This window comes from Tannerella serpentiformis (genome assembly GCF_003033925.1).
Taxonomy (GTDB): domain Bacteria; phylum Bacteroidota; class Bacteroidia; order Bacteroidales; family Tannerellaceae; genus Tannerella; species Tannerella serpentiformis.
This window is the reverse complement of sequence record NZ_CP028365.1, coordinates 1960829-2191514: the sequence shown is the minus strand read 5'-3', so window position 1 is coordinate 2191514 and position 230686 is coordinate 1960829. Positions and strand designations below refer to the sequence as shown.

The 230686-nt window shown below is 56.9% G+C and carries 181 protein-coding genes, 5 tRNA genes and 10 pseudogenes (2 of these 196 cut by a window edge); 112 read left to right on the top strand and 84 right to left on the bottom strand.

The features are described 5' to 3' along the window. Positions 1 to 34, bottom strand: partial view of a riboflavin synthase gene (locus C7123_RS09200; protein ID WP_037996970.1) — the beginning only. 569 nt of this gene lie to the left of the window's left edge; 34 of the gene's 603 nt are visible here — the first part of the coding sequence; the start codon lies at positions 32 to 34; its stop codon lies beyond the left edge, outside the window. Positions 35 to 292: 258 nt separating this feature from the next. Continuing rightward, on the bottom strand, positions 293 to 1939 hold the full coding sequence (locus tag C7123_RS09195; RefSeq protein ID WP_069174827.1) for a diphosphate--fructose-6-phosphate 1-phosphotransferase: 1647 nt from the start codon (positions 1937 to 1939) through the stop codon (positions 293 to 295). A 522-nt stretch (positions 1940 to 2461) separates the two neighbouring features. Between C7123_RS09195 and C7123_RS09190 the strand changes: the two genes are divergently transcribed. Together C7123_RS09190 and C7123_RS09185 are read left to right on the top strand one after the other, a co-directional pair. Then, complete coding sequence (locus C7123_RS09190; protein ID WP_037985922.1) at positions 2462 to 2845, top strand: GtrA family protein; 384 nt, start codon at positions 2462 to 2464, stop codon at positions 2843 to 2845. 21 nt (positions 2846 to 2866) lie between these two features. Further along, positions 2867 to 3805 (top strand): glycosyltransferase family 2 protein, encoded by a 939-nt coding sequence (locus C7123_RS09185; RefSeq protein WP_037985924.1) that lies wholly within the window; start codon positions 2867 to 2869, stop codon positions 3803 to 3805. Positions 3806 to 3997: 192 nt separating this feature from the next. Here the strand turns inward: C7123_RS09185 and C7123_RS09180 are convergent, their stop codons facing one another. Further along, positions 3998 to 4441, bottom strand: coding sequence for a Dps family protein (locus C7123_RS09180; RefSeq protein ID WP_037985925.1), 444 nt, complete (start codon positions 4439 to 4441; stop codon positions 3998 to 4000). A 60-nt stretch (positions 4442 to 4501) separates the two neighbouring features. After that, entirely contained in the window at positions 4502 to 6169 is a 1668-nt protein-coding gene (gene hcp, locus C7123_RS09175; RefSeq protein WP_037983308.1) for a hydroxylamine reductase, read from the bottom strand. Positions 6170 to 6752: 583 nt separating this feature from the next. Here hcp and porT point away from each other — a divergent pair. Continuing rightward, positions 6753 to 7475 carry a type IX secretion/gliding motility protein PorT/SprT gene (porT, locus tag C7123_RS09170; RefSeq protein WP_455431912.1) on the top strand — a complete coding sequence of 241 codons (723 nt, stop codon included), beginning with the start codon at positions 6753 to 6755 and terminating at the stop codon, positions 7473 to 7475. Positions 7476 to 7588: 113 nt separating this feature from the next. On the opposite strand, the gene C7123_RS09165 is transcribed toward porT, so the two are convergent. Further along, a tRNA-Gln gene (locus C7123_RS09165) sits at positions 7589 to 7659 on the bottom strand. A 136-nt stretch (positions 7660 to 7795) separates the two neighbouring features. Here C7123_RS09165 and rsfS point away from each other — a divergent pair. The 3 genes from rsfS to C7123_RS09150 are packed head-to-tail and all read left to right on the top strand — an operon-like array spanning position 7796 to position 11016. Beyond that, on the top strand, positions 7796 to 8155 hold the full coding sequence (gene rsfS, locus C7123_RS09160) for a ribosome silencing factor (RefSeq protein WP_037983311.1): 360 nt from the start codon (positions 7796 to 7798) through the stop codon (positions 8153 to 8155). A 33-nt stretch (positions 8156 to 8188) separates the two neighbouring features. Further along, the gene (ftsH, locus tag C7123_RS09155) at positions 8189 to 10153 is read left to right on the top strand and encodes an ATP-dependent zinc metalloprotease FtsH (protein WP_037983348.1); all 1965 of its coding nucleotides are present in this window, start codon (positions 8189 to 8191) and stop codon (positions 10151 to 10153) included. After that, the gene (locus C7123_RS09150) at positions 10150 to 11016 is read left to right on the top strand and encodes a phosphatidate cytidylyltransferase (RefSeq protein ID WP_069174826.1); all 867 of its coding nucleotides are present in this window, start codon (positions 10150 to 10152) and stop codon (positions 11014 to 11016) included. The genes ftsH and C7123_RS09150 overlap by 4 nt, the downstream gene beginning before the upstream one ends. Before the next feature lie 121 nt (positions 11017 to 11137). Here C7123_RS09150 and C7123_RS09145 read toward each other — a convergent pair whose 3' ends face one another. The 11 genes from C7123_RS09145 to spt all read right to left on the bottom strand — a co-directional run bounded on the left by C7123_RS09145 (position 11138) and on the right by spt (position 24376). Further along, on the bottom strand, positions 11138 to 12076 hold the full coding sequence (locus tag C7123_RS09145; protein WP_069174825.1) for a DUF6261 family protein: 939 nt from the start codon (positions 12074 to 12076) through the stop codon (positions 11138 to 11140). A gap of 606 nt (positions 12077 to 12682) precedes the next feature. Then, positions 12683 to 13522, bottom strand: coding sequence for a leucine-rich repeat domain-containing protein (locus C7123_RS09140; RefSeq protein ID WP_069174824.1), 840 nt, complete (start codon positions 13520 to 13522; stop codon positions 12683 to 12685). Positions 13523 to 13672: 150 nt separating this feature from the next. After that, the gene (rodA, locus tag C7123_RS09135; RefSeq protein ID WP_069174823.1) at positions 13673 to 15124 is read right to left on the bottom strand and encodes a rod shape-determining protein RodA; all 1452 of its coding nucleotides are present in this window, start codon (positions 15122 to 15124) and stop codon (positions 13673 to 13675) included. Further along, positions 15111 to 16982: a penicillin-binding protein 2 gene (gene mrdA / locus C7123_RS09130; RefSeq protein WP_069174822.1), complete on the bottom strand. Its 1872-nt coding sequence runs from the start codon at positions 16980 to 16982 to the stop codon at positions 15111 to 15113. Before mrdA ends, rodA begins: the two co-directional genes overlap by 14 nt. Further along, positions 16969 to 17487, bottom strand: coding sequence for a rod shape-determining protein MreD (gene mreD, locus C7123_RS09125; RefSeq protein ID WP_037986980.1), 519 nt, complete (start codon positions 17485 to 17487; stop codon positions 16969 to 16971). The genes mrdA and mreD overlap by 14 nt, the downstream gene beginning before the upstream one ends. Continuing rightward, entirely contained in the window at positions 17484 to 18353 is an 870-nt protein-coding gene (gene mreC / locus C7123_RS09120; RefSeq protein WP_037983328.1) for a rod shape-determining protein MreC, read from the bottom strand. Before mreC ends, mreD begins: the two co-directional genes overlap by 4 nt. 91 nt (positions 18354 to 18444) lie before the next feature. After that, positions 18445 to 19464, bottom strand: a complete 1020-nt coding sequence (locus C7123_RS09115; RefSeq protein WP_037983330.1) for a rod shape-determining protein — start codon at positions 19462 to 19464, stop codon at positions 18445 to 18447. Between the two features lie 27 nt (positions 19465 to 19491). Next, entirely contained in the window at positions 19492 to 21024 is a 1533-nt protein-coding gene (purH, locus tag C7123_RS09110; protein WP_069176322.1) for a bifunctional phosphoribosylaminoimidazolecarboxamide formyltransferase/IMP cyclohydrolase, read from the bottom strand. Between the two features lie 394 nt (positions 21025 to 21418). Further along, positions 21419 to 21910, bottom strand: a complete 492-nt coding sequence (gldH, locus tag C7123_RS09105; protein WP_083206801.1) for a gliding motility lipoprotein GldH — start codon at positions 21908 to 21910, stop codon at positions 21419 to 21421. Next, entirely contained in the window at positions 21891 to 23162 is a 1272-nt protein-coding gene (gene ricT, locus C7123_RS09100) for a PSP1 domain-containing protein (RefSeq protein ID WP_083206800.1), read from the bottom strand. Before ricT ends, gldH begins: the two co-directional genes overlap by 20 nt. Positions 23163 to 23188: 26 nt before the next feature. Beyond that, positions 23189 to 24376 carry a serine palmitoyltransferase gene (gene spt / locus C7123_RS09095; RefSeq protein WP_038012526.1) on the bottom strand — a complete coding sequence of 396 codons (1188 nt, stop codon included), beginning with the start codon at positions 24374 to 24376 and terminating at the stop codon, positions 23189 to 23191. A gap of 536 nt (positions 24377 to 24912) precedes the next feature. Here spt and C7123_RS09090 point away from each other — a divergent pair. Beyond that, a complete protein-coding gene (locus C7123_RS09090) occupies positions 24913 to 26358 on the top strand; it encodes a S41 family peptidase (protein ID WP_069174821.1) in 1446 nt (481 codons plus the stop codon). On the opposite strand, the gene aroC is transcribed toward C7123_RS09090, so the two are convergent. From aroC to fumC, 4 genes are all read right to left on the bottom strand, one after another. Further along, positions 26331 to 27398 (bottom strand): chorismate synthase, encoded by a 1068-nt coding sequence (gene aroC / locus C7123_RS09085; RefSeq protein ID WP_037986979.1) that lies wholly within the window; start codon positions 27396 to 27398, stop codon positions 26331 to 26333. The genes C7123_RS09090 and aroC overlap by 28 nt on opposite strands. A 127-nt stretch (positions 27399 to 27525) precedes the next feature. Continuing rightward, on the bottom strand, positions 27526 to 28077 hold the full coding sequence (locus C7123_RS09080) for an FKBP-type peptidyl-prolyl cis-trans isomerase (protein WP_037983365.1): 552 nt from the start codon (positions 28075 to 28077) through the stop codon (positions 27526 to 27528). Between the two features lie 79 nt (positions 28078 to 28156). After that, positions 28157 to 28864, bottom strand: a complete 708-nt coding sequence (locus C7123_RS09075; RefSeq protein WP_069174820.1) for a tRNA1(Val) (adenine(37)-N6)-methyltransferase — start codon at positions 28862 to 28864, stop codon at positions 28157 to 28159. Between the two features lie 316 nt (positions 28865 to 29180). Then, complete coding sequence (gene fumC / locus C7123_RS09070; RefSeq protein WP_037986976.1) at positions 29181 to 30581, bottom strand: class II fumarate hydratase; 1401 nt, start codon at positions 30579 to 30581, stop codon at positions 29181 to 29183. Positions 30582 to 31476: 895 nt separating this feature from the next. Here fumC and C7123_RS09055 point away from each other — a divergent pair. Then, positions 31477 to 32211 (top strand): DUF6261 family protein, encoded by a 735-nt coding sequence (locus tag C7123_RS09055; protein ID WP_069174817.1) that lies wholly within the window; start codon positions 31477 to 31479, stop codon positions 32209 to 32211. A 114-nt stretch (positions 32212 to 32325) separates the two neighbouring features. Here the strand turns inward: C7123_RS09055 and C7123_RS09050 are convergent. Further along, a tRNA-Gly gene (locus C7123_RS09050) sits at positions 32326 to 32398 on the bottom strand. A 101-nt stretch (positions 32399 to 32499) separates the two neighbouring features. Here C7123_RS09050 and C7123_RS09045 point away from each other — a divergent pair. Together C7123_RS09045 and C7123_RS09040 are read left to right on the top strand one after the other, a co-directional pair. After that, positions 32500 to 34362, top strand: coding sequence for a DUF6057 family protein (locus C7123_RS09045; RefSeq protein WP_069174816.1), 1863 nt, complete (start codon positions 32500 to 32502; stop codon positions 34360 to 34362). Positions 34363 to 34368: 6 nt separating this feature from the next. Further along, positions 34369 to 35913 (top strand): PD40 domain-containing protein, encoded by a 1545-nt coding sequence (locus tag C7123_RS09040; protein ID WP_069174815.1) that lies wholly within the window; start codon positions 34369 to 34371, stop codon positions 35911 to 35913. On the opposite strand, the gene C7123_RS12970 is transcribed toward C7123_RS09040, so the two are convergent. Further along, the gene (locus C7123_RS12970) at positions 35844 to 36440 is read right to left on the bottom strand and encodes a hypothetical protein (protein WP_159049888.1); all 597 of its coding nucleotides are present in this window, start codon (positions 36438 to 36440) and stop codon (positions 35844 to 35846) included. The genes C7123_RS09040 and C7123_RS12970 overlap by 70 nt on opposite strands. Before the next feature lie 62 nt (positions 36441 to 36502). Between C7123_RS12970 and C7123_RS09030 the strand changes: the two genes are divergently transcribed. The 5 genes from C7123_RS09030 (at position 36503) to C7123_RS09010 (ending at position 40286) form a co-directional block, all read left to right on the top strand. After that, on the top strand, positions 36503 to 37375 hold the full coding sequence (locus C7123_RS09030; protein WP_069174813.1) for a Fic family protein: 873 nt from the start codon (positions 36503 to 36505) through the stop codon (positions 37373 to 37375). A gap of 90 nt (positions 37376 to 37465) precedes the next feature. Continuing rightward, positions 37466 to 37762 carry a type II toxin-antitoxin system RelE/ParE family toxin gene (locus C7123_RS09025; RefSeq protein WP_083207022.1) on the top strand — a complete coding sequence of 99 codons (297 nt, stop codon included), beginning with the start codon at positions 37466 to 37468 and terminating at the stop codon, positions 37760 to 37762. Then, positions 37731 to 37934, top strand: coding sequence for a hypothetical protein (locus tag C7123_RS09020; protein ID WP_069174812.1), 204 nt, complete (start codon positions 37731 to 37733; stop codon positions 37932 to 37934). The genes C7123_RS09025 and C7123_RS09020 overlap by 32 nt, the downstream gene beginning before the upstream one ends. A gap of 109 nt (positions 37935 to 38043) precedes the next feature. Further along, positions 38044 to 39522 (top strand): cysteine--tRNA ligase, encoded by a 1479-nt coding sequence (cysS, locus tag C7123_RS09015; protein WP_069176321.1) that lies wholly within the window; start codon positions 38044 to 38046, stop codon positions 39520 to 39522. Positions 39523 to 39524: 2 nt separating this feature from the next. Then, positions 39525 to 40286, top strand: a complete 762-nt coding sequence (locus tag C7123_RS09010) for an amidohydrolase (protein ID WP_069174811.1) — start codon at positions 39525 to 39527, stop codon at positions 40284 to 40286. A gap of 718 nt (positions 40287 to 41004) precedes the next feature. Here C7123_RS09010 and dinD read toward each other — a convergent pair. The 4 genes from dinD to C7123_RS08990 all read right to left on the bottom strand — a co-directional run bounded on the left by dinD (position 41005) and on the right by C7123_RS08990 (position 45658). After that, positions 41005 to 41835 carry a DNA damage-inducible protein D gene (dinD, locus tag C7123_RS09005; protein ID WP_069174810.1) on the bottom strand — a complete coding sequence of 277 codons (831 nt, stop codon included), beginning with the start codon at positions 41833 to 41835 and terminating at the stop codon, positions 41005 to 41007. Between the two features lie 143 nt (positions 41836 to 41978). Continuing rightward, positions 41979 to 43085 carry a hypothetical protein gene (locus C7123_RS09000; protein ID WP_069174809.1) on the bottom strand — a complete coding sequence of 369 codons (1107 nt, stop codon included), beginning with the start codon at positions 43083 to 43085 and terminating at the stop codon, positions 41979 to 41981. 90 nt (positions 43086 to 43175) lie between these two features. After that, complete coding sequence (rpiB, locus tag C7123_RS08995; protein ID WP_069176320.1) at positions 43176 to 43622, bottom strand: ribose 5-phosphate isomerase B; 447 nt, start codon at positions 43620 to 43622, stop codon at positions 43176 to 43178. A 5-nt stretch (positions 43623 to 43627) separates the two neighbouring features. Beyond that, on the bottom strand, positions 43628 to 45658 hold the full coding sequence (locus C7123_RS08990; protein WP_069174808.1) for a transketolase family protein: 2031 nt from the start codon (positions 45656 to 45658) through the stop codon (positions 43628 to 43630). Between the two features lie 182 nt (positions 45659 to 45840). Between C7123_RS08990 and C7123_RS08985 the strand changes: the two genes are divergently transcribed. The 5 genes from C7123_RS08985 (at position 45841) to C7123_RS08965 (ending at position 53906) form a co-directional block, all read left to right on the top strand. Beyond that, complete coding sequence (locus tag C7123_RS08985; RefSeq protein ID WP_069174807.1) at positions 45841 to 46737, top strand: hypothetical protein; 897 nt, start codon at positions 45841 to 45843, stop codon at positions 46735 to 46737. Between the two features lie 507 nt (positions 46738 to 47244). Then, complete coding sequence (surE, locus tag C7123_RS08980; RefSeq protein WP_069174806.1) at positions 47245 to 48027, top strand: 5'/3'-nucleotidase SurE; 783 nt, start codon at positions 47245 to 47247, stop codon at positions 48025 to 48027. A gap of 186 nt (positions 48028 to 48213) precedes the next feature. After that, positions 48214 to 49377, top strand: a complete 1164-nt coding sequence (lpxB, locus tag C7123_RS08975) for a lipid-A-disaccharide synthase (RefSeq protein ID WP_107490640.1) — start codon at positions 48214 to 48216, stop codon at positions 49375 to 49377. Positions 49378 to 49460: 83 nt separating this feature from the next. After that, positions 49461 to 51311: an ABC transporter ATP-binding protein gene (locus C7123_RS08970; RefSeq protein WP_069174805.1), complete on the top strand. Its 1851-nt coding sequence runs from the start codon at positions 49461 to 49463 to the stop codon at positions 51309 to 51311. Positions 51312 to 51374: 63 nt separating this feature from the next. Further along, positions 51375 to 53906, top strand: coding sequence for a glycoside hydrolase family 95 protein (locus C7123_RS08965; RefSeq protein WP_083206797.1), 2532 nt, complete (start codon positions 51375 to 51377; stop codon positions 53904 to 53906). Between the two features lie 2214 nt (positions 53907 to 56120). On the opposite strand, the gene C7123_RS08955 is transcribed toward C7123_RS08965, so the two are convergent. From C7123_RS08955 to C7123_RS08945, 3 genes are all read right to left on the bottom strand, one after another. Then, positions 56121 to 57047 (bottom strand): CapA family protein, encoded by a 927-nt coding sequence (locus C7123_RS08955; RefSeq protein ID WP_083206796.1) that lies wholly within the window; start codon positions 57045 to 57047, stop codon positions 56121 to 56123. Between the two features lie 51 nt (positions 57048 to 57098). Further along, entirely contained in the window at positions 57099 to 59495 is a 2397-nt protein-coding gene (locus C7123_RS08950) for a DUF3160 domain-containing protein (RefSeq protein ID WP_159049887.1), read from the bottom strand. 281 nt (positions 59496 to 59776) lie between these two features. Next, positions 59777 to 60718, bottom strand: a complete 942-nt coding sequence (locus C7123_RS08945) for an Ig-like domain-containing protein (RefSeq protein WP_159049886.1) — start codon at positions 60716 to 60718, stop codon at positions 59777 to 59779. A 482-nt stretch (positions 60719 to 61200) separates the two neighbouring features. Here C7123_RS08945 and C7123_RS08940 point away from each other — a divergent pair, with 482 nt between their 5' ends. The 3 genes from C7123_RS08940 (at position 61201) to C7123_RS08930 (ending at position 64839) form a co-directional block, all read left to right on the top strand. Continuing rightward, positions 61201 to 62643, top strand: a complete 1443-nt coding sequence (locus C7123_RS08940; protein ID WP_069174801.1) for a tetratricopeptide repeat protein — start codon at positions 61201 to 61203, stop codon at positions 62641 to 62643. A gap of 10 nt (positions 62644 to 62653) precedes the next feature. Continuing rightward, positions 62654 to 63535 (top strand): nucleoside phosphorylase, encoded by an 882-nt coding sequence (locus C7123_RS08935; RefSeq protein WP_069174800.1) that lies wholly within the window; start codon positions 62654 to 62656, stop codon positions 63533 to 63535. 173 nt (positions 63536 to 63708) lie between these two features. After that, positions 63709 to 64839, top strand: a complete 1131-nt coding sequence (locus C7123_RS08930) for a glycosyltransferase family 4 protein (RefSeq protein WP_069174799.1) — start codon at positions 63709 to 63711, stop codon at positions 64837 to 64839. A 664-nt stretch (positions 64840 to 65503) separates the two neighbouring features. Here the strand turns inward: C7123_RS08930 and mltG are convergent. The 6 genes from mltG to C7123_RS08900 all read right to left on the bottom strand — a co-directional run bounded on the left by mltG (position 65504) and on the right by C7123_RS08900 (position 71961). Continuing rightward, entirely contained in the window at positions 65504 to 66526 is a 1023-nt protein-coding gene (gene mltG, locus C7123_RS08925; protein WP_069174798.1) for an endolytic transglycosylase MltG, read from the bottom strand. Then, the gene (locus C7123_RS08920) at positions 66519 to 67355 is read right to left on the bottom strand and encodes a deoxyribonuclease IV (protein ID WP_069174797.1); all 837 of its coding nucleotides are present in this window, start codon (positions 67353 to 67355) and stop codon (positions 66519 to 66521) included. The genes mltG and C7123_RS08920 overlap by 8 nt, the downstream gene beginning before the upstream one ends. A 108-nt stretch (positions 67356 to 67463) precedes the next feature. Continuing rightward, positions 67464 to 69386, bottom strand: a complete 1923-nt coding sequence (locus C7123_RS08915; protein WP_159049885.1) for a glycosyltransferase family protein — start codon at positions 69384 to 69386, stop codon at positions 67464 to 67466. Positions 69387 to 69396: 10 nt separating this feature from the next. Further along, entirely contained in the window at positions 69397 to 70149 is a 753-nt protein-coding gene (locus C7123_RS08910; RefSeq protein WP_216820851.1) for a class I SAM-dependent methyltransferase, read from the bottom strand. Continuing rightward, the gene (locus C7123_RS08905) at positions 70150 to 71556 is read right to left on the bottom strand and encodes a glycosyltransferase (RefSeq protein WP_083206794.1); all 1407 of its coding nucleotides are present in this window, start codon (positions 71554 to 71556) and stop codon (positions 70150 to 70152) included. It lies immediately after the preceding gene. A 333-nt stretch (positions 71557 to 71889) separates the two neighbouring features. Continuing rightward, positions 71890 to 71961, bottom strand: a tRNA-Met gene (locus C7123_RS08900). Between the two features lie 181 nt (positions 71962 to 72142). Between C7123_RS08900 and C7123_RS08895 the strand changes: the two genes are divergently transcribed. Then, positions 72143 to 72775 (top strand): hypothetical protein, encoded by a 633-nt coding sequence (locus C7123_RS08895; RefSeq protein ID WP_159049884.1) that lies wholly within the window; start codon positions 72143 to 72145, stop codon positions 72773 to 72775. 89 nt (positions 72776 to 72864) lie between these two features. Here C7123_RS08895 and C7123_RS08890 read toward each other — a convergent pair whose 3' ends face one another. Beyond that, positions 72865 to 73827, bottom strand: coding sequence for a cation diffusion facilitator family transporter (locus tag C7123_RS08890; protein WP_216820850.1), 963 nt, complete (start codon positions 73825 to 73827; stop codon positions 72865 to 72867). A gap of 794 nt (positions 73828 to 74621) precedes the next feature. Here C7123_RS08890 and C7123_RS08880 point away from each other — a divergent pair. From C7123_RS08880 to secG, 4 genes are all read left to right on the top strand, one after another. Then, on the top strand, positions 74622 to 75821 hold the full coding sequence (locus C7123_RS08880; protein ID WP_037986932.1) for a sigma-54 interaction domain-containing protein: 1200 nt from the start codon (positions 74622 to 74624) through the stop codon (positions 75819 to 75821). Continuing rightward, complete coding sequence (gene lptE / locus C7123_RS08875) at positions 75805 to 76344, top strand: LPS assembly lipoprotein LptE (protein WP_069174791.1); 540 nt, start codon at positions 75805 to 75807, stop codon at positions 76342 to 76344. The genes C7123_RS08880 and lptE overlap by 17 nt, the downstream gene beginning before the upstream one ends. A gap of 11 nt (positions 76345 to 76355) precedes the next feature. Then, positions 76356 to 77051, top strand: coding sequence for a hypothetical protein (locus C7123_RS08870; protein ID WP_069174790.1), 696 nt, complete (start codon positions 76356 to 76358; stop codon positions 77049 to 77051). Positions 77052 to 77149: 98 nt separating this feature from the next. Then, positions 77150 to 77557 carry a preprotein translocase subunit SecG gene (secG, locus tag C7123_RS08865; protein WP_037979548.1) on the top strand — a complete coding sequence of 136 codons (408 nt, stop codon included), beginning with the start codon at positions 77150 to 77152 and terminating at the stop codon, positions 77555 to 77557. Positions 77558 to 77653: 96 nt separating this feature from the next. On the opposite strand, the gene C7123_RS08860 is transcribed toward secG, so the two are convergent. Further along, a complete protein-coding gene (locus C7123_RS08860; protein WP_069174789.1) occupies positions 77654 to 78931 on the bottom strand; it encodes an amidohydrolase in 1278 nt (425 codons plus the stop codon). A gap of 10 nt (positions 78932 to 78941) precedes the next feature. Further along, positions 78942 to 80300 (bottom strand): dipeptidase, encoded by a 1359-nt coding sequence (locus C7123_RS08855; protein WP_069174788.1) that lies wholly within the window; start codon positions 80298 to 80300, stop codon positions 78942 to 78944. Positions 80301 to 81295: 995 nt separating this feature from the next. Between C7123_RS08855 and C7123_RS08850 the strand changes: the two genes are divergently transcribed. From C7123_RS08850 to C7123_RS08830, 5 genes are all read left to right on the top strand, one after another. Continuing rightward, the gene (locus C7123_RS08850; RefSeq protein WP_159049883.1) at positions 81296 to 81790 is read left to right on the top strand and encodes a hypothetical protein; all 495 of its coding nucleotides are present in this window, start codon (positions 81296 to 81298) and stop codon (positions 81788 to 81790) included. A gap of 156 nt (positions 81791 to 81946) precedes the next feature. Continuing rightward, the gene (locus tag C7123_RS08845; RefSeq protein WP_037996801.1) at positions 81947 to 82432 is read left to right on the top strand and encodes an RNA polymerase sigma factor; all 486 of its coding nucleotides are present in this window, start codon (positions 81947 to 81949) and stop codon (positions 82430 to 82432) included. Between the two features lie 15 nt (positions 82433 to 82447). Continuing rightward, positions 82448 to 83071, top strand: coding sequence for a hypothetical protein (locus C7123_RS08840; protein ID WP_069174786.1), 624 nt, complete (start codon positions 82448 to 82450; stop codon positions 83069 to 83071). 13 nt (positions 83072 to 83084) lie between these two features. Then, the gene (locus C7123_RS08835) at positions 83085 to 83315 is read left to right on the top strand and encodes a type II toxin-antitoxin system HicB family antitoxin (protein WP_069174785.1); all 231 of its coding nucleotides are present in this window, start codon (positions 83085 to 83087) and stop codon (positions 83313 to 83315) included. Positions 83316 to 83347: 32 nt separating this feature from the next. Continuing rightward, the gene (locus C7123_RS08830; protein ID WP_069174784.1) at positions 83348 to 83860 is read left to right on the top strand and encodes a metallophosphoesterase family protein; all 513 of its coding nucleotides are present in this window, start codon (positions 83348 to 83350) and stop codon (positions 83858 to 83860) included. Between the two features lie 111 nt (positions 83861 to 83971). Here the strand turns inward: C7123_RS08830 and C7123_RS08825 are convergent, their stop codons facing one another. The 4 genes from C7123_RS08825 to C7123_RS08810 all read right to left on the bottom strand — a co-directional run bounded on the left by C7123_RS08825 (position 83972) and on the right by C7123_RS08810 (position 89524). Continuing rightward, entirely contained in the window at positions 83972 to 85201 is a 1230-nt protein-coding gene (locus tag C7123_RS08825) for a hypothetical protein (RefSeq protein WP_069174783.1), read from the bottom strand. Between the two features lie 184 nt (positions 85202 to 85385). After that, a complete protein-coding gene (lipA, locus tag C7123_RS08820; protein WP_069174782.1) occupies positions 85386 to 86249 on the bottom strand; it encodes a lipoyl synthase in 864 nt (287 codons plus the stop codon). After that, entirely contained in the window at positions 86249 to 88426 is a 2178-nt protein-coding gene (locus tag C7123_RS08815; RefSeq protein WP_069174781.1) for a S9 family peptidase, read from the bottom strand. The genes lipA and C7123_RS08815 overlap by 1 nt, the downstream gene beginning before the upstream one ends. Before the next feature lie 138 nt (positions 88427 to 88564). Further along, positions 88565 to 89524, bottom strand: a complete 960-nt coding sequence (locus C7123_RS08810; RefSeq protein WP_069174780.1) for a DUF6261 family protein — start codon at positions 89522 to 89524, stop codon at positions 88565 to 88567. 621 nt (positions 89525 to 90145) lie between these two features. On the opposite strand from C7123_RS08810, the gene C7123_RS08805 reads away from it, so the two are divergent. The 8 genes from C7123_RS08805 to cls all read left to right on the top strand — a co-directional run bounded on the left by C7123_RS08805 (position 90146) and on the right by cls (position 102113). Beyond that, a complete protein-coding gene (locus C7123_RS08805) occupies positions 90146 to 92107 on the top strand; it encodes a DUF3857 domain-containing protein (RefSeq protein ID WP_069174779.1) in 1962 nt (653 codons plus the stop codon). Positions 92108 to 92128: 21 nt separating this feature from the next. Further along, complete coding sequence (locus C7123_RS08800; RefSeq protein ID WP_069174778.1) at positions 92129 to 93781, top strand: DUF3857 domain-containing protein; 1653 nt, start codon at positions 92129 to 92131, stop codon at positions 93779 to 93781. 120 nt (positions 93782 to 93901) lie between these two features. Further along, positions 93902 to 93976, top strand: a tRNA-Pro gene (locus tag C7123_RS08795). 387 nt (positions 93977 to 94363) lie between these two features. After that, positions 94364 to 95875, top strand: coding sequence for a glutamine synthetase family protein (locus tag C7123_RS08790; RefSeq protein WP_037983327.1), 1512 nt, complete (start codon positions 94364 to 94366; stop codon positions 95873 to 95875). 798 nt (positions 95876 to 96673) lie between these two features. After that, on the top strand, positions 96674 to 97477 hold the full coding sequence (locus tag C7123_RS08785) for a polysaccharide biosynthesis/export family protein (protein ID WP_037999023.1): 804 nt from the start codon (positions 96674 to 96676) through the stop codon (positions 97475 to 97477). Next, entirely contained in the window at positions 97477 to 99138 is a 1662-nt protein-coding gene (locus C7123_RS08780) for a GumC family protein (protein ID WP_069174777.1), read from the top strand. Before C7123_RS08785 ends, C7123_RS08780 begins: the two co-directional genes overlap by 1 nt. Before the next feature lie 22 nt (positions 99139 to 99160). After that, positions 99161 to 100390 carry an oligosaccharide flippase family protein gene (locus tag C7123_RS08775; protein ID WP_083206793.1) on the top strand — a complete coding sequence of 410 codons (1230 nt, stop codon included), beginning with the start codon at positions 99161 to 99163 and terminating at the stop codon, positions 100388 to 100390. Between the two features lie 289 nt (positions 100391 to 100679). Next, a complete protein-coding gene (gene cls / locus C7123_RS08770; protein WP_037999018.1) occupies positions 100680 to 102113 on the top strand; it encodes a cardiolipin synthase in 1434 nt (477 codons plus the stop codon). 125 nt (positions 102114 to 102238) lie between these two features. Here the strand turns inward: cls and C7123_RS12965 are convergent, their stop codons facing one another. The 8 genes from C7123_RS12965 to C7123_RS08730 form a co-directional block, all read right to left on the bottom strand. Further along, positions 102239 to 102541: a hypothetical protein gene (locus C7123_RS12965; RefSeq protein WP_159049882.1), complete on the bottom strand. Its 303-nt coding sequence runs from the start codon at positions 102539 to 102541 to the stop codon at positions 102239 to 102241. Positions 102542 to 102745: 204 nt separating this feature from the next. Continuing rightward, entirely contained in the window at positions 102746 to 103048 is a 303-nt protein-coding gene (locus C7123_RS08760; RefSeq protein WP_037996831.1) for a helix-turn-helix transcriptional regulator, read from the bottom strand. Next, positions 103014 to 103361: a type II toxin-antitoxin system RelE/ParE family toxin gene (locus tag C7123_RS08755; RefSeq protein WP_037996834.1), complete on the bottom strand. Its 348-nt coding sequence runs from the start codon at positions 103359 to 103361 to the stop codon at positions 103014 to 103016. The genes C7123_RS08760 and C7123_RS08755 overlap by 35 nt, the downstream gene beginning before the upstream one ends. 24 nt (positions 103362 to 103385) lie before the next feature. Next, positions 103386 to 104066 (bottom strand): RluA family pseudouridine synthase, encoded by a 681-nt coding sequence (locus tag C7123_RS08750; RefSeq protein ID WP_069174775.1) that lies wholly within the window; start codon positions 104064 to 104066, stop codon positions 103386 to 103388. 503 nt (positions 104067 to 104569) lie between these two features. Beyond that, complete coding sequence (locus C7123_RS08745; RefSeq protein WP_069174774.1) at positions 104570 to 106315, bottom strand: DUF262 domain-containing protein; 1746 nt, start codon at positions 106313 to 106315, stop codon at positions 104570 to 104572. Positions 106316 to 106409: 94 nt separating this feature from the next. Beyond that, a complete protein-coding gene (gene fabG / locus C7123_RS08740; RefSeq protein WP_069174773.1) occupies positions 106410 to 107156 on the bottom strand; it encodes a 3-oxoacyl-[acyl-carrier-protein] reductase in 747 nt (248 codons plus the stop codon). A gap of 144 nt (positions 107157 to 107300) precedes the next feature. Next, entirely contained in the window at positions 107301 to 108245 is a 945-nt protein-coding gene (locus tag C7123_RS08735) for a 3-oxoacyl-ACP synthase III family protein (RefSeq protein ID WP_069174772.1), read from the bottom strand. Beyond that, positions 108235 to 108840, bottom strand: a complete 606-nt coding sequence (locus C7123_RS08730) for a TetR/AcrR family transcriptional regulator (RefSeq protein WP_037978915.1) — start codon at positions 108838 to 108840, stop codon at positions 108235 to 108237. Before C7123_RS08730 ends, C7123_RS08735 begins: the two co-directional genes overlap by 11 nt. A 640-nt stretch (positions 108841 to 109480) precedes the next feature. Here C7123_RS08730 and C7123_RS08725 point away from each other — a divergent pair. Together C7123_RS08725 and C7123_RS08720 are read left to right on the top strand one after the other, a co-directional pair. Then, positions 109481 to 110710 carry a site-specific integrase gene (locus tag C7123_RS08725; protein ID WP_069174771.1) on the top strand — a complete coding sequence of 410 codons (1230 nt, stop codon included), beginning with the start codon at positions 109481 to 109483 and terminating at the stop codon, positions 110708 to 110710. Positions 110711 to 110721: 11 nt separating this feature from the next. Continuing rightward, positions 110722 to 111930, top strand: coding sequence for a site-specific integrase (locus C7123_RS08720; protein WP_069174770.1), 1209 nt, complete (start codon positions 110722 to 110724; stop codon positions 111928 to 111930). 157 nt (positions 111931 to 112087) lie between these two features. Here C7123_RS08720 and C7123_RS08715 read toward each other — a convergent pair whose 3' ends face one another. The 3 genes from C7123_RS08715 to C7123_RS08705 all read right to left on the bottom strand — a co-directional run bounded on the left by C7123_RS08715 (position 112088) and on the right by C7123_RS08705 (position 116999). After that, positions 112088 to 113068 carry a helix-turn-helix domain-containing protein gene (locus C7123_RS08715; protein WP_069174769.1) on the bottom strand — a complete coding sequence of 327 codons (981 nt, stop codon included), beginning with the start codon at positions 113066 to 113068 and terminating at the stop codon, positions 112088 to 112090. Between the two features lie 406 nt (positions 113069 to 113474). After that, the gene (locus tag C7123_RS08710; RefSeq protein ID WP_037997851.1) at positions 113475 to 114656 is read right to left on the bottom strand and encodes a hypothetical protein; all 1182 of its coding nucleotides are present in this window, start codon (positions 114654 to 114656) and stop codon (positions 113475 to 113477) included. 18 nt (positions 114657 to 114674) lie between these two features. After that, positions 114675 to 116999 (bottom strand): TonB-dependent receptor, encoded by a 2325-nt coding sequence (locus C7123_RS08705; RefSeq protein WP_237269306.1) that lies wholly within the window; start codon positions 116997 to 116999, stop codon positions 114675 to 114677. Between the two features lie 485 nt (positions 117000 to 117484). Here C7123_RS08705 and C7123_RS08700 point away from each other — a divergent pair, with 485 nt between their 5' ends. Beyond that, entirely contained in the window at positions 117485 to 119230 is a 1746-nt protein-coding gene (locus tag C7123_RS08700; protein ID WP_069174767.1) for an ABC transporter ATP-binding protein, read from the top strand. A gap of 2 nt (positions 119231 to 119232) precedes the next feature. Beyond that, a complete protein-coding gene (locus C7123_RS08695) occupies positions 119233 to 120921 on the top strand; it encodes an ABC transporter ATP-binding protein (protein ID WP_069174766.1) in 1689 nt (562 codons plus the stop codon). A gap of 72 nt (positions 120922 to 120993) precedes the next feature. Here the strand turns inward: C7123_RS08695 and C7123_RS08690 are convergent, their stop codons facing one another. Both C7123_RS08690 and C7123_RS08685 read right to left on the bottom strand, forming a co-directional pair. Beyond that, positions 120994 to 121296 (bottom strand): helix-turn-helix domain-containing protein, encoded by a 303-nt coding sequence (locus C7123_RS08690; protein WP_069176316.1) that lies wholly within the window; start codon positions 121294 to 121296, stop codon positions 120994 to 120996. Next, on the bottom strand, positions 121296 to 121589 hold the full coding sequence (locus C7123_RS08685) for a helix-turn-helix domain-containing protein (RefSeq protein ID WP_069174765.1): 294 nt from the start codon (positions 121587 to 121589) through the stop codon (positions 121296 to 121298). Before C7123_RS08685 ends, C7123_RS08690 begins: the two co-directional genes overlap by 1 nt. A 331-nt stretch (positions 121590 to 121920) precedes the next feature. Here C7123_RS08685 and C7123_RS08680 point away from each other — a divergent pair, with 331 nt between their 5' ends. From C7123_RS08680 to C7123_RS08660, 5 genes and pseudogenes are all read left to right on the top strand, one after another. Continuing rightward, on the top strand, positions 121921 to 123252 hold the full coding sequence (locus C7123_RS08680) for a VapE domain-containing protein (protein ID WP_069174764.1): 1332 nt from the start codon (positions 121921 to 121923) through the stop codon (positions 123250 to 123252). Positions 123253 to 123423: 171 nt separating this feature from the next. Then, positions 123424 to 123636 (top strand): annotated as a pseudogene (locus tag C7123_RS08675) (toprim domain-containing protein); the annotation flags it as partial. Positions 123637 to 123950: 314 nt separating this feature from the next. After that, positions 123951 to 124124 (top strand): annotated as a pseudogene (locus tag C7123_RS08670) (DUF3408 domain-containing protein); the annotation flags it as partial. A gap of 280 nt (positions 124125 to 124404) precedes the next feature. Beyond that, positions 124405 to 124809: a plasmid mobilization protein gene (locus C7123_RS08665; protein WP_069174762.1), complete on the top strand. Its 405-nt coding sequence runs from the start codon at positions 124405 to 124407 to the stop codon at positions 124807 to 124809. Further along, a pseudogene (locus tag C7123_RS08660) lies at positions 124793 to 125779 on the top strand (relaxase/mobilization nuclease domain-containing protein). Before C7123_RS08665 ends, C7123_RS08660 begins: the two are co-directional and overlap by 17 nt. Positions 125780 to 126068: 289 nt before the next feature. On the opposite strand, the gene C7123_RS12960 reads toward C7123_RS08660, so the two are convergent. The 4 genes from C7123_RS12960 to C7123_RS08645 all read right to left on the bottom strand — a co-directional run bounded on the left by C7123_RS12960 (position 126069) and on the right by C7123_RS08645 (position 132114). Beyond that, a complete protein-coding gene (locus C7123_RS12960; protein WP_159049881.1) occupies positions 126069 to 126350 on the bottom strand; it encodes a hypothetical protein in 282 nt (93 codons plus the stop codon). Between the two features lie 36 nt (positions 126351 to 126386). Continuing rightward, a complete protein-coding gene (locus C7123_RS08655; RefSeq protein WP_237269305.1) occupies positions 126387 to 128540 on the bottom strand; it encodes a S9 family peptidase in 2154 nt (717 codons plus the stop codon). 492 nt (positions 128541 to 129032) lie between these two features. After that, positions 129033 to 129866, bottom strand: coding sequence for a DUF4349 domain-containing protein (locus C7123_RS08650; RefSeq protein ID WP_069174761.1), 834 nt, complete (start codon positions 129864 to 129866; stop codon positions 129033 to 129035). Positions 129867 to 129990: 124 nt separating this feature from the next. After that, positions 129991 to 132114, bottom strand: a complete 2124-nt coding sequence (locus tag C7123_RS08645) for a S9 family peptidase (RefSeq protein WP_069176314.1) — start codon at positions 132112 to 132114, stop codon at positions 129991 to 129993. A gap of 153 nt (positions 132115 to 132267) precedes the next feature. On the opposite strand from C7123_RS08645, the gene C7123_RS08640 reads away from it, so the two are divergent. From C7123_RS08640 to leuB, 3 genes are all read left to right on the top strand, one after another. Further along, positions 132268 to 132975, top strand: coding sequence for a Maf family nucleotide pyrophosphatase (locus C7123_RS08640; RefSeq protein ID WP_107490638.1), 708 nt, complete (start codon positions 132268 to 132270; stop codon positions 132973 to 132975). Between the two features lie 347 nt (positions 132976 to 133322). Then, a complete protein-coding gene (locus C7123_RS08635; RefSeq protein WP_037981879.1) occupies positions 133323 to 133784 on the top strand; it encodes a methylglyoxal synthase in 462 nt (153 codons plus the stop codon). Further along, on the top strand, positions 133781 to 134851 hold the full coding sequence (gene leuB, locus C7123_RS08630) for a 3-isopropylmalate dehydrogenase (protein WP_069174760.1): 1071 nt from the start codon (positions 133781 to 133783) through the stop codon (positions 134849 to 134851). Before C7123_RS08635 ends, leuB begins: the two co-directional genes overlap by 4 nt. 35 nt (positions 134852 to 134886) lie before the next feature. On the opposite strand, the gene C7123_RS08625 is transcribed toward leuB, so the two are convergent. Next, entirely contained in the window at positions 134887 to 135720 is an 834-nt protein-coding gene (locus C7123_RS08625) for a tetratricopeptide repeat protein (RefSeq protein ID WP_083206789.1), read from the bottom strand. A 125-nt stretch (positions 135721 to 135845) separates the two neighbouring features. Between C7123_RS08625 and C7123_RS08620 the strand changes: the two genes are divergently transcribed. Continuing rightward, a complete protein-coding gene (locus tag C7123_RS08620; RefSeq protein WP_037981882.1) occupies positions 135846 to 136457 on the top strand; it encodes a 30S ribosomal protein S16 in 612 nt (203 codons plus the stop codon). A gap of 157 nt (positions 136458 to 136614) precedes the next feature. Here the strand turns inward: C7123_RS08620 and trxA are convergent, their stop codons facing one another. The 4 genes from trxA to C7123_RS08600 all read right to left on the bottom strand — a co-directional run bounded on the left by trxA (position 136615) and on the right by C7123_RS08600 (position 141305). Further along, entirely contained in the window at positions 136615 to 137073 is a 459-nt protein-coding gene (gene trxA / locus C7123_RS08615; protein ID WP_069174759.1) for a thioredoxin, read from the bottom strand. A gap of 427 nt (positions 137074 to 137500) precedes the next feature. Then, positions 137501 to 139996 (bottom strand): replication restart helicase PriA, encoded by a 2496-nt coding sequence (gene priA, locus C7123_RS08610; RefSeq protein WP_237269304.1) that lies wholly within the window; start codon positions 139994 to 139996, stop codon positions 137501 to 137503. Beyond that, positions 139966 to 140619 carry an outer membrane beta-barrel protein gene (locus C7123_RS08605; protein ID WP_069174757.1) on the bottom strand — a complete coding sequence of 218 codons (654 nt, stop codon included), beginning with the start codon at positions 140617 to 140619 and terminating at the stop codon, positions 139966 to 139968. The genes priA and C7123_RS08605 overlap by 31 nt, the downstream gene beginning before the upstream one ends. Positions 140620 to 140699: 80 nt before the next feature. Further along, positions 140700 to 141305 carry a porin family protein gene (locus C7123_RS08600; RefSeq protein WP_069174756.1) on the bottom strand — a complete coding sequence of 202 codons (606 nt, stop codon included), beginning with the start codon at positions 141303 to 141305 and terminating at the stop codon, positions 140700 to 140702. 470 nt (positions 141306 to 141775) lie between these two features. Here C7123_RS08600 and C7123_RS08595 point away from each other — a divergent pair, with 470 nt between their 5' ends. The 17 genes from C7123_RS08595 to C7123_RS08510 all read left to right on the top strand — a co-directional run bounded on the left by C7123_RS08595 (position 141776) and on the right by C7123_RS08510 (position 166024). Beyond that, positions 141776 to 142486: a nucleotidyltransferase family protein gene (locus C7123_RS08595; RefSeq protein WP_069174755.1), complete on the top strand. Its 711-nt coding sequence runs from the start codon at positions 141776 to 141778 to the stop codon at positions 142484 to 142486. 237 nt (positions 142487 to 142723) lie between these two features. Then, positions 142724 to 143626: an ATP-grasp domain-containing protein gene (locus tag C7123_RS08590; protein WP_069174754.1), complete on the top strand. Its 903-nt coding sequence runs from the start codon at positions 142724 to 142726 to the stop codon at positions 143624 to 143626. Positions 143627 to 143697: 71 nt separating this feature from the next. Then, positions 143698 to 144618 (top strand): CDP-alcohol phosphatidyltransferase family protein, encoded by a 921-nt coding sequence (locus tag C7123_RS08585; RefSeq protein ID WP_069174753.1) that lies wholly within the window; start codon positions 143698 to 143700, stop codon positions 144616 to 144618. Further along, positions 144615 to 145331 carry an HAD family hydrolase gene (locus C7123_RS08580; RefSeq protein ID WP_069174752.1) on the top strand — a complete coding sequence of 239 codons (717 nt, stop codon included), beginning with the start codon at positions 144615 to 144617 and terminating at the stop codon, positions 145329 to 145331. Before C7123_RS08585 ends, C7123_RS08580 begins: the two co-directional genes overlap by 4 nt. Further along, complete coding sequence (locus C7123_RS08575) at positions 145328 to 146428, top strand: Fic family protein (RefSeq protein WP_069174751.1); 1101 nt, start codon at positions 145328 to 145330, stop codon at positions 146426 to 146428. The genes C7123_RS08580 and C7123_RS08575 overlap by 4 nt, the downstream gene beginning before the upstream one ends. Before the next feature lie 1123 nt (positions 146429 to 147551). Then, positions 147552 to 148481 carry a hypothetical protein gene (locus C7123_RS08565; RefSeq protein WP_069174749.1) on the top strand — a complete coding sequence of 310 codons (930 nt, stop codon included), beginning with the start codon at positions 147552 to 147554 and terminating at the stop codon, positions 148479 to 148481. A 20-nt stretch (positions 148482 to 148501) separates the two neighbouring features. Then, positions 148502 to 151612 (top strand): SusC/RagA family TonB-linked outer membrane protein, encoded by a 3111-nt coding sequence (locus C7123_RS08560; protein WP_069174748.1) that lies wholly within the window; start codon positions 148502 to 148504, stop codon positions 151610 to 151612. A gap of 593 nt (positions 151613 to 152205) precedes the next feature. Further along, complete coding sequence (locus C7123_RS08555) at positions 152206 to 153792, top strand: RagB/SusD family nutrient uptake outer membrane protein (RefSeq protein ID WP_159049880.1); 1587 nt, start codon at positions 152206 to 152208, stop codon at positions 153790 to 153792. A gap of 39 nt (positions 153793 to 153831) precedes the next feature. After that, positions 153832 to 154920: a uroporphyrinogen decarboxylase family protein gene (locus C7123_RS08550; protein ID WP_037985170.1), complete on the top strand. Its 1089-nt coding sequence runs from the start codon at positions 153832 to 153834 to the stop codon at positions 154918 to 154920. Positions 154921 to 154968: 48 nt separating this feature from the next. Next, on the top strand, positions 154969 to 156150 hold the full coding sequence (locus C7123_RS08545; protein ID WP_069174746.1) for a cation:dicarboxylate symporter family transporter: 1182 nt from the start codon (positions 154969 to 154971) through the stop codon (positions 156148 to 156150). 845 nt (positions 156151 to 156995) lie between these two features. Then, complete coding sequence (locus C7123_RS08540) at positions 156996 to 157208, top strand: hypothetical protein (protein WP_069174744.1); 213 nt, start codon at positions 156996 to 156998, stop codon at positions 157206 to 157208. Positions 157209 to 157339: 131 nt separating this feature from the next. After that, complete coding sequence (locus tag C7123_RS08535) at positions 157340 to 158995, top strand: AMP-binding protein (RefSeq protein WP_069174743.1); 1656 nt, start codon at positions 157340 to 157342, stop codon at positions 158993 to 158995. Between the two features lie 134 nt (positions 158996 to 159129). Next, positions 159130 to 159288 (top strand): rubredoxin, encoded by a 159-nt coding sequence (rd, locus tag C7123_RS08530; protein ID WP_083206787.1) that lies wholly within the window; start codon positions 159130 to 159132, stop codon positions 159286 to 159288. Positions 159289 to 159430: 142 nt separating this feature from the next. Then, entirely contained in the window at positions 159431 to 160315 is an 885-nt protein-coding gene (locus tag C7123_RS08525) for a GLPGLI family protein (protein ID WP_069174741.1), read from the top strand. Between the two features lie 17 nt (positions 160316 to 160332). Continuing rightward, positions 160333 to 162891 (top strand): carboxypeptidase-like regulatory domain-containing protein, encoded by a 2559-nt coding sequence (locus C7123_RS08520; protein WP_069174740.1) that lies wholly within the window; start codon positions 160333 to 160335, stop codon positions 162889 to 162891. Positions 162892 to 163549: 658 nt separating this feature from the next. After that, complete coding sequence (locus tag C7123_RS08515) at positions 163550 to 165058, top strand: Do family serine endopeptidase (protein ID WP_069174739.1); 1509 nt, start codon at positions 163550 to 163552, stop codon at positions 165056 to 165058. A gap of 105 nt (positions 165059 to 165163) precedes the next feature. Beyond that, positions 165164 to 166024: a sigma-70 family RNA polymerase sigma factor gene (locus C7123_RS08510; RefSeq protein ID WP_037981900.1), complete on the top strand. Its 861-nt coding sequence runs from the start codon at positions 165164 to 165166 to the stop codon at positions 166022 to 166024. Between the two features lie 228 nt (positions 166025 to 166252). Here the strand turns inward: C7123_RS08510 and pruA are convergent, their stop codons facing one another. After that, positions 166253 to 167884 (bottom strand): L-glutamate gamma-semialdehyde dehydrogenase, encoded by a 1632-nt coding sequence (gene pruA, locus C7123_RS08505; RefSeq protein ID WP_069174738.1) that lies wholly within the window; start codon positions 167882 to 167884, stop codon positions 166253 to 166255. A gap of 558 nt (positions 167885 to 168442) precedes the next feature. Between pruA and C7123_RS08500 the strand changes: the two genes are divergently transcribed. The 3 genes from C7123_RS08500 to C7123_RS08485 all read left to right on the top strand — a co-directional run bounded on the left by C7123_RS08500 (position 168443) and on the right by C7123_RS08485 (position 173402). Beyond that, complete coding sequence (locus tag C7123_RS08500) at positions 168443 to 170650, top strand: TonB-dependent receptor (RefSeq protein ID WP_069174737.1); 2208 nt, start codon at positions 168443 to 168445, stop codon at positions 170648 to 170650. A gap of 38 nt (positions 170651 to 170688) precedes the next feature. Next, positions 170689 to 171261, top strand: a complete 573-nt coding sequence (gene pnuC, locus C7123_RS08495; RefSeq protein WP_069174736.1) for a nicotinamide riboside transporter PnuC — start codon at positions 170689 to 170691, stop codon at positions 171259 to 171261. Positions 171262 to 172157: 896 nt separating this feature from the next. After that, entirely contained in the window at positions 172158 to 173402 is a 1245-nt protein-coding gene (locus tag C7123_RS08485; protein ID WP_069174734.1) for a hypothetical protein, read from the top strand. Positions 173403 to 173488: 86 nt separating this feature from the next. On the opposite strand, the gene C7123_RS08480 is transcribed toward C7123_RS08485, so the two are convergent. From C7123_RS08480 to C7123_RS08465, 4 genes are all read right to left on the bottom strand, one after another. After that, positions 173489 to 174931 carry a C69 family dipeptidase gene (locus C7123_RS08480; protein WP_037997829.1) on the bottom strand — a complete coding sequence of 481 codons (1443 nt, stop codon included), beginning with the start codon at positions 174929 to 174931 and terminating at the stop codon, positions 173489 to 173491. Positions 174932 to 175008: 77 nt separating this feature from the next. Beyond that, positions 175009 to 175593 carry a flavin reductase family protein gene (locus tag C7123_RS08475; protein ID WP_069174733.1) on the bottom strand — a complete coding sequence of 195 codons (585 nt, stop codon included), beginning with the start codon at positions 175591 to 175593 and terminating at the stop codon, positions 175009 to 175011. A 153-nt stretch (positions 175594 to 175746) separates the two neighbouring features. Then, positions 175747 to 176076, bottom strand: a complete 330-nt coding sequence (locus tag C7123_RS08470) for a helix-turn-helix domain-containing protein (RefSeq protein ID WP_069174732.1) — start codon at positions 176074 to 176076, stop codon at positions 175747 to 175749. Next, positions 176073 to 176390: a type II toxin-antitoxin system RelE/ParE family toxin gene (locus tag C7123_RS08465; protein ID WP_237269303.1), complete on the bottom strand. Its 318-nt coding sequence runs from the start codon at positions 176388 to 176390 to the stop codon at positions 176073 to 176075. The genes C7123_RS08470 and C7123_RS08465 overlap by 4 nt, the downstream gene beginning before the upstream one ends. Positions 176391 to 176652: 262 nt before the next feature. Here C7123_RS08465 and C7123_RS08460 point away from each other — a divergent pair, with 262 nt between their 5' ends. The 10 genes from C7123_RS08460 to gdhA all read left to right on the top strand — a co-directional run bounded on the left by C7123_RS08460 (position 176653) and on the right by gdhA (position 188094). After that, the gene (locus tag C7123_RS08460; RefSeq protein ID WP_069174730.1) at positions 176653 to 177423 is read left to right on the top strand and encodes a hypothetical protein; all 771 of its coding nucleotides are present in this window, start codon (positions 176653 to 176655) and stop codon (positions 177421 to 177423) included. Beyond that, complete coding sequence (rsmI, locus tag C7123_RS08455; protein ID WP_069174729.1) at positions 177423 to 178136, top strand: 16S rRNA (cytidine(1402)-2'-O)-methyltransferase; 714 nt, start codon at positions 177423 to 177425, stop codon at positions 178134 to 178136. The genes C7123_RS08460 and rsmI overlap by 1 nt, the downstream gene beginning before the upstream one ends. A gap of 16 nt (positions 178137 to 178152) precedes the next feature. Continuing rightward, complete coding sequence (locus C7123_RS08450; RefSeq protein ID WP_037984511.1) at positions 178153 to 179025, top strand: Cbp1 family collagen-binding glycoprotein adhesin; 873 nt, start codon at positions 178153 to 178155, stop codon at positions 179023 to 179025. Beyond that, a complete protein-coding gene (locus C7123_RS08445; RefSeq protein WP_038012050.1) occupies positions 179022 to 179732 on the top strand; it encodes a YjjG family noncanonical pyrimidine nucleotidase in 711 nt (236 codons plus the stop codon). Before C7123_RS08450 ends, C7123_RS08445 begins: the two co-directional genes overlap by 4 nt. Before the next feature lie 463 nt (positions 179733 to 180195). Then, positions 180196 to 181503 (top strand): bifunctional folylpolyglutamate synthase/dihydrofolate synthase, encoded by a 1308-nt coding sequence (locus tag C7123_RS08440; RefSeq protein WP_107490636.1) that lies wholly within the window; start codon positions 180196 to 180198, stop codon positions 181501 to 181503. A 69-nt stretch (positions 181504 to 181572) separates the two neighbouring features. Then, positions 181573 to 183228 (top strand): MFS transporter, encoded by a 1656-nt coding sequence (locus C7123_RS08435; RefSeq protein WP_037981916.1) that lies wholly within the window; start codon positions 181573 to 181575, stop codon positions 183226 to 183228. Positions 183229 to 183826: 598 nt separating this feature from the next. After that, positions 183827 to 185029 (top strand): beta-ketoacyl-[acyl-carrier-protein] synthase family protein, encoded by a 1203-nt coding sequence (locus tag C7123_RS08430; protein ID WP_107490635.1) that lies wholly within the window; start codon positions 183827 to 183829, stop codon positions 185027 to 185029. Between the two features lie 35 nt (positions 185030 to 185064). Continuing rightward, a complete protein-coding gene (locus C7123_RS12955) occupies positions 185065 to 186099 on the top strand; it encodes a beta-ketoacyl synthase chain length factor (protein WP_159049879.1) in 1035 nt (344 codons plus the stop codon). Continuing rightward, a complete protein-coding gene (locus C7123_RS08415; protein ID WP_107490634.1) occupies positions 186093 to 186446 on the top strand; it encodes an EamA family transporter in 354 nt (117 codons plus the stop codon). The genes C7123_RS12955 and C7123_RS08415 overlap by 7 nt, the downstream gene beginning before the upstream one ends. A 313-nt stretch (positions 186447 to 186759) precedes the next feature. Continuing rightward, a complete protein-coding gene (gene gdhA / locus C7123_RS08410; RefSeq protein WP_037997802.1) occupies positions 186760 to 188094 on the top strand; it encodes an NADP-specific glutamate dehydrogenase in 1335 nt (444 codons plus the stop codon). A gap of 17 nt (positions 188095 to 188111) precedes the next feature. Here gdhA and ruvC read toward each other — a convergent pair whose 3' ends face one another. Together ruvC and C7123_RS08400 are read right to left on the bottom strand one after the other, a co-directional pair. Continuing rightward, positions 188112 to 188690 carry a crossover junction endodeoxyribonuclease RuvC gene (gene ruvC / locus C7123_RS08405; protein WP_038012042.1) on the bottom strand — a complete coding sequence of 193 codons (579 nt, stop codon included), beginning with the start codon at positions 188688 to 188690 and terminating at the stop codon, positions 188112 to 188114. Then, on the bottom strand, positions 188687 to 189001 hold the full coding sequence (locus C7123_RS08400; RefSeq protein ID WP_069174724.1) for a DUF4286 family protein: 315 nt from the start codon (positions 188999 to 189001) through the stop codon (positions 188687 to 188689). Before C7123_RS08400 ends, ruvC begins: the two co-directional genes overlap by 4 nt. Before the next feature lie 75 nt (positions 189002 to 189076). Here C7123_RS08400 and C7123_RS08395 point away from each other — a divergent pair. Continuing rightward, positions 189077 to 189150, top strand: a tRNA-Ala gene (locus tag C7123_RS08395). 488 nt (positions 189151 to 189638) lie between these two features. On the opposite strand, the gene C7123_RS08390 is transcribed toward C7123_RS08395, so the two are convergent. Continuing rightward, positions 189639 to 194639 carry a lamin tail domain-containing protein gene (locus tag C7123_RS08390; RefSeq protein WP_083206785.1) on the bottom strand — a complete coding sequence of 1667 codons (5001 nt, stop codon included), beginning with the start codon at positions 194637 to 194639 and terminating at the stop codon, positions 189639 to 189641. Positions 194640 to 196311: 1672 nt separating this feature from the next. Between C7123_RS08390 and C7123_RS08385 the strand changes: the two are divergent. The 4 genes and pseudogenes from C7123_RS08385 to C7123_RS08370 all read left to right on the top strand — a co-directional run. Next, positions 196312 to 196971, top strand: a pseudogene (locus tag C7123_RS08385) (bifunctional DNA primase/helicase); the annotation flags it as partial. A gap of 8 nt (positions 196972 to 196979) precedes the next feature. Beyond that, positions 196980 to 197174: a helix-turn-helix domain-containing protein gene (locus tag C7123_RS08380; protein WP_237269302.1), complete on the top strand. Its 195-nt coding sequence runs from the start codon at positions 196980 to 196982 to the stop codon at positions 197172 to 197174. 59 nt (positions 197175 to 197233) lie between these two features. After that, the gene (locus C7123_RS08375; RefSeq protein WP_037985216.1) at positions 197234 to 197839 is read left to right on the top strand and encodes a DUF6088 family protein; all 606 of its coding nucleotides are present in this window, start codon (positions 197234 to 197236) and stop codon (positions 197837 to 197839) included. A gap of 104 nt (positions 197840 to 197943) precedes the next feature. Then, positions 197944 to 198840 (top strand): nucleotidyl transferase AbiEii/AbiGii toxin family protein, encoded by an 897-nt coding sequence (locus C7123_RS08370; protein WP_317046569.1) that lies wholly within the window; start codon positions 197944 to 197946, stop codon positions 198838 to 198840. Between the two features lie 439 nt (positions 198841 to 199279). On the opposite strand, the pseudogene C7123_RS08365 reads toward C7123_RS08370, so the two are convergent. After that, a pseudogene (locus C7123_RS08365) lies at positions 199280 to 200848 on the bottom strand (helicase-related protein); the annotation flags it as partial. Between the two features lie 291 nt (positions 200849 to 201139). Between C7123_RS08365 and C7123_RS08360 the strand changes: the two are divergent. From C7123_RS08360 to C7123_RS13655, 5 genes and pseudogenes are all read left to right on the top strand, one after another. Continuing rightward, positions 201140 to 201322 (top strand): helix-turn-helix transcriptional regulator, encoded by a 183-nt coding sequence (locus tag C7123_RS08360; protein ID WP_083206784.1) that lies wholly within the window; start codon positions 201140 to 201142, stop codon positions 201320 to 201322. 98 nt (positions 201323 to 201420) lie between these two features. Then, entirely contained in the window at positions 201421 to 204126 is a 2706-nt protein-coding gene (locus C7123_RS08355) for a type I restriction endonuclease subunit R (RefSeq protein WP_069174721.1), read from the top strand. Position 204127: 1 nt separating this feature from the next. Then, a complete protein-coding gene (locus tag C7123_RS08350; RefSeq protein ID WP_069174720.1) occupies positions 204128 to 205549 on the top strand; it encodes a type I restriction-modification system subunit M in 1422 nt (473 codons plus the stop codon). Positions 205550 to 205557: 8 nt separating this feature from the next. Then, positions 205558 to 206712, top strand: coding sequence for a PDDEXK nuclease domain-containing protein (locus C7123_RS08345; protein WP_069174719.1), 1155 nt, complete (start codon positions 205558 to 205560; stop codon positions 206710 to 206712). 15 nt (positions 206713 to 206727) lie between these two features. Continuing rightward, positions 206728 to 208163: pseudogene (locus tag C7123_RS13655) on the top strand (restriction endonuclease subunit S). Between the two features lie 30 nt (positions 208164 to 208193). On the opposite strand, the gene C7123_RS08335 reads toward C7123_RS13655, so the two are convergent. Next, a complete protein-coding gene (locus tag C7123_RS08335) occupies positions 208194 to 208997 on the bottom strand; it encodes a tyrosine-type recombinase/integrase (protein ID WP_069176311.1) in 804 nt (267 codons plus the stop codon). Between the two features lie 66 nt (positions 208998 to 209063). Here C7123_RS08335 and C7123_RS08330 point away from each other — a divergent pair, with 66 nt between their 5' ends. Further along, a complete protein-coding gene (locus C7123_RS08330) occupies positions 209064 to 209531 on the top strand; it encodes a restriction endonuclease subunit S (protein ID WP_083206782.1) in 468 nt (155 codons plus the stop codon). On the opposite strand, the gene C7123_RS08325 is transcribed toward C7123_RS08330, so the two are convergent. Continuing rightward, complete coding sequence (locus C7123_RS08325) at positions 209526 to 210620, bottom strand: restriction endonuclease subunit S (protein WP_069174718.1); 1095 nt, start codon at positions 210618 to 210620, stop codon at positions 209526 to 209528. The genes C7123_RS08330 and C7123_RS08325 overlap by 6 nt on opposite strands. Before the next feature lie 123 nt (positions 210621 to 210743). Continuing rightward, a pseudogene (locus C7123_RS08320) lies at positions 210744 to 211162 on the bottom strand (plasmid mobilization protein). Between the two features lie 488 nt (positions 211163 to 211650). Between C7123_RS08320 and C7123_RS08310 the strand changes: the two are divergent. From C7123_RS08310 to C7123_RS08235, 17 genes and pseudogenes are all read left to right on the top strand, one after another. Further along, positions 211651 to 212457 carry a ParA family protein gene (locus C7123_RS08310; protein WP_237269299.1) on the top strand — a complete coding sequence of 269 codons (807 nt, stop codon included), beginning with the start codon at positions 211651 to 211653 and terminating at the stop codon, positions 212455 to 212457. Further along, entirely contained in the window at positions 212454 to 212837 is a 384-nt protein-coding gene (locus C7123_RS08305; RefSeq protein WP_069174716.1) for a DUF3408 domain-containing protein, read from the top strand. The genes C7123_RS08310 and C7123_RS08305 overlap by 4 nt, the downstream gene beginning before the upstream one ends. After that, a complete protein-coding gene (locus tag C7123_RS08300; protein ID WP_069174715.1) occupies positions 212834 to 213433 on the top strand; it encodes a hypothetical protein in 600 nt (199 codons plus the stop codon). Before C7123_RS08305 ends, C7123_RS08300 begins: the two co-directional genes overlap by 4 nt. Before the next feature lie 42 nt (positions 213434 to 213475). Continuing rightward, the gene (locus tag C7123_RS08295; protein WP_069174714.1) at positions 213476 to 213781 is read left to right on the top strand and encodes a DUF4134 domain-containing protein; all 306 of its coding nucleotides are present in this window, start codon (positions 213476 to 213478) and stop codon (positions 213779 to 213781) included. Next, positions 213781 to 214116 (top strand): DUF4133 domain-containing protein, encoded by a 336-nt coding sequence (locus tag C7123_RS08290; protein WP_069174713.1) that lies wholly within the window; start codon positions 213781 to 213783, stop codon positions 214114 to 214116. Before C7123_RS08295 ends, C7123_RS08290 begins: the two co-directional genes overlap by 1 nt. Then, positions 214113 to 214928: pseudogene (locus C7123_RS08285) on the top strand (TraG family conjugative transposon ATPase); the annotation flags it as partial. The gene C7123_RS08290 and the pseudogene C7123_RS08285, both read left to right, overlap by 4 nt. A 630-nt stretch (positions 214929 to 215558) precedes the next feature. Next, complete coding sequence (gene ltrA, locus C7123_RS08275) at positions 215559 to 217235, top strand: group II intron reverse transcriptase/maturase (RefSeq protein ID WP_173897005.1); 1677 nt, start codon at positions 215559 to 215561, stop codon at positions 217233 to 217235. Between the two features lie 94 nt (positions 217236 to 217329). Further along, positions 217330 to 219024: pseudogene (locus C7123_RS08270) on the top strand (TraG family conjugative transposon ATPase); the annotation flags it as partial. Positions 219025 to 219377: 353 nt separating this feature from the next. Further along, the gene (locus tag C7123_RS08265; protein WP_069174711.1) at positions 219378 to 220007 is read left to right on the top strand and encodes a DUF4141 domain-containing protein; all 630 of its coding nucleotides are present in this window, start codon (positions 219378 to 219380) and stop codon (positions 220005 to 220007) included. 6 nt (positions 220008 to 220013) lie between these two features. Further along, complete coding sequence (gene traJ, locus C7123_RS08260) at positions 220014 to 221045, top strand: conjugative transposon protein TraJ (protein WP_069174710.1); 1032 nt, start codon at positions 220014 to 220016, stop codon at positions 221043 to 221045. Positions 221046 to 221087: 42 nt separating this feature from the next. Then, on the top strand, positions 221088 to 221711 hold the full coding sequence (traK, locus tag C7123_RS08255) for a conjugative transposon protein TraK (RefSeq protein ID WP_069176308.1): 624 nt from the start codon (positions 221088 to 221090) through the stop codon (positions 221709 to 221711). Between the two features lie 3 nt (positions 221712 to 221714). Further along, positions 221715 to 221879, top strand: a complete 165-nt coding sequence (locus C7123_RS12950; RefSeq protein ID WP_159049877.1) for a hypothetical protein — start codon at positions 221715 to 221717, stop codon at positions 221877 to 221879. 53 nt (positions 221880 to 221932) lie between these two features. Beyond that, a pseudogene (traM, locus tag C7123_RS08250) lies at positions 221933 to 222340 on the top strand (conjugative transposon protein TraM); the annotation flags it as partial. Between the two features lie 24 nt (positions 222341 to 222364). Next, positions 222365 to 222511, top strand: a complete 147-nt coding sequence (locus tag C7123_RS12945) for a hypothetical protein (RefSeq protein WP_159049876.1) — start codon at positions 222365 to 222367, stop codon at positions 222509 to 222511. Positions 222512 to 223070: 559 nt separating this feature from the next. Next, the gene (locus C7123_RS08245) at positions 223071 to 223205 is read left to right on the top strand and encodes a conjugal transfer protein TraO (RefSeq protein WP_083207018.1); all 135 of its coding nucleotides are present in this window, start codon (positions 223071 to 223073) and stop codon (positions 223203 to 223205) included. Positions 223206 to 223218: 13 nt separating this feature from the next. After that, entirely contained in the window at positions 223219 to 223677 is a 459-nt protein-coding gene (locus tag C7123_RS08240) for a DUF3872 domain-containing protein (RefSeq protein ID WP_069174707.1), read from the top strand. Between the two features lie 113 nt (positions 223678 to 223790). After that, positions 223791 to 224312: a glycoside hydrolase family protein gene (locus tag C7123_RS08235; protein ID WP_069174706.1), complete on the top strand. Its 522-nt coding sequence runs from the start codon at positions 223791 to 223793 to the stop codon at positions 224310 to 224312. A gap of 51 nt (positions 224313 to 224363) precedes the next feature. On the opposite strand, the gene C7123_RS08230 is transcribed toward C7123_RS08235, so the two are convergent. The 8 genes from C7123_RS08230 to C7123_RS08195 all read right to left on the bottom strand — a co-directional run. After that, positions 224364 to 224639, bottom strand: a complete 276-nt coding sequence (locus C7123_RS08230; RefSeq protein ID WP_069174705.1) for a hypothetical protein — start codon at positions 224637 to 224639, stop codon at positions 224364 to 224366. 371 nt (positions 224640 to 225010) lie between these two features. Beyond that, entirely contained in the window at positions 225011 to 225463 is a 453-nt protein-coding gene (locus C7123_RS08225; RefSeq protein WP_069174704.1) for a DUF1896 family protein, read from the bottom strand. Continuing rightward, entirely contained in the window at positions 225460 to 225801 is a 342-nt protein-coding gene (locus C7123_RS08220) for a helix-turn-helix domain-containing protein (protein WP_069174703.1), read from the bottom strand. The genes C7123_RS08225 and C7123_RS08220 overlap by 4 nt, the downstream gene beginning before the upstream one ends. Positions 225802 to 226229: 428 nt before the next feature. Then, the gene (locus C7123_RS08215) at positions 226230 to 226535 is read right to left on the bottom strand and encodes a helix-turn-helix domain-containing protein (protein ID WP_069174701.1); all 306 of its coding nucleotides are present in this window, start codon (positions 226533 to 226535) and stop codon (positions 226230 to 226232) included. Positions 226536 to 226593: 58 nt separating this feature from the next. Beyond that, positions 226594 to 227841, bottom strand: a complete 1248-nt coding sequence (locus tag C7123_RS08210; RefSeq protein WP_069174700.1) for a site-specific integrase — start codon at positions 227839 to 227841, stop codon at positions 226594 to 226596. 12 nt (positions 227842 to 227853) lie between these two features. Further along, entirely contained in the window at positions 227854 to 229083 is a 1230-nt protein-coding gene (locus C7123_RS08205) for a site-specific integrase (protein ID WP_069174699.1), read from the bottom strand. Positions 229084 to 229851: 768 nt separating this feature from the next. Continuing rightward, on the bottom strand, positions 229852 to 230103 hold the full coding sequence (locus C7123_RS08200) for a hypothetical protein (protein WP_159049875.1): 252 nt from the start codon (positions 230101 to 230103) through the stop codon (positions 229852 to 229854). Further along, a protein-coding gene (locus C7123_RS08195; protein WP_069174697.1) for an InlB B-repeat-containing protein crosses the window boundary here: on the bottom strand, positions 230104 to 230686 show its 3' end. The gene runs 2831 nt beyond the window's last position; only the last 583 of its 3414 coding nucleotides appear in the window; the start codon falls outside the window, past its right edge; the stop codon is at positions 230104 to 230106.

Here is a 230686-nt window from a genome sequence, read left to right as displayed (position 1 = left end):
TGGTTGCGGCTTCTTCTACGATTCCTGAAAACATAAGTAGGTAAGGGGGTAGGGGGTAGTTAATGGTAGGGGCGTATTGCATACGCCCCCCCAACGGCCCCATCGGGGGCGAATTTGATTGGCGTTTAAATGACGTTTGAATGGTGATGCAATGGCGTTTGAACATAGGGGGACATACGCTTGCCCCTGACGGGGCATTTGTGGGGGGCGTATGCAATACGCCCCTACCGCGATACATGTAAGGGCGGCCTGAAAGGTCGCCCCTACTACCATGGGCGTATGCGATACGCCCCTACTTTCCTTGCTCCAGTTGCAACGTTTTGGTGGGGGCGTCGCAGACCTCGGAGGGGCCGAAGTACTGGATGGGGCCGGGGTAGACGTAATCGGTGGTCATGGCCCACTCGTCGCGCATGGCGGCATAGGCACGGAAGGGGGCGCCGTCGAGCTGGACGAGCGCCTTGCGGATGACGGGCTTCATGACGCCGTCGCGCTGCTCCATGTTCATCATCATTGTGATGGGGATGCCGCCAGCGGTCCACTCCGCGGCCGGCGCGGTGGTGTTGCGCACGGAGGCCATGTAGCCCGTCTTGCCGGCGCGGATGAGGCACGAGGCGGCGTAACCGAGCGAGTAGCAATAGTCGGCGTCGTAGTTCGACGGCGCGGCGCAGCGGCCCTCGTAACCGAAGAAGTGCATCTGCGTGGCGAACTTGCCCCGGTAGCGACCTTCCTCTTTCCACTCCGAGAGGCGATTGTCGACCATCTCGGCCAGCAGCTTCTCGGTCTCGATGAGTGAGACCTGAACATTGCCGTGCGGATCGCGGTCGAGGGCCAGCTGACGGGCCACGCCCTCGGGCAGGCTGGCGTAGAGCGCTGCGTTCTCTTTCGAGAGTTTGGAGATGAGGTAGCTGTGGCGCACGCTCTTCTTGATCATCTTGAACTCTGCCTTATTGCGGGCCAGGAAGTCGTTCAGCTCGGCGATGAGGCGCTTCATGGCGGGGATGAACTCGATGAGCCCCTCGGGGATGAGCACGGTGCCGAAGTTGTTGCCCTCGGCGGCTCGGCGGGCTACGACGCGCGCTATACGGTTCACGATCTCGTCGAGCGAGAGGTCGTTGGCCTCCACCTCTTCGGAGATGATGCAGACGTTCGGGTGGGTTTGCAGGGCGCACTCCAGGGCGATGTGCGACGCCGATCGGCCCATGAGCTTGATGAAGTGCCAATACTTACGCGCCGAATTGCAGTCGCGCTGGATGTTTCCGATCACCTCGGAGTAGACCTTGCAGGCGGTGTCGAAGCCGAAGGAGGTTTCGATGAGGTCGTTCTTCAGGTCGCCGTCGATCGTCTTGGGGCAGCCGATGACGCTGACGCCGGCGCCGATCGACCGGTAATATTCGGCCAGCACGGCCGCGTTCGTGTTCGAGTCGTCGCCGCCGATGATGACGAGCGCCGAGATGCCCAGCTCCTTGAGGATCTCCAGCCCCTTGTCGAACTGTTCGCGTCGCTCGAGCTTCGTGCGCCCGGAGCCGATCATGTCGAAGCCGCCCGTGTTGCGGTATTCGTCGATGATGTCGGCCGTCAGCTCCATGTATTTATGCTCCACCAGTCCGCCGGGCCCCAAGATGAAGCCGAAGAGACGTGACTCGGGATTAGCCGCCTTGAGTCCGTCGAAGAGGCCGGCGATCACGTTGTGTCCGCCCGGAGCCTGTCCGCCGGAGAGGATCACGCCCGCGTTGATGGGCGGCATCGGATCGTTCGCGTCGCCACGCTCGAAGGTCACGGCCGGCATGCCGTAAGTGTGCGGGAAGAGCCGCTTGATTTCCTCTTTGTCGCCCGCTGCTTCCGTCGCTGCGCCCTCTACGGCACGCACCGATCCGCGCAGCGCCACGGGCATCTTGGGCACATAGGCCGCCCGCGCGATTTGTAATGCACTTTTCGTCATAGTTCTCTCTATTAAATGTATGAATGATGATAACCTCGCTCTGAGATTTGGATGGGCGCAAAGATACAGGGCCGCGAGGTGTCAGGGACACCTGCCAAGTTTGCCGGATACTTCAAAAGCTCGTACCCGGAGGACTTCGCTACCCCCGCAGGGGCCCGCAGACCCCCTCGGAAACGTTCAGCGGCGCGTTTTGACCCTTCCGAGCCCTCGGAAACGTTCAGCGGCGTGTTTTGGAGCTTTCCGAGCCCTCGGAAACGTTCAGCGGCGCGTTTTGACACTTTCCGAGGCCTCGGAAACGTTCAGCGGCGTGTTTTGGAGCTTTCCGACCCCTCGGAAACGTTCAGCGGCGTGTTTTGACACTTTCCGAGCCCTCGGGGCCTCTACGGAGGCCGGCGAAGTTTGCTCGGTACGGGCTTTTGAGGTACCTGGCCAGCTTCCCAGCCTCGGCAGAGGCCGGAGGCCAGCGAAAAAACGTTTTGCCTTTACATTTGCCCGCCCTCCAGAAGAGGGGCATCGCTCAGTATGAAGATATCAACCAAGCAAAAAGAATTCTTTCGGTTCTGCCTCGTGGGGGGCACCGCCACTGGCATCCATTACGGCATCTATTTATTGCTGAATCGGGTGATGAACACCAACGTAGCCTTCTCCATCGGCTACTTCGTGAGCTTCCTGGCCAACTTCGTCCTCTCGAACTTCTTCACCTTCAAGACGCGCCCCTCGGCTGGCAAAGGCGTGGGCTTCACCCTTAGCCATATCGTCAACTACCTGCTGCAGTCGGGCTTCCTCAATCTCTTCATTTACGTCTTGAAAGTGCCCGAAACCTGGGCGCCGCTGCCGGTCTACGCCATCACCGTGCCCATCAATTTCATCCTCGTGCGCACCGCCCTCAAGTCGCCGCGCCTCTAACCCCCCGTTGCCCCAACCGTCATGAAGCGCGTATCGATCCTTATCCCGGCTTATAACGAAGAGGAATCCCTGCCCCTGCTCTACCGCCGACTGGCCGACCTGATGGACGCACAGCCTATGTACGCGTGGGAGGTGCTCTTCGTCAACGATGGCAGCCGCGACCATACGCTGGCCATCCTGGCCCAACTGCGCGAGAGCGATCCGCGTATCAACTATCTCGACCTGTCACGCAATTATGGCAAAGAGGCTGCCATGTTGGCCGGTTTTGACTATGTCACCGGCGACTGCATGGTGATCATGGACGCCGACCTGCAACATCCGCCCGAGCTCATCCCCGACATGCTCCGCCTCTGGGAGCAGGGCTACGACGACGTCTATGCCCGCCGCCGTACCCGCGGCCGCGAGTCCTTCCTCCGCCGACGGCTCACGGCCGCCTTCTACGCCCTGCTCCGCCACACCACGCGCGTCACCCTGCAACCCAACACGGGCGACTTCCGCCTCTTGGACGCCGTCTGCATCCGTGCCCTGCGCCGCCTGCGCGAGTCGCAACGCTACACGAAGGGCATGTTTAGCTGGATCGGCTTCCGCAAGCATGAGCTGCTCTTCGACCAGCAAGACCGCGTGGCGGGCCAGAGTAAGTGGGGCTTCTTCAAACTGCTCAATCTGGCCATCGAGGGCATCACCTCCTTCACCGTGGCACCGCTGCGCATCGCCTCCGTCTGCGGCGCCATCGTCTCGCTGCTGGCCTTCGCCTACGGGCTCTTCATCCTGCTCAAGAACCTGATCTACGACGATCCCGTGGCCGGTTTCCCCACGCTGATGGTGACCATCCTCTTCCTCGGCGGCGTGCAACTGCTCTGCATCGGTATCATCGGCGAATACCTCGGCCGCATCTTCACCGAGACCAAGCAGCGCCCCGTCTACTTCGTCAGCTCCTACAACGGAGAGCGGGCAGACTAAGGACGAAAAGCGAAACGAGGCCGGGTACATGTCCGGGGGGAGTCCTCCGATCATGTACCCGGCTTCGTTTCGTTTCCGCTGGGGTATAAAAAAGGCGTCCGGAACCCGTCCGGACGCCTTCGAATTGCATTTATGCCTGAATACAATACATCTGCCCCCAAAATCCATAAAAGGGGCTGAATGCTTCTTCAATTAAGATGCGTATGCACCCAATTTCCACAAGTTGGCTTCGATCGCCGACAGGTGATGCTCAACGATCGAATGCGTTGTCACGTCGCCAGCAGCCGTAGCCAGCTTATCCAGCGCGTGATACTTGGCCTGGAGCATCTTCCAAGTAGCCAGTACTTGGTCAACGCCCTGCTTCCAGTCTGACACGTTGTGTGTCTCCTTGATCTCAGCCACCTTCAGGTATTCCGAGAAACGGTTCTCCGGGTGGCCACCCAGCATGACGATGCGCTCAGCCAACTCGTCGATGGCCTCGGCTTCGCCATTGTAATACTCTTCGTAGAGAGCGTGCAGTTCATAGAACTTGTCGCCCTTGATGTCCCAGTGCAAACCACGCAGGTTCGTGTAGCTCACTTGACGGTTGGCCAGCAGATCGGCCAGACTCTCGATGATTGATGCTTTTGTTTCCATCTAATTCTTTGATTTGATTCTGTTCTTACTTGAAAAATTCGAGACCGTATCTGTCAAACACTATGCCAAAACCTCAGCCTCGGCAGGCATGACAAGTTTGAGGTCATCCTCTACGGTGCCGTTTCCAGCCAAGCCGAACGTCTCAGTCAGCACCTTGGCTACGCCCGGAGAGAGGAAGGCGGGCAGCGTGGGGCCGATGTGGATGTTCTTGATGCCAAGGCTGAGGAGGGCCAGCAGAACGATGACGGCCTTCTGCTCATACCAAGCGATGTTGAAGACGATCGGCAGGTCGTTGATGTCGTTCAGCTCGAAGATCTCCTTGAGCTTCAGGGCGACCACGGCCCAAGTATAGCTGTCGTTGCACTGACCGGCATCGAGCACGCGGGGGATACCGCCGATGTCGCCCAGCCCCAGCTTGTTGTAGCGATACTTGGCGCAACCGGAGGTGAGGATCACAACGTCCTTGGGCAGACCCAGGGCATAGTCCGTATAGTAGCTGCGTGAGGCGAAGCGGCCGTCGCAACCGCCCATGACAACGAACTTGCGCAGGGCACCCGAGCGGATGGCGTCGACAATCTTGTCAGCCAGCTGGAAGACCTGATGGTGAGCAAATCCGCCCACGATCGTACCGGTCTCAATCTCTTTGGGCGGCTGACAGGTCTTGGCCAGGGCGATCACCTCGCTGAAGTCCTTGTGACCGTTAGCGTCCTCCTCGATGTGCTTGCAGCCGGGGTAACCTGTCGAATTGGCAGTAAACATGCGGCTGAGGTAGGTGTTGCGCGGCGTGGGCGGCACGATACAGTTGGTGGTGAAGACGATCGGGCCATTGAACGACTCGAACTCCTCACGCTGCTGCCACCAGGCGTTGCCATAGTTGCCCACGAAGTGCTTGTATTTCTTGAACGCCGGATAGTAATGCGCCGAAAGCATTTCGCCGTGCGTATAGACGTCTACGCCTGTGCCCTCGGTCTGCTGGAGCAGCATTTCCATGTCATGCATGTCATGTCCGCTGATGAGGATGCCCGGACGCTTACCTACACCGATGTTCACCTCCGTCATCACGGGGTTGCCATAAGCCGAGGTATGCGCACCGTCGAGCAGGGCCATGCCTTGCACGCCGAAGCGACCCGTCTCAAGCACCAGCTCCGTAAGCGCCGCAGCGTCCAGATTGCCGATGGTCATGTCGCTCAGGGCACGCTCCATGAAGGCGTAGATCGCATCGTCCTCCTTACCGAGGCGCATGGCATGCTCTACGTAAGCGGCCAAGCCCTTGAGGCCATAGACAGTCAGTTCCTTGAGCGAGCGCACATCTTCGTTCTGTTCACGCAGCACACCCTCAGCGAAGCCCTTCGACTCATACTCGTCAGCCACCGGCACCCATGTCACTTCGTCAGCCGCATAAGTCAGTCCGACCGCAGCAGCCTGCTTTTTCAGCTCATCGCGGAGCTCGAACATCCGATCCACACGGCGACGGAGGCTCTCCTTGTCAAAGTTGGCGTTCGTGATCGTGGCAAACAGGGCGTCTACAACGGCGTGATCCACCTCACGTCCCACCGGCTGCTCCAGCTTACGCAGTCCCGTGGCCAGCACACTGACGCCACGCACGGCGAACAGCAGCATATCCATCATGGCGGAGAGATCGCTCTTCTTTCCGCATACACCTTGCACTGTGCAGCCAACACCCTTGGCCGTCTCTTGGCATTGATAGCAAAACATCTTGTAGTCCATCTTCTTTTCTTTCTCTGTTGAATTTTTCTGTCAATTAAATTTCTATCGTCGAGCCCACTTTGAGGCCCAATTGCGGCGCAAAGATCCGTCAGCGGCCCCGCCCAAACTGTAAGCTATGTGACAAGCGGGGCAGGAATAACAAACTACAACACCTATCATCCTACCGATACATTTCCGCGCCCCGTTTCTCTCCCTTGAGGCCATCAAACAGGGCCCATTTGGCCAAATATCTCGCCAAGAATCGCCCGTCGAATGCGATTTAGCCGTAACCTCGCCCAGAAATATTGAATCAAGCGCATCTTACTTATTATCCATTACTATACCTATCAAGCATCGTGAGTCAATTGCTCACGGATTATGATTCTCATCAGAAATCGTGAATCGATTAAATGTGGATTATTATAATCCGTCAAGGATCGTAATCCATGCATAATCGGCTCACTATTTCCAGCAGCTATCGTAAATCATTCGTACATGGATTATGATTCTTGATCGGAAATTGATCCACCGGCCCACTCACGGCGGAATTCGAGGTGAGAAAGCTGCAATAAGTCGCCCCCAGCAGCCGTTATTGCAGGCGTATATGAGAAAAAGCATCACACTCAGACGGATGGCGGGCCTAACCTGCCTGTGGCTGATGGCCGTCATGTGCCTCCAGGCGCAGCGTCGACGCCCACAGAATCAGCCGTATGTCGACTATAAGCGTTACCACTTCGGGTTTCACGTCGGGCTGCACACGCAGGATCTGATCCTGACCAACACCGGCGTGGCTGGCGCTGACGGCAAGACGTGGTTCGCTGAGATACCGGCCTACACGCCCGGATTCAGCGTCGGCGTCATCGGCGACCTCTTCCTCAACCCCGTCCTCAGCGTACGCCTCACGCCGACCGTCCACTTTGGTGACAAACGCCTCACCTTCATCGACCCGCAGACCAAGGAGCAGTTCGTCACCTCCCTCCGCTCCAACTATCTGGCCATCCCCATCGACTTCAAATACACCGCCATGCGCCTCAACAACTACCGCCCCTACATGCTGGCGGGCGTCTTCACACAGTTCGACATGGGCCGAAAGCGTGGCTACCCGATGCTGCTGCGGGGCGTAGACTACGGGGTCGAGTTTGGCCTCGGATGCGACATCTACCTGCCCTACTTCAAGCTCTGCCCCGAGCTCAAGTTCTGCTTCGGCCTGGCCGATGTGCTCGAGCCCGACCGTAGCGACCTGGCCAACCCTCTCGACCGCGTTTACAGCCAAGCCCTCTCCCGAGCCACTTCGCGGCTGATCGTGCTGACGTTCAACTTTGAGTAACGCTCCGACTCGTCGCCCCGCAGACAGGGCCTGCACCCACCTGCTGGCATGCGCAACAAAAGAAACGGGAGGCCGCCCGAACGTATCGGACGGCCTCCCGTGGTTTTGCTCTGTTGTTCTACTAGGACTCGAACCTAGAATTTCAGGACCAGAATCTGACGTGTTACCATTACACCATAGAACAATGTCTTTACTTGCTCTCTCCGGGGCCTCTCGCCCCTCGATTGCGGCCGCAAACATACATCTCTTCTTCACACCTCCAAAAAACGGCCCCAAAAAGTTTGCCATATCTTTGGCCCGTCTAACAGAAATATCGAATTATGGATCAAACAAAAACGCTGGTAAATGCCATAGTCAGAGGACTTCAAGAAAAGAAGGGACGCAGCATCGTGACCGTTGACATGACGGCACAATCGGGCGCCATCTGCCAATACATGGTCATCTGCGAAGGTGCAAGCCCCACGCAGGTGTCCTCTCTTTCAGACTCCGTTTGGGACGTCGTGCGGACGGACACCGGAGAAAAGCCCCTCTCTATGGCCGGGACGCAAAACGCTCAATGGATCGGCATGGACTATGGCACGGTACTTGTCCACATCTTCCTGCCGGAGCAGCGCGCGTTTTACAACCTCGAAAACCTCTGGGCCGACTCGAAGATCGATCGACTCCCCGACGTGGAGTGACCGCCACGGCTCCTTCCCCCTTACATTAGTTTTATGGACAAAAAAGACAATCAGCCGAAGAACAACGGCAACAAACCCCGCCTGCGCTTCAACTTTTACTGGATCTACGGAATCGTCTTCGTCGCCCTGATGGGGCTCTATCTGATGAACGATTTCTCCATGTCGAAGGAGCTCGGGTGGACCGATTTTCAACGCTTCACAGCCGACGATGCCTTCAGCCGCATCGTGGTGCATAACCGAAAAAACATCCTCGAGGCCACCGTCAAAAGCGACTTCCGCGATCGCATCTTCACCCCGCGTGAGGTGCAGCAGCTCACTACCGAGCCCAAGGTCTACGTCCGCATCCCCTCATCCGACAAGTTCTCCGACTTCTACGATAAGATGGTGGCCGAGAAGCATATCTCCACCCAAGTAACCTACAAGGAGAGCGACGACATCCTTTGGAACATCCTCGCTTCCGTGGGGCCCTTCGTCATCATCATCCTGCTTTGGCTCTTCCTCATGCGACGCATGGCGGGCGGCGGTGCAGGCGGTGCCGGTGGGGTCTTCAGCGTAGGCAAGGCGCGTGCGCAACTCTTCGATAAGAACACGAACGTAAAGGTGACCTTCAAAGATGTGGCCGGACTGATGGAGGCCAAACAGGAGGTCGAGGAGATCGTGGAGTTCCTCAAGAACCCCGAGAAATACACCGAGTTGGGCGGCAAGATCCCTAAGGGTGCGCTGCTCGTTGGCCCTCCGGGAACGGGCAAGACGCTCCTGGCCAAGGCCGTCGCAGGTGAGGCCCACGTGCCCTTCTTTTCGCTCTCGGGATCGGACTTCGTGGAGATGTTCGTCGGTGTGGGCGCCTCGCGTGTCCGAGACCTCTTCCGACAAGCCAAAGAGAAGGCTCCGTGCATCGTCTTTATCGACGAGATCGACGCCGTCGGACGGGCGCGCGGCAAGAACGTGAACATGACCAGCAACGATGAGCGCGAGAGTACCCTCAATCAACTCCTCACGGAGATGGACGGCTTCGGGTCGAACAGTGGCGTGATCATCCTGGCCGCCACCAACCGCGCCGATGTGCTCGACAAAGCCCTGCTGCGTGCCGGACGCTTCGACCGACAGATCCACGTCGAGCTGCCCGACCTCAACGAACGCAAGGAGATCTTCAACGTCCACCTCCGCCCGATCAAAATCGACTCCAGCGTCGACACCGACTTCCTGGCCCGACAGACCCCGGGCTTCTCTGGCGCCGACATCGCCAACGTCTGCAACGAGGCCGCACTGATCGCCGCACGCGGTGGCAAACGCTTCGTCCAGAAGGACGACTTTATGAATGCCGTCGACCGCATCATCGGCGGGCTCGAGAAACGGACCCGCATCACCACCGCGCAGGAGCGACGCAGCATCGCCTATCACGAGGCCGGACACGCCTCCATCAGCTGGCTGCTGGAGTACGCCAACCCGCTCGTCAAGGTGACGATCGTACCCCGTGGCAAGGCCCTCGGCGCCGCCTGGTACCTGCCCGAAGAGCGACAGATCACGACCCGCGAACAACTCCTCGACGAGATGTGCGCCACACTGGGCGGACGCGCCGCCGAAGAGATCTTCCTCGGGGCCATCTCCACCGGAGCCTCGAACGACCTGGAGCGTGTCACCAAGCAAGCCTACGCGATGGTCACCTATTTCGGCATGAGCGACCAGCTGCCCAACCTCAACTATTACGACTCCACGGGCCAGGAATGGGGCTTCACCAAACCCTACAGCGAGGAGACGGCCCGCCTGATCGACAAGGAGGTGCAGAAGATCATCAACGAGCAGTACGACCGCGCCCGGACCATCCTCCGCGACAACGCCGCGAAGCACAACCAGCTGGCCGAGAAGCTCCTTGAGTGTGAAGTGATCTACTCCGAAGACCTCGAAAAGATCTTCGGCAAACGCCCCTGGGCCTCGCGCTCCGAAGAGATCATGGAGCAACAGGCCGCCGACGCCTCAACCACCGCCCCACACGCATGAAGAATTTCACTCTCCGAGGCATCACGGGTGCAGCCTTTGTCGCAGCCATCATCGCTGCGCTGACGCTGCACCCGTTCCTGTTTCTGGGCCTCTTCGCCGCCGTCGTCGGCGCGGCCCTGTGGGAGTTCTACGGCCTCACCGAACGCATCGGGCTGCAGCCGGACGACGCCGCCCCCGCACCCCGCACCGCTGACCGACTCTGGGGCATCGCCGGCGGCCTTTACCTCTTTACCGCCACCTTCCTCTACGCCAGCGCACGCACCTCGGCCGTCGTCTACGCCCCCTACTTGGCCTTCCTGATCGGCGGCCTCGTCAGCGGCCTCTACCACCGCGGCGGCAACCCCATCCATCGATGGGCCGTCGGCCTCCTGGCCCAAGCCTACGCCGCGGGCACCTTCGCCACGCTCAACTTCATCGTCTTCAACCCGGCCGACACGACCCTCCCGCGCACCTTCCACAGCCACTACGCCCTGCTGCTCTTCGTCCTCATCTGGCTCAACGACACGGGCGCCTACTTCGTCGGATCGGCCATCGGTCGGCGGAAACTCTTCCCGCGCATCTCGCCCGGCAAGTCGTGGGAGGGCTTCCTCGGCGGACTCGTCATCGTGGCCTGCGCCGCCCTGCTACTCGCGCCCCTCTTCCCCGAACTGGCGTGGTACCACCGCGTGGCGCTCTCCCTCATCATCGTCGGCGTCGGCACGTGGGGCGACCTCGTCGAGTCGCTCATCAAGCGCACCGCCGGCGCTAAGGATTCGGGCACCCTCCTGCCCGGTCACGGCGGCATCCTCGACCGTTTCGATAGCGTCATGCTCGCCGCCCCCGCCGCCCTTCTCTACCTCGAGGTGTTCGTGCGCGGGAGCTAACGGTGCACCGACCAGGTACCTGTGGGGCGTATGCTTTTGTACCCCTACAACTCGGATACAAAAAGGGCACCCCCATCTGTTTGGGGATGCCCTTTAATCATTCCGGGATGTATGCGGACGCCTATTCCTCCGGCAACGTGATGTCAGGATTACCGTCGCCACCCGGTTTCTTCGGATCCTTCGGTTTCTCGCCACCCGGTTTGGGCGGCTGAGGCTTCTCCGGCTGCTTGGGATCCTTCGGCTGATCGGGAGTCTTGGGATCCTTGGGCTGCTTGGGATCCTTCGGGGGCTTGGGCTTGCTGGGATCCTTAGGCTTGCGACTGGCCAAGATCTGACGCTGGTTGCCCTTAATGTCGATCACAACCTTATTCATACGATCGACGAGCTGCTCAATCATCGCCTTGTCCTCGTCGGCCGTAGCGGTGAGGTAGGCTGACTGAATGTACTGGCAAACGACATCGTAGGCGGCGTCAGTCAGCGGACGCACCTGCTGAGCTGTCGGGAGTTTCTCGTCGGAGGTTTGGATACGGCGATCGGTGCGGAGCTTTTCGTACTCCTCATTGACGGTATGCAGCCGCGTCAGAACGTCGGTGAGGCCAACGGCTGCAATATCCGCCGTCTTCGTCTTCATGTCGTCTTCCAAGCCGCGTATACCCACACTTTCCATTTCGAACGGGCGACTGCGGAGGTTGGTGTACGGTTTCAGTTTGGCCTCGAGGCGTAGCGCGGCTTCGCGGGTGGCTTCCGTGGGCGAGTACTTCAAACCGCTAACGACATGAAAGATGCCGTCCAGCAGGTTGTCGCGTTCGTTGTCCAGAGCCAGCATTTTGGCGGTACGCTCGGAAACGGCCGATTGTTCGACGAGCTTCGTCTGCGCGCCGATCGTCGTGTCCCAAGCGTTCATCACTGTGACAGGGATTTTGAGCTTTGTCTGATCCACCGCCTTCACCAGTCCGTATTGCAGGTAGTGAAACTGGGTGTGGAGCGAGATGTTCAACATCTGTCTGTTGCCCCCTTCAAATTTCATGACCCGGGGCAAGGTCACTTCGAGTATTTTCATTTCTCTCAGGGTGTTTATTAACCATGCAAAGGTGCATGAAATGCCAAAAGATTCGATGCTCCCCCTGAATTGGAGCAAGATGTTTTTGAAGCAGAAAGGTCGTCCTCAAACACGAAATGGATCTCTGCTCCCGTGAAACGCCAAAATGAAACGCGAAACCGATCGCTGATTTCCAAAAACGCCTTCCCGCCGCGGGAAACCGATCAAAACTTCCGAAAAACGCCTTCCCGCGGCGGGAAATGGGGTAAATTCTCAGAAAAACGCCTTCCCGCGGCGGGAAATGGGAAAAATTCTCAGAAAAACGGTTTCCCGCGGCGGGAAGGCGATAAAATCTCCCGAAAAACGGTTTCGTGCGGCGGGAAGGCGGTAAAATTTTCTGGAGATCGGTTTCCCGCGGCGGGAAATGGGGCAAAATCTCCGAAAAACGCTTTCCGCCGCGCGAAGAGCATTTTCAAGAAGCCGCCGTCCCCGCCGCGGGAAAGCGACTTAGGCTCGGCAGATGGCTATAACGCAATTCCCTTCTTGTGTCTACAAACAGCGTGGCTGCAACTAATCTTAGACCTGACGTTGCAACGCAGGGTTGTGTTACGAAGTATCCGCAGACGATCAGGGTGTTTCAAGGCATATATCTTTATCGCCTTCCTCTATAACCTCGCAATTTTTCCACACCGGATCTTTTTCATAATCAGACTTACTTCCTTCAGGAACGATCAATCGTATTTCGGACGGCTCAGTAATTCTACCAAAGATGTCTCTATCGATCTCCTTTGGCGGGCACAACCATGAAACGATGATAGTTTCCAAGTTTCTAGAAACGGTGATAGTTTCCAAGTTGCTATAAAACGTCTCTCTACAAGCATCAAAAACACCGCAACCAATCTTTCTAACTGTTTCGGGAATCCTAATAGACTTCAGGTTACGGCATTTTGCAAATGCATATTCTTCTATTTCCACTACATCATTTGGTATGCTGTATTCTTCTCCCTCTCGATCTGACGGATACCGGACCAAGATCCTTTTCCCATCATCGGTGACTTTGAAGAGTACTCCATCCTCAGCTGGATAACGTAGGCTTTCAGATTCGATCTCTTCCAAATGATCACATCCATAAAACACAGAGGTGCCCATGCTTGTAACACTAGCCGGAATCTTGATACTCCTCAATCTATCGCACCCGCAGAATGCATTGTCTCCTATAGATTGAATGGGGCTGTTTATTTCAACCTTCGTCAAAAAAGAAAAGCCTCTGAAGACGTCTTCTCCTATGCTCTCTACTTCGCCTTGTATAACAAGGGTCCCAACTTTGAGACTGGAAACCTCCTTTAATAAGCTCTTCGGTATTTCTCCTGATCCGGAAATTGTTAGCGTTCCTTTTCCGTCGTATTTGTATTCGACGATCTTGCTCTTGACATTCTCGCTCTCTAAATTGGATTTACTGCTTCCCATAAGAATTGTATGTATGATGGTTGAATGTTGGTGATGAAATAATATGCGCCAAATGTATAAGCACAATCCCCAATCGATCATTAAGAACAGGACTCTCGCTACCGCCTCCGCCCTCATCATGCCCCCCTCCCGGGCTTCGCTTTTGGGGACTCACACTTCTTTCCGCGAGGCGTCGATGCGGAGGAAGATGAAAAGGAGGATGGTGAAGCCCCAGAGCGACGAGCCGCCGTAGCTGAAGAAGGGTAGGGGGATGCCGATCACGGGGGTGAGACCGAGCACCATGCCGACGTTGATGACGAGGTGAAAGAGGATGATGGAGGCTACACTGTAGCCGTAGACGCGCCCGAAAAGGGTGTCTTGTCGCTCGGCCAGCGTGATGAGTCGCACGATCATCACACCGAAAAGGGTCAGGACAACAATGGAGCCGACGAAGCCGAACTCCTCGCCGACGGTGCAGAAGATGAAGTCGGTGTCTTGCTCGGGCACGTATTTGAGCTTCGTCTGTGTGCCGTTAAGGAAGCCTTTGCCCAACAGGCCGCCGGAGCCGATGGCGATCTTGGACTGGTTGACGTTGTAGCCCGATCCGCCGGGGTCGTCCTCCAGGCCGAGGGAGACGCGGATGCGTTGCTGCTGGTGGGGCTCGAGCATGTCGTTGAAGACGTAGTTGACCGACAACATGAAGGCTACGGACGAGAGGGCAAAGAGGGCCACAAGGGCGTAACGCCAACTGAGCTTGACGATGGCTTGGACAATGAGCATGAGGCTGGAGGTGAGGATGACGCCAACAAGCACCCAAACGAAGTTGACGGGTATGTAGAGCGAGGCGATGATGGCCGTGAGGAGGGCGGCCACGAGGCCGTAGAGGATGATGCGGAGCGTGAGGCGGTCGTTCCGAAGGCCGGTGACGAGGAGCATCTCAATGATGAGGGTGAGGGAGGAGACGATGAGTGCGCCGGCTGGGGTGGCTCCGAGGAGGGTGTCGTCGAACTTCATCACGGTGACGAAGAAGGTGACGGCACAGACGGCGGCCAGCAGCAGATAGCCGGACATGCCTTCGCGATAGAGCATCAGGGCGAAGGCGAGGAAGACGAGGGCCGATCCGGTCTCTTTCTGCATCAGCACAAGGCCCATGGGCAGCAGGATGATGAGCAGCACGAGGCCGAAATTGCGGAGGGTAAAGAGGTTGAAGTTGTAGCTGTTCATCAGGCGTGCCAAGGCCAGGGCGGTGGCGAACTTGGCGAACTCGGCGGGCTGCAGGCGGATAGGGCCGAGGACGAGCCAGGAGCGCGAGCCCTTGATGTCGGGCGCCAGGAAGATGGTGGCAATGAGTAGGAGGATGATGAGGCCATAGAAGAGGTAGGCGAAGGTCTCATAGATGTCGCGCTCGAGCATGAGTATGACGAAGCTCAGGGCGAAGGCGGAGCCTATCCAGATGAGCTGTGAGCCGGGTCGGCCGGCGGGGTCGAAGAGGCCGGTGGTGTCATACTCGTAGCTGGCGCCGCAGATGCTGAGCCATCCGCAGCCGACCATGAGTATGTAGACGATGATGGTCAGCCAGTCGACAGAGAGCCAGAGACTCCTTCTTTCGTTATCTCGGTACACGGTTATTGTTGTTGGTAGCCTTGACTACGGTGTTGGAAAGGGATTCCACGTCGGCCTCGGAGTTGGCCTGTGCGCCGTGGAAGTATCGTTCGAGCATGACGCGTGCCAGGGGGACGGCCATGCGTGCACCAAAGCCGGCGTTCTCGACGTAGACGGCAATGGCCACTTTGGGTTCGTTATAGGGTGCGAAGGCCATGCAGGCGGAGTGGTCCTTGCCGTGGGGGTTCTCGGCGGTACCCGTCTTGCCGCAGACCTCGACGTCGCGCATGTTGAGCCCGCGGCAGGTGCCTCCGACGACGGCCATACGCATGCCTTGGGCGATGACGCGGTAGTGCTCTTGATCGATGCCGGTGTATTTGCGGTGGGTGTAGATGGAGTCCAGCTGTGCGTTCTCAATTTTCCGGACGACGTGGGGGACGATGTAGTAACCGCGATTGGCTATGGTGGCGGCCAGGTTGCAGATCTGCAGCGGGGTGGCGAGCACCTCGCCCTGTCCGATGGCGATGGAGATGATGGTGCTGGAGTTCCAGCGTGCCGACTTGTAGACCTTGTCGTAGACCTTGCTGTTGGGGATGTATCCGCGCTTCTCACCGGGCAGGTCAATGCCCAGCTGATAGCCATATCCCTGGGCCACCATGTAGTCTTTCCATTTGTCGAGGGCTTCCTGCACGGTGGGGTATCGGCGACGGCTATCAAGCATGTCGTGCAGTCCCCAGCAGAAATAGGAGTTGCAGGAGGTGGCGATAGCCGGAATAAGTGCCAGGGGCGATCCGTGGCCGTGGCAGGCAGGTTTGCCTCCGTGGTACGGGTATCCGCGGGCACAGGTGTAGAGTTTATCGGGAGTGATGACACCCTCTTGCAGGAAGATGAGTCCTTGGGTGGGTTTGAAGGTCGATCCCGGGGGGTACATGGCCATGATGGATCGGTCAAAGAGGGGCTTGGTGGGGTCTTCCTCCAGCATGGCGTAGTTCTTTCCGCGTTTACGGCCCACCAGCAGGTTGGGATCGTAGCCGGGCGAGCTGGCCAAGCATAGCACCTCACCGGTGGCAGGCTCGATCATGACGATGCTGCCGACTTTGTTTTTGAGCAGCTTCTCGGCCAAGATCTGGAGATTGATATCGATAGCGAGGGTGAGGTTCTTGCCCGATATGGGCACTTCGTCGTGCCTTCCGTCCTCAAATCGGCCCTTGATACGTCCGCGGGCATCGCGCAGAAGCACCTCGATGCCCTTCTTTCCGCGGAGCCATTTCTCGTACGAACGCTCTACACCAGCACGCCCGGCATAGTCGCCCTGATTGTAGTAGTTATCCTCTTTGATGTCGCGTCGGTTCACCTCGCCGATGTTGCCCAGCAGTAGGGCGGCATTGGGATAGGTGTATTCGCGGATGGTGCGATTCTGTATGTAGAAGCCGGGGAACTTGTAGAGCTTCTCTTGCAGGGCGCCGTACTCATAGGAGGAGAGCTGGTTCATGAACACCTGCGGCACGTAAGAGGAGTAGCCGGGGTTGAGCTTCTTGTTCTTGATATCGGCGATGCGCTTGTCGAACACCTCTTTGGTAATGCCCAGCGTGCGACAGAAATCAAGGGTGTCGAAGGCCTGTATCTCGCGCATGATGAGCATCACGTCGTAGGCCGGTTGGTTGTAGACAAGCAGCTGGCCGTTGCGGTCGTAAATGACGCCGCGTGCAGGATAGAGCACCTTCCTGAGAAAGGCGTTATTGTCCGCCGAGGCCTTGTAATTACTGTCTACAAGCTGCAAAAGAGCGAGCCGCACGATGTAGACGAGCAGCACAAAGATGACGGAGCCGATGACGATGAATCGCCGGTTTTCGTAAGCGTATTTCTTAAAGTTCTCCACTTCGACGTTCCATATGGAAGGCTTCAATCACAAAGAGGCAAAGCGTAGTCAGCACAGTGCTGGATGCGATGCGAAGGAGTAGGTAAGGAGGATCGAACAAGGAGAGGGACTCGATGGCGTACAGGGCCGTGTGATGAAGGAACGTCAGGCAGACGATATATTTCATAAAGGCGCCCGTGCCCAGCGTAACGTACGAGGGCGAAGCGTCTTCGAGCATTTCCTTGTCGGTAAAGGCGTGCATAAGCGGATTACGATAGTAGCCGATCAGGGTAGACGCGGCGGCATGTATGCCGAGTGTCCCGGAGAAGATGTCGACCAGTAGCCCCGTAATGAAAGCCATCCAAATGACCTGCACGCGCGTGAATCCGGCGGGGATCTTGGCGATGGCGTAGAGGTACAAGAAGGGCGTCATGAGGTTGAAGAGGTGGATGTGGTTAAACACCGTCACCTGCAACAGTACACACACGACGATATACGCCACGACTTTGAGCAAGCCCTTAATCATTCTGTCTTATTCGTTATGAGGGTACGCGCTTTTTCTTCCACCGCTTCACGCTCTTCGCGGAAATCGTTCTGTATCACTCGGACGGACTTTATGGCCGAGAAATCGGTGGCCAACTTGATCTTGAGTGAATAGAAATTCTGATCCCGTTTCTTCTCAAACTTCGCCACGGTGCCGACCATGACGTTCGGCGGAAAGGCCGTCGAAAATCCGGTAGTAACCACCGTGTCGCCCTCCTTGAAGATGGCGTGGCGAGGTAGATCATCCAAATAAGCATATCGTGGATCGCGCCCGTCCCAAACCAGTGACCCGTGATAGTTCCCATTCAGCAGCTTACAACTAACGAGCAGCTTGGGATTCAACACAGAGATGACAACCGAGAAATGCTCATCCGCCACCGATACAATGCCGACTATGCCTTGCGTGGTGACGACACCCATATCGACCTTCACCCCGTCTTTGGTACCCTTGTCGATGGTGAGGTAATTCGACAGTGAAGAGACGTTGCTATTGACGATCTCGGCCGTGACGAAGTGATAAGGCATCGTCACGGTATCGGCCACAAACAGGCTATCGTACGTCTGTGCATGGGCTTTCATGTACGCGATTTCTCGCTCCAGTTTGATAACCTGAAGTTGTAGTTGCCCGTTCTGTTCAAACAGGGCCTTGTTCTCATCTCGGAGTCCGAGGTACGACCTCACCCTGCCCGAAATAGAAGAGATCTGGGCGACTACGGTGTTAGAAGAACCAAAGATTAGGTTTCGGTGGTAATCCTGATTGTAGAATAGGAGTATGCACGAAACGATCTCAAGGAAACAGAATAAGAACCAATGCCTTTTCCCTATAAGGAATTCAAGCAGTTTCCGCATAGATAGTGGAAGGACTGGAGTGCGTACGCTATAAAAGCCTCCGCTTTACCGGGGCGAAAAGCTCTATGCACGCCGCACACGACCCCGGTACTTACTTAATTAAGAACTTGAATTTGTCGATGTTCTTCAGCGAGATACCGGTCCCCTTGGCTACGGCATGCAACGGGTCTTCGGCTACACGGAACGGGATATTGATCTTGTCCGTCAACCGCTTCTCTAAACCGCGAATCATGGCGCCACCACCAGCCAGATAAATACCGTTACGAACAATATCGGCATAAAGCTCGGGCGGGGTCTGCTCGAGGGCACTGAGAATGGCTGCTTCCATTTTCGAGATAGACTTATCGAGGCAGTGCGCAATCTCCTGATAAGAGATGGGCACTTCCATAGGCAGTGCTGTCATCTGATTCGGACCGTGCACCACGTAATCCTCTGGCGGATTGTCGAGCGAGGTCAAGACGGCACCTACGTTGATCTTAATCCTCTCGGCCGTGCTTTCGCCCACCTTCATGTTGTGCTGACGACGCATATACTCCATGATGTCGGCCGTCAGATCGTCGCCGGCGATACGGATAGACTTATTGGAGACAATACCTCCGAGTGAGATCACGGCGATCTCCGTCGTGCCTCCACCTATATCCACAATCATGTTTCCTTCTGGCGCCTCCACATCGACACCTATACCGATAGCCGCAGCCATGGGTTCATAGATCATGTAGACATCGCGTGCACCTGCATGTTCTGCAGAGTCACGCACGGCACGTATCTCTACCTCTGTGCTACCGGAGGGAATGCAAACCACAACGCGCAAAGGGGGAGAGAACCAACGATTCCGGAAGTGGATCATTTTGATCAATCCGCGAATCATCTGTTCGGCGGCGTAAAAGTCAGCTATGACACCGTCCTGGAGTGGGCGGACGGTACGTATGTTCTCATGTGTTTTACCGTGCATCTGGCGGGCTGTCTCGCCGACGGCTAACACCTTGTCCGTACGTTTATCTAATGCGATCACAGACGGCGCATCAACAACGATTTTCCCATCGCTGACAATGATCGTGTTAGCCGTCCCCAGATCGATAGCTAATTCTTGTGTGAAGGAGAATAATCCCATATTATTCGTTATGTCTTTAGTTCAATGTTAATGTTTGAAGTGACGGGTACCCGTCTTTACCATACTTATATGATGCGCATTGCAATACTCCACCGAGAGTTCGTCGTTGACGGATCCTCCGGGTTGGATTACGGCCGTAACTCCCGCCTCAGCAGCTGCTTCGACACAGTCGGGGAAGGGGAAGAACGCATCCGAGGCCATCACCGCACCGCTCAGATCGAAGCCGAACGTACGGGTCTTTTCGATGGCCTGTTTGAGTGCATCCACACGCGATGTTTGCCCCACACCATTGGCGCAGAGCTGCTTGTTTTTCGCCAGCGTGATTGCATTGGACTTGCTATGCTTCACAATCTTGTTGGCAAACAGCAAGTCGACGGTTTCTCTCTCGGTGGGGAGAGCTGTTGTCATCGGCTTGAGGTCGCCAGCGGTTTGTGTGCTTAGGTCGCGATCCTGCACGAGTACGCCATTGAGGAGGGAGCGGAAGGCAAGGCCTTGTCCCGCCCCAACGGCCTTGCGGCGCAGGATGATGCGGTTTTTCTTTTTACTCAAAATACGGATCGCGTCCTCAGTATAATCCGGTGCGATGATCACCTCGAAAAATATCTGATCGATCTCGTTGGCAGCCTCGGCATCGATCGCTCGGTTGCCTATCAACACGCCGCCGAAGGCTGAGACGGGATCGCCAGCCAAGGCCGCTTTCCACGCTTCGACCATCGTCGGACGGGAAGCCACTCCGCACGCATTGTTATGCTTGAGGATAGCGAAGGTCGGCTCGTCGAACTCGTCGATAAGTGCGACCGCAGCATCAATATCCAGCAAGTTGTTGTAGGATATTTGTTTGCCATGCAGGCGATCGAAGAGTGCATCGAATGAGCCAAAAAAGATGCCCCGTTGATGGGGATTCTCTCCGTAACGCATGGGCATGGCGTCGTCGAATGCAACGCGAAATGCGGTGTGTTCGTCGGCGTCGAAATAGCGAAAGATGGCTGCGTCGTAGCCGGATGAAACGGCGAAAGCGGCACGTGCGAATCGGCGACGATCGTCGAGCGTTGTCTGTGCGCCGCCCTGCTTGAGCAGTTCCAACAGGGGGGCGTATTGCGCTCGTGAAGCAACGATCGTTACGTCGCGATAGTTTTTTGCCGCGGCACGAATAAGGGATATGCCACCGATGTCGATCTTTTCGATCACATCGGCCTCGCCTGCACCTGAGGCCACGGTCTCTTCAAAAGGATATAGGTCGACGATCACCAAGTCGATCGCCGGTATATCATATTCCGACAGCTGCCGGAGGTCTGTGTCGTATTCACGGCGGGCCAGGATGCCGCCAAATATTTTGGGATGTAAAGTTTTCACTCGCCCTCCTAAGATGGAGGGATAACCGGTCAGGCTCTCGGCCGTTTCGCACGGTATGCCTAACGATTCGATGAAGGTTTGTGTGCCTCCTGTCGAGACGAGCTGCACGCCTTCGTTGTGGAGCGTCTTTATTATGTCTTCTAATAGTCCGTCTTTGTGATAAACTGAGATTAGGGCTCGGCTTATCCGCTTCTTTTCATCCGTCATCATGCGTTTGAATTCATTGTCCACTTTCTATTTCTCGAAAAAGTCGCACAAAAGTATGGTTTAATTCCATTCTGAAAAGTGCTATAAGAGAGAATGTTCGTGGCCCCGGATATAATATATGTTATTGTCCCATAAGGATAAAGCGACTATGGACTTCCTTCTCTACACCTTGAGGGACGGCCGTCGCCTGATGGTAAGCCCAACCGTCAGCAGTTGGGGGCTCGGTCGTTTAACGCGTGAATCCGACGAAAGATGAGGGTCTTTCTCCTTGGAGAATGTCTTTGATAGCGCGCTGTAACGGCCAAAGCATTTCCAAAAACGTTTTGGCCCTCGCGTAGCTTCCGTAGAGACTCTCTGCCGGCTTTATTCTTACATCGAACTCGTGTTACGAGGGTCAGCGCGAGGCTTCGATACGCAGGCCGATGGCCTCGATACCATTCAGCTGTTCGTCGCGCATACCCTGACGGATCCCTAAGGTGTACTGCCCCTTGTGAGGGAAGCGGTAACGCGAGCGGAGGGGGACACTGAGGTGATGGATGGCGATTCCAGCGCCGTGCCAAGCACCATAGTCGTCGGCCAGCATACACTCAATGGTGTCGTGCGTCATGGGGCCGACGGGGGGCTCTTCGCTGCAAAGGAGCCAGAGGTTTTGGTAGGGATAGAGGTCGTTGTTACGGATCTCGAGGGCGAGGTCGTAGGGCACGGTGTTGTCGTCGATATCGTACGTGAAGTAGTAGATGTGATCCTTCGTCCAGGGCTTCTCGACGGACTGATAGTGGTCGTAGCGGGCCGTGTCGGTGCAGGCAGCAAGGAGCAGCAGCACCAGGGCCGTGGGAAGGAGGGCGCGAACCACGCTGTGCAATCGGTTACTGCGGCGACGGACCATCGGTGGGAGTCGGTTGGGGGTTGTTGCCTTTTCGCTCACGGCGCGGGGACTTGGGGGCGGACGCTTTAGTGGCGGCTTGTGGAGCGCCGTCTGCTGACGGTTTTGGGGAGCGTTTGGGCCGTCCTTCCGCAGCGGCCTTTGGGCGTCCGTCAGCTGGAGCCGCGGTGCGTTTCTTCTTCCTCTTCTTACGGGTGCTATCGAAGCGGCTTACATTGTCATCCAGAATGTCGTGCGAGTCCGACTTCTTCGTCTGCGTCTCTTTCGATTCGGGCAGTAGGGTGTCGGGCTTAATGCCTTTTTGATTCATGTTAATGACGTCGAAGGCTTGTCTGGCGGTGAGGGTCACGAGGTCTTTGGCGATCGTCTTATCCGTCGAGTAGGTGATTTCGCGCTTGAAGAGGTCCGTTTTGAAGTAATAGTAGGCGTTGTCCTTCGTCTCCAGCACGATCTTACGCGAGGGCATACCCTTGCGGGCGTCGACGTACATGTCGGCCTCGTAATTGATGCAGCATTTGAGTTTCCCACACTGCCCGGCCAACTTCTGAGGGTTCATCGAAATATCCTGTAGGCGTGCGGCCTCGGTGGAGACGGAGGTGAAGTGCGACATCCACGACGCGCAGCAGAGTTCGCGTCCGCAGGGGCCGATACCGCCGATGCGTCCGGCTTCTTGTCGGACACCGATCTGCTTCATTTCAATACGCACATGAAAGTTATCGGCCAAGACACGAATCAGTTGGCGAAAATCGACACGTCCCTCTGCGATGTAGTAGAAGATGGCCTTGTTGCCGTCGCCCTGAAACTCCACATCGCCGATCTTCATATCCAGCCCCAGTTCGGCGGCGATCTGTCGGGAGCGGATCATGGTCTCATGTTCTCGCGCCTTGGCTTCTTCCCAGCGCTCTAAATCGTAGGGGCGGGCGATGCGATAGATCTTTTTGTTGATTGTGCTGTGCCGGGTGCTGTGTTTCCATAATTGAAAGAGGACAAGTCGGCCGGTCAATGTAACCATGCCAATGTCGTGCCCCGGACTGGCCTCGACGGCCACTATGTCGCCTTTTTCGAGTGGGATATGGTCTTCGTTTAGGAAGTATTCCTTGCGCGTATTCTTGAATTGCACCTCCACATAGGCCGTGGCATACTCCTCCTCGGGGATGTCACACAGCCAGTCGTGGACGGAGAGTTTGCTTCCTGACGTTTCACAGCATCCTTTACATTCCAGACAGCCTCTTTCTGTGTTCTGTACGAAATTCATTCTTCGGAAAGGGGGGGGCAGGGAGATTAGGGGATCAGTGCGTGCTGCTTGAATATTTTCCGAATGGCCTCCAAGGCATAGTCTAACTGCGCCCGGGTGTGGGTGGCCATAAGGGAGAAGCGAATCAGGGTGTCTTGCGACGCTACGGCTGGCGATACGACGGGGTTAACGAAGACGCCGGCTTCGAAGAGCTCCTTAACGATGAGGAAGGTGAGGTCGTTGTCGCGGATGAAAAGGGGGATGATCGGTGTGGAGGTGTGTCCGATCTCGCAGCCCATTTGACGGAATCCGTCGAGGGCGTAATGTGTCAACTCCCAGAGGCGCTCCATGTGTTCGGGCTCGGTGAGCATGATGTCGAGGGCGGCGTTTGCAGCAGCGACGGAGGCGGGGGTACAGCTGGCACTGAATATATAGGTACGCGCATGATGGCGCAGGTAGTTGATCGTGTCGCGATCGGAAGCGATGAATCCGCCGAGGGAGGCGAGTGATTTGCTGAAGGTGCCCATGATCAGATCCACGTCGGACGTCACGCCGAAATGGTCGCATGTGCCGCGTCCACACTGGCCCAAAACGCCGATACCGTGGGCCTCATCGACCATCACATTGGCGTTGTATTGCTTGGCCAGACGGATGATCTCGGGCAGGTTGGCGATGTCGCCCTCCATGCTGAAGACGCCGTCCATAACGATGAGCTTCACCTTGTCCGGCTCGCATTTCTGGAGCTGGCGTTCGAGGGAGGCCATATCATTATGCTTGTATTTCAGTTTGCGGGAATAGGAAAGGCGGATGCCTTCGATGATGGAGGCATGGTTAAGCTCGTCCCAAATGATGTAATCCTCGCGGCCTGTGATGCAGGAGATCACTCCTTCGTTCACCTGAAAACCTGTGGAGAAGGAGATGGCGTCCTCTTTACCGACGAAGGCGGCCAGGCGTTTCTCAAGGGCCACATGAATATCCAGCGTACCGTTCAGAAAGCGTGAACCGGCGCATCCCGTGCCGTATTTACGTATGGCTTCGATGGCGGCTTCTTTCACTTTCGGGTGGTTGGTGAGGCCTAAGTAGGCGTTCGAGCCGAACATCAGCACCTTTTTTCCGTCGATGACGACTTCCGTATCCTGATCGCTTTGGATCTCGCGGAAGTAGGGGTAAATGCCGGCGGCCTTAGCTCGCTGTGGGGCGTCGTATTTCGCCAGCTTCTCTCTCAATAAGTTCATGTTTGTGGAGGTTTTAACCTTGTCTTTTTGTGAAAAATGTCGGCGGCAAAAGTAGAAAAAAATGGCCGCGGCCCTTGGTGACTTGCCGCATGTCTACAGCGTAACCACATCAAGACTTCACCACTACGTCCCAACCGTCTGCTCATCTACGGAGATCAAAACCACGCGTGGTTCTCCTTTCCGTAGGGGTACGGAGATCAAAACCACACGTGGTTCTCCTTTCCGTAGGGGTACGGAGATTAAAACCACACGTGGTTCTCCTTTCCGTAGGGGTACGGAGATCAAAACCACACGTGGTTCTCCTTTCCGTAGGGGTACGGAGATTAAAACCACACGTAGTTCTCCTTTCCGTAGGGCTATGTAGAGCAAAGAAGTGCCCCAAGTTTGCAGCTATTCGGGTGCGGTTGCCCTGTCAGCCTACGCCTCTCCGAAGATTGATTGAGTGTTTCAGAACTACTTTTGCCCCTGTCGGGAGGCCAACACCTCCCTCCCGACGCCTCTTTATGTATAACACAACAACGTAATCAAGACAGTGTATGAAAAAGACAATGAATGCCAGGCTGGCGATCTGCGGCCTGTGCCTCTTGGGGTTCCTTACCGCATGCGATGAGGAATGGATTAAACCGACACCCAAACCAGATCCTGAGAACAAAGTCACCCTGAAGGTGAACGAGTTCATCTACGAGGGGCTACGGAGTGAATATCTGTGGGAGAATACGATCAATTGGAACGCTATCGATTTCAAGAAGGAGAAGGATTCGCACGCCTTCTTCAAACGGTTGATCTATAAAGACGATCGCTGGACGAGCCTCACCGACAATGCCGAGGCTTGGAACCAAGGCTTCGCCGGCATATCGACCACCTACGGTTTCGACCTCCGCTTTAGCTACATCGGACAGACGGAAGAGCTCGTGGCCATCGTCCGTTATGTCTATCCCGGCACACCGGCCGACCGTGCGGGCATCCGACGGGGCGACCTCTTGCTCAAGCTGAACGGCGGACCCATCACGGTGAAGAACTATGCCGACTTCTACGACAAACCCACCATCGTAGTCAACAAGGGTATTCTCAAGGACAAAACCCTCACGGCCGAACCGGTCGGCGTGGCTATGACGGCCGTGGAGATGTACCAAGATCCCATCCTCAAGGACACCGTGATCAATAAGGATGGCCACCGCGTGGGCTACCTCTGTTACTCGGATTACACGGAGCGCTCCACCGCGGAGCTGATCAAGGTCTTTACGCGGTTTAAGACGGCCGGCGTGACCGACGTCGTGCTCGATCTGCGCTACAATGGCGGCGGCTACGTCAGCACGGCGCGCGCGCTCTGTAGCATCCTTGCGCCTGAGGCGGCCATGAAAAAGAAAGAGCGCTTCCTGTTCAAGCTCTGGAACGAAAACTATATGAGCTACTGGAAAAGCAAGGGTCGGAACGACGAGCTGTATGAGACGTTCGTCGACACCTTGGGCATCAACATGAACCTCAACCGGCTCTATATCCTTACGGGCAAGGGCACAGCCTCGGCTTCGGAGCTGACCCTCACGGGGCTCACGCCTTACATGGATGTGGTGCAGATCGGCGACACGACGCATGGCAAATTCTGCGGCGGCATCGTACTCATGCCGAAACATCTCTGGTGGGACAAGGACGCCTCGTATTACCAAGAGATCAAGAACTGGGGCATGTACGTGATGATCTACAAGTTCTCCAACAAGCGTAATGACGAGTTTCCGCGCGGCTTCGCACCGAAGTATGTCGTGAAGGAATACCTGCTGGAGCTCTATCCCTTCGGCGACGAGCGTGACCCGCTGCTGGGTAAGGCGCTGGAGCTGATCACGGGCAAGCAGGTGGCTAAAGCGCGCTCACACCGCATACAGCCTGCACTCCGCGAGCTGCCCATCGATAACCCGAACCGCCCGCTGAACGGTAAGGCTATCGATACGCCGCCGGCCGGTCAACGGCTCTTCATGAGCAATAAATAATCCAGCATAGTCATTGCCGCCATCGCCTCGACGAGCGGCACGGCACGGGGAAGGACGCACGGATCGTGGCGTCCTTTCGCGTTTATAATGGTCTCGCGTCCGTCACGATCGACCGTCTGTTGCTCGCGCAGCAGGGTGGCCACAGCCTTGAAGGCAACACGGAAATAGATGTCTTCGCCGTTGGAGATGCCGCCCTGTATGCCGCCCGAGTAATTCGTACGGGTGGCGATACGGCCGTGGTCGTTGCAGAAGGTGTCGTTGTGTTCCGAACCGAGGTAGAGGGGGGCGTCGAAGCCGTCGCCGTAGTCGAAGCCCTTCACGGCGTTGATGCCGAGCATAGCGGCCCCGAGCGCGGCGTGCAACTTGCCAAAGACAGGCTCGCCGAGTCCAACGGGCACGCCCGTGATGACGCCCGTGATGACGCCGCCCACCGTGTCGCCCTGCTCCTTGACGCGACGGATCAGTGCCTCCATCTCGGCCGCCTTGCGTGCGTCGGGACACCGCACGGCGTTCGTCTCGGTGAGCGTGAGGTCATAATCGCGATACGTGCCGTCGAGGCGGATACGCCCCACCTGCGAGGTATAGGCGCGGACGGTGATGCCCTCGGGTTGCAGGGCGAGCTTAGCCACGGCACCGCCGACGCATTGCGCTATGGTGGTGCGTGCCGAGCTGCGTCCACCGCCGCGCGGATCGCGGATGCCGTACTTCATCTGGTAGGTATAGTCAGCGTGCGACGGGCGATAGAGGTTGCGCATGGCGTCGTAGTCTTTCGAATGCTGATCGCGGTTGCGGACGAGGAAGGCGATGGGTGTACCGGTCGTTCGGCCCTCGTAAAGCCCGGAAAGGAACTCGACCGTGTCGGGTTCGTTGCGTGAGGTAGTCAGTGCGGACTGTCCCGGCCGACGGCGGTTGAGTTCGCTTTGAATGAAGGCCGTATCCGCCTCAATGCCGGCGGGGCAACCGTCGATGATGCCGCCGATAGCCGTGCCATGCGATTCGCCGAAGGTGGTCAGGCGGTAGTTGTTTCCGAACGTATTCATATCGTATCGTGGGGAGTAGGGTGAAGTAGTTATTAGAAGAGGGGGTAAAAAGAAGCCCTTCATCCGAGACCCACCGGGGGTTAGGAATGAAGAGCTACTTCAAAAAGGGGAATTAGAAGATTATAGATCAGTGGCAGCAGCCGTCGCAACCGCCACAACCGTCGTGGTCATGTCCGCCACAGCCGCCGTGCATCATCTGCTCCATCTCGGCCAGTTCCTCAGCCGTCGGCTCGTGCACGTCGGCCACCTGTCCGGCAAAGTGCAGCGTCTCGCCCGCCAACGGGTGATTGAAGTCCATCACTACGACGTCGTCCTTCACCTCCAGCACGGAGCCGTTCATGTGCTGCCCCTCGGCGCTCATCATGGGCAGCGTGGCGCCTTCCTTCACGCGCTCGCTATCGAACACGCCGTCCACCATGAAGACACTCTTCGGCAGATCGACCACATTCTCCTCTATACGCTGGCCGTATGCCTGCTCAGGCGTAAGGGAAAACTCGAAGCGGTCGCCCGGCTCTAGGCCGCTCAGATTCTTTTCGAAGGCCTCTAACATGGCGCCAATGCCATAGATAAACTTCAGGGGTTGTTCTGGGGTAGCCGACTCCATCAGTGTGCGGTCGTCCGCATCGCCCACGTGCAGGTCATAGGTAACCGTCACGAATTTGTTCTTTGATACTCTCATATACATTCTTGATTTTTAGATAGGGGCGCAAAAGTAGCCGATTATGCATAAGCCCGCCGGGGCGCTGAGGAGGCATGCACTACAAATAGAACGCCCCCATCAGCTCCGCGTAGGCCGCCGTCCGACGGTGATCTGGCGTCTCCAGCGTCAGCACATCCGGCACGCAGGGAGACGGCCGACGCGCCAGTTCGGCCAGCCATCGCTTGGGCGACGCACCCTCCACGGGCACGACGTGCGTCTCGCGGACGAGGTGCAACGCTCTCGCCTCGGCCAGCCTCAACACGCCATCACGCTGCGCATAAGGCAACACAAGCGCCATCCGACCGTCGTCCGCAAGCAGCGCCGCAGCCACGCTGAGCAGCTCGCCCATCGGCAACGTGTCGCTATGCCGTGCCATGCGTCGCCCAACGTCGGGACACTTCAGCGATTCGTCGAAATAGGGCGGATTGGAGACGATCCGATCGTAAGCCGGGGGAGCCGTAGCGGCGTACGTGCGGAAGTCGGTGCGGAGGACACGAATACGTGCCGCGAAGAGTGACTCACCGACATTCTCCGCGGCTTGTAGGCAGGCGTCGCGGTCGATGTCGAGCGCATCGATGTGGGCGTCCGTGTTGCGTTGGGCGAGCATCAGAGCGACAAGCCCGCTGCCTGTACCGACATCAGCTATGCGACGCGCACCGGACACGTCGGCCCACGCTCCGAGGAGGCAGCCGTCCGTGCCGACCTTCATCGCGCAACGGTCGTGGCGAACGGTGAATTGTTTGAATCGAAAATAGGGATTGGACATGGTGTGGGGTAAAAAAATCCCTCCCAGCGCTCACGCGAGGGGAGGGACTAATGCTAATAAAAAATTATAGTCCTTATTGATTAGCCTTGAGAGCCTCACAACTCGGGAAATCCCTCCCGACGCTCGCGCGAGGAGAGGAACTAACATAAAAAACAATTACCATTATTGATTGGCTCTGAAAGCCTCACAACTCAGGAAATCCCTCCCGGCGCTCACGCGAGGGGAGGGACCAATATTATATTATGGAAAAAATAATAACCCTCATTGATTGGCCCTGAGAGCCTCACAACTCGGGATACACTTTCGGCGGCAAGCCTTATTTCAGGCTGCCGACCATATCTTCTGGCCGCACCCACTCGTCGAACTGCTCCGGGGTGACGTAGCCCAGGCGGACAGCCTCCTCGCGCAGCGTCGTACCGTTGCGGTGCGCCGTGTTGGCGATCTCTGCCGCCTTGTAGTAACCGATCTTCGTGTTGAGCGCCGTGACAAGCATGAGGCTGTTGTTCACCAGCTCCTTGATCCGTGGATAATTCGGCTGGATGCCGCTCACGCAGTGCTCCTCGAAGCTCACGCAGGCGTCGCCGATCAAGCGGGCCGACTGCAGGAAGTTGGCGCAGATGACGGGCTTGAACACGTTCAGCTCGTAGTGTCCCTGCGTACCGCCGACCGAGATAGCCACGTCGTTACCCATCACCTGGGCAGCCACCATCGTCACCGCCTCGCACTGCGTCGGGTTTACCTTGCCCGGCATGATCGAGCTACCCGGTTCGTTGGCCGGGATGATGATCTCGCCGATGCCACTGCGCGGGCCGGAGGCCATCATGCGGACGTCGTTGGCGATCTTGTTGAGCGACACGGCCAGCTGCTTCAGTGCGCCGTGCGCCTCCACCATGGCGTCGTGTGCGGCCAGCGCCTCGAACTTATTCTCAGCCGTCACGAAGGGCAGCCCCGTGAACTGGGCGATGTAACGCGCCACGACCACGTCGTAGCCCTTCGGCGTGTTGATACCCGTGCCCACGGCCGTGCCACCGAGCGCCAGCTCGCTGAGGTGCGAGAGGGTGTTGCGGAGTGCGCGGAGGCCGTGATCCAGCTGCGCAGCGTAGCCCGAGAACTCCTGTCCGAGCGTCAGCGGCGTAGCGTCCATCAGGTGCGTACGGCCGATCTTGACCACGTCCTTGAACTCCTCAGACTTCTTCTTCAGCGCGTCGCGCAGGCGCTCTACGCCGGGGATCGTCGTCTCCACGACCATCTTGTACGCCGCGATGTGCATGCCCGTGGGATAGGTGTCGTTCGACGATTGCGACTTGTTCACGTCGTCGTTCGGCTGCAGCGTCTTCTCGCCCTCGCCGATCTTTTTGCCCGCCAGCTGATGGGCGCGGTTGGCGATCACCTCGTTCACATTCATGTTCGACTGCGTGCCCGAGCCCGTCTGCCAGATCACGAGCGGGAACTGGTCATTGAGTTTCCCCTCCAGGATCTCGTCGCACACCCGTGCGATCAGGTCACGCTTCTCTACCGGCAGCACGCCCAACTCGTGGTTGGCGTAAGCAGCGGCCTTTTTCAGGTACGCAAAGCCGTAGATCACCTCCAGCGGCATGGAGGCCGACGGCCCGATCTTGAAATTGTTACGCGAGCGCTCCGTTTGCGCTCCCCAGATCTTGTCGGCGGGGACTTTCACCTCGCCCATCGTGTCTTTTTCGATTCTGAAATCTGCCATTGTTCTATATTTTTTTGGTGATGATTCAATTTCTTGGTGACAACTGCGGGCAAAAATAGACGTTCTTGGCAATTACCGTGGGGCGATGCCAAAAACATACGTCGCGGACTCAGAAACGCCTCGCGAAGGCCCCGCAGCGTCCGTTTAGCCCCTTGTGTAAGCCCGTTCACGGCCCGCCGACTCCCGTTTGCGGCCCGCTCGCCTCTGCGCACCGCTTGCGGAGATCCGTTTCCCCTCCTTTCTTCTCGGATAAGGCCTTATCGGCTCCTTTTTCGCCCGTTCGGAACTTCCCGAAATATTCCACCTACCTATTACAAGCGTTCGGAATTTCCCGAAGATATATTCCATCTGGTTACAAATGCTCGGAATTATCCGAAGAATAGAAAACTGATGTATCATCTCTTCGGGAAACTCCGATAAGATAAAAATATGAATAGTCATTATTCGGGAGTGTCCGAGAAGTTATAAACAAGATATACAGTCTTTCGGGAATATCCGATTGATATAAAAATCCATTTCTATACTTTCGGGGATTTCCGAAGAGTTGAAAATATATAGCTTAGACTGTTCGGGGATTCCCGAGAATTAGGTACATACTATGAATACGCTTCGGAATAATCCGAGACCTTGTTACATATAGAGAACATACTTCGGGAAATTCCGAGCGATGGAAATAAAAAGGAATACGTTTTCGGGAGATTCCGATGTGTAGAAACGTGAAACGATATACCTTTGGCGGCACCTTTCAAGGATAAAACGGATGTCCGCAAGGCCTTCACGGGCCCGATCATGGGGCGCGAAGAGTGCTGCGGACAGTTCGCATGCCCGAAATGGCATGAAACGGAAGTCCGCGAGGGGTTCGCAAAGTGATTCGGACATAAAAACGACAGGAGACATGAAAAAGATCGGAAACATAGACCTGACACGGGCCACGAAGGCGGCGCACGTGGAGTTCATTCACTCGGTCTGCATCGCGGTGGACGAGAGTCCGGAGGTGACGGCTAACGCGGTGGCCAAGAAAGCCGCGGAGCGACTCAAGGCGGCCTACGACGAGGAGCGGGAGAACCTGATCCTCTCGAACAAAAGCCTGCTGACGGACGACATCCACGCGGCTGACACCGAGCGTGACGGCCTTTTCACCGGCTTCAAAGGCACCGTGATGGCGCAGCAGCGCATGCCGGACGAGGCCAAGGCGGAGGCGGCGCGCGAGCTGACGCAGCGGATCAAGGACTACCGGCTGCAGCGCGGCATGCAGCTGGACGGGGAGACGGCGATGATCGGGAAGCTGGTGGAGGACTGCGAGGGGGCCTACGCGTCGCATGTGGAGCGGCTCGGCGTCGGGCCGTACGTGGTGGCGATGAAGGCGGCCAACGAGCGCGTGCACCGGCTGATCAACGAGCGGATGCAGAACCAACGGCTACGCAAGGAGGCAGAGGTGGACATGGCGCGGCGGCAGTCGGACGCAGCCTATCGGTGGCTCGTGGAGGTAGTGAACGCGATGCAGGTTTTGCTGGGCGATGAGGCCGGCGTGGGCCACTTCATCGACTTCATGAACGCACTGATCAAGCGTTATCGGCAGGTGGTGTTCGCCAAACGGAAGCGGAATAAGGACGCCGCTGTGGAGGGCTAACCAAGACGCTATTCGGGAAGGTTGTCCGGGGGGGGCTAAACGAGGAAAGGCCCCGCCCTGAATTGAATCAGAGGGGGCCTTTACCGTGAAGAACGCCATGAAATACAAAAAACGAGCGGCAAACGGGGCTCGAACCCGCGACCCTCAGCTTGGGAAGCTGATGCTCTACCAACTGAGCTACTGCCGCGTCTTGCTCGGGTGTTGCGGGGGCAAAAATAGACCTTCCTTTGGCTTTTTACCTAAGTTTGCCCGACATTTTTTGACAGAGACCGAAATAAGCGGCATTTCATGAGGGAATTTCAGAAGATCAGCACCCGGAAAAAAGGGGATTACGAGGCGGCTTTCCGCGAGGAAAAGCCGAATGTGTTTCAGCGGTTGGCCGCGATATTTGGCCATGCCGCTTTTTTTTGGCTGGCCGTCTGTCTGGCCCTGTTTTTCTGGCTGGAACGTGAGGGCCGATTCTACTTTTTCTTCATCGAGCAGCGGAAGCTGTTCCTCAGCGAGGCATCGTTCATCGGGTCGTATTTCACGCGGTCAGGGGGCGGGGCGCAATTGGTGACGGACTATGCGACGCAGTTCTTCGTCAAGCCGTACCTCGGGGCGGCCACCGGAAGTGTGGTGCTGACGGCCGTGGCCATGCTGTCGGTGGGCCTCATGCGACGGATCGCACCGCAGGCCAATCTGCGACTGCTGGGGCTACTACCGACGGCGGCGCAGCTGCTGATGACGTTCGATATGAACTATTCGTACGCCGGGACGGTGGCCTATGCGCTGACGCTCGTGGCGATGTATGGCTATTTCTTCATCCCGTCGATGGTGGGGCAGGTAGTCTATGCCACGGTGGCCACGGGACTGCTGTTTTGGCTCGGCGGATCGGTGGCGTTCCTCTTTGCGACGTGCATCTTTTTGTGGGAACTGGCGACGCGCTTTTGGCGGGCTTACGGCTTCTTGGTACCGCTGGCGGTGGCTGTGGGAGCGGCCGTATGGGGCGTGTATGACGCGTGGGCGGGGGAGTATCGCTTCCTGTTAGGTCCGGACGGATACTATGCGCCGACTGTGGCGCCTGATCCGGTGCTTTACGGCGTATGGGCCTGCCTGCCGGTGATGTTGGCCGTGGCTTATTGCCTGCGTGGGCAGGGACGCGAGAAGAAGGAGGCGGGGCGACGGATCGCGGAGATAACGGTGCAGCTCGTGTTAGTGGGCGGACTGCTTTGGATCGGCCGCGACAGGCTGAAGGATCACGACACGTCGGGCTACAGCAAAGAGCTGGACTGCTACCTCCGACAAGGACGGTGGGACGACGTGATCGACCGCTATACCTTTACATATAAGCACAACCCGACGCCTACCGAGGCGTGCATGCTGAGCATCGCGCTGGCCGAACGGGGACAATTGGCCGACAGCCTGTTTGCCTACGCTCCGCGCGGCGTGGAGGCCATCCTGCCGACATGGGACGGAAGCGATCCCCAAGTGGCGGCACTGCTGAGCGACCTCTATTTCTCGATGGGCGATATCGATATGGCGCAACGTATGGCGATAGAAGCCAATGCGGGCATGGACGATCGCAGCCCGCGCATGATCAAACGACTGGCCGAGACGAGTCTGATCCGCGGCGCCTATCCGCTGGCCGAGAAGTACCTCTCGGTGCTGGAGCATACGCGTTACTACGGCCAGTGGGCACACGATGCGCGGCGGTTCCTGTATAACGATTCGGCCGTGGTGGTGGACTCCCTGCTGGGCCGCAAGCGTCGCTGCCTGACGGGTGCATCGGGCGATCTACCGCACACTCTGCACGCCATCGCCGAACAAAACCCGACGCACCGCGCCTCGATCGAGTATGCGGGCGTGCTCCTCTTATTGCAGAAAGACCTCGGACGCTTCCGCACTTTGGCCGACAGTTGCACGGGGCGGATGGTGCTCCCTCGCCTGCCCAAATCCTTCGCGGAGGCCACGCTGCTCTACACCTTCGTCGGCGATACAACGGCGCAGAAGCGCTATCGACTGCCAGCCGACATGACGCGGCGCTACGCCGACTTTCGCCGACGCGCTGACGCGGCGCGAGGCAACCGCCAGTCGGCCGAGGCGCTGCGCGATGCCTTCGGCGACAGCTACTGGTATTACTTCACCTTCACGTCCGGTGCGACGAAATAATCCGTAATGAAAACGATCCTCTCCCCTACCCTACGATACGCATCCACCCTTCTGCTGCTGATCCTTCTCGCCGTGGCCTGCCAACACGAGATGCCGATGACGAACCGGCTGGTGGACCATCAGCCCCCCATCTTCCCGGACTATACGGAGGTGACGATCCCTCCCAACATTGCGCCGCTGCGCTTCCTGCTGGCCGACACGTGCGACGTGGACAAGGCCGCGGCCACGTTCGAGTGTGGCGCCGAACGCGTCACGGTCTGGGCCTCCGACGGACGGTCCATCGCCATCGCGCCGCGCGCATGGAAGCGCCTGATGAAGGATGCCGCAGGCAAGGTGATCAGCGTGAAAGTGACGGCCCGCATCGCCGGCGAATGGGTCGGCTATGCGCCCTTCAACCTCTACGTGGCCACGGACTCGATCGACCCGTACATCGTCTACGGCCGCACGGATCCGAGTCGCAACGTGATGGGCCATACGGGGCTTTACAGCCGCTGCTTGGAGGACTTCCACGAGCGTGCCGTGCTCACGAGCGACATGACCCACGGCGACCGCATCGGCCCGGCCACCTTCAGCGGTGGCGACGCCCAGCGCTTCTTTCTGCCCCTAAGCGGTGCCCTATCCTGCGCCCTGCTGACTGACAGCGACAAGATCGAGAAACTGAACACGCACACCATCCCCGGACTACCCACGCCGACCCATGTCGCCTGGCACCCTTCGGGGCGTTACATGGCCTTCGCCGTCAACCGCAACGCGCGGCAGGATGTCCGCGAGACGGCCTCGCGCATCGTCATCTACGACGTCGTCAAGCATGAGCTCTTCACCTCCCCGCAACTCTTCTCCGACTCCAGCTCGGTCACCTACCCCGCCTTCTCGCCCGACGGCGAAACGCTCTACTTCTGCGCCACCTCACTCATGGCCTACACCCGCGCCGACAGCGCCAAGTATCACCTCTGCGCCCTGGCTTTCAACATCCACGGCGGACGCCGCTTCGGCCGTAAGGCAGACACCCTCTACCACTCCCGACCCGCGCCGCCCCCGCCTCCGCGGAAGAAGTCGGACAAGACGCCCCCCCGACGCCCCGAGGTACGCCCCGACGGTAGCGCGGCCCGTCCCCTGCCCTCGCCCGACGGACGCTATCTGCTCTTCACCGTGGCCGACGTAGGCTCCAATCCCGCCGATCGCCCCACGTCGGACGTGGCCCTCTTCGACATAAAGCACCGGAACTTCCTGCCCGTCGATACGCTCTGCGCCGATAACGACTCGGAGATCGCCTACTCCTGGAGCAACAACGGGCGCTGGATCGTCTATACCACGCGCAGCATCGACGGCCTCTACGAATACCCCGTCATCGCCCATCTCTCGGCCGACGGACGCCCCTCGAAACCCTTCCTGCTGCCGCTCAAGGAGGCCAATGGCTATCGGCGCACGATGCGATCGTTCACCCACCCCACGTTCCTCACCGCCCCCGTGCCCTACCGCAACTATACGCTCAGTCGCAAGGCCCGCACCCTCGAAGGCGTGGACATCCAGCCGCTCAAGGCGGGGAAGTGAATCCCTCCCTCGGGAGAGGCCATTTCCGCATCGAGGAAATGGGTCAAACCTTCGGGAGAGGTCATTTCCCGAGTCAGGAAATGGGCCCAACCTTCGGGAGAGGTCATTTCCCGAGTCAGGAAATGGGCCCAACCTTCGGGAGAGGCCATTTCCCGAGTCAGGAAATGGGCCAAACCTTCGGGAGAGGCCATTTCCGCATCGAGGAAATGGGTCAAACCTTCGGGAGAGGTCATTTCCCGAGTCAGGAAATGGGTCAAACCTTCGGGAGAGGCCATTTCCGCATCGAGGAAATGGGCCAAACCTTCGGGAGAGGTCATTTCCGCATCGAGGAAATGGGTCAAACCTTCGGGAGAGGCCATTTCCCGAGTCAGGAAATGGGCCCAACCTTCGGGAGAGGCCATTTCCCGAGTAAGGAAATGGGCCCAACCTTCGGGAGAGGTCATTTCCGCATCGAGGAAATGGGTCAAACCCTCGGGAGAGGCCATTTCCGCATCGAGGAAATGGGGCAAACCTTCGGGAGAGGTCATTTCCGAGGCTCGGACGACCTAAACAATCTACGTAATCAGCAATTCATCCCCCCAAAAACAAGATGACACAAGAAAGGATCACACCCAACCTGCACGACGCCTGGCCGGAAATTGAGGCGCTGCTACATCGATTCGCAGACATGGGCATCGCTCAGGCGGTGGATTATGAGAAGTACTACCTCTATTCCCTGATCGCCCATTCGACGGCCATTGAGGGGTCGACGCTGACGGAGCTGGAGGCGCAAATACTCTTCGACGAGGGCGTGACGACTGGTGGTAAGCCACTCATAGATCATTTGATGAATGACGACCTACGCATGGCCTATGAGCAGGCACAGACGGAGGCGGTGCGCCGAACAGCTATCACGCCGACGCTCCTGCGGATGCTGAATGGGATACTGATGCGGCGCACCGGGAGTGTGCACCACGTCGCTGCGGGCACGTTCGACTCGTCGCGAGGTGACTACCGCCTGTGTGGCGTCACGGCGGGTGTCGGCGGACGGTCGTATATGAACTATCAAAAGGTGCCGGTACGGATAGAGGCGCTCTGCGAACGACTTCAGGAACAAATGAAAATGACCGGCGTCAACACCCTCCGCGCGCAGTATGAGATGAGTTTCACGGCCCATTTGGAGCTGGCCACTATCCACCCGTGGGTAGACGGCAACGGTCGTACGGCACGCCTGCTGATGCACTACATCCAGTTCTACTACGACCTCTTCCCCGTGAAGATCCTTCGTGAAGATCGTGGCGCATACATCGCCTCCTTACGACAATCGCAAGAGGAGGAAAATGTGGACTGCACGCCCTTCCTCACCTTTATGACCGACCGGCTGCGGGCGTCGCTCAAAAGTGAGATAGAGCGGGCTGCGGCCTCGGCCGAGGCTGGGAAGTTAGTCGGGAACACGCAGGGGCGAATGCACATACCGCAGTAGAGGCACAAAAGCAGACGCTCCCCGGCGTATTTGCCACATCTTTGCGCCGTGAGAAAAATCATCGCATACAAGAATTATTTCAGCGATTTCATGCAAGCACTATCGAAGCCGGAAGCCGATAAAGTCTTGCGTGCACTGGATTTATTAAGGACGGAAGAGCGGCTGCCAAGACATTACATCAAATACGTAAGGGAAGGCCTCTATGAATTTCGAGTAAGCCATGGGAACAATGAGTTCCGCCTATTTTTCATTTATGATGGAGACACCATCGTGGTATTGTTCAATTGTTTCAAGAAGAAAACTCAAAGAACCCCTCATCGAGAAATAGAGAAGGCTTTGAGATTAAGGAAGGAATATGATGCAACTAAGAGAGATCGAAAAGGATAAGTACGACGTCGACGCATTGCTTGACGAAGTATTAGGGCGCGAAGGATCGCCCGAAAGAGAAAGGAATAGGACCTTGGCGTGGGAAGAATACCTGGCGCAAGTGGAGCACGACGCCCAAGCGAAGAGGCTGCCTAAGACGGTCGCCGAACCAGCGATGAGTGACGAATGGTAAGGCCCGACGTTGGGAACCGAAAAGAGATTGGGAGGCGTTTGCACGGTGCTGCATGCGCCTCCCTACTTTTGCGGCCTCACCGAACAATGCATCAATAATGGATAGTAATATGGATAAGCAACAACAGAAACTCGTTTTGTATAACACCCTCACGCGCCGGAAGGCGGAGTTTGAACCCCTCCACGCGCCACATGTGGGCATGTATGTCTGCGGACCCACCGTCTACGGCGATCCGCACCTCGGCCACGCCCGGTCGGCCATCACCTTCGACATCCTCTTCCGCTACCTCACCCACCTCGGCTACAAGGTGCGCTACGTCCGCAACATCACCGACGTGGGCCACCTCGAGCACGACGCCGACGAGGGCGAGGACAAGATCGCCAAGCGTGCACGCATCGAACAACTCGAGCCGATGGAGGTCGTGCAACACTACACGCGTCGCTACCACCGCGCAATGGAGCTGCTGAACGTGCTCCCACCCAGCATCGAGCCGCAGGCCTCGGGCCACATCATCGAACAGATGGAGCTCGTCAACCGCATCCTGGCCAACGGCTACGCCTACGAGAGCGAAGGCTCGGTCTACTTCGACGTGGCGCGATACAACCAAGACCACCGCTACGGCATCCTCTCCAACCGCAACGTGGACGAGCTGCTCAACACCACCCGCGAGCTGGACGGGCAGACGGAGAAGCGTAACCCCGTCGACTTCGCCCTCTGGAAACGCGCCGCACCGGAGCACATCATGCGTTGGCCATCGCAGTGGGGCGAGGGCTTCCCGGGCTGGCACTGCGAATGCACCGCGATGGGCCGCAAGTACCTCGGCGACCATTTCGACATTCACGGCGGCGGCATGGACCTCATCTTCCCCCACCACGAGTGCGAGATCGCGCAAGCCGTAGCCGCCGAGGGCGAGGAGATGGTGCGCTGGTGGGTGCACAACAACATGATCACTTACAACGGGCAGAAGATGGGCAAGTCGCTCGGCAACGCCATCACCCTGGAGGAGTTCTTCACCGGTAGCCATCCGCTGTTGGCGCAGGCTTATCGCCCGGAGACGATCCGCTTCTTCATCCTTCAGGCACACTATCGCAGCACGGTGGACTTCAGCAACGAGGCGCTGCAAGCCTCCGAGAAGGGTCTCGATCGACTCTTCGAAGCCGCCGAACGGCTCGCCAAGCTCACACCCTCCGACGGCCCCTCGACCATCGACGTCAGCACGCTGCGCACGCGCTGTGAGGAGGCCATGTGCGACGACATGAACACGCCCATCGTCATCTCTCACCTCTTCGACGCCGCGAAGGCCATCAACACCGTGCATGACGGTCGCGCGACGCTCTCGGCGGACGATCTCGCGGAGCTGCAATCCGCCTTCCGTCTCTTCATGGACGACATCCTCGGTCTGCGTAGCGCCGCCCCGTCTGACGAGAAAGACGAGGCCTATCGCCGCGCCGTCGATCTGCTGCTCTCCGTTCGTCAGCAGGCCAAGCAAAACAAGGATTGGGCTACGAGCGACCGCATCCGCAACGAGCTCTCCGCCCTCGGGTTTGTGGTCAAGGACACGAAGGACGGCGCCGAATGGAGCCTGTAGCTATGCAAGTCGTCATCCTGCAACAAGACATTGCCTGGGCCGATCCGGCGGAGAACGTGCGACAGGCAGAGGCGGCCATCGACCGTCGGCCGGGCGCCGACCTCTACGTGCTGCCGGAGATGTTCGCCACCGGTTTCGCGACGCATCCCGAAGGCGTGGCCGAAAAGGCCGACAGCGAGACGCTCCGCTGGATGGTGCGTAAGGCGGCGGCGTGCCGTGCTGCTGTGGCCGGATCGCTGGCCGTGGAAGATGGCGGTCGTTACTACAACCGCCTCTGCTTCGTCCACCCCGACGGCCGCGTGGAGACGTACGACAAGCGTCACCTCTTCACCTACAGCGGCGAGCACCGTCACTACACGCACGGCACACGTCGTGTGGTCGTCACCTTCCGCGGCGTACGCATCCTGCTACAAGTCTGCTACGACCTGCGCTTCCCCGTCTGGAGCCGCAACCGCGGCGATTACGACGTGGCCCTCTACGTGGCCAGCTGGCCCGTCGGCCGCATCGAGGCTTGGAGCGCGCTGCTGCGTGCGCGGGCCATCGAGAACCAGTGTTACGTCGTCGGCGTCAACCGCGTCGGCCGAGACCCGGTGGCGGAGTACAGCGGCGCGTCGGTCGTCATCGATCCCTACGGCCGCACCGTCGCCACGTGCGAGGATCACCACGTCAGCGCAGCCGAAGCCGTGCTTGACCTCGAGCGCCTCGCCGCCTTCCGGCGGAAGTTCCCCGTCTTAGAGGATGGAGATGCGTTTGAGCTCCAATAGGAACACCGGCAACTTTTCCATACATTATAGGGGCGGCCCATTGTGGCTGCCCTTTTTTAATGTGAGTTCGACGTACAATCGCCTCTGAGAAACCGTTGTCGGCTCATTGTCTCAGAAACTGTTTGGGCAGCTCTTTCTTCATTCTGTTTCGGGTCTATCCTGGCCCGTTAACCTCGACCTACACTGTCGATCCGGCATTTCGGACTTGAAAAACCCCGACCTACACTGTCGATCCGGCTTTTCGGACTTGAAAAGCCCCGACCTACACTGTCAATCCGGCTTTCTGGACTTGAAAAATGCCGACCTACACTGTCGATCCGGCTTTCCGGACTTGAAAAGCCCCGACCTACACTGTCGATCCGACTTTTCGGACTTGAAAAGCCCCGACCTACACTGTCGATCCGACTTTTCGGACTTGAAAAGCCTCGACCTACACTGTCGATCCGGCTTTCCGGACTTGAAAAGCCTCGACCTACACTGTCAATCCGACTTTCCGGAATTGAAAAGCCCCGACCTACACTGTCGATCCGGCTTTCCGGACTTGAAAAGCCCCGACCTACACTGTCGATGGGGCGGGGATTCTGAATTTATCTCGGGTCCAAAGGGCAGGCCCTACGTGTGCAGCAGCTCAAGCAGACGCTCATCACAAAGTAGTCCCGCACGGCAGGGCATCTATGAGAAAAGCCTCGCCTTGGACGGGATGTCCGGCGAGGCTCTTTTATTTCGTTTTGTTGCTGAGCGCTTTCTTCTTCTCAGCGGCCAATCGACGCTCCACCTTCTTCACGTCTTCGGCCGGGGGTAGATCTTCCGGGACAATACCACGCTCGATCATCATTTGGCGCACGGCTGCATTGTTGTCCACATGTTCACGACTGATCTCCGATTCCCCGTAGAGTGCTTTTTGCTGCACGTTCACATGGGTCATTTCGGCCGCAAAGTCTTTCGCCTTGATACTGATGGTGGGTAAGAAATCGGCCACCGGACGATTCGCCGGCACACCCAACTTTCGTTTCATCTGCGACGTATCCAAATGAAAAAGTGCCTGATCGCCTTTCGATCGGATCATAGCAAACCCCTTGCTATCGACGCCATGTTCATAGAGCACACCAGAAAGATGCTTCTCCGTTTCCTGCAATTTGGTGCGTGCCCTGACGCGCTCGATCTCCAGCAGACGCTGCTCAATGAGTTCGGCTTTTCGTGTCTGTATGGCGAAATAGGTCTGAGCAAAGGCAATCTGTTCCTTTCTCGGATCGCCATTTTGTGCCACCAAGTAGCAGGCGTAACGCGTAAGGAGCATATCATCAATTACTTTTTCAGCGCCCTTGGGCATTGGTATCGTTTTGCTGGCGTCAGCAAAATGATCGGACACCGAATTCTCCGCATTCCGACAGGCTTCTTTTGCCTTTTCGATGACACCAGCAAAGTTTCTCCACTGCGAATACCCCAACAAGGGGCATAAAGCTCTTGCACTCCAGCACTCCACGCCGTCCACTTCGATGGCGGCCGCTTCGAAGCCTTGGTATAACTCCGATATGATTTCTCTTTTCATCTTATGAGGGATTATTGTTGACCGCCCCAAAGGTAGATCGACCATGATACCTCTCCTCATCTTTGTCTAAAGATCCCCCGAACGAAGGCGCACTGCCCAACGTCCGGGGGATTTTTCGCTATGCCTTATGTCCGATCAGCTTCTCACTTCTCCGCCTCGCCCCTTGTCAGAAAGATCACCTTCCCGAACTCTTCCGGCCGGGCATGCTCCGGATCGGCCAAGACGGCCGGCCGCTTGACGAGACCCGCCTGTTCCAGCTGCGCGAGGACATCCCACAGCATCTCGTGATAAAGGATGACGATCGACTGCGAGCCGTCAACAAAACCGAACTCCTTCCGCAATGCCACTGTGTCCATATGCGACGCTAAGAAGTCGGCTATCGTACCCGCCATCTTCCATGATGCCGCATAAATCACATCCGTCGTGTCCTCCCTGATCACGGGAACCGTCGGGTGCCCCTCGCCGTCAACTAAGCCGAAGGGTGACAGCCCCGCAATCACTTCCGCGTCGCTCACCCGATCCGATTTCGACAAATCATCAAACATGCGCAGAACCAGATAGGAGTTCTTGAAAAGCGGAATCATCTTTTGGAACGCCTTCTCAGACCAATTGAGAGAGATACTGAATTCCCCAAGGGTCGATTTGTTCGTCCCACAGTAGAAGTCGCGCTTCGGATAGAGCGTCCAGAACTCACCGTCCCACATCGGATGTTTGAGCGTCAGCTCCATCTTGCGGACACGTCCGTCAGCCTCGAGCCGCTTCCAAGTCAGCCCGTCAGTCACGAGCGAAAAGAGCAGACTGTATGCATGCCCGCCAAGGCCGTCGCGCTCCAAGAGGCGGACGTAATCCGCCACGCTGGGTCGGATCACGCCGACCAACTCATCGCTCAACCGCCGCGAGTGTGCACGCAACCGAGTCGTTGCGGCGCTGTCAAGTAACAGGATGACCGTCTGATAGCGATCATCCTCATTGCGCTCAATCAGCCCCCAGTCGCGCAGCAATTGCAGCTGGCTGTAGGTACATGGAATGCCAAGGCTGTCTAATTCCTCCTTCGATCGCGGTACTTGCATCGCGCGCAGCAGTTGCCAGTTGTTGTCAAACCCCACAACATTATTCGGCGTCGACCAGTTTGGCATGCAATAACAGATGGATTCATTCTTCGAGAAGTCGTTGATGCCTTTGTCTTGAGCCGCGGCGCCGATCGGTAGCATCGACAGGAAGATCAGCCCCGCAAGCCATGATGTTTTCATATTCGTATCGTTTTGGAAAATGGAAAAGCCGGATACAAGTTGAGGAATCATCCTGACTGTGTACCCGGCTTAGTTTTTAGTTTTCAGTGATTACACCACCGGGATCTTCTCCACGCGGCGGCGATGGCGGCCGCCGTCGAAGGTGGTCGAGAGGAAGATGTCGACCATGCGCATGGCTTCCTCGACGGTCACGAAGCGTGCGGGCAGAACGAGCACGTTTGCATCGTTGTGGGCACGCGAGAGGCGCGCCGTCTCGTCGTTCCAGCAGAGCGCCGCACGGATGCTTTGGTGCTTGTTGAGCGTCATGCCGATGCCGTTACCCGAACCACAGAGGCCAATGCCGGGATAGACGGCGCCCGCCTCCACAGCCTCGGCCAGCGGGTGGGCGTAGTCGGGATAATCGCAACTGTCAGACGTATCCGTACCAAAGTCACGCACCTCGTAACCTAACTCGGCCACGTGCTTCATGAGTGCACGCTTAATCTCCAAGCCCGCGTGATCACAGGCAAAACCTATCGGTAAAGGTTGTGTGTCCATCGCGCTCATTTCCCCAAGAACTTTTTGACCAACTCACTGACGCGCTCACCGGTGAACCCGAACTTGCGATCGAGCACCTTGTACGGCGCCGAATAACCGAACGACGACAGGCCGTGCACCAAGCCTCCCTCGCCAACGAGTCCCTCTAACGCCACGGGCAGGCCGGATGTGAGGCCGAAGCGACGCACACCGGCGGGCAACACGCTCCGCTGATAGTCCGCATCCTGATCGCGGAAGAGGCCTTCGGACGGCACCGACACGACGCGGGCACGGATGCCGTCGGCGGCCAACAGCTCGGCACCTTCGACAAGCGTAGAGACCTCCGATCCGGAAGCTACCAAGACGATATCCGGCGTACCCTCAGTGTCCATCACCACGTAGCCGCCCTGCTCAATGCGGCGAGCCTCCGTGCGACGGTCGCCCGAGGCGGCGGGCAGCGAGGTGATGTTCTGACGTGACAGCAGCAATGCCGTGGGGCGGTAACTCTCGAGCGCCATCTTCCAGGCGTAGACCGTCTCGTCGGCGTCGGCGGGGCGGAGGACGAGCATCGAGCGGTGGCCGCTGTGGTTGCGCAGATGCTCCATGAGGCGGATCTGAGCCTCGTGTTCGATGGGCTGGTGCGTGGGGCCGTCCTCACCGACGCGGAAGGAGTCGTGCGTCCAGACGTAGACCACGTGCAGCTCCATGAGCGCAGCCAGTCGGACGGCGGGCTTCATGTAGTCCGAGAAGACGAAGAAGGTGCCGCAGACGGGCAGGATGCCGCCGTGCAGCGCCATGCCATTCATCACGCAGGCCATCGTCAGCTCGCTGACGCCCATTTGCAGGAACTGCCCCGTGAAGTCGCCCTTGGTGAAGGCGTGCGTGTGCTTGAGGAAGCCGTCCGTCTTGTCCGAGTTGCTGAGGTCGGCTGAGGAAACGACCATGTTCTCCACCTGCTCCGCATAGAGCGCCAGCATGGCGGCTGAGGCGGCGCGGGTGGCCGTGTCGCGCTTCATCGCTATGGCGGCGTAATCTATCTCGGGCATCTCGCCGCTGAGGAAGCGGTCGAGCTTAGCGGCCAGCGCGGGCTGTTCGCGGCGGAAACGCTCCTCGGCTTCCATGCGTGCACCGTACCAAGCGAGCAACGCCTCACGCCGACGGCCGTAGATCTCCGTCGTTTCGGGGAAGAGGGTGAAGGGGTGCGCGGGGTCGCCGCCGAGATGGCGGATGGTGGCATCGATGTCGGCACCCGCGGCGGAGAGGGGCTGGCCGTGCGTAGAGACACGATCCTCGAAGCTACGCCCTTCAGCATCCACGGCGCCACGGCCCATGATGGTCTTGCCGATGATCAGCGTGGGGCGCTCCGTCTCGTCGTGGGCCTCACGGAGGGCGTGGCGGATCTCTTCGACGGACTGCCCATTGATGGTGATCACACGCCAGTCCCAAGCGCGGTATTTGGCGGCCACATCCTCGGTGTTGACCTCGTCGACCTTGGTGGAGAGCTGGATGTTGTTCGCGTCGTAATACATGATGAAGTTGTGCAGCCCGAGGTGCCCAGCCAGTCGGCCGACGCCCTGCGAGACTTCCTCTTCGATGCCGCCGTCGGAGATGTAGGCGTACGTCTTGTGGGCCATCCATTCGCCAAAGCGGGCCACCATAAAGCGTTCGGCGATGGCTGCGCCGAGGGCCATGGCGTGTCCCTGCCCCAGCGGGCCGGAGGTGTTCTCGATGCCGTGCTGCACGTCGCGCTCGGGGTGGCCGGGGGTGTGGCTGCCCCACTGGCGGAAATTCTCCAGCTCCGTGAGCGGCATGAGTCCAGCTGCGGCCAGCACGCCGTAGAGCATGGGCGACATGTGTCCGGGATCGAGGAAGAAGCGGTCGCGGTAGGGATAGTCAGGCCGCTCGGGGTTGTAGTTCAGAAACTCGGCAAAGAGTACGTTGACGAAATCGGCGCCGCCCATGGCGCCACCGGGGTGTCCGGATCGGGCTTTTTCGACCATCGATGCGGCCAGGATCCGGATGTTGTCCGCCGCACGATTCATGTTGTCGGTATTCATATATAATAAGTAGTTAGAAGTAGTCATGCGCCTGAGGGCGCGGTAGTCACAAGTAGTGGGGGCGCCCTTACTCGGGCTGCCCCCTCTGTGCGGGCAAAGGTACAGCGCCCCGTCTGATTTATCCGGTGCCAAGGTCAGGGCTACTTTTGCGGCCATCATTCTACACTTCAAATTTTACACTAATGACCTCTACAACCTCTACTTCCCCCCGCCCGAAGGTGACCGGCAAGACGGTGTTTACGGGCACGATGGCTTTCCTCGTCGTACTCTTCTCCATGCCCCTGGGGCATGCGCTGATGATCCTCATGGAGCATTACCTACAGCCGCCTTGGCTCTACTACGCTGCCTTTTCGATGGGCGCCGTGGGACTGGCGGTGACCGTGGCTGGCGTCTTCGTGCGCGGCGACACACGCCAGACACTTTTCGGACTCTTCGGCGGACTGCTCTTCTGGACGGGCTGGATTGAGTTCCTCTTCGTCTATTACGCCCACCGCTTCGGCGTGGAGCCACTCAGAGACGCAGCCGGCGAGATCGTCACCAAGCCGGAGTACCTCATCATGCCCTCCTCGTTCGGCTTTTGGGCCATGTTCATGTTGCTCTATCTCTTTAGCGTCCGCACGGGGTGCAACTTCTTCAACTACCTGCAGCGCGTCTTCTTCCGCCAGAGCACGGTGCGCGTGGAGCTGAAGCCGCTGGCTCGCCACACGGCGCTGATCACGTTCATGGAGCTGAACCTGATCCTCTGGACCAGCTACCTCGTGTTGCTCTTCTGTTACGACGACCATTTCCTCGGCGACCGTCACCCCGTCACGACACTCGTGGCCTTCGGCGCCCTGGCCTCGTCGTTCTACATGTTCGGCCGCCTGATCCGCATCTCGAGCTGGGGCTACGCCATCCGCTATGCCATCCCCACGGTGATCGTCTTCTGGACCTTCGTGGAGGTGATCATGCGTTGGCAGATCCTGCACGAGATCTGGGTGCACCCGCTGGAGTATCGCAACGAAATGCTGATCATCCTCGTGGCTTTTATTGTGCTGCTGGGGGTAATCATCTATCGTTCGTGGCGGCGGAAGGGCTGATCGGTGGATACCAGATCCCGTCCCCCCAAGGGGATAGACCGTAATTTCAGAATGACACCCCCATCCCCTCAGGGGATAGACCGTAATTTCAGGATGACACCCCCACCCCCTCAGGGGATAGGAGCTATTTTCAGGATGACACCCCCGTCCCCTGAGGGGATAGACCGTAATTTCAGAATGACGCCCCCGTCCCCTCAGGGGATAGGGCGTAATTTCAGGATGACGCTCCCGTCCCCTCAGGGGATGAGGGTGTAATCGCAAAAAAAGCCCCGTCCCCTCAAGGGGATAGACCGTAATTCCAGAATGACACTGCCGTCCCCTCAGGGGATAGGGCGTAATTTCAGGATGACGCCCCCGTCCCCTCAGGGGATGAGGGTGTAATCGCAAAAAGAGTCCTCATCCCCTCACATTTTGGAACGTTATCCCCCACAGACACTCCGCCAGACAGCTATCTTGAGATTAATGCCCCACTTTTGCGCCCCGTTAATTGAAAGAATGACAGAACAAATGAATCAGCGACCCTTGATATTGGTATCTAACGACGACGGCGTCGATGCGCGCGGCATCCATGCGCTGGCCGAAGGCATGCGCCTGCTGGGCGACGTCTTCGTCATGGCCCCCGATGGCCCCCGTTCGGGCATGTCGTCCGCCATCACCACCACACAGCCCATCACCTACCGGGTACTCTCCGAAGCGGAGGGCATGACCATCTGCAGTTGCTCGGGCACACCGACCGACTGCGTGAAGTTGGCCGTCAGCGAAGTGCTCGACCGCAAGCCCGACCTGCTCGTCTCGGGCGTCAACCACGGCGGCAACGAGGCCCTCAGCGTACACTACTCCGGAACCATCGGCGCCGCCATCGAAGGCTGCGTGCTCGACATCCCCTCGCTCGGTGTCTCCTTGGTGCACTATCGCAGCGAGGCCGACTTCTCCGAGGCCGTCCGACTCGCCCAACGCGTGGCCAAAGACCTGCTCCGGAACGGCCTGCCACATGGCACATACCTCAACCTCAACGTCCCCAACACGCCCCACGTCAAGGGCCTCACCATCTGCCGTCAGGCCGACGGACGGTGGATCCGGGAGTTCGACCGCGTCTCCACGCCCGACGGCTCGCCGGCCTTCCGCATGTCGGGCGAGTACCTGAACTATCCTCCCATCCAGCCCGACAACGACACGCAGCGCCTCTCCGAAGGTTGGGCCTCGATCGTGCCCTGCCTGCTCGACGTGACGCACCACGCGTTTATGAATGAGTTGAAGAGCCGTGGTCTGGACGATGCGGCTGCGCGATAGTAAAGGTTGCACGTACTGCGGTAGGGGCGTATTGCATACGCCTACAAATGCCCCGGCACGGGGCAAATGCCGGATACATGTATTCGGGCTGTTGGCCCGCTTGTGGGGCGTATGCAATACGCCCCACAAGCGCGTACGTGCAATCACCTCCTCCCGCGCCAACGGCGCGTAACTACCCTATAAGAGATGAAATACTACCTCATTGCCGGCGAAGCCTCCGGCGACTTGCACGCCTCGAACCTGATGGCGGCGCTGCGTGACGAAGACCCGCAGGCGGAGTTCCGCTTCTTCGGCGGTGATCTCATGCGCGCTGTCGGGGGGACGTGCGTCATGCACTACCGCGAGATGGCCTACATGGGCATCATTCCCGTCGTGCTCCACGCGCGTACCATCGCCCGCAACATGCGCCTCTGCCGTGACGACATCCGTGCCTGGCGCCCCGATGTAGTCATCCCCGTCGACTATCCCGGCTTCAACCTCCGCATCGCCCGCTACGTGCACGACACGCTCCGGCGACCCGTCTGCTACTACATCTCGCCCAAGATCTGGGCTTGGAAACGTGGCCGCATACACACCATCCGCCGCTGCGTCGACCGTATGCTGTGCATCCTGCCCTTCGAGACGGACTTCTATCGCTCGTTAGACTATGCCGTCGATTACGTCGGCAACCCGTCGGTAGACGCCGTGGAGCACTTCCGACGCAGCGCCGTGGCCGGCGTTTCGCCCGTGGCGGACGACGGTCGGCCGTTGCTGGCCATCCTGGCTGGCAGCCGACGGAACGAGATCGCGGAGAATCTGCCGACCATGCTCGACGTGGCGCGCCGTTTCCCCACGCTTCGCCCGGTAGTGGCCGGTGCACCCGGGTTGACGATGGACGACTACCGACGTAGCCTCGGCCGTCGGGACGCGTTGCCGGAGATCGTCTTCGATCGCACCTACGAGCTGCTCGCCCACGCCCACGTCGCACTCGTCACCTCGGGCACAGCTACGCTCGAGGCCGCGCTCTTCCGTGTGCCGCAAGTCGTCTGCTACGCCGTGGGCGGCGGACGGTTGGCCAACTACGTCTTCGACCATTTCTTCCGCGTGCCCTACATCTCGCTCGTCAACCTCATCGTCGGCGAGCCCGTCGTCCCCGAGCTCTTCGGCGGACGTTTCACTCGCCAGCGTATCACCGACGCCCTCTCGCGCCTCACGGACGACACCCCCGAGCGTCGCCAGATGCTCGACGGTTACGACCGCATGATCCAGCGCCTCGGCCCCGCCGGCGCCTCGCAGCGCGCAGCGCGGGTGATCGTCACCCTCACCCACTCCGGTACCCGGCCAAAATTCCCTCCCTCGGTGGAGGCCTGATCTTCTTTGGCCTCTTTTCTTCCATCCAAGGAAGAGAAGAAGGTTCATCCCCACGCAAGGTTCATCCCACGTATAGATAGAATATGAAAGACTTCTTCCGCGTCCTGCGACGGTTCGTCCCGCCCTACAAACGCTTCATGGCGCTGAACATCGCCTTCAACATCCTCTCCGCCATCCTCAACGTCTTCTCCTTCGCGCTCATCATTCCCATCCTGCGCATCCTCTTTAAGATGGACGACCGCGTCTACACCTATGCCGCGTGGACGTTTCGCTCGGTCACCGACTGGGAGGCATGGCGTGCGCTCCCCGGTGTGCTGCAAAACAACTTCTACTGGTACGTCAACCACCTCATCGAGACCCAAGGCAGCTCCACAGCGCTCATCCTGCTCGGCGTGGCGCTGATCGTGATGACGCTCCTCAAGGTGCTGGCCATGTACATGGCTTTCTACACCATGATCCCCATCCGCACCGGCGTGGTGCGCGACGTGCGCAACCAGATCAACCGCAAGATCACCGAGCTGCCCCTCAGCTTCTTCTCCGAGGAGCGCAAAGGCGACATCCTAGCGCGCGTCTCGGGCGACGTGAACGAAATCGAGACCTCAATCATGAGCTCGCTTGACATGCTCTTCAAGAATCCCATCCTCATTCTGATTTACCTCGCGGCCATGCTCTTAATCAGTTGGCAATTGACGGCTTTCGTCTTCATCCTCCTGCCCGTAGCTGGCTATGCGATGGGTCAGGTGGGCAAGCAACTCAAGCGCAAGTCGCTCGTGGGGCAGACGCAGTGGGGGGCGCTGATGAGTCAGATCGAGGAGACGCTCAGCGGGCTGCGCATCATCAAGGCGTTCAACGCCGAGCGGAAGATCCAGCAACGCTTCGAGGCACAGAATGAGACCTTCCGCCGCACCACGAATCGCATCTACCGCCGTCAGCAGCTGGCCCACCCCATGAGCGAGTTCCTCGGCACCGCCACGATCGTCATTATCCTCTGGTACGGCGGAACGCTCATCCTCGGCAACAACAGCCCCATCGACGCCCCGACATTCATCTATTACCTCGTCATTTTCTACAGCATCATCAATCCAGCTAAGGATCTCAGCAAATCCGTCTATGCCATCCAGAAGGGCCTCGCCTCTGTGGAGCGCGTGGACAAGATCCTCCGCGCCGAATCAGACATTGTGGAGCCCGACGCGCCGCAACCGGTGCGGTTAGCGCAGGCCATCACGTACCGTGACGTGTGGTTCCGCTACCGAGAGGAGTGGGTGCTGCGGGGCATCAACTTGACGATCGAGAAGGGTCGGACGGTGGCGCTCGTCGGGCAGTCCGGCTCGGGGAAGAGTACGCTCGTCGACCTCCTGCCGCGATTCTACGACGTGGAGCGGGGCGCCATCACCGTCGACGGCGTGGACATCCGCCAGACGTCTCTCACCGATCTACGCGGGCTGATGGGCAACGTGAATCAGGAGGCGATCCTCTTTAACGACACCTTCTTCAACAACATCGCCTTCGGCGTCGAGCAGGCCACGCGCCAAGAGGTGGAGGAGGCAGCGCGTATCGCCAACGCCCACGACTTTATCATGGCCACCGAACAGGGTTATGACACGAACATCGGCGACCGGGGCGGCAAGCTCTCCGGCGGCCAACGCCAACGCATCAGCATCGCCCGCGCCATACTCAAAAATCCCCCGCTGTTGATCTTGGACGAGGCCACGTCAGCCCTCGACACCGAGTCCGAGCGGCTGGTGCAGGAGGCGTTAGAGCGGCTCATGCGTAACCGTACGACCATCGTCATCGCCCACCGCCTCTCCACGATCCGCCGCGCCGATGAGATCTGCGTCATGCACGAGGGCGAGATCGTCGAGCGCGGACGCCACGAGGAGCTGCTCGCCCTCGACGGATACTACAAGCGCCTCTGCGACATGCAAACTTTCTAACCGCTTCCCACCAACGGACGGCCCATCTGCGACCGCCCCTATCACCGCGTCTTTTTTCGCATAATGACCCCCAAACAAGTGAAACCCTTCTCCATTCTCTCCCTGATCTGCGCACTGCTGCTCGCGGCGTGCGACCAGCTGCCGGACTTCAGCCGGCAGCCTCACATGGCTTACCATTTTGACGCGCCTGCCACCGAGTGGCCGGAATGCCTGCCGCTCGGTAACGGACGCATTGGCCTGACACCTGACGGCGGCATTGACCGCGAAACCATCATCCTAAACGAGTCCTCCATGTGGTCTGGCAGCCGGCAAGAGGCCGACAACCCAGACGCCGCGCACGCCTTCGGTCGCGCCCGCGAACTGATCTTAGAGGGTCGCGCTGCTGAAGCTGAGGCGCTGATGAACGAGGCATTCGTCTGCCGCGGCGTCGGCACCAACCGCGGGGATGCGGCAGACAAGCCCTTCGGAAGCTATCAGTTGCTCGGCCGCCTAACCCTCGGCTACGTCTACGACGGCAACGAACGCACCTCCGCCACAGGCTACCGCCGCGAGCTCAGCCTGGACGACGCCGTGGCGACAGTCACCTTCCGCCGCGGCAAGGCCACCTACACCCGCGAGGCCTTCACCTCCTTCGCCTCCGACGTGGCGGTCGTCCGACTCACAGCCGACCGCGAGCGCACGCTCGGGCTGCGCATTGGCCTCGACCGCCCGGAACGCTACGCCATCTCGACCGACGGTCACGAGTTAGAGATGCATGGCCGACTCTACGTCGGAGACGGGCAGCTGGCACCGCCCACACGCACGCCGAATGACACGGGCGTGGTGGTGGAAGACTCCGTCACCCATGCCGCGCGCTTGGAGGGGGGCGGGGTGCGCTACGCTGCTCGGGTGCGCGTCGTCCTCCCCCGCGGGGGGCAGCTGCGTGCGGCGAACGATTCGACCCTGTCCGTCGAGGGCGCGCCAGAGATCATCCTGTTGGTAGCTATGGCCACCGATTTCTTCGGACAGTCGCCCGACGCCGCCGTGCGTAAGCAACTCGAGGCCGCCGCGTCCCGACCGTACGAGACGCTCCGCCGCGAACACGTCGCTGCTTACCGCGAGCGCTATGAGCGCGTCCACCTCCGCCTCGGTCGGCCCGGCCTGCGCGACTCCTGGCCCATCAACCGCCGCCTCGACGCCTTCTCTCGCGGACGGCGCGACCCGTCGCTCGTGGCCCTTTACTACCAGTTCGGACGCTACCTCCTGATCTCTTCCACCCGCCCCGGCGCCCTGCCGCCCGCCTCGCAGGGACTCTGGTGTGCCACCACGCATACGCCGGACAACGGCGCTTACCGCCTCGACGGCCCGCTCCAGATGAGTTACTGGGCGGCCGAAACGGGCAACCTGCCCGAGGCGATCGCCCCCTTGGTGGAGTGGACGCGCCGCCTCTCAGCGAATGGCAGAAACACGGCCGCGGCCTACTACGGCGCACGCGGGTGGACGGCCCACACCTGGGCGAACGTTTGGGATTTCACTGCGCCAGACCGGCAGCCCGTCTGGAGCGCCTCACCGACCGCCGCAGCCCGACTCTGCGCCTCGCTCTACGAGCATTTCCGCTTCACGCGTGACACCGCCTACCTCCGGAGCGTCTACCCGCTGCTGCGCGACGCCGCGCTCTGCCTCTCCGACCGCCTCAGCGAGGATCCGCGCAGCCGCCGCCTCGTGATAGCACCCAGCCTCTCGCCCGAGAACGTTTACCTTTCGCCCAATGGTCGGCGCGACACGTTCGGCGTCGGATCGACGGTGGATCAGTCCCTTGTCCGCGAGCTCTTTATGAACACCCTCCACGCTGCCTCCATCCTCCGCACAGACATCGAGCTGAGCGGCCTGCTCTCGGCTTACATAGCTCGCCTCGCGCCCATACCCCTGACCCGCGATGGGCGCATTGCCGAGTGGCCCGAGCCGCTCCGTGAGGCCGAATCGCGCACCGTCTTCGTGCCGCAGCTCTACGGCCTCTTCCCGTCCACCGAAATCTCGCTCAGTCGCACGCCCGAGTTGGCCGAAGCCGCCCGCCGCACCCTCGAGGCGCGGGACGAGGGGGCGACAGGTTTGCCACTGGCCGCGCGCATCAGCCTCTGGGCCCACTTAGGCGACGGCGACCACGCCTATCGCCTCCTCCGCGACCTCCTGCGACCCGTTGCGGCGGACGATACGCAGTCCGGGGGCACCTACCCGAACCTCTTCTTCGCCGCGCCCACCTTCCTCCTGGCTGGAAACTTAGGCGCCACGGCCGGCATTGCGGAGATGCTTGTCCAAAGCGACGACGACGGTATCCGTTTTCTCCCCGCGCGCCCCGCAGCTTGGTCTGACGGCGAATTTCGCGGACTGCGTGTCCGGGGCGGGGGCGAAGTGTGGGCCCGGTGGCGCGGTCGGGAGGTACACGCCGGCCTACGCGCCGTGCGAGCAGGCGTGTTCCGCATCAAACTGCCCGCCACGGCCGCCGATCTGAGCGTTCGTCTGGGCGGACACTCCGTATCGTGCCCCGTTATCGCTGGTGCCATCGTCTTTCCCCTCTCACCCGGAGACGAGTTAGAGGTCTCTTGGCGAGAAAAGTAAACATCGAAAAACGGACACCGAAAAAAGAAGCCAGATACGCGCAAACCGCCGCGTATCTGGCTTCTTCCTTTATCCCCTATCTATAAAAAACGCCCCTACCTAAAAACACCCTTACCACCCATCTATCAAATACGTGTACCCGTGTAGGGCGCAAAAGCATACGCCCCACAAACATCCCGTAAGGGATGAATGTATAGACCCGTAATCTGAAAACGTCCATCCGTTTCCGTTGGAAACGATAGGGGGGCGTATGCAATACGCCCCTACGTAGGCGCATCTATACCACCTATCTATCAAATACGCGTACCCGTATAGGGGCGTATTGCATACGCCCCACAAATATCCCGCAAGGGATGAATGGATAGACCCGGAATCCGAAAATGTTCATCCGTTTCTGCAGGAGACAATAGAGGGGCGTATGAAAAACGCATACACGTAGGCGCATCTACACCACCTATCTATCCAATACGTGTACCCGTGTAGGGGCGTATTGCATACGCCCCACAAACATCCCGCAAGGGATGAATGGATAGATCAGGAATCTAAAAATATCCATCCGTTTCCGTTGGAAACTATCGAGGGGCGTATGCAATACGCCCCTACGCAGACATATCTATACCACCCATCTATCCAATACGCGTACCCGTGTAGGGGCGTATTGCATACGCCCCACAATCATTCCGTAAGGGATGAATGGATAGACCTGAAATCTGAAAACGGCCATCCGTTTCCGCTGGAAACGATTGTGGGGCGTATGCAATACGCCCCTACGCAGGCGCATCTATACCACCCATCTATCAAATACACGTACCCGTGTAGGTCGCAAAAGCATACGCCCCACAATCATCCCGCAAGGGATGAATGTATAGACCCGGAATCTGAAAATGTCCATCCGTTTCCTTCAGAAAAGATAGAGAAATCCATGTTATACGCCAACATCAAAAGACGAAAGATGTAGGAACCCCTTATTGTCCAAAACAATTGGCGATTTCTGGTGTAGACAAGAACCATTGTCTCAGACAATACTAAATACCTGATCAAGGCATTCATCAATGTCTCAGACAATAATAAACGCATGCAATCCTATTTATTATTGATCGAGTCGATGATGAATAATTGTGCGATATATCTACCATCGATCGAGACAATATTCAATCCTTGAAATAGGTATTTATTATTGTCTGAGACAGCGATAAATTTATGGCACAGGTGCGCGTCATTGTCTGGGGCAATGGGAGATTGGGCATACATGTGCGCCCACGTAGGGGCGTATTGCATATGCCTCTCTATCATTCCCAACAAAAACGGACAATCATTTGGGGATTCCTTATTTATCCATTCATCCCTTGCGGGATGGTTGTGGGGCGTATGCTTTTGCGACCTACACGGGTACACGTATTTGATAGATGGGTGGTAAGGGTGTTTTTAGGTAGGGGCGTATTGCATACGCCCATCGATCATATCCAACAAAAACGGACAATCATTAGAGGATTCATGGTCTATGCGTTCATCCCTTGTGGGATGTTTGTGGGGCGTATGCAATACGCCCCTACACGGGTACGCGTATTGGATAGATGGGTGGTATAGATGCGCCTGCGTAGGGGCGTATTGCATACGCCCCTCGATCAACCACGCAGAGGCCGTATAATCATTTGGGGATTTATGGTCTATCCGTTCATCCCTTGCGGGATGATTGTAGGCCGTATGCAATACGCCCCTACACGGGTACACGTATTGGATAGATGGATAGTATAGATGCGCCCACGTAGGGGCGTATTGCATACGCCCCTCGATCATATCTAACAAAAATGGACAATCATTTTGGGATTCATGGGCCATTTGTTCATCCCTTGCGGGATGTTTGTGAGGCGTATGCAATACGCCCCTACCACGGTACGCGCATTTGATAGATGGGTGGTAAGGGTGTTTTTAGGTAGGGGCGTATTGCATACGCTCCTCTATCATACCCAACAAAAACGGACAATCATTCGGAGATTCCTTATTTATCCAATCATCCCTCGCGGGATGGTTGTAGGGCGTATGCAATACGCCCCTACACGGGTACGCGTATTTGATAGATGGATGGTATAGATGTTTTCAGGTAGGGGCGTATTTGATAGATGAATGGCATAGGAATCTCCCGTTGTCTGAGACAATAAGGGATTAAATACGTATTTATCAGCTACATATAGAGGCGATGGGGCGCGGTGGGGGTTACTGTAGCCGAGGGGTGCAATCGATGATGCGGATGGGGTGGAGGCGGTAGTGGATGGTGTCGCGGGTGACGTCCATGCGAAGGAGCCACGCGGCGGCGTTGAGGGGGCGCACGGGGTCGAAGATGAAGTTGCCGAGGCCGTAGAAGACGGGCCGACCTTGGACCCACTCCGACGGCTGCGCGGTGTGCGTATGGTGACCCACGAGGCAGTCGGCTCCGGCGGCGACGAGGCGGCGGGCGGCTATGCGCTGGCGACGGGTGGGCAGGGTGTCGTGCTCCAGACCCCAGTGGAGCATGGCCACGATGACGGCCTGCGGCTCGCGACGACGGAGGCGGGCGATGCGCACGGCGAGGGTGTCGATGGTGCATTCGCAGACGCTGGGTCGGTCGGGCAGGTAGGCCCAGTTCTCTGACGGGACACGCAGCGAGGTGAAGATCCAGACGCGGCGAGGCGACTCGGCCAGGAGCAGGGGGCGGCAGGCGGCGTCGGCGGTGGAGTCCATGCCGAAGGGCGTCATGCCGTGGCGGACAACCTGCTGGCGGGTGTCCCGGAGGCCCTCGCGCCCCTGATCCATGGTGTGGTTGTTGGCTAAGTTGAGGTGGGTGACGCCGTGGCGACGGAGGCCGGCAAGCCATTCGGGTTCGGCGCGGAAGATAAAGCGCTTATGGACAGGCCGTCGGATGCCCGTGGCGGGGCATTCGAGGTTGGCCACCACGCGTCCGCAACGGCGGAAGAGGGAGTCGATTTCCGGGGCAAAGAGGGCGTCCACGCCGTGGCGTTCGATGGACTGCCGGACGCCCCGGTCGAGCATGACGTCGCCGACGAAGGCCACCCGGAGCGTGTCCGGAGGCGTCGCGGCCGGGCTGTGACCCAAAGAAATGGCCCCCGCCACGAGAAGCGGGAGCCATGCAGAAAGGTGTCTCATAGGGCAGACGGTGAGCGGACGCAGTGTGCGCGGTCGATGAAGCGGGGAGGCTCAGCAGCCGCCGCTGTAAAACACCTTCTCGTTGTCCACCGGGATGGCCCCGGGGAGGATCAGCTCACGCATCCAGTCCGGCACACCGTGGCGGGGCTTTTTCTCGAGCGTCTTCTGCCATTCCTCGTCGGTCATGCGCGGATCGCTTACGGCGCGGCTGAATTCATGATAAGAGAAGACGGCGCCGCGGGTGAGGTAGAGGTATCCCTCGATCTCGACGACGACGTAGAGGTGGTCGACGTACCCCGTGGCCTCGTAGAGGACGCATTTCTCTGGGTTGTTCCCCCCGTTGGCGGTGAAGACGTCGGCCACGACTGCCACGGACTTGTCGGCGCCATGGACGTCGTCCCATCCGCTTAGCGGCTCGTCCCCCTCGCGAAGGAACTCGAGCGTAATCCATTCCACGTTGCTACCCACGGTCTCGATCTGGTTGTATTCCTCTTCGGTGAGCGCCTGTCCGCTAAGTTCTTTTTCGCTGACCCGCAGCAGGAACTCGGTTTGCTCACGGAGCGACTGGCTGACGGCTTCAATGCGCTCCGAGGTCAGCCCGTGCTTGCGGAGCACGGATGCCGTGAGGTCAATCAGCTCAATGGCGCGGCGCCAATAGCGCGTGTTGGGCTCCACGTAGCCCACGGTGTAGGGGTCGGGCAGTCCCCCGGCGCCACATTCGGCCACCACCGGCTGTTCGCCGTAGAGGATCACGTCGTGCCTGAGCTCGGCCCAGGAGGCAAGAGAGGTGTTGAGGTTCTTTTTGGCCCATAACGGCGTCTGCATGAAATAGGGGTGGCGGGTGTCCGCCCGCGACATCTCCAACAGCGCCTCCATCCATCGGTTGTAGACCGTCCGGCTGCGATCCAGGCCGGCCATGCGCTCCTTAGCTCGAGCAAGGCGGGCGGTGAACTGGTCCCACCGGGTGGCTTCTTTTAATTCGTCGAGCAGGATGCGCTCGGCCGTCTCGTTGCCAAAAGCCGCGAAGACGTCTAACCCGCGCGGGCAGCCGCGGCGAGTCGTCGGGCTATCGTTGTCCACCATGCCCAGCATCACCTCGCTATCTGCCAAATACCGTTGCGGCATGAGGTTGATCTTATCCCGGCATGAAAGCTCAAATCGCTCGTCCGGCCGGATCCTATTTTGCGCCTCGGCGATCACCTTCACCTCCCGGCGGAACTTTTCCAACGTCGCATCGTCGGTCATGAGTGCCTTCAGGACGTATCGGCCGCGGCGAAGCAGATCGGCTACTTGTCGGACGGCCACATTGTCCGGCTCACCGACAAGGAAGGCTATCGGCTCCATCAAGTCGTCGTAGCGCTTCATGTCCTCGGGATGGTCGCTGAGGACCGCAGCCTGCATGACGACAGCGCGGAATTGCCGGTCGTTGTCCAGGCACGCGGGGGCGGTTTGGAACCACATCATGGCGCGGAAGTAGCGCTCCAGCGACTTATTGCGCGTGTAGTGTCCCCGGGGTCGGTAAAGGCTGTAGGGATACTTCACTTCGGTGTACCCGAAGAACTCCGAGAGCTCGTCTCTGGCGGCTGCCACGTGCTTCATTTCCAGCTCGGCCATCGCGCGGTAAGCCGCAGGGACGGGCTGGAGGGGCCGTCCGGTGAGGAGGGCACATCCCACGGCGTAGTAGGTCTGATTGTACTCCGCAGCCGCGCGTGTGGCGGCGTCGGGGGCGGTCTCGGCCTGACGTTTCATGTGGTTGTACATGCTCCCCGCGAAGGTGCTGAGCATGGGGATGAGCTTCTCCTGCTCCAGTTGCCGAAGGACAAAATCGAAGTACATGTGAAAGAGCTGGAGGTGGAGATCGGTGGTGACGAAGCTGGGGAAGTTGTGGTAGTCATTGTTCTCGTAGACGTGAAAGAGCTGGATGTCGTTCTGGGGCACGATCACGAATCCGTTGCGGGCCAATGCCTCCTGCATACCCGCGGGAAGGGCCTCGAATTGGTAAGGGTTGGCGAGGTTGCGCAGGTTCACGCGGTAGCCTTTGGGGACGGTGAAGTTCTGCTTCAGCAGCTCGCGCTCGCGGGCTTGCACTCGGTCGACAAAGGCCTGCTCGTCGGGCTTCAGGATGGCCCGGAAAGGCTCGCCGTCTCCGTGCGAAGCAGCCTCTTCGGCGCGGTTGTAGTACCAGTCCGTCTGGCTGAAGAGCGCGTTCAGGTCTTGCTGCATGATCCAGTAGCCCTGCTGCGCAGCGGGGATCTGCCGGTAGATGCGGAGCAGGTAAAGCGGTAAGCGGGAGAGGTCCATCTTCGGGTCGATCGGGCGACTGAGGATGGCCGTGTCGACTCGGTTGTCGCGTAGGATCGGCGCGTTCGAGCCGTCCTGCGCTTGGGCGGAGGCGAAGCTAAGCCCCGCGATCGCCATGATAGCTAAGTGTAGAATGCTTCTTCTCATGATGCTGTATGTATTAAAAAAGTGAGTGCTGTAACGTCGGATTGCTTTCGCGGTTCGAAAGTAGCCGTTTTCGGCCAGCTCCGCGGCACGCACACCGGCGGATGGAGTCGGCGGGAGGACCATAATCAGCGTCTTCGTACGGGGTGAATCTGCCATTCGTTGAGCATCGTCAGAAGCACAAAAAAATCACTCCCCGGCACGGAACGGATATCCATGTCGGGGAGCGTAGGGCACGCCGTCGCAGCTCAGCGATACGGCGCATTCGGGAGATGGCTCGTCTATCACCGCCTCCGAGAGACGACGATCGGCAGCGTCCGCGGGTCGTCGGCGGGGAACGTTTTGGCGCCGATCATGTGCGGGCGATAGTGGGCCTCGTACTGCTCGCTGCCGACGGTGAACTGGTACTTGAACTGCGGATCGTGGGCGTTCTTGAAGGTGACGTCGCAGGCCAACTTGCTGCCGCTCGAGAGCGTGCGACCTATCTCTTCGCGGTGGATCTCGCGGCCGTCGCTTTCGACGATGAAGCGCTCCACGAAGAGGTCACGGTTGCTGTCATTGCGGAGGGTCATGCGGGCGCAGGCGCTGACCAGGTTGTCGCTCTCGTAGATCCAGGTGCCGGAGAGCCAGACGCTGATGCGTTCGGTGAAGTGCTGCACGCTGACTTGGCACTCGGCCGTCTGTCCGCCGCCTACCGTCCGGGCCCGAACGATGGCCTTACCGCAGCCGCGCGCTGTGATGACGCCCTGACTGCTGACGGTGGCCACGGCCGTGTCTGACGAGGTGTAGACCACCCGTCGATCGTCGGCGTTGGCGGGGGTAAAGACGAGGGCCGTGGGTTGCTCTTCGCCGATGAGCAGGCTAAGCGTGGGCTCACTGAAAGCGATGCTCTGCGTGGCGCGTGCAGCAACGGTTAGGTCGTACGTGGCCGAGAGCGACATGCCTTCCAGCCGGGCCGTGATGACAGTGCGGCCGGGGCCGACGCAGCGCACGAGTCCGTCCGACGTAACGACGGCCACGAGCGAATCCCCGGAGGTCCAGACCGCGCCACGGATGTCGGCATCGGGCGGTGTGGGGGTGAGGCGAAGGCGAAGTGAGTCGCCGCGATAGAGTGTCGTGTCGGGGGCTGTGATCTGGAGCGCGGTGATGCGAGGCTCCGGGTCGTCCTCACGGCAGGCGGTCAGCGCCAGGGCCAAGAGGGAAAGGAGGAGGAGGTTCTTCTTCATGCGATACATTTATATAGGGTGAATCTATTTGCGCGGCAAAGATAGAGGGCAAAGTCCCCGCCGAGCGTCGGGCCGCCCCGTGGAAGTTTCTGCCAGAGGCTCAACAGCCGTGTGCAACACCGTGGAAGTTTCTGCCAGAGCATCAACAGCCGTGTGCAATGCCGTGGAAGTTTCTGCCAGAGCATCAACAGCCGTGTGCAACACCGTGGAAGTTTCTGCCAGGGGACTAACAGTCGTGTGCAATACCGTGGAAGTTTCTGCCAGAGGCCAAACAGCCGGTGGGGATACCGTGGAAGTTTCTGCCAGAGGCCCAACAGCCGGTGAGGATACCGTGGAAGTTTCTGCCAGAGGCCCAACAGCCGGTGAGGATACCGTGGAAGTTTCTGCCAGAGGCCACCCGCTACCTGCGCTATCCCCAATCGATCTCTATTTTTGTCCGCGCGAATAGCAGCTATCTCAACAAAATAACCCCCACACCCAGTATGCAACGATCCATCCTAAGAATCATCGCGCCGACCCTCCTCCTCTGGGCGGGCATCGCCGGCGGAACACAGGCGCAAAGCCTGGAGCAGGCTAAGCAGTTGTACAACGAAGGCCGATATGCGGAGGCCAAACCGCTCTTCGAACAGCTCGTCACCCAATCGCCCGCCAATGCCTCCTACAACCTCTGGTACGGCGTCTGCTGCTACGAGACCGGCGCCCTCGACACGGCCGAGCGATACCTCACGGCCGCCTACCGACGCAAGTCGCCCGACTCCTACCGCTACTTGGCCGACCTCTACACGCGCACCTACCGCTTCGACGAGGCCTCCACGATGCTCCGCAGCCAAATGGCGCAGCTGAAAAAGAAACGCGGCGCCGACACAACGCCCATCGAAAATCAGCTTCAGGCGCTGGAGAAGATGCAGCGAATGCAGGAGAAGACGGAGCTGGTGCGCGTGATCGACAGCATGGTGGTTGACAAGGATCGCCTGCTCTCCACCTACTTCCTGAGCGACGACAACGGCCGCCTCGTGCCCTACGCCACGCTCTTCCCCAACGCCGCCAACGCCCTCGGCGCCTCGCCCGTCTACGTCAGCCCGCGTGGCGACCGCGCCACCTACGCCCGCATCCAGGACGGCCACAGCGCCCTCTTCACCCAGTCGAAACTGCAAAACGAATGGGCCGACGAGCAGCCGCTCTTCCCCAACGACTCGGCCGATAACAACTATCCCTTCGTGGCTGGCGACGGCGTCACGCTCTACTTCGCCTCCCGCGGACACGGCTCCATCGGCGGCTATGACCTCTTCGTCACCCGCTACAACATCGCCACCAACGCCTACCTCGCTCCCGAGCAGCTCGGCATGCCCTTCAACTCGCCCGCGAACGATTACCTCATGGTCATCGACGAGGCCAAAGGCGTAGGCTGGTTCGCCACCGACCGCAATCAACCCGCGGGGCGCGTCTGCCTCTACCTCTTCGTCCCCAACGAGGCCCGCCCACGCGTCAGCGAAGACATCGACCCCGACCGCCTCCGCACCCTCTCCGCCCTCACCTCCCTCCGCGCCACTTGGCCTGAAGGTTCGGACTACGAGCCTCTCATCTCTGCCGCCCGCACCAACGCAGACGCCTCCAGCAAAAAGCAAGCGCAGGGGGTGGAGTTTATCGTCAACGACAACACCGTCTACTATTCCGAGCGCGACTTCCGCAGTGCCGACGCCGCCGAAGCCTTCGAGAAAGCCGCCACGCTGCGCAAGCAGGCCGAGGTCATCGAGGAGCGTCTGCGTGACGCCTATGCCACTTACGAGAAAAGCAGCAAGGCCGACCGTGCACAGCTCCGCGCCGCCATCCGCACCGATGAGCGCACACTCGACGACCTCCGCACCCAAATCAAGACCTGGGAAAAGCGTGCTCGCAATGCCGAGAACCGCACAATCATCAAATGAAGACTCTCTTATGGATACGAAAACGAACCCCATCCCGCCGTCGGAACTGATCATCAACAGCGACGGCAGCATCTTCCACCTGCACCTGAAACCGGAACAACTGGCCGACCGCATCGTGCTGGTGGGCGATCCCGACCGTGTGACCATGATCGGGAAGTACCTCAGCGACATCGAGTGCGACGTCTGCAACCGTGAGTTCCACAGCATTACCGGCCGCTACGCCGGCAAACGCCTCACCATCCTCTCGCACGGCATCGGCGGCGACAACATCGACATCGTCGTCAACGAACTCGACGCCCTGGCCAACATCGACTTCTCCACCCGTCTGCCGCGTGAGACTCCCCGCGTGCTGACCTTGGTGCGCATTGGCACCTGCGGCGGTCTGCAACCCTGGTCTCCGATCGGTACCTACGTGGCCGCCGAGCGTGCCGTAGGATTTGATGGCGTACCCTACTTCTATGCCGACACCGAGCGCGTCCGCGACCTCCCGCTCGAGGCAGCCCTCCGCTCGCAACTCAGCTGGCGCATCGACGGCCTCCGCCCCTACGCCATCCCCGCCGACCCGAAGCTGACCGACCGCATCACCCAAGACGACATCGTGCGCGGCATCACCATCGCCACCTGCAGCTTCTACGGTGCGCAAGGTCGTTCGCTCCGCCTCCCGCTGGCCGATCCGGATCTGAACGCCAAGGTAGAGGCCTTCGAGTTCGATGGCCGACAGATCGGCAACTTCGAGATGGAGAGCGCCTCGCTCGCCGCACTGGCCGCCCTGTTGGGCCACCGTGCACTAACTGTCTGCTGTGTCATCGCCGGACGCGTAGCCAAGAACATGAACGTGGACTACAAGGCCAGCATCGTCGGCCTGATCGAGAAAGTGCTGGAGCGGATCTAAGCGTGCGCTTTATTGGATAATAGATAAGACGCAACAGGTGTTGGGGGCATTCCTCCTCAACACCTGTTTGCTGTTTCTATGTCTGGGGCATTCAAGTCGCCTGCTCTCATCCTCACGCACATATCACTCCTAAACATTCCCTCCCTACTACTTTTTACTGCATATACAATCACATGAGAATCGTTGTTACCGGCCTTAGAGGATTTCCCGGCATACAAGGCGGCGTAGAAACCCATTGCGAAGAATTATGCCCCCGCATGGCGGCCTTAGGGGGCGACATCACCGTAACGCGTCGCAAACCTTTCATCAAGGAGTCTCCCCCCTACACCTCCTATCAAGGCGTCAAGTTCAAAGACCTCAATGCCCCCCGAAGGAGCGGCTTTGAGGCTGCCGTGCATACCCTCCGCAGCGTCTGGTATGCCTATCGCACCCAAGCCGACTTGGTCCATATTCAGGCCATCGGCCCCTGCATTGCCGTCCCGCTGGCCAAGCTGCTCGGACTGAAGGTCGTGGCCACTCACCACGGCCCGGACTACGACCGGAGGAAATGGGGACGACTGGCTCGGTTCATCCTGCGTGCTGGCGAATGCTTTGCGGCCCGATGGGCGGATGAGGTGATCGTCATCTCCACCGTGATCCAAGACATCCTCGAAAAGAAATACGGCCGCACCAACGTCCATCTGATCTATAACGGAGTCACGCGACCGCCACGTATCACGTCAACCGACCAAATCCGCGCGTGGGGTTTGACGCCCAAGCGATACATCCTGGCCGTGGGGCGTTTCGTGGAGGAAAAGAACTTCGACAAGCTCGTGACGGCCTTCTCCCGGGCGAGCCTGCCGACGGATTTCCGGTTAGTGATAGCCGGCGACGCCGACCATGAGAGCCCCTATTCCAAGTCGCTCAAGGCGCAAGCTGCGAAGCACGGCGTCATCCTGACCGGGATGATCAAGGGGCAACCCTTGCAGGAGTTATATGCACATGCGGGGCTGTTCATCCTCCCCTCGTCGCACGAAGGGCTACCCATCACACTGCTGGAAGCCATGAGCCACCAGATCCCCGTCTTAGTCAGCGACATTCCAGCCAACCGTGCCGTGGGTCTACCCGCTGACTGCTATTTTCATTACGACGAAGCGGGCTGCGTCGCCGCCCTAACCCAAGCCCTCGGAGAGAAAGTGAATCGCGGCGTCGCCCACACCTACGACCTGACGCGCTACGATTGGGATCACATCGCCCAACAGACCTACGCCGTCTACCTCCAAACCGTTCAACGAGAGAAAACCACGGAGCAAACGTGCGTTTGACGTAGGTCATCCTATCGCTTACGATTGCTTGAGGAAATCGACCGAAAAAGTTTGCGGCGGCCGATTCCCTTCAGCCGTCGTACACTAAACTCGCGTAATTTGCAAAGTAGATTCACTCCAGATGGCGTGCAATCCGACCTCATACAAAATTGATTTGGGCCAGATTGCATGCAATCCAACACGATATAAAATTGATTCGAATCAGATTGCACGAAATCCGATGTAATATAAAATTAATTCAGATTAGATTGCATGCAATTCAATGCCATACAAAATTAATTCGTATTATATTGCGCGTAATCCGATGTAATACAAAATTGACTCAGATTAGATTGCACGCGATTCGGAGAGAATCAAATCTGCATCCATACGTATGGAATACCATTCAGGCGAATACAAAATGGAGTGACATAAAAGTCTATGCCATACGGGATCAAGCGGATAAGTTTGTGGATGGATGACGTGCGATCCGGGGCGTATCAGATTCGGTTGATTTCGAAGGTTGCCGTATATGGGGGCAAAACGGTGGGGCTGGATGCCTCGCTCTGGATCATCCTCGAAATAAGAGGTCGTTGGGGACTTGTTTCGGAGGATATTCTGCGGATTCTTCCCAGTCGGTTGTTAGGAACGACCTCCTCGACCCGACGGAGGCCGGCCGCGGCCGTCAGTAGATCCCCCGACGGTTCAACTCCTGACGGTAGCGGAGGGCGTTCTGGTTGTGCTCGGCCAGGGTGGAGGCGAAGTTGTGACGGCCCGAGAAATCCTCGCGGGCACACATATAGATATAGTCGTGCTGGGCATGGTGGAGGACGGCGTCGATGGCCGTGATCGACGGCACGCGCAGGGGGCCGGGGGGCAGGCCGGGGTAGAGGTAGGTGTTGTAGGGCGAATCGACCTCCTTGTGGCGATCGAGGATGCGCTGGAGGGCGAAGTCGCCGACGGCGTACTTCACCGTGGGGTCGGCCTGGAGGAGCATGCCGCGGTAGAGGCGGTTGAGGTAGAGGCCGGCGATGGTCGGATACTCGTCCGGGACGGCCGATTCCTCTTCGACGATCGAAGCCAGGATGGAGACTTCCACGGGCGTGAGGCGGATCTGCTCGGCGCGGTTGCGGCGTGCCTCGGTCCAGAAGGCGTCGTATTCGCGCTTCATGCGGCGCAGCAGCTTGTCGGCCGGGATGTTCCAATAGACCTCGTAGGTGTTGGGGATGAACATCGCCTTGATGGTCTCTGGCGTGAAGCCCAGGTTGGCGCAGTAGGTGCTATCGTCCAGAAGCGACTCGATGGCGGGGGCGTCGACCATGAGCTGATCGGCAAGCCGCTCGGAGAGGTCGTGCTTGAGGCGGACGTTCTGGAAGGTGATGCGGACGGGCGACTGGTTGCCGCGGCGCAGATCAAGCAGCAGGTCGAGGTTGTTCATGCCCGGGCGGACAGCGTAGCGGCCCGTGGGCATGCGGCGATCGGCGTAGCGCAGCGCACGTGCGGCGAGTCGGAACGTCTCCTCCTGGCGGCATCCGGCCGAGTCGGTGAGCTGTCGGCAGAGGTCGTCGAAGGTGTCGTCGGGGCGGATGTAGACGTAGGCCGTGCCACGCGCTGGGGCGAAGTTGGGGGCCAGGAGCAGGTAGGCGCCGCCTCCACCGCCGATGACGAGGAGGAGCAGCAGGAGGGTGATGACAACTTTCTTAATCATCCGTACGCAGAGACTTCAGAAGTTTGATTTCGGCCGCATAGCCGTCCAGCTCGTTGGGCGTCTCGAGGTTGAAGGGCAGGCTGCGCAGGGCCGGATGGTTGATGACACGCGTAAGGGCCCCAAGGCCGATGTTCCCCTCGCCGATCTTGGCGTGGCGATCCTTGTGGCTGCCGAGCGTGTTGAGGCTATCGTTGAGGTGGATGGCGCGGAGCCGGTCGAGTCCGATCACACGATCGAAGTCGGCGAGGACCTCGTCGAGGTGATGGACAATGTCGTAGCCGCCGTCGAAGATGTGGCACGTGTCGAGGCAGACGCCAAGATGATCGCTTAGCTCCACCCGGTCGATGATGGCGCGTAGCTCCTCGAAGGTGCGTCCCACTTCGCTGCCCTTTCCGGCCATCGTCTCAAGCAGCACTGTGGTGCGTTGTTCGGGGCGAAGAATCCGGTTGAGCATCTCGACGATGAGGTCCGTACCCACCTCGACGCCCTGCTTGACGTGGCTGCCGGGGTGGAAGTTGTAGTAATTGCCGGGCACATACTCCATGCGCCGCAGATCGTCGGCCATCGTTTCGGTGGCGAAACGACGGATATTCGGATCAGCAGCGCAAGCGTTGAGCGTGTAGGGCGCATGGGCGACAATCTGGGCGATGTCGTGTTCAGCTGCGAATTGCAGGAAGGCCGCGACGTCGTCCTCATCGATGGCTTTGGCACTGCCACCGCGTGGGTTACGGGTGAAGAACTGGAAGGTGTTGGCGCCGACGGATACGGCGGCTTTGCCCATGGCAAGGAAGCCTTTGGAGGCAGAGAGGTGACAACCGATTCGAAACATGATTACAAGTCGTGATGTGGAGTTATGCGACTGAGCCGCGGGTTGTATAGAGGGTTGTAGAGGGCTTGCGGGCGCTCAGTCGTTAAACGGAATACGCCCGCAAGACTGTTACCGAATCAGCCTCAGGATCTCGCACGGTTCGGAGGTGCCGAAGGTCTTGATGATTTCGAAGCTGTCCGGGTATTTGGTAGATATAAACCAGGCGTAGCGGTGAATATTGTTGATGTACTGCCCCGTGTTGCGTGTGGGGTCGATACGCAGCTGAGCCAGCAGCAGGTAGGTGACATGTTGCTCCTTGAGCAGGCGCAGCATCATGTCTGGGTCGTAGATACGAACGTCCGCAGTTTGGCACTGGGCGATGGCTTGATCCAAGTCGAGCGTGTAGGGCACACCCATCTGCTCCATCTCGTGGAGAGCCTCCGCTAAGTTTGCGCGTGGGAAGGTGTAGACGCAAGCTGCCGGTGACGGCTTATCGCCGATCATAAACTTGCTTAGGGGCGTGATGATATAGCGGAGCACCTCGCCCGACATAACACCCTTCGATCCGTCGGCCACGACAACCACGAGCGAAGTGTCGCCCTTGAGATAGTTCAACGTATCGGCGGGGACGGTCAGCGAGGCGGGCAACCCAACAAAGTCGCGTCCGGTGTAGACCTTCGACATAGACGGCTTACGGCTGACGATGACGGCGTCTTTCTCTGTGTTCGTCGCGACCCATTGGCTGGCCTTGATGAAGTTTTGCCAGTCGGGCGTGAAGCCGTAGAGCGGATCGCCCAGCAGAAGATTCTGCTGAAGGACGGGCAGCGTGCGACCCACCCGATTGCGGGTGATGTTCAACGTACCGCCCAGCAGGATGAGTAGCACCACGGGGTAGACGATGAAGAAACGCCGCAAGCGCGCCGAGCTGAAGGCGTAATAGAGCGCACCGAGCAGGAAGAGAAGGATGAGTGGATAATAGATCGTAATCAATCGATCCTGCGCCCAAATGATTTGCAGGACAACGAAGCTAGCGAAGTTGAGCACCCCAGCATAGAGTCCCGCGAAAAGCAGCGGGGCGTCACGACGCACCAAGATAACCACCAGTGCAGCGAAGTAGAGCCCGTAGATGATGAGCGTCCGTGTGGCGCTCATGTCGAACCGGTTGCTGGGTGTCTCAGGCATCACGCCCATCATTTGGCAGAGGAAGGCGGAGAGGTAGACCCGAGAGTTGTCCCAGAAGCGAGAGAGGAGTCCGGCGGTATCCTCCATACCCGCGTTGGGGTTGTAGTAATCCTTCGCCATGAGGTTGGTGAAGCTGTGTCCTGCCGCAACGTTCGGCCAGAGGATAGCCTTGACCAAGTAGAAGGCAGCGAGTATCAGCAGCGCCGCACCGACGGTATAGAGCAAATCCTTCCACCGGCCCTTGATCGCAAAATAGAGGATAACGACGCCGATGACACAGAAGCCAATCTCGCGCGTCAGTCCCATCGCCAGTGTCAGGGCACCGAGATTGAGATACTTCTTCCAGTCCTTTCTGAGCGTGTAGCTCGGTGTGCCACCCTCCACCCAGAAATAGCGGGAGAAGAAGTAGAAGTAGATCGACTGAAGGAGCATGAAGAGCGGTTCGCTGTAGGTGTAGCCGGCATAAAAGAAGATGTAGGAGCAGATGGCAGCCAGCAGCATGGATGGGATCAGCACGGCCGACGGGATCCGTCTCTCGAAGGCCTTGTAAAGGAACCCAAAGGCGCCAACGGTGAAGAGGACGGAGAGGAACTTAAGCAGGACGAGCCGATAACCGAACAGTCCGACAAAGGGTGAGAGGACGATGGGGTAAAGCGAGCCGTGATGGCCAGGGAAGGCAAAGTGGTGCCAGAAGGCGTCGGCGGCAAGGATATAGTCGCAATCGTCGCCGCTGAGGCTGACTTTGGCGTCAAACATAACGATGCTCATCAGCGTGGCCAGAGCCATCGTGAGCATGAAAAAAGCCCGCCGATGTCGATCGAAAAAGGCGTCGAACCGTTGGGTGAAAGAGGTAGTGTGAGAGGCTTTCATTGTTTGCTGATTATTTCGTTAGAACTACAAGCAGACGGGTGGCGAAGAGGCTGGGCAGATGGTTCAAAACCTTTTCGCAGCTTTTGATAAAGGGATAGAGACGATCTGGGTAGAGCTGTCGACCGCTGTATCCGCCGGACATGACATATGCCAATGCGGCATAGCGCCGAACTTTCGTAATGGAAAAGTCACCGATCAAGTCGCGATACTTTCGGCTGTGTCGGAAGATGCGGCAGGCGTTGCCTTGGGCGGCATAATAGCCGAGGCGATCGTCCGATATGGGGCCACCGTCGGGGTTGATCTTGTCGAACCATGCTACAGGCTCCTTGTGAAAAGCACCGTAAACGATCCATCCCAATGCGCTGATACAGGGTTCGAAGAGGATAACACGTCCGTGGGGTTTGAGCACACGACGAAACTCGTTAAGTGCCGCCTTGGGGTATTCCAAATGGTGAAACACATCGAAGAGAATCAGGTTAGAGACGCTCTCGTCCGCAAAGCTCATCCGGTAGGCGTTCTCCACTTGGTCGATCCACGGATTGGGGAACACATCCGTGCAGATGCACTCCGGGATATGCTGCTTGAGGTTGCCAATCCCCGAGCCTAACTCTACGATCAGCCCCTCTTGCGAACGATCCACCTGCGCACCAATCAGTGCGTAAAAATCATTGTAGATGGTTTGTAGTATCGGCTTATTCTGCCAATAGGTCAGGTTCTCGTTAATCTCTTTGTTATGGCGATTGAAGTCTTCCATACTTCTCATTCAAATGAACTTAATCTTCCGTGCGGCGAAGGCGCACATCTTTATCAGCAGCCAACCGTGTCGGAAACGACTGATCTGCGTGGAGCCATACTCGCGGTCCTTATATCGGATGATGATCTCCGTCATCTTCAGGTTCAGCTTGGCAGCGCCAAAGAGCAGGTCAAAATCACCGAAGGGATCGAAGTCGCCGAAATAGGCGCGACCTAACTTGAGTGTGTCGTAGTCTGACTTGTAGAGCACCTTCGTGCCGCAGAGCGTGTCCTTCAGCCCCTGTCCCAGCAGGTAGGAGAAGAGTACTCCGAAACTCTTGTTGGCAATCAGGTTCAGGAGCCGCATCGCCTGCTTTTCCATCGGGTAAACGAGCCTGCAACCATTGATAAACTCACCCTTACCTTGGCGGAGCGCCTCGTAAAACTTCGGCATATCCTCGGGCGGTGTCGTCAGGTCGGCGTCGAGGATGAAGAGCATCTCGCCCGTAGCTACCTCGAAGCCCTCACGCACAGCGTTGCCCTTGCCGCGCCCCGACTGGATGAGCACCTTGATCTGCTTATCTGGATAGGCGTCGCGCACACGGATCATCTCCTCGTACGTTCCATCCTGTGAGTGTCCTTCGACGAAGACAAACTCCTGCGAGGCACCGAAAGCGGGCAGTCGGCAGACAGCATTCTCGATATTCCCTCGCTCATTGCGTGCCGGGACGATGATGGACACCGTCCGCTCGGGTGCCTCCCGTCGAGGCTCAGGTCGGGCTACGATCAGGTTCACCAAATCCAAGCGGTGAAAGGGCGGCAGGTTCGCCAAGAAACGGTTGCAGAAGGGGGTCAGCAGCGGGATGTTGATGGGCAGCAGGATCTTGTTTTCACGCTTCACCCGCTCGAAGCCTGTCAGACGGAGCAGATTGTCGATATCCTGCACCGAGAGCCAGTTCTGGTTCGGTTGCTGGAGCTTTAGGCCGAGCCGCTCGGCCAGCTTGAGGATAGGCTCCCAGAGGAAGTTATAGTTGGAAATAACGATGCGCGTACGCTCGTGGCATACTTGCGGCAGATGCTCAAAGGCGCGCTGCACATCCCAGAGCGACATCGTCAGGTCGGACATTATGATATAGTCAAACGTCTCGCTGAGACGTAGCTCCTCGATGTCGTCCACCTCGAAGCGCAGCTCCGGGAAGGTTCGTCGGGCTATTTCGATCATCCGTTCTGAGAAGTCGATACCCACGCCATAGGCTGGCCGCATGGCCGCTAAGAGTTCGCCCGTCCCGCATCCGATCTCTAACACACGGCTGCCGGGCGGGATGATAAACGAGAAGTAGCGCTCCAGCGAACGGTGGTAATAACGGCGCATATGTTTGTGGCGCTGCCGTTCGGGCGCCGTCCGGTTGTAATAATCTATGATGGATTGCTTGTTCATTCGGGGGGAAGACGCATCGGCCGCCTCGTGTGAGGACAGTCCGCGCCTTTTTCTGATTGCGCGCGCAAAAGTAGAAGAAAGCCTTATCCGAAGCAGGTGCGAAGGCTCGTGTGGCTTTACAAGTAGTCCTAAGTATCGCATGTCAAGCGGTGCGCAAACGTGTGAGTACCCTCGAAGTATGCGCCATTCACACGCACCCGATAGACGCTCCACCCTTGCAGCGCCCATCTCTGTCACCCCGTAACGATTGCCTCTCGACATGGAAGCCATCAGCCAAGGAATAGACACGAAAAAGCCCCGCCGGCATGAAACTACCGACGAGGCTTATCACTGTTGCGGAGGTAAGATTCGAACTTACGACCTTTGGGTTATGAGCCCAACGAGCTACCCCTGCTCCACTCCGCGATCTCGTTGTTAACGGCCGCAAAGGTAAAAACGATCCGATAAATGCAAAATCGCCCGACTCTTTTCGAAGCGTACCGGGAAGCACCCCCCATCTATCGCCACATGGCTATCTGCGGCGGCAAGAAGGGCTGCTTTACATTTGCCCCCTCACAAATCTACAATTACGGATATGACAAAAAAGATGCTGCTTATCATTTGCATGACTGCCTTGGCGTTTAGTTCCGACGCGCAGTCATGTTGGCGTTGGCTGGGGATCAAACCGGCCTATAAACTGAAAAATGAGCTGTCGATCAGCTGGGGATTAGTCGAGAACCCGTTCGAGATGTATCACGACGATACACCCGGTTGGCCGGAGGGACGGTTCGAGGGGAACACACCGTGGGAGCGCTACGACCGCAGCCGATACAGCTACGGTGACCGTATCTATACGCAGGCGCTGTCGGTGGGCTATACCCAGGAGCTGAGCCGTTGGCTGGCACTGGGCGTACAGACGTCCTACTCGGGCATCTACCAGAGCCAACGCCTCGACGGCATGTCGGTGGATCACCTTTACACGCATCGCCTGGCCATCTATCCCGCCGTACGCTTCACGTACCTCAACCGGTCGATGGTCCGCCTCTATTCAGGCCTTGGGCTGGGCGTGGGCATGAAATGGGAACGGGAGTTTTTCAACCCAGACGTGCGGTATAGCGTCTTTCCCACTGGGCAGGTGACCTTCTTCGGTGTCTCCGTGGGGCGTGCGCTGTTTGCCAACTGGGAGCTGGGCTATGGCGTAAAGGGCTACCTGACGCTGGGCATGGGCTACCGCTGGTAACGATACAGAAAACGAGCGGGTGAGGCTGAGATGGATCCATCTGAGTCCTCACCCGTTCTTATGTGTAGCCGGCAATTTGGGCCGCCTCACTACGCCTGGATCAGGCCGCACTGGAGGTGGCAGCCCTCGTATTCCAATTGCAGGGTAATGTGGCTGATGCCGAACTCCGTACGCAGCATTTCCTCGATGCGTCGGCCGATGGCTTGCGCGTCCGAGAGCGGCAGATTTTCGCAGAGGTTGATGTGCGCCTCGAGGTGGATATGCTCGTCGTCCATCTTCCAGATGTGCAGATGGTGCATGTCCTTAACCTCGGCTATGTCCTCCGTGTGACGCTGCACGGCGTGCAGATCGACGCCCTCGGGCGCGGCCTGCATGAGGATGTCGACCGTCTGGCGGACGATGCCCCACGTGTGCCAGATGATATACACGCCCACGGCCACCGTGATCAGCGGATCGAGCCAATACAGCTTCCAAATCCAGATGGCGATGCCGCCCAGGATGACAGCCACGGACGAGAGCGTGTCACCAAGCAAATGCAGGTAAGCCGCGCGGATGTTCAGGTTGTGCTCCCGGTCACGATGCAGCATGACGACCGCGATCAGATTGGCCAGTAGCCCAAAGGTGGCCACGATGAGCATCACCGCGCCGCGGATTGGCTCGGGGTTCCGGAAGCGCTCATAGGCCTCGACAAAGAGGAAGACGCAGATCACGATCAGCGCCACGGCGTTGAAGAGTGCGGCCAAGATCTCGGAGCGTTTGTAGCCGAATGTCTTGCGCAGGTCGGGGCACTTCTCGGCGTGTCGGCCGGCCAGGAAGGCGATGAAGATGGCCGACGAGTCGCCCAGATTGTGGACCGCATCGGAGAGTAGCGAGAGGCTGTTCGAGACGAGTCCGCCGACGATCTGCACGAGCGTGATCGAGAAGTTCAGCGCCGTTGCCCAGAGCAGTTTGCGCCCCTTCATGTCGGCCCCGTGGTGGTGATGGTGCGCATGACCGTGGCCGTGCGCGTGATCACAGTCGTGATCGTGTTCGTGGTGAGGATGTGTATGCATAATGTGGATCTGTTTTTAATGTGGATTCGCGTGGACAAAGATAAGCAGCCCGCGCGGCGCACCTCGTTTGCCTTCCATCACTCGCCGCGGCCCCAAAAAGCACCTCGTTTGGCCCGTCGACAGTCCTGCAAGCTCTGAAAAGAGGCTCATTAGGCCCTTCACCTCCCATCAGGGCGCCCAATGGAAATATTTATTAGAAGCTCCCACGATGAAAGCCTACCACTTGCACCGAAAGTAAAATGCTTTTAATATAAGAGACTATAAACTTCGATGCATGTAAATTGCTCTCAATATAAAAGCTGATTTATTTCACTGCAAGTTTGGGTCTTTCTATATAAAAGCTTATCGCCTATATTCTATATAGTGTGCTTTTATAGTGAAAGTAAACAACTTGCACCGAAAGTATCATGCTTTCATCATAAAAGAACTATACCATCGATGAAGGATATATCCTATCAGCATAAAAGCATTGAATATACGATGCAGGCTTTAGTCTATCAGTATAAAAGCATTGAATATACGATGCAAGTTATAGCCTATCCATATAAAAGCCTCAAATAAATATCTCCATTCAGCCCCCTAAAGAGTTGGGGAGGGCCAAACGAGGCTCATTTCGGGGCTTGCAAGGGAGGCGACGGGCCAAACGCGGCACTTTTTGGAGCTTGCAGGACTGCCAACGAGCCAAACGAGGCGCATTTCGGAGCCTATCGGCGCGGCGAAGGGGTGAACGCGATCGGTTTGAGGGTATCGTTGTAATTTTGTCAGGCAAAACTGACAGAATATACACACCAGATATGAAAGAAGAATCCATACAACAAGTCAAGCAGCGCTTCGGGATCATCGGTAACGACGCGACGCTCAACCGTGCCATCGACGTGGCCATGCAGGTGGCTCCCACCGACCTCTCCGTGCTGATCACGGGTGAGAGCGGCGTGGGCAAGGAAAACTTTCCGCAGATCATCCACCAAAACAGCCACCGCAAACACGGTACATACATCGCCGTCAACTGTGGCGCCATCCCCGAGGGCACGATCGATTCGGAGCTGTTCGGGCACGAGAAGGGATCGTTCACCGGCGCCCTGGCCGACCGCAAGGGGTACTTCGAAGTGGCCGACGGCGGCACCATCTTCCTCGACGAAGTGGGCGAGCTGCCCATCCCGACCCAAGCACGCCTGCTGCGTGTGCTGGAGAGCGGCGAGTTCATCAAGGTCGGCTCGTCGAAGGTGCTCAAGACAAACGTCCGCATCGTGGCCGCCACGAACGTGAACCTGGTCGACGCCGTGGCCCACAACCGCTTTCGCGAGGATCTGTATTACCGCCTCAACACGGTGCCCATCGTCATCCCGCCACTACGCGACCGTGGCGACGACATCCTGCTCCTCTTCCGCAAGTTCGCCAGCGATGCGGCCGAGAAGTATCGCGTGCCACCCATCCGGCTGGAGGACGACGCCCGCCAGCTGCTCCTCACCTACCGCTGGCCCGGCAACGTGCGCGAACTGAAGAACGTCACCGAGCGCCTCTCCATCCTTGAGCCTGAACGCACCATCAACGCCGATCGGCTGCGCCCCTATCTGCCCAACATCGAGGCCACGCATCTGCCTGTGCCTGTCGGTCGGCCGCAGGAGGACGGCAAGCTCTTCTCGAGCGAGCGCGAGATCCTCTATCAGGTGCTCTTCGATATGAAGAAAGACGTCACCGAACTTAAGAAGCTGGTGCACGACATCATGAGCGGCAGCATGCCGACCGCGGCCGTGCCCGTGGAGCCGCAGCCCGTGCCGTACGTCGCCCCCAAGCCGCATCCGGTGCATGAGGCGGAGACGGTCGAGGAGGCCGAGGCGGTGGAGGAGCCGATGGCGCTCGGCGATCTGGAGCGACAGATGATCCGCCGCGCACTGGAGCGACATGGCGGCCGTCGGAAGGCTGCGGCGGCTGATCTGGGCATCTCGGAGCGGACGCTCTATCGTAAGATTAAGGAATATGGACTACTGGACTAAGCTTCGCCGTATATATAAGATACTGGCGGCCGTCGTGGGGGTGATCCTGCTGGGCGGCTGCTCCATCTCGTATCAGTTTAGTGGCACGTCGATTGACTATACGCAGGTGCGCTCCATCTCCATCAAGGACTTCCCCAACATGGCGCCCCTCGTCTACGGTCCGCTGGCACAACGCTTCACGGACGAGCTCAAGGACAAGTTCGTCCGACAGACCAAGCTGCAAATGCTGCGCGAGAACGGTACGCTAGATCTCGAGGGTGAGATCACGGGCTACGAGCTGACGCCGCAGGCCGTGCGTGACGATGGCAACAAGGCCTTGGCCGCCCTGACCCGCCTGACCGTCACCGTCCGCGTGCGCTACACGAACCGCGTGAATCCCGATAAGGATTTCGAGCAGACCTTCTCGTCGTACAAGGAGTTTGAGAACTCACGCACCATCGATCAGGTGCAGGAGCAGCTCTGTCGCGAGATCATCGACGACCTCGTCAATCAGATCTACAACGCCACCGTAGCCGACTGGTAACCCTCCCCCCCATGACCCGCGAAGAATTCTATCGCTACATCGACCGCCCCGCACGGCTCACGGCTGCCACACTGCCCGAGCTGGCACGGATCGTGGAGGCTTTCCCCTGCTTCCATGCAGCGCGGATGCTTTACCTCAAGAACCTCGCCCTCACGGGTGACCTCCGACTCAAGGGCGAGCTGGAGCGCTTGGCCGTCGGTGTGCCCGACCGCGCACGCCTCTTCCTGCTGCTCCAGGACGAGGCCCGTCTCAAGGACACGGCCGACGCCGCCCCCGCACGCCGTCCCACAACGGACGAGGCCCACGGCGCCTTCGACTCCTCCGCCTCGACCGACTATCTGCGTTGGCTCACCGTCGACACCGACACGGAGCCGCCCGCCGAACCTGTCGCCGAGCCTAAGATGCGCCACCAAGACCTCATCGACTCCTTCATTGCGCACGGCAGCGAACGCCTCGACAAGCGTCGCCTGCAACGCGCCGTCAGCGAGCCGACGTCGCCCGCTCCCGCCCCCAAGCCGACCGAGCAAGCGGCGGACAGCTCCTTCTTCACCGAGACGCTGGCGCACGTCTACATCCGCCAGAAGCGTTACGCCAAGGCGCTGGAGATCATCCGCAGCCTCAGCGAGAAGCACCCGGAGAAGAACATCTACTTCGAGGATCAGATCCGCTTCTTAGAGAAGCTGGTCGAGCACAGCAAACAGGGCTGAGACATGGACGACTGTTGCCTGCCCCGCTTTCTTACATTTATTTTGCCGCCCGAAAAAGAGACCCTCACCGATTATTCATTTCAAAACAATAGAATCGCATGTACGTATTTTTATCCATCTTGATTTTCCTGGCATCGATCTTCCTTATTCTGATCGTGCTGGTGCAAAACTCGAAAGGCGGAGGATTAGCCTCCGGATTCTCCTCGTCGAACCAGATCATGGGCGTCCGCAAGACGACCGACTTCCTCGAGAAGGCTACTTGGGGGCTGGCCGGCAGTGTAGTCGTGCTGAGCATCCTCATCGCTTCGTTTATCCCCAAAGGCGATGCCCAGCAGAAGAACGAACAGGAGTCCGAGATCCAGCAGCAGGTGAACGACGCTGTGCCCGTAGATCCGAACGCCACAGGCCCCGACTTTGGCTCGCAGCAGCAACCACAACAGTCGGCCGAACAGCAGCCCGCCGAGCAACAGCCTGCTCAACAGCAACAAGAGGCCCCGGCTAAGTAACTCGCCCGAGAGGCCACAGACCGGAAAACAACAGGACCGGAAGCGCAAACAATCGCCGCGCTTCCGGTCCTTCTTTTTTGGGGGAATAGGGGCAGGTTACGCCTGCTTCCCACCTCGGCGCACCAGATCGTAGGCCGCACGTGAGGCGCGCTCCATGATCTCCTCCTCGCCCGGCACATGCTTGTCGCGCATCAGCACGCGACCGTCGCAGATGACCGTATCCACGCAGCTGCCGTTGGCGGCGTAGACGAGGTTCGAGATGAAGTTGTGGTTCGGGGCGAAGGCGGGCTGGCGGAGATCGATGAGGCAGAGGTCGGCCAAGTAGCCCTCGGCAATGCGACCGGCGCGGAGGCCAAGGATGTCGGCACCGGCAGCCGTGGCGGCGTGAAAGATGGCGTCGCACGTGACGGCCTCGGGATCGCCACGCCACGACTTGCCGAGCAGTGACGCCAGCTTCATGGCCTCGACCATATCGAGGTTGTTCGACGAGGCACAGCCATCCGTGCCTAACCCGACGGTGATGCCTGCGGCGCGCATCTCGTCGAAGTGGAAGCGATAGCCGGAGGCCAGCTTCATGTTCGACGCCGGGTTGTGCACCACCTTGACACCGTGGTCGGCCAGGATGCGGATCTCCTCCCCGTCGACGTAGAGGCCGTGTGCGATGACAAGTCGCGGGGAGAGGATGCCCAAACGGTGCAGGTAGCGAACGGGCGTCTGCCCGAAGCGCGCAAGGCATTGCTCGGTCTCGACGGTCGTCTCGGCCAGATGGAGGTGGATGAGGGTGTCGTGATCCCGGGCAAAGTCGGCCGACCATTGCAGCAGTTCGCCGGAGACGGTGTAGATGGCATGCGGGCCGAGGGCGTAGCGGACGCGTGGGCCATAGGGCGGAGGTGTGGCGTAGCGACGCGTGATGTGGCGGCGGCTGCGTTCGGCCTCTTCGGGTCGGAAGTGATCGAAACAGGCCTCGCAGAGCACGGCACGGAGCCCCATCTCTTGGACAGCCTCGGCCGTGGCGTCGAGCTTGTGATACATGTCGAAGAAGGTCGTCGTACCGCTACGGAGCATCTCCACGCAGGCCAGCTTGGCGCCCCAATAGACGTCCTCGTGCGTCAGCTTCGCCTCGTTGGGCCAGATGGCCTGCTCGAGCCACTGCATGAGCGGCATGTCGTCGCCGTAGCCGCGGAAGAGCGTCATGGCCGCGTGCGTGTGGGCGTTGATGAGTCCGGGGATAAGGGCCTTGCCGCGGCCGTCGATCACGGTGTCCGCCTCGGGGGCGTCGATCGTCTCGGCAATGCGTGCGATGGTGTTGCCTTCTATAAAAAGGTCCGTCGGACGACCTTGCCATTCGACGGACCGGATCAGTATGCTGCTCATACCTCGGGGGCTACTTATAGTGGTTGTAGAACTCGGCCACGGCCTCGATGCCGATGCGGAACATGTCGAGGCCAAAGCTCTCGTTGGGCGAGTGGATGGCGTTGCGCTCCAGACCGAAGCCCATGAGGACCGTCTTCAGGCCGAGGATCTTTTCAAACGCGGGGATGACGGGGATGCTGCCGCCACGGCGCACGACCAAGGGCTGCTTGCCGAAGGCGATCGTGAAACCAGCCTCGGCGGCCTTGTAAGCCGGCAGATCGATGGGGCAGACGTACGGCTCGCCGCTGTGCTTGAAGTCGACCTTCACCCGGACGCCCGTCGGGGCAGCCGCTTGCAGGTAATCGATCATCATGCGCGTGATGCGCTCCGGATCCTGATGCGGCACGAGGCGGCACGACAGCTTGGCGTAAGCCTTCGACGGCAGGACCGTCTTCGAGCCCTCGCCCGTGTAGCCGCCCCAGATGCCGCAGACGTCGAACGACGGCCGACAGCTGTTGCGCTCCAGCGTGGAGTAGCCCTTCTCGCCGAACACCTCGTCGACGTCGATGGCCCGCTTGTAGGCCGCCTCGTCGAAGGGCACGCGGGCGATCATCGCCTTTTCGTCCGGAGTCAGCTCGACTACATCGTCATAGAAATGCGGCAGGGTGATGCGTCCGTCCGCGTCCGTCAGGCTGGCGATGAGCTTGCAGAGCGCATTGATCGGGTTGGCCACGGCGCCGCCGAAGTGGCCCGAATGCAGGTCGCGGTTGGGGCCGGTCACTTCGATCTCCCAGTACGACAGCCCGCGCAGGCCCGTGGTCAGCGAGGGCGTCTCGGCGCTCACCATGCTGGTGTCCGAGACGAGGATCACGTCCGCCCGGAGCAGCTCGCCATGCGTCTTGCAGAAGGCGATGAGCGATTCCGACCCGACCTCCTCCTCGCCCTCGAGGATGAACTTCACGTTGCAATGCACCGCGCCCGCGCGCAGGGCCGTCTCGAAGCCCTTGGCCTGGATCATGGCCTGGCCCTTGTCGTCGTCGGCGCCGCGGGCATAGACGCGTCCGTCGCGAATGGTGGGTTCGAACGGCTCGCTCTGCCAAAGCTCTAACGGCTCGGCGGGCATGACGTCGTAATGCCCATAGACGAGCACCGTGGGCAGGTCGGGCGAGACGATGCGCTCGGCGTAGACCACCGGATTGCCGCCGGTGGGCATCACCTCGGCGCGGTCGGCTCCGGACGATAACAACAGTTCGCGCCAACGTTCGGCGCAGCGGCCCATGTCGGCCTTGTGCTCCGTCTGCGAGCTGACGGACGGGATGCGTAACAGGCTGAACCACTCCTCGACGAAGCGTGGCTCGTTCTCTTTGATATACTCTTTGATCGTACTCATAAGGTATTTATGTGTTGGTTTTAAGTGGGGGTAAAAATAGGGCAAATCCTCAGCGGCGGCAGCGGGGCACAGGTCGATGCCAGGGCAACCGCATCAAATCAAAACCACCAGTCCGATAGATCTCCGTAGGGGTACGGTGATCAAAACCACCAGTCCGATAGATCTCCGTAGGGGTACGGAGATCAAAAACACTTGTCCGAGAGATCTCCGTAGGGGTACGGAGATCAAAACCACCAGTCCGGGAGATCTCCGTAGGGGTACGGAGATCAAAAACACTTGTCCGAGAGATCTCCGTAGGGGTACGGAGATCAAAAACACTTGTCCGAGAGATCTCCGTAGGGGTACGGAGATCAAAAACACTTGTCCGAGAGATCTCCGTAGGGGTACGGAGATCAAAAACACCAGTCCGAGAGATCTCCGTAGGGGTACGGAGATCAAAAACACTTGTCCGAGAGATCTCCGTAGGGGTACGGAGATCAAAAACACCAGTCCGGGAGATCTCCGTAGGGGTACAGAGATCTCTCAGACGCGTGGTTTTGATTTGATGCGGTTGCCCTGAGGTCGATACAGACTTCCGCCACTTGTTGGAACGCCTTCCGAGGCCTCGGGGCGGCTGCGGCCGCCTGCGAAGTTTTCCTGGTACCCGGCAAACTTGGCCGACGTCCCTGACGGCCCCTTCCGGGGCAGGGAACTTAGCCTGGTACCCGGCAAGCTTGGCCGGCGTCCCTGACGCCTTCCGAGGCCTCGGAAAGCTCCGCCACCCGTTTTGAGCCGCCCGAGGGGTCGGAAAGGCCCAAAATCACTTCTAACATTCCCGTAACATAGACTAACTGACGGCTAACCATGCGGCTTCTGGAGCCACTTCATCTTTGCGGTGTCAAAAAAAACACCCCGGATGTGTAGCTTTTCCTGATAGGGCTGCGTCTAACGGGTGTAACGACAGAAAACAAAGAGATAAGACATACAATTCATTCAAAAACAAAAAGACAAGTAAGATGGAAACACAAGTTTGGACCCCGGCCGTATGGTCGATGATGTTGGCAATGGATGCCGTAGCGATGATTGATTTGATGAAGCATGCCCGCGGACGCCGCGCGAGCTATCGGATGGGAATGGCGGCGATGATCCTGGCTGTGCCCTTCGTGGGGGCGGCGGCGTACGGGTGGCAGCGACTGCAGGCGCTGCGTGTGCCGGCCGTTTGCGCAACGCTGATGCTGCTCGCCACGCTCTCGTCGTGCAGCAAGGACGACCTGCCCGAGCCTTATTACCCCAACACCCGGTCGGAACACACGGAGAGGCAGCACCCGTCGCTGCCCGAGTCGAACGACAACATTCGCCAGCGGAACCGATTCGTCATCGAGGAGCAAAACATCTTCAACGAGGGACAGGTGACGCCCCCCACGCCCAGTCATCAGGGCAACAAGGGCGGCGTGAAGTCGAAGGGCCGCTCGATCATCGATCAAACGGAGCCGAACGCCGAGAAGGAGTGATCGCAGGGCAGTCATCCCCAGAGCACCTATGAGAAGCGGGGGGCGCAGAAACCTTTATAAGGTCTTGCGCTCCCCGCGCTGCATTTTTTTTCTTCGCCCCTTGTAGTTTTCCCCACGTGGGGTGCGTCTAATGGGTAAACAACCCTCAAGAGAGAAATGAAAGTATCCGAACAAGCATTCACGAAGCTCGTCCATGAGCATAAGCGCACGATATACAGCGTATGCTACATGTTCTCGGCGGACGAGGATGAGGTGGCCGACCTCTTTCAAGAGGTGCTGATCCGCATGTGGAAAGGGCTGGCGACGTTCGAGGAACGCAGCCAGATGCGCACATGGATCTATCGCCTGAGCCTCAATGTCTGTATCTCGTACGACCGAAAGAAGAAGTCGCGACCCTCGGCCCTGCCGCTGTCGATGGACATCAACCTCTTTGAAGATCGCGACGAGGACTCGCGCCAGGTCAATCAACTGCATGACCGCATCAGTCGCCTGCAACCCTTCGACCGTGCCATCGTGCTCCTCTGGCTCGAGAACATGAGCTACGACGAGATCGGGCAAGTGGTCGGTATCAGCACCAAGAACGTCTCCGTGCGACTCTATCGCATCAAGGAACAACTCAAACGCATGTCTAACGATCAATAATCACCCGGAATAACTATGGAAACGAAACATAACGAAACCACCACCGCGCACGAATGGGACGAAATGCGCGCACAGTGGGCCGTCCTGAACCGCAAGCTAAGCAACGAGCCGCTCGTTGACGATCGGCACATCCGAGAGTCGATGGGGAAACATCAGGCGTGGGGTAAGCGGACGAGTAAATGGGGGATTGTTGCCCTACCGCTCTATCTGCTCTTAGCCATCTATATCGCGTTTGTTTCAGGCGCGGACAAGCCCTTATCCCTGCAATTAATTGGCTGCACCCTTGGCCTCATGGCTCTCAATCTGGTGGTTGAGTTCATCCTCTACATCAAAGCAAAGCAGCTCTTCACGAAAGATCTGATTAGCGTATCGCGCGGCCTTATTCTGCTCAAGAAGATCAGGCGGCAGGTCTTTCTCTGGGGATTACCACCTTCCGTCATGCTCTTTTTATGGGCTACGTATGACGCCGTCGGAGTAAGCAGTCTGCGAGTTATTCCGACATGGATCTTTTTCGCGGCAGCCTTTGGTCTGAGCCTCTTTCTCTCGCGTTTGATTTACAAAGAGCATGAATGGATGGACGACAAAGTGCTCCGCCAAATCAAAGAGCTCACCGAGGGTGATCTACCTTCGCAGCCATGAAAAAGTAAAAGACATGGGAACAATAAGTATCATCATTGAGCGTGCCGACGACGGCACATATGGAGCGTATGCTGAAAACGTGCCCGGCATTTATGGCATGGGGCGCACGGCGGCGGAAGTGAAGCAGAGCATCCGCGACGCCATCACCACGGTAAAAGAATCACTCGACACTCCGCCGCCCGCAGCCTTGTTAGGTGACTACGAGTTGGCTTTCCATTACGCCACGGCCGAGATCTACACCTAATCGTACACGCGTAAGTCGGACAGCCTCTCTCCATGAAAAAGATCGGATTGATATCAGACACCCACGGCTGGTGGGACGAGAAGTATGCGGAGTATTTCGCCGAGTGTGATGAGATATGGCATGCGGGCGACATCGGGTCGGCCGACGTGGCGATGCGGCTCACGGCCGTCCACCCACTCCGGGCCGTGTACGGCAACATCGACGGCTACCCCGTGCGGCAGATGTATCCGCGGACATTGCGCTTCGACGTGGAGCAGGTCTCGGTGATGATGACCCACATCGGCGGTTACCCCGGTCGTTATGACCCAGCGATCCGCGCCGAGCTTTACGCCGCGCGGCCCCGCGTCTTCGTCTGCGGCCACTCGCATATCCTGCGCGTGATGTACGACAAGCACCTCGAGTGCCTCTGCCTCAATCCCGGTGCGGCGGGTATCAGCGGCTTCCACACCGTGCGCACCCTGCTGCGCTTCGTCATCGACGGTGCCGAGGTGCGCGACATGGAAGTGATTGAGTTGGGCGACCGAAGCGGGAGTGTGAAGCGCTAAGGGAGCCTCTTAGCGGAAAATGGCCGGGTACGTGTGAGGGATCTCCTCATCATGTACCCGGCCATTCTTTGTTGCACGGCCTGCTTGCGTATGGATGGGGGGCAGAGCCACCTATACCCCGTGCACAGCGGCACCTTCGGGAGCAGGCGACAGCTCAGTGTCCTCGGCGGGAGGGGTGAGATTGACGGCCGCGGCAGCAAGATACTGTTCGGCTTGGAGGGCCGTCTGACGGAGGTAGGGGTACTCCTGCTCGAAGTATTCGCTGAAGAGTCCGCTGTGGAGGTTGTCCTCGATCTGCTGCGTGGTCCAGAGCTTGCCTTCACGGTCGCGGGTGTAGTCGTCGAGGGTCGACTCGGAGCGGAGGTGGATGACGTAGAGCGAGACGAGGCGGCTGACGCGCTCGTTATCGAAGGCGTAGCGGACGAGTAGGCGGGGCTTGAGATCGGACTTGCCGAAGAGGTTGCGGCCAACTAAGTCGCGGACGGTTTGCTCGGGGGTGTGGCCGAAGAGGATGGGGGCGCAGAAGGGATGATCGATCGCCTCGGGCGAGACGACACGGTCGGCATCGCGGCGGGAGAGGTAGAGCATGCCGCGATGCATGACGGCGATGCGCACCACGGGGTGGCGATAGTGGCGGGCCTCGGCGCTGAGGCTGACGGAGTAGGCCACGCGTCCGATAACGTGTCCCTTCACATCGACCACGGGCAACCACGCCTCCTCGGCCAGGCCGCACTTCATCATCGAGAGGCGGATCTGCTCGTAAAGCATCAGCCCCAGACTGATGGCCAGCAAGAACTCGCGCTGCAACAGCTGCTCCAGACGAAGCGTTTGGTCGGCCTCGGGGAGGATCTTATAAAAGAGGATGATGAAGAGGTGAATCGTGTAGGCGTTCTGGGTAATACGGGCCACGAAAAAGAACTCGTTGAGGGCTGTGCGGAGGCGCGTCCGACGCAGGGCGGGGCGACGCGAGCGGCGTACACGCCCAACGATGACGCGTTGCATGGTGCTGATGCTGGAGAGTACGACCACGAGCAACCACTCCGTGACGAGCGGCGAATAGTCGGCCAGCATGTTGCCCAACTGAAGGACGAAGAAGAGCGAGTAAAGCGCCAGTGCGACGGCTGTGGGCAGGAGCATGAACTGGTAGCGTCGGCGACGAACCGGCCCCCAAAAGACGATAAGCCCGACGAGGCACACGGCGGAGGAGATGAGGTAGGAGATGAGGTAGGTGTACGTGTAGTTCAGCACCACCAGCAGCAAGAGCGGCGTCAAACCGACGACTTGATTGTTCAGGCCGTGACGTATATCCAAGCTGTCCTTTATGCGTGCGATGCGATCCATTGTCTTCCTCTCCTCTCTCTCTGGTTATGGGCTATAAAATCCGTTCGTTATCGGAATAACACCGAGGCTGGGGGATTTGTTTACACGCCAATGATCTATGCTCGATCGTCCACGGTTTGGCGGAATAAAAAGGGGTGCCCCGCGTAAGCAGGACACCCCTCTCATAATCATTCGTGCAACGCACTCAGCAGATATCTACGCCCAAGACACGCTCGGCGTGGTACGACGAACGAACGAGCGGCGCACTCTCGACCGAACGGATGCCCTTAGCGAGCGCCGTCAGGCGGTAGGCCTCGAACTGCTCGGGCGTGACGTACTCCGTGACGGGCAGATTCTTGCGCGAGGGCCGGAGGTATTGCCCGATGGTGAGCGCGTCGACACCGACGGCATGCGCATCGTCCATCAGCTCCTCCACCTCCGCGACGGTCTCGCCGAGGCCGACCATGATGCCCGTCTTGGCGCGGACGTTACGCGAGGCGATGTGCTGGAGCACGCGCATGCTGACGTCGTACTTCGCGGCGCTGCGCACGCTGGGCGTCAGGCGGCGGACGGTCTCGAGGTTGTGCGAGATCACCTCTGGCTCGGCCGCGATCACCTCGTCGACAAGCTCCGTGTGACCTTGGAAGTCGGGGATGAGCACCTCTACCGTCGTATGCGGATTCAGCTCCTTGATGCGGCGGATGGTGACGGCCCAGTGGCGGGCGCCAAGGTCGGGCAGGTCGTCACGGTCGACGGAGGTGATGACGGCGTGCCGAAGGCCCATCAGGCGGATGCTCATCGCTACGTGATCTGGCTCCGTGGGGTCGAGCGGATGGGGACGGCCCGTCAGGGTGTTGCAGAAGCGGCAGGAGCGGGTGCAGATGTCGCCACCGATCATGAACGTGGCTGTGCCGCGGCTCCAGCATTCGCCTTGGTTGGGACACTTGCCGCTGGTGCAGATCGTGTGCAAGCCGTGCGACTCGACGATCTCCTTCGTCCGACGGAAGTCGTCGTTGCCACTCAGGCGGATCTTCAGCCAGTCGGGCTTGCGAACGTGCGCGGTAGCCATCAGAGATTCTCGAGGATGAAGTCCGTCATCCGCGTGTAGAGGTGAAGGCGGGTATTGCCACCCATGATGAAGTGGTTGCGATCCTTGTAGACCTGCATGTCGAACTGCTTGCCGAGCTGAACGAGTGTCTCGGCGTAATCCATCGTCTGCATGAAGTGCACATTGTCGTCGGCTGTGCCGTGGATGAGGAGCAGCTTGCCGGTGAGCTTTTCTGCCAGCTTGATGGGCGAGGTGAGCGCGTAGCCCTCGGCGTTCTCTTTCGGCGTACGCATGTAGCGCTCGGTGTAGATGGTGTTGTAATAGTGCCAATCGGTCGGGGGAGCCACGGCGATGCCGACCTTGAAGGTGCCTTCGCCGACGCTCATGCTCATCAGCGTGTTGTATCCGCCGAAGCTCCAGCCCCAGATGGCCATCCGTGAGGCGTCGACGAAGGGGAACTGCTTGGCCAGGGCCTTAGCGGCGGCCACTTGATCTTTCGACTCCAGGTCGCCCATCTTCAGGTAGGTGCACTTGCGGAACTCTTCGCCCCGAGCGCCTGTGCCACGGCCGTCCACACAGATGGTGATCACGCCGTGTGCGGCGAGACATTCCTCCCAACCGAACTCGAAGCGGTCGAGCACGGACTGCGAGTTGGGGCCGCTGTATTGCGTCATCAGCACGGGGTATTTCTTCTTCGCGTTGAAGTCGGCCGGCTTCACCATCCAGGCGTTCAGCTCCACGCCGTCGGCTGTGCGGACGGTGAAGAACTCCTTCGGGCCGTAGGAGAGCTTGGCGAGGCGTTCGCGCAGCTCAGCGTTGTCTTGCAGGGTGCGCAGCTCCTTGCCGCTCTTTGTCTCGTGCAGCGTGGCGATGGTGGGCGTGGTGACGGAGGAGTGACGGAGTACGTAGTAGGCGTAATTCTTACTGAAGGTGGCTGCGTTCGTACCCGGGAGCTTGGAGAGGTTTGTCTTGACGCCCTTGGCATCGACGCGGCAGACGGAGCGGCGGAGGGGACTCTCGTCGGCGGCTTCGAAGTAGACCGTGTTCGTGGCTTCGTCGAGGCCGATCAGGCGTGTGACGTCCCAGTTGCCGCGCGTCACTTGACGCTGCTCTACGCCGGTGGGGGCGTACTGGTAGATGTGTGCGTAGCCGTCGCGCTCGCTGACGTAGAGGAAGCCGTTCTTATTGAAACGCAGGGTGCGCACCCATTCGGGGTTGATGTAGCGCGTGTTTTCGTCTTTCAAGATCAGCTTGCAGACGCCGCTGGCGGGGTTGGCGAAGTACATACTGAAGAGGCTCTGATGGCGGTTGAAGGTCATCACGGCCAGCTGGTCGGGGACGGTGGTGAACTCGATGCGGGGGATGTAGCCGTCGGCGTCGAGGGGCACGGGGATGGTCTTCGTGTCCTTCGTCTCGATGTTGTAGGCGTGCACGGAGACAGTCGAGTTGCGGTCGCCGGTGTTGGGGTACTTATACTTATGGTAGGACGGGTAGTAGGTCTTCTCGCCATAGATCTGCATGGAGTATTCGGGCACCTCCGACTCGTCGAAGCGGACGAAGGCCAGGAAGCGGCTATCGGCCGACCAGGTCATCATGCGGGTCATGGCGAACTCCTCTTCGTAGACCCAGTCGGTGGAGCCGTTGATGATGCGATTCGTGGCGCCATCGCGGGTGACTTGCACCTCGGTGTCGTAGTCGAATTTCTTGATCCAAATGTTGTTGTCCACCACGTAGGCGCACATGCGTCCGTCGGGCGAGAAGGTGGGGAGCATGATCTTCCGGCCCGACTCGTTGAGGGGTTTGATGAGCTTACGGCGAACGTCGTAATCGTAGGCTTTGAAGCGCTGCGAGTGGCGATAGATCTCGTCCGACTCACGCCAGACGATGATGTGGTGTCCGTTGGGGCTGATCTCGTAGCCTTCGAAGTTTTTGAAGTCGCATTCGCGGGCGGTACGGGTGTTGAAGAGGGTGTCCACGACGCGTCCGGTGCGGTATTCGTAGCGCACGATGGCTGTGCCGAGCTTGTCCATGGCCGTGTAGTGTTCGCCGTCGGGCAGGGAGCGTAGGTCGGAGCCTTTCGAGGTGGGGGAATACTTCCCGTCGGTGTAATCCTTCAGGTTGGGGGTTGGCTTCTGTGCCACTGCCAGAGCTGCGGTGAGGGTCATCATCAGTAGAAGGGTTGTTCTTGAGTGTTTCATTGTGTCTCGTTTGATCAGTGAAAAATTTAGGGTGGCAAATGTAATGGCGGGAAAACGTTTGGCTTGAATAGCGCCTCCTCCCGCCGTGTATGCGCAAAAATGCCGGGCCCCCAAGCGTGAGGTACCCGGCATAATCATTCATTCCTCCGGCAACGTGATGTCGGGGTTGCCGTCGTCGGGCTTCTTCGGATCCTTCGGCTTCTCGTCCGGCTTCTTCGGCTGCTCACCCGAACCACCACCGGGCTTCTCCGGCTGCTTCGGCTCCTTGGGCTTCTCCGGAGTTTTGGGCTCCTTAGGTTGCTTAGGATCTTTCGGAGTCTTGGGTTCCTTGGGATCCTTAGCGGCCTTTTTCTGGGCGAGGCTGGATTTGTGGGAGCCTTTGAAGTCGATGATCACCTGATTCATATCTGAGACAAGGCGCTCGATGAGGGTTTTTACATCGTCGCTGGTGGCTGTGATGTAGGCGGCCTCGATGTAGCTACAGATGTACTCGTATGAGGCATCCGTCTTGGGGCGTAGCACTTTGAGTGCTTCGGTCTTGGTCGTGACGGTCTCGGAGCGACGCTCTTTGCGTAGCGCCTCGTAGGCGTCGTTGACCGTTTTGAGCTGCGTGATGGTGTCGGTGAGCCCCAGGGTGGCTATTTCGGCGGTGTAGGGGGCGGCGTCGTTCAAGAGACCCACGATGTGTCCGCTTTCGTCTTCGAAGCCTTCGCGCTGAATGTTTTCGGCGATATACTTTCCAAAGATGGAATCCAGCTTTTCGGCCGCTTGGGCTGTAGCCTGCACGGGCGAATAGTGATTGAAACGGATGATGCCGAAGAGGTGTGTCAGCAGCTTATCGCGTTCTTCGTCTTTCTCCAGCAGCGCTTTGGTGTGCACCGACCTTGCTGCCTTCTCGTTGAGGTCAACTTCTTCGTTTACCTCGCCTTCCCACTTCTGCATGGCCACTTCGGGGATCTTCAGTTTCGTTTTGTCGACGCCTTTGACCAGATCGAGCTGGTTGCGATGGAACTGTGCGTGGTGGATCGCGTTGTAATTCCGGCAATAGCTGCCATTGATCTTGACGGTTTTCGGTAATTGTTTCTCTTCTGATGCCATAAGTAATACGTTTTTAGAGGGTTGATATAGTTAGAATGCGCTGGGAAACGCGGGCGCAAGGTGTAAAAAAAGATCGTGTAAGCCTTGCGCGACCCTTTCACAGTGTGTGAAACGGCCGTGCAGGCCTTGCGTGGTCCGTCGCAGTGTGTGAGATGATCGTGCAACACCTGCACAGCGTCGTCGCAGTGTGTGAAACGGCCATGCAACACTTGCACAGTCTCGTCGCAGTGTGTGAAACGGCCATGCAACACTTGCACAGTCTCGTCGCAGTGTGTGAAACGACCATGCAACACTTGCACAGTCTCGTCGCAGTGTGCGAAACAGCCATGCAACCCTTGCACAGTCTCGCCGCAGTGAGTGAAACGACCATGCAACCCCTGCACAGCGTCGTCGCAGTGTGCGCCCCCATCCCCCGCCGCATGATCATTCGGCCCTGTCTGGGCCCGTCTGGAGGGCGAATGCAATTCGCCCCTACCCGGGTACCCGGTAAACTTGGCAGGCATCCCTGATGCCCCCGGCAAATTTCGCCGGCGTCCGAAGACGCCCCCCGCAGGGGCCGTCCGAAGACGCCCATCCCTGATGCCGTCTTACATTTGCCGCATACTCAGATATTCAACGTATATGAAGAACAACAAACTACTCAGCACAATGCTGACGATGGCGCTCGCAGCGCCGATCGCAGCGCAGAGTTGGCTGCCCCTCAAGCAACACGCTGACGGCGCGGCCGACCTCGTCAAAGAAGAAGCCCTGGTGCTCCTGGACAGCACCGGCGTGGTGGTGGCCGACAACGGCTCCGGCAGCTTCACCATCCGCCAGGTGGTGGAGGTGCGGACCACGCCCGCGGCGCTCCGTTACCGCGTCGTCAAGTACGACTACGACCCCCTCACCGCCTTCGCCCGCTTCTCCCGCGCCACCGTCTACAAGGCCGACGGCACGAAGCGCGAAGTGGACGTCACGAAGGCCGTCGACTACGCCGCCCCCGCCCGCATGATCTATTGGGGCGCGCGGCAGATCATGCTCGAGATCGGCGCCCTCGACTCGGGCGACATCGTCGACTATGAGATCGACAAGAAGGGCTTCACCTACGCCCTGCTCTCGGCCGGCGCGGACGACGAGGAGCGCTTCGTGCCCCCGATGCGCGGACAGTTCTACGACATTGTCCCCTTCTGGGTCACGACCCCGACCGTGCGCAAGGTCTACACCGTCGACATGCCCGCCGACAAGGAGGTGCAGTATGAGTTCTATCAAGGCCAGTGCCAGTCGTCCATGCGCCTGCAGGGCAAGCGCCGCCTGATGACGTTCGCCGTGGCCGACGTCAAGCCCTTCCCGAAGGAGCCGAACATGGTGGACCTCTACGACGTGGCGCCCAAGCTGATGATGTCGTCCACCCCGGAGTGGAAAGAGAAGTCGCTCTGGTTCCACAAGGTGAACGAGGACTACAACAGCTTCGGGGCCGACCCGGAGACGAAGAAGAAGGTCGACGAGCTGCTGCGCGGCAAGCGGACCGAGATGGAGAAGATCGCCGTGCTCACCCACTGGGTGGCCGACAACATGCGCTACTCCGGCATCTCCATGGGCAAAGGCGAGGGCTACACGCTCCACGCCACGAAGATGAACTTCACCGACCGCTGCGGCGTCTGCAAAGACAAAGCCGCGCTGCTCATCTCCATGCTCCGTATGGCCGGCTTCGAGGCCTATCCGGCGATGACGATGGCCGGCTCACGCATCGAGTCCATCCCCGCCGACCACTTCAACCACTGCGTGACGGTCGTCAAGCTCTCCAACGGCCAATACATGCCGCTCGACCCGACGTGGGTGCCCTTCCAGCGCGAGCTCTGGTCCAGCGCCGAACAGCAGCAGCACTACCTGCCCGGCCTGCCCGAAGGCTCCGAACTGCTCCAGACGCCCCTCTCGCCGCCCGAGGATCACTATTTCCGCCTCACGGCTAACACTGCGCTCGACGCCAAGGGTACGCTCCGCGGCGAGTTTACCGTTACGGCCGAAGGGCAGTCCGACGCCCGTCTGCGGTGGCCACTCATCCGCGGCCTCATGGCCAACTGGCGCAACGCCATGGAGAGCGAGCTGCTGCGCGTCTCGCCTGGCGCCCGCATGCTGAGCGTCGACTATGGCCGCGATCCGCGCGACTATCAGGCCGGCCCGATCCGCATCACCATGAAGTTCGAGATCCCGGACTATGCCCTCACGGGTGACGGCGTCCTGCTCATCCGCCCCATCTGCGCCCGCCTCTACCCCTCCGTCCGTACTTATATGAACATCGACACCGATCGCCCGACGCGCCGCTATGGCTTCAAGGACGCCTGCTCACGCCTCGTCGAGCTGAAGGAAACGATGACCGTGCCCGCGGGCTACACCCTGCGCCAGTCGCCCGTCGACGAGCGTCTGAAGAGCGACGCAGCCGACTTCATCGGATCGCTCTCTCAGCGTGGCAACAAGCTCAACATCCGCCACGAGCTCACCCTCCGCAAGCGCGTCTATGACGCCGCCGACTGGCCCGGCTTCCGCAAGGCCGTCAAGGCCCATAAAGACCTGGCCGACGAATGGCTCGTACTGGAGAAGAAATAAGCATCTCACTGGAACAAATAAATGGATATCGACATGAAGAAATACACCGCAATCCTGCTCGGCCTCCTGGCCGCCTTCGCCCTCCAGGCACAGCCCGAGGCCGTCTTTAATAAGCTCATCAAGCAGTACACCTGGAACTCCGACGGCAGCATGACCTATCACTACCGCAAGGAGGTGAAGCTGAACACCCACATGGCTTTCAATCAGCTCTACGGCGAAACGTTCATCATCTACAACAAGGAGTTCCAAACGCTCCGAATCAACGAGTGCTATACCCGTCAGGCCGACGGCACCATCGTCAAGGCGCCAGACAACGCCTTCAACGAAGTCCTGCCCGCCTTTGCCGTCGACGCCCCGGCCTACAACCACCTCACCGAGATGGTCATCACCCACACCGGACTCGAGATCGGCGCCACGATCTATCTGGATTACACCCTCACCACCGGCGTGGGTTACTATCCCTTCCTCGACGTCGCCGAGACACTCGAAGAGCATGCGCCCGTGACGGAGTGTGAGGTATCGATCACCATGCCTGCCGACGAGAAACTGACCTGCGGCATCTCCGGCGTCGACTCCAAAGAGCCGACTACGCACACCGAAAACGACATGACCACCTACACGTGGCAGTTCCGCAACCTGCCGGCCATCCCCCTCGAATCGCACCGTGCCTCCGAGGCCGTGCCGATGCTCTTCGCCTCCAACGCCGGCGGAGAGAACGGCATCGCGTGGCTCTCGGCCATGAAGGTGCGCCCCGCGGACTGTGCCCAGCTCGTCGATAAGCTGCTGCAAGGCATCACGTCGCCCGTCGATCGCGCCAATGCCATCCAGCGCTTCGTGGTGAACAACATCTCCACGATCAACCTGCCCGTGCTCCTCTCGGCCGACATCCGCGAGCCCTCCGTCGTACTCTCCTCGGCCTACGGCACACCCGCCGAGAAGGCCGCCCTGATGGCCTCCATGTTGCTCGCCGCCAACCTCGACGCCCAGATCCTCGCCGCCTTCCCCATCCACGCCATGCCCATCGCCGTCGGCGCCCTGACCGACATCCGCGTACGCACCGGCGGCCGCTTCCTCTCGCCCGTTAGCATGGACGCCCCCGATCCCGCCCTACGTGCTACCCGCGATCAATTCTGGCTGACGGGCGACGACGGCGTCAACATGGTACAGATCGTCAAGCGCGCCGCCCGCCTCGCATGCAGCGCACAGATCACCCTCGGCAAAGACGAAGCGACCGTCGAGGGCACCGTCACCGACAGCGAGGATCCCGCAGCCAAGCCCGACTTCACCGGCAAGACACCGCTGCAATCCTCAGCCGGCTACACCGTCTACGCCCTCCCCGTCCCACGCCACCAAGGCCTCGACGCCTGGCGCCTGACGCTCGGCAGCACCCGCACGCAGCCCTACGAGTTGCCCTACGCCCTCACCGAGACGTGCGATTACACGATCGATCTCGGCGGTCGCGAGCTAAAGACACTCCCCTTCCGCAAGGAATGGAGCGGTGCCGCCGGCAAGATCTGCCTCAGCCTGCAGCGCGACGGCAACAAGGTCACTGTACACCGCGAGATCGAGCTGACGCACCCCGTCATCTCACCCGAAGCCTACGCCGACCTCCGTGCGCTGATCCTCCTTTGGCAGGACGACGCCTACCGCACACTGATCCTAAAGGACAAGTAGGAGCGGTGGCATGCACCGTGAGCCCGACGTCAGGAGATACACCTTTCGTTGGGCTCACGTTTGGTAGTAAGGTCTGCATTTTTACTTTTGCCGCCGCAATGGCGAAAAAGAACCATTGAACGGGGTGTAGCGCAGTCCGGTTAGCGCACCTGCTTTGGGAGCAGGGGGTCGTGGGTTCGAATCCCGCTACCCCGACAACAAGAGGAAGCCTCTTAAATACGTTTCGCGGCGTGTTTGAGAGGCTTTCTTGTACACCCACTCCTCAGCCGGATAAAAGGACAGTCGACAAGACTGGTCACGGGCTGTATATCCGCCTCCTCACCTCCATTCCTTCCGTGTCAATTTAGGTCGATTACGATTCGTAAGCCGAAGAGTAAAGTCGACGGCTTTTCACCGTTCTAAACGGGGTAAAAAGACCGTTTTTCAAGAGCAAATCAAGAAAGCGGTTACGAATCGTAAGTCACACTCCGAAATGCCTGAAAGTGAAATCCTCCGCAATCCCATCAAAGCCCCTTGCACGGATCCTTTTTCTTCTACTTTTGCCGCCGTTTGAACAAAATAATCAGAGTAAAGAACTTGCTTATGAACCCACAAGAGTTATCAATGAACGCCAACCGCTTGGTTGCGTTTTTGCAGAAGCCTGCTTCTGAATTTACCAAGGCCGACATCATCTCGTTCATCCGTCAGAACGATATCAAGATGGTCAACTTCATGTATCCTGCGGGAGATGGTCGACTGAAAACACTCAATTTCATCATCACGAACGAGGAGTATCTGGATACGATCCTGACCTGCGGCGAGCGCGTCGACGGTTCGAGTCTCTTCTCCTTTATCGGCGCCGGCAGTAGCGACCTCTACGCTATTCCGCGTTTCCGTACCGCCTTCGTCGACCCATTCGCTGAAATCCCGACCCTCTCCATGCTCTGCTCTTACTTCAATAAGGACGGACAGCCGCTCGAGAGCGCACCTGAGTACACACTCCACAAGGCTTGCAAGGCTTTCACAGACGTCACGGGCATGAAGTTCCAAGCCATGGGTGAGCTGGAATACTACGTTATCGTTCCCCAGGAAGACTATAAGGACTTCGAGGCTACGGATCAGAAGGGCTACCACGAGTCTGGCCCCTACGCTAAGTTCAACGACTTCCGCACCGAGTGCATGTCGTACATCGCACAAACCGGCGGACAGATCAAATACGGCCACTCTGAGGTGGGTAACTTCACGCTCAACGGCTATATCTACGAGCAGAACGAGATCGAGTTCCTCCCCGTTGATGCCGAAGAGGCTGCCGATCAGCTGATGATCGCTAAGTGGGTGATCCGTAACCTCGGCTACCAGTATGGCTACAACGTGACCTTCGCACCGAAGATCACTGCTGGTAAGGCTGGATCGGGTCTCCACGTACACATGCGCTTCACCAAGGACGGCAAGAACCAGATGCTTACCAACGGCGAACTCTCTGAGACGGCTCGCAAGGCCATCGCCGGTATGATGGAGCTGGCTCCGGCAATTACAGCTTTCGGCAACACGAACCCGACGTCGTACTTCCGTCTCGTGCCGCACCAAGAGGCTCCGACGAACGTATGCTGGGGCGACCGCAACCGCTCGGTGCTCGTACGCGTTCCGCTGGGATGGTCTGCCAAGACCGACATGTGCGTTCTGGCCAACCCGCTGGAGAAGGAGAGCCACTTCGACACGGCACAGAAGCAGACCGTGGAGATGCGCTCGCCGGACGGATCGGCCGAGTTGTACCTGCTGTTGGCCGGTCTGGCCGTAGCATGTCGCCACGGCTTCGAGATCCCCAATGCGCTGGAGATCGCCGAAAAGACGTACGTCAGCGTAAACATCCACAAGAAGGAGAACGAGGAGAAGCTGAAATCGCTCGCCCAGCTGCCCGACAGCTGCGAAGCATCAGCCGACTGCCTCGAGAAGCAGCGTAAAGTGTTCGAGGCACACGACGTGTTCAGCCCGGGCATGATCGACGGCATCTTGGCCAATCTGCGTAGCTACAAGGACAAGACGCTCCGTGCCGATCTCGAAGGCAAGACCGAGGAAATGCTGGCGCTGGTGAAGAAGTATTTCCACTGCGGATAATTTCCCTGCTCTAAAGTTGTCATTTGATATGCTCCCGGTGAGGCTCTCAGTTCTCACCGGGAGTTGTCGTTTTTACAAGGCAAGTAGGACGCAAAAAACGCTGTACTACGTGAGTTCGGTGTAAGAATAGTGCCAGCAGAGAGTTTCTACGGAAGCCCGACCAAAACGTTTTTGGAAATGCCTACAACACTGTTGCAAGTGCCTCGAAGAACTTTTGGGCGTTTGCGGGGAGTCCCGCAAGTCTCCCGGCATTTGCTTTGACGTTTGCGGGGAGTCCCGCAAGTCTCCTGGCATTTGCTTTGGCGTTTGCGGGAGTCCCGCAGGTCTCCCGGCATTTACTTTGGCGTTTGCGGGTACTCCCGCAAGTCCCCCGGCATTTACTTTGGCGTTTGCGGGAGTCCCGCAAATCTCTCGGCATTTGCTTTGACGTTTGCGGGAGTCCCGCAAGTGCTTCGGAGAACCTGTTGGCTGTTACAGCATGCTATCAATGACATTCTCAATAAGGGTATCTCATTCTTTTGTCGAACTCACGCTGTGCGACACCGATATCAAGCCATACAGGGCTAATCCGTACGTGAAAAGGACACCGCACCGGTCACACACGCCCTCTCCCATGTAAGAAGGAGTACCCAGACAGATCTGCACCCCGACAAAACGCGGGCAAATCCGACCAAACACTTAGGATAATAAACCACCTCCGAGCGCGTTCTAACAGCGCATTTCGTGAAGCATGGAGACCCGTCGGACGAGTTGATATATCCATATCTTTGCGACCCGTTAAAAAAATGATAATTAAGAATGAAGGGTAAATTATTACCGATCGTATGCGTTTTGACTCTCTTGGGGGCCTGTTCTGTCCCCAAAGACGTGGCTTATTTTCAGGGGATCGACCGGCTGACTACAGCCGACCTAGAGCGGATGAATCAAACCTATGCGACCACTATCGCAGCGGACGACCTGCTCACCATCAACGTCACGGCATGGAATACCACCGTGGTGGCGCCGTTCAATCCTCCACCGTTTGCCTACATCCCCCAAGGCGAGACGTCTGTGGCAGCCGATTCAAAGCTCACTACTTATTTAGTTGACAAGGAGGGATACATCAACTTCCCCGTTTTAGGAAAAGTGCACGCCGCGGGCCTGACGAAGGCTGAACTCATCGACGCATTGCAGACTCGGATCAGGGAGTATGTCGATGGCGCTATGGTTCATGTGCAGATCGTCAACTTCAAAATCACCATCCTCGGTGAAGTGTCCCGTCCGGGCAGCGTCAACATCCGGAATGATCGCGTCTCTATACTCGACGCTCTCGGGATGGTCGGTGACTTAACGATCAACGCCAATCGCAAAAACATTCTCATCGTTCGCGACAACAACGGACGCAAGGAGTATGGGAGGCTGGACGTGACCAACCCGGAGATTTTCGCCTCGCCCTACTTTTATCTCAAGCAAAACGACGTCGTTTACGTCGAGCCCAACAATGCCAAGAAACGCAACGCAAACTATAGCTCCGCGCAACAGTATACTCTCACCATTATATCGACCATCCTCACGGCGGCATCGGTGATCACCACCGTCGTAGTGGCTCTCAGAAGAAAGTGATGGAAGCAAACAACCAACTACCGCGGGAGGACGGGCGCCCCGCCACGAATGATGCCGACGACCGCGAGGCCGTAGGCTTGCGCCCCATTATCGTCGGTTACTTACGACAACGTACCACTATACTCGTCTCGGCGGCCATCTCCCTCTTGGCAGCCATACTCTATCTCGTGTTGTACCCCAAAACTTACGAGATCATGGCCCGCGTGCAGATACAGGAAGACGCCGGAATGCTGGGAACCGGGAGCATCGGCCTCGGTGAAGCCTCCGGACTCATGAAAACGTTCGGCATCGGCAGCATGGGCGGTGGGAGCGTAAGCATCGACGACGAGATCTCCACTCTGAAGTCCAACAGCCTCATGCGCAAGATGGTTGTCGAGCTCGGTCTATATGCCGACTATCGAAGGCCCTACTCCCTGCTACGGATGTACGGTGAGGAACCCGTGCGCGTGACCTGCGACTCCGCCACGCTGGCCGCCCTCAACGACGAAGTGGAGTTCAAGCTACACCTCACGGACCGCGGTGCAGCTGAGATCACAGCCAAGACCAAGGGACAGAAGCAAACCTTCCACTTCGACCGCCTTCCGGCCGTCGTGCAACTCGACAAATGCACCTTCACCTTCACCCGCAACGCCGAGCCGACGGCTAAAAACGACATCACGCGCCTCGAGATCACCGTCTATCCCCCCAGTTGGGTGGCTGAGAAGGCTGCGGACGACTTCCTGATCGAGGATTACTCGAAATCGGCCAACATCATCGAGCTTTCATGTACCGACTACGAGCGCCAGCGGGCCAAGGACATGCTGAACGTACTCATCGACTATTACAACCACGATGCCTACGACTATAAGAAGGCCCAAAGCGACGTCTCGCTGGCCTTCCTCAGTGAGCGGATCATACACGTGACGGACGAGCTGGAGAAAGTCGAGAGGCAAATCGAACAATACAAGGCCGAGAACAAGATCACCGACGTAGAATACGACATCCAATACTACGCCGAGTACATGCGTGACATCAAGGGTCGACTCATCGAGGCCGAGACCCAGTCGAACATCATTGCCATGATGGACGCCTTCGTCAAGAACCCCGCCAACCGATATAAGCTCGTTCCCTCCCTGCTCACTACGAGCGAGACCGAGAGTAGCCCCATCTTTCTCTACAACCAAGCCCTCTTGGAGCGCGAGAAAGCCCTCCGAAACTCGAACGAGAGCAATCCCCTCGTCGCGTCGCTCACCACACAAGTGGACAGACTGCGCGAGACCGTGTTTCAGACCATCAATAACGCGCAACAAAGCATGACGCAGACCCGTCGGACCCTCGAAAAACAGGAACGTGAGCTCCTTGACCGCATGGGATCCGTCCCCGTTCAGGAGCGCGTCTATGTCGACTACAAGCGACAGCAAGAAATCCTGCAAGGCGTCTATCTCATCCTCTTGCAGAAGCGTGAAGAGATCAGTCTCGCCCTCGGGCAACGTACGGACCGTGCAAAAATCGTCGACACGGCCTTCGTCAAAGCCAAGCCCATAGGCCCCCGCAAGGTGTTTGCCTTGGTCGGCTTCGTGGTGCTCACCTTATTACTCTCGATTGGGTGGATCGTCTGCCGAGATCAGTATCGCCTGCTGCGCAAGGAGCTACGCAACAGCCGCGAAGGCTCCGAATCCTGACGCCGTCACCACCCCGCACGACATGTTTGGTAAATACGGACTCGTCCTCAAGAATGCCTCCTACCTGACCCTCTTCGAGGTCATGCGCATGGCCATGCCGTTCATCGCGCTGCCCTACCTCTTTCGCGTCGTGGGCGAGGAGCGTTACGGGACGGTCGTCTTTGCCCAAGCCATCGTAGCCCTATTCGCCCTTTTCATCCATTTCGGCCTCGACATTTCGGCCGTGCGCGACGTGGCCATCTATCGCAACAACCGCGAGCGACTCAACCAGATTTTTTCGGCCGTCATTTTCATCAAATCCACCCTCGCCCTTCTCGTAGGGGCCATCCTTGCGCTGGCCATTCACCTCATCCCCGCCTTGGGCAGCCTCTCGACGCTCATTTTTTATGCCTTCATCGCCTGCCTGGCTGACATTTTCCTGCCCGTGTGGTATTACCAAGGCTGTGAAAACATGAAGGTCCTCACCATTGTCCGCTTCCTCTCCATAGCCTTTTATACCGCGGCGCTCTTTCTCTGCATTCACCGCGAGGAGGACTATCCTCTCATTGCACTGCTGCAGTCGCTCGGTCTGGTGGTCTCCGCCGTCGTCTCCTGCGGATATGTATTCCTGCATGACCGCATCCGTCTCCGCATTCCGCCGACCACGATACTCGTGCGAACCTTCCGAGACAGTGTCCCCTTCTTCGCCTCACGTGCCTCACTGGCCGTCAACACCTACATGGCCAAAATCATGAGCGGTGTATACCTCTCCGGCGCCGAGGTGGCGGCCTTCGACGTGGCGCAGAAGGTGCTCAACGGCGGCATGGTGCCCATACAGATGCTCAACCAGGCGCTCTACCCCAACATCTCCCGCACACGCGACCGGGGGATGGTGCGCTCCCTGCTCCGCGTGGTCACGCTCCTCGTGTTCGGTGTCGCCGCTGCGCTCTTCACCTTCGCCGAGCCCATTGTCCGCATCCTCTCGCACGGCGAGCTGACCGAGGCTACCGCGCTACTACGTATGCTCTGCGTCCAGCTGACCTGCTCCGGCTTTTCGGTCTTTCTCGGCACCTCCGTGCTGGTGGCCTTCGGCCATCAACGCCCCTTCAACGTCAGCGTCATCTGCTCCACCGTCGCACTACTTATCTGCTACTCGGTGATGATCACCCTCCACCTCAACTCCATCTACCTCTACGCCGGGGCGCTCATTCTGGCCGAGATGGTCGTCCTCGCCTACCGCGCCTTTGCCGCCCGCCGCTATTGGCTCATCTAAAATCACACGCTCCGAGCCATTCGAAATCAGTGCGCGCTAAAAACGTGAAGCACATTTACCTCTGACTTCCCCCTTACACTCCTCCGTTTACCCTCAAAAACGCGTGAGTTCGATGTGCGATTTTCTGGAGGAAATCACCTGCCACAAACTTTTTCGGCTCACGTTCCTCAGGCCATCGTAGGATGGCCTTCATCGAACTCACGTCTTATTAGAGCCTTATCCTACTAAAGCGCCCCGATTAAGGCTTTCGGCGTACTTTTACGCTCGGAACAAGCACCACCCGCAATTCATGATTGACTTCCCCATACATACGGCCCTTGGTGTCACCTTCTTCAGCCTGTACTTCCTCTCCATGTTGGGTCTCGCCCTCGTAATCTTGTTGGAGAACCGCAACCCGCTGAAGACCATTCCTTGGATCATTGTCCTCCTCACCCTGCCGGGCATTGGTCTCGTCTTCTATTTTTTCTTCGGGCAAGACAATCGCCGTCGTCGAATCATCTCCCGACGCACCTATCGCCGCATTATGCGCCCCTTGAGCGCCGGCGGACCGCGTCAAGATAAGGTGAACGTACCGCCCGCTTATCGTCCGCTAATGCGCATGCTCAATCGGAACGGTCGCACGCCGCTCCTCTACGGCAGCCACATCGACATATACACCTCCGGCCAGGAAAAATTCACCGCCTTCCTCGAGGCACTCCGCAGCGCGCGCCACCACATCCATCTACAATACTATATCATAGCCGACGACGAGATCGGGCGCTGCGTGCGCCAAGTGCTCATCGAGCGTGCCCGGGCCGGCGTGGAGGTGCGGGTGCTGTATGACGACGTCGGCAGCTGGAGCGTGCCTCGCCGTTTCTTCGACACCATGCGCAACGCGGGCATTGAGGCCCACCCCTTCCTGCGGGTCGTCTTCCCGCTCTTCACCAGCAAAGTCAACTACCGTAACCATCGGAAAGTCGCCATCATCGACGGCCGCATCGGCTTTATGGGCGGCATGAACATCGCCGATCGCTACCTCCGCGGCGTGTCATGGGGCGTCTGGCGCGACACGCACTTCCGCATCGAAGGGAAGGGAGTCCACGGCCTGCAATCGTCCTTCCTCATCGACTGGTATGTCGTCACTCGCCAGCTCATCAAGGGCAAAGACTACTATCCGGACGAGAAATTTTACGACGATAATCTCATGCAGATCTTCTCCGGCGGTCCCACCGGGCGCTGGCGGATCCTCTTGCAGGCGTTCATCTTCTGCATCACCAACGCCAAGCGCTACCTCTACATTCAGACCCCCTACTTCCTGCCCACCGAGGGCCTCACCCAAGCGCTACAAACCGCCGCGCTGGGCGGCGTGGATGTGCGCCTCATGCTCCCCGAGCGATCCGACACCCGGAGCGCCCATCTCGCCTCGCATTCCTATCTCGACGACATGCTTCGGGCCGGTGTCAAGGTGTACTTCTATCGCGCGGGCTTCTTGCACTCCAAGCTCCTCGTGTCGGACGACGAAATCGCCTGCATAGGGTCCGCCAACTTCGACTTCCGCAGCTTCGAGCACAACTTTGAGATCAACGCCTTCGTGTACCATCGCCCCTTCGCGGAAAGTCTCCGCCGGATGTACATGGACGACCTCCGCTCCTGCGTCCCCGTCCGCGCCTACGACTGGGCCCGTCGCCCCTTCCACCTCCGACTCATCGAGTCCTTCCTCCGCCTCTTCTCGCCTCTGCTGTAAGCCTGGGGTGACCTCCTTCTCCTTGAGCGTAAACACGCACAACAAAAAAGTTCGGATAGTCTCCCCATTCCAGGAAAGCTCCATCCGAACTTCTATCACAAGCCTTTCGGCCTAACAACGTGTCGTCAACCGTTCACAACCACACCACCGCGCTCCTCGCCCGGGCGATGGATACGTAAGAGTGGCGCCTCCAAGTCCGATGCAAAGCAACGGAAGCGCCCCATCCGACGACTCCAGAACCATCCCGTGAACCCACAGAAGCCGCCCGACGCGAACAGGCGGATCGCACCCTCTAAGTCCTCCTTGCTGATCGGCGTAGCGACGTACACAGCCCGATCGAACGTCATGCTCATTGCCACCAAGCGCAACACATATCGATCCTCGTGCTCCTCAAACCATACCGGCGCAAGACCAGCAAACACAAACATCAAACCGGTAATTACGCCACAAACAAGCCATATCGAAAGACTTTCTCCCGGCAATAACAGACACATACACGCCACGTTTGCCACGAGCACTATCGCCGTCAGCGTTTTTACAAACGTGGAATACTTTGCGCGCACACGACGCGGCAATACAAATTGATTTTCCATGAGGTTTCTATTTTAGAAGTGAATAAAGTCAATACGATATTACAACGGCCGGACGATATCGACGCGCAACCCCAGTTCCCCGACGATGCGGTAAAACAGCCCCACGCCCGGCTCGACAGTGCCATTCTCAATCTTAGCGATCTGTGCACGCGTCATGCCTACTCGCCGGGCGAGTTCGTTTTGCGTCATGCCCGACTCTCGACGGGCCTCAGAGAGGATCTGCGAGGCGTAATACGCCCGCGCCTTCTCTTCAGACTTTGCCCGCTCCGGCGTCCCGATCTTGCCGAATTTCTCGTCAAGTACAAGATCATAGTCTACGATCTGATGATTGTTTGTCTCCATAATAAGCCTCCTTAATTCTTAAAGCCTTCTCTATTTCATGTTTAGGCGTTTCCTGCGTCTTCTTCATAAAACCACTAAATAATACCACAATCTGACCTTCATCAAAAATGAAGAACACGCGATAATTGTCACTTCCACACTTTACTCTCAATTCATACAGTTCGTCACGAATAAACTTCACAAACTTCTTCGACACCCGATCCTGAGTTTTCAAAAGGAGCAATCCATATTGCACTTTCTCTTGCACCTTCTCATCCAGTTCAGACATAAATGCCTCGAAGTATCCTCCGTATGTTCTAATCTTCCTCCTCATGGCACAAAGTTATGAATCTCCCCCCTACATCATTCCTTCCGACAGTGCCTTCCAGAGTGCGTCGCCAGCGGGCACGGGGGCAACGATCTCGATGGACAGCCCCGAGACGGGGTGCGTGAAGGCGATGCGGCGCGCATGCAGACTGATGCCGCCGTCCGGATTGGAGCGTTCGGCCCCATACTTCAGGTCGCCCTTGATCGAGCAACCCATGTGTGCCAACTGGCAACGGATCTGATGATGGCGACCCGTACGGAGGTCGATCTCCAGCAGGTGATAGCGGTCTGAGGAGGCCAGCAGACGATAATGAAGCTCGGCGCGACGTGCGCCTGGCCGGTCGGACTTGCAGACGTAGCTTTTGTTCTGTCGCTCGTTGCGCCAAAGCCAGTCGACGAGCACGCCCTCCGGCTCCGTCGGTCGTTGGCGCACGATGGCCCAGTATGTCTTACGGACGCCACCGTCGCGAAAAAGCGCATTCATACGCGCCAGTCCCTTGCTGGTCTTGGCAAAGACGACGGCGCCCGTGACCGGTCGATCGAGGCGATGCACAACGCCGACGAACACGTTGCCCGGCTTGGCGTATTTCTCTCTGATCCACTCCCGCAGCTCATCCGCCAGCGAGGAATCGCCCGTCTTATCGCCCTGCACGATCTCGTGGCACGTCTTGCTGACGGCGATCAGGTGATTGTCTTCGTAAATGACTTGCATATTCGTTTCGTTAGATAGATACATTGGGTGGTTGGGGGCAATATGGGTTGATCTTCAGACACCTGCGATAAGCTCCCACAAGTTGCAGGAGATCTCCGTACACCTACAATAAGCTCCCGCAAGTTGCAGGAGATCTTCGTACACCTACAATAAGCTTCCGCAAATTGCAGGAGATCTTCGTACACCTACAATAAGCTCCCGCAAATTGCAGGAGATCTTCGTACACCTACAATAAGCTCCCGCAAGTTGCAGGAGACCTTCGTACGCCTACAATAAGCTCCCGCAAGTTGCAGGAGATCTTCGTACGCCTACAATAAGCTCCCGCAAATTGCAGGAGATCTTCGTACGCCTACAATAAGCTCCCGCAAATTGCAGGAGATCTTCGTACGCCTACAATAAGCTCCCGCAAGTTGCAGGAGATCTCCGTACGCCTACAATAAGCTCCCGCAAGTTGCAGGAGATCTTCGTCGTTTGGCGATGTGCTCGACCACGAATAACTCAGATCATCCCTTCAATAGGCCACACCGATCGAGGTAATCGACGAAGCCGTTTAGGATACGTTCGTTACGGCGGACAATGTCGTCCTCGGAGAAGTCCAGCAGTTGGTCAGCCATCTCGAGCAGCTCATAGATCCGCGTACCGTTTGCCTTGCCTTTTCTCGTCTGTCGACCTTTGTAGAGGGCGGCTTTGTCGGCAAAGCGATAGTCCGAAACACGGATGTTGATGCGTTGCTCCAGCAACGACTTGTTTCCGAGCAGTTCGATTCGTTGCTGTATGGTCGATGAGGGTTGCGCCTCCACGCGATTGCGAGCGTAGATATGTTCGATGTGGAAGCTACAGCCGAGGTCTAACAGTTCTTGCTCGTCGAACTGGAATGCCCACCACGCAAGCATTGATTTCGTGATCTGCCGCTGATTATGGAACCGATAGTTATTGTACACGCTGACAAAGTTCTCCCGCTCGAAGCGGAAATTGACGAACGTCACCTCCGCTCCCCGGACAGTCTGCACCATCTCCTGAAAGGCTGGCGTACGGAGCGCGTTCACACCCGGGTTGGTCAACGTGTACGCCCAAATGAAGGCGGTGATCCGCTTGAGAAATTGGAAGAACGGTGCCTCCTCCAATAGGCCGTCTGGCTGACGGTGATGCAGGAAATAGACTGAGGTGAGGTAGGTCCACATCCCGTTGGGGGCATGGTCCAACACGAAGAGGCGGCGGAGGATCTTGTCTGAGAAGCGCTCCTTGTTTTGGGTGCGCACATCGCTCCAAAAGTCGGCCAACGCTTCGAGATCGTCGAGCGTCTGCTCTGCTTTGAGAATGCGGTAATTGTCCCGCTCGTAGAACTTGCGGAGGCCTTCCGTCGACGTATTTGTATTGCCCTGTATGGCGCGCAGATAGTACATGTAGCGCGTGAAGAGTTCATCCATCGGCGATCCGCCGACAGACTCCTTGAAGGTAGATGAAGCGAACTCCTCCAACCGTTTCCATCGTTCGATAAAGACGTCCTTCAACCCCATGGCCGCGTAGTGTTTGTAGCACTGCGCTTTGAAAATATCGGCGTCCGAGAGTGGTTTGCCGCGATCGTTGAGTGTGGAGAAGATCTGTAACGCGGAGTCCTGGTTATCGGCCTCAATGGGCAGCAGGATGCAGTTATTCAGAATACGCACAGGCAGGTAGCGGAAATAGCTCGGATAGTTGCTCAAAAAGGCATCGATCTTCTTCTCAAAGAAGCGGTAGTTCTCGGCATAGCGGCTTTTGAATCCATCGTCTACCTGACCACTTTTCAGGATCTCAAGGAACTCGCCCTTGTCTTCATCCGTGGCCACCTCGGAGTCGATCTTGAGTGCGTTTTTGTTCGCCTCCTTAAACGCATTGGTCTTCCATATGCACTGCTCGATCATTTCCCGCATCTTCTTCGTCTGCTGATCCTCTTGGTTGAAAGACCTTTCATAAAAGGCTCGCAACAGGAGCAGCAAAGTGGTGAGGCGCTGCTGTCCGTCGATGACCTCTTGTTTTCCTTGTCTGTTTTCAAAGGTTACGATGGGGCCGAGGTAGTATTCGTCGGAATCATCATTAAAGTGCTCGATGTTGTTGTCCGGAATGGCGAAGGCGAAGAGGTCGTCCCATAGGGTCTGACATTCGCTTTCGCTCCAGGCATAGGGGCGCTGATAGTCGGGGATCAAAAAGTCCGACCGCTTGTCGGAGAACAGTTCGATGACCGTCTTTTGGTCAATGTTGAGCTTGGACATATTTCTACTGCTACGTGTATGAATAACGCAAGAGAGGGAGCGGAGCCGCTACGGCTTTCCCCCTCTCTCTGTACAATCGATGCGCTGCGGATACTTACATGTTCATGCCGCCGTCCACCTGAATGACTTGGCCGGAGACGTAGGACGAAAGGTTTGAAGCAAGGAACACGGCAACGTCAGCAACGTCGTCCGGGGTGCCGCCGCGACGAAGCGGGATCTTCTTCTTCCATTCTTCACGTACGCTGTCGGGCAGGGCTTCCGTCATGGCTGTCTCGATAAAACCCGGAGCGATGGCGTTGGCGCGAATGCCCTTCGGTCCCATCTCTTGGGCTACGGACTTGGCCAGGGCGATCATTCCGGCTTTCGAGGCGGCATAGTTGGCTTGGCCGGCGTTGCCGTGGACGCCTACGACAGAGGCCATATTGATGATGCTGCCGCCGCGACGACGCATCATCACGGGTACACAGGCGTGGACAAAGTTGAAGGCTGACTTGAGGTTGACGGCGATCACGGCGTCCCACTGGGCCTCGCTCATGCGCAGCATCAGGCCGTCTTTGGTGATGCCGGCGTTGTTGACGAGGATGTCGAGACCGCCGAAGTCCTTCACCACTTCCTCGACGGTCTTATGGGCTTCGTCGAAGTCGGCGGCGTTCGATGCGTAGCCTTTTACGCGTACGCCGAGGGCACGGATCTCTTCTTCTGTGGCGCGACCGTTGTCGTCGATGACGAGGTCGGTGAATGCGATGTCTGCTCCTTCCGAAGCGAAACGCAGGGCGATGGCTTTACCAATGCCGCGTGCGGCGCCCGTGACGAGGGCGACTTTTCCTTCTAATAATTTCATTGTTATACGTCGTTTTGGGGGTTAATCGTAGTGGGATCCTTCTTTTCTTCCCTTGATGGAAGGAAAGAAGCAAAAGAAGATCAAGGCCCCACCGGGGCCGGGGAAGTTGACCGGGTACATAGGATTATACCCGGGTGCACAAGATCATATTTTGATCAGCGTGGCGCCGGCGGAGTATCCGCCACCGAAGACGCTGAGGCAGACAAGATCGCCCGCCAGGAAGCGTTCGCGGTTTTGAGCGTAGACGAGGGCGGAGCTGGCCGAGCCGGTGTTGCCGAGTTCAGCAATGTTGCTGAGGATCTTCTCCTCGGAGATACTGTTGCTGGTGGCGATGTTCTTGAGGATACGCATGTTGGCTTGGTGGCCGATGAAGTAGCTGAGGTCGTCGAACGTGTAGCCGTGGTGCGTGAGCAGGCGGAGGGCGTTCTGCGGCATGTAGGTGCAGGCTTGCAGGAAGACGTCCTTGCCTTCGGGCATGCGTATGCCACCGTCGCGGGGCCGAAGCTGGATGCTTTCGGGGCCTTTGCCGATGGTTCCGAGGGCTTCGGTGTAGACTTCCAAGACTTCGGCGTCTGTGTCCGCTATGCGTTCGTTTGAGAGGAAAAAGGCGACGGCGGCGTCGCCCCAGAGGTGGCCCGACTTGGGATCGTCCTCGTTGCTGTAGGCCGTGTTCTTATCGCCGCCGATGATGAGCGCACGGTGGGCCTTGCCCATCGCAAAATAGCCTTCGACGACCTCGAGCGCATTGATAAACGATGAACAAGCGGAGGAGAGCGTGAAGGCTTTGGCGTGGGGAATGGCGTAGTGGTGCTGGGCGACGTGGGCGGCGGTGCCGACGGTGTCGTAGGGGGAGTAGGTGGCGGCGATGAGGAGGTCTACCTCGCGGATGTCGTAGGGGAGACGGGGCAGGGCGTCGTGGATGGCCTCGAGCCCCATCGTGTTGATGTTTTCATCGGCCGCAGCGCGGGAGCGTGTGTGGATGCCGGTGCGCTGGACGATCCAGTCGTCCGTGAGGCCGGTCTTTTCGGTGTAATACGAGTTGGGTATCCGTTGTTTGGGGATGTAGTACCCGGTCGTGTTAATATACATTGTGCTTGACTTTGATGCCATTGAAGATGATGTTCAGAACGTTCTGCCGCTCGATGCCTTTACTCTTGCCCCACCCGTTGATGTGACCGCGGATGTAGGGTACTTCGAGGCCTTTGAGGGCGTGATGGATGATGTAGGCCGTCATGTCGATGTCGGTGATGGAGAAGAGGCCCTCGTTGACGCCGTCGTTGAGGATGTCGCGCAGGATTTCCGTCTCTCGGAGATCGAATTTCTTGCGGGCCTTCTCCACGCGCCAGATGTCGCGAAAGAAGGCAGCGCGGAGTGTGCCGTTGCGAAAGACAATGGCCTTGACGGCGTGGAGACGCATATAGATGTATGTGATCAGCTTTCTATCGGCTGGCAGTCGGCGTGCGGCCACCTCGAGGAGGGAGTCGACGAGCTTATCGAGCTCGGCCTCGACGACGGCGTCGAAGACGTCGTCTTTGCTTTTGAAGTAGGTGTAAAGTGTGCGGCGGCCCTTTTGCGAGGCTTGGGCAATATCGTTCATCGTGGTGTTTTGGAAGCCCATGCGGGCAAAGAGTTGACGGGCTACGTCAACCAATACTTCACGCGTTTTGGAGACAGAAATAGACACGGACACTGCACACTTTCGATTGATTTGTGCGCAAAAGTAGACAAAAAGGCAGTTACAGATCACCAACTCCGACCCCGTCGTGGGCAAAGGACCGCGCCGACGAGTCATTGCTTTAGCGCCAAAGCGCAGCATTCAGAGTGCGAGGCGCAAGCGAAACATACGTCAGGTCATTCGTGATCAAACTTTGTTCACGCGCGAGCAACAAGAAGCTAGCGAGTGATCAAATTTCGATGACGCACGAGCAACAAGAAGCTGGCTTGTGATCAAATTTTGTTCACGCGTGATCGAATTTTGATGACGCACGAGCTTTTTTACCTCTCGCGTGATCGAATTTTGATGATGTGTGATCAACTATTCCCCTTAAAAGCAGAAGAGCTGATGTCGAAGCAAGTAGACTGATAATTAGGAGGAAAGAAGTCGATATGCTTTCGGTTGCGTCGAGCGGAAAAGGCAGAAAAGTGCGGATCCGAGCAAAAGTTCAGTTACCAAACCATTACCCAGTCTGGTGGTAGGTAACGACGGTGCAGTGATAGGTAACTGAGCCTTTCTCGCACACGGCTCTTTTGCATTGATATACAGGAATCTGCACAGGTAACGGGCGCTTTGAACCGGGTAATTTTGCCCACAGTTTTCAAAGCGTATGGATGACATGAAAATGAAGGTGTTGCTCTACCTCAAAAAGGGCACTCTAGACAGGTCAGGCAAGGCGCCGATCATGGGACGCATCACGCTGGGACGTTCCATTGCACAGTTCAGTTGCAAGCTATTCTGCAATCCCGATTTGTGGAACCCGCGCGAAAGTCGGATGGACGGAAAGAGTCGCGAGGCCGTTGAGGTCAATGCCAAGTTGGACAACCTCCTTCTCGCCGTTCAGGCCTCCTATCAATCCTTGCTTGCCAAGGGCTCACCGTTCGACGCGACGGACATCAAGGAGCATTTCCAAGGCTGCGTGCAGAGTCGCGCCATGCTTTTGGAACGGTTCGATGACCTGATCAAGGAGATGGAGGAGCACGTCGGTATCGACATCAAGGAAAATTCCTTGGTCTCGTATCGTCAGACAAGAGCACAATTGCATCGATTTATTCGGGCGAAACACAATGTTTCTGATTTGGCCTTTTCGCAGCTCACGGAGGACTTCATCCAACAATTCGAGCAGTATGTAACCGGAGAGGTGGGTCTGAAACAGAGCACTTGCTACAACATGATCGTCCTTATCAAAAAGGTATGCAAGCTGACGTACCGCGAAGGGGCTGCTGACACCTTGCTATTTGACAATGTGCATATAGACAAGGGGGATAGCCGACTGCCCAAAGCGCTCGATAAGGATGCGTTAGACAAGTTGAAAGCACTGCGTTTTGACGGTTTGGACGGGGATATGAAAACCTCCCGCGATGTGTTCCTTTTCGCCTGTTACACCGGTGCCGCCTATTGCGATCTGATGGCGCTGAACCGTGAGCATCTTATTCGCGATGATGAGGGCGCCCTTTGGCTGAAGTTCAACAGGCAGAAGACAGGCGTCCTTTGTCGCGTAAAGCTGTTGCCCGAAGCCCTTCGGTTGTTGAAGCAGCTACACAGCGATGCAAGAGAGACGTTGCTGCCTTATATGAACTACGCCACCTATTTGTCTTGCCTGAAAGCGATTTCGCTAAGGGCTGGACTGTCTTTGACCATCACCACGCACACCGCCCGGCACACCTTCGCCACACTCGTGACCTTGGAGCAGGGTGTGCCCATCGAGACCGTCAGCAAGATGCTTGGGCATAGCACGGTGCGCATGACCGAGCGATATGCGAAAGTCACACCGCAAAAGCTGTTTGAGGAGTTCGACCGCTTGATCGCCTTCACCGAAGACTTGCACCTAACCATTTAACCACAGCCGACATGAGAAGTACATTCAACATCCTGTTCTACATCAACAGACAGAAGACGAAGACAGATGGAAAGACAGCCATCTTTTGTCGCGTCACCATCGATGGCAGAAGTGCGGTTATGACAACCGGCGAGGAATGTTTGCCGGCCGAATGGAACAGCAGACAGGGTACAACCGGCGAAAAGAAAATCAATCAACATCTCGCAGCGTTCAGGGAGCTTGTGGAAAAGACCTACTCGGAAATGCTCACGAAAGACGGCGTGGTCAGCGCTGAACTCCTCAAGAACCGCTTGCAGGGTGTTGCCGCTGCTCCTGCCACCCTTTTGGCTATGAGCGAGGCCGAACTGCAATCCGTTAAGGCATGCGTGGGTAGGTCAAGGTCTGAAGGCACCTATCGAAATCACACCTATTCGGACAAGATGCTTCGCGATTGGATAGAAAACAAAGGGCGAAAGGACATACTCATCGACGCTGTTACAGGAGACTTGTTTGAGGAGTTCCGTTTCTATCTCAAGAAGAAACGGTTTACAGCGAAGACGGTCAATCGGCACCTTTGTTGGCTCTGCCGATTGATGTATCGGGCGGTCAGCAAAAGGATCATTCGCTACAATCCTTTTGAAGATGCCACCTATGAAAAGGAGGAAAGGAAGATTCGCTTCTTGCAAAAGAGCGATGTGGCCAAGCTCATGGTGCTAAAGGTGAACGACAGGGAAGCAGAGCTGGCTCGACAGATGTTTCTCTTCTCCTGCTTCACCGGACTGGCCATTGCGGACATGGAGCGCCTAAAGTTCTCGCACATTCAAACAGCCGCCGATGGTAAGAGATATATCCGCAAGGAACGGCAAAAGACGAAAGTGGAGTCTGTCGTGCCGTTACATCCGATAGCGGAAGAGATCCTTAGCAGATGCCTAGAGGACCAGACAGTGAAAGAAGAAGGCGACGACCTTGTCTTTCCATACGATTGCAGCCGTAGCGCGATGAACAACAAACTGAGCACTGTGGGTCTGGCATGTGGTATCAGACAACGCCTGTCTTTCCACATGGCTCGTCACACGTTCGGAACCTTGTCACTCAGTGCTGGTATCCCGATAGAGAGCATCGCCAAGATGATGGGGCACGCGTCCATATCCAGCACGCAGATCTATGCGCAGGTGACGGACAAAAAGATCTCGGAGGACATGGACGAGTTGATTCGGAAGCAACAAGCAGCGTTAGCGTGATCCCCGCACGGCTGTTCCAACGTGATGCGGTATGCTTTTTCTCTTTCATCGAATAGATCTTACTACATGACTACAACGGGGGTAATACAGTGAAAGAAGAGGAATTGGGGTGTAGTCGCTATACAACCAGAAATTGTCTGCTCGACTTTGATCCAACTTACAAAGAGTCGAGGTATTGCTTTGGCTTTATCTTGTGATGCTTGTGGAAGGCCTTCGTGAAGTGGCTAAGATTGGTGTATCCGATTTCATACCCCACCTCGGATACAGAATAAAGGCGAGTGGACAACAGTCGTTTTGCCCATTCCATCTTTTCAGATAGGGCATATTCGGCAATCGCGCTACCGATGACCTGCTTAAAACACTTCTGTAATTTGGAACTGCTCATATTGGCCTCACGTGCCAATTCAGAGAGACTCGGTGCGTTGTTCAAATTCCGCAAAATCAGACGTCGGATACGGAATACAGACTCCACATCGTGTAAATTCAAGTTGGCAAAAGGTTTTACTTCAGAACGCCTTTCGAGTTTTTCGAGAAACATTGTCAGTAGCTCTATTGCTTTTCCATGCAGATGGAGCAGGGAGAGAGGCGCATTGTTTTCAACTATTGACTTGATACCGTATAGTGTCTGCTGCATGGCCGGCGTAATGGTCTCAAACAGATAAAAAGACTTGTCTGACTGGAACAACCTACTGATGTAGGTTTCGTGAGCCGCATCTATTCGCTCTATCCAATCCTTGTTGAAAGTCAATGTGATATTTTCGTACTTCCGCTTAGGATCGAATGTCCATTCCGTAGGAATATTGCTCGAAGGCATAAAGATACCGTCGAGCGTGTCCACCCCGACCGTTTTCGTGCTTGTGCCGATAATCTGCTCGTGTTTGTACTCGTTAACATAGAACATCACGGGAATCCATTTTGAGTTTTCTACCGAGCGACGCACCATTGTCATCGGTTCGTATGACATGAAACTGATATAGGTCAATGTGAGCCACGGCAACGGATAATATTGTTTGAAAAATCCGCGACCCACTGAAGCCGGAACGGTAAAACCGTTATTCGTCACCGATGTGCCAAATTGTTCGGCAACCATCTCCATCCAATCTTCGGGCTTGTTGATAGCACAAAACTCTATGGTCATACCATTGTATCTCTCTATATAAATACACGTGAGTTCGATGTAAGCAAAGAACTTCTACGGAAGCCACGCGAGGGCCAAAACGTTTTTAGAAATGCTTGCACCAGCGGTGCAACGACTAAAAAGTACTTTTTACGGCTTGCACCATCGGTGCAAGAGCCCAAAAGCAGTTTTTGAGGTTTGCACCGCTGGTGCAAGCGTCTCCAAAAACACTTTGACCGTTACAGCGCGCTATCCAAGACATTCTTCAGGAATAAGGAATCTCATTCTTTCGTCGAACTCACGTAAATACAAACAAACAAGGGTGAAAAGAGGTTCATCCTATGCTTTTATCCTTGTTGAGTTATACCTTCTGTTGAAAGAGAACAAGAGTATTCCCTCAAAAAGGAATACTCTTACGATATGAGATTTATTCAAATGCGACCAAACTTGAAGGAACTCCCACGGCTGTAACAATGGGTGTTTGCGAACATTCGCCTGTCCTGGTATTGTAGGTATAGTAACCCGTTCCGTTATTACATGTCATTCCAAAGACGATGAAGTCCTTGTACTTTGTTATTGCGAAAGAACCATTGCTGTCGGTCATCGGCAAATCGAGTTTTTCAATGGTTTTGTTCCAAATATCGATTCTTACGGGCTGGAAGTCTTTCTTCAGTATTCCGAATTCTGTATCCGTTACTTTCAGACAGCTATATACAATGCCATTACCTGCATAGTAAGACTTTATCATATACTGCCCTGTCTTTCCTATTCCCTTGATGGTCGTTTTCGATAAGTTGAACAGATAATCGGTATCCCATTTGTCGCTCCCCTTGCGAATGCGTAGGAAACCTTCCTTATCGGCAACATTGAAATTGTTGCCTGCACTGTAAAAGTAGATGTCGCCCCGCTCGTCTATAAAGGCATCGGAGTGACGGAACAATCCGACCACACTTGTTCGGTTGTCCTTGATGACCTCGATCTTTTTCGTTTTAAGATCAATAACAGCCACCTCTGCACCCGTTCCTGGTACGGAAGTGTGGGGCGAATTGAGCTGGTTGAGGGCTACATACATCTTTCCATCACGAATGACATTGCAGCCGGGATCGGGATTATTGTCCTGAACAGCATAAGGCGAGAGATCAATTTCATCCTCTTTTTGCAATGTGGCAGTATTGATTAACGCAATCTTGCCCCTTCCGTGCAATGGGACGTATGCGTGCTGCTCGTCGATGAAGTTGATTTCTCCGGGCTGCGCCATCTGTTCAAAGGTCATCGTACCTGCTTTTATAAGTTCACCGTGCGCCCCTCTTGTGAACTTGTGCACTTTGTCTCCGAATTTCCCTTCGGGTACAAGTACCGTGTTTCCTTTTGCGAAGAGATAACACCCGAAACCGAATTCAAATGCTTTCTTATTGTCAGTCGCTTGAGGTGTCAAATCACTGAAAGTGCCTACATATGCGCTTTTGTCCACATAATGTACAAACGCGAAATGTTGTTGCACCTCATTAGGCGTAGGTTTGGGGTCATCGTGCTTACCACAAGACGTCAGTCCTATGGAGCTGGCCAGCATAGCAGAAAAAGCTATGTACTTCAATGTTGTTGTTCTCATTCTTATTCGTGTTTAGAGTTATAAAATCCCTTTTGAAAAGACGTATCTGAATTTCAAGTGGAATGTCCGCCCTGCCAACGGTTGACGATACTGATCCCACACTTCTTTATTCATCAGATTGTGGCATTCCAAAGCAATGGAATATCTGTTCTTGTAGGTCAATAGCAAGCCTATGTCATTGACAAAACTGCGAGAGATGCGCCGTTTCTGTAATTCGGTAAGTTCCCAGAAGTAGAAAAACTCTTCCGTGAACTTTCCGTCCCAAAATGCCTTGACATACCAATTCTTGAGTAATTGGTCACTGTGATATTCTGCTCCGAAGTTGGCGAACAGGTAGGGAATATTCGGCAGTCGCAGCCCTTTTGTCGGATTGGGGGCTTGGGTGCCCGGCAAATGCTCCAAGACATCGCGGACATCCTGATAAGTCAGATTCCCATAGGCATAGACTGTCGGCGATATATCCAATTTCAACTCGGTCTCTATGCCCTTAATATGTACCCTTTCAGCATTCACATATCCGGCTGCCATATGCTGCTTCATCAGCTTTATCATGTCGCTTACCTGCATGTAAAAGCCGTTTACCTCAAACTGTAATCGCGAAAGTCCGAGTACGTTGTTTTTGTCTATCAAGAATCCCAGATTGAAGTTGTGGCTTTTCTCTGGTTTCAATCCAGCAGCAGGAAAAGTTATGATGCCGTCACCGAACAACTCTTGCGAATTAGGGAGACGTATTGCTCGTTGATAGGAAGCCTTCAGATGAAAGCCACTGAACGGTTCATATTTCACTGCTTCTATCCATCCGATTTGCGATGTCGTATTGCTCTTTTTCTTCGGAGCCTCAATCATCTCGTATGAAGTCAAATCCTCTATCTCAGAATGGAGATGGAAATACTTTACAGAGAGCATATTCGTCAGTTTCCTGTCTAAGAGTTTCGCTTCCCAAGTCAAACCTGAGACAACGCCGGTCCTTTTGCTGGGAAATCCTCCAATGACAAAACCGGCATGTCGGCTTGCTATGTCGTCATTTGGCTGTCTGCGGGCGTAGTTAATAAGCGTATTCAGGTTCAGGTTGTGATTAGCGGACAATCTGTAATCGAAATTGATGCGCTCGTTGATTTCCAAACCTTTGTCGTTTGAGTTATGAGGCACATCTCCCGTCTCTCCCTGTCCGTTCGGGCTCGGATATATGTTCCCCTCAAAATCATGATTCACTCGTGCCGTATCCACAAAATTGTTCGTCGTATGCGAGAGGGAGAAATGAGACTCGAAGTCAAGGCAGTTGTTCAGCATTCCACTTTTTATCAGTTTGTTCTCGAGCATGAACATCCCGGATTTGTCTTCGGCATACCGGATGTTCTTCAATACCCCTTGCATCTCATTGAAACGATTATAGTACCCGAATTCGGTACTCATCTCATCGAACCAAAGTTTGCTGAAAGCGATTTTCCCTTTCAGCATATACGACCGAAAACAGTCGTGGTCTCGCTTTACCAATAAGTCCTCTCTTTCGGGAACTCTAAAAGAGTAATCATTCTTTGCAGACGTATAATAACCTCCCGCACCGAGCAGGATACCACTCTTGGGGAAGTTCTTACGAGAGAAGACACTAGCCTTGTGTGTTTGATAAGAGCCAAGTTCATATGAAGCATCTAAGTAGTCCGTACTAAATTCTTTCGTCACAATATTGACGGCACCACCCAGTCCGTCGCAACCAAATCGTGCAGGAATAATGCTTTTGTAAACCTCTATTCGTTCGATAATATCTATCGGTATCTCATCAAGCGAAAAGGCACCATCCGAAGTATTCATCGGTATACCGTCCCAAAGAATTTGAATGCGGTTCCCCTCCAAACCATGGACGATAATTCTCGAACTGCTTCCCAAGCCACCAGTCTGCCCGACTTTCAATCCAATGGTCTTGTTCAAGATGGTTTCTAAAGATACGGAGCGACCTTGCAGCTCCTTTGCGTTTATCACGGAAACAGCCTCAGGCGATTCTCTGATAATCCGGGCTTTTGTTTTTCCGAAGACCACGACATTCTCCAACGCCATTGCATCGGGATTAAGTTTTATCGTGTACCTCTTCCCATCAGAAGTTATGGTGTCGGTAGCTGTTTGATAGCCGACATAACTCACACTTAGCACAAGTTTCCGCCCGACATCTGCATTCACCCTTGCGATGCCTTTGCGGTCAGTCGTTGTGCCATCCATATATAAGGAAGAGCCCAATGCTCTCCATTGAAGTGTTGCCGATTCAATAACACTTTCCTTTTCGCTATCTATGACACGAATCTCCGTTATCTGCTTCTGAGCAAAAAGAGGAAGCGACAATAGAGAACTCATTGTAAGTATTATCCTGCATATGCAAGCCGCCTTTGAAATCAACATCTTATTCGTTCATGAAAAATCTGCGCAAAGGTGTCGGTACATCAAAGAAGTAAATACCCCTATCAAGCACATCTATACCCCTATCGAGTTGAACCGTCCTAAGCGTATCGTTTTCGGGCAGTATTATGCTCATTCGGGTTAATTTACCCCTGTGTATCTCCTCACCTTCGCCGCCATAGTTTCAAACGGAAATGGTCTAGCGAATTTCGGCCTACGCATGGCTCCCTCTTTTCACATGGTGCCCCTGTACACTTACTGTATAAGGTACTTGTGCACCACCTTGCATGGTGGCTGACTATAACCTATAAGGTAGTACGCTCATAACCTATAAGGGTAGCATGCTTAAGAGATGCGACTAAGCAGGCTTTGTGAGTGACACAACGATAGGGGCCCCAAGAGATTCGCAAACCATTTTCAATTGACGATAATGACATAGATATATGGATAAACAGAAAATCAGACCTCTCGATGAGGAAAGGGAGAGCCGCAACCTACTCTCCAATACGGTAGTTGTGCTGCACCTTGTATTCGGCACGCTTCCCCTGTTGTTCGTGGTGTGGGCGGTGGACAGGCTGATGGGCGACACACTCACTCCTGCAATGCTTTGGTCGGTCGGAGTGGCGATGGTATTGTTTGCCTTGTTTCGCGGCGTGTTTTATGGAACTTCGATTTGGCGGGCTCATCTCTCGGCTTATAACGCCCTCACCCGATTGCGAATGCGCATTGTGAGCCACTTGCAGCGGTTGCCGATCGGTTTCTTTCAGGAGCGGAAGGTGGGTGACTTAGTGAACATCATCAACCACGACGTGGAACAAATCGAGATGTATTTGGCACATGGGCTGCCCGAAATTCTCTCTGCGACGCTTTTCCCTGCTTTGCTCTGGGGTATTGTCATGGTGTTGGACTGGCGACTTGGGCTGGCACTCGTATCGCTACTACCGTTGGCGTTTCTCTTGCAGATGACAGTCAAAACGCTTTGGAGCAAGAATTTCCAACACTTTATGGAAAGTACGCAGAAGATGTCGGAAGACCTTTTGGAGTATGTGGCCACGATTCCGGTCATTAAGGCATTCAGCCACGAGGAGGCCCGGACAGAGCGGGTTCTCGGCGGCATGCGCGATTATATCCACCGGGTAGCGCGGAGCATGTTCAGCGTGACCGTGCCGATGACGCTCATAACGATGTTTTTAGAGGGTGGTATCGTGGTGATGACGCTCGTCGGTCTGTGGTTGATGGCGTCGGGCGAGCTGACCGTGACACGCTTCATCCTCGCCCTGATATTGGGCGGACTGTTCTCGTCCTCCTTTGCCAAACTGGCCACGTTCCAGCATTTCCGAATTGTCTATGGGCAGTCGCTGGCGAGGGTCCGGTCGATTACCGAAGTGCCCGTAAAGGATACGGCAGACCGGGATACGGACGCTATGCAGAGCGATGTCAGCTTTGAGCACGTTACGTTTGCCTACCCGAATAAGAAAGACCGTGCATTATCCGATGTCAGTCTGCAATTCCCTAAGGGCAGTTATACGGCTATTGTGGGCGAATCGGGGTCAGGCAAAAGTACATTGGCAAGTCTAATGATGGGTTTTTGGCAACCGCAGTCGGGAACCGTTCGACTGGGTGGAGAAAATCTTGCGGAACTCTCCGAGCGCAACATTGCCGATTTCTTCTCGATAGTGCAGCAGGAGGTGTTCCTTTTCAATACGAGCATTCGGGACAATATCCGTATCGGCAAGCCCTCCGCTACACAACGGGAGGTGGAAACGGCGGCACGAAAGGCACGCATACACGACTTTATCGTGGGACTGCCCAGTGGTTACGATACGTCGGCAGGTGAAGTGGGTGTAAAATTCTCTGGCGGAGAGAAGCAGCGCATTTCCATTGCGCGTATGTTGCTCAAAGACTCGCCGATTGTCATTCTCGATGAAGCCACTGCCGCATTGGACGGTGAGAATGAGAAACTTATCCAAGAGGCTTTGGACGAATTACAACGCAACAAGACCGTCATCACCATCGCTCATCGGCTCAACATCATTCAGGATGTGGAGCGTATTGTTGTGATGGACAAAGGTCAGGTCTTGGCGACGGGAACGCACGGAGAATTGATGGACAGCTGCCCGCTGTATCGCAACATGACAGAAACGCAGGAGCGTGTAAACAGATGGCAACTGAAAGAAGAGGAGACATAACAATGGTACGCAACATATTAAATGAATTGACCGCCCGCGGGGTGCGGCACCTGATTGTCTCCGCACTGTTTTTTGTGGTTTATGCCCTCTGTGGCACGACGATTATGCTTACCGTCCTGCTTCTTATCGATCGTTATATATCGGGCGAAAGCGTTTCGCTCGTTTCCGCAGCGTGGATGCTTGGCGGTCTGCTGGTTTTGAAAACCATCTCCAATGCCATAGCCGATATGAGTAAGCACTTTGCCGGCTTCGACCTCGTGGAGCGTATCCGCGAGAAAATCATTTTGAAGCTGAAGAAGTTCTCGCTTGGTTTCTACACCAATGAGCGGCTGGGTGAGATAAGCACCATCATCCACAAAGACGTGGACAATATGGAAATGGTGGTGGGGCATCTCTGGACACGAATGTCCGCCGATTTCATTGTGGCACTGATACTCGGCATCGGACTGTTCTGCGTAGACTGGCGTATGGGATTGGCGATGGTTGCCTTCCTTCCTGTTGCTCTTTTTTCCCTTTATCGAGGCATTCGTTCGGGTATGAAAGCACAGCAGGAGACACAAGACGGTCTGGCGGATATGGTCAGTCTCTTTGTGGAATATGTCAAGGGCATACCCGTGCTGAAAGTATTCGGAGGAAAGGGCATGTTTCGTGACAGACTCGATCGTTCCGTTCATGAGTTTGGAGAAAGCAGTAAGAAGACCTCACGGCTGGCAGCTGTAAGCGTGGGCAGGTATGTCTTTCTCATTGAGCTGGCTTTTGCGCTGATGGCTACGCTTGGTCTTTGGTGGAGTTGGCGCAGTGAACTTTCCGTTTTTGCTTACCTGATGTTCGTCATCGTCTCGAAGGAGTTCTACAAGCCCTTTATCAACATGGAGAGCCACTGGCTGAACTACATCAAGGTAAAGGACAGCTACGGACGCATCTCCCGCTTGTTAGATGCACCCTTCATCGCCAATCCCGGCCAACCGAAAACAGTTGAACGCTTCGACCTCTCATTCGAGGGTGTCGGCTTCTGCTATGAGGAAGAAGGCTTTGAGATGAAGGATCTCACGTTCAGCGTCCCCGAACAGACTGTAACGGCACTTGTCGGCTCATCAGGCTCCGGCAAAACGACCCTCACCAATCTGTTGCTCCGCTTTTGGGAACCGCAGGCGGGTAATATCCGCATTGGAGAGGTGGATATTCGGGAGATGGACTATGATTATCTGCTCAGTAAAATCAGTGTGGTGATGCAGAACGTCATCCTCTTTTCCGATACCATCGCCAACAACATCAAGGTGGGTGATCGCAATGCCGCGCAAGCGGAAATCGAGGAAGCCGCACGTCGGGCGATGATACACGACTTCATCGTCGGCCTACCTGATGGTTACGAAACGAAAATCGGAGAGAACGGCTTGGGGCTGTCGGGTGGACAGAAGCAACGCCTCTCCATCGCCCGTGCGTTCCTCAAAGACGCTCCCATCCTCCTGTTGGACGAAATAACGAGCAACATTGATCCCGTCAATGAGTACAAGATACAGCAGGCCATGTCTGCCCTTATCCGCAACCGCACGGTTTTGGTCATTGCCCACCATCTGCAGACCATCCGCAACGCTCATCAGATTATCGTGATGGACAAGGGACGGCTTATAGAGAGTGGTACCCACGCCGAACTTGAAGCGAAAGATGGGGTGTACCGAAAACTGCTGTAACCTAAGAAAATGGACGATTGGGGGATAGAAAGTAAATGCTAATCCCAATTCTCGCATGCGTGCTTCCTCACCTTACCGTTTCCCGCCTCCCTTGTAATTCTCCTCCAGGATCCTTGCTAAGTCTGAGGCCTTGTAGAGGATCTTGCCGGCGAACTGCGTGTAAGGGATGATCCTCCGATCGCGGTAATCCTGTAATGTGCGAGGGCTGATGTATAGTCGTTCACATATTTCCTTGCTCGTGAGGAAATGTTCGCCTCCGAATAGTGGCCGGTGCGTCTCCGACACTTCCCGAATCCGTTCCCTGACGCGTCGCAAGGCGGAGAGGACCACCTGCATCTCACCCGTTTCCATACTCAATTCTTGAATTGCTTTCATCATCGCTTCGTCGTGTTTGCCGTTTTGTCAGACTTTACGCAGAGCAGCCGCTCCACGTCCTCTCGTTTGTAATAGCACTTGTGCCCGATCTGTGCGAAGGGCAACACACTTGCGTCACGGTAATGTTGCAGAGTGCGTTTGCTGATGCCGAGCAGTCGGCAAACGTTTCCGTTATGCAACCAATCCGTGTGTTTAGATGGTTCTCCGAAAGCCTTCAGGTAACATTCCGCAAGGCTCAGTACCTCGTCACGCAGGTTCTGCCAATCGGCCTCTGTAATAATCAAATACTTCATGGTTTCACGTATTAGTTTTCTGGTTGGTATTTAGGTTTTACTGTTTTCGGCGGCAAACGTAATCGCACGCCAAACGCTGTCAACGCAATCGGGAACAGTAGGGATGCAAATGGAACAGTAGGGATGCAAATGGAACAGCAGGGATACAACCGGCGCAGCAAGGGGCGACTTTCGCTTATTCGAAAAACAGCCGCAACGGAAAGCAGATAGCAGCCCGCGAATCATCCCCCTTCCCCTTCCTTTCACTGCCATTTTGTCTTATCGAAGGAGCGAATCACTTCCTTGTAAAGCCTACCCTCTGACGACTTTGGCAGCAATTGGACGCAACATCATGCCGGACAGCACTGCATGCTTGGATGCTGGGGATGCCTATCACACCTTCACCCTCAAGAACTCATTCAAGCCCATTATGAAGAAACAGGCAGATAGAAGCAACATAAACACCAGCAAAACACCGGACAACGGCGGACGTTCATCAAAGAACGGGGAGATCGAGGCCTACCTCGCCCGGCATTACACGTTCCGATACAACACCGTTTGGGGACGGGCGGAATATTGCGGCCGGGAGGACACCCGATTCGTAAAAGTCGGTAGCTATGAGATCAACACGCTGCGCCGCGAACTTGACAACGAGGCCGGGATCACGACCTCCCCAGACAACCTCTACTCGATCATCGAAAGCAGCTTTTCGCCCCGTGTCAATCCCATACAGGCGTATTTCAAGGCCTTGCCCACCGCTGCAATGGATGATTCAGCGGCGCACGCCATCCGTGAGTTGGCCGACTGCGTCGTCGTCCGTAACTCAGAGATATGGCTGCTGTACTTGACAAAATGGCTTGTGGCTGTAGTCGCCAACGCGATGGACGACCACGCGTGTCGCAACCACACCTACCTGGTCTTAACCGGTGAACAGGGACGATTCAAGACGACGTTTCTCGACCTGCTTTGCCCGCGTAAGCTGCACGGCTACAGCTATACCGGCAAGATCTATCCGCAGGAAAAAGACACGCTGACCTACGTCGGGCAGAACCTCATCATCAACATCGACGACCAGCTCAAGGCGCTCAACAAGCGGGACGAAAACGAACTGAAAAACCTGATCACCTGCCCGATGGTCAAGTACCGCATGCCCTACGACAAGCACGTGGAGGAGCACCCCCACATGGCGAGCTTCGTGGCCTCGGTGAACGGCAACGACTTCCTCACCGCCCCCACCGGCAGCAGGCGCTTCCTGCCCTTCGAGGTGCTTTCCATCGACATCGATCGGGCGAGAGCAGTCTCGATGGACGCCGTCTATGCGGAGGCGAAATCGCTGTTGCAATCGGGCTATCGGTATTGGTTCAACGATGAGGAGATCGCGGAGTTGTATCGCGAAAGTGAGGCGTTCCAAGTGCAGACCGCGGAGACGGAGCTCCTGTTGCGCTGTTTCGAGCTGCCGACCACCGACAGCGATTGCTCCTACCTGACAACGACCGAAATCTTGACTTACCTCGGCACCTACACGCGCCAACCGCTTAAGGCCAAACGTATGGGAGAGGCCTTGAAAAGGGTCGGATACATCAAGGTCAGCCGACGGCGGAACGGCGGTAGCCCGCTATACGTCTACAAAATCCGAAAGATCCTCCCCTGTCCCCTCCTCCAATCATGTAGTAGTAACATGTAGTCAGCCGCGTAGTGACTTCGATTTGTATGGATGCTATTGGAAAACAATCGATTATGGCGATTGTAGTTTGTAGTAAGAAGAAGCCAAAAAGTACAGGTGTTTGATCTTAAATCACTTGCATTCCAATAAAACACCACACCATTTCATTACCCATCTCAATGTTTGATCACCATGAAAGAAGAAAACCTATCGACCATCAAGCGGTACCCCATCACGGCGTACTTGGAAAGTAAAGGCATCACGCCCGTCCGACGGCTGGCGGCCTATGCAATGTACCGTTCACCATTGCGGGAGGAACGCCACCCGAGCTTCAAGGTGGATACCGAGAAGAACCTGTGGATTGACTACGCCGAAGGCCGCGGCGGAAGCACAAGGCAACCGTGTCAAATTGGCGATAAGCCCAAGTGCAGGTACTTTTAATCTCCGTCAGCCGATGGAAGGCCCCGCACATCAGTTTTTGATCTTCGTACCCCTACGGAGATCTCCCCGACAAGTGTTTTTGATCTCCGTACCCCTACGGAGATCTCCCTGACAAGTGTTTTTGATCTCCGTACCCCTACGGAGATCTCCCTGACAAGTGTTTTTGATCTCCGTACCCCTACGGAGATCTTCCCGACAAGTGTTTTTGATCTCCGTACCCCTACGGAGATCTCTCCGACAAGTGTTTTTGATCTCCGTACCTCAACGGAGATCTCTTAGAGCTGATCGAACGTCGGGCAGTCTATTTGAGTCGGGCAACTCAGGAGCGCGCCGACTTCGTTGTCCGTCGATTGGGAGACAGGGGCGCTAATCTCTCGAGCTTCGTGGAACGCATCGTGCGCGCCCATTTGGAGGACTACGCCGAGGAGATCAAGGAGTGGCGAAAGCTGTAATCCAAGCACACGGATCCATCAAAGAGTTCACGAACAATATGCACGTCAAGCAATCAATAACTGTCTGAACGCATGGCATGCACTGATTGAAAGAAATACAGCGGGTATGTAACGGAGCGTGACGACGGTAATGCGTGACGACGGTAATGCAAGACGTCAGTTTGTTCCCACAAACTGCGCTTGCTCCCCCGCCCTTAGCGAACGGAGGAGAGGGCCGTAATCACATCCGTTCTCATCGCCCCCAACCATAGAATAAGCACCACAGAAAAGACCTATCTACATGGAAAGACACCCCAAAAAGGAAGACAAGAAGACGAACAAAATCGCCTTTATCAAGGTCCGATGCACAGCCGAGGAGAAGGAGCGGATCCGCTCGAGAGCTGCGAACGCGGGGCGGAAGTACTCCGACTACTGCCGTGAGATGTTGCTCGGTGGATCCGTCATCGCCGTCCCTCCGATAGGCGACAACGAGAAGGAGGCGCTCGCCATCCTTCGTCAGACGGCACTATTCTACGCACACATCTCTAACCTGATCAAGGTCAAAGATCCCGCCTGGGTGGACGCTACGAAAGCCCTCGCCACCTATGCCAAGATCGCTTTTAAGCGGTTCTTCAGCCCCCGCTACCGGGTTCCAGAGGAGGTATTTAAGCGCTTAAATATCGAAGATCATGATCGCAAAGTGTAAGGCCATCGCGCATGGAAGTAACGCGCTGGAGTATGTTTTTCGCGAAGGCAAACTCGGCCGAATTCTCGCCCTCCACAACCTGTGCGGCGAAACGCCAAAGGAAATTCACGAGGAGATGAGGCTGATCAACAACTACAACAGCCGTTGCAAAAACAAGTTCCTGCGCATCGAGATCGGCATCGCCCCGCAGGACGAGCCGCAGATGACGTTCAAGACCCTGAACCGCCTCGCCCTGCTCTTTGCCAAGCAGATGGGGCTGGACGATCATCAATAGGTGGCCGTCACGCACAAAGACACCGACAATCTACACATCCATATCATCGCCAATCGGATCAGCCTTGGCGGGCAGGTCTACGACACCACTTTTGTGAGCAATCGGGCAGCCAGAGTGGCCGAAGATCTCAGCCACAAGTACGGGCTGACCATCGCCAACGAAGTCCACTCCGCGCGACCGCATCGGAAAGTCCAAGCCGATCCCGCAAGAGAGCGGACAAAGCAGCAGGTTCGGAACATCTGCTACGCCTTGCTCGAGAAGCACAAAGGAAAAGGCCTGTCGGGTCACTCCATGTTCCTCTACGAACTCCACCAAAGCGGCGTCACGATCGAGCGCATGAAGAACAAGCAGGGCAAAGTCTATGGGCTGAAGTTTACCTACGACGGCCACAGTTTCAAGGCCTCCGAGATCGGTCGTGAGTTTGGTTTTCGCACCCTGCCGAAACAGTTCGAGACCGGCAATGCGCAGAAGCCCATCATCCAATCCTCCATGATCCCTACGAAAGACAGTACACCTACCGCACAAGTCGCAAGCCCCGTTGTGGACGTTGCTTTAGACACCGCGGGAAGCCTTCTTTCAGAGGTGGGCGAAGTAACAATCCTACAGACCCACGGCACAGACTACGCTGAGATCGCATGGCAGCGACGCTTAAGAAACCAAGCCGGGAAAAAGAAGAAGCGAGGGCGGGGAATATGATGTTAGACGTTCATCCGCTCCCTCCATCCCGACCTTTCCCAAACCGAAAGCCAAATCGAGAGAATCGCATCAAAAACGCCTGTTTTTCAAATAGTCATAGTAACATTGCACTCTCAAATGACAAGCGCCCTTTGTTTGTGCAGATTCCAGCAACCCCAAGCGCTTCGCTCGTTTCCACTTCGTTACCTATCCAATGCCTACGACCGACTAACTTCTTCTTTTACAGAGGGATATTTCTGAATAGTTTTCTAGATGAGCAACAATAAGCTAGCTTGTGATCAAATTTTGTTCACGCGTGATCGAATTTTGATGACGCACGAGCTTTTTTACCTCTCACGTGATCGAATTTTGATGACGCACGAGCTTTTTTAACTCTCACGTGATCGAATTTTGATGACGCACGAGCTTTTTCACCTCTCGCGTGATCGAATTTTGATGACACATGAGGTTTTGAAGCTCTTAAGTGATCCGATTTTGATGAGAAGTAAGCATAAAAGGCTGGTGTATAAGGTGTCGCCAGAAAAAGGAAAGCCCCCTCCCTGCTCGTTTGAAGCAGAAAGGGGGCTTTCATCGCAAATGGTGTGTGGACAGACACACCGGCCGACGCTTATTTGGCTATGCCGACGCGATTGAGGATGAAGGCGAACTCGAAGGCGGTGTCCTTGATGCTATCGTAGCGCCCGGTGGCGCCGCCGTGGCCGGAATCCATGTCCATGTGGAGGATGAGGATGTTGTCGTCCGTCTTCATGGAGCGGAGCTTGGCGACGTACTTGAGGGGCTCGTGGAAGAGCACTTGGGAGTCGTTCAGGCCCCCGGTGACGAGCATGTTGGGGTAGTTCTGCGCCCGGATATTATCGTAAGGCGAATAGGAGAGCATGTAGTTGTAATACTCCTCCTCGTTGGGGTTGCCCCACTCTTCGTATTCGCCGGTGGTGAGGGGCAGCGACTCGTCGAGCATGGTGTTGATGACGTCCACGAAGGGCACCTGGGCGACGATCGTCTGGTAGAGGTCGGGGCGCATGTTGGCCACGGCGCCCATGAGCAGGCCGCCGGCGCTGCCACCCATCGCTGCCAGACGCGAGGCGGAGGTGTAATGCTCGTTGATGAGCAGCTCGCTGCAGGCGATGAAGTCGGTGAAGGTGTTTTTCTTCTTGAGCAGCTTGCCGTCTTCGTACCACTGTTCGCCGAGGTCGCTTCCGCCGCGGATCTGCGCGATGGCGAAGACGAAGCCGCGGTCGATGAGGCTGTAATAGGCGGGGCTGAAGTAGACGTCGGAGCTGCTGCCGTACGATCCGTAGGAGTAGAGCAAGGCGGGCGCCGATCCGTCGCGTTTGATGCCTTTCTTATATACCACGGCCATGGGCACTCGGACGCCGTCCGGAGCGGTGGCCCAGAGGCGCTCCACGACGTAGTCGTCGGGGTTGAAGCCGGAGGGCACTTCTTGCTCCTTGAGCTTCGTAGTCTTGCCGTCGGTGATGGCATATTCGTAGAGCGTCGAGGGGCGGTTGAGGGAGGTGTAGGTGTAGCGGATCGTGGTGGCGTCGTACTCCGGATTGCCGCCGAGGGAGACGGTGTAAACGGGTTCGGGGAAGGCGATGGTCTTCGTTTCGCCACCGTTGATGGGCTTAATACGGATCTCGTTGAGGCCGTTCTTGCGAAGCTCCAAGGCTACGTAATCCTTGAGCACGTCGAGGGCTTCGATGCGGACGTCCTTGTCGTAGGGCAGGAATTCCTTCCACGTTTTGCGGTCTTCGTAGCCCGTGAGGGGCGCCTCGTAGATGAGTCCGTTGAGGTGCTCCTTGTCTTTATAGCGGATGAAGAAGCGGTCGGCGTGGGCATAGACGCTGTACTCGACGTCCTTCGTGCGGGGCAGGAAGACTTTGAAGGGGTCCGTGGGCCGATCGGCCGAGATGTAGCGCTCGTCCGAGGTGGTGGAGCTGCCGCAGGTGATGAAGATGAATTGCTTCGTCTTTGTGGCCGAGACGTAGGTGCTGAACTTGGCGTCCTTCTCTTCGTAGACGAGTGTTCCTTCGGCAGCGTCGAGCTCGCGGCGGAAGATCTTCGATGAGCGAAGGGTGTGGTCGATGGCGCTGTAGAAGAGCGTGCGGTTGTCGTTGGCCCAAGCCACGGATGCGGCGCCCTCGACGGCGAAGCCGACGTCCTGTCCGGAGGCAAGGTCGCGCACCTTCATGGTGAACTCGGCATACGATCCGGTCTCGTTGTAGAAGTAGGCCGCCTTGCTGTTGTCCGGACTGATGATGTAGCCGCGGAAGATGAAGGCTTGCTTACCGGCCGCCAGTTTATTGACGTCGAAGATCACCTCCTCGGGGGCGTCCATCGATCCCTTGCGGCGGCAGTAGGTGCGATATTGCTTGCCCTTCTCGGTGCGGCTGTAGTAGTAATAGCCGTCGTCGTAGGTGGGATAACTCTCATCGTCCTCCTTGATGCGACCCAGGATCTCGTCGTAGATCTTCTGTTGTAGGTCGCGGGTAGAGGCCATGACGGTGTCGGTGTAGGCGTTCTCGGCCTTGATGTACTCGATGACTTTAGGATTCGTCTTATCCTTCATCCAGTAGTAGTTGTCGATGCGCTGCTTGCCGAAGTTGACGAAGGTGTCAGGGTGAACCTCAGCCACTGGCGGCGCGGGAAAATCGGATTGCTTCAAAATTTTCTCTCCTTCTGTTTGGTTAGAGCTGCACGATGCAGCCATGAATACGAGGGCTGCTCCGAGCAACCCGAGATAGATGTGTTTGGTGTTCATTTTATGTGATGTAATGGATTATGATGATTGATTCATGTAGTTATGCGCCCTTCGGCGCCGCCCGGTAGTCTAAAGTAGTCAGAGGGTAGCAGGACATACAGTATCTATACCTATCCTCAGGAAATCGCCTGCCACAAAACTTTTTCAGCTCATTTCCTCAGGAAATCGGCCGCCACAAAATTTTTCGGCTCATTTCCTCAGGAAATCGGCCGCCACAAAACTTTTTCAGCTCATTTCCTCAGGAAATCAGCCGCCACAAAACTTTTCGGCTCATTTCCTCAGGAAATCGGCCGCCACAAAACTATTTCAGCTCATTTCCTCAGGAAATCGGCCGCCACAAAACTGTTTCGGCTCATTTCCTCAGGAAATCGGCCACTCACTTACTCACTCATTTCCTCAGGAAATCGTAGGATGGCCTACATCGAACTTGACGTTATAACTACTTCTGACTACCGCGCCGAAGGCGCATAACTACCCGGCCGAAGGCCGTAACTACGATTGCGACGCAGCCGCCTTCTTTCTCTTTCGATTACGCCTGATGCGTGCGATGATGATCCACACAATGGCGACGAACAGCAGGATGGCCCAGAGGTTCGCGAGGCCGACGATGACCCACAGGAGGTTGTCCCATCCCTGACGCAGTGCGCGTTGGAACTTATATCCGAAGCCTGCGGCGACGGTCTTCTCGTAGAACGAGACGGTGAGCGTGCTGAGCGCTACCTGATTCTTGAGATAGCGCATCTGCCCCTCGGCCGATTCGATCTCGGCGCGCAGACTGCTGATCTGCGCCTCGACCTTGAGAACCTCATCCACGCTATTGGCGCGTTTGAGCAATTCCTGATAGCGGGCTTCGAGGTCTTTCTTCGTCTTGAGGCGGGCGTCGAGGTCGATGTACTCCTGGGTGACGTCGCTCACCTCGATGTTCTTGTAGTCGATCTTGCCGGCTTCGGCAGTGATACGATCCACGAGGGCGTCGAACCGGTCGCTGGGCACACGCAGCGTAACGGTGGAGGTCTGTCGGCCCTCCTCCTCGTCCTTGCTGTCGCTGGCCACGTAGCCCTTAGCCTCGGTGACGGCCTTCTGTATGGCTGCACGCGTCTTCTGGGCGTCGGACGTCTCGAAGCGCAGCATGCCGTTCTTAGTCAGCTTGCGTTCAGGGATAGCCTCTTCACCCACGCGGATGTCGGACGAGCTGCTGCCGGCTTCGGCAGCCATCTCCTTACTGTCAGCCACTCCGTACGCAGCACTCTTGTCTGCGCCCGTGCATGAAAAAGACAGGACTGCCGCAAGCAGCCCCGTCATGAGTTTATTGATGTGCGATCTCATAAAAACAGGTGGTTATGCGCCTATAGCGCGGTGGTAAGGGCTCTCTTGTGAGCGCCCACAGTAATCAGATGTGATAGGTGTTTGTAGGGGCGAAGATTTTTCGCCCCTACATATGTACCAAGCCTTACGCCTTCGGTTTCTCTGCTTCCTTCGGTTTGTCCCCGTTCTTGAGGTACTTGTCAAACCACTTGAAGAACTCACGCTGCCAGAGGATGGCATTCTGCGGACTGAGTACCCAGTGATTCTCCGTCGGGAAGATGAGCAAACGGCTCTCTACGCCTAACATGCGCGCCGTGTTGAACGCCGCCATACCCTGCGAATACGGTACGCGGAAGTCTTGCTCACCGTGGACGATCATGATCGGCGTGTTCCAGTTCTTCACCATCAGGTGAGGCGAGTGTGAGTAGGTGTTCTGAGCCACTTTGTTGTCCTTGTCCCACGGTGCTCCGCCGTTCTCCCATTCATCGAAGAACATCTCCTCCGTCGTCGGATACATGAACTCCGAGTTGAAGATGCCGCAGTGCGCCAAGAAGGCTTTGAAGCGACCCTTGTGTGTGCCGGCCAGGTGGAAGATGGAGAAGCCGCCGTAGCTGGCGCCCATTGCACCGACGTGATCCTTGTCTGCCCACGGCTCCTTGCAGATCTCGTCGACGGCGGCGAGCAGGTCTTGCTCATCCTGCGTACCGTGATGCTTCGAGATGGCGTCGGCCCACTCCTGACCCGATCCAGACGTGCCGCGGCGAGCAGGCACAACGACTACGTAACCCTGTGCAGCCATTAACATATAGCTCCAGCGGTAGCTAAACGACGGGCTGAGCACACCCTGCGGACCGCCGGTGCACATGAGCAGGATGGGATACTTCTTCGAGGCGTCGAACTTGGGCGGGTAGACCACCCAGGTCACCATCTGCTTGTTGTCCGTCGTGGTCACGAAACGCTTCTCGAACGTCGGCAGATTTAGTTTGCTCAGCAAATCCTTGTTCACCTGCGAGAGGTCTGTACCCTTACCCGTAGCTGGGTCGACACTGTAGATCTCGGCTGGATCGACAAGCGTGGTGCGCGTAGCGATCAGTTTATTGCCAGCCAACGCCACGTGTTGATAGTCCTGATTGCCATCGGTCAGCTGACGAAAAGAGCGAGAGGCTACGTCGAAGGCGAAGATCTGATAGGCCTCCTTGATCGGGGCGGTGAGGTAGATCGTCTTGCCGTCGGGCGTCCACTGCAGCGACGAAGGACTGGCGTCGAGCGAGTCGGAGACGTCCACCATCTGTCCGTTCGGCCACTCCATCATCATCATCCGCTCCTTGTCTGCCTCATATCCGCCGCGGCGCATGCTGGACCAGAGGAGCGTCTTGCCATCGGGCGAGAATTGCGGGTTCTGGTCATAGCCCGGCATGTCGGGTGTCAGGAGGCGCGTCTGCTTGTCGGCCAAGGTATAGGAGTAGAGGTTGGAGTTGGTTTGGAAGGCATAGTCGCGTCCGGAGAGCTTCTTACAGGTGTAGACGATCACGGATCCGTCGGGGCTCCAAGCGATCTGCTCCGTGCCACCGAAGGGTTTCACAGGCGAGTCGAAAGGTTCGCCGGGCATGATGTCTTCTACGGTCTTCACCTTGTCTCCCTTCACGTCGCCGAGGTAGAGGTGATTGTAGGAACCGTCCTTCCACGTGTCCCAATGGCGGTACATAAGATCGTCGTAGACGTAGGCCTTGGCCTTGTCGAGATCTTCATAGAGGTCGCCATTCATGCACTTTTCGATCTTGGTGGGGATCACGAGCAAGATCTTATCACCAGCTGGGGCGTAGAGGAATCCTTCAATCGACTGCTCGATGTCGGACACCTGTTTCTCGGCGCTACCGTCCGGGGCGATGTTCCAAAGTTTACCCTCACGCAGATAGGCGATAGCCTTGCCGTCGGGCTTCCAAGCCACAGCACTCTCGCTGGCGGCGGTGCGGGTGAGTTGCTTCTTGTTCGTGCCGTCCGCGTCCATGATGTAGAGATCGGCGTTGCCGCGGTTTTCGGGGATACTGTAGTAGGTCACCGTGTAGGCGATTTGCTTACCGTCGGGCGATACGCTGACGTTGCCTACGCGACCGAAAGCCCAGAGCACCTCGGGGGTCATCTGTCCGTTCTCAATCTTCACTTCCGGCGCTCCGATCACGGTCTGATCCGAGGTGCCTTCTTTCTTCTGATCTGTTGTGTTACATGCCATCATGGCCAACATGGTGCATGCAGCTAATCCTTTGTTCATATTCATATGGGTCTAAAAGTTTGTTGGTTACGCCGGTAAAAGTACAAACGGAATCTAAACAGGGGTGTAGGGACGTCGAACGGAGTCATCCTCCATCCATGAACCTTAGTGCCAGATCTGGTGTTTCCTTCGCGTCCGACTTACAACTACATTATGGCTGATAATTATTTAGAGAAACGATTCGCGCAATATGAGGCGCGAAAGGCTGCGGGCACCAGACCACGCCGGCGGCATACGGAACCAGCACGGCCGGCGATCGTACTACCCACAAGGCACCGCATCATCCTGGCCTCTCAGTCGCCACGCCGACGCGAACTGCTCGGTGGGTTGGGCGTGCAGTTCGACGTGCGCGTGATCCCCGACATTGATGAATCGTACCCCGAGACGCTCCGGCCTGAGGACGTCCCGCTGTATATCGCCCACGCCAAGGCACGCGCCTATCTGCCTTCGCTCGCGGCCGACGAGCTGCTTATCACGGCCGACACTGTGGTCGTCCTGGAGGGCGACATCCTCGGTAAACCCCGCGACCGCGACGATGCCCTCGGCATGCTCCGCCGACTCTCCGGACGACGCCACACGGTGGTCACGGGCGTGGTGCTGACCCCGGGCGACGGCCAACGCCAGGCGGATTTCTCCGTCGCCTCCACGGTCGACTTTGCGCCGCTATCCGAAGCCGAAATCACCCTCTACATCGACCGCCTTCGCCCCTTCGACAAGGCTGGCGCGTACGGCATACAGGAGTGGATTGGCTTTGTGGGTGTGCGCGGCATCGAGGGCTCGTTTTACAACGTCATGGGCCTGCCCGTCGGCCGGCTCTACGAGGAGCTGCGTCGTATGGGCGAGATCGTTGAGGGGATATAATCCCCAAAACAACATGCGTAAAGCCATCAAAAAGCAGTTACAACCCCCAATACAATACTCGTACTGGCTCTGAAAAGCGTTTGCAACACCCAAAACACATGTGTATTGGCACCTGAAAAGCGTTTGTAACACCCAAAACACACGCGTATTGGCTCTGAAAAGCGTTGGCAACACCCAAAACACATGCGTATTGGCACCTCAAAAGCGATTACAACACCAAAACAACACTTGTATTGAGGCCTTGCAACGGTTACAAACCTATGACGGAGGCCGAAACTCGCTCTACTTTTGCAGCGTGAGGATCTCCCTCACACAAGGCATTCAAACACCCTTTTAATCCCACTTATATGCATAAGAAATTGACTATCGCGCTCGTTGCGCACGACAATCGCAAGGTCGACATGATCGACTGGGCCGTCTTTAATGCCGACTTCTTGGCCGGCCACAATCTGGTCTGCACCGGCACGACCGGCACGCTCATCAAGGAGGCCTTCGAGGAGCGGGGCATCGAATACAGCAACATCCGCTGCATGCACTCTGGCCCCATGGGGGGCGACACGGAGATCGCCGCCATGGTGGTGCGCAAGGAGATCAACCTGGCCGTCTTCCTTATCGACGACCTCAACCCGCAGCCTCACGAGGCAGATATTCAGATGCTCCTCCGCCAGTGCCGCGTGCACAATGTGCCCATCGCCTGCAACCGATACAGTGCCGATCTGATGATCACCAGCACGCTCTGGGACGACAATCTGTACGTTCCCATGGAGCCCAAATACGTACCCTTTGACCGTAATAATTATTCGATATGAAGCTCAACATTGCCGTTTTGCCGGGCGACGGAATAGGCCCGGAAGTGATGGATCAAGCACTCAAAGTGGTGCGCGCCATCAGCGAAAAATTTGGCCACACGCTGCACACAGAGACGGCCCTCACGGGCGCCTGCGCCATTGACGCCGTGGGCGATCCGTATCCGGAGGCCACCCACGAGCTCTGCATGCGCAGCGACGCCGTCCTCTATGGCGCCATCGGCTCTCCCAAATATGATAACGACCCCACGGCCCGCATCCGGCCTGAGCACGGACTGCTGGCTATGCGCAAAAAGCTGGGGCTTTACGCCAATATCCGCCCCGTGACAACGTTTCCCTCGCTCCTCGACCGCTCGCCGCTCCGGGCCGATCTGGTGGAAGGCGTGGACTTTGTCTGCGTCCGCGAACTCACCGGCGGACTCTATTTCGGCCGTCCGCAGGGCCGCAGCGAGGACGGGCGCGTAGCCTACGACACGTGCGTCTATTCCCGCGAAGAGATCGAGCGGATCGTGCGTCTGGCCTACGGTTACGCCATGAAGCGCCGCCGCCATCTGACAGTGGTGGACAAGGCCAACGTGCTGGCCACGTCACGGCTGTGGCGTGAGGTAGCGCAGGAGGTGGCGCAGGAATTCCCCGGCGTAGAGACGGAGTATATGTTCGTCGACAACGCCGCCATGCGCCTCATCCAGTGGCCTAAAAGCTTCGATGTGGTGGTCACGGAGAACATGTTTGGCGACATCCTCACCGACGAGGCTTCCGTCATCAGCGGATCGCTCGGGCTGCTGCCCTCGGCGTCGGTCGGGCTGCACACGTCGCTCTTCGAGCCCATCCACGGCTCCTACCCCCAGGCCGCCGGCCGCAACATCGCCAACCCGCTGGCCATGATCCTCTCGGCCGCCATGATGTTTGAATACGCCTTCGACCTGCCGGACGAGGGCGCCGCCATCCGCCGCGCCGTAGACGCGTCGATGGCGGCCGGCATCGTCACCGAAGACATCGCCCCCAAAGGCGCCCAGGCTTATGGGACGTCGGAGGTGGGAGACTGGATCGCCGCCCACGTGGCCCAATAATTCTGCGTACTGCCGGCCAAACTTGGCCAGCGCCCTTAATACGTCATCTTAATCAGTCCCTCGACCTCCGCCCGATCGGCGCCCAGGTCGAGGGCTTTTTTGAAATCGGTGGCCGCTGCCTCCTTCTCATACTGCGCCAGTCGGATCTTGCCGCGCAGTATATATAGGTAAGCCGACGGCTCCCGTTCGCCCGCAAATACCCGACGGAGATCGGCCATGGCGCGGGCGTTCTTTTTCATCAGGAAATAGAGTTCGGCACGCTCCTCATAGAGTCGGAGGTCGTCCGGGTCACGGCCGATGAGGAAGGTCAGCACCGCCTCGCTGTCGGCATAGTTGCCGCGCGCTTTGTCTAAGAGCGCAAAGCCCAGTCGCCCCAGCTTCGAGTCACGGTCGCGAGCTAAGATCTGCTCAAAGTCCGCATCGGCCAGCATGTACTCCTTCAACTCCACGTAAAGCACGCCACGACGGAAGCGCGCCTCGACATCGGCCGGATCCACGCGGAGCAGCGTCTCATAGTCCGCCAGCGCCCGCTCCGTCTCGCCACGCTCGATGAAGAGCTCCGCGCGATTAGAGAGTATCAGCTTGTTATCCGGCTGCAAACCGAGCGCAGCGGTGTACGACGTGAGCGCCTCATCCCGTTGGCCCAGGCGCCGCTGAATGGTGCCAAGATTAGAGAGTAGCGCGAAATTGTTGCGGTTCGCCGGCTCGCGGTGCAGCGCCGCCTTGAGCGCCTGTTCCGCCGCGGGCAGGTCGCCCCGATCCGCATAGTCGTAGCTCTGCTGGATGAGTTCCTCATACGTCTGCGCCCCGAGCTTTACGCCGCACAGCGCGCAGAGCAGCGCGGCCACAATGATTTGTTTGATGTTCATGTCCTATCGTGATTATCTGATTGATGTATCGAAAGCTAAGTGTTGATGCGGCCTTTGCGCCCTTCGTTATTCGTCTATCTTTGCGCCCGCATTTTAACACACCAACGAAGTTTTATTATTCAAACATGGCAACAAAGATCAGATTGCAAAGATTCGGCCGTAAGGGCTACGCCTTTTATCAGGTCGTAATCGCAGACAGCAGGGCTCCACGAGATGGAAAGTTTATTGAGAGGATCGGTTCGTACAACCCCAACACTAATCCTGCCACAATAGATTTGAATTTCGATAGAGCTTTGTATTGGCTGCAGGTAGGTGCACAGCCCACTGACACGGCACGCATGATCCTCTCTCGCGAGGGGGTATGCCTCAAGAAGCACCTCCTGGAGGGCGTTAAGAAGGGCGCCTTTGACGAGGCGAAAGCCGAAGAGAAGTTTCAAGCATGGCTCTCGGAGAAGAAGCTGGCCCTGCAACAGGTGAAGGACGCTGAGCGCGAGAAATCGAAGGCTAAGGTCAAGGCCCGCCTCGACGCAGAGACCGAAGTAAACAAGGCCAAGGCCGAGGCGCTGGCTAAGAAGCGCGCTGAGATAGCTGCGGCTAAGGCGCAGGCTGAGGCCGAAGCTGCCGCCGCCGCTGCGGCTGCCGAAGCTGAGGCAGAGGCTGCAAAGGCCGCTGAAGCACCGGCCGCTGAGGCTGCTGCTCCCGAAGCCGAAGCTGCACCTGCACCGGAAGCCAACTAAGGAATCCACCACGCAGTCTGCCCCCCTCGCTATCGATCGGGGCAGGCGTACAAAAAAGAAGTGTCCGACTACCCCTACGCGGGTGGGTCGGACACTTCCGTTTTATGGCATCAGCGGGATGAGCCCGCCGATGCAGAGAGTGAGCGTGTGGTGGCGCCTACTTCTTCTTCTCGAGCAAGACCTCTTCGATCATCTTCACGAAGCTCTCCTCCGGCATGGCGCCCATGCTGACCTGTGGCTCGCCCTTCATGGGCACGAAGACGATGGTCGGAATGCTGCTCACGCCGAATGTCCCGGCCAGCTCGCGCTCCTTGTCGACGTTGATCTTGTAGATCACAATGTCGTCCTTATATCGCTTGGCTAGGTCTTGGAGCACCGGAGCCACGCGTCGGCAGGGGCCGCACCAATCGGCGTAGAAGTCGATGATGCACGGCTTGTCGCCCTCGTAGGTCCACTTCGACGGATTCTTCTCGTAGTTGAAGACCTTGGTCAGGAAATCAGCCTTGTTCAAAACAATTACTTCGCCTACATCGCCCGCAGCCGGATCGGCTTGTGCCCTCACGCACGCTACGACGGAAAGGAGTAGGAGGAGCGTCAAATACTTCAATTTGTTCATACGGTTTCTTCTTACTGTGAATGAATTAATGCGGCGCAAAGATAGACGTGCATTCAAATAGGCTTCTGCAGCGACGGATTAGGCGCCCCCAACCGGCTCCGAGCGTATTGCAGGGCGCGCGAATCCTCCAGAATCTGATTTTAGAGGATTGCACACCGTTGCAATGGCTCAGAATCTGATTCTGGAGGATTGCAGACCCTTGCAATGGCCTAGAATCTGATTCTGGAGCTTTGCAGACCGTTGCAATGGCTCAGAATCTGATTTTAGAGGATTGCAGATCGTTGCAATGGCTCAGAATCTGATTCTGGAGCTTTGCAGACCCTTGTAATGGCCTAGAATCTGATTCTGGAGGATTGCAGACCCTTGCAATGGCTCAGAATCTGATTCTGGAGCTTTGCAGACCTTGCAATTCCCGTAAAACCCGGTTTTAGTCCACCTCGTAATGGATGCGAAGGCCGGCGAAGTCGGGCAGGAGGGCGCGGTGGATGGTGAGGAGGCGGCGGCGGACGTCATCGGCGGGCTGCGTGAGGGGCACCTTGAGCAGGATCTGCCGGATATAAAGCGATCGCACACGGGCTACGGGTGGGGCGTAGGGACCAAGGAGGCCGTCGGTGAAGGACGGGCGGAGGCGCTCGGCATACGTCTCGGCGGCGTGGCGAAGGGTGTCCTCGTTGCGGTGGCGAAGGATGATGGTGATGAGTCGGCAGTAGGGGGGATAGATGAAGCGGCGGCGTTCAGCCAGGAGCGCGGTGGCCATGCTGACATAGTCGAACGTGCGCACCCATTGCAGCAGGGGCTGGTCAGGGTGGGTGGTTTGGATGACGACCGTGCCGCGGCGATCGCGTCGGCCCGCCCGACCGCTCACCTGCATCATCAGCTGAAAGGCACGTTCGTGGGCGCGGAAGTCGGGGATGCTCATCAGGCTGTCGGCGCTCAGTACACCGACCACGCCCACGCGACCGAAGTCAAGCCCTTTGGTCAGCATCTGTGTGCCGACGAGCAGCTGGGTGTGCCCCTGCTCAAAGTCGCTGAGGACGCGCCGATAGGCCCTCGGCGTACGGACGGCGTCGGTGTCCAAACGCCCGACGCGGACGCTGGGGTAGAGCGCGCTGATCTCGTCCTCCACGCGCTCCGTACCATAGCCCAGCCCCCGCCACTCCTCACTGTCGCACTCCGGGCAGTGCGTCGGCAGGGGCTGCGAACGGCCGCAATAATGACACACCAGGCGGTGCTGTGTGCGATGGTAAGTCAGGCTGACATCGCAATAGGCGCAACGCGGGACGTAGCCACACGAGCGACACTCCATGACGGGCGCGTAGCCGCGTCGATTGCGGAAGAGGATCGTCTGTCGGCCCTCGGCCAGCGCACCGTCGATGGCCTCACGCAGCTGCGGAGAGAGGAGGGCGTCGTACTTCATGCGCCGTTTGCGCCGCATCTCCTTCGTGTCCACAAGCACAATCTCCGGCTCGGGCGCAGCGCCATAACGCTCGGTGAGGGTGACAAGGCCATACCGCCCCGTACGCGCCAAGTAGTACGTCTCGAGCGACGGCGTGGCCGACCCGAGCAGCGCCCGCGCCCCGTGCATCCGAGCCAGCATCAGCGCTGCGTTGCGCGCATGGTAACGTGGCGCCGGGTCGTTTTGCTTATACGACGGCTCATGCTCCTCATCCACCACAATCAGCCCCAACCGATCGAAAGGCAGAAAGAGCGACGACCGTACGCCGACGACGACCGCAGGCTCGCTATCCGTGCGGAGCAGTCGGCGCCACACTTCCGCGCGTTCGCGGTCGGTGAGGCCGGAATGGTAGACGAGCAACCGGGGGCCGAGGACGTCCGCCAGTCGCTCCGTCATCTGTGTCGTGACGGCAATCTCAGGCAACAGGTAGAGCGCCTGCCGACCGGCGCGGAGGGTGTCGAGGATGAGATGGAGGAAGATCTCCGTCTTGCCGGACGAGGGGGCGCCGTGGAGCAGGCAAACGGGGTGCGTATCGAAGGATGCGCGAATGGCTTCGTAAGCCGACTGTTGTGCCGATGTGAGGGGGCGAACGGGATGTGTGACGCGATCAAGGAAGAGGGGTTGCGGCTCCACGGTGCGCTCCACAAGCGTCAGCACGCCACGGCGTACGAGGGCCGTAAGCAGGGCGGCCGATGCGCCGCTCGTGGCCAGCAGTTCCTTGCGAGAGACCTCCTGCCGACCGTCGGGCGAGAAGGGTTGGGCGGCGTCGAGGAAATGGAGCAGCAGTCGCTCCTGACTGGCCGCGCGTCGGAGCGTGTCAAAGAGCGGCCGCAGACTCTCCTCATCGGGGTAATCGGCAGCGAGGCGGACGAACGTCTCACGCCGTGGCGTGATGCCAGCCTTCACTTCCGCGTCCACATGCACAGCGCCCTCGGCCACCAACGTCGTGAGCGTAGGGAGCAGGTTTCGCACCCCCGCCCGACGCTCTAATTCGGCCACGGTGGGCGGCTTGGGAAAGGTGGCCAACGCATCGAGTGCGGCCTGCGCCTTGGGCGAGAGGGCGGGCGCCGAGGCGTATCCGTCAGACAGCGAAACGACCGTCTCACTGTCGGGTCTGAGCCCGGCAGGGACGGCCGCATTGTAGACTTCGCCCGGCGTACACAGGTAATACGACGCCATCCAGTCCCAGAAGCGCAGCTGCGCGGGTCGGACGACGGGCGTCTCGTCCGGAGCCACGAAGATGGGCTTGAGCGCATAGCCCGCAGCGGGCGGACGGTGGTGCACGTCACGCACAATGCCCGTATAGTAACGCCGCGCACCGAAGGGCACCACCACACGCATGCCCACTGTCACCAGATCGGCCATATCGTCGGGCACGAGGTAGGTGTACGTATCCGCCATAGGCAGCGGCAGGAGGACGTCGGCGTAAAGCACGATCAGAACAGCACTGCTGCGGAGAACATCCACGTGTTCGACCGCACACCGTAGGCTGACGCTGCGTGGTTGATGCCGTAGGGATAGGCGCGGTAGTAGTCCGTGATGCCCAAGTTGTACGTCAGGCTGAGCTGCACAGTCCGCATGATGTCGATGCCGCCCGTGAAGTTCCAACTCGTGGCCACGTTGCGCGCGGAATAGACCATCGTGCCTGCGTAGTGATTCTTATCGCCCGTGAGGCGGAACGACAGCGAGGGGCCCATCGCGATAAAGGGGGAGGTGCTGGGGAAGGGGAAGCGGAACTTCAACGACATGGGCAGGTCGATGTAATCGTTGCGGAAATCCCTATTGTGCCCGTAGCCCTCGCCGATGCCACGCTGGCTGAAGAGCAGCGCACCGTCGACGTATAGCCCCGGGGCGGGCAGATGGATCTCCATCGTCGGGCCAAAGTGTACGCCCACCACCTGGTCGGCATCGATGCCATACTTCGCGCTCACGTTGGCCAGATTGAGCCCCGCCTTGAGGCCGAAGCGCACGGGCTGCACACGGCTGTAGGTAGTGCGTCGTTGCGATTGTCTGGGGCGGCGGGATTGCGCCTCGCCCATCACGGTTGTCAGCAGCAGTAACACTGCCAAAATCATGCTTGTCTTTTTCATTTTGTCTCTGTCATTAATGGGTAAGCATAAAGCAGGGGAAGGCTATGGGTAGGCCCTCCCCCGCGGATGGTTTGAATCATTCAAAAGAACACGGTGGCCGACACCATCCAGGTGTGCGGCTTACCGGAGTAAGAGTTCACGTTTCTGCGATCGAAAGCCTTGTAATTGTCCGTCAGGCCGAGGCTGTACGTAAGCCCCACCTGCACGGCTTCCATCACCTCAGCGCCGGCCGTGAAGTTCAGCCCCGCGGCAAAGCTCTGGGCCTCCACCTGCCGGATCACCTGATCGGTAATGCCCGAGATGTCCCACGACTTGTCGCTCGACACGCGGAACGAGGCGTAGGGCCCGGCCGCCAGGAAGGGTGAGATCAGGGGCAGGCCGAACTTGAACTTGGCGTTCACCGGCACATCGATATAATCCGACCGCAGACTCTCGCCGCGCACCCCGAAGCCGCGCTGGCTGTAGAGCACGGCTCCGTCGATGCCAAGGCCGAGGAGGGGGATGTTCCACTCCAGCATGGGCCCGACGTGGAAGCCGGTGATGTTCTCCGCGTCCAGCACATGGCGATCGAACGACACCGAGGCGATGTTGACACCGCCCTTCACGCCGAAGCGACACTGCGCCTGGGCCGTCGTCACGGCGACGAGCATCACAGCTGCCGCCAGCATCCATTTCATTCTTCTCATTTCTGTTTCTCCTTTCAGTTTGGGGGTTGTTATACGTGGGGGGTTATGGGTACAAACTCTCCCATAAACAACCGGGCAGCGGTAAGTGTTCACGGAGGTGCGGAGGCCCGTCGCTGTGTGCGATAATAAGAAACAGGTATGTAATTTATCGTCGAAGTCTTCGGTAATAAGAAACATACATGCGGCTTACCGTCACTGTGTGCGATAATAAGAAACAGGCATGTAATTTATCGTCGAAGTCTTCGGTAATAAGAAACATATATGCAGCTTACCGTCGCTGTATGCGACATTAAGAAACATGTATGCGGCTTATTATCGCTGTGTATTTCGGGGGCATGCAAGCCTGCGACGGCCCGTCGCTGTGTATTTCGGGGCCTCCCCCGGCGAAAGGGTCTACTTTTGCGGCGGGTACGGAGGGTGCTGCATTTCACTTCCCAACGGCCCATCACTACTAAACTACGTTTTCAATTATGGACTATGCAATAATTGCTGCGGGCGAGGGCTCGCGGCTCGTGGATGAAGGGGTCACGACACCCAAACCCCTCGTGAGGCTGCTCGGAGAGCCGATGATCGATCGCCTGATGGGCCTTTTTCTCAGGCATGGCGCCACGTCGATCAGCGTGATTGTCAATGAGGAGATGGCCGACGTGCAACGCCACATGGAGCAACTCGCGCTACCCGTGCCGCTGAACCTGGTGGTGCGGTCGACGCCCAGCTCGATGCACAGCTTTCATGCGCTCAGGCCTTTCTTGACGAGCGACACGTGTTGCCTGACGACGGTCGACACGGTGTTTCGCGAGGAGCCGTTCGCGGCCTATATCGACGCCTTCGAGCGCAGCCCGCTACTCGACGGGATGATGGCCGTCACGGCCTACGTGGACGACGAGGCGCCGCTCTATGTCCGGACCGACTCGGCGGGCATGATCCGCGGCTTCCTCGACCGTGAGGAGGGTCAGGCGGCGGGCTGCCAATACGTCTCGGGCGGCATGTACTGCCTGCGTCGGGCGGCGCTCGACGTGCTCGATCAGGCGATGGAGCAAGGCGTCTCCCGCATGCGCAACTATCAGCGGATGCTCGTCAGCGAAGGGCTACGCCTCCGGGCCTACGCCTTCGATAAGATCCTCGACATCGACCACGCCGCGGACATCGCCAAGGCCGAAGCCTTCCTATCCACCCCCTGACTACTCATAACTACTTCTGACTACCCTTTGACTACCCCCTAACTACTTCTGACTCCCCCTAACTACCGCGGCCGCAAGGCGCATAACTACCGGGGCGAAGCCCCCTGACTACCGCGGCCGCAAGGCGCATAACTACCGGGGCGAAGCCCCTTGACTACCGCGGCCGCAAGGCCGCATAACTACCGGGGCGAAGCCCCTTGACTACCGCGGCCGCAAGGCCGCATAACTACCCTCTACATGCATACCTATATAGTAGCCGGCATTCGGCGCGACCCACGATTCTCGCCCCACCACGAGGCCAATGACGAGGCCATCTTCCGTCTCACGGCCGAGGCGCTGCGGGCGCGTGGCTGCACGGTGCGGGAGTACACCGAGGTCGACCTCTGGGCCGAGGCCGTGAGCGCCGATGCGGTGTTTGGCATGGCCCGCGACCCGCGCTCGATCCGCTGTTTGCAGCGCATGGAGGACGGCGGGCTGCCGGTCATCAACTCCGGTTACGCCATTGCCCGCTGTGGCCGTGAGCCGATGACACGCCTACTGACCGAGGCCGACTTGCCACACCCGCGCAGCCTGATCCTCCCCACGGCTGACGACCCCGTGCCAGCGCTCGCCTCGGCTGCGATCGACGCCTGCTGGATGAAGCGGGCCGACGGCCACGTGGTCGGTGCGGGCGACGTGACCTTCGCGGCCAGTCGGGAGGCAACGCGCGAGGTCTTCCGCAGGCTCTCCGACGGCGGCATACGGACGGCTGTCGTGAACGAGCATCTAACGGGCGACCTCGTGAAGTTCTACGGCGTGGCGGGCACCGACTTCTTCTATGCCTTCTATCCGACGGCCACGCACCACGGCAAGTTCGGGCTGGAGCAGGTGAACGGGCCCGCGCGGGGCATCGCCTACGACGCCGACGCGCTCCGCACGACCTGCCATCGCGCTGCCACTGTGCTCGGCCTGCGCGTCTACGGCGGCGACTGCATCGTCTCCGACACCGACGGCCTCGTGCGCCTGATCGACTTCAACGACTGGCCCAGCTTCGCCCCCTGTCGCGAGGCGGCGGCACCGTTTATCGCCTCCTGTATAATAGGTAGTATCGGCCTTCGGCCGGGTAGTTATGCGCCTTCCGGCGCAAGTAGTCAGAAGTAGTGAAGCGTAGTGCCTCATTACTTCCAACTACCCTCTGACTACCCCTGACTACCCTCTAACTACTTTCAACAATGACCCAACAAACCACGGCGCCGGGCATGGCGTCGACCCTCAAATCTCTCGACACGGAGGAGTGCATCGACATCTGGTTTTACCGCCCCATCGGCTACCGCTGGGCGCTGCTCTTCCACCGGTTAGGCGTCTCGCCCAACGCGATCACGATCATGGCCATCTTCATCGGCATTGCCGCCGGCGTATGCTTCTATTACACCAGCCTCATGGTGAACGTGGTCGGCATGCTGCTGCTCGTCTGGGCCAACTCCTACGACAGCGCCGACGGGCAGTTGGCGCGCATGACGGGCCAGAAGTCGCCCCTCGGGCGCGTGCTGGACGGATTCTGTGGCGACGTCTGGTTCTTCACCATCTACGTAGCCATCTGCCTGCGACTCATGCCCGAGTGGGGGCTGTGGATCTGGCTACTGGCCATCGTCACGGGCAGCTACCACAGCAAGCAGGCCGCCATGGCCGACTATTACCGCAACATCCACCTGCTCTTCCTCAAGGGGCGTGCGGGCAGCGAGCTGTCGCACTCGCAGGCCGTCGCAGAGAGCTACCGCCGGATGACGTGGCGCGGCGACTTCGTCTACAAGCTCTTCGAGATGTTCTACCTCCGCTACACCCGCGGCCAGGAGCGCTCCACGCCGCGCTTTCAGGAGATGATGGACGTCATCCGCCACGACTATGCCGACGAGGCACCCGAGTGGTTCCGCACGGCCTTCCGCACCCGGAGCCTGCCGCTGATGAAGTACACCAATATGCTCTCATTCAACACGCGCGTCATCGCCCTCTTCGTCTCGCTACTCATCGACGCGCCCTGGCTCTACTTCGCATTCGAGCTGACTGTGCTCAACGCGATGCTTATTTATATGGTACGGACGCACGAGCGCTTCTGCGCCCAGTTCACCGTGCAACTGAAGGAGGCTGTGAGATGAAAATGAATCACATCGCGGCGCTCCTCTTCGACTACGGGGGCACGATCGACAGCAACGGGCTGCATTGGTCGGAGGTCATTTGGCAGGCCTATGAGGCGGAGGATGTGCCGGTCACGAAGGAGGACTTTCGCGCGGCCTACGTGCACGCCGAGCGGACCATGGCGCAGCTGCCACTCGTACGGCCCGAGCACACGTTCGCGGACATGATGCGGATCAAGATCGACCTGCAGGTGGACTGGCTGCAAGAGCAGTCCGCGCTGCCCGATTTCCGTGCCACACGCGACGTGAGGCGTCGTCTGGCAGGGCGTTGCTATGCCTCGGCCGAGCGGTGCGTCACGGCTGCACGCCCCCTCATCGCAGCCTTGGCCGAGCGGTATCCGCTGGCGCTCGTGTCGAACTTCTACGGCAACATCGGCGCCGTGCTGCACGACTTCCGGCTGGATCGCTACTTCCCGCACGTCATCGAGTCGGCCGTGGTGGGCGTCCGCAAGCCCGACCCCGCCATCTTCCGCCTCGGCCTCGACGCCTTAGGCATCAGCGACGCCTCGAGCGCGGTCGTCATCGGCGACTCGTACGACAAGGACATCCTGCCCGCCGCCTCGCTCGGTTGCCGTACCGTCTGGCTGAAGAACATCGGCTGGAAACCCTACACCGGCACCGAGCAGGCCGACGCGGTGATCACCGACTTCAAGGAACTGGAGGGACTGCTATGATCTATCTGCACGAACGAGAGGAGTGGTGGCGCTTCCGCTACGACACGGAGGCCACGGAGATGCCCTTGCGCCACGTACACGACCGGCAGGCGCAGCTTTCGGCCTTGGCGGGGGCGATGTGGCGCGATATGCAGGACGACCTGACGCTCTCCTCCCTCTCCGACGAGCTCGTGCACTCCTCCGCCATCGAGGGCGAACGGTTAGACCTGACCGAGGTGCGCTCCTCCATCGCCCGACGGTTAGGCATCGATACAGCCGGGCTCATCCCTTCTTCACGCTACGTGGACGGGGTCGTGGAAATGCTCCTCGACGCCACGCAACACTACGACGCCCCCCTTACCCGCGAGCGCCTCTTCGGTTGGCACGCCGCCCTCTTCCCCACCGGATACAGTGGGCCGTATCGGATCGAAGTGGCGCGTTATCGCACGGGCCAGATGCAGGTCGTGTCCGGCCCAATGGGGCGTGAGCGCGTGCATTACATGGCTCCCGCCCCGGACCGATTGCCCACCGAGATGGCGCGTTTCCTGGCCTGGATCAATGCCTCCAATGAGCGTGAAGACGGCGTGCTCAAGGCGGCCATCGCCCACCTTTGGTTCGTCTCCATCCACCCCTTCGACGACGGCAACGGACGCATCGCCCGCGCCATCACCGACCTGCTCCTGTCGCGCGCTGAAGGCCATGCGCGGCGCTTCTACAGCATGTCGTCCAGCATCATGCAGCACCGAAGGGACTACTACGACGCGCTCGAACGCACCCAGCACGGCGACGGCGAGATTACCGATTGGCTCCAGTGGTTCCTCACCTGCCTAAGCGAAACGATCGAGGCCGTATTGGAGCGGATCTCCACGGCCTTCCATAAGCATCACTTCTTCCATGCGCATCGAACTATGGCGATGAACGAGCGACAACGCCTGCTCATCAGCCGACTGTTTGACGGTCTCGAAGGCAAGCTCACCGTCGCCAAATGGGCCAAGCTGGCCAAGTGTTCCCGCACCGAGGCAGAGGCCGACATCGCAGATCTGGTATCAATAGGCATCCTCCGCGAGGATCGATCCACGCGCCACATCAGCTACAGCCTCGAGACTGAGGCCTTGTAGGCCCTCCTCATCGGACATACCCTCAGGCAGACCGCCGTTTGCATCGCCCCAAGAGTTAGGCGGTGTGAACGGCGGCTCTGTTTTTGACCGCGCAGCTAAGAATGGTGAAAAACAGACCGCCTTTTTCACCGCGCACCCAAGAACTGTGAAAAACAGACCGCCTTTTTCACCGCGCACCCAAGAACTGTGAAAAACAGACCGCCTTTTTCACCGCGCAGTCCGGAACGGTGAAAAACAGACCGCCTTTTTGACCGCGCAGCCCGGAACGGTGAAAAACAGACCGCCTTTTTCGCCGCGCAGCCCGGAAGGGTAAAAAACAGACCGCCTTTTTCGCCGCGCAGCCCGGAAGGGTAAAAAACAGGCCGCCTTTTTCGCCGCGCAGCCTGGAACGGTGAAAAACAGACCGCCTTTTTCACCGCGCACCCAAGAACTGTGAAAAACAGGCCGCCTTTTTCGCCGCGCAGCCCGGAACGGTGAAAAACAGACCGCCTTTTTCACCGCGCAGTCCGGAACAATGCAAAACGTGGCGTCTTTTTGACCTCGACGGGGTGTTGGCCTATAAAAGGCGGCCTGTTTGGGGGGCCGACGGGGTGTTGGCCTGCAAAAGGCGGCCTGTTTTGAGGGCCGACGGGGTGTTGGACTGCAAAAGGCGGCCCGTTTTGGGGGTCGACGGGGTGTTGGCCTGCAAAAGGCGGCGCGTTTTGGGCACCGACGGGGTGTTGGACTATAAAAGGCGGCCTGTTTGGGGGGTCGACGGGGTGTTGGACTGCAAAAGGCGGCGCCTTTGGGGCACCGACGGGGTGTTGGACTATAAAAGGCGGCCCGTTTGGGAGGCCGACGGGGTGTTGGCCTGCAAAAGGCGGCCCGTTTTGAGGGTCGACGGGGTGTTGGCCTACAAAAGGCGGCCCGTTTGGGAGGCCGACGGGGTGTGGAAAGAGGAAAATGAGGCGTGCTCCAAGGGTAAAATGGGGGAAGAATCGGCTTTATACCACGGTTGTGGGATGGAAAATACCACACGCGTGGGATTGTGCAGGGGTTGAGGTGCCCACACCTTTGCACCGTCAAAAAAACGAGATAGAAACAACGATTGAGAACCCCCAAAAGAATAGGAGTAACAGAAACAATGAAGGCAAGATTTACACTCAAGCAACTGCTGGTGGCGACGCTGCTGATCGCAGCCTCCACGTCGCTGCGCGCATCGGATACACCGAGCGAAGTGATCACCGTAAGCACAGCCAAGGCTTGCAGCGGGCTGGTAGAGACTTGGATTAAGAAATATACGGAGCAACACCCGGAGGTGCAGATCCGCGTGGTGAATGATGGCAAGGGCGAGGCCGACCTGACGCTAACGCAAGCCTCGACCGAGGCCGACAAAGAGGCCGAAGGAAACGTGGCCTACGTGGGGCGCTACGCCCTGCTGCCGGTCACGACGACGGGCAACCCGCTCTATGAGCAAATCAATCGCCGCCGATTCGACAAGAAGGAACTGAAGCGCCTATTCTTCCAAAACGATGTCGTGCAAGAGGTGGAAGAGGGCAAGAAGAAGGACGCCCTGCGTGACGGCCTGACGGTCTATTCGACGATGGGTCGCACATCGGGTGCGCAGGCCTTTGCCTCGCACTTCGGATACCGCCCGTCGCAGATCCGTGGCAAACGCATCGCCGGCGACGACATCCATCTGTTGACGGCCATCGGAAAGGATCGCACGGGCATCACGTTCAACACGACGGCTTACCTCTTCGACCTGCAAAGCCGCAAGTTGAAGCCGGAGCTCTCTGTCCTGCCGCTGAACCTGAAGAAGGATCAGGAGCAGATCCTGCGCAGTGGCAATCTGGACGAGACGTTGCGGTTGCTGGAGGACGCAGAGATCGACCTGATCCCGCTGCAAATGATCGGCTTTGTCTATCGCGACAAGGCGCCCGTCAGGGACTTCCTGCAGTGGGTAGTCAGCGAGGGACAGCAATACAACCATGCGTCGGGCTTCCTGACCATCGACAAGAAAACGGAGCAGAAGGAGCAGAAGCGCCTCTCGAGGCTGCTGAGCGACCGATAAAACGATGAGGAGGACAAAGCATGAAGGTGAAAACTACGCATTACATCATCGCCCTGCTGCTACTCATCGTGGGTCAGGCAGGGGCACAAACTAAGCTGGAGGGACGCGTGCTGGACTCTCAGACGGACGAGCCGATCATTGGGGCCACCGTCGCCGTTGTGGACGAGCATTCGGGAGTCTTGACGGATTTGGATGGGAATTTCTCCGTCACAGTGCGCAACCTTCCAGCCGTTATCAAGGTCAGCTTCGTGGGCTACAGAGAGCTGCAAGTGGACGTCTACGACGCCTCGGAGCCGATCGTCATCCCGCTCAATGAGGCGGTGGACGTGTTGCAGGAGGTGGTCGTGGTGGGCTACAGCACGCAGAAGCGTCGCGAGCTGACCAGCGCCATCTCGACCGTGAACAAGGACCTACTCAAGCAGTCGCCCACCACGGTGGAGAACGCCCTGGCCGGAGCCGTGGCGGGTCTGAACGTCACCACCACGTCGGGTCAACCGGGCGCCTCGAGCAACATCCGCATCCGCGGAGGCAATTCCATCACGGGCAGCAATGAGCCGCTCTATGTGATCGACGGTTTCATCGTCTACAACGATCCCGAGGCCACTCGCACGGGTGCTTCGGGTGCGGATGCCTCGCTCGATCCGCTGTCCTTCCTCAATCCCTCGGACATCGAGAGCATCGAGGTGCTGAAGGACGTCAGCGCCACAGCCATCTATGGCACACGCGGCGCCAACGGTGTGATCATGATCACCACCAAGAAGGGCACCAAGGGGCGCAACAACCTCAGATATGCCGGTACGGCCGGATGGAGCACCGCCGCCCGCCGACTGGAGTTCCTCAACGCCGAACAGTTCACAGCCCTCTACAACGAGATCAACCCCAAAGCGCCCCTACCCTCACCCACGCACAGCTACGACTGGCAGGACGAGGCCCTTCGCACGGCCTTCACCCAGGAGCATCAGCTGAGCGCCGCCGGTGGCGACGAGCACTCGCGCTACGCCATCTCGGGCAGTTACAAGGGGCAAGAGGGCATCATCGTCAACACGGGCCTGAAGCGCTATGCGGGGCGCATCAACTATGAGCGCACCATGTGGCCCAACTTCGTGATCGGTGTCAATGCCTCGGGCGCTTATAGCGCGCTGAATGGGTTGCGCAACGTGGATCGCGGCACAGCGGGGCAGGCCGCTAAGTGGGCCTCAAACACCTGGATGGCCGTGATCACCTCGGCCCCTACGCACCCGATCTACGACGCCGCGGGCCATTTCAACTATGCCCCCAGCCCCATCAGTCAAGACCTCTACACCCGCAACGGGGAGCAAGTGGTGGGTAACCCCATCTCGGACCTATACAACGCCAAGACCCGTATCGCCAACTCCCGCCTCATCGCCTCGGCCTTTGCCGAATGGGAGCCGGTGAAGCACCTCAAGCTGAAGGTGCAAGCCGGAGCCGACCTCTCCAACACCCGCGAGAGCAACTATTCGCCCTCCTACACCACCACCGGGCTGGAGTATAAGGGCGTGGCCTCGGTCGGATCTACGCTGGCCAACGTTTGGCAGGCGGAGTTCACGGCCAACTACGACCGCGAGTTCAACCGTCTGCATCACGTGGCGCTCCTGGCCGGATACACCGCCCAGCGTACGGATCGCAGTGGTTATGCCACCACCGTCCGCAACTTCGCCAACGATGTGACGGGGTACAACAACCTCGCGGCTGGCTCCGACCTTTTCTCCGCCACCAGTCGTGCCTATATCAGCACACTGCGCTCATGGCTCGGTCGCGCCAACTACTCCTACGACGGTCGCTACAACCTCTCCCTCACCCTGCGTGCCGACGGCTCCAGCCGCTTCGCAGAGAACAACAAATGGGGGCTCTTCCCCTCCGCAGGCTTGTCGTGGAATGTGGGTCGGGAGAAGTTCATCCGCCTCGGCCGCGCTGTGGATCATTTGCAGGTGCGCCTCTCGGCCGGTGTGGTAGGCAATCAAGAGATTGGCGATTATCAGTTCGTGGCCAACGTAGCGCCGACCCCTACGCCGGGCTACTCTGGCGGGCGCGAAGTGTTGGCCTATTACATACAGAGCAAGGCTAACCCCGACCTGAAGTGGGAGCGTACGGCCAGCTATAACGTGGGCCTGAGCACGGGCTTCTTTCGCAACCGACTCACGGTGGTGCTGGACGCCTACTACAAGCGCACGTCCGACCTGCTGCTGATGGTGCCCGTGGAGCAAGTCTCGGGCTTTGAGACCTCGCTGCGCAACGTCGGCTCGGTGACTAACCGCGGCGTGGAGCTGGCTATCGGTGGCACACTCATCAGCAACAAGCAGGTGCGCTGGACTGCCGACTTCAACATCGCTCACAACCGCAACGAGGTGACCAGCCTCGGGTCGGCCTCGTCCATCGTCCCCAACTTCAGCGGCGCCACGCTGGGCTATATCTCGCCCGTGATCGTCAAGGTGGGCGAGCCGTTGGGCACGCTCTACGGATACAAGTTCAAGGGCCTCGTGCAGAAAGAGACGGACGTCTCCGCCCTGCCCCGCCAGTCCATCAGCCCCCTGCGCCCGGGCAACCCGATCTATGAGGATGTAAACGGCGACAATGTGGTGAACACGGCCGATCAGACCGTGCTCGGCAACTCGCAGCCACTCTTTACTTACGGCTTCAACACCACTCTCACGTGGGGACGTGTGGACCTTTTCCTCGCCTTGGCAGGCAGCTACGGCAACAAGCTCTTCAACGGCTTGGCTACGCGTCTGACAAAGGGATCGACGTACTATAACTCCCTGGCCATCGTGGCCGACCGCTGGACGGAGACGAACCCTTCGGACCGCATACAGCGCGCCAGCGACGACCTGACGATCGTCTCTGACAGTCGCTACGTGGAGGACGCCAGCTACCTGCGCCTCAAGAACGTGCAGGTGGGCTACACCCTCCCCCTCCGACAGGTAACGAAAGATGCGCAGATCCGCCTCTTCCTCTCGCTCCAGAACTTCGTCACCCTGACCCGCTATTCGGGTTATGACCCCGAGGCTTCGCGCAACGGCATGGATGAGCACAGCGCACTCTATCAAGGCGTCGACATGGGCACTTATCCCACAGCCAAGACCGTGCAGGTGGGGCTACAGCTGACTTTATAAGCCCCCCGCCGCCATTCATTCACTCAAAAAGTCGCTCGGGGGGCCCTGCTGGCTCCCAGCGACACCAAAAAGTCGCTTGACGAGGCCGCTGGCACGCAGCGGCGCCAAAAAGTCGCTTGACGGGGCCGCTGGCACGCAGCGGCGTCAAAAAGTCGCTTGACGGCTCCGCTGGCACGCAGCGGCGTCAAAAAGTCGCTTGACGGCTCCGCTGGCACGCAGCGGCGTCAAAAAGTTGCTTGACGGGGCCGCTGGCACGCAGCGACGCCAAAAAGTCGCTTGACGAGGCCGCTGGCACGCAGCGGCGCCAAAAAGTCGCTTGACGGGGCCGCTGGCACGCAGCGACGCCAAAAAGTCGCTTGACGGAGCCGCTGGCACGCAGCGGCGCCAAAAAGTCGCTTGACGGGCCCGCTGGCACGCAGCGGCGTCAAAAAGTTGCTTGACGGGCCCGCTGGCATGCAGCGGCGTCAAAAAGTCGCTTGACGAGGCCGCTCTCGCGCCAAAGTGAGCCAGAAAGTCGCTTGAACGCGAGAATGACATCCCCCAAACGGACGATAACTACCACTCCAAACTATTTCTCACCCCTCCCTATGAAGATGAATAAGAAGACTACCCTATACCTGCTCGCAGCCGCGCTGTCGGCTCCGCTGCTGAGCGCCTGCACCGATCTGGATCAGACGCCGCTCAGCTCGATTGAAAAGAACGACTTCTATCAGACCGAGGCCGACCTGCAAGCCGCCCTCTACGGCGTCTATCAGATCCTCTCGGACAACGATCTGGCCGGCGAGATGTACGGCATCTACAACACCGAGATGATCTTCTTCAACGATCTGCAAAGCGAATATGCCCGCCGCGGCACCGCCAACAGCCCGGACATCGCCGAGATCGGCAACTTCGCCATCACGCCTACCAACACCTTCGTCGTCTCCACCTGGTTGGTGCACTACACGGGCATCAATCGCGCCAACGTACTCATCGATAAAGCCGAGGCCAACACGGCCATCTCGGATCGTGTCCGCGCCGCCATCGTGGGGCAGGCCAAGTTCCTCCGGGCGCTGTATTACTTCGACTTGGTGCGCTATTACGGCGACGTGCCGCTCGTGCTTCACGACGGCGAGGGGGAGGGCCAGCCCCGCACAGCAACAGACAAAGTCTATGAGCAGATCGTGGCCGACCTGAAGGCCGCCGAGGGCATCCCCGCAGGCTATTCGTCGCTGCCGAGCGTAGCGTCAGCAGGTGCCGCAACGGCCTTGCTGGCTAAGGTGCACCTGGTCTGGGCGCAGAGCGATACGGAGTATTCCCAGGCTCACCAGCGGGAGCTCTTCGGTCAGGCCGTAGCGTATGCCTCGAAGGTGGAGGGGAAATACAAGCTGCTGGATCGCTATTGCGACAACTGGTCGGTGGATAAGAAGCTGGGCAACGCCGAACTGATCTTCACCGTGGAGCATAAGTTCGGCATCAACCGCAACGTCATCGGTCGCTGTGTGCTCTCCACCGGCTTCACGAACGATAAGCAGCCCGTCATCGCCGCGCTCGACAACTCGCTCTACGACCTTTTCGACGCCAACGATCAGCGCCGCGAGGCCTCCGTCACCAAGCGCCTCTACGACCCCTTCACCGGCCACTGGTTCGACTTCGACCGCATCCGCTTCCGCAAATACATCGACACGATAGAGATGGCCAAGTATTCCGCCCCCTACATCTCGGGGCAGAACACCAGCTCCTCCGTCCTGCGCTATGCCGAGGTACTGCTCATCAAGGCCGAGGCCGAGAACGAGCTGAACGGCCCCACCGAGACGGCTTATAAGGCCATCAACGAGGTGCGTCGGCGTGCCTTCTACGACTCTTACGCCCAGATCCAGCGCGCACCCGCCGACGGATCGAAAACGGAGCTTGCGGGCCTCAGCCAAGAAGCCTTCCGACAGGCCGTACGCACGGAGCAGCTCAAGGAATTCATCATGGAGGGTACGCGCTGGTTCGACCTCAAGCGCTGGCATATCCTCGTCAAGACGATCCGAGAGAAGGTGCCGGCCACGGACCTCAAGCACCAGAACATCTCGCCCAAGCATTACTTCCTGCCCATCCCCTCCGAGCAGATCGCCCTCAATCCCGCCCTGAAGCAGAACTGGGGCTACGACGGACAGACCTCCGGCGATCCCTACACGGCCAAAGGCTGGGAATAGTCCCCCTCTTCTTTACTCACCCTTATACTCGACAAGACAATGAGCAAGACAACTACCCACCTCCTCCGGGCGGCCCTCCTTGCGGCCGCCGCCACCGCCCTCTTGGCCCTACGCGCCGGGGCACAGACCCCCACGGACTACAACAAGCGCGAGCTGATGCTCCAGACGCTCGATCAAAGCAGGCCGAACGACTACGTTCCCGTCTTCTTCAACATCCACTTCAAGGAGCACGAAGGCCTCGACGCCGTCCGGGCCCACGTGGACTGGTTCCGCCGCACCCATGTGGACTTCGTGAACGTCAAATACGAATACTTCCCCCCCTCGCATGCCGTCCGTACGCCGGCCGACTGGAAGCGCATCCGGCCCTTCAGCCCCGAGGTGTGGGAAGAACAGCTGCTCGTCATCCGCGAGCTGAAGCGCGAGCTGGGCAGCGAGGCGCTGATCATCCCCACCGTCTTCTCTCCGCTGCGCGTGCTGATCCAGGCGGCCGGTGTCCCCCTCTCGAGCGATAAGGCGGGGCGCGCGGCTATGGTCGAGCTGATCCGCCGCGATCCCGAGGCCATCCGTCCGGCTCTGGAGGCCGTCACCCAGAGCCTTGTGCACTACATCCGCGAGGCCCGACGCGCCGGAGCCGATGGCTTCTACATCTCCAGCCAAGGCGACGATCTGGAGGAGTTCGCAGGCGACATCTTCCGTCGCATTCTCAAGCCCTACGACCGCCAATTGGCCGACGTAGCCGCTGAGGTGGCCCCTTTCAACATCCTCCACATCTGCGAATCGGGCGGCCATATCACCCCCGCCACCTTCGACGATTACCTCGACTATCCCGGCAGCATCATCAATCCCCCGATGCACAACTTCAAGGACAGCACCCTCACCCTTCGGCAGATCTCGGAGCGTTTCCGTCGCCCCGTCCTCGGCGGCATGCAGCGTTGGGGCGCCCTGTACAAAGGCACGCTGGAGGAGGCCAAGGCCGAAGTGGACGCCATCCTGCGTGAGGCGCCCGCCAACTTCATCTTCGGCGCCGACGACTCCCTGCCCAACGATTCCGACCCCGAGAAGGTGCGCCGCCTCGTGGACTACATCCACACCTGGCGACTGACCCACAAGGCGTCCGCGGCCCAATAATTTCCCCTCAACATGTCTAACCATTCACCCCTCAGAAGCCATCATTCAATGAAAAAAATCCTATCCAACTCCATCGTCATACTCCTCATCGCCGTCGTTGTGGGCCTCTTCACGGGGCGCCTCGTCGGGGAGGAGGGCATCCGCACCATCCTTTCCATCAAGCAAATCACGGGGCAGATCATCTTCTTCCTCGTCCCCCTGATCGTCATCGGTTTCGTGGCTCCTTCTATCACGGCCCTGCGCCAAGGTGCCACACGACTGATCTTCTTCGCCTTCCTCTTGGCCTACGTCTCGTCCGTTGGCGCCGCCACGTTTGCCGCGCTGGTGGGTTATCAGACCATCCCGCTGCTGAACATACGGCCGGCTGAAGAAGGTCTGCGCCAGCTGCCTGAACTCATCTTCCGTGTCGACATACCACCCGTGATGAGCGTCATGTCGGCCCTGCTACTGGCCGTCTTCCTTGGCTTTGGCGCCCTTCGCACCAGCGCAGTGGACGTCACACGCCTACTGCTGCAGTTCCGCGACATTGTCCTCCTGCTCGTTCGCCGTGTGCTCATGCCCGTGCTGCCCGTCTATATCGCGGCCAACTTCGCGGCCCTATCTTACGAGGGCGACGTGGCCCGCCTCGGCATCTTCCTGCCCGTCCTGGCCATCGTCATCGTCTGCCATTACCTCTGGCTCGCCCTGCTCTACGGCACCGCCTCGGCCTACTCCCGGAAGAACGGCTGGAACGTCCTCCGCTATTACGGCCCGGCTTACCTCACGGCCTGGGGCACCATGTCGTCCGCAGCCACCCTCGGCGTCTCGCTCGACTGCATCCGCCGCAGCCCCATCCTCAGCCGTAAGGTGACCGACTTCTCCATTCCGCTCTTTGCCAACATCCACCTCTGCGGTTCGGTCTTTACGGAGACGTTTCTCGTCTGCGTCGTCTCGCAGCTGCTCTACGGCCACCTGCCAGACCCCGCCACGCTGACGCTCTTCATCGTCCTCCTGGGCATCTTCGCCGTAGGTGCGCCCGGCGTACCGGGTGGCACGGTGCTCGCCTCGCTCGGCATCGTCACCTCCGTGCTCGGTTTCGGCGACTCAGGCACGGCGCTCCTCATCGCCATCTTCGCCCTGCAAGACGGCTTCGGCACGGCCTGCAACATCACCGGCGACGGCGCCCTCTCGCTCATCACCGACACCTATGCCAAGCGCCACGTCCCCGACCTCGAGGCCGAGGCCCTGTAAGCCCATCGGCCGATCGGATATACCTCAAGTCGTCCGCCGTTTGCATCGCCCCAAGAGTTAGGCGGTGTGAACGGCGGCCCCGTTTTTGACCGCGCACCCAAGAACTGTGAAAAACAGGCCACCTTTTTCGCCGCGCACCCAAGAACTGTGAAAAACGGGCCGCCATTTTCACCGCGCAGCCCGGAACGGTGAAAAACAGACCGCCTTTTTCACCGCGCACCCCGGAACGATGAAAAACAGGCCGCCTTTTTCGCCGCGCAGTCCGGAACGGTGAAAAACAGACCGCCTTTTTCGCCGCGCAGCCCGGAACGGTGAAAAACAGGCCGCCTTTTTCGCCGCGCAGCCCGGAACAATGCAAAACGTGGCGCCTTTTTGACCTCGACGGGGTGTTGGCCTGCAAAAGGCGGCGCGTTTGGGGGGTCGACGGGGTGTTGGCCTACAAAAGGTGGCCCGTTTTGGGGGCCGACGGGGTGTTGGCCTATAAAAGGCGGCCCGTTTTGGGCACCGACAGGGTGTAGGCCTGCAAAAGGCGGCGCGTTTTGGGGGCCGACGGGGTGTAGGCCTGCAAAAGGCGGCGCGTTTTGGGGGCCGACGGGATGTTGGCCTGCAAAAGGCGGCCTGTTTTGGGCACCGACGGGGTGTTGGCCTGCAAAAGGCGGCCCGTTTTGGGGGCCGACGGGGTGTTGGCCTATGAAAGGCGGTCTGTTTTGGGGGCCGACGGGGCGTTGGACTATAAAAGGCGGCGCCTTTTTGACCCCGACGGGGTGTTGGACTGCAAAAGGCGGCCCGTTTTGGGGGCCGACGGGGTGTTGGACTACTTTTGTCGCCTATAAACGACAGATACAATGCATACAATCAGTTCAACGGAATTACGCGACAACAAGACGAGGTCCGTAGATCGCACAAAGCAGGAAGTGGCCCTCGTCCGCAGTAGGCACCATGAATCTTTCGTCGCTCCGAGTGAGGATCGACTTCCGGAAGACTTCGATCGTGCCCTCTCAATGGATGAAGCCATCACGCGGATAGAAGCAGGCATGAGACGGATCATTGGAATATAGGCCCCTATTGACTTCTCCTCTCAGCAGACTATACAAGGGTGCACGCGCATACGCTCCTATAATCCTCCCCCGCCCGCCCTCTCTGATTCGGCCTACTTTTGTCGCCTATAAAGAACAAAACAGCAAGACTTATGAACAATCAGGATCGCTTCTTAGGGCTTATTGAAGACAGCATCAAGGCCCACTGGGATTTTCCCGCACTCACCGACCATCAGGGTGTAACCTACTACTACAAAGACATGGCCGCCGAAATGGCCCGCCTACACCTCCTGCTCGAACATGCCGGCGTACGTAAGGGCGATCGCGTAGCCCTCATCGGACGCAACTCCTCGCGCTGGGTCATCGCCTTCTTCGGCATCCTTACCTATGGTGCCGTGGCTACGCCCATCCTCCACGACTTCCATCCCGAGAATGTGCATCACATCGTCTGCCACTCCGAGTCGAAAGTCCTGCTGGCCGCCTCCGCCAGCTGGGAGAAGCTCTCGGCCGACGCCATGCCCGACCTCACGGCCGCCCTCCTCTTGGAGGACTGGAGCGTGGTCCTCAGTCGCCACCCGGGCATTGACCGCCTCCGCGAACGCCTCGAAACGGACTTCGCCGAACGTTACTCTCCCCTCTTCACGGCCGACAGCCTGCATGTGCACATCGAACAGCCTGACGAGATGGCCATCCTTAACTACACCTCCGGCACCACGGGATACTCCAAAGGCGTCATGCTGCCCTACCGCAGCCTCTGGAGCAACACGCGCTTCGCGGCCGACCATCTGAGCTTCATCAAGGCCGGCGATCACTTCGTCTGCATGCTCCCCATGGCCCACATGTATGGCCTGGCCTTCGAGATTATGAATGGCATCAACAAGGGTTGCCACATCCACTTCCTGCCGCGCGTGCCCAACCCCAAGGTGGTCATTGACACCTTTACCGCCGTCCGCCCGCGACTCATCATCGCCGTGCCCCTGATCATCGAAAAGATCGTCCGCACACGCATCTTCCCTGAGATCAACAAACCCACGACACGCCTCCTGCGCAGCCTGCCCGGCATCGGTCGCCTCATCGATCGACGCATCTGCAAGGCCCTCAGCGCAGCCTTCGGTAGCGACTTCTCCGAGATTGTCATCGGTGGCGCGGCTATCAATAAGGAGGTCGAACAGTTCCTGCATCGCATCGGCTTCCGCTATACCGTAGGCTACGGCATGACCGAGTGCGGTCCGCTCATCTCTTACGAATACTGGAAGACGTACCGCACCGGCTCTGTCGGCCGCGCGGTCGACCGCATGGAGGTGCGTATCGACTCACCCGATCCGGAGAACACCGCCGGCGAGATTCAGGTGCGCAGCATGAACGTCATGCTCGGTTACTACAAGAATCCGGACGCTACGGCCGCCGCCATGACGCCCGACGGATGGCTTAAGACGGGCGACTTGGGCGTGATCGACCGTGACGGATTCATCTTCATTCGCGGCCGCAGCAAGACAATGATCCTTAGCTCCAACGGTCAGAACATCTACCCCGAGGAGATCGAAAGCATCCTCGGCACCTTGCCCTACGTCACCGAGTCGCTCATCGTGCAACGCCCCGAGGGGCTCGTCGCCCTCATCATTCCCGACCGCGACCGCGCCGAGAAGGACGGCCTCGACGCCGCTGCTCTTCAGGCCACCATGACCGACAACCTGCGTCAGCTCAATAGTCGCATCCCCAAGTACTGCAACGTCTCCGCCGTCGAGCTCCGCGATGAGCCCTTCGAGAAGACGCCCAAGCAGAGCATCAAGCGATACCTGTACAAGTAAGGAAAGGGTGTACATCCCCCCTTCCCATTTTTGAAGGAGGGAGGACTTGAAGATCGCTCTCGGCCGGAAGATCTGAAAGGAGTACAGGTTTTCCGGTCTATCTTTGCCCCGTCTAATTAAAAATCAAGAAGGAAATGAGAAAGTACAGATGTACCGTATGCGACTACATTTATGATCCCGAGGTAGGCGATCCGGACGGCGGAATCGACCCGGGAACGGCGTTTGAAGAGATCCCCGACGATTGGGTTTGCCCCCTCTGTGGTGTCGGTAAGGAAGATTTCGAACCGGTATAATGCCCCCCGCCGCCCAGCCTCTGGCATGGCGACGGAACTATTCTGAATGCAATGTGCGAGATCGGCCGTTACTCCCCCGGGAGCGGTTGATCTCGCTTTTTTATTCCCCCCTTTCACGAGAGTCACACGAACACCCCATCTAATGACACCGAACCGATCTATCTCTCCCATCCTCCTGCTCCTCTGCGGATGGCTGGCAGCCGCGGCGCAGGGGCACGCGCAAACGTCGCCCGTTGTGATCGATACAACGCTCCTTACCTGCGAATACAAAACCCTCTATTATTTGGATACGACGCAGCTAGAAAATGGCACGCTGACGGGAGGCCGCTTTGTCCTTCAAATCGGGCGGAAGGCCTCCAAATACTACGAACTGATGACCGATCGCTACGAACGAATACGCACCGACGCTAAGACTTGGGCCAACTACATGAGCCAAATGGAGGCCGAAATAGAGCGGGGTGCCTTAAGTGGCGACTATTCGGGGATGCCGCTGCTGAGCCGAGTGGACGCGCTGGTCATTTATACCGGGTATCCGGCTAACCGCCGCACGGTGCAGGACGCCGTCTTTCTTGATTATTACGTCTACGAGGATGATGCCGAGCCGCAGCAATGGACGCTCTTGACGGACTCCGTGAGGCAGATCCTCGGATACACCTGCCGAAAGGCCGTCTGCAGCTATCGCGGGCGTAACTATGAGGCGTGGTACGCCCCCGAGATTCCAGTCAGCGCCGGGCCGTGGAAGTTGGCCGGACTGCCGGGGTTGATCATGAGTGCGCGCGACGCAAGCGGACATTACACCTTCGACCTGTCCAGACTGGACTTTGTGCGTGAGCCGATCGAATACATCACGTACGACGAACGGCAATATGTGCGCACCGATCGGATGACCTTTCTCCGTACGCAGGCCAAAAGCGCGCAGATTGGCTTAGCGCGCTATATACAAGCCAACGCACCGGGCGGAACGATGGCCGGGGCATCCGGTGAGACGGCGCGCTATGACCTGCTCGAGCGGGACTATAAGAAGTAGGAGGCGACGCCATGAGGATGCTTCTTTCGATACTGTTCTTGCTCTCGGCTTCGCTGTTCAGGGTCGCGGGGCAAGTGCGTGAGATCACGGGTACGGTAAAATGCGCCACGGGAAGTCTGCCGGGGGCGCTGGTCACGGTCACGACTGAGGCCGACGATCATGTGTTGGCTTACGCCGTGGCCGATGCCGAGGGACACTTCGCGTTGAAGGTGGCCGAAGCGGCGCAGGGCTCGCGATTTATTCATGCTCGCATGATGGGCTATACGGCTCAAAAGGTGCTCTTGACACCGGATCGTAGCGAATACGCATTCGTCTTGGCCGAGGCGTCCGTCATGCTGAAAGAGGTGAAGGTGCGCGCCACACCCATCAGTGGTGCCGGCGACACGACGCGTTACCTCGCCTCATCCTTCGCCCGCGAGAACGACATCACGCTGGCCGATGTGATCAAGCGCATGCCAGGCTTCAACATCTCCGCCGACGGACGCATCAAGTACGCCGGGCGCGAGATCAGCAATTTCTACATCGACGGGTCGGACATGATGACAGGCAACTATACCACAGCCATACGCAGCATCAAACACGATGACGTGGGGCGTGTGGAGGTGATCGAACACCATCAGCCGATCAAACTGTTTGAGGACTTGCTCTTCTCCGACCAAACGGCCGTCAATGTCACGCTGAAAGAGACGGCCAAGAACCGATGGGTGGGAGTGGTCGAGGCCGGCGGCGGAGTGCCGCGCCTGTGGCAGGTGGACGCAAGCGCCATGCGTTTCGCCCAAAAGGTGAAGACGATGAACACGTATAAGGGCAACAATACGGGGCGCGATGTGGTAGGCGGAGGCACGTCGGGAGGCGGATCGGCGCGTGAGGTGATCGCTCTGCCGAGCGCCGACAATCCGTACTTGGAGCGTAGCAGGACGCTCTTCAACCGCTCGCACCGACTGAGCCTCAACAACCAATGGGACATGGGGAGATCGTTCACCCTCACACCGTGCATGGAGCTGTTCGGGGCCGAGACGGAGAGCGACGCGGCTGAGACACGCCGTTACTACCTTGACGACGGGCAGACGCGCGAGTTGACAACGCGCCAGAGCGGGCGGCGACGCCTCCACGGTGCTTCGCCCTCCATCCGCCTCGAGGCGAACACCCGCCAGATGTACCTCAGCAACGTATTGACTTCCGACATCCGACGCTCCTCCGGCCATACGGACGCAGTCGGGACTTACTCGAATGTGGCCGACGGACAGGTGGACGGCACCTATCTCCGCAACGATCTCTACGTCCTCTTTCGCCGCGGACGAAGAGTGGTCGGCATCAAGTCCGCCATCGAATGGAGCCGACTGCCTCAACGTCTCGACATCCGGCGTGCTGAGGCCGAAATAGGCGAGCGGATCGGTGCCTCAGCGTTCCGCGCGCAGACATCTACCTCGCAAATGATCGGCTTCGGGCGAGCCACCCTCTCGCTCGAGGAGGGGTTCTCCTACGATCAGAGCGCCTTCCAAAGCGACCTTCGAGGGGTCATCCCTGGCGACTCGGCGCGCAACGACTTCTGCTATCGCACGGCCTCACTCCGCGTCACCCCTTCGCTCAACATCGGCCTCACGGCCTGGAATTTCGGGCTCTCCATCCCGGCCGACTTCCGCCACAGCGACTACATCGACCGCCTTGCCGACCGCTCCTACATCGACCGTCGGCTGCATCTTTCGCCCACGGCATCCGTCGTCCGCATCTTTGGTCGCTACGTTACGACCTCGCTCAGCGGCTCATGGCAAAGCCAGCCCGAGGATCCCTCTGCGTTTTTCTCCGCCCCCCTCGTCGCGTCATATCCCTACCTACAGACTGGCACGACGGCCTACAGCCGTGCGGAGATGACGACCGTGAGCGCCACGATCCGTTACAAAAACATCCTCCACGGCCTTTTCGGCAACCTCATTTGCACCCGCATGTGGCAACACAGCCGACTGATGCCCACGCAGGACTTTGGCGAGATCTACATCACGTCCGGCTTCGTACATCGCCCCCACCTCAACCTCTCGGACTACGTGGCCGCCAGCCTCAGCTATATGATCCCCGCCATTCGCGGTGGCGTGACCCTGAACGGCAGCATCTCGTCCAGCCAGTCGCAACTCATGCAGAGCGGTCACTTGCGACGGCTCACAAGCATCATGCGTCAGCTGGCCCTGCACGCTTACGCCTCGCCCCGCTCCTGGCTCGATCTGGATTACACCGCCGACCTTTCCGACTATATCTACCGCCCGGATCACGCTGACCGGCAGACCACCCGCACCCTGCACCAGCAACTTTCGGCCACCCTCACGCCGCTCTCCGCGCTGAGCTTCACCGCCTCCGGGAGTCATTATTACCACACCCTCACCGGCTCCGGCAAGCACATCTACCTGCTGGACGCTCGCGTCGCTTGGCGCCTCTCACGGCTCTTCACCTTCCGACTGACGGCGCAAAACCTGCTCGATTATCGCACGTTTGCCTACACCTCCTACACGGATCTTATGGCCGTCGAGCAGACCTATCGCCTGCGGCCGTTCACGCTTCTCCTCACGGTCCTCACGACCTTTTAGCGGCGCACGGAAAACGTGCCGGGAGCGGGGTTTTGGCGAGCAAAAAACAGATGCAAGCGGAGCGGAAATTTTCGTGTAACTCTTATTGTCTGAGGCCATCAGCCGCACCCCTGTAGCCTATTTCCTGAGGAAATGAGTGGAAGACCATCCCAGCGATTTCCTGAGGAAATGAGTGGAAGACCATCCCAGCGATTTCCTGAGGAAATGAGTGGAAGACCATCCCAGCGATTTCCTGAGGAAATGAGCCGAAAAAGTTTGTGGCGAGCGATTTCCTGAGGAAATGAGCCGAAAAAGTTTGTGGCGGCCGATTTCCTGAGGAAATGGGCCGAAAAAGTTTTGTGGCAGGCGATTTCCTGAGGAAATGAGCCGAAAAAGTTTGTGGCGGCCGATTTCCAGAGGAAATGAGCCGAAAAAGTTTTGTGGCGGCCGATTTCCTCAAGGAAATGGGCCGAAAGGGTTTCGGGCGGCCCGATTGCATTGCCATTTCTGCCGCCCTGTCAGGTCCGGGGCGAGGGAGCCGGGCGGTGGCCGTTAAGCCCGGTTAAGTCTGAAAAGTAGCTGGTTAAAAGTGCCGAAAGCGCAGCGGAGCAAAGAATAATTGCACCCTTTTTGAGTTTTCAGACCGCATCTAATCTCTAATCAATTAAAGATCGAAACAATGAATGCAATGTGGAAAAAAGGATTGGCGGTCGCCCTCGTAGCGGCGATCAGCTTCGTGTCGGCCCTGGGCGCCGTCACGTATATGGCTCACCGCAACGCCGACGTGCGCGCCATGGTGGGCGACAACGATGTGTTCAAACAGCCGGTGCACCTGACGGGCTATGAGGCTGCGCCCGCCGAACGCACCGACTTTACCTACGCCGCCGACATGGCCGTGCACGCCGTGGTGCACATCAAAGCCACCACCAAGGTGGATACACGCATGCAGCGCGGCGGCGACATCTTCGACCCCTTCGAGTTCTTCTTCGGCAACGGCGGCGGCTTTCAGCAGCGCACACCGCAGCCGCGCGTCGGGTCGGGCTCGGGCGTGATCATCTCCACCGACGGGTATATCGTAACGAACAACCACGTGGTCGAGAACTCCGACGAACTGGAGGTGACGCTCAACGACAACCGTAAGTTCCCCGCCAAGATCATCGGCACCGATCCCAGCACGGACATCGCCCTGATCAAGATCGAGGCGAAGGACCTCAAGACGCTCCCCTTCGGCGACTCCGAGCAGCTCAAGGTGGGCGAATGGGTATTGGCCGTCGGTAACCCGTTCAACCTGAACTCAACCGTCACCGCGGGTATCGTCAGCGCCAAAGGCCGCGGCATCATGTCCGGCGGCTCGGATCGCAACAAGATCGAGTCGTTCATCCAGACCGACGCGGCCGTGAACCCGGGTAACAGTGGCGGCGCACTCGTCAACACGCGCGGAGAGCTGGTAGGCATCAATACGGCCATCTATTCCGAGACGGGCAACTTCGCTGGCTACTCCTTCGCCGTACCCATCAGCATTGCGGGCAAGGTGGTCAGCGACCTCAAGCAATACGGAGCTGTGCAGCGTGCCGTCTTAGGTATATCGATCCAGAACGCGGAGGCCGCAGCCTCGCAAGACAAGAAGGTCAAGGAGCTCGAGGGCGCCTATGTGGCTGAGTTCGGCCAGCACAGCTCGGCGAAGACAGCCGGCCTGGAGGTGGGCGACGTCATCACGGCCGTCAATGGCGTGCGTGTCCGCTCGGGCAATGCGTTGCAGGAGCAGATCGGCAAGTTCCGCCCGGGTGACAAGGTGAAGCTCGACGTGGATCGCTACGGATCGAAGAAGACCTTCACCGTGGAGCTGCGCAACTCGCAAGGCAGTACGGCGGTGGTGAAGAAGAATGGCGATGCTTCGGAGGTGCTCGGAGCCGCCTTCCGCGCCCTCAGCGACGAACAAAAACGCGAGTACGGTGTTAGTTATGGCATCGAGGTCAACGGTATCAGCCGCGGCAAAGTGCAGGAGGCTGGCATCCGCAAGGGCTTCATCATCATGGTGGTGAACGACCAGCGGATCTCCTCGCCCGAAGACCTCTTCCAGATCGTGGAGCGTGTGCAGAAAGGCTCGTCCGAGGAGCAAGGCCTCTTCATCAAAGGCTTCTACCCGAACGGTCGCACCCAGTTCTACGCCATCAATCTGTCGGAGTAAACCGATGGGCGAGACGCCGCAGCATAGCGCCTATGCGTGAAGATGCAGCGCCTCGCCCTATCTTTGCGCCCTGTATTCCATTGATATATATCATCATCTTATCGAATGAGACAATTAAAGATTACCAAGTCAATCACCAATCGTGAGAGTGCATCGTTAGACAAATACCTCCAAGAGATCGGCCGCGAAGACCTGATCACCGTCGAGGAAGAAGTCGAACTTGCACAAGCCATCAAGAAAGGCGACCGCAAAGCGCTGGAGAAGCTCACCAAAGCCAACCTGCGCTTCGTCGTTTCCGTGGCTAAGCAGTACCAGAACCAAGGCCTGAGCCTGCCCGACCTCATCAACGAGGGCAACCTGGGACTGATCAAAGCCGCCGAGAAATTCGACGAGACACGCGGGTTCAAGTTCATCTCTTACGCCGTGTGGTGGATCCGCCAATCCATCTTGCAGGCCCTGGCCGAGCAGTCACGTATCGTGCGCTTGCCGCTCAATCAGGTCGGGTCGCTCAACAAGATCGGCAAGGTGCTTTCCCGCTTTGAGCAGGAGAATGAGCGTCGCCCGTCGGCCGAAGAGCTGGCCGAAGAGTTGGACATCCCCGTGGACAAGATCACGGACACCCTCAAGGTCTCCGGCCGACACGTCTCGGTGGACGCCCCCTTCGTCGAAGGCGAGGATAACAGCCTGCTCGATGTGCTTGTCAACGAGGACACCCCCAACACGGATGGGACATTGATGTACGAATCGCTGTCGAGGGAAATCGACAGAGCACTTGCTACACTCACCGAGCGCGAAAGCGACATCATTAAGATGTTCTTCGGCATCGGCTGCCAAGAAGTCACACTGGAAGAGATCGGCGATAAATTCGGGCTCACTCGCGAGCGCGTCCGCCAGATCAAGGAGAAAGCTATCCGACGCTTACGGCAGGGTACACGCAGCAAGCTGCTGAAAACTTATTTGGGTTGAGCTTTACGGATACACGTCGCCCCCGCCCGATGAAGGACGCGGGGTAAAAACTCCAAGCTCGGGGAAAAAAGAATCCCGGGAGTGCTTCTATCAAAAGAGCGCTTCCGGGATTTCCTTGTTTATGGCCTTGCCTTTTCCTTTGAGGGATCTTCTTTTCTTGCCTTGATGCAAGAAAAGAAGCAAAAGAAAATCAAGGCGTCAGGGACGCCGGCCAACTTTGCAGCGGCCTTACTTCTCGTTGAGGAACGGATATCCGTAATGCACCGGCGGAACGAACGTCTCCTTGATGCAGCGCGGGTTCGTCCAGCGGATCAGGTTCAGCGGGCCACCCGCCTTGTCGTTCGTACCCGAGGCACGCGAACCACCGAAAGGTTGCTGGGCGATGACGGCTCCCGTCGGCTTGTCGTTCACGTAGAAGTTGCCCGCCGCATAGCGCAGCTTGCGGAAAGCCGTCTCGATGGCGTAACGGTCGCAGGCGAAGATGGAGCCTGTCAGGCCGTAAGGCGACGTACGATCGCAGACGTCGAGCGTCTCCTCATACTTCTCGTCGTCATAGACGTAGATGGTGATCACCGGGCCGAAGATCTCTTCGGTCATCGTCTTGAAGGTCGGGTTCGTCGTCTGGATCACCGTCGGCTCGATGAAGTAACCCGTCGACTTGTCACCCCGTCCGCCGAAGAGGATCTCTGCGTCGGACGCCTCACGAGCGTAGTTGATGTAGCCCATGATGTTGTCGAACGAAGCCTCGTCGATCACGGCGTTGATGAAGTTCGTGAAGTCTTGCACGTCGCCCATCTTGATCTCCTTCAGCATCTCGCCCACGCGCTCCTTGATCTCTTTCCACAGCGACTTGGGCAGGTAGGCACGCGATCCGGCGGAGCACTTCTGGCCCTGATACTCGAAGGCGCCGCGCACGATGGCTGCTGCCACGTCTTCCGCCGGAGCCGAGGGATGGGCGAAGATGAAGTTCTTGCCGCCCGTCTCGCCCACCACCTTGGGATAGGACTTGTACTTCTTCAGGTTCTCGCCCATCTGACACCAGAGCGTGTTGAAGGTGTTCGTAGAGCCGGTGAAGTGGAAGCCTGCAAAGTCGGGGCTGGACAAGATCACGCGCCCAACCGTGCTGCCCTGGCCGGGGATGAAGTTCACCACGCCGTCCGGCAGACCGGCCTCTTTGAAGACCTTCATGAGCAGGTAGTTCGAATAGATAGCCGTCGTCGAGGGTTTCCACACGGCCACGTTACCCATCATAGCCGGCGCCATGTTGAGGTTCGAGGCGATAGAGGTGAAGTTGAATGGCGTCAGCGAGAAGACGAAGCCTTCCAGGGCGCGATACTCCAAGCGGTTGATGATGCCCTTTTCCGAATAAGGTTGGTCGGCATAGATCTGCCCGGCATAGAAGGCGCTGTAACGCAGGAAGTCGATCAGCTCGCACGGGGCGTCGATCTCGGCCTGGAAGGGGTTCTTGCTCTGGCCCAGCATCACGGCCGCGTTGAGCAGGTAGCGATACTTCGTGGCGAAAAGCTCAGCCGCACGCAGCATCACCATCGCGCGCTCTTCCCACGGCAGCATCGACCAGTCGTGGTGTGCCTTCATGGCCGCGTCGATAGCCATCTGCACTTCCTTTTCGCTCGCCTTGTGGTAGGTCGCCAGCACATGGCGGTGGTCGTGCGGCATCACCACCTTGTCCGTCTGACCCGTGCGGATCTCCTTCCCGCCGATCACCAGCGGGATGTCCCATTCTTCAGCGCTCAGCTGCAACAAAGCCTTCTTCAAGGCTGCTTTATCACTCGTGCCGGGAGCATACGTCTTGACCGGCTCATTTCCCGGATTCGGGAATCGGTAAATCGAATTGTTCATAAATCTGTTTCTTCTTTGGTTTGAAGCGTGGACAAAGATAGATTCCTGCGCTCAATCCTTCTTTCCACCCCCACGACTGACCGCCACCCCAATCGCCCCGCGGGATACGAGAGCCATGCCCGTTTGACGCTGGCGAAGACTTCGACGAGGCCATGCAAGCCTGCGCGGAGCTGATTTACTGTATATCGGGACCATGCAAGCCTGCGCGGAGCTGATTTACTGTATATCGAAGCCATGCAAGCCTGCGCGGAGCTGATTTACTGTATATCGAGGCCACACCTATCGGCGCAAAGGCTTTCGTTTTTCCATTGCTCGTTTACATTTGCCGCCGATAACGAATTATTCACATCGGAGGCGCCGTAAAGGTTGCCTCCCAAGGGGTGCCTTACTTACACAGGCTGAGATCATACCCTAAGGACTGCCCACCGAATGAGTTCTCGAGATAATTCGGGGCGGCCCCAAAACCTGATCCGGGTAATGCCGGCGGAGGGACAATAGGTGGTTTTCATCTCTTTTTTGTGCATCGTAAATCGCTCCCCATTTAATAGACACAATCAAATGAGGAAGATTTTCTATGTAGTGGCCGGACTGCTGATCGTTTCCGGCCGAATGTCGATCACGGCGCAACAGGCGGTCGTGGACACGACGAATGTGTATGAACTGAACGAGGTCGTGGTCTCGGCCGTGCAGGCACGGAGAGAGACGCCTGTGGCCTTTCGCAACGTCTCGGCGGCGGAGCTGCGCGAGAACAACACGGGCCAGTCGCTGCCCTACCTCTTCACCCAGACGCCCTCGGTGGTCGTCACCTCGGACGGTGGCAACGGCGTGGGCTACGTCTCCATGCGGGTGCGTGGCACGGATGCGGGGCGCATCAACTTCACGGTAGACGGTGTGCCGGTGAACGACTCCGAGAGCCACGGCGTTTTCTGGGTCAACATGCCCGACTTCGCCTCGTCGGTCGAGTCGATACAGATCCAGCGCGGCGCAGGCACGTCGACGAACGGTGCCGCGGCCTTCGGCGCCACGGTGGCCATGCAAACGCAGCGTCCGCGGTTAGAGCCGTACTTCGAGGCCTCGTCTGCGGCGGGTAGCTATGGCACCTTTGCGCACACCGTGCGTGGCGGAACGGGACTCATCGGCAACCATTTCGTCTTCGATGCCCGTTACTCCAACGTGCAAACGGACGGCTACATCGAGCGTGCGCGGGCGAACATGAGCTCGTATTACGCTTCGGCGGCTTACTACAACGGCGGCACGATGCTCAAGTTCCAGACCTTCGGCAGCAGCGAAGTGAGCTATCAGGCGTGGAACGGCGTCGACGCCGATACGCTGCGCACCAATCGGCGGTACAACAGCTGCGGCAAGTACACTGACGAGAACGGTGTGACGCGCTTCTACGACAACCAGACGGACAACTACTGGCAGCACCATTACCACCTTCTGGCCACGCAACGCCTCACGGACGCCCTCAACCTGAACGTGACGCTGCATTACACCGACGGCCGCGGGTATTACGAGGATTACAAGGCTGGCGCCAAGTATGCGGCCTACAAGCTGCCCAACTTCAAGGGCGCCGATGGCAAGGAGCAGAAGCGCACCGACCTGGTGCGGCGCAAGTGGCTCCAGAACGACTTCTACGGCGCACTGGCCCGCCTGACCTACACCCACGACCGACTGCAGGCCGTCTGGGGCGCCTCGATCAACAACTACACGGGCGATCACTTCGGGCGCGTCATCTGGATGAAGACCGTCGAGGCTATGCCGCAGCCCGACTATGAGTATTACCGCAGCCGGGGCGAGAAGCTCGATTACAACACGTTTCTGAAGGCCTCCTATCGGCTGTCGAACGCCCTCAGCGCCTATGCCGATTTGCAATACCGCGGCATCAACTACAGCATCACGGGCACGGACGACAAGGCGGGCGACATCGACGTGCACCGCACCTTCTCCTTCTTCAACCCCAAGGCGGGACTCTCCTACGAACGCGGCGGCAACCATGCCTATGCCTCGTTCGCCGTGGCACACCGCGAGCCGAACCGCAAGAACTTCACCGAGAACGGACCCACGGCGCAGCCAACCTACGAGACCCTCTACGACTACGAGGCGGGCTACGAATACACCGGCCGCGCCTTCCACCTCGGCGCCAACCTCTACTATATGGACTACGACAACCAGCTCGTGCTCACGGGCAAGATCTCCGAGATTGGCGAGGCGCTCACGTCGAACATCAAGGACAGCTATCGCATGGGCGTGGAGCTAAGCGGCGGCGTACGCCTCGCCCCGTGGCTCGATTGGAGTGGCAACGTAACCCTGAGCAGTAACAAGATCCGCAACTTCACGGAGTACGTCAACACCTACCAGGGCAGGAAAGAACTGCCGCAGACGGTCAATGAGCTGGGCACGACGGATATTGCCTTCTCGCCCAACCTGACCTTCGGCAGCACCTTCGACGTGCGTTGGCGGGGCTTCACTGCGGCGCTGATGTCGTCGTACGTCGGGCGGCAGTACCTCGACAACACCTCCGCCCTCGAGCGCAGCATCGATCCCTACTTCCTGAGCGACTTGCGCGTAGGCTACGCTTTTCATCCGAGCTTCATGAAAGAGATCGCCCTCGACCTCAGCGTCCGCAACCTCTTCAACGCCGAGTATGAGTCGGGCGGCTACATCTATGACACATTCATCAATGACGGAAAGCGTGTGAACCAGCTGAACTACTTCGCCCAAGCCACCCGCAACTTTATGGCGCGGCTGACGCTGAAATTCTAACCCCCCATCTACCCTCTATTCTCCACCCTCTACCCTCTATGTTCTACGACGCAATCGAGATCGTAGCGGCGGGGATCATGCTGCTCTACCTCTGGCTCGAATACCGAGCCAGCATCTGGCTCTGGCCAGTGGGCGTGGTGATCCCCGCCTTCTACATCTATATCTACTACGTCAACAAGTTCTACGCCGATATGGGCGTCAACGTCTACTACCTTTTCGCCAGCGCCTACGGCTGGTATCGCTGGCAGCGCGGCCGCGGTCGTGAGACCTCGGAGGCGGAGGTGGCGATCCGGCGGACGCCGCGCGGGACGTGGCTCCGACTGGCGTCGGCCTACATCCTGCTGCAGACGGCGCTCTACCTCGTACTCTCGCGCTTCACGGACAGCCCCGTGCCCTGGGGCGACGCCTTCACGACGGCGCTAAGTATTCTGGCGATGTGGATGCTGGCGCAGAAATACATCGAGCAGTGGGGCGTCTGGATGGTGATCAACGCCGTCTCGGCCGCGCTCTACTTCTGGAAGGGCATGACGCCGACGGCCGTCACCTATGTCGTCTACACCATCGTGCCCATCTTCGGGTACGTGCGGTGGCGGCGGATGATGGCGGACTGAAACCGAACCGAGGCAGAGAGACTGCTTTTTGAAGGCCGACGGGGTGTTGGCCCGCAAAAGGCGGCCTGTTTTGGATACCTACGGGGTGTTGGCCTGCAAAAGGCGGACTGTTTTCGAGGCCGACGGGGTGTTGGCCTGCAAAAGGCGGCCCGTTTTGGAGCCCGACGGGGTGTTGGCCTATAAAAGGCGGCCTGTTTTGGAGCCCGACGGGGTGTTGGCCTGCAAAAGGCGGCCTGTTTTGGGGCCCGACGGGGTGTTGGCCTGCAAAAGGCGGCCCGTTTTGGGGCCCGACGGGGTGTTGGCATGCAAAAGGCGGCCCGTTTGGGGGCCCGACGGGGTGTTGGCCTGCAAAAGGCGGCCCGTTTTGGAGCCCGACGGGGTGTTGGCCTGCAAAAGGCGGTCTGTTTTGAAGGCCGACGGGGTGTTGGCCTACAAAAGGCGGCCCGTTTTGGAGGCCGACGGGGTGTTGGCCTACAAAAGGCGGCCTGTTTTGAAGCCCGACGGGGTGTTGGCCTGCAAAAGGCGGCCCGTTTGGGAGCCCGACGGGGTGCGCGGTCAAAAAGGCGCCGCCGTTAGCACCATTCCTCGCTGCGCGGTCAAAAAGGCGCCGCCGTTAGCACCATTCCTCGCTGCGCGGTCAAAAAGGCGGCCCGTTTTTCACAGTTCTTGCCTGCGCGGTGAAAAAGGCGGTCTGTTTTTCACAGTTCTTGGGTGCGCGGTGAAAAAGGCGGCCCGTTTTTCACCATTCTTAGCTGCGCGGTCAAAACGGCGCCGCCTTTAGCACGCCGCCACCCTGCGCGGCTCCGTTTTTTAGCCTTTCGCTCTCCACCGTTAGATTTTAGTTCCACGGCGCCCTATGTTTGCCGCCCGAAAAATCATCGCCCCTATTCGATTTTATGCGTCTATACATCCTGCGCCCAGCCGCCTGGCTGATCCTGCTGCTGACGGTCGTCACGCCGTCCGTCTGGGCCCAAATCAACGAACAAGTCTTCACGACCGACACCACGCGCCCGTCGGACGACCTGCACCGACTCTCGCTCGAGTTCGACAACCTCAGCTTCTTCCGCAATGTGGAGAGCGCCACCCTGGCCGCCAAGGGGTACACCCTGCCCGGCTTTCGGCTCCAAGTCCGGGCTGCCTATCGGCCGGCGGAGCGGGTGACGGTCGAGGCCGGTCTGCACACACTTTGGTTCTGGGGGGCCAACCGATACCCCGCCTTTGCCTATAATGACATCGCGGTCTGGCGCGGCGAATCGTCGTGCCACCACGTCCATCTGCTGCCCTTCTTCCGCGCCCGCGCCGCCCTCTCGCCCCAAGTGGATATCATCCTGGGCGACCTCTACGGCGGCGCCAATCATCGCCTCATTGAGCCGCTCTACAACCCCGAGCTGAACCTCTCGGCCGACCCCGAGGCGGGCCTCCAGATCCTCTACCACCCGCGCCACGCCCAGCTCGACGTCTGGCTCAATTGGGAGAGCTTCATCTATAAACTCGACACCCACCAAGAGGCCTTCACCTTCGGGCTCTCCTCCCGCCTCCACATCACCCCGCCCGACGCTCCGCTCCATCTCTACGCCCTGGCGCAGGGCCTGGCGCAGCATCGCGGCGGCGAGATAGACACCATCAGTGGCGATCAGGCTGTGCAAACGATGCTCAACGGCGCCCTTGGGGCGGGCCTCGAGTGGCACATTAGGCGTGGTGTGCTCCGCCGACTGGCGCTCGAATACTCCCTCACGGGTTATTACCAACACGCCGGCAACCTCTGGCCCGTCAAGCGGGGCTACGGCCGCTACCTCGACCTCCGCGCCGATCTCTCGCCCTCGTTCTACCTCCGCGCCGCCTACTGGCAGTGCGACGGCTTCGTGTCGCTCTTCGGTCACCCCTACTTCGGCGTCATCTCCACCTATCTCGACGGCGCCGTCTATCGCCGCCCGCAGATGCTCCGCTTCGGGGCCGAATACACGCGCCACTTCAGCCGCGACTGTTCGTTAGGCATCGACTTCGACGCCTTCCATCGCCTCGCCTCGCCGATCACCGACCCCGCCGGCCGACACGATTTCGAGGGCCAGCGCCTCAGCTATTCCTTCGGCGTCTACCTCCGTTTTCATCCCACTTTCCCGCTGAAGGGCTCCGCGCGGTGACGTGACACGAAAAAGAAGGGGGGCACAGACCTTGCGTCCGTGCCCCCCGTGCTTATCGATGAGCTACTCGCGGCTCAGCGGCTCCATCACGCGCCAGCGAAGCGATACTCGGCTTGGATGTCCTCGGCCAGGCGGGTAAAGAGCTCCTCAATGAGGCGATCCGTCACGTCGAGGGCCGACTGGAGCATCTTGTCCGAGAAGGCCTGCAGCAACTCGCGGGCGTGGATGGGCTGCGTCTCATAGACGGCCAGGTATTGCGCCTCCATCTCACGCTGACGCTGCGTCGTCTCGGCCTCCCAGCGGGCATAGGTCTCCTGAATCAGCGGGGCGTATCGGTTATAGTTCACCATGCCCAGCGTCTGCACCTTGCGGAACTTCCAATAGGCCGAATCAGCATCCGACCGGAGCCCGCCCTTCGTGTACGCCTCGGGGTAGGAAGTGATACCCTGATAGAGCGGCAGAAAGACGCCCAGCACGGCCATGCCCATCGCCATATAGTCCACCCGGCCGATGGCCTGCGGCAGCTCCGGCCGCACGTGCAGGATATGCGTCTGCGTGGTGCGGAAGATGGAGACGGGGCGATACTTTTCCTTCGGGTTGTTGTGCAGATAGGGGTCGTGCTCCGTGCCCTGATAGTGGAATCGGAAGGCGCGGCGCAGATCGTCTAAAGAAAGCGGGTGCTCGGCCTTGGCAAAGACGGGGAAGGTGTTCTTCGTCACGTCGTTCTCGATCGCGGGGCTAAACATGGCCTGAAGTCCCCAGACGCGCGGATAGTTGTAGGTCGTATCCAGCTTCACGTCACGGATGTAAGCCGTGTGGAAGTCGAAGGGGCCCGTGGCGGGGTCGTAGAGGCCGTGCTTCTCGGCGAACTCGATGAGGTCGGCCGAAGCCATATAGTTGGCCTTGTCGTTCGGGTCATAGGTGCGGAAGCGGCTCTGATTGCCGGTCACGAAATACATATCCTCGGGCATGCGGCAGGCCAGCCACCGGTGGCCCGAAGCCGTCTCGAGGTACCAGATCTCGCTCTCGTCCACGAAGCCGATGCCGAAGCCCTCAGAGATGCCATACTGCTCGATCAAGCTGCCCAAACGGCTGACGCCCTCGCGTGCCGTACGGATGTAGGGCAGGACGATGTTGAAGACCGAGTTCTCAGCCAGACCGTCCTTCACCAGCGGGTCAACAGCCAGCGCCTTCTCACTGCTGAAGATGCTCTCCGTGGCGCTCATACCCACGCCCGCCGTGTTATACCCAGCGCTACCCCAGCTGCCACGCAGGTGGCAGGGTGCGAGCGCGGTGTAACCCAACGCCTCGCGAGGCAATTCGCAGCGGAAGCCGCTGTCTTGGGCCACAAACTCCTTCGGCCCCTCTTCGCGGTCCTCATAGATCTCCAGATTCTTGGCGAAGGACATATTCCAATCCTCCGACCGGGCCAGGATCATCGACCCATCGGCCGTCATGCGGCTGCCCACGATCACGGTCGTACACTCTGACGGATAAGCTCCGCCTTGCTTCAATTCTTCGTTTGTCATTACGCTGTAGTTTTTATGGTGTATATAAATGAATCGGAGGCCCTGCGGCGTATGCACCACAGAAGCCTCCGTTTATTTCATGCGTTCGCGTCCCTCTTTGAGATCACCGCGCCGCTCTTCCAGGCCTGCCCCACTTTTTCTCCGATGGCGTAGTAGCCGCTTTGGAAGGGATCGAAGAGGATGGCGTTAAGGCGCGTTGGGTCGACACGTCCCCGCTCGTCGAGCACAGTCTCATCGGCCAGCACGTTGACGATCTCGCCGACCACGCGCATCGTGCCGTCCGTCGTCTTCATGTCCACCACGCGACACTCGATGGTCAACGGAAACTCCACCACCACGGGTGCGTCCACCCGTTCGCTCCGCACAGCATGCAACCCCGTGCGCTCGAACTTGTCCGGCACCTTGTTGCCCGTGACCATACCGAAGTAGTCGGCCGCTTCCAAGTGATCCTGGTTGGCCACGCTGATGGTAAAGGCACGCCGCGCCCGCAGATTGTCGGCCGTCTTGTGCGTGTCACTGATGTTGAGCGCCACCTTGTTGTCGTCGCAGATGCCGCCCCAAGCCATGTTCATTACGTTCACCCGGTCGTCCTCGCCGTACGTGGCGATCATCAACACAGGCATGGGAAAGAGGTAGGGTTTTACCCCCAAATTGATCTTCATTGTTTCGTTCTCCTTTCTCTGATGATAAGTGCCCCAAATGTAAAGCGATAAAGAATCCTCGAATCATACCTTCTCTAAAGGGAAGTACGACCCGAGGATTTGATGGTAGAAGCATTTGTCCGTGTCAGGGATAAAGAGGGGAGATTCCTTTACTCACCATAGCACAACTTTTCCGGCCATACCTAAATCGAGTGTACCGGAGGTGATACCTAATGCTTTGAAAACACGTCCTAACGTGGGGACGGAAACACTCAATCCGCGCTCTAAGCGGGATATCTGCGCCTTTTTCACGCCCATCCGTTCGCCCAATTGTTCTTGCGTGAGATTTTGTTTCAGCCGCTCGTTGCGTATGACTTCCCCTATGTGGTAAGCATTTACAGCGGCTTCAACGTCGGCCTCAAACTTGTCCCTTTCGGGGGATCCCCGCTTGCCGAAGTGTTCATCCAGCGCCTCATCCAGCGGGGTAAAGTGCATTTGTGTCATAAGGGAGATTTGTTTTTGAAATACTCTATTCTGATTGCTTCAGCCTTCGCTATTTCTTTTGAAGGTGTCTTCTGTGTCTTCTTGACCACGCCGTGAGTAGCGACTACTAAGGTGTCATTTACCGTATCCCAAAAGGCGAATATCCGGTAATTCGTCTTGTTGTAAAGTGTACGAAACTCCCAGATCTCCGATCCTTCCAGCTTTTTGAAGAGTTCGCTGTTACGCTCTCCTTCAGCTAGACGCTTCATGTTGTAGTATATCTTGTATGCAGCAGCTTGAGGGAGTCCAGATATGAAATCCTTCGTTTCGTCCATCAATATAATCTTGAGTTTGCGCATTTTCAGACGTCGTCTTTACGATGCAAAAATAGGAATTGCCTGTATTGCGCCTCGTGTGCTTTGTGCCGCCGGTCGACGGCCTAAACGCGACACTTTTCGGAGCTTATCGGTGCAGCGGAGGGGGAAACGCGGCGCCCCACGCGGCTATTCCTACTTTTGCCCGCCCCAAGACTTCCTCTTCGACAGGCTTTCTCAAGGCATACATACATTTATATATACCCCCCTCAACAATACACTTATGAGCAACCAAGAACGACTGGATCAGCTGATCCAACATATCGACGAACTGGCCAAGCTGGTGAACAGCATCCGCGGCATGGAGATCTATCCCGTGTCTTTCTTTAGCAGCGCTTTCGACCTCACGGGCAAGATGCAGGTCGACCTGCACGAGATGGAGATCGGGCAAATCGAGCTCTTCGACCGGCAACTCCGCGAACACCGCGAACAGATCCGTGCCTTCGAGGCCAAGGCACGCCCCACCTTCGAGGTACCCGCCCCTCGACCCGTCGCCCCCACCCCTCCTCCTCCACCGTCGGCACCGCCCGTCGATGAGGAGCCGCTCATGCGACCCACGCCCATGCCCGAACCTACCCCCGAGCCTCAACCCAACCCTGCACCTACCCCCGAGCCTCAACCCAACCCTGCGCCTACGCCGGAGCCGGAACCGACGCCCGACCCCATGCCAGCACCGGCGCCCAAGCCGACGCCCATCCCTGTGCCCAAAATGGCTCCGGCCCCATTGTCGCACGCGGACACATCGCTCAACGACGCCATCGAGCGCACGAAGCTGACCGACCTCCGCAAGGCCTTCACGCTGAACGACCGCTTCCGCTTCTGCCGCGAGCTCTTCGACCGTGACGAGGCCCGCATGAACGACACGCTGAGTGCGCTCAACGAGGCCCACTCCTACAGCGAATCCCTCGACCTGCTCCGCGCCCGTGTCCAGTGGGACTTTGAGGGCGAGACGGCCACGGACTTCCTCAAGTTCATCGAGCGACGCTTCGTCTGATGGGTAAGCTCACGATTGTCCCCACGCCGGTGGGGAACCTGGAGGACATGACCTACCGCGCCGTGCGTGTGCTCCGTGAGGCCGACCTGATCTTGGCCGAGGATACGCGCACGACGCTCGTCCTGCTCCGTCATTATGAGATACAGAACCGCCTCCAGTCGCACCACGCCTACAACGAGCATCGCACGGCAGAGGAGCTCGTGGAGCGTATGCAGGCCGGTGAGCACATGGCGCTTGTATCGGACGCCGGTACACCGGCCATCTCCGATCCCGGCTTCCTGCTCGTCCGGGCCTGTGTGGCGGCTGGCGTGGAGGTGGAGTGCCTGCCGGGCGCTACGGCCTTTGTGCCGGCCTTGGTGGTGTCTGGTTTGCCGACGGATCGCTTCTGCTTCGAGGGGTTCCTGCCGCCCAAGAAGGGTAGGCGGACACGCCTGGAGGCACTGCGCGAGGAGCGTCGCACGGTGATCCTCTACGAGTCGCCTCACCGACTCCGCAAGACGCTCGATCAGCTCTCCGAAGTGCTCGGCCCGGAGCGTCGCCTGTCCGTCTCGCGCGAGATCTCGAAACGGTTCGAAGAGACCGTCCGCGGACGGGTGGACGAAATAATTCCGCACTTCACCGTGAACGATCCGCGGGGAGAGTTTGTTATAGTGGTGGCCGGCGCGGACGAGACGTCTGAAGACCGGCATCCATCCACAGTTTCATCTACTTAAAAACCATATTGTAACAATGAAAAGGATCGTATTATTCCTCCTGAGCACGGCCCTGCTGACGGCCTCCTGCGTAGAGAACTCTTCAGAGTATCAGAAGCTGAAGAGCGAGAATGAAGAGTTGAAGGCTGACAAGGCCAAGAGCACCGAAGAGCTGAACGAGATGCTCTCCACCCTGAATGACATCCAGACCGACATCCAGTCCATCAAGGACGCCGAGCAGTACCTCAAGATCGAACCCACCAGCGGCGAGATGAACGCCAACAAGAAGGAGCAGATCAGGAACAACATGAAGCTCATTGCCGAGACGCTCAAGAACAACCGTGAGCAGCTCAACGCCCTGCAAGAGAAACTGAAGAAGAGCAACATCCAGTCGTCGGCCTTGCAGAAGACCATCGACCGCATCTCCAAGGAGCTCAACGAGAAGGCCCAGATGATAGCCGGACTGCAAGAGGAGCTGGCTAAGAAGGATATCCGCATCAAGGAGCTGGACGACATCGTGGCTAACCTCAACGAGAACGTGGAGACCCTCAACGCCACCAGCGCCGAGCAAACCAAGAAGATCAACGAGCAGGATAAGCAGCTCCACCGCGCCTACTATTGCTTCGGCACGAAGAAGGAGCTCAAGGATCAGAACATCCTGACCGGCGGCGGACTCTTCTCGAAGTCCAAGATGGCGAAGGAGAACTTCAACGAGGACTACTTCATCTCCATCGACACCCGCGAGGTGACCTCCATCCCGCTCTACGCCCGCAAGGCCACCGTACGCTCCAGCCACCCGGAGAACTCGTATCGCTTCGTCAAGGACGCCGAGGGCAACCTGACGCTCGAGATCGTCAACGCAAAATCGTTCTGGAGCATGAGCAAGTACCTCGTCGTGGAGGTCGGATGACCAGCCCCGAGCGCCGCTACACGTCCTTGTTTATCGACTTGGACAACACGTTGTGGGACACCATCCACGACAATAAAAAATGCCTCGAAGAGCTTTTTGTCGACTATCAATTCGATCGACACTTTGCCTCCTTCGAGGCTTTTTATGCCCTTTACCTTCCCTATAACGAACGCCTCTGGGAGCGCTATCAGAACCAGGAGATCGATCGCCGGACCCTGCTGCAAGAGCGCATGCTGCATGTGCTCCGTCCGATGGGCATCCGTGACACCCGCCTGGCCATGCGCCTCAACCGTGACCTCAACGAGCGCACTACGCGCCACACGACGCTCATCCCCGGCGCCACGGAGCTGCTCGAGCACGTCAGCCGTTCGTACCGCCTCTTCGTCCTCTCCAACGGCTTTCACGAGGTGCAAAGCCTGAAGATGGAGCGCGCCGGGATAGCCCGCTTCTTCCGTGGGCTGATCCTCTCCGAGCGGGTCGGCGCCCGCAAGCCCAACCCCGTCTTTTTCGACTACGCCCTCCATCACACCCGGACGCGTCGCACGGAGGTGCTCATGATCGGCGACAGCTACGCGGCCGACATCGCCGGCGCCCTCCGCTCCGGCATCGACGCCCTCTGGTACAACCCCGCCGGCCTACCGCTCCCCGGCGACCTCAGCCCACAGTTCACCGTCCGCACCCTCGACGAGATCCGGGAAATCCTGTAAGGCTGATTTACGGTAAATCGGGGCAAGTCTGCTTGACGCTGATTTACGGTAAATCGAGGCCATGCAAGCTTGTGCGGGGTTGATTTACGATAAATCGGAGCCATGCATGCCTGCGCGGAGCTGATATACTGTATATCGAGGCCATGCAAGCCTGCGCGGAGCTGATATACTGTATATCGAGGCCATGCAAGCCTGCGCGGAGCTGATATACTGTATATCGAGGCCATGCAAGCCTGCGCGGAGCTGATTTACTGTATATCGGAGCCATGCAAGCGTGCGCGGGGCTGATTTACTGTATATCGAGGCCATGCAAGCCTGCGCGGGGCTGATATACTGTATATCGAGGCTCCAAAAACCTGCGGCGAATGGAAATAATGTATCTCCGAAGGCTGTCTATGGTTAGATTTTAGACGTTCCCTTAAAACATCTTCTACTTTTACGCCGCTAAACAATTCGGCGACGTATGAATTACGCAGAAACCCTTCAATATCTCTATGTACGGACGCCCGCCTTCCATCGCGTCGGGGCGGACGCCTACAAGCCCGGGCTGGAACGCAGTCGGGCACTCGACGACGCACTGGGGCGACCCTCCGCGGCCTACCCCATCGTTCACGTGGCCGGCACCAACGGCAAAGGCTCCGTCTCTCACCTGCTGGCCGCCACGTTTCAGGCGCACGGCCTCCGCACAGGACTCTATACCTCCCCGCATTTAATCGACTTCAGCGAGCGCATCCGCGTTGACGGCCAGCCCATCCCGCAGCAGCGCGTGGTGGACTTCGTGGCCGAAAACGCACACCTCATCGACCGCCTGGAGCCCTCCTTCTTCGAGCTGACCACGGCCATGACCTTCGACTATTTCCGCCGCTGCGAGGTGGACATTGCCGTCATCGAGACAGGCCTCGGCGGCCGCCTGGACAGCACGAACATCGTCACGCCCATCCTCAGCGTCATCACCAACGTCAGCCTCGACCACACGCAGTACCTCGGCGACACGCTCGCGCAGATCGCAGCCGAAAAGGCAGGCATCATCAAGCCCGGCGTGCCCGTCGTGGTGGGTGAAGTCGACGACAAGGCTGTGCGCCGTGTGTTTGCAGACAAGGGCGACGAGTGCGACACGCCCATCTTTTGGGCCGAAGAGGAAGACGTGCTGCGGAAGGTCCGCCCATTGCCCGACGGGCGTTGGGAGTTTGAATCTACCGAGTTTGGCACGCTCATCGGCGAGCTGGGCGGATCGTTCCAAGTGGCCAACGCGCGTACGGTGCTCACGGCGCTGAACATCTTCTTCCATCCCCCCGTATTAAGAAAGATACTGCCCGAGGCTGTCCGCCAGGGATTCGCCCATGTGGTCGAGATGACCGGGCTCGCAGGCCGCTGGCAGACCATCGCCCGCCGCCCGACCATCGTCTGCGATTCGGGGCACAACGTCGGCGCATGGAGCCGCCTCCGCCCGCTCCTTAAAGAGACGGCCAAACGGCACGCCCACCTGCATATGGTCGTGGGCATGAGCAGCGATAAGGACATCACCGCCGTGCTCCGCCTCATGCCTCCGCAGGCTACGTATTACTTCACCCAAGCCGACACCGACCGCGCCCTCTCGGCCGACGAGCTGGCCAAGCTGGGTGCCAAGGCCGGCCTTCAGGGCACGGCTTACGCCACCGTCCCCGAGGCCATTCGCGCGGCACAGGCCGCGGCCACGACGGACGACATGATCTTCGTCGGCGGCAGCCACTTCGTCCTGGCCGACGCCCTGCCACTACTCACTCAGAATTAACCTAGGGCGCATCACTCCCCCGTCGATCTGCCCTAACGATAGACTATTACTAACTACTTATACACAACAATGACACAAGCATTACAAACCCTCAGAGACAAGCCGTCAGCACGTTGGACGGCACTCATCCTGCTGGCTATGGCGATGTTCTTCTCCTACATTTTCATGGACATCCTTTCGCCGCTGAAAGACATTTTGGAAACCCAGCGCCACTGGGATTCGACCGCCTTCGGCACCTACGCCGGCTCCGAAACTTTCCTCAACGTCTTCATCTTCTTCCTCATCATTGCCGGTATCATCCTCGACAAGATGGGCGTGCGCTTCACAGCGCTCCTCTCCGGCGTGGTGATGGTGGCCGGCGCCACTATCAACTGGTACGCCGTCACGGACGCCTTCATGGGCTCCTCGCTCGAGGCCTGGTTCACGGCCAACCTGAACTACATCCCGCTGCTCGACGAGCTGGGCGTCTCGCCCTTCTATCAGGGCATGCCCGCCTCGGCCAAGTTTGCCTCCGTCGGCTTCATGATCTTCGGTTGCGGCGTAGAGATGGCCGGCATCACCGTTTCGCGCGGTATCGTGAAGTGGTTTAAGGGTAAAGAGATGGCTCTGGCGATGGGATCAGAGATGGCTCTGGCGCGCCTCGGCGTAGCCACCTGTATGATCTTCTCGCCCGTCATCGCCCGCATGTCTACACCGCCCGATGTGTCGCGTTCCGTAGCCTTCGGCGTGATCCTGCTGCTCATCGCCCTGATCATGTTCGTCGCCTACTTCTTCATGGATCGCAAGCTCGATGCTGAGACGGGCGAGGCCGAAGAGGCCGAAGAGCCGTTCCACATCAAGGACCTCGGCCGCATCCTCTCCGACGGCGGCTTCTGGCTCGTGGCCCTGCTCTGCGTGCTCTACTATTCGGCCATCTTCCCGTTCCAGAAGTACGCCGTGAACATGCTCCAGTGCAACATCACCTTCAACCCGCCAGCCGAGGGCAGCTTCTGGGCCTCCAGCACGGTAGCTTACGTGCAATACGTCGTCATGCTCATCATCGCCATCACCGCCTTTACGAGCAACTTCAGCCGGGGCGTGATGAAGAGCATCCTGCTCGTGGCCTCCATCGCCTCGCTGCTTGTCTTCTGCTACATGGCCTACTGCCGCCAGTCGGCCGAATCCATCTTTGCCGTCTTCCCGCTCCTGGCCGTCGGCATCACGCCGATCCTCGGCAAATACGTCGACAACAAAGGCAAGGCCGCCTCGATGCTGATGCTCGGATCGATCCTGCTCATCATCTGTCACCTCACGTTCGCCTTCGTCCTGCCGCTGTTCAAGGGCAGCCCCGTGGGCGGCGTCGTGCTGGCCTTCGCCACCATCCTGGTGCTCGGTTCGTCGTTCTCGCTCGTGCCCGCATCGCTGTGGCCCAGCGTGCCGAAGCTGGTTGATAGCAAAGTGATCGGCTCGGCCTACGCGCTCATCTTCTGGATACAGAACATCGGCCTTTGGCTCTTCCCTCTGCTCATCGGCAAGGTGCTCAAAGCCTCCAATCCGGAGGTAGAACAAGCTCTGGCCTCGGGCCAACTCACGCCGACGGAAGCCGCCGTGTCGTACAACTATACCAACGCGCTGCTCATGCTCGCCATGCTCGGTGTGGCCGCCCTCGTGCTCGGCATCCTGCTGAAGGCTGTCGACAAGAAGCACCACCTCGGCCTCGAGGAGCCAAACATCAAGCCGCAATAAATCAGTCACACAAACACAGACAAGTCCCCCGGGCGCTGGGTTCTCACCCTTCGTTCGGGGGACTTTCTTTATGCGCGCAGCCTTGTCTTTCCCCGACAAGCACCCCCTTCCCCATAGAGGCAACCGGTGGCGGGCCATCCGCGATGCAGCCCAACTCGCTCTCTGATGCCCACTATCAAACAGCCCCCTCGAAATGCTCCGCGCAAACTCTCCACAGGCAAACAGGCGCCTGTTTATTAAAGCACAAGTTTGATGCTTATCAAACAGGTACCTGTTTATTAAAGCACGAGTTCGTGGCTTATCAAACAGGCGCCTGTCTATTAAATCACAATTTTGAGGATTATCAAACAGGTGCCTGTCTGCTAAATTACAAGTATGAGGCTTATCAAACAGGCGCCCTAAACGCCCTGCGCACACTGTGCGAAGTCGATTAGCCCCCTGAACGCCCCCAGAACCCTCGCTGCAAGGCAAAGCCGAGAGCTGCGATCTGCCCCCGCGCCCGTCGCTTGACCCTTTTGCCCTTTCTTTGCCGCGCTTTTCCCCGTCCGCAGCAAGTTCTCCCCACAAACAAACGGATGGGCTGACAGCACGAAACAGAATGAAGAAAGAAATTTATGTCACCGGAGCCGGCATCGTCTCCGCCCTCGGACTCGGCAAAGACGCCAATTTGCGCGCACTGATCAACCAACAATCGGGTGTCCAGCCCATCCAGTTCCTCGAGACTGCACACCGCCACCTGCCCTCGGGCGAAGTCAAGCATAGCAACGACGCCCTCTGCGAACAGCTCGGCATACCGCCCGCGGAGGCCTTCATCCGCTCCTCCCTCCTGGCCATCCCGGCCGTGAAGGAGGCCCTCGAGCAGGCCCGGATCGGCGAGCTGGCACCGACAGCACGCGTCGCGCTGCTCTCCGGCATCACCGTCGGGGGCATGGACAAGGCCGAGCAGTATTACGACGATTTTCTCCAGAACGACTCCCGCAACGCCTACATCGAACTGAACGATTGCGGCGCATGCACCGAGCAGATTGCCGACTTTTTCGGCAGCCGTTTCACACTCGTGTCGACCATCGTCACCGCCTGCTCCTCATCGGCCAACGCGCTCATGCAGGGCGCTGAGCTTCTTCGCTCGGGGCGCGCCGATGTGGTTGTGGCCGGGGGCTGCGAATGCCTCTCGCGTTACCACGTCAACGGCTTCAATACCCTCAAAATCCTCGATCCGGACGTCTGCCGACCCTTCGATCGCGACCGCGCTGGCATCAATCTCGGCGAAGGGGCTGGGTACGTGGTCCTCGAAACGGCCGAACACGCCCGAGCGCGTGGTGTCCGCCCCATCGGCCGACTCTCCGGCGCGGCCAACGCCTGCGATGCCTACCACCCAACGGCCTCCTCGCCCGACGGCCTCGGCCCCTATCTGGTCATGCGGCAAGCCGTTCAGGACGCCGGGCTTACCCCCGACGACATCGATTACATCAATGCGCACGGCACCGGCACACCCAACAATGATCTCACCGAGGGCCTCGCGGCCATGCGTCTCTTCGGCGACCGCGTCCCGCCCATCGCCTCCGTCAAGGCCTACACGGGTCACACCACCAGCGCCGCCGGCAGCATCGAAGCCATCATCGCGCTCCTGGCCATCGAGCATCAATTCCTCCCCATCAACCTCCACTTCCGGACCCCCATTCCGGAGCACAATTTCCGGCCCCTCACTGACCCGCAGCCCACGCGCCCCGTTCGCCACATCCTCTCCAACTCCTTCGGCTTCGGCGGCAACGACACCGCGCTCGTCCTCTCCGCCGTCTAATAACTACCCTCTACTCTCTACCCTCTACCCTCTATATGCCTATACCTATATATATACGCTCCGCCCGACAGATCTCCGCCCAGACGCCCCTCACTGACGACTGGTTTGACAGCCCCATCTTGCACCGCGACGTCGCGGCCGTCCGCAGCCTTGACCCCAACTTCTCGGAGCACATCCCGCCACTCGTCGCCCGCCGCCTCTGCACCCTGCTGCGCCGTGCCGTCGTCCTCTCTCGCCTTACCCTTCGCGAGGCCGACCTCGAGCTACCCGACGCTATCATCAGCGGCACAGGCCTTGGCTGCATCCAAAACACCGAGCGTTTCCTCCACGCCATTCGCCAGGAGGGCGAGCAATGCCTTCAGCCCACGGCCTTCATGCAGTCCACGCACAACATCATCAGCTCCACCATCGCCATCGACCTCAAGTGCCACGCCTACAACACGACCTACGTCCACCGCGGCACCTCCTTCGAGAACGCCCTCCTCGACACCCTCCTGCGGCTCCGTTCGGGTAGCATCCGCAACGCGCTCGTGGGCGGCTTCGACGAACTCACCGACGACTATCTCCAGTTCTTTCGCCGTACCGGCCGCTGGCAATTCACCCCCGACGGTTTCGCCGGCGAAGCCGCCGTCAGCTTCCTCCTCGACGGCCAACAGCACGCCAACACCCTCTGCCGCCTCGATGACCTCCGCCTCCTCTATCGCCCCACGCCCGACACCCTCCGCCACGCCCTCCACGATCTCCTCACCGCCAACAGCTGCTCGTTAGGTGACATCGACGCCGTTCTCATCGGCCTCAACACCAACCCCGATAACGACACGGTCTACCTCGACACTGCCGCCGAACTCTACCCCGCGACGCCACTCATCCGCTACAAGCACCTCTTCGGCGAATCCTTCTCCGCTTCCGCCCTCGCGCACTACGTCGCGGCCAACTGCCTCCGTCGCGGTCACATCCCGTCGCACCTCCGCCTCGACTCCGCCGCCGCGTCTCTCCCCGCCCGCCGCATCCTCATCCACAATCACTCGATGAACAAAACCCACACCCTCACCCTCCTTTCCGCATGCTAAGACTACTCATCCTTTCCACCCTCCAGTCCATCCTCCTTGTCTCCGGCCAGATCTTCCTCAAGTTTGCCCTCACCAAGATGCTCCCCTTCTCCTGGACGTGGGCCTTCTTCCGCAGCGCCCTTTTCAACTGGCAATTCTCTGCCTCGGGGATTGCCATGGGCTCCGCCTCCCTGCTCTGGTTCTACATCCTTCGCCACCACAATCTCTCCCTGGCCTACCCGCTGCTCAGCATCAGCTACATCTTCGGCCTCCTCGCCTCCATCCTCATCCTTCACGAGCCCGTCCCCCCCGTCCGTTGGTTGGGCGTCCTCCTGATCATGTCCGGCGTCGCCCTCCTCACCCGCTAAGGCCTACTCGAAGCCTCCTCGAGCGATTTCATCACACGAACGCGCCTCATGGATGGTACGTCTTTAGTCATCGCTCCCCTTCTCTACCCCCGACATAGGCCTTGAAAGGCCATATCACGGCCCTGATTCAGGCATTCACCCACGAATCTGGCTACGCATCCCGAAAAAACATGACAAACACAAAGACCTCCATCTCAACACTCTAACTCACCCCCAAAAACACAACGACAGCGCTTTCGACACATTTCTCGAGAAAGATTTTGGCGTTGTTGGAAAGGGCTTACATTTGTGCACGTTTAAAAAACATATAAACATGAAAACCGAAGAAATTCTGTCATCATTAGAGGCCAAGCATCCTGGTGAAAAGGAATACCTGCAGGCCGTGAAAGAAGTACTCACCTCTATTGAGGGCGTCTACAACGAGCATCCAGAGTTTGAGAAAGCGAAAATCATCGAGCGTCTTGTCGAGCCCGATCGCATCTTCACTTTCCGTGTGCCCTGGGTCGACGACCAAGGCGAAGTGCACGTAAACTTGGGTTACCGCGTCCAATTCAACAACGCGATCGGCCCGTACAAAGGTGGCCTCCGCTTCCATCCATCCGTGAATCTCTCCATCCTCAAATTCCTCGGCTTCGAGCAGACCTTCAAAAACGCTCTTACCACCCTCCCCATGGGCGGCGGCAAGGGCGGTGCAGACTTCGTATTCCGCGGACGTAGCGACGCTGAAGTCATGCGATTCTGTCAGTCGTTCATGCTCGAGCTCTGGCGTAATATTGGCCCCGACACCGACGTCCCCGCTGGTGACATCGGCGTTGGCGCACGTGAAGTAGGCTATCTCTACGGCATGTATAAGAAGCTCGCCCGCGAACACACCGGCACACTCACCGGCAAGGGCATGGAGTTCGGCGGATCGATCCTCCGTCCGGAAGCTACGGGCTTCGGCGGTCTCTATTTCGTCAACCAGATGCTCCGCGAGCACGGACACGACATCAAGGGCAAGACCGTAGCCGTTTCAGGCTTTGGTAACGTGGCTTGGGGTGCCGTAACGAAGGCTACTGAGCTGGGCGCGAAGGTGGTTACCATCTCCGGTCCTGACGGATATATCTACGATCCGGCTGGCGTTTCGGGTGAGAAGATCAACTATATGCTGGAGCTCCGCGCATCGGGTAACGACATCGTGGCTCCGTACGCTGACAAGTTCAAGGAAGCTACCTTCACCGCAGGCAAACGTCCGTGGGAGCAGAAGGTAGACATCGCGCTGCCTTGTGCCACCCAGAACGAGCTCAACGCTGACGACGCTCGCGCCTTGATCAACAACAAGACGCTCTGCGTAGCCGAGATCTCTAACATGGGATGCACCGCTGAGGCTGTCGACCTGTTCCTGGAGAACCAGCAGCTGTTTGCGCCGGGTAAGGCTGTCAATGCCGGTGGCGTAGCTACCTCTGGCCTCGAAATGACACAGAACGCTATGCACCTCTCTTGGACGGCTGCTGAAGTAGACGAACGTCTGCACCAGATCATGAGCAGCATCCACGAACAGTGCGTTGTTCACGGACGCGAAGGCAAATACATCAACTATGTAAAGGGTGCCAACATCGCCGGCTTCATGAAGGTAGCCCGCGCAATGATGGCGCAAGGTATTGTCTAAGCCTGTCAGTCTCCCGCCTATAATCCGCGGACTTTACCCGGATTCTTGGCGATGAAATCTTTCCACCCGGCGTATGCTTTTTCAGGCATGGGCCGGGTGGTTTGCATATAGTGGCAATAGGCGGCGGCGAGGCCATCCGTAGCGTCCAGCTGGGGGAGCATGTCGGCCTCGGGGATGTGTAGGATGCGCTGCAGCATGCCTGCCACTTGCTCCTTGGACGCCTGACCATTGCCGGTGATAGCCATTTTGATCTTCAGCGGGGCATATTCAAAGATGGGGATCTCGCGATTCAAGGCCGCCGCGATGGCCGCACCCTGCGCACGTCCGAGCTTGAGCATACTCTGCACGTTCTTCCCAAAGAAGGGCGCCTCGATCGCCATCTCGTCGGGGTGATACTCGTCCATCAGGGCAAGCACCTTCTGATAGATGCGGTGCAGGCGGAGATAATGATTCTCGTAGCGGTCGAGCTTCAGCACCCCCATCGTCACTAAGGCCGTCGTGCGGCCTCGGACGATGAGCACGCCGTAGCCCATCACGACTGTGCCCGGGTCGATGCCAATGATGACGCGCTCCGCGGTCTGTTCCGGAAGTTTCATTGCAGCGCCAACTCCTCCAAAAGGGTGGAGAAATAGGCTACCTCTGTGCCATATCGCTTTGCGACGGCCTGCAGCAGTTCGTCGCCGGAAGCCTCTAACCAACGATGCAACGCGGCTTCGTCTGGGACACAAAACTGCATGGATACGGATCGGCCGTTGCTGTCCTCGACTTCGTGCAGAATGCGCTGCAAACGCAGCGTATGGAACTCTGGGTGCTGCCCGATGGCAGGCAAAAGGGTCGTTCGCAAATAGTTTAGTCCATCCTCATAGGTCTGGTTTGAGAAATGGAACGTGGTGTAGAAAACAAGCATATCTATTCGAATGAATTTTGGATCAAAATTAGGGCGTCTGAAGGAAAGATCTATATTTGCGCCGTCTTAACCGAAGGGGCATTAGCTCATCTGGCTAGAGCGCGACACTGGCAGTGTCGAGGTGAGCGGTTCGAGTCCGCTATGCTCCACACGAATTATTCCAATAACAGCTTACACAAAAAGAAGGCGCCCGACTTTACACGCAAGATGTAAGGCCGGGCGCTTTTCATATGGACCTACGCTTATGCTCCGACGACCGTCCGAGGGCAAAACCCTCAGGGTTCAGGGCTCCGACGACCGTCCAAGGGCGAAACCCTCAGGGTTCAGAGCTCCGACGACCGTCCGAAGGCCAAACCCTCAGGGTTCAGAGCTCCGACGACCGTCCGAGGGCAAAACCCTCAGGGTTCAGAGCTCCGACGACCGTCCGAGGGCAAAACCCTCAGGGTTCAGAGCTCCGACGACCGTCCGAGGGCAAAACCCTCAGGGTTCAGAGCTCCGACGACCGTCCGAGGGCAAAACCCTCAGGGTTCAGGGCTCCGACGACCGTCCGAGGATAAAACCCTCAGGGTTCAGGGCTCCGACGACCGTCCAAGGGCGAAACCCTCAGGGTTACTTCTTCCCTTATGACCGATGGGGGTTAATGTACCAGAAGGGGCTTCCTGATATGCTGGCTGCTGCCGTCGGGATGATAGAGCTCGACATAGAAGACATAGACGCCAGGAGAGAGGCCTGCACCATCCCAGCGGATCTCGCCTTCGGAGGTCAGCAGCTGGTTGTTGGCGATTACAGCCATCTTTTGGCCATTGCTCGAATAGACTGCCATCTGACATCGATAGTCGGGCTTGTCCATCCGGTAGCGAATCAGGTAGTCACGTGTGGAGGCATTGTATTCCGGCTCACTGATCGTCGCACCCTCCTCGATTTGTGACGACGTTCCGGACTGTGAGTTCTTATAGCCCGGCGTACCATAACCCGTTTCAGAGCTGGCCGATGTCCAGTTAGCGGCCTCTTGCGAGCTGCCATCGGGGCTGATACGCTCCAGCGCCACACCCCTCCGGATTTTAACTGCGCTACTATGCCACTTCGCGGAATAGGTCACCTCATCGACCACGGTGCTGTCGGCCGTCCGGAGCAGGACGATCGTAGCCCCCTGATTATTCAGCGCAGGCAGCTTGAATCGGCGGATGGCGTCGAGGGCAGGCGTACGGATGAGGCTGGTCACTCCGTTGGGATCGGACGTTAGAACGAGGTAGTCACCCGGTGCGAGGGTCGTGGCAAGCGAGGTGAGTGAGTGACGCGTGCCAAGGTGTCCATCACTTTTGCGGAGTGCGATGGCCAGTCCATGGGTTGACAGCGTCCGGTCGGATCGGTTGTATAGCTCGATATACTCGCTGCCGCGCGGCTGCGGGTCGAAGAGTATTTCGTTGAGGATGATCTCCCTCGGCTCCACTTGCCCCGTAGCGTCTGGTTCATTCGGCTTATTGGGTTCATCCGGTTCGTCGGGTTTGTCAGGTGCACCCTCCGAGTTCTCCTCGCCCGGTGTACCGCCACGCGGATCGGACGAGAGATGCCACTTGTCGCCTTCACCGCGCTCGATGGATCGGCCAGCCTTGGCTTTCGGGTAAGTGTAGCTATGGATCACCGTACCCGATGGATCTTTCAAGGCCAACGGCTTGCCCGTGTTGATCATATTGGCCGGGAAACGCCTCACCGCTACCTCCGCAGCACCGTCAGCCACACTGATCTCACGCCCCGCTTTATACAACACAGCATAACCACCAGCAGGGAGTTCAGCGTCGGGGAGCGGGATAGATGTCTTGTCATACACAAAGGCCCAGCCTTCGAGGTTTATCTCGTGATCGGTCGTGTTATGCAGCTCCACGTACTCCGTAGCTGGGAGCTTCGTCAGTCCACGTGGGTCAGCCATCACTTCATTGATCAGCACATCGCCGGGGGAAGACTTTTCCTTCTCGGGTTTGTCTGGCTTGTCCGGCGCACCCTCTGAGTTTTCCTCGCCCGGTGTACCGCCGCGCGGATCGAACGAGAGATGCCACTTGTCGCCTTCACCGCGCTCGATGGATCGGCCTGCCTTGGCTTTCGGATAGGTGTAGCTATGGATCACCGTGCCTGATGGATCTTTCAATGCCAATGGCTTACCCGCGTTAATCATGTTAGCCGGGAAACGCTTCACCGCGACTTCCGCTGCACCGTCAGCTACACTAATCTCACGCCCTGCTTTATACAACACGGCATAACCGCCAGCCGGGAGTTCAGTGTCGGGGAGTGGAATAGACGTCTTGTCATACACAAAGGCCCAGCCTTCGAGGTTAATCTCGTGATCGGTCGTGTTATGCAGCTCCACGTACTCCGTAGCAGGGAGTTTCGTCAGTCCGCGTGGGTCAGCCATCACTTCATTGATCAGCACATCGCCGGGGGAAGATTTTTCCTTCTCTGGTTCATCCGGTTTGTCAGGCGCACCCTCCGAGTTTTCCTCGCCCGGTGTGCCGCCACGCGGATCGGACGAGAGATGCCACTTGTCGCCTTCTCCGCGCTCGATGGATCGGCCAGCCTTGGCTTTCGGGTAGGTGTAGCTATGGATCACCGTGCCCGATGGATCTTTCAAGGTCAACAGCTTACCTGCGTTGACCATATTGGCAGGGAAACGCTTCACCGCGACCTCCGCAGCACCGTCAGCCACACTGATCTCACGCCCCGCTTTATACAACACGGCATAACCCCCAGCCGAAAGTTCGACATCGGGGAGCGGAATAGACGTCTTGTCATACACAAACGTCCAGCCTTCAAGGTTTATCTCGTGATCGGTCGTGTTATGCAGCTCCACGTACTCCGTGGCAGGGAGCTTTGTCAATCCGTGCGGGTCAGCCATCACTTCATTAATCAGGACATCACCGGGGGAAGACTTTTCCTTCTCCGGTTTGTCTGGCTTATCAGGCACACCTTCCGAGTTCTCTTCACCGGGTGTGCCGCCACGCGGATCGGATGAGAGATGCCACGTATCGCCTTCACCGCGCTCGATGGATCGGCCTGCCTTAGCTTTCGGATAAGCGTAGCTATGGATCACCGTGCCCGATGGATCTTTCAAGGCCAACGGCTTACCCGCGTTAATCATGTTAGCCGGGAAACGCTTCACTGCTACCTCCGCAGCACCGTCAGCCACACTAATCTCACGCCCCGCTTTATACAATACGGCATAACCGCCAGCAGGGAGTTCGGCGTCGGGAAGCGGAATAGATGTCTTGTCATACACGAAGGTCCAGCCTTCGAGGTTTATCTCGTGATCGGTCGTGTTATGCAGCTCCACGTACTCCGTAGCAGGGAGCTTCGTCAGTCCGCGCGAGTCAGCCATCACTTCATTGATCAGCACATCACCGGGGGAAGACTTTTCCTTCTCCGGTTTGTCTGGCTTGTCAAGCGTATCCTCCGAGTTCTCTTCGCCCGGTGTACCGCCACGCGGATCGGTCGAGAGATGCCACGTATCGCCTTCACCACGCTCGATAGATCGGCCTGCCTTGGCTTTTGGATAAGTGTAGCTATGGATCACCGTCCCAGATGGATCTTTCAAGGCCAACGGCTTACCCGCGTTGATCATATTGGCAGGGAAACGCTTCACCGCGACTTCCGCAGCGCCGTCTGCTACACTAATCTCACGACCTGCTTTATATAACACAGCATAACCGCCAGCCGGGAGTTCAGCGTCGGGGAGCGGGATGGATGTTTTGTCATACACAAAGGCCCAGCCTTCAAGGTTTATCTCATGATCGGTCGTGTTATGCAGCTCCACGTACTCCGTAGCAGGGAGCTTTGTCAATCCGTGTGGATCAGCCATCACTTCATTAATCAGCACATCACCGGGGGAAGATTTTTCCCTCTCGGGTTTGTCTGGCTTGTCCGGCGCACCCTCCGAGTTTTCCTCGCCCGGTGTACCGCCACGCGGATCGGACGAGAGATGCCACTTGTCGCCTTCACTGCGCTCGATGGATCGGCCAGCCTTGGCTTTCGGGTAGGTGTAGCTATGGATCACTGTACCCGATGAATCTTTCAAGGTCAGCTGTTTTCCCTCGTCAGACATATTGAGCGGAAAGTTGCTAAACCCCAATCCCAACACCTTCTTGTTCAATGGCAGACTTTTCCCCTTGCGATAAAGCACGGCGTAACGATTCGCGGCAAGAGGCACGTCAGGCAAGCGGATCACGGTCCCGTCATAGATAAAACTCCAGCCCTTGAGTGAGATCGTATGATCCGTTGTGTTGTACAACTCCACGTAATCCGTCTCTGGTAATCCTTTGGCTCCCTTCGGCGAGGCCATAACCTCGTTGATCACTATGTCGCCGGACTTAACCGTATCGGAGGGCGACGAGGGTGGTGCTGACGGTGTATCTGGCGACGTAGCCGGATCGTCTGGCTTAGGCGTGGGAACAGATGGCGCCACAGAGTTCTCTTCGCCCGGTGTACCGCCACGCGGATCGGACGAGAGATGCCACTTATCGCCTTCACCGCGCTCGATGGATCGGCCAGCCTTGGCTTTCGGGTAGGTGTAGCTATGAATTACCGTACCCGATGAATCTTTTAGAGTCAGCTGTTTTCCCTCGTCAGACATATTGAGCGGAAAGTTGCTAAACCCCAATCCCAACACCTTCTTGTTCAATGGCAGACTTTTCCCCTTGCGATAAAGCACGGCGTAACGATTCGCGGCAAGAGGCACGTCAGGCAAGCGGATCACGGTCCCGTCATAGATAAAACTCCAGCCCTTGAGTGAGATCGTATGATCCGTTGTGTTGTACAACTCCACGTAATCCGTCTCTGGTAATCCTTTGGCTCCCTTCGGCGAGGCCATAACCTCGTTGATCACTATGTCGCCGGACTTAACCGTATCGGAGGGCGACGAGGGTGGTGCTGACGGTGTATCTGGCGACGTAGCCGGATCGTCTGGCTTAGGCGTGGGAACAGATGGCGCCACAGAGTTCTCTTCGCCCGGTGTACCGCCACGCGGATCGGTCGAGAGATGCCACTTGTCGCCTTCACTGCGCTCGATGGATCGGCCAGCCTCGGCTTTCGGGTAAGTGTAGCTATGAATCACCGTACCCGATGGATCTTTCAAGGCCAGCTGTTTTCCCTCGTCAGACATATTGAGCGGAAAGTTGCTAAACCCCAATCCCAATACCTTCTTGTTCAATGGCAGACTTTTCCCCTTGCGATAAAGCACGGCGTAACGATTCGCGGCAAGAGGTACGTCAGGCAAGCGGATCACAGTCCCGTCATAGATAAAACTCCAGCCCTTGAGTGAGATCGTGTGATCCGTTGTGTTGTACAGTTCTACGTAATCCGTCTCCGGTAATCCTTTGGCTCCCTTCGGCGAGGCCATAACCTCGTTGATCACTATGTCGCCGGGATGGGCTGGAGCTGGCGTGGCCGATGCACACAGATAGCTGATGAATAATAGGAGTAGAAGGGTAAACAGAAGTGGGCGTTGAGAATGAAGAGTTTCGGTAAGCAACTTGCCGGAGTTAAAACGGTGTGTATGACTCTGGCGAGCCGTTCGCCGAGTCTCAAACGATAAAGGCAGGGAAGTTCCCGCTGTCTGTTCTCTTTGATCTTTGGTTGTCTCTATTGTTTTCATGATGGTTTGTCTATGAAAATTGCTCTCGCAAAGCAAATGATTACGACGGAAACCATCAACAATGGGGACGTCGCATATTCCTGAAGTGAGGCTTGTTCCACTTATTAAAAGCGACCCAAACTCGACAAGATTCTGTTTCCATAGCCCATTTTAGTGCCAAACGACGTGCTTTTCAGTCAAGGAAGCCGTGTCAAAAGCCATAGCTCTCCAGTGCTCTCCATCAGTTAGCAGAGGTCAAACGCATAGGGGAGAGTGAACTGGAGAGCTGCGGAGTTCGATGTAAGAAAAAGGCCTGCAGAGAGCATCTCTGAAAGCCTCGCGACGGCTAAATAGCTTTTGGAAATGATTGCAGGAATGCTGCAAGTGTCACGAAAAACTTTTTGGACTTTGCAGGAATGCTGCAAACGCCGCGAAAAACTTTTTGGCCTCTGCAGGAACTCTGCATCGAGAATCTATCTATCTGAATGGGAGAATATTACCTATAACATAAAAGGGAATAGGTAACGATTAGGTAATGAGCTAAGTGCTTCGACCTGCTTTGTTCATGTATAACATGAGAACACTCACTTTCTGCCCGCAAAGATAGTTTTCCCTCGTGAGAACGTTGCCGTTTTGCTGCGACTTTCATATGCGCAGAACACTACAATCTTCTCTCGATTGCTCTTTGGGTGCCCTATTCGTGACCAACGAAAGCAGGTGTAAACGGTCTTTTCCCCATAGTCATAACGGTCAAATGTCGTGAAATGACAAGGTAGATCATCTCTATTTTACCACGTAATGTATTGATAGCAAAGTTGTTAATTGATCCATGCAGGATGCTTCTCTTTTCAAATCACGTAATCTCTTTTTCTCTGCAGTCTCATACCCCTCTTCATGTGTCACGGTGCACGTCCCCCTTTAAGGGGGGACGTGCCCGTGCACCCAGAAGGGGTTTGAATACTGCACCCCCAAGATGAAGACAAAAATCAGGATGGGGTCTATCATCTCTGTGCTCTGTGCGAATGACGGAATGTTGTCGCACAGGTTTTGACCTTGGGCGTAAAGCCCGCAAACCTGCTGCCGCCATCTTGGAGGGTCTCTGCCTGTGGTGATGTTTTTACCTTATGGGGATAGGTCTCTGCCTTTAGGCACAAAACCTGCACATGCTGCCTGCTACCGTATTCTCGGAGGGTATCCACCTGTGGAGGTGTTTTTGGGAATGGCCCCTTTGGGGAGACGTCCCTTTCCCCGAATGATGCCTAAAAAGATTGCCTGCCTCTTTAGGCGTGTTATCCGCCGACTTTCTGCTTGCAGACGGGTCTATATCCTTATGGGGAAAAGAAAAAGCACCTTTTTTGTGTTCAGAATACGGTTTACATTTGCTCTCAGTTAGACGAACAAACGGAGTAAAAGACATGGAAGAAGCAAGTGTTTATACGGGCTGGAACATTTCCCCTGACCTATCAGATCAACGGGATAGACAAGGCCAATTCATTTGGCTTCGGCAGTTGTACCTGCATTCTCTTCTCTTTTTTCAATTATTAAAAGCTGTACTTCCTGTGTATTTACAACCCCCATATGAGTGAAGTGCTCACTCTGTTTGTACGTGGATGCTTTTGCACGTATGCGAAGGTTAGCTCTCTAAGAGACTAAGAGAGTGCCTTTGCACAATCTTGTCCACAGTCTCCTTTTCTTTTACCACCCTGTTTTCCTCGCTGCACTCTCTCGCAAGGATCGCTTGCAGCTCATCAAAGACAGCCTCGACCTCTACCATCATCGGCATGGCGGCATCCACCTTGTTGTCATTGACGGCATCGCAAACCTGATCCGTTCAGCCAACGACGAAGCCGAGAGCATCGCTGTGGTGGACGAGCTCTATCGGCTGGCGGGCATCTACCACACATGTATCCTTTGCGTACTCCACTTCGTCCCCAACGGCATCAAGCTACGCGGACATATCGGCTCGGAACTGCAACGAAAGTCGGCCGCCATCCTGTCGATAGAGAAGGACGACAATCCAGCACTGTCGGTCGTCAAGGCTTTGAAGGTGCGCGACGGCAGTCCGCTTGATGTCCCGATCATGCTCTTCGGGTGGGACAAGCAGCAAGACATGCACGTCTCCCGCGGCGAGAAGTCGGAAGAAGAGCGTGAGCGACGCAAGACGGCTGAGCTGTCGCTGATCGCCCGCGAAGTGTTCCGTGAGCGTGACCGCCTCTCGCATGACGAGCTTCTTCGATTGATCATGCAGACAGTAGAAGTAAAAGAGCGGACCGCCAAAGACTACATCCGCCACATGCAAGAGAGCGGCCTGATAGAGCTACAGAAAGACAACCATTACACATTGAAGAAATGACGAACAAGATGAAAACCAAACCAGATGAACCGAAATATTACGACGCCTTCGATGCGGCTCGTATCCTGCGCATCCACCACAAGACGGCCCTAATTTGGGGGAAGAAAGGTATGCTACCCTCCGTCAAGATCGGCAACCGCCGCTACTTCCCCGCCGAAGGCATCTTGGCGTTCAAAAAGTCGGAGAATCGCAATGAGAGGTAGAAAGTTTTGCAAAAACGATCAACCTTTGCGCCGTAATCGTTGCACTCTCTTCAAGACATATGTATATCACTGACAGTATTGCAGCACGGATCGAAGACGCTCCGCATGGGGAGGTCTTCTTCGTGTCTGACTTTTCCCGTTCGGGAAATGACGTATTTATCAGTCGCGTCTTATCGAGGCTCGTAGATCAAAAGAAATTAGCTCGGCTGGCTACCGGTGTATACTATAAGCCTCGCGAAACCGATTTCGGGATGGTCAAGCCGAGCATCGAGCAGATCGTCCGCGCCATTGCTAGGCGAGATCACGCACAAATCATGCCAACGGGGCAAACAGCTGAAAATCGCTTAGGGCTATCCACGCAGATTCCCCTGAACCATGTGTATTTGACCACCGGATCGGCTCGAAGCATCGTATTAGGAAATACCCGGATCGTATTCAAACGCAGTGCACCGAGGAACTTTGCCTACAAAGGCAAATTGATCCCCACACTGATTCAAGCCATGAAGTCGATCGGCCGTGGCAACCTGACTGACCGACAGCGAACTCGAATCAAGGAGTTGCTAAGCAGCTATAATGAGCCGGAAACCTTCGAACACGACTTGGCGCTGGCTCCCTTATGGATCAAGAAAATCATTACCCAAACGACCAAAGCACTTCAAGAATGAACTGGCTGTCTCATTCCATAGGGGATCGGCGGATCATACTCTGTCAAACGGCCGAGGCGGAAAGTCTTCCGGAATATGCGATCGAAAAAGACTAGTGGGTAACGATGACGCTGAAGGCCATATTCCAAACGGAGTGCGCCGCTTCTCTACTGTTCAAAGGCGGCACGAGCTTGAGCAAGGGCTGGAAGCTGATCCAGCGATTCAGCGAAGACATTGACCTCTCTATCGACCATCAATATTTCAGGGAAACAGTCGAAAACAACAACCAGCTAAAGATGTTGCGCAAGCAATGCCGACGTTACGTTGTCGATATGTTGGTCGGAGACATAGATTGCCGAATGGAGGCGATGGGGCTGTCCGGCTATCGGATTTATCCGGTGGTGGAACAGGGCGGCAACAAGGTGTCTACCGATAGCGATCCGACGGAGATCATCATCGAGTACCCGTCCGTCATCGAAACGACCTCCGACTATGTGCGGCCAGCAGTCAAAGTGGAAATCAGCTGTCTATCCATGAAGGGACCTTTTGAGGTAAAGGAGATTACAACCTTGATCAGCGATGCGTTTCCACGTGCCGACCGAGACACCTCGGCCGTCATTCCCATCGTGCTTCCCTCCAGAACATTCTTGGAAAAGGCCTTCCTGCTCTGCGAAGAATTTCAGAAAGAAGCGCCTCGCAGCTTGCGGATGAGCCGACACCTATATGACTTGGAGCGGTTGATGGATACCGAATTTGGTATGCAGGCACTGGCTGATGCGGAGCTTTACAAAGCCATCGTCGAACATCGCAGGAAGTCCTATCACGTTTCTTATGCAGACTACGACAAGAATTATCCGGATCGAATCGCTTTCTATCCTCCCGAGAGGAGCCTGAAAACGTGGGAAAGCGACTATAAGGCACTGCAAGACGCGTTTGTCTACGGGGATAAATTGCCTTTTCGCCAATTGCTGCTTCGTATAGAGGAGTTGCAGAGGCGGTTCCGAGAGGTGGACATCAAATGAAAAAGATCGAAAGGTCCGGGAGCTCAAAAAGATTAGGAGTCCGATGAGTAACTGACCGGAATCACACCTGCTCTTCTGCGTAAAAATGGTGCAATGGTAATCAGATCACGATAACCTTTGCCTCAAAACCAACCTCTGTTTGGTGTCCTGCAGTCTGCACGAAGCTAAACAGGTGCCTGTTTGGGGGCGGCTGCGGCCGCCTGCGAAGTTTGGCTGGGTACAAGGCTATTTCCACCCTCTCTTGTATCAGGCAAACTTCCCTGCCTCGGCAGAGGCCTGCGCAAGGGTAAACAGGGCCTGTTTATCTCCATCCCACCTTCCCAATCACCACACGACTCGCTACGTCCTGCTTCACCTTGTCCGTTTGATGAAAGCGGGCATTATTCCCTTGCCCGACCACGTTCTTGTCCGCTGCCTGCTCCTCTTTTTCCGGCGGCGTCGGTGGTGCAAGTGAGAGTGCAATCTTCCGATCCAGCTCCGCCGCGTTCCTCTTCAGCGTACGCAGCTCGTCCTCTTTCCGCCAGACGCCTGAGGCGGCTGCCTCGAAGGCTGGAATCTGCTCCTTCGTCTTGGCCAACTCCCTCTCGTGCGTCTCGATGACTCTCGGGATCCGCTCTAGTGCGTTCAGGAAGTTTTGGCAGGCGAGCTTCGGATCAGCGGCCAGACGACCATTGTTATAGGTATAGAGGATGCCGCTGCGGCCCTGCACGAAAAAGCGATTGACGGAACAATCGAAAAGGTTCTTTGCCGTGCTCTCCGTCTTCACCATGACTGGAAACCCGTAGATCTCACCGATCTTATTGTACTCGCCTTCGGTGCGCGCCTTCTCCGCGATCTCCTGTAGTCGCGCAGCCACGACCTTAACATCCGCACCGTCCGGCACACCTTTTATCAACAGCTTATTGACCGGCACCCCGTCGGCGTCACGCTGTAGCTGGCTCTCAAAATGTGCTCGATCCGCCCGCGCTTCCCGGATCTTGTCCGAATGGAAGGCGATAGAGCCCTTGATCTCCTCGAGCTTGGCTGCGGCGGTATCGCGCTCTTTAAGGAAGCCCTTCCGCTCCGATTCCAAAGTAACAATCTTCTTCTCCAGCTTCGCTTTCTCGAGTAGGTCGGTGTTACCCGACAGCACGGCCACATACTCTGAGAAGTTCATGCCGCTGTCCTCGTCCATCGAACCTTCGTCGATGGAGCGACTGCCGAGCGTGTTCGTCTTGAGTTGATTGATGAAGAGCTGTTTGTTGTGCAGCAAGTTGAACTTGTAACTGTCGAGCGAGCGCTCCACGGCATAGATGATCACGTCCACTTTATTATCGGCAAACTGTTTGGCCACCTCGTTGCCTTTACGGACGGCACGCCCGTTGCGCTGCTCGAGATCGGAAGGCCTCCAAGCTATATCGAGGTGATGGACTGCCACCGCACGTTGCTGGGCATTCACGCCCGTGCCGAGCATGGATGTCGAGCCGAAGACGATACGGATGTCACCACGGTTCACGGCCTCTACCATCGCTTTCTTGGCTTTCTCATTCTTGCATTCTTGGATGAAGCGAATCTCTGATGAGGGGATGCCGTAATCCTCCACGAGCTTGCGTTTGATTTCCGAGTACACGTTCCATTCGCCCGGCTTGTATGTTCCGAGGTCGGAGAAGACGAACTGCGTACCCTTCTGCTCGTCATACTTTCGATAGTACTCGCTGAGCAGCTTGGCGCAATGGCTGGCTTTGTTGTCGATGTGATCCGAGTATTTCACCGGATCGATCATGCGCATATCGAGGCTCATTTTCCGGGCGAGGTCTGTGGCGATAAGCATCTTGGCCTTCTCCTCCTTTTCACTCAGCGGGGCATGATCCAAGAGGGTGGCATCACCCGTCTTGGCAAACTCCATCAGCTTACCAATGAACGCCTCTTGCTCGGGCGTCGGCGGGATGTGGTGTAGGATCTCGCGCTTCTCCGGACGGTCGATGCCGATGTCCTTTGCCGTGCGGAAATCGCAAATCTCCCCATAAAACAAGAGAATGGGAGTTTAAGTGTTTGTCAATGAGTGAATACTGATTATTCTACTCACCCAAAGGGAACGAATAAGAAACGAGCAAATTTCCCTTTCTCTCTTCATTCTGTAATGTTTCAAAAAAGCCCTGTTTCGATATTGCAAAGATAATCATTCTTAGAAGAGAAATAATTAAAATATGATTTTTTCAATCATTCCGCATAATAAATTCCGGTTTTGCTTGGAACAATAACCTTAAATGTGTACCTTTGTACTTGTTGTATTCTACAAAGAAGAGAAGAAAATCAACAGATGAAGGCAATAAATAGGATTAAAGCAGTCTTAGCAGAAAAGCAAGTATCAGGCAAATGGCTGGCAAACGAAATAGGTCGCACAGAGAATGCCGTTTCTCGATGGTGTTCTAATAAAGTACAACCATCTCTTGAAAATCTACTTGAAATCGCAGAAACATTGAGGGTAGATGTAAGAGAATGACTTAGGTCAAACAAAGAGTAACAACAACTAGTTGTCGTACAAAGATTTTCTTTTACAACAGAGTTACTCATAATGCAAAACTATAAGAACATAACGTTATGCATCCAGAAGAACAGGCACGAGTCGTTATAGATAGAATGTTTGAAGAAGCAGGTTGGAAAGTCGTAGATAGGAGCGGTTATGCTCCTAATATGACTGCCGTGGCTGTAAAAGAGGGGATGATGAAAGGTAATCGAGAAGCCGATTATCTACTGTTTCTCAATGGAAAAGCTATCGGGATATTGGAAGCCAAACGAGCAGAGATTACTATAAACGCTGATGGCGTTCAGGAACAAGCCGTAATATATACTCGCAGTTGTCCTTCTTGGTGTCAGGCGTGGTTTCCTACCCTTCCTATCGCATACGTTTCTAATAGCAAGGACTTGATGTTTTACAACTCTCGTCAAGGTAATCCCGAGTTTGAATTTTGCAATCGTATTCATACCCCCAAGGAAATCGCCCAAATATTAGAACTGCACGATGAGTATGTAGGTCTACCAACACTTAGTTCGAAAGGATTACGTGATTGTCAGTTTGGAGCTATCACAGAATTAGAGAAGAGTTTTCGTGCGGGAGAATCACGAGCGTTGATGGTGCTTGCCACAGGTGCAGGAAAAACCTATACGGCTTGTCTTGCCGCCTACCGTATGCTCTCTTTTACGCCGATGAGACATATTCTGTTTTTGGTGGACAGAAATAATTTAGGCAAGCAAGCCGAGAATGAGTTTGGCACTTTTAGACTTACAGAAACTGGAGATCCTTTCAATACTATCTTTACGGTGAATCGTTTGAAGTCCTCAAAAATCCCCAATGATAGCAACGTTTTGATTTCTACGATACAACGCCTTTTCTCTTTACTCAATGGAGAAGAAATAGAGGATAATGACGAGGATGATGAAAACATAAAGGATAGAGATATAGAACTTCCTGAAAATCCCAATTTACCCTCAGACTTCTTTGATATGATTGTCATTGATGAGTGCCACCGCTCCATCTATGGAAATTGGAGAAAAGTACTTGATTATTTCTCAAAAGCAAAATTGATAGGTTTGACGGCTACCCCTATACCAGAAACAAAGGCTTTCTTCAACAACAATATCATCGTAAACTACACATTGGAAAAGTCTATTGTAGATGGAGTGAATGTTGATAGTCGTGTTTATCGCATAAAAACACAGGTTACCGAAAATGGCGGAGCTATCCTTGAAGGTGAAAATGTAAAAAAGGAAACGCGCTATACAGGACAGGTTCAAACTGTCAATAATAAAGAAACTAAAAACTACACACGTGAGGAATTAAATAGAAGTATTGTCAATCCTGCACAGATAAAACTCATTTTGGAAACCTATCGAGATGCAGTGTACACAGAAATGTTCACAGACCCTCAGCGTGAGCCTAATATGGATTATCTGCCAAAGACGCTTATATTCGCACTGAATGAGAGCCATGCTACTAATATAGTGCAGATTGCCAAAGAAGTGTTTTGTCGTAAAGACAATCGTTTTGTGCAGAAAATCACTTATTCTTCAGGAGATAGTAATGAACTGATACGCCAATTCCGAAATGACAAGGATTTCCGTATTGCTGTAACTTGTACTTTAGTGGCTACAGGAACAGACATCAAGCCACTTGAAGTAGTAATGTTTATGCGTGATGTTGCTTCTGAGTCTCTGTATATCCAAATGAAAGGGCGTGGTGTGCGTACTATTGGGGATGAACAGCTGCGCAATGTTACTCCCAATGCTTATAGCAAGGATTGCTTCTTCTTGATAGATGCCGTAGGAGTAACTGAGCATGAAAAAACGATAGTATCTCCTCCTGATGGACCATCAACCAAACTGATTTCTTTGAAAGAACTTCTGGAGAAGATTGCACATGGTAATGTAAGCGATGACTATTTACGCTTATTGGCAAGCAGACTATCTCGTATCAACCATAAGTGTGAGGAGAAAGAACGAGCCGAATTTACCCGCCTTGCAAATCAAAGTATGATGGAGATAGCTTCAAATATCTTCAAAGCCCTTGAGAATAACGCATTGCCTACATACATCAACGTAAATGAGCCTAATACAGAGCGTAAGGCTTTGGTACGAAGTATTACTAATCATCCTGATGCACGTACATACCTACTAATATTGAATGCTGGTTTTGTTGAAACCTTGATGCCTGGCGAAGACACGCTTATATCTAAAGGTTTCTCACAAGAGGAAGCAAAATCTACGACCTCTGCTTTCGAAAACTATTGCAAGGAGCACAAGGATGAAATAGAAGCTCTGCGACTAATTTACAACAACAACGGAGAGCCAATTACGTATGCTATGTTGAAAGACTTGGAGAACAAGCTAAAATGGGTAAATAGTAAATTCAATAAATCTTTGCTTTGGAACTCGTACACCATCATAAATCCGCAGTCAGTGAAACGGTATTCTACAAGGGATGAGAAAGAAGCTTTGACCAACATCATACAACTTGTTCGCTTTGCTTTTCATCAAATAGAAAAACTTGAGAGTCTATATCCATCGGCAGGACAGCGATTCAATCTTTGGTGCGGACAGATTCAGCGTCCGTTATCCTCTAAGCAGATAGAATTGATGCACGAAATACAAAACTTCATTGCATCTAATGGATACTGTGCGATCACAGAAATCAAGGAAAACGATAAGTCTTTGGCTGCACAACTCATAAAAGCCTTTGCCGGTAAAGAAATGGCCAATGAAGCGTTATCTTCATTGGCTCAATTTATCATCTATAGAAAAGTAGCGTAATATGACAACTAACATATCAACAGAACAAGCTTTAACCAAAGAAGTTTGGAAATTGGCAACGACATTGGCTGGACAGGGTGTCGGCTATACAGATTATGTAACGCAACTTACCTATCTGCTATTCCTCAAGATGGATGCAGAAAACGAAGAACTATTCGAGGAGGAATCATCTATTCCGGAAGGCTATAGGTGGATTAACCTAAAAGAAATGGATGGTTTAGATTTGCTCAGTCACTACGAGAAGACACTCAAAATACTTAGCGAGCAAGATAACTTGATAGGCACGATATTCACAAAAGCTCAGAATAAGATAGACAAACCTGTCTATCTGAAAAAAGTGATTTCCATGATTGATGAGCAACAGTGGCTCGTAATGGATGGCGATGTGAAAGGTGCAATCTATGAGGGAATCTTGGAAAAGAACGGACAAGATAAGAAGAGTGGTGCCGGACAATACTTCACCCCCCGTCCGTTAATACAGGCTATGGTTGATTGCCTCCAACCACAAATAGGCGAAACGGTATGTGACCCTGCTTGTGGTACAGGCGGTTTTCTTTTAGCTGCATACGACTATATGAAAGAGCAGTCTCAAGATAAAGGAAAGCGTGATTTCTTGAATAACAATGCTTTGCATGGTGTGGACAACACGCCTTTGGTCGTTACGTTAGCTTCGATGAACTTGTATTTGCACGGCATTGGTACAAATCGAAGCCCAATAGCATGCGAAGACTCTCTGGAAAAAGAGCCAGATACAATGGTAGATGTCATTCTTGCCAATCCTCCATTTGGTACTCGCCCTGCAGGATCAGTAGACATCAACCGTCCCGACTTCTATGTAGAAACCAAGAACAACCAGCTTAATTTCCTACAACACATGATGCTGATGTTGAAGAATGGAGGACGTGCTGCCGTTGTGTTACCAGATAATGTACTCTTTGAAGGTGGAGCTGGTGAGATTATTCGCGAAAAATTGCTAAGCGATTTTAATCTACATACCATCCTGAGATTACCTACCGGTATTTTTTATGCACAAGGTGTAAAGGCAAATGTACTATTCTTCTCCAAAGGGCAACCAACGAAGGATATTTGGTTTTATGACTATCGGACAGATGTAAAACATACATTGGCAACCAACAAATTACATCGCCATCATCTTGACGACTTTGTTGCTTGCTACAATGCTTCTCCACGAGTGGAAACCTACAATGAGACATCGAAAACAGCTGGTCGCTGGAGGAAATACACAATTGACAATATTCTGACGCGAGATAAGACCAGTCTTGACATCACTTGGATAAAAGCAGGAGGAGAGGAAGAGGAATACTCCTTGCAAGAGTTAATGGAAAGCATCACGACTCAGAGCAATACTATCAGCCAAGCTGTAATTGAGTTGCAAAAGCTAATGGCAGAGATCAAAGAATAGGTATCAAAATGAAACAGCATATTAAGGTTAGCCAAGAGCAGCAATTTAATGAAGTCGTCCACATCATTCAACAGCACCGGAGCAAGGCTTCCCAAGCCCTCAATCAGGAAGTTTTGCTCACGGCTTGGCATATTGGTGGCTACGTGTCAGCAAAACTGAAAAGCGAGGAATGGGGAAGCAAGGTGGTCAGTCAGCTCTCAGAGTTCATTCGTTCACACCATCCTGAAATTAAAGGATATAGTCGAAGTAGTATCTATAACATGGTAATGCTTTACGATGAATATTCTTCCTCATCTTTTCAAAGTACAGTGCAGAAATATCTCCGCTCGGAATTTGTCCAACCAGTGGCTGGACAATTGAAAGCATACCCTAAAGAAGATATAGACAGCACAATTAGGTCTCCATCTATAATTGTGCAGCCATTAGCTACACAATTACCCAAGATACTGACGTATACCACGCTAACGAATCTGATGGAAATTACTTGTCGATGCCAAAGTGATGAGGAACGCCTATTCTATATCCTTTATGCTCATAAAGAACAATTAACAAAAAGAGAATTACAGCGTTGCATTTCCAATCAGACCTATGCCACTCTGTTAGGCAATAAAAAGAATATGTCTAAGGGGTTGTTGGCAACTTACCCCAACGCTCCTGTTTTATTCAAGGACACACTCTTTGTCGATTTTCTTGATCTTCCTCAAAAGCATAGTGAAATAAGGCTGAAAAGTGGACTAATTGACCACATGAAGCAGTTTATTCTTGAATTAGGTAAAGACTTTATCTTCATGGATCAAGAATACTTCCTCAATGTAGGAGCTTCAAGTTTCAAAGCCGATTTGTTGTTTTATCATCGTGGTTTGCAAGCTCTTGTTGCAGTAGAACTGAAAAAGAAAAAATTCCATCCACGAGACTTTGGACAATTGGAGTTTTATCTTGAAGCCCTTGATCGCGATGTCAAGCGAAGTAACGAAAACCCCTCTATCGGTATTCTTCTCTGCCCTGAAGCAGATAAGGTGGTAGTGGAATATGCTATGAGTCGCAGTATGAGCCCAACGATGATCGCGGAGTACAAACGTATCCTTATTCCGCAAGAACGTATGCAACAACAACTCAATGAGTATTGCAACCTCTTTTTGGAGGATAAAACTGACGTGGAATAATCCCAACCAAACACAATGAACACGAAGAAATTACGACAAAAGATACTCGACCTTGCCATTCATGGCAAACTTGTCTCCCAAGACCCTGCTGATGAACCAGCCTCTGCGCTTCTCCAACGTATTCGTGTAGAGAAAGAACGCTTGATAAAAGAAGGAAAAATCAAGCGTAGTCGAAAATCTACCAAGACTTCCGATACGCCCCATTATGAGAATGTGCCATTTGAACTGCCCAATGGGTGGATGTGGGCTACATTGGGGGAGATTGGGGTATGGCAATCGGGAGGCACGCCAAGTCGAATGTGTAAGGAATATTACGAAGGTGATATTCCTTGGCTAAAAACTGGAGACCTGAATGATGGAATGATTGTAGATATACCGGAATTTATAACGCAAAAAGCACTGGAAGAGACTTCTGTCAAATTAAATCCAATAGGCAGTATTCTTGTAGCCATGTATGGAGCCACAATTGGAAAGATTGGCATACTCACCTTCCCTGCAACCACAAACCAAGCATGCTGTGCCTGTAGTAATTACCAAATAGAGCAAATGTATTTGTTCTACTTCCTACTTGCAAGAAGAACAATGTTTATAGCTATGGGGGGAGGGGGGCACAGCCTAATATATCAAAGGAGAAAATAACAGCAACGTTGATCCCTACCCCCCCTCTTAGGGAGCAAAAACGTATCGTTGCCGAGATTCAGCGCTGGTTTGCTTTGATTGATACCATTGAACAAGGAAAAGAGGACTTGCAAACAGCCATCAAGCAAGCGAAGAACAAGATACTAGACCTCGCCATTCATGGTAAGCTTGTACCTCAAGACCCGAATGATGAGCCAGCTTCAGAGTTACTCAAACGCATCAATCCTAAGGCTCAAATTACTTGTGATAACGAGCATAATGGGAAGCTACCCCAAGGTTGGGGGAAAATCATGATAGGAGAAGTGTGCGAGAATATCAATGGACTATGGAGGGGGAAGAAAGGACCTCTTATAAATGTTGGAGTAATACGAAACGCCAACTTCACAAAAGGCTTTAAGTTAGATTATTCAAAAATCAAGCATATTGACGTGGAAGAGCGTGCTTTTGAAAAGCGTCATTTGTTAGATGGGGATTTGATAGTAGAAAAATCAGGAGGTAGTGATGCTTATCCTGTTGGACGAGCTGTTATCTACGAGGGTAAGTCTAGCCTTTACTCCTTCAGCAACTTCACAATGATATTACGCCCCAAAGACAAAAAACAAATATTTATTTATCACATATTAAATGTGTATCAAAAAGGAATGATGCGATCCATGCAGACTCAAACGATAGGATTGCACAATTTAATACTCGACAAATACCTCTCTATCAATTTGTCTGTTCCTCCGCTGTCAGAGCAACAACGTATAGTTCGAAAGATCGAAGAACTTTTCTCGACTCTTGATGGGATTCAAAATGCCTTAGAAGTGTAGCTCAATACACTTCTAAGGGATAGTATTACTTTACCAGTTCACTACCTTGTCAACAATCTTCTGTTGTTCGCTTGCTGTTCTGCGAAGATAAATACGAGTCGTTTCTATACTTTCATGTCCCATGAGGTCAGCTAATAGGGCAATGTCGTTAAAACGATCAAGAAAGTTCTTAGCAAAACGATGGCGAAAAGAATGGGGATATACCACATCACGATTCAATCCATACTTCTCTGCAAAATGCTTTAGTTGCTGAGCAATGCCACGTGTTGTGATACGTTGTCCAAAGCGATTCAAAAAGAGATAACCCGATGTTAACCCATTCTCCTTTATCCATTTTGTCGCTTCTCCTCGCAAGTTCTTAGGAATGTATAAGCGTCTTATCTTACCCCCTTTGCTATAAAGGTCAAGATAACCGATTTGTACATGCTCTGCCTTGATATGCAGAAGCTCGCTCACACGAGCACCAGTTGCAGCCATAAACCAAACGATGAAATACCACTCATCATAGCCATCTGCCTTGAGCTTTGTTTTAAGAAACTTGTAATCAGCATCACTGATTACATTCTCCAAGAAGTTCTTTTGTTGCACCTTCACAAACTTTACTTTGAGCTTCTCTTGCTTCGTAAACTCCAAGTACTTGTTGATGGCTTGAATCCTCAGATTGACTGTCTGTGGCTTGAAGTTCTCTACTAGATACCCCTTATAAGATAAGAGGTTCTTTTTACTTACCTCCTTGTAGTGAGTAAAGAAGTAGTTCACCGTCCAAACGTAGGACGTAATAGTGTTTCTTGCCAAATTGGTTTTGGCTAAGTGTTTTTGGAATGCTGTTACCATATAACATTGAATTAGAATAATGTAAACGGTAACAATATAAAGGAGCATATCGAGCATTATCCGAACTTGCCCCAAGGATGGACGCTGTGTCGGCTTGAAGACATTGTGAAATACGAGCAACCGACAGCGTACATAGTGGGAACAGCAGAATATTGTGACGACTATCCAACACCTGTACTAACAGCAGGTAAATCTTTTACAATAGGATATACCAATGAGACAGAAGGTGTATATAGCAAATTGCCTTGTATTATTTTTGATGACTTTACAACAGCCTCACGATTAATAGATTTCCCTTTCAAGGTCAAGTCGTCTGCGATGAAAATACTACAAATCCATGATACTTTAGAAATAGAATATGTGGCTTTTTTTATAAGTACAATAAGACTTATAGGGAATACACATAAACGATACTGGATTTCAGAATATTCGAAGGTGGAAATTCCAATTCCGCCACAGGCTGAACAAAAAAGGATTATCAACGCCATCCACCAAATCTTTGACAATTTGGATGCCATTGAGGAGAGCTTATAAACTCTCCTCAATGCTGTCAAGCATTCTGTTGGCAGCGTTTATTATAGCAACTATTCTTTCTTGCTCTTTATATGGTGGTATTGGCACTTGAATAGTCTTAAAAAGTTTCTTATTCAAATGTGGAATAGCAGAGCCTACTTTGCTTTCTCGCAACACTTCTCTATGCAGATTAATAATATGTAAGATATACTCATTATTCATATTCTCATTGATTCTTAGTTGCTTAAAAGTACTACCTTGATAGCCATCAATTGGTGCATTGAATACCTCGCCTGAGTTTTCTCCATCCACTAAAATCATATAGGTATTGGCTGGGACGTATTTGCCAGCATTTATAACTGTCCCTTTGGAGTTTCCTCTTAAAAACTTTACATCTAAGTTGATCAGAATTCTGTTGTTTTGCTTTTCTCCATCAAGCAAACTGCATACCTCTTGCATTGAAGTAACCATCCATCCTTGGGGTAAGTTCGGATAATGCTCGTTATCACAAGTGATATGAGCCTTAGGATTGATACGCTTGAGCAGCTCCGGAGCAGGCTCATCAGTGGGGGCTTGAGGAACAAGTTTTCCGCTGATAGCCAGCTCAAGGATTTTGTTCTTCGCCTGCTTAATAGCAGTCTGCAAGTTTGCCTTCCCTTGCTCAATCGTATCAATCAGAGCGAACCAACGCTCTATCTCTGCCACAATACGAGTTTGCTCAGCAAGAGGAGGGAGAGGGAATAAGAGGGGCTTTAGCACATCGAGAGGAGGTATGTTTTTGATCGCAGTACCTTTGCTTTCTTTATTGACTTTTTCTTTTAGAATATAATCAAAATACACAAGATAGAAATCTGTTATATCTCTAATATGCAACCGAATAAGCATCAAAGCTTGATTTATGATTCCCTCTTCTGAATCTTCTGGAAGAACATAGGTCTCCCCAATAGTCCCTGCACAGCTCACTAAAATATCAGACGATTGAACAGCAAATCCACATAACTCCTTATACTTGTCTTTGCTTATGTAGTACGACCCCAATGAGGCGTTTTTCTGTATGACGTTTTTTTGCTCATAAACTTTATAAGCATCATCTGACTTGGGAACAAACATAGACTTTGTTAAACCACTCCCAAAAGGACCTTTTTTATAAAAGGCTAAATCATCAAGTCTACACCACACCCATCCTTGAGGCACATCAAAGGGTATTTGCTCATAATGGGGCGTATCGGAAGATTATCCTTTTTCCTGATATTCTTCTGTCAATTGCATGGCTTGCTGTTGCAGTCTGACGAGAACTTGGGAATAGTTTCGAGTTTGCCGAGCATTCGTTTAGCAGTGGCGACAGAATGATAGGCATTGATGGCGCGGACGGCTTGGTTGTACAGCACGCCGATCTTGTTTAGCGCGGCGGTGAACTCGGTTAGCCTGCGGACGAAGTCCTCGCGGCTTTTGTCGACGGTCACGACGCGGAAATGCTCATCTAAGATGCGCGCACGGATGTACTCCGTTTTTGTGCGGGCGCCGGAGCGTTTGAAGAGTTCGATCAGCCGGAGCTGGTCGCGGCTGTCGGGGAGGCGGAAGTGGAAGGCGTCCCATTTCGGGGGGCGTGCAGGCGTTTTCTTGGATCGATTCATGGGGCTCTGGTTTTTCATATAAGATCAGGTTGCGACTTTGGAGCCGAACCGCGCGGAGGCCGCTCCGGGGCAAGGCGTTTTGTAGCACAAAACGGTTTTTGTAGCACAAAAACACACCTTGCCCGGCCTTTGGGCCGTATGTCTGAGAAGAAGGTTCGGCTCCCCAAAGTCTTTCAATTCGGCGGCAAAATTAGGGCAGCGCTTTTCGTGGGTAAAACGTTTGTTTTCAAGCGGGAGCCACTCCGGGGAAGCCCCCGAAAGCCTTTATATATAGCTGTGTTTGTGCAGCTGTTTATTTGTGTGGTTACTCACTTACTCACATGTAACTGTATAAGTGAGTAAGTGCATAAGTGAGTAACTGCATAAGTGAGTAACTGCATAAGTGAGTAACTGCATAAGCATATAAGTGAGTGAGCATATGAATATACTTACACAGCTACTCACAAGTGCGCCTATATATAATGTACGCGCGTAACTATTAATCATATACCTCAGACCTTAAACCTATGAAAGAAGAAACCATGAACACCTTGCCCGGCTGCCCGATCCGAATCGGCTTCGGGTCGCTCAAAGGCGGCACGGGCAAAAGCACGCTGGCGGAGATCACGGCCAGCTACCTCTGTTACACCGAAGGGCTGCGCCTTTTCGTCGTCGATTGCGACTACTCGCAATACTCCTTCTTCGGACTGCGCGAACGCGACAAACAAACCATACAGAACGGTGAACCGGCGTTGCAGGCACGGATGAAGAAGCACTTTGAAGCGCTCGGCCGGGAGGCTTACCGTGTCATCAAAAGCACCGCTGCACGTGCGGAGGAGGATGTCCGCCGTTTTATGGCCGAGCGTGCGGGTGAAACGTTCGACCTGATCCTTTTCGACCTGCCCGGCCGTGCGGACGATCCCGGACTCGTCGAGCTTACCCTTGGCATGGATTATCTCATCTCGCCGATCGAGCCCGACCGCCAATCGCTGGTAGCTTCCATGACCTACGCGCCGGCCATCCGTGACCTCGGCGTGTCGGACGATAGGTGCCGTATCAAAGAGATCTACCTCGTTTGGAACAAGATCGACCGACGGGTGCGGACGGACGTCATCGCGTTCTACAACGAGGCGATCAAGCGCGAAGGCTTGGGATTGTTCGACACGCAGCTGCCGCGCTCCGCCCGCTTCAAAAAGGAACTCACCGCAGACGGCCGGCCCGCCTTCCGATCCACCTACCTGCCACCAGACAAAAGTCTGACCGAGGGTAGCGGCATCGAGTCGTTCGTCAAGGAGCTCATCGAGAAATGCAACCTGAAAACCGCCCGCCCATGACCATCGAAGAACAACGCCGTAGGCGAATCGCCGAGCGGATTCAGCAAATGGCAGGCGACGATGCGCCGCCCATCACGCCCGAAGAAACACCGTTGAAAAGCGATTTAAGCAGTGTTCAAACGCCGTTTACAGACGAATCGCTATCGACTTATCGAGATCGATTCTTTGCTCACCGTTCGTCAGAAAGTCGGACGACCCTCTCCTGCGACCGGACGCTTATCGACTGTTTGCGACGCGTGCTGAACGCCCTCGATGCAAGGACTTCTCTCGCGGCCTACATCGGGAACATCCTCGCCGATCACATCGACCGCCACCGTGCGCTCCTCTCCGAGGCCATCGAGCGCAACAGAAAGAACCCCTTTAATTCCTCCTTGCCATGACACTTTTTCTGCTCGTCACTTGGGCGATCCTCTTAGCGATCTTGTTGTACGACCTGCATCGGTCAGAGCAACCAACACGGAAAGACACCTCTGCCGGCAACACCTCGGATGACGCCTCGGACGACGGTTTGATCGGGGCTACGCGTACGGTTTTACCATTGGAGGGAAGCGTGAAGGAAGCCGGGGAATCGGCTTGCGGAGAGACGGAATCTGACGATAGTTTTGCCTATCGAAACGCCGTCGCCGAAGATGAACAGGCGGACGAACCGGAGGTTGCCCCAGAAGACGAAGCGATATCCTTGTTACTCAAGGAAGATATTGAAGTCTCGGGTGAAAGCGTAACGACCCGCGAGCTTCGCCGCCTGCAAACGGCTGTGGAAACGCCGGATCGTCTCACCGCGGAAGACTTGGATCAAGCCAAAGAGACAGCCGTCAAGCTCCGAGGTACTGACTTCATGGAGAAGCTCCGCGAGTATGCGTCGAAAGAGCGGGAACGCGCTCGGGCGCTCGACGAGCTACTTCGCTCGCCCTCCGAAGGATCGAAGAAGTCTCGCTCAAATGACGTCGACGACACGGCGTGGATGGCTTACTTGTAACAGATAGCATACACGAATGAAAACCTATAAATCCAGAACCACATGAAACAACGAATCGGGCGACTGTTTGCCGCCGCATTACTGCTTTCCCTCGCCTCCTCCGCCTTCGCGCAGGGCAACGGGCTGTCGGGCATCAACGAGGCCACGAAAATGGTCACCTCCTATTTCGACCCGGGGACGAAACTCATTTACGCCATCGGCGCTGTCGTCGGACTGATCGGAGGGATCAAGGTGTACCAAAAGTTTTCTTCCGGTGACCCGGACACGTCGAAGACCGCCGCCTCGTGGTTCGGGGCGTGCATCTTCCTGATTGTGGCCGCCACGATCTTACGCAGCTTCTTCCTCTGATGGCTTCGTGGGAGATCAATAAAGGCGTGGGGCGGACGGTGGAGTTCAAGGGGCTCAAGGCGCAGTACCTCTTCCTCTTCGCCGGTGGACTGCTGGCGACATTCCTCCTTGTCGTCGTCTGCTACATGTGCGGCATGGATCAGTACCTCTGTCTCGGCCTCGGCGCAACGGGTGCCACGCTCGTGGTGTGGCAAACATTCGCGCTGAACCGCCGATTCGGTCGCTATGGTCTGATGAAACGTGCCGCCGTCCGCATGCACCCACGCTATCTCCTGAACCGCCGCTCTGTCCGCCACATTCTTCATTGCCTTAGATCAACACATCAACACCAATGAGAAACACCACCAAGGTCACCACCTTAGAATCCAAGTTCCCGCTGCTGGCTGTCGAACAAGGGTGCATCGTCTCGAAAGACGCCGACATCACCGTCGCCTTCCGTGTCGAGCTGCCCGAACTCTTCACCGTCACCTCGGCAGAATACGAGGCGATGCACGCCGCATGGCACAAGGCCGTTAAGGTGCTGCCCGACTTCACCATCGTGCACAAACAGGATTGGTTCGTCAAGGAGCGCTACGCCGGCCGCCTTTCGGATGGCGAGCTGAGCTTCCTCGCTCGCGCCTCCGAACGCCACTTCAACGAACGCCCCTTCCTCGATCATGCCTGTTACCTCTTCCTCACCAAAACGACCCGCCAGCGCATGGCTCGGCAGAGCAATTTCTCCTCGCTTTGTCGCGGAACGATCCTACCGAAGGAAGTGGGCAACCGCGAGGAGGTGGCCAAGTTCATGGAGGCCGTCGACCAGTTCGAGCGGATCATCAACGACGACGACCGCATCAGCCTCACGCGCATGACCGAGGAAGAACTTGTCGGAACGAAGGAGAAAAGCGGTTTGCTCGATCGCTACTTCTCGCTCTCCGACACGGGTCACGCGTCACTCGAGGACATCCGCCTCGGCGCCGATCTCGTTCGGGTGGGCGACAATCGGCTCTGCCTGCACACGCTCAGCGACACCGACGACCTCCCCGCCGTGGTCTCCACCGACAGCCGCTACGAGCGCCTCTCGACCGACCGCAGTGACTGCCGCCTCTCCTTCGCCGCGCCCGTCGGACTCATGCTCTCGTGCAATCACCTTTTCAACCAATATGTGCGACAAGAAGTCGTGTAAGTAATTGTTTAACAATTAAATGAAGTAACAAATGTCATTAAAGTCAGATTAAACCTATTGTTCCGTCAATAGTAGCCTACGGTCACGTGCGTCGCTCAAAAGGCGGGGTGCGAAGCTGGCCGGACAAAGTAGCCCTTCCGCAAGGAGGAGCCTGAACCGCGAGGGAACGGCAACTGCTCTTAGCACAAAAGAGCTGGGGAGCGAGGCTGGGCGGTATGGTTAGCACAAGCGAACTGTTATAAGCGTCGTAATGTATGAACAAGCCAAAGTTGCTGATAGGCTTGAACCAAAAAGGTAACGCAGTCGGATAACCCCTTGTATTGTGGGGTTACACGGACAAAGCACTGCCGGCGCAATGGACAGAACCTAACCCGCTCATTTGTTACTTACACGAAACTTGGTAAGCCCGTATCTCTCCTGCCTATGGGCAGGTAAGCCGACCGCAAGGAAGACCGAATGGGGTGCGGGTATGGGAACGCAGAAAAAGCGAATGCCGTCCTGTAACGGGGCGGATAGGAGTTTCAACGTTACTCCGCCGCGAAAGCGGGCAGACTTCTGCAAAGTAACTCTTTACAAGAAACTATGTAGAACTTTCAAAAAGAAGGAATGCAAATGAACGAGATTAACTTATCGTGTGCACCTGCTGACCGTAGGCAGTGGAACAACTGGACCGACATTGATTGGGTCAGATGCGAAACTGCGGTTCAGAAGCTGCAAGGACGTATTGTAAAGGCTCAGAAAGAAGGTCGTCCGGGCAAGGTTAAAGCCTTGCAATGGACACTGACCCATTCGTTTTACGCCAAAGCATTGGCAGTCAAGCGAGTTACCTCTAACAAAGGTAAGAACACTGCGGGAGTGGATAAAGTTCTCTGGACTACTCCCAACGCAAAAATGGGTGCAATCGCCAACCTGAAAAGGCGTGGCTACAACCCGCAACCGTTACGAAGGGTACATATCAAGAAGAGTAACGGCAAACTCCGTCCGTTAGGAATACCCACGATGAAAGACAGGGCTATGCAGGCGTTATACCTGATGGCACTAAACCCAGTGGCAGAAACTACCGCCGACAGGCACTCTTACGGTTTCCGTAAGGAAAGGTGTACGGTCGATGCGATAGAACAATGCTTTACGGTACTTTCAAAAGGGGTGTCTCCGCAATGGATACTCGAAGGGGACATCAAAGGTTGTTTCGATCACATCAGTCATGAATGGTTGCTCGACAATATCCCTATGGATAAGGTCATGCTTCGCAAATGGCTGGAAAGTGGATTTGTATTCAACCGACAACTATTCCCCACCGAGGAAGGAACGCCGCAGGGCGGTATTATATCGCCTACTCTCGCTAATATGGCACTTGACGGCCTGCAAGCTATGCTTGCGGAAAAGTTCAAGCTAAGACGTATCAACAAGGGGTATTTCAACCCTATGGTAAATCTTGTGCGTTACGCAGACGATTTCATTATTACCTGTTCCGACAGGGAAACATTGGAATCGCTAATCAAACCCGCAGTAAGCGAGTTTCTTCAAGCAAGGGGGCTTACCCTATCAGAAGAAAAGACGAAGGTTACTCACATCGAGGTAGGATTTGATTTTCTGGGTTTCAATATCAGGAAATACAAAGGTACGCTGCTTATTAAGCCGTCAAAGAAGAATGTTAAGGAGTTTCTTGCCAAAATTAAAGGCATTATTCGTAAGAATCAAGCTATTAGGCAGGACAAACTTATCGGACTTCTAAATCCTTTCATAACTGGTTGGGGCAACTATTACAAAGGTTGCGTAGCCGCCAAAACATTCAAGAACGCAGACGCACAAATCTTCTACAAACTGTGGGCGTGGGCATTACGCCGCCACCGCCACAAGGGAAAGAACTGGGTTTACAACAAGTATTTTCTGTCGAAGAAAGGCCGGGCGTGGACATTCGGTACGACACTGAAGAACAACGGGAAGACATTCCCGTACACACTGAAGTATTTATCCGACATTGACATGAAGACCAAGCCTATCAAAATCCGCAGTAAAGCCAACCCATTCGACCCGGAATGGCGTCCATACTTTGAGATGCGTAACAGAATGAAAATGTTAAGCACTTTCAAAGGAAGACAGGGCTTCCTCAGAATGTGGGAAAAACAAAACCAGCGTTGTCCGTTGTGCGGTGAGATTATCGAACCGGATAAAATCTGGACTATCAAGGAATTATCCGACAAGTCCGGCAGATACAAGTTTATCGCCCACGATAGATGCAGTCGTACACTTACCCGTAAAATTAGAGCTTATGAGCCGGTTTCATAATAGAAACTTTGAGTTGCTTGAGCCGTATGAGGGGAAACTCTCACGTACGGTTCTTAGAGGGGTCGGGAGCAGTAATGCTCCCGACCTACTCGACCTCTTTATCGAGGATAGCGAGGAGAACCTGAACCGTTTCGAGAAACAGGCGCGCAACATGCATTCGCTAGCGCGTTATTCCCGGAGCAATCAGATCAACGAGGCGTGGATTCAGGAGTATCTCAACCTCGCGCGGTCGCAGGGGCTGACTTCTATCCGTGCACACTTCAACGTGCTGGCGTGGAGCGACGATGCGGAGGAGCTGCGCCAAATCAAGAACGACGTCGGCAGTGCTCTCGCGCTCATGGAATGTCGCCCACGGCACAACACGGTCGACGCGGCAACGCTCTATTGGGCAGGTATCCCCGGCAACGCCGCCGACTTCCCGGCCGAAGAATCCTTCTACACCTTCATCGATCCGGCGCTCTGCTTCTTTACCGCCGAAACGAACTACCGTGACTCGCTCTCCCCCTTCGGCATCAAAATGGCCGACCGCCTCTCCGGCCGCCCGATCCATCTCGACATCTCCGATCTGCCGATGAAAAAGGGCATCATCACCAACCGCAACAAGTTCATCCTCGGGCCCTCGGGCAGCGGCAAGTCGTTCTTCACGAACCACATGGTGCGGCAGTATTACGAGCAAGGCGCGCACGTGTTGCTCGTCGATACGGGCAACTCCTACGAGGGACTGTGTGGCCTGATCAACCGGAAGACGAAGGGCGCGGACGGGATTTATTTCACGTACACCGACGCTCGGCCGATCTCCTTCAACCCTTTCTACACCGACGACTACGTGTTCGACGTGGAGAAGCGCGAAAGCATCTGCACGCTGCTCCTTACGCTGTGGAAAAGTGCCGACGAACCTGTCACAAAGACAGAGGCGGGCGAGTTAGGTTCGGCCGTCAATGCGTACATCGAAACGATCCGATCAAACCGGAAAATCACGCCCTGCTTCAATACGTTTTACGAGTACCTGCGGGACGTCTACCGCCCGGAGATGGGTCGCCGGGAGATCCGCGTCACCCTCTCCGACTTCAATATCGACAACCTACTTACGACCCTCAAACAGTACTATGTAGGAGGGCGTTACGACTTCCTGCTCAACTCCGATCGCAACATCGACCTGCTCTCCAAACGCTTCATCGTCTTCGAGATCGACGCGGTGAAGGACAACAAAGACCTCTTCCCCGTGGTGACGATCATCATTATGGAGGCCTTCATCAACAAGATGCGCCGACTGAAGGGCGTGCGGAAAATGATCCTTATCGAGGAAGCATGGAAGGCGATCGCATCGGCCAATATGGCAGACTACATCAAGTACCTCTACAAGACCGTCCGCAAGTACTTCGGCGAGGCGATCGTGGTGACGCAGGAGGTCGACGACATCATCTCGTCGCCCATCGTCAAGGAGTCGATCATTAACAATTCTGACTGTAAGATTCTGCTTGACCAACGCAAGTACATGACCAAGTTCGACGGCATACAGGCGCTGCTCGGGTTGTCCGAAAAGGAGAAAAACCAGATCCTCTCGATCAATCAAAACAACGACCCCGAGCGGCGTTACAAAGAGGTGTGGATCGGCCTGGGCGGCATGCAGTCGGCCGTCTACGCCACGGAAGTCTCGCGCGAGGAGTACTTAGCGTACACAACCGAGGAAACGGAGAAGGTCGAGGTCATGCGCTTGGCCGATCGCCTCGGCGGAGACATCGAACAGGCCATTAGTCGGTTGGCGCGTGAACAAAATTCGATCACATGAGAGGTAGAATTCGATCACACACCAGCTTGTTGCTGCTCGCGCGCCAGCTCCATCATGCTCGCGCGCCAGCTTCATCATGCTCACGCACCAGCTATATCATGCTCGTCCGCCAGCAACGACAAGCTCGTGTGTGAGCAACGACAAGCTCGCGCACCAGCAAGGGGAAGCTCACGCATCAGCTTCATCATGCTCACACGCCAGCTTCATCTTGCTCACGCGCCAGCCTCATCATGCTCACACGCCAGCTTCATCTTGCTGGTGCGTCATCAAATTTTGATCACAGAAAAGTGAATCGATCACCCGCATAGTCCGGAACTACTTTATTCCCTTATTCCTCTTATCCCCCAACCCTCATGAAACACAAACTTATCCTCTGCCTCATGTGCTGCCTGCTGCTTACGCGAACGGCACACGCCCAATGGATCGTTACCGACCCTGTCAACTTGGCAGGCAACATCGCGAACACGATCAAAGAGATCGCCACCGCCTCCAAAACGGTGAACAACACGCTGAGCAATTTCAAGGAAGTCGAGAAGCTCTACAACGACACCAAGCGCTATTACGACGCGCTGAAGAAGGTCAACAACCTGATCGGCGACGCGTATAAAGTCAAGGAAACCATACTCATGGTGGGCGACATGACGGAGATGTACGTCGGCGCGTACAAGAAAATGCTCTCCGATCCGAACTACTCGCCCGAGGAACTGTCGGCCATGGCGGCGGGCTATGCCAAGCTGATGGAGCGCTCCAGCGAGTCGCTCAAAGAGCTGAAATCGCTCGTCCGCAGCGGCGTGCTCTCGATGAACGATAAGGAGCGGATCGAGCTGATCGATCGCATCTACAACGAGGTGAAGGAATACCGCGCGGCCACGTCGTACTTCACACGTAAGAACATCTCCGTCAGCTTCGTACGGGCAGCTAAGAAGGGCGAGATGGCCCGTGTCAATGCGCTCTACGGGTCGGCCGATAACCGCTATTGGTGATGCGCGATGGACTTTACCGACCTGCACGCGCTGCTGCACGCCACCTACGGGGAGATGATGCCCCTTTGTGCCCATATGACAGGGATCGCAAAGGGCATCGCCGGCCTCGGCGCGCTCTTCTATATCGCCCTACGCATCTGGTCGTCGCTCGCCCGCGCCGAACCGATCGACGTCTTCCCGCTCCTCCGCCCCTTCGTTCTCGGCTTCTGCATCATGTTCTTCCCGTCGGTCGTCTTAGGTACGGTCAACGCCGTACTCTCGCCCGTCGTGCAAGGCACCGAAAAGCTGGTGCACGTGCAGCAAAACGACCTCCAATCGCTCCGCGACCAGCGCGACAAACTCGAAGAAGAGGCCTACCGACGCGACAAGTCGCGGGCCTACTTAGTCGACGATGCGGCGTGGGACGAGAAGGTGCAGGAGATGGGCTTCATCGGTCCGGAGGACGCCATCACGCTGGCCGGCATGTATGCCGAGCGCACGGCCTTCAACACCAAGCGGTGGTTCGTGAAGAAGATCTATCAAGCGCTCGAACTCGTTTACAATGCCGCCTCGCTCGTCATCGACACCCTCCGCACGTTCATTCTTATCGTCCTCTCCATCCTCGGGCCGATCGTTTTCGGTATTGCCGTGTGGGACGGCCTCGGCGGCTCGCTCAGCGCGTGGTTCGCGAGGTACATCTCGGTCTACCTCTGGCTGCCCGTCAGCTCGATCCTCACCGCACTTCTAACCAAAATACAGGTGCTGATGATCAGCAAGGACATCGCCGAACTACAGAATCCGGGCTACATCCCCGACTCGGGCGACTGGTACTACATCGTCTTTTTCCTGATTGGCATCGTGGGTTTCTTCTGCGTGCCGACGGTCGCGGGCTGGATCATCGAGGCCGGCGGCGGCATCGGCAACTACGGTCGCAATGTCAATCAGACGGCGCAACGTGGCGTGCAAGGCGCGTACACCGGCGGCAAGGTGACGATGGCCGGAACGGGTGCCGCACTCGGCAATGCCGGCGGACGGATCAAGGGTTTACTCATTAAGTAAGTGGCTCTTAACATGTACTTACCTCTAACTACTTCATGCATGATGGAATTCAGATCACTCACTAACATAGAGACCTCGTTCAAGCAGATCCGGCTCTACGCCGCCGCTTTCGTTGTGTTGTGCGTAGTCATTACGGGCATCGTCGTCTATTCGTCGTACGCCTTTGCCAACCGTCAGCGGGAGAAGATCTACGTCTTGGACAACGGCAAGTCGCTCATCCTCGCCCTCAGTCAGGATGCGGCCGCCAATCGTCCCGTGGAGGCGCGCGAGCACGTCCGCCGCTTCCACGAACTCTTCTTCACCGTCGCACCCGACAAGGACGCCATCGAGAAGAACATGGAGCGCGCCTTCCTCTTGTGCGACAAAACGGCATACGACTACTACCGCGACCTCGCCGAGAAGGGCTACTTCAATCGCATCATTTCCGGTAACATCAACCAGCGCGTGGAGGTGGATTCGATCCGCTGCGACTTCGATCGCTACCCGTATGAGGTGACGACCTACGCCCGCCAGTTTATCGTCCGCCCGAGCAACGTGACGGAGCGCAACCTAATCACGACATGCACACTGCAAAACGCCATCCGCTCAGACAACAACCCGCAAGGTTTCCTCATGGAGCACTTCCTTGTAAGGGAGAATAGGGACATCCAGACATATAAGAGATAAGCCATGAGTACAAGATTCACCCTCACCCGCCGCTACTTGCGGGCACACGTATGGCTGCACAGACAGTGTGACCGCCTCAGTCCCAAGTGGCAGAAGCGGATTGTCTTCGGACTTCGCATCGTGTATAGTAGCGCGCCCGGCGTTTCCCGAGGTTTTAATGGCCGATAACTAACATAGATCGAGGGCCTGGCAAACTTCGCCGCGGGGCGTTCCCCGCCCGTCTCCGTCTCGCAGAATCGGCCCGCATTGAGGGCATGACGCTCCCCCCTAACACGGTACTTATTGCGCAGTCCACGATCGACGGCAATCGGATGAAGCTCCATGTCACAAGTGTAGAACATGCCGGCCGCATCCTCGCCGTCAAGCTCTCCGCCTTCGACCTCGACGGGCAAGAAGGCTTAGCTATCCCCGGCTCTGAGGAGGTATCGGCCCTCAAAGAAGTGGGCGCGGGCGTCGGTGGAACAATCGGGACGAGCTTCACCTTCGCCTCTTCGGCCAAAGATCAACTCATTGCAGAGGCCGCCCGCGGCGTGATGCAGGGCGCCAGTCAGCTCCTACAGAAGAAGCTCCGTACGGTCAAGGTGACAGTCAAAAGCGGTCACCGACTCTTCCTCGTCCAAGCCAAATAACCCTTTCTCATTCTCCCATAAACCATGAAAAAACTCCTCCTGTCCGCCGTCCTTTGCTGCGGATTTATCACCACAACCTTCGCCACAAGTACCGACACGTTGCGCACGCAGATGCGCTCTACCGGCAACCTGTACCAAGGTATGAGCCGCGCTGTCCCTAACTGCCGTTAGCCCTCTGGAAGAAACTTCCGCGGTATCCTCAACCGCTGTTTGGTCTCTGGCAGAAACTTCCACGGTACCCCCAACGGCAGATAGGCCTCTGGCAGAAACGTCCACGGTGCCTCCAACGACTGTTAGGCCTTTGGCAGAAACTTCCACGGTATCTCCAACGGCTGTTAGGCCTCTGGCAGAAACTTCCACGGTATCTCCAACGGCTGTTAGGCCTCTGGCAGAAACTTCCACGGCACTTCAACCGGCTGTTGAGCCTCTGGCAGAAACTTCCACGGTATCTCCAACGGCTGTTGAGCCTCTGGCAGAAACTTCCACGGTATCTCCAACGGCTGTTAGGCCTCTGACAGAAACTTCCACGGTTTTACTCGCCGCTCCCACCACCCATTCACATTATTTATTGCCCGCTGAGTATGCATGCCGGTTTACAAGAGGTTTTATCCGGACTAATCCAGCCGCTCGTCCTTGAGAAAATCCTTATGGAAGCCACCAACGTCCTCCAATCGAAGGCCGACATCGATAAAGAGCACAAGGCGGTTCGCGCCTTGTCGGAGGCGGCGGGCTGCATTTCCGTGTAGAGCTGTTCCTGTCGGATCACCTGCTCTTTGTCGTCGGCGGCCGCGGACTGTTCCTCTTCGGCTCGGACGTCTATCCTTTTCGACCTGCTATCTCGGCAGGATTTCGCATCAACCTCTAACCCCATAAGAATCATGAAAACGAACATCCGTAATGCGGCATGGGCGATAGGCGTCCTGCTCCTGGCCGGGTTTTGTTTGGTCGGCTGTGATCGCCGTCTGGACGTGCGAACGGTTTATCCGTTCCAAGTCACCACGATGCCCATCTCGAAAACCATCGCGCCGGGCGAAGAAGTCGAAATCCGCTGCACGCTCGCGCCCGAGCGCATCGTGAATGGCACGCGCTACACCCTGCGCTATTTCCAGTACGACGGTAGTGGAGCGCTGCGCATTGGTCGACGCGGTAAACCCCTCACGCCCAACGATCTCTACGCCATCGCGCCGGGACATTTCACCCTCTATTATCACTCGCTTTCTGCCGAACGCCAGTCGCTCGAGGTCGTGATCGAGGATAACCACGGCCAGAGTCAAACACTCGCATTTGACTTTAACCATAAGGAGAACAAAGTCTCTTCGGAAGACATCTCTGTCTGAATACATCTTTTTTCATCGCCTATTTTGTTCATAACCCTGACATGAAAAGCATCTGTCCGCGACGGATCGGTGCTTTTACTTTTATCCACCCACCCAAAACATCTGACCACCTTATGAAAACGAAAATCGGACGCAGCCTGCTCGCGCTCCTTGTTTGTGTCCAAGCGCTCGCCGCGCCCAACGCGCAGGCACAGCGCGGAGCCGATCGGCTATTCAGCCTTCCACGCTTCGAGCGCGCCGTCGCATGCATCAAACATTACGAAGGGCTGCATGGCCCGAAGAACCACCCTTATGTCGGCTACGGTCACCGTCTGCTGCCCGGTGAGCGGCTTTCATGTGCGATGACAAAACGGCAGGCGGACTCTCTGCTTCGCGCAGATCTGAAGAAACGGCTCGTCACGTTTCGTCGCTTTGGTCGCGACTCCTTACTCCTTGCCGTGTTGTCGTACAACGTCGGTGAATACCGCCTCTTAGGCTACGGCAAACAGCCGAAGAGTCGCCTCGTCCAGAAGCTGGAATCGGGCGACAGAGACATCCGAGGTGAGTACACCTCGTTCTGCCGATACCGCGGCAAAGAGCTGAAAGCACTGCGTTTACGACGTCGCGTGGAGCTTGCGCTGCTCTATGAAAAGTGACGGGAAGAAGGTCTCGATAGATCCTCTCCCCGTCATTGCTATTATAACGTCTCAAAGTAGTAGTCGGCAAACGATCCAAGCCAATGCAGCAGCAATGCAGATCCATCGGATCAGGAAGAACAGAAGGCGGAAGGCGATTTGGAGCGTTGCTCGAATAAGATACACGAAGGCAAACAGCATCAAGATGGCGGTCAATTCTTCCGAAACGCCTATGGCTTTCAACGCCACAATACAGACGACGATCCAAATGATTTTATGCGGTAATGCGAGGAGGCGTCGTTTCGTTTCAAATCCGTTTTGGGGGTGATAAGATCTTTCCGTTTTCATCGTGCTGACATTTTTTTTTGCGTTCAAAGCTCGGAGTATGCCAGTTTCGTTTCGAGGGCCACAAAGGGCAGACGATGAAGGGAAAAGGCAAGGCTTTCCACCGATAAAATACACTGTGAAACGTCAGTGTAACAGGAAGATTTTATCGGTGGCGAACACTCAGGGGCGTTCGGCCTTGACGTCACCCTTATCGTCTGCTGACCTTTGCCCGAAGACAAGGGAACCGACATCGGCTCCGAGCCGCGAACAAAAAGTGGAAGCAGGAAAACCCGTAGAGGAAAGATCCTCGGAATTGGGTATGCAGGTGTTGGGGTCAGAAAAACGGCCGCAGCGGAGTGCCACGGCCGAATGAAACGGGATGAAAAAGAAGGCTACGGGAGCACCTTAACGCCGTCCGCTTCGAGTAACTCGACGATGACGCCGGTCAGCTCGGTGTAGAGCTGGTCGTATTCCGGACTTCCGTCGAAGTCGTCGCCCGGCTCATACTTCTCGATGGTCTCGCGGATGGTGTCGCTCTGCAACAGCCGCAGCGCAAAATCCGCGGCACGTTCAGGCGGAACCACGTTGGCAAATTCGTTCTCGATAATCTGTTCGAGTGTGTAGTACGGCGAAAAATGCAGTCCTGCGAAGAGGACTTCCGTAGCCATATACCCGGCTTCAAGAACAGGATAGCCTTGCCGGAAGGCGTCTTCATAGGCCTCGGCCGCGGCGTCCGATCGGGCACGGATAAACGCCTCGTCAGCCAGCCGTTCGGGGTGATAATCTTTCAAATAGGATTCTAATCGCAGTCGGTAATAGGAGAATCCCTTTTTTCTCTGTGTCATGGGGTTTGGGGTTTGTGGGTGATACGATGGAGGGGGCGAGGCGGTGTCTGCGTCCGGTAATTCTCTCGGAGCAGGCGCTCCAGATCGGAGAGTTTGTAGAGCATCTTTCCGCCGATTCGGGTGTAGGGCAGGAGGCCGCGGTCGCGATACTCCTGCAGCGTGCGGCGGCTGATGAAAAGCCTTTCCGTCACCTCGCTACCCGTCAGGTAGACATCACCGCCGAAGAGAGGGCGGTGCGTGGCGGCAATCTCGCTCATCTGCTCCGCGACGGACGCGAGCCCGTCGAAGAGCGCTTCCATTTCAGGCGATTCCCGCCTGATGATTTCTTCTTCTGTCATTGTGTCTTGTTTGGGGTTGTTTCTGATAGATCATTATTGTTCCCGTGGCCGTTTGACTCGATCAATCGGCTGAATTTGCAACAGCCGTTTGACTGAGTATTTGGGCTGAAAAAATTTTTTTCTCGCGATTGTACGATACAATGAGCCGAAAAAGTTTTTTTCATGCGATTGTACGATACAATGGGCCGAAAAAGTTTTTTTCTCGCGATTGTACGATACAATGGGCCGAAAAAGTTTTTTTCATGCGATTGTACGATACAATGGGCCGAAAAAGTTTTTTTCTCGCGATTGTACGATACAATGGGCCGAAAAAGTTTTTTTCTCGCGATTGTACGATACAATGGGCCGAAAAAGTTTTTTTCATGCGATTGTACGATACAATGGGCCGAAAAAGTTTTTTCCGCGCGATTGTATGATACAATGGCTCCTCACACTCCTTCCGGCAACCGATTGGGGGGAGGCTCGGGGCTTCCGCTTTCGGCGAGCAGTGCCGCCACGTCCTCTCGCCGGTAGTAACACTTGTGCTCGATGCGGACGAAGGGTAGCGCCGCCGTATCCCGATAGTATTGCAACGTGCGACGGCTGACGCCGAGGATCCGGCAAACGGCCTCGCCGGGCAGCAATTCTGTCGGTTCGGCTCTCGATCCGAACAATTCGCTCATGCGTTCGCACAGCCCTTCAATGCGGCATTTCAGCGCCTCCCATGCGGACGATTCGATGATAACATAGTCCATAATCACTTCATTTCTTGAGGTTATTCTTCTGTCTTATCTGACAATCACAACTGCAAACCTATGCGCCCTGTTCCGGGCTTTTTCCCATCCGGTTACCCGGCGCGGCACCGCCTTCCCCCGCCTTCCTTCTTCGGGCAATGAGCCGATCTACATCTTCCGAAATCTTCTGATCGGTGATGCGGGCGTAGAGTTCCGTGGTGGTGACGGAGGCGTGGCCCATCATGCGGGCGATGCTCTCCATAGAGATCCCTGCTTCGAGGGTGAGCGTGCCGAACGAGTGACGCCCGACGTGAAATGTTAGCGGTTCGTGGAGGCCGCATGCCTTACCAATAGCCTTGAGGCGATGGGTTAATAGGAAGTAACTCGCGTCAGGGAAGATCCTGCGGCCTTCCGTCTTATCATCTTTCAGGTAAAGCGAAAGGAGCTGTTCGGCGATCGGGTGAAGAGGGATGAGGCTCTCCTCATGGGTCTTTTGTCGCGCCTTTCGGATGTATCGCCGACCCGCGCCGTCCGTCTCGATCTGCGACCTTCGGAGCGTCCGCAAGTCGGCGTAAGCCAGCCCTGTGAAGACCGAAAAGAGGAACATGTGGCGACTCAGCTCCGTGGCTTCGTCTCGGACGGGAAAGGCCAGGAGACGCTCTACTTCATGCTTTTGCAGAAAGCGTGGGCGATACTTCTCCGTCTCGTATCGCACCCCCTCGAACGGGTTGAAACGGATCACGCCGCGGGCAATCGCGCGGCGCATCAATCGGCCGAGCCAATGGAGGTACCGGTTTGTCGTGGACACAGCGTAGCCCCTTCGCTTCAGAAATAAACGATACGTATCGAAGAAGTCCGGCGCGAGTGTCGGGATCGGAATGTCCGATTCGCCACGGCTGCGAACAAAGTCCCGCAGTCCACTGTCAGAACGGCGGTTATTTTGATAGGTGCCGGGACTCCTTGAGCGGCCCACACAGGCTTCCACGGTTCGCAGTTCCTCTGTGCTCGTTTCCAAAAGCATCGTCGGAGTCTCGTTCACTCCCTGCAACCGGAGTTTCAGCCGTTCGACACTGACTACACCCTCCCGGCGGAGGAGGGTCGTGTAGCTCGCTTCGATTCGTTCGCGAAGGGCCTGCAAGCGAAGATTGATCTTCCGGTCGCCCGTCTCACCCGATTTTGTCTGCCACGCCTCGGGCGCGCACTCCTCACCGGTAGCGATAACCGCCGAATGGCCGTCCACGGTGATTCGGCAGAGCACGGCTGCCTTTCCGTTCTTTTTCGCCTTGTTTCGATTGATGTAAAACAGGATTCTAAATGTGCTGCGCATGAGATTCCGGGGTTAAAGAGTCAGACGAAGATCTTGGGTAAAGGCGAGGAAACGATCGAACTCCTCGAAGAGTTTGCGCGACGTGACGCGGGCGTATCGCTCGGTTATTTTGAGGCTACCGTGGCCCAACATGCGGCTCACGGTTTCAATGGGTGCACCGTTTTCAAGCGTAATCAGCGTAGCGAACGTGTGTCGCCCGACGTGCGCCGTTAGCGGGAATGCGAGGCCCGCTTTCAGTCCGACGGCCTTCAGTCGGATGAGGTAAGTGTAGTAAGGGATCGGCGAGAAAAGTGTCTCCCGCTCGTCGGAGCGGTAACGCTCGATGAGCGCCACGGCCTCGGGCAGGAGCTTCACCCGGCAGAGCGATTCTGTCTTTTGCCGTTTGAACTTTAGCCATAGGTCGCCGCGATCATCTCGGAAGAGGTGTGAGCGCGTAAGCCGCACCATGTCGCAATAGGCCGCCCCGGTGTAGCAGGTAAACGCGAACAGATCGCGGGCAATCGCCAAGTCCTTTTGATGCGGTGGAAAGGTGAGTGTCAGCAGTCGGTCGAAGGCCGTCCGGTCGAGCGATCGCGGTGCGCTTCGTTTCTCACGCCTGATGCAGATTCCCTCGAAGAGCGGCCGGTCGGAGAGACCTTCTCGGTAAGCCAGTCGGCACACCTTTTTCAGCATGCAAGACAGCCGAAGAAAGGAGTTGTCAGAGAGTCCTAACTCCCCTTTGATATAGCGCTCGAACTGCGGGAAGAAGTCCTCCGTCATCTCACTGAAAGTCATGTCTTCCCGGCCGAAACGGCTCCGTATAAAGCGGGTGAAGTGCTTTCTCGCTTGATGGTATTTCAGCGCCGAATGCCTCGTCAGATCGACGCCGACGCGTGCATCTACTTCCTCCAACAGCCGGTCGTAGCGTTCGAGGAAGGTCGTCCGACTGTGGGCATTGCCTTGCAATCGTTCCTTGATGTCGGTGGCCGTGAAGGCCACACCCCGATCGGCCAGTGTCCGGTAAGCCTGACTAATGGCCAACATCAGATCGTCTAACTTCTCATTGGTGACGACGGCCTCCCGGCTCTTGCCTCTAAGGCGGCTCTCACGGGGATTCCAGAGGTCGGGCGGGCAAGAAAATTTGCTACCGAATTGAGCCATTGTCCCGGCATACGTGATGCGCCCCATGATTGGTGCCCGTCCCGATTTGTCTATGCTGCTCTTTTTAAGGTAGAGCAAAACCTTCATCGTTTCTCTCTTCATTACTTCGGGTTTTTAGGGTGTACAAAGTTACCTGTCAGCGAAGTATTCAGAGCTATACAAAACGCTACAAATAAGCGCAATACGCACGTTTCACCAAAAGACGTTTACCGCCGTATTTTGCGTTTTCGTTACCTCTCGAATCATAGGTAACGATTTGGTTACGCTCCGTCTTCATCGATCCCAACGCTTTGCCTTTTCTTTGCCGATGCAAATCCGTTAGAACCGATGCACTTATCACCCAAAACCCGATCGTTTTTCCCACTGCCTTCCTTAGGCTTCCTCCATACTAATAGACCTGCAGGAATGCTGCAAATGCTCCGAAAAACTTTTTGGTCTTTGCAGGAATGCTGCAAGTGCCGCGAAAAACTTTTTGGCGTTTGCAGGAATGCTGCAAATGCCGCGAAAAACCTTTTGGAGTTTGCAGGGACGCTGCAAGTACTCCGAAAAACTGTCTGGCGTTTGCAACACCGTTGCAAGCATTTCCAAAAGCACTTTAGCCGCTACAACGCTCTATCGGAAACATCCTATTGGAATAAGAAAGTCCATCCCTTCGTCGAACATACGTTCCGGAGGGGTGTCGAGAGCAAAACCAGGCGTATACCTCAGGCCCACCACCATTTTTGATGCGGTCACCCTACTTCTCCCCTCACTTCCTTGTATTGGGGTTCATAGACAAGAAAAGCGGGCACGCCTTGGATAGGCATGCCCGCTTCTTCACTTATTCCGACCCCATCCATTCAATCGGGGGGGCCGTAGCAGATGATCTGCTTACCGTACTATCACTTTGTGCGTCTTGCCGTCGATGACTACCACATAGAAGCCTTCGGCGAGCGGTTCGCGTGTCTGCCCTTCGGCTACGTCGATACGCTTGTACAACGCACCGCTACGGGTGTAGACCTCTGCACGTGTACGACGGTCGGACTCGATATAGAGCACACCCTCATGAGCCCATACGCGGATGGCGGCTGCTTCAAGCTGGGGCGCTGTCTGATCTGTCTGATCCTCTGACAAGATTCTCAATTACGAGCGCTTCTCAACCACTGCATTATTGTAATCAGGTGAACCATTGTTGTCCTTATCGATCGCCCATACAGCGAAGAACTTCTTATCCTCCTGAATGTCGTACTGACTTCCGAGCCTATGGAAATTGGATAGGCTATTCTCCGCTGCCTGACTTGTCACCACGGGCTTCTTTTGTTCAGACCATCCGAGCAGAACATAACCACGTATGGCAAAGCCGTTGGCCTTGAACTGAAGGGTGCCTTTCGATACGGGCTCAGTCCTCTGCTTACCGGCCCGAGGCTGAGCTCCCGGATTCCATGTAACAAACACTTCGTCATAGTCAGGGATACCATTCTGGTTGGCATCCTTAGCCCATACGGCATGGAAGGTCAGATCAGATGTGATCCTAATGGCTGTATCTGGCTTCATCAAACCGCTTGGCTCATCGGCCTTGGCTGTGATCAGACTTGAGGTGCTAAAGCTCCAACCAATAAAGGCAGCCTTTGTACGCGTCAAGGTGCCTTTGCCCTTCACGGTAACCATCATGCTGTCATTGTAGCGATTGTTATCCACAGGGGCCGTACCACCGTCATTGCCGTTA

Bases quoted from the DNA above. Each gene is read 5' to 3' on its own strand.
- C7123_RS09195 (WP_069174827.1), bottom strand. From the start codon at position 1,939: ATGACGAAAAGTGCATTACAAATCGCGCGGGCGGCCTATGTGCCCAAG.
- C7123_RS09190 (WP_037985922.1), top strand. From the start codon at position 2,462: ATGAAGATATCAACCAAGCAAAAAGAATTCTTTCGGTTCTGCCTCGTG.
- C7123_RS09185 (WP_037985924.1), top strand. From the start codon at position 2,867: ATGAAGCGCGTATCGATCCTTATCCCGGCTTATAACGAAGAGGAATCC.
- C7123_RS09180 (WP_037985925.1), bottom strand. From the start codon at position 4,441: ATGGAAACAAAAGCATCAATCATCGAGAGTCTGGCCGATCTGCTGGCC.
- hcp (WP_037983308.1), bottom strand. From the start codon at position 6,169: ATGGACTACAAGATGTTTTGCTATCAATGCCAAGAGACGGCCAAGGGT.
- porT (WP_455431912.1), top strand. From the start codon at position 6,753: ATGAGAAAAAGCATCACACTCAGACGGATGGCGGGCCTAACCTGCCTG.
- rsfS (WP_037983311.1), top strand. From the start codon at position 7,796: ATGGATCAAACAAAAACGCTGGTAAATGCCATAGTCAGAGGACTTCAA.
- ftsH (WP_037983348.1), top strand. From the start codon at position 8,189: ATGGACAAAAAAGACAATCAGCCGAAGAACAACGGCAACAAACCCCGC.
- C7123_RS09150 (WP_069174826.1), top strand. From the start codon at position 10,150: ATGAAGAATTTCACTCTCCGAGGCATCACGGGTGCAGCCTTTGTCGCA.
- C7123_RS09145 (WP_069174825.1), bottom strand. From the start codon at position 12,076: ATGAAAATACTCGAAGTGACCTTGCCCCGGGTCATGAAATTTGAAGGG.
- C7123_RS09140 (WP_069174824.1), bottom strand. From the start codon at position 13,522: ATGGGAAGCAGTAAATCCAATTTAGAGAGCGAGAATGTCAAGAGCAAG.
- mreD (WP_037986980.1), bottom strand. From the start codon at position 17,487: ATGATTAAGGGCTTGCTCAAAGTCGTGGCGTATATCGTCGTGTGTGTA.
- mreC (WP_037983328.1), bottom strand. From the start codon at position 18,353: ATGCGGAAACTGCTTGAATTCCTTATAGGGAAAAGGCATTGGTTCTTA.
- C7123_RS09115 (WP_037983330.1), bottom strand. From the start codon at position 19,464: ATGGGATTATTCTCCTTCACACAAGAATTAGCTATCGATCTGGGGACG.
- purH (WP_069176322.1), bottom strand. From the start codon at position 21,024: ATGACGGATGAAAAGAAGCGGATAAGCCGAGCCCTAATCTCAGTTTAT.
- gldH (WP_083206801.1), bottom strand. From the start codon at position 21,910: ATGGTCCGTCGCCGCAGTAACCGATTGCACAGCGTGGTTCGCGCCCTC.
- ricT (WP_083206800.1), bottom strand. From the start codon at position 23,162: ATGAATTTCGTACAGAACACAGAAAGAGGCTGTCTGGAATGTAAAGGA.
- spt (WP_038012526.1), bottom strand. From the start codon at position 24,376: ATGAACTTATTGAGAGAGAAGCTGGCGAAATACGACGCCCCACAGCGA.
- C7123_RS09090 (WP_069174821.1), top strand. From the start codon at position 24,913: ATGAAAAAGACAATGAATGCCAGGCTGGCGATCTGCGGCCTGTGCCTC.
- aroC (WP_037986979.1), bottom strand. From the start codon at position 27,398: ATGAATACGTTCGGAAACAACTACCGCCTGACCACCTTCGGCGAATCG.
- C7123_RS09080 (WP_037983365.1), bottom strand. From the start codon at position 28,077: ATGAGAGTATCAAAGAACAAATTCGTGACGGTTACCTATGACCTGCAC.
- C7123_RS09075 (WP_069174820.1), bottom strand. From the start codon at position 28,864: ATGTCCAATCCCTATTTTCGATTCAAACAATTCACCGTTCGCCACGAC.
- fumC (WP_037986976.1), bottom strand. From the start codon at position 30,581: ATGGCAGATTTCAGAATCGAAAAAGACACGATGGGCGAGGTGAAAGTC.
- C7123_RS09055 (WP_069174817.1), top strand. From the start codon at position 31,477: ATGAAAAAGATCGGAAACATAGACCTGACACGGGCCACGAAGGCGGCG.
- C7123_RS09045 (WP_069174816.1), top strand. From the start codon at position 32,500: ATGAGGGAATTTCAGAAGATCAGCACCCGGAAAAAAGGGGATTACGAG.
- C7123_RS09040 (WP_069174815.1), top strand. From the start codon at position 34,369: ATGAAAACGATCCTCTCCCCTACCCTACGATACGCATCCACCCTTCTG.
- C7123_RS12970 (WP_159049888.1), bottom strand. From the start codon at position 36,440: ATGACCTCTCCCGAAGGTTTGCCCCATTTCCTCGATGCGGAAATGGCC.
- C7123_RS09030 (WP_069174813.1), top strand. From the start codon at position 36,503: ATGACACAAGAAAGGATCACACCCAACCTGCACGACGCCTGGCCGGAA.
- C7123_RS09025 (WP_083207022.1), top strand. From the start codon at position 37,466: ATGCAAGCACTATCGAAGCCGGAAGCCGATAAAGTCTTGCGTGCACTG.
- C7123_RS09020 (WP_069174812.1), top strand. From the start codon at position 37,731: ATGATGCAACTAAGAGAGATCGAAAAGGATAAGTACGACGTCGACGCA.
- cysS (WP_069176321.1), top strand. From the start codon at position 38,044: ATGGATAAGCAACAACAGAAACTCGTTTTGTATAACACCCTCACGCGC.
- C7123_RS09010 (WP_069174811.1), top strand. From the start codon at position 39,525: ATGCAAGTCGTCATCCTGCAACAAGACATTGCCTGGGCCGATCCGGCG.
- dinD (WP_069174810.1), bottom strand. From the start codon at position 41,835: ATGAAAAGAGAAATCATATCGGAGTTATACCAAGGCTTCGAAGCGGCC.
- C7123_RS09000 (WP_069174809.1), bottom strand. From the start codon at position 43,085: ATGAAAACATCATGGCTTGCGGGGCTGATCTTCCTGTCGATGCTACCG.
- rpiB (WP_069176320.1), bottom strand. From the start codon at position 43,622: ATGGACACACAACCTTTACCGATAGGTTTTGCCTGTGATCACGCGGGC.
- C7123_RS08990 (WP_069174808.1), bottom strand. From the start codon at position 45,658: ATGAATACCGACAACATGAATCGTGCGGCGGACAACATCCGGATCCTG.
- C7123_RS08985 (WP_069174807.1), top strand. From the start codon at position 45,841: ATGACCTCTACAACCTCTACTTCCCCCCGCCCGAAGGTGACCGGCAAG.
- surE (WP_069174806.1), top strand. From the start codon at position 47,245: ATGAATCAGCGACCCTTGATATTGGTATCTAACGACGACGGCGTCGAT.
- lpxB (WP_107490640.1), top strand. From the start codon at position 48,214: ATGAAATACTACCTCATTGCCGGCGAAGCCTCCGGCGACTTGCACGCC.
- C7123_RS08970 (WP_069174805.1), top strand. From the start codon at position 49,461: ATGAAAGACTTCTTCCGCGTCCTGCGACGGTTCGTCCCGCCCTACAAA.
- C7123_RS08965 (WP_083206797.1), top strand. From the start codon at position 51,375: ATGACCCCCAAACAAGTGAAACCCTTCTCCATTCTCTCCCTGATCTGC.
- C7123_RS08955 (WP_083206796.1), bottom strand. From the start codon at position 57,047: ATGAGACACCTTTCTGCATGGCTCCCGCTTCTCGTGGCGGGGGCCATT.
- C7123_RS08950 (WP_159049887.1), bottom strand. From the start codon at position 59,495: ATGAGAAGAAGCATTCTACACTTAGCTATCATGGCGATCGCGGGGCTT.
- C7123_RS08945 (WP_159049886.1), bottom strand. From the start codon at position 60,718: ATGAAGAAGAACCTCCTCCTCCTTTCCCTCTTGGCCCTGGCGCTGACC.
- C7123_RS08940 (WP_069174801.1), top strand. From the start codon at position 61,201: ATGCAACGATCCATCCTAAGAATCATCGCGCCGACCCTCCTCCTCTGG.
- C7123_RS08935 (WP_069174800.1), top strand. From the start codon at position 62,654: ATGGATACGAAAACGAACCCCATCCCGCCGTCGGAACTGATCATCAAC.
- C7123_RS08930 (WP_069174799.1), top strand. From the start codon at position 63,709: ATGAGAATCGTTGTTACCGGCCTTAGAGGATTTCCCGGCATACAAGGC.
- mltG (WP_069174798.1), bottom strand. From the start codon at position 66,526: ATGATTAAGAAAGTTGTCATCACCCTCCTGCTGCTCCTCCTCGTCATC.
- C7123_RS08920 (WP_069174797.1), bottom strand. From the start codon at position 67,355: ATGTTTCGAATCGGTTGTCACCTCTCTGCCTCCAAAGGCTTCCTTGCC.
- C7123_RS08915 (WP_159049885.1), bottom strand. From the start codon at position 69,386: ATGAAAGCCTCTCACACTACCTCTTTCACCCAACGGTTCGACGCCTTT.
- C7123_RS08910 (WP_216820851.1), bottom strand. From the start codon at position 70,149: ATGAGAAGTATGGAAGACTTCAATCGCCATAACAAAGAGATTAACGAG.
- C7123_RS08905 (WP_083206794.1), bottom strand. From the start codon at position 71,556: ATGAACAAGCAATCCATCATAGATTATTACAACCGGACGGCGCCCGAA.
- C7123_RS08895 (WP_159049884.1), top strand. From the start codon at position 72,143: ATGCTGCTTATCATTTGCATGACTGCCTTGGCGTTTAGTTCCGACGCG.
- C7123_RS08890 (WP_216820850.1), bottom strand. From the start codon at position 73,827: ATGCATACACATCCTCACCACGAACACGATCACGACTGTGATCACGCG.
- C7123_RS08880 (WP_037986932.1), top strand. From the start codon at position 74,622: ATGAAAGAAGAATCCATACAACAAGTCAAGCAGCGCTTCGGGATCATC.
- lptE (WP_069174791.1), top strand. From the start codon at position 75,805: ATGGACTACTGGACTAAGCTTCGCCGTATATATAAGATACTGGCGGCC.
- C7123_RS08870 (WP_069174790.1), top strand. From the start codon at position 76,356: ATGACCCGCGAAGAATTCTATCGCTACATCGACCGCCCCGCACGGCTC.
- secG (WP_037979548.1), top strand. From the start codon at position 77,150: ATGTACGTATTTTTATCCATCTTGATTTTCCTGGCATCGATCTTCCTT.
- C7123_RS08860 (WP_069174789.1), bottom strand. From the start codon at position 78,931: ATGAGCAGCATACTGATCCGGTCCGTCGAATGGCAAGGTCGTCCGACG.
- C7123_RS08855 (WP_069174788.1), bottom strand. From the start codon at position 80,300: ATGAGTACGATCAAAGAGTATATCAAAGAGAACGAGCCACGCTTCGTC.
- C7123_RS08850 (WP_159049883.1), top strand. From the start codon at position 81,296: ATGGAAACACAAGTTTGGACCCCGGCCGTATGGTCGATGATGTTGGCA.
- C7123_RS08845 (WP_037996801.1), top strand. From the start codon at position 81,947: ATGAAAGTATCCGAACAAGCATTCACGAAGCTCGTCCATGAGCATAAG.
- C7123_RS08840 (WP_069174786.1), top strand. From the start codon at position 82,448: ATGGAAACGAAACATAACGAAACCACCACCGCGCACGAATGGGACGAA.
- C7123_RS08835 (WP_069174785.1), top strand. From the start codon at position 83,085: ATGGGAACAATAAGTATCATCATTGAGCGTGCCGACGACGGCACATAT.
- C7123_RS08830 (WP_069174784.1), top strand. From the start codon at position 83,348: ATGAAAAAGATCGGATTGATATCAGACACCCACGGCTGGTGGGACGAG.
- C7123_RS08825 (WP_069174783.1), bottom strand. From the start codon at position 85,201: ATGGATCGCATCGCACGCATAAAGGACAGCTTGGATATACGTCACGGC.
- lipA (WP_069174782.1), bottom strand. From the start codon at position 86,249: ATGGCTACCGCGCACGTTCGCAAGCCCGACTGGCTGAAGATCCGCCTG.
- C7123_RS08815 (WP_069174781.1), bottom strand. From the start codon at position 88,426: ATGAAACACTCAAGAACAACCCTTCTACTGATGATGACCCTCACCGCA.
- C7123_RS08810 (WP_069174780.1), bottom strand. From the start codon at position 89,524: ATGGCATCAGAAGAGAAACAATTACCGAAAACCGTCAAGATCAATGGC.
- C7123_RS08805 (WP_069174779.1), top strand. From the start codon at position 90,146: ATGAAGAACAACAAACTACTCAGCACAATGCTGACGATGGCGCTCGCA.
- C7123_RS08800 (WP_069174778.1), top strand. From the start codon at position 92,129: ATGGATATCGACATGAAGAAATACACCGCAATCCTGCTCGGCCTCCTG.
- C7123_RS08790 (WP_037983327.1), top strand. From the start codon at position 94,364: ATGAACCCACAAGAGTTATCAATGAACGCCAACCGCTTGGTTGCGTTT.
- C7123_RS08785 (WP_037999023.1), top strand. From the start codon at position 96,674: ATGAAGGGTAAATTATTACCGATCGTATGCGTTTTGACTCTCTTGGGG.
- C7123_RS08780 (WP_069174777.1), top strand. From the start codon at position 97,477: ATGGAAGCAAACAACCAACTACCGCGGGAGGACGGGCGCCCCGCCACG.
- C7123_RS08775 (WP_083206793.1), top strand. From the start codon at position 99,161: ATGTTTGGTAAATACGGACTCGTCCTCAAGAATGCCTCCTACCTGACC.
- cls (WP_037999018.1), top strand. From the start codon at position 100,680: ATGATTGACTTCCCCATACATACGGCCCTTGGTGTCACCTTCTTCAGC.
- C7123_RS12965 (WP_159049882.1), bottom strand. From the start codon at position 102,541: ATGTTTGTGTTTGCTGGTCTTGCGCCGGTATGGTTTGAGGAGCACGAG.
- C7123_RS08760 (WP_037996831.1), bottom strand. From the start codon at position 103,048: ATGGAGACAAACAATCATCAGATCGTAGACTATGATCTTGTACTTGAC.
- C7123_RS08755 (WP_037996834.1), bottom strand. From the start codon at position 103,361: ATGAGGAGGAAGATTAGAACATACGGAGGATACTTCGAGGCATTTATG.
- C7123_RS08750 (WP_069174775.1), bottom strand. From the start codon at position 104,066: ATGCAAGTCATTTACGAAGACAATCACCTGATCGCCGTCAGCAAGACG.
- C7123_RS08745 (WP_069174774.1), bottom strand. From the start codon at position 106,315: ATGTCCAAGCTCAACATTGACCAAAAGACGGTCATCGAACTGTTCTCC.
- fabG (WP_069174773.1), bottom strand. From the start codon at position 107,156: ATGAAATTATTAGAAGGAAAAGTCGCCCTCGTCACGGGCGCCGCACGC.
- C7123_RS08735 (WP_069174772.1), bottom strand. From the start codon at position 108,245: ATGTATATTAACACGACCGGGTACTACATCCCCAAACAACGGATACCC.
- C7123_RS08725 (WP_069174771.1), top strand. From the start codon at position 109,481: ATGGATGACATGAAAATGAAGGTGTTGCTCTACCTCAAAAAGGGCACT.
- C7123_RS08720 (WP_069174770.1), top strand. From the start codon at position 110,722: ATGAGAAGTACATTCAACATCCTGTTCTACATCAACAGACAGAAGACG.
- C7123_RS08715 (WP_069174769.1), bottom strand. From the start codon at position 113,068: ATGACCATAGAGTTTTGTGCTATCAACAAGCCCGAAGATTGGATGGAG.
- C7123_RS08710 (WP_037997851.1), bottom strand. From the start codon at position 114,656: ATGAGAACAACAACATTGAAGTACATAGCTTTTTCTGCTATGCTGGCC.
- C7123_RS08705 (WP_237269306.1), bottom strand. From the start codon at position 116,999: ATGAGTTCTCTATTGTCGCTTCCTCTTTTTGCTCAGAAGCAGATAACG.
- C7123_RS08700 (WP_069174767.1), top strand. From the start codon at position 117,485: ATGGATAAACAGAAAATCAGACCTCTCGATGAGGAAAGGGAGAGCCGC.
- C7123_RS08695 (WP_069174766.1), top strand. From the start codon at position 119,233: ATGGTACGCAACATATTAAATGAATTGACCGCCCGCGGGGTGCGGCAC.
- C7123_RS08690 (WP_069176316.1), bottom strand. From the start codon at position 121,296: ATGAAAGCAATTCAAGAATTGAGTATGGAAACGGGTGAGATGCAGGTG.
- C7123_RS08685 (WP_069174765.1), bottom strand. From the start codon at position 121,589: ATGAAGTATTTGATTATTACAGAGGCCGATTGGCAGAACCTGCGTGAC.
- C7123_RS08680 (WP_069174764.1), top strand. From the start codon at position 121,921: ATGCCGGACAGCACTGCATGCTTGGATGCTGGGGATGCCTATCACACC.
- C7123_RS08665 (WP_069174762.1), top strand. From the start codon at position 124,405: ATGGAAAGACACCCCAAAAAGGAAGACAAGAAGACGAACAAAATCGCC.
- C7123_RS12960 (WP_159049881.1), bottom strand. From the start codon at position 126,350: ATGAAAGCCCCCTTTCTGCTTCAAACGAGCAGGGAGGGGGCTTTCCTT.
- C7123_RS08655 (WP_237269305.1), bottom strand. From the start codon at position 128,540: ATGAACACCAAACACATCTATCTCGGGTTGCTCGGAGCAGCCCTCGTA.
- C7123_RS08650 (WP_069174761.1), bottom strand. From the start codon at position 129,866: ATGAGATCGCACATCAATAAACTCATGACGGGGCTGCTTGCGGCAGTC.
- C7123_RS08645 (WP_069176314.1), bottom strand. From the start codon at position 132,114: ATGAACAAAGGATTAGCTGCATGCACCATGTTGGCCATGATGGCATGT.
- C7123_RS08640 (WP_107490638.1), top strand. From the start codon at position 132,268: ATGGCTGATAATTATTTAGAGAAACGATTCGCGCAATATGAGGCGCGA.
- C7123_RS08635 (WP_037981879.1), top strand. From the start codon at position 133,323: ATGCATAAGAAATTGACTATCGCGCTCGTTGCGCACGACAATCGCAAG.
- leuB (WP_069174760.1), top strand. From the start codon at position 133,781: ATGAAGCTCAACATTGCCGTTTTGCCGGGCGACGGAATAGGCCCGGAA.
- C7123_RS08625 (WP_083206789.1), bottom strand. From the start codon at position 135,720: ATGAACATCAAACAAATCATTGTGGCCGCGCTGCTCTGCGCGCTGTGC.
- C7123_RS08620 (WP_037981882.1), top strand. From the start codon at position 135,846: ATGGCAACAAAGATCAGATTGCAAAGATTCGGCCGTAAGGGCTACGCC.
- trxA (WP_069174759.1), bottom strand. From the start codon at position 137,073: ATGAACAAATTGAAGTATTTGACGCTCCTCCTACTCCTTTCCGTCGTA.
- C7123_RS08605 (WP_069174757.1), bottom strand. From the start codon at position 140,619: ATGAAAAAGACAAGCATGATTTTGGCAGTGTTACTGCTGCTGACAACC.
- C7123_RS08600 (WP_069174756.1), bottom strand. From the start codon at position 141,305: ATGAGAAGAATGAAATGGATGCTGGCGGCAGCTGTGATGCTCGTCGCC.
- C7123_RS08595 (WP_069174755.1), top strand. From the start codon at position 141,776: ATGGACTATGCAATAATTGCTGCGGGCGAGGGCTCGCGGCTCGTGGAT.
- C7123_RS08590 (WP_069174754.1), top strand. From the start codon at position 142,724: ATGCATACCTATATAGTAGCCGGCATTCGGCGCGACCCACGATTCTCG.
- C7123_RS08585 (WP_069174753.1), top strand. From the start codon at position 143,698: ATGACCCAACAAACCACGGCGCCGGGCATGGCGTCGACCCTCAAATCT.
- C7123_RS08580 (WP_069174752.1), top strand. From the start codon at position 144,615: ATGAAAATGAATCACATCGCGGCGCTCCTCTTCGACTACGGGGGCACG.
- C7123_RS08575 (WP_069174751.1), top strand. From the start codon at position 145,328: ATGATCTATCTGCACGAACGAGAGGAGTGGTGGCGCTTCCGCTACGAC.
- C7123_RS08565 (WP_069174749.1), top strand. From the start codon at position 147,552: ATGAAGGCAAGATTTACACTCAAGCAACTGCTGGTGGCGACGCTGCTG.
- C7123_RS08560 (WP_069174748.1), top strand. From the start codon at position 148,502: ATGAAGGTGAAAACTACGCATTACATCATCGCCCTGCTGCTACTCATC.
- C7123_RS08555 (WP_159049880.1), top strand. From the start codon at position 152,206: ATGAATAAGAAGACTACCCTATACCTGCTCGCAGCCGCGCTGTCGGCT.
- C7123_RS08550 (WP_037985170.1), top strand. From the start codon at position 153,832: ATGAGCAAGACAACTACCCACCTCCTCCGGGCGGCCCTCCTTGCGGCC.
- C7123_RS08545 (WP_069174746.1), top strand. From the start codon at position 154,969: ATGAAAAAAATCCTATCCAACTCCATCGTCATACTCCTCATCGCCGTC.
- C7123_RS08540 (WP_069174744.1), top strand. From the start codon at position 156,996: ATGCATACAATCAGTTCAACGGAATTACGCGACAACAAGACGAGGTCC.
- C7123_RS08535 (WP_069174743.1), top strand. From the start codon at position 157,340: ATGAACAATCAGGATCGCTTCTTAGGGCTTATTGAAGACAGCATCAAG.
- rd (WP_083206787.1), top strand. From the start codon at position 159,130: ATGAGAAAGTACAGATGTACCGTATGCGACTACATTTATGATCCCGAG.
- C7123_RS08525 (WP_069174741.1), top strand. From the start codon at position 159,431: ATGACACCGAACCGATCTATCTCTCCCATCCTCCTGCTCCTCTGCGGA.
- C7123_RS08520 (WP_069174740.1), top strand. From the start codon at position 160,333: ATGCTTCTTTCGATACTGTTCTTGCTCTCGGCTTCGCTGTTCAGGGTC.
- C7123_RS08515 (WP_069174739.1), top strand. From the start codon at position 163,550: ATGAATGCAATGTGGAAAAAAGGATTGGCGGTCGCCCTCGTAGCGGCG.
- C7123_RS08510 (WP_037981900.1), top strand. From the start codon at position 165,164: ATGAGACAATTAAAGATTACCAAGTCAATCACCAATCGTGAGAGTGCA.
- pruA (WP_069174738.1), bottom strand. From the start codon at position 167,884: ATGAACAATTCGATTTACCGATTCCCGAATCCGGGAAATGAGCCGGTC.
- C7123_RS08500 (WP_069174737.1), top strand. From the start codon at position 168,443: ATGAGGAAGATTTTCTATGTAGTGGCCGGACTGCTGATCGTTTCCGGC.
- pnuC (WP_069174736.1), top strand. From the start codon at position 170,689: ATGTTCTACGACGCAATCGAGATCGTAGCGGCGGGGATCATGCTGCTC.
- C7123_RS08485 (WP_069174734.1), top strand. From the start codon at position 172,158: ATGCGTCTATACATCCTGCGCCCAGCCGCCTGGCTGATCCTGCTGCTG.
- C7123_RS08480 (WP_037997829.1), bottom strand. From the start codon at position 174,931: ATGACAAACGAAGAATTGAAGCAAGGCGGAGCTTATCCGTCAGAGTGT.
- C7123_RS08475 (WP_069174733.1), bottom strand. From the start codon at position 175,593: ATGAAGATCAATTTGGGGGTAAAACCCTACCTCTTTCCCATGCCTGTG.
- C7123_RS08470 (WP_069174732.1), bottom strand. From the start codon at position 176,076: ATGACACAAATGCACTTTACCCCGCTGGATGAGGCGCTGGATGAACAC.
- C7123_RS08465 (WP_237269303.1), bottom strand. From the start codon at position 176,390: ATGGACGAAACGAAGGATTTCATATCTGGACTCCCTCAAGCTGCTGCA.
- C7123_RS08460 (WP_069174730.1), top strand. From the start codon at position 176,653: ATGAGCAACCAAGAACGACTGGATCAGCTGATCCAACATATCGACGAA.
- rsmI (WP_069174729.1), top strand. From the start codon at position 177,423: ATGGGTAAGCTCACGATTGTCCCCACGCCGGTGGGGAACCTGGAGGAC.
- C7123_RS08450 (WP_037984511.1), top strand. From the start codon at position 178,153: ATGAAAAGGATCGTATTATTCCTCCTGAGCACGGCCCTGCTGACGGCC.
- C7123_RS08445 (WP_038012050.1), top strand. From the start codon at position 179,022: ATGACCAGCCCCGAGCGCCGCTACACGTCCTTGTTTATCGACTTGGAC.
- C7123_RS08440 (WP_107490636.1), top strand. From the start codon at position 180,196: ATGAATTACGCAGAAACCCTTCAATATCTCTATGTACGGACGCCCGCC.
- C7123_RS08435 (WP_037981916.1), top strand. From the start codon at position 181,573: ATGACACAAGCATTACAAACCCTCAGAGACAAGCCGTCAGCACGTTGG.
- C7123_RS08430 (WP_107490635.1), top strand. From the start codon at position 183,827: ATGAAGAAAGAAATTTATGTCACCGGAGCCGGCATCGTCTCCGCCCTC.
- C7123_RS12955 (WP_159049879.1), top strand. From the start codon at position 185,065: ATGCCTATACCTATATATATACGCTCCGCCCGACAGATCTCCGCCCAG.
- C7123_RS08415 (WP_107490634.1), top strand. From the start codon at position 186,093: ATGCTAAGACTACTCATCCTTTCCACCCTCCAGTCCATCCTCCTTGTC.
- gdhA (WP_037997802.1), top strand. From the start codon at position 186,760: ATGAAAACCGAAGAAATTCTGTCATCATTAGAGGCCAAGCATCCTGGT.
- ruvC (WP_038012042.1), bottom strand. From the start codon at position 188,690: ATGAAACTTCCGGAACAGACCGCGGAGCGCGTCATCATTGGCATCGAC.
- C7123_RS08400 (WP_069174724.1), bottom strand. From the start codon at position 189,001: ATGCTTGTTTTCTACACCACGTTCCATTTCTCAAACCAGACCTATGAG.
- C7123_RS08390 (WP_083206785.1), bottom strand. From the start codon at position 194,639: ATGAAAACAATAGAGACAACCAAAGATCAAAGAGAACAGACAGCGGGA.
- C7123_RS08380 (WP_237269302.1), top strand. From the start codon at position 196,980: ATGAAAACCAAACCAGATGAACCGAAATATTACGACGCCTTCGATGCG.
- C7123_RS08375 (WP_037985216.1), top strand. From the start codon at position 197,234: ATGTATATCACTGACAGTATTGCAGCACGGATCGAAGACGCTCCGCAT.
- C7123_RS08370 (WP_317046569.1), top strand. From the start codon at position 197,944: ATGACGCTGAAGGCCATATTCCAAACGGAGTGCGCCGCTTCTCTACTG.
- C7123_RS08360 (WP_083206784.1), top strand. From the start codon at position 201,140: ATGAAGGCAATAAATAGGATTAAAGCAGTCTTAGCAGAAAAGCAAGTA.
- C7123_RS08355 (WP_069174721.1), top strand. From the start codon at position 201,421: ATGCATCCAGAAGAACAGGCACGAGTCGTTATAGATAGAATGTTTGAA.
- C7123_RS08350 (WP_069174720.1), top strand. From the start codon at position 204,128: ATGACAACTAACATATCAACAGAACAAGCTTTAACCAAAGAAGTTTGG.
- C7123_RS08345 (WP_069174719.1), top strand. From the start codon at position 205,558: ATGAAACAGCATATTAAGGTTAGCCAAGAGCAGCAATTTAATGAAGTC.
- C7123_RS08335 (WP_069176311.1), bottom strand. From the start codon at position 208,997: ATGGTAACAGCATTCCAAAAACACTTAGCCAAAACCAATTTGGCAAGA.
- C7123_RS08325 (WP_069174718.1), bottom strand. From the start codon at position 210,620: ATGTTTGTTCCCAAGTCAGATGATGCTTATAAAGTTTATGAGCAAAAA.
- C7123_RS08310 (WP_237269299.1), top strand. From the start codon at position 211,651: ATGAAAGAAGAAACCATGAACACCTTGCCCGGCTGCCCGATCCGAATC.
- C7123_RS08305 (WP_069174716.1), top strand. From the start codon at position 212,454: ATGACCATCGAAGAACAACGCCGTAGGCGAATCGCCGAGCGGATTCAG.
- C7123_RS08300 (WP_069174715.1), top strand. From the start codon at position 212,834: ATGACACTTTTTCTGCTCGTCACTTGGGCGATCCTCTTAGCGATCTTG.
- C7123_RS08295 (WP_069174714.1), top strand. From the start codon at position 213,476: ATGAAACAACGAATCGGGCGACTGTTTGCCGCCGCATTACTGCTTTCC.
- C7123_RS08290 (WP_069174713.1), top strand. From the start codon at position 213,781: ATGGCTTCGTGGGAGATCAATAAAGGCGTGGGGCGGACGGTGGAGTTC.
- ltrA (WP_173897005.1), top strand. From the start codon at position 215,559: ATGAACGAGATTAACTTATCGTGTGCACCTGCTGACCGTAGGCAGTGG.
- C7123_RS08265 (WP_069174711.1), top strand. From the start codon at position 219,378: ATGAAACACAAACTTATCCTCTGCCTCATGTGCTGCCTGCTGCTTACG.
- traJ (WP_069174710.1), top strand. From the start codon at position 220,014: ATGGACTTTACCGACCTGCACGCGCTGCTGCACGCCACCTACGGGGAG.
- traK (WP_069176308.1), top strand. From the start codon at position 221,088: ATGGAATTCAGATCACTCACTAACATAGAGACCTCGTTCAAGCAGATC.
- C7123_RS12950 (WP_159049877.1), top strand. From the start codon at position 221,715: ATGAGTACAAGATTCACCCTCACCCGCCGCTACTTGCGGGCACACGTA.
- C7123_RS12945 (WP_159049876.1), top strand. From the start codon at position 222,365: ATGAAAAAACTCCTCCTGTCCGCCGTCCTTTGCTGCGGATTTATCACC.
- C7123_RS08240 (WP_069174707.1), top strand. From the start codon at position 223,219: ATGAAAACGAACATCCGTAATGCGGCATGGGCGATAGGCGTCCTGCTC.
- C7123_RS08235 (WP_069174706.1), top strand. From the start codon at position 223,791: ATGAAAACGAAAATCGGACGCAGCCTGCTCGCGCTCCTTGTTTGTGTC.
- C7123_RS08230 (WP_069174705.1), bottom strand. From the start codon at position 224,639: ATGAAAACGGAAAGATCTTATCACCCCCAAAACGGATTTGAAACGAAA.
- C7123_RS08225 (WP_069174704.1), bottom strand. From the start codon at position 225,463: ATGACACAGAGAAAAAAGGGATTCTCCTATTACCGACTGCGATTAGAA.
- C7123_RS08220 (WP_069174703.1), bottom strand. From the start codon at position 225,801: ATGACAGAAGAAGAAATCATCAGGCGGGAATCGCCTGAAATGGAAGCG.
- C7123_RS08215 (WP_069174701.1), bottom strand. From the start codon at position 226,535: ATGGACTATGTTATCATCGAATCGTCCGCATGGGAGGCGCTGAAATGC.
- C7123_RS08210 (WP_069174700.1), bottom strand. From the start codon at position 227,841: ATGCGCAGCACATTTAGAATCCTGTTTTACATCAATCGAAACAAGGCG.
- C7123_RS08205 (WP_069174699.1), bottom strand. From the start codon at position 229,083: ATGAAGAGAGAAACGATGAAGGTTTTGCTCTACCTTAAAAAGAGCAGC.